This is a genomic window from Pseudomonas sp. NFACC39-1 (assembly GCF_900110355.1).
GTDB classification, from domain to species: Bacteria; Pseudomonadota; Gammaproteobacteria; order Pseudomonadales; family Pseudomonadaceae; genus Aquipseudomonas; species Aquipseudomonas tehranensis.
Map to the genome: position 1 here is coordinate 1 of NZ_FODL01000005.1, position 230,686 is coordinate 230,686.

The 230,686-nt window shown below is 60.9% G+C and carries 192 protein-coding genes, 3 tRNA genes and 2 pseudogenes (1 of these 197 cut by a window edge); 96 read left to right on the forward strand and 101 right to left on the reverse strand.

The window, feature by feature from the left end:
• Positions 1-287: 287 nt before the first annotated feature.
• Positions 288-2,084, reverse strand: a complete 1,797-nt coding sequence (locus BMY45_RS11975) for a methyl-accepting chemotaxis protein (protein WP_092397774.1) — start codon at positions 2,082-2,084, stop codon at positions 288-290.
• Positions 2,085-2,330: 246 nt separating this feature from the next.
• Here BMY45_RS11975 and BMY45_RS11980 point away from each other — a divergent pair, with 246 nt between their 5' ends.
• From BMY45_RS11980 to BMY45_RS11990, 3 genes are all read left to right on the forward strand, one after another.
• Positions 2,331-2,597 (forward strand): DUF4212 domain-containing protein, encoded by a 267-nt coding sequence (locus tag BMY45_RS11980; RefSeq protein ID WP_092397776.1) that lies wholly within the window; start codon positions 2,331-2,333, stop codon positions 2,595-2,597.
• A gap of 11 nt (positions 2,598-2,608) precedes the next feature.
• Positions 2,609-4,378 (forward strand): sodium:solute symporter family protein, encoded by a 1,770-nt coding sequence (locus tag BMY45_RS11985; protein WP_092397778.1) that lies wholly within the window; start codon positions 2,609-2,611, stop codon positions 4,376-4,378.
• A 213-nt stretch (positions 4,379-4,591) separates the two neighbouring features.
• Positions 4,592-6,670: a TonB-dependent siderophore receptor gene (locus BMY45_RS11990; RefSeq protein ID WP_371913926.1), complete on the forward strand. Its 2,079-nt coding sequence runs from the start codon at positions 4,592-4,594 to the stop codon at positions 6,668-6,670.
• Positions 6,671-6,841: 171 nt separating this feature from the next.
• Here BMY45_RS11990 and BMY45_RS11995 read toward each other — a convergent pair whose 3' ends face one another.
• Entirely contained in the window at positions 6,842-7,807 is a 966-nt protein-coding gene (locus BMY45_RS11995; protein ID WP_092397782.1) for a helix-turn-helix domain-containing protein, read from the reverse strand.
• A gap of 157 nt (positions 7,808-7,964) precedes the next feature.
• On the opposite strand from BMY45_RS11995, the gene BMY45_RS12000 reads away from it, so the two are divergent.
• The 25 genes from BMY45_RS12000 (at position 7,965) to nudC (ending at position 43,760) form a co-directional block, all read left to right on the forward strand.
• Complete coding sequence (locus BMY45_RS12000) at positions 7,965-9,956, forward strand: TonB-dependent receptor (protein WP_092397784.1); 1,992 nt, start codon at positions 7,965-7,967, stop codon at positions 9,954-9,956.
• 10 nt (positions 9,957-9,966) lie between these two features.
• Positions 9,967-11,007: a methyltransferase gene (locus BMY45_RS12005; protein WP_092398566.1), complete on the forward strand. Its 1,041-nt coding sequence runs from the start codon at positions 9,967-9,969 to the stop codon at positions 11,005-11,007.
• Positions 11,004-12,287, forward strand: a complete 1,284-nt coding sequence (locus tag BMY45_RS12010; protein WP_092397786.1) for an MFS transporter — start codon at positions 11,004-11,006, stop codon at positions 12,285-12,287. The genes BMY45_RS12005 and BMY45_RS12010 overlap by 4 nt, the downstream gene beginning before the upstream one ends.
• A gap of 20 nt (positions 12,288-12,307) precedes the next feature.
• Positions 12,308-14,722, forward strand: coding sequence for a decarboxylase (locus tag BMY45_RS12015; RefSeq protein ID WP_092397788.1), 2,415 nt, complete (start codon positions 12,308-12,310; stop codon positions 14,720-14,722).
• Positions 14,719-17,268, forward strand: a complete 2,550-nt coding sequence (locus tag BMY45_RS12020) for a prodigiosin MAP biosynthesis aminotransferase PigE (RefSeq protein WP_256573642.1) — start codon at positions 14,719-14,721, stop codon at positions 17,266-17,268. Before BMY45_RS12015 ends, BMY45_RS12020 begins: the two co-directional genes overlap by 4 nt.
• A 209-nt stretch (positions 17,269-17,477) precedes the next feature.
• Entirely contained in the window at positions 17,478-18,650 is a 1,173-nt protein-coding gene (gene moeB, locus BMY45_RS12025) for a molybdopterin-synthase adenylyltransferase MoeB (RefSeq protein ID WP_092397792.1), read from the forward strand.
• Positions 18,651-18,671: 21 nt separating this feature from the next.
• On the forward strand, positions 18,672-19,079 hold the full coding sequence (locus BMY45_RS12030) for a M67 family metallopeptidase (protein ID WP_092397794.1): 408 nt from the start codon (positions 18,672-18,674) through the stop codon (positions 19,077-19,079).
• A gap of 71 nt (positions 19,080-19,150) precedes the next feature.
• Positions 19,151-19,423, forward strand: coding sequence for a MoaD family protein (locus BMY45_RS12035; protein ID WP_092397796.1), 273 nt, complete (start codon positions 19,151-19,153; stop codon positions 19,421-19,423).
• Between the two features lie 84 nt (positions 19,424-19,507).
• Positions 19,508-21,361: a CoA transferase gene (locus BMY45_RS12040; protein WP_092397798.1), complete on the forward strand. Its 1,854-nt coding sequence runs from the start codon at positions 19,508-19,510 to the stop codon at positions 21,359-21,361.
• Positions 21,358-23,007 (forward strand): class I adenylate-forming enzyme family protein, encoded by a 1,650-nt coding sequence (locus tag BMY45_RS12045; RefSeq protein WP_092397800.1) that lies wholly within the window; start codon positions 21,358-21,360, stop codon positions 23,005-23,007. Before BMY45_RS12040 ends, BMY45_RS12045 begins: the two co-directional genes overlap by 4 nt.
• Entirely contained in the window at positions 23,001-24,221 is a 1,221-nt protein-coding gene (locus BMY45_RS12050) for an acyl-CoA dehydrogenase family protein (RefSeq protein ID WP_092397802.1), read from the forward strand. Before BMY45_RS12045 ends, BMY45_RS12050 begins: the two co-directional genes overlap by 7 nt.
• The gene (locus BMY45_RS12055) at positions 24,218-25,423 is read left to right on the forward strand and encodes an MFS transporter (RefSeq protein WP_092397804.1); all 1,206 of its coding nucleotides are present in this window, start codon (positions 24,218-24,220) and stop codon (positions 25,421-25,423) included. Before BMY45_RS12050 ends, BMY45_RS12055 begins: the two co-directional genes overlap by 4 nt.
• Complete coding sequence (locus BMY45_RS12060; protein WP_092397806.1) at positions 25,420-26,502, forward strand: glucuronyl hydrolase; 1,083 nt, start codon at positions 25,420-25,422, stop codon at positions 26,500-26,502. Before BMY45_RS12055 ends, BMY45_RS12060 begins: the two co-directional genes overlap by 4 nt.
• A 489-nt stretch (positions 26,503-26,991) precedes the next feature.
• Positions 26,992-28,401 (forward strand): circularly permuted type 2 ATP-grasp protein, encoded by a 1,410-nt coding sequence (locus BMY45_RS12065; protein ID WP_092397808.1) that lies wholly within the window; start codon positions 26,992-26,994, stop codon positions 28,399-28,401.
• A gap of 3 nt (positions 28,402-28,404) precedes the next feature.
• On the forward strand, positions 28,405-29,355 hold the full coding sequence (locus BMY45_RS12070; protein ID WP_092397810.1) for an alpha-E domain-containing protein: 951 nt from the start codon (positions 28,405-28,407) through the stop codon (positions 29,353-29,355).
• Complete coding sequence (locus BMY45_RS12075; protein WP_092397812.1) at positions 29,352-30,149, forward strand: transglutaminase family protein; 798 nt, start codon at positions 29,352-29,354, stop codon at positions 30,147-30,149. Before BMY45_RS12070 ends, BMY45_RS12075 begins: the two co-directional genes overlap by 4 nt.
• A 329-nt stretch (positions 30,150-30,478) precedes the next feature.
• Positions 30,479-30,973, forward strand: coding sequence for a hypothetical protein (locus tag BMY45_RS12080; RefSeq protein ID WP_092397814.1), 495 nt, complete (start codon positions 30,479-30,481; stop codon positions 30,971-30,973).
• Between the two features lie 121 nt (positions 30,974-31,094).
• Positions 31,095-31,766 (forward strand): DUF3313 domain-containing protein, encoded by a 672-nt coding sequence (locus BMY45_RS12085; RefSeq protein WP_047226606.1) that lies wholly within the window; start codon positions 31,095-31,097, stop codon positions 31,764-31,766.
• A gap of 205 nt (positions 31,767-31,971) precedes the next feature.
• Positions 31,972-32,472, forward strand: coding sequence for a thiol peroxidase (gene tpx, locus BMY45_RS12090; protein ID WP_092397816.1), 501 nt, complete (start codon positions 31,972-31,974; stop codon positions 32,470-32,472).
• 191 nt (positions 32,473-32,663) lie between these two features.
• Positions 32,664-33,980: an MdtA/MuxA family multidrug efflux RND transporter periplasmic adaptor subunit gene (locus tag BMY45_RS12095; RefSeq protein WP_092397818.1), complete on the forward strand. Its 1,317-nt coding sequence runs from the start codon at positions 32,664-32,666 to the stop codon at positions 33,978-33,980.
• A complete protein-coding gene (locus BMY45_RS12100; RefSeq protein WP_092397820.1) occupies positions 33,977-37,072 on the forward strand; it encodes an MdtB/MuxB family multidrug efflux RND transporter permease subunit in 3,096 nt (1,031 codons plus the stop codon). The genes BMY45_RS12095 and BMY45_RS12100 overlap by 4 nt, the downstream gene beginning before the upstream one ends.
• Positions 37,073-37,271: 199 nt before the next feature.
• Positions 37,272-40,376, forward strand: coding sequence for an efflux RND transporter permease subunit (locus tag BMY45_RS12105; protein WP_092397822.1), 3,105 nt, complete (start codon positions 37,272-37,274; stop codon positions 40,374-40,376).
• Positions 40,373-41,854, forward strand: a complete 1,482-nt coding sequence (locus BMY45_RS12110) for an efflux transporter outer membrane subunit (RefSeq protein ID WP_092397824.1) — start codon at positions 40,373-40,375, stop codon at positions 41,852-41,854. Before BMY45_RS12105 ends, BMY45_RS12110 begins: the two co-directional genes overlap by 4 nt.
• Positions 41,855-42,110: 256 nt before the next feature.
• Positions 42,111-42,923, forward strand: coding sequence for a crotonase/enoyl-CoA hydratase family protein (locus BMY45_RS12115; RefSeq protein WP_092397826.1), 813 nt, complete (start codon positions 42,111-42,113; stop codon positions 42,921-42,923).
• Positions 42,924-42,929: 6 nt separating this feature from the next.
• Complete coding sequence (gene nudC, locus BMY45_RS12120; protein WP_092397828.1) at positions 42,930-43,760, forward strand: NAD(+) diphosphatase; 831 nt, start codon at positions 42,930-42,932, stop codon at positions 43,758-43,760.
• Here nudC and BMY45_RS12125 read toward each other — a convergent pair.
• Complete coding sequence (locus tag BMY45_RS12125; protein WP_092397830.1) at positions 43,728-44,507, reverse strand: TSUP family transporter; 780 nt, start codon at positions 44,505-44,507, stop codon at positions 43,728-43,730. The genes nudC and BMY45_RS12125 overlap by 33 nt on opposite strands.
• Before the next feature lie 376 nt (positions 44,508-44,883).
• On the opposite strand from BMY45_RS12125, the gene BMY45_RS12130 reads away from it, so the two are divergent.
• The 3 genes from BMY45_RS12130 (at position 44,884) to BMY45_RS27520 (ending at position 46,018) form a co-directional block, all read left to right on the forward strand.
• A tRNA-Cys gene (locus tag BMY45_RS12130) sits at positions 44,884-44,957 on the forward strand.
• A 192-nt stretch (positions 44,958-45,149) separates the two neighbouring features.
• Positions 45,150-45,236, forward strand: a tRNA-Leu gene (locus tag BMY45_RS12135).
• A gap of 332 nt (positions 45,237-45,568) precedes the next feature.
• Positions 45,569-46,018 carry a hypothetical protein gene (locus BMY45_RS27520; protein ID WP_143071636.1) on the forward strand — a complete coding sequence of 150 codons (450 nt, stop codon included), beginning with the start codon at positions 45,569-45,571 and terminating at the stop codon, positions 46,016-46,018.
• A 181-nt stretch (positions 46,019-46,199) separates the two neighbouring features.
• Here BMY45_RS27520 and BMY45_RS27525 read toward each other — a convergent pair whose 3' ends face one another.
• Together BMY45_RS27525 and BMY45_RS12150 are read right to left on the reverse strand one after the other, a co-directional pair.
• Complete coding sequence (locus BMY45_RS27525) at positions 46,200-46,793, reverse strand: hypothetical protein (RefSeq protein WP_143071637.1); 594 nt, start codon at positions 46,791-46,793, stop codon at positions 46,200-46,202.
• A gap of 181 nt (positions 46,794-46,974) precedes the next feature.
• Positions 46,975-47,337: an NUDIX hydrolase gene (locus tag BMY45_RS12150; protein ID WP_092397836.1), complete on the reverse strand. Its 363-nt coding sequence runs from the start codon at positions 47,335-47,337 to the stop codon at positions 46,975-46,977.
• Between the two features lie 272 nt (positions 47,338-47,609).
• Here BMY45_RS12150 and BMY45_RS12155 point away from each other — a divergent pair, with 272 nt between their 5' ends.
• Positions 47,610-47,795 (forward strand): hypothetical protein, encoded by a 186-nt coding sequence (locus BMY45_RS12155; RefSeq protein ID WP_092397838.1) that lies wholly within the window; start codon positions 47,610-47,612, stop codon positions 47,793-47,795.
• A gap of 93 nt (positions 47,796-47,888) precedes the next feature.
• The gene (locus tag BMY45_RS12160; protein WP_092397840.1) at positions 47,889-48,116 is read left to right on the forward strand and encodes a PLD nuclease N-terminal domain-containing protein; all 228 of its coding nucleotides are present in this window, start codon (positions 47,889-47,891) and stop codon (positions 48,114-48,116) included.
• A 17-nt stretch (positions 48,117-48,133) separates the two neighbouring features.
• Here the strand turns inward: BMY45_RS12160 and BMY45_RS12165 are convergent, their stop codons facing one another.
• The 3 genes from BMY45_RS12165 to BMY45_RS12175 form a co-directional block, all read right to left on the reverse strand.
• Positions 48,134-48,559: a hypothetical protein gene (locus BMY45_RS12165; protein WP_092397842.1), complete on the reverse strand. Its 426-nt coding sequence runs from the start codon at positions 48,557-48,559 to the stop codon at positions 48,134-48,136.
• Positions 48,560-48,680: 121 nt separating this feature from the next.
• On the reverse strand, positions 48,681-48,911 hold the full coding sequence (locus BMY45_RS12170; protein WP_047226593.1) for a hypothetical protein: 231 nt from the start codon (positions 48,909-48,911) through the stop codon (positions 48,681-48,683).
• Positions 48,912-49,060: 149 nt separating this feature from the next.
• On the reverse strand, positions 49,061-49,315 hold the full coding sequence (locus BMY45_RS12175) for a DUF6555 family protein (RefSeq protein WP_047226592.1): 255 nt from the start codon (positions 49,313-49,315) through the stop codon (positions 49,061-49,063).
• 202 nt (positions 49,316-49,517) lie between these two features.
• Here BMY45_RS12175 and BMY45_RS12180 point away from each other — a divergent pair, with 202 nt between their 5' ends.
• Positions 49,518-50,417: a polysaccharide deacetylase family protein gene (locus BMY45_RS12180; RefSeq protein WP_092397844.1), complete on the forward strand. Its 900-nt coding sequence runs from the start codon at positions 49,518-49,520 to the stop codon at positions 50,415-50,417.
• Between the two features lie 387 nt (positions 50,418-50,804).
• Here the strand turns inward: BMY45_RS12180 and BMY45_RS12190 are convergent.
• The 5 genes and pseudogenes from BMY45_RS12190 to BMY45_RS12210 all read right to left on the reverse strand — a co-directional run bounded on the left by BMY45_RS12190 (position 50,805) and on the right by BMY45_RS12210 (position 58,030).
• A pseudogene (locus BMY45_RS12190) lies at positions 50,805-52,600 on the reverse strand (DAHL domain-containing protein).
• 293 nt (positions 52,601-52,893) lie between these two features.
• A complete protein-coding gene (locus tag BMY45_RS12195) occupies positions 52,894-54,006 on the reverse strand; it encodes an alkene reductase (protein WP_092397848.1) in 1,113 nt (370 codons plus the stop codon).
• A 39-nt stretch (positions 54,007-54,045) separates the two neighbouring features.
• Positions 54,046-56,283: a xanthine dehydrogenase family protein molybdopterin-binding subunit gene (locus tag BMY45_RS12200; RefSeq protein ID WP_092397850.1), complete on the reverse strand. Its 2,238-nt coding sequence runs from the start codon at positions 56,281-56,283 to the stop codon at positions 54,046-54,048.
• Positions 56,280-56,753, reverse strand: a complete 474-nt coding sequence (locus tag BMY45_RS12205) for a (2Fe-2S)-binding protein (RefSeq protein WP_092397852.1) — start codon at positions 56,751-56,753, stop codon at positions 56,280-56,282. The genes BMY45_RS12200 and BMY45_RS12205 overlap by 4 nt, the downstream gene beginning before the upstream one ends.
• A complete protein-coding gene (locus tag BMY45_RS12210) occupies positions 56,750-58,030 on the reverse strand; it encodes a c-type cytochrome (RefSeq protein WP_092397854.1) in 1,281 nt (426 codons plus the stop codon). Before BMY45_RS12210 ends, BMY45_RS12205 begins: the two co-directional genes overlap by 4 nt.
• A gap of 297 nt (positions 58,031-58,327) precedes the next feature.
• On the opposite strand from BMY45_RS12210, the gene BMY45_RS12215 reads away from it, so the two are divergent.
• Complete coding sequence (locus BMY45_RS12215; RefSeq protein ID WP_092397856.1) at positions 58,328-59,527, forward strand: MFS transporter; 1,200 nt, start codon at positions 58,328-58,330, stop codon at positions 59,525-59,527.
• 100 nt (positions 59,528-59,627) lie between these two features.
• The gene (locus BMY45_RS12220) at positions 59,628-60,545 is read left to right on the forward strand and encodes a LysR family transcriptional regulator (RefSeq protein ID WP_092397858.1); all 918 of its coding nucleotides are present in this window, start codon (positions 59,628-59,630) and stop codon (positions 60,543-60,545) included.
• A gap of 111 nt (positions 60,546-60,656) precedes the next feature.
• Here BMY45_RS12220 and BMY45_RS12225 read toward each other — a convergent pair.
• A tRNA-Ser gene (locus tag BMY45_RS12225) sits at positions 60,657-60,744 on the reverse strand.
• A 124-nt stretch (positions 60,745-60,868) separates the two neighbouring features.
• On the opposite strand from BMY45_RS12225, the gene BMY45_RS12230 reads away from it, so the two are divergent.
• Positions 60,869-61,540, forward strand: coding sequence for a Bax inhibitor-1/YccA family protein (locus tag BMY45_RS12230; protein WP_039588756.1), 672 nt, complete (start codon positions 60,869-60,871; stop codon positions 61,538-61,540).
• Between the two features lie 402 nt (positions 61,541-61,942).
• Complete coding sequence (locus BMY45_RS12235; protein ID WP_092398568.1) at positions 61,943-63,292, forward strand: hypothetical protein; 1,350 nt, start codon at positions 61,943-61,945, stop codon at positions 63,290-63,292.
• 41 nt (positions 63,293-63,333) lie between these two features.
• Here the strand turns inward: BMY45_RS12235 and BMY45_RS12240 are convergent, their stop codons facing one another.
• Positions 63,334-63,771, reverse strand: a complete 438-nt coding sequence (locus tag BMY45_RS12240) for an Lrp/AsnC family transcriptional regulator (RefSeq protein ID WP_092397860.1) — start codon at positions 63,769-63,771, stop codon at positions 63,334-63,336.
• A 134-nt stretch (positions 63,772-63,905) separates the two neighbouring features.
• Here BMY45_RS12240 and BMY45_RS12245 point away from each other — a divergent pair, with 134 nt between their 5' ends.
• Entirely contained in the window at positions 63,906-64,799 is an 894-nt protein-coding gene (locus tag BMY45_RS12245) for a DMT family transporter (protein ID WP_092397862.1), read from the forward strand.
• A gap of 18 nt (positions 64,800-64,817) precedes the next feature.
• Here BMY45_RS12245 and BMY45_RS12250 read toward each other — a convergent pair whose 3' ends face one another.
• The 19 genes from BMY45_RS12250 to BMY45_RS12340 all read right to left on the reverse strand — a co-directional run bounded on the left by BMY45_RS12250 (position 64,818) and on the right by BMY45_RS12340 (position 91,759).
• Entirely contained in the window at positions 64,818-66,443 is a 1,626-nt protein-coding gene (locus BMY45_RS12250) for an NADP-dependent glyceraldehyde-3-phosphate dehydrogenase (RefSeq protein WP_092397864.1), read from the reverse strand.
• Between the two features lie 221 nt (positions 66,444-66,664).
• A complete protein-coding gene (locus BMY45_RS12255; protein WP_092397866.1) occupies positions 66,665-67,579 on the reverse strand; it encodes an autotransporter domain-containing protein in 915 nt (304 codons plus the stop codon).
• 337 nt (positions 67,580-67,916) lie between these two features.
• On the reverse strand, positions 67,917-68,717 hold the full coding sequence (locus tag BMY45_RS12260) for an endonuclease/exonuclease/phosphatase family protein (RefSeq protein WP_092397868.1): 801 nt from the start codon (positions 68,715-68,717) through the stop codon (positions 67,917-67,919).
• 240 nt (positions 68,718-68,957) lie between these two features.
• The gene (locus BMY45_RS12265) at positions 68,958-69,722 is read right to left on the reverse strand and encodes a PIG-L deacetylase family protein (RefSeq protein ID WP_092397870.1); all 765 of its coding nucleotides are present in this window, start codon (positions 69,720-69,722) and stop codon (positions 68,958-68,960) included.
• A 248-nt stretch (positions 69,723-69,970) separates the two neighbouring features.
• Positions 69,971-72,130, reverse strand: coding sequence for a glycogen debranching protein GlgX (glgX, locus tag BMY45_RS12270; RefSeq protein WP_092397872.1), 2,160 nt, complete (start codon positions 72,128-72,130; stop codon positions 69,971-69,973).
• Positions 72,131-72,339: 209 nt separating this feature from the next.
• Positions 72,340-72,684, reverse strand: coding sequence for a DUF2934 domain-containing protein (locus BMY45_RS12275; protein WP_092397874.1), 345 nt, complete (start codon positions 72,682-72,684; stop codon positions 72,340-72,342).
• Between the two features lie 20 nt (positions 72,685-72,704).
• Positions 72,705-75,491 (reverse strand): malto-oligosyltrehalose synthase, encoded by a 2,787-nt coding sequence (locus BMY45_RS12280; protein ID WP_092397876.1) that lies wholly within the window; start codon positions 75,489-75,491, stop codon positions 72,705-72,707.
• Positions 75,488-77,566 (reverse strand): 4-alpha-glucanotransferase, encoded by a 2,079-nt coding sequence (gene malQ / locus BMY45_RS12285; RefSeq protein ID WP_092397878.1) that lies wholly within the window; start codon positions 77,564-77,566, stop codon positions 75,488-75,490. Before malQ ends, BMY45_RS12280 begins: the two co-directional genes overlap by 4 nt.
• Positions 77,563-79,365, reverse strand: coding sequence for a malto-oligosyltrehalose trehalohydrolase (treZ, locus tag BMY45_RS12290; RefSeq protein ID WP_092397880.1), 1,803 nt, complete (start codon positions 79,363-79,365; stop codon positions 77,563-77,565). The genes malQ and treZ overlap by 4 nt, the downstream gene beginning before the upstream one ends.
• 7 nt (positions 79,366-79,372) lie before the next feature.
• Positions 79,373-80,944, reverse strand: a complete 1,572-nt coding sequence (gene glgA, locus BMY45_RS12295; protein ID WP_092397882.1) for a glycogen synthase GlgA — start codon at positions 80,942-80,944, stop codon at positions 79,373-79,375.
• Positions 80,945-81,502: 558 nt separating this feature from the next.
• Entirely contained in the window at positions 81,503-82,468 is a 966-nt protein-coding gene (locus tag BMY45_RS12300; RefSeq protein WP_092397884.1) for a D-2-hydroxyacid dehydrogenase family protein, read from the reverse strand.
• 11 nt (positions 82,469-82,479) lie between these two features.
• Complete coding sequence (locus BMY45_RS12305) at positions 82,480-83,511, reverse strand: alpha/beta fold hydrolase (RefSeq protein WP_092397886.1); 1,032 nt, start codon at positions 83,509-83,511, stop codon at positions 82,480-82,482.
• An 86-nt stretch (positions 83,512-83,597) separates the two neighbouring features.
• On the reverse strand, positions 83,598-84,032 hold the full coding sequence (locus tag BMY45_RS12310) for a YqaA family protein (protein WP_092397888.1): 435 nt from the start codon (positions 84,030-84,032) through the stop codon (positions 83,598-83,600).
• Positions 84,032-84,478, reverse strand: coding sequence for a DUF411 domain-containing protein (locus BMY45_RS12315; protein ID WP_092397890.1), 447 nt, complete (start codon positions 84,476-84,478; stop codon positions 84,032-84,034). Before BMY45_RS12315 ends, BMY45_RS12310 begins: the two co-directional genes overlap by 1 nt.
• Positions 84,479-84,687: 209 nt before the next feature.
• Positions 84,688-85,632 carry a GNAT family N-acetyltransferase gene (locus tag BMY45_RS12320; RefSeq protein WP_092397892.1) on the reverse strand — a complete coding sequence of 315 codons (945 nt, stop codon included), beginning with the start codon at positions 85,630-85,632 and terminating at the stop codon, positions 84,688-84,690.
• Positions 85,629-86,903 (reverse strand): phenylacetate--CoA ligase family protein, encoded by a 1,275-nt coding sequence (locus BMY45_RS12325; protein ID WP_092397894.1) that lies wholly within the window; start codon positions 86,901-86,903, stop codon positions 85,629-85,631. Before BMY45_RS12325 ends, BMY45_RS12320 begins: the two co-directional genes overlap by 4 nt.
• Positions 86,904-86,956: 53 nt before the next feature.
• Positions 86,957-89,368, reverse strand: coding sequence for an acyl-CoA reductase (locus tag BMY45_RS12330; protein WP_092397896.1), 2,412 nt, complete (start codon positions 89,366-89,368; stop codon positions 86,957-86,959).
• Between the two features lies 1 nt (position 89,369).
• Complete coding sequence (locus tag BMY45_RS12335; RefSeq protein WP_092397898.1) at positions 89,370-90,497, reverse strand: LuxE/PaaK family acyltransferase; 1,128 nt, start codon at positions 90,495-90,497, stop codon at positions 89,370-89,372.
• Between the two features lie 26 nt (positions 90,498-90,523).
• A complete protein-coding gene (locus BMY45_RS12340; protein WP_092398570.1) occupies positions 90,524-91,759 on the reverse strand; it encodes an MdfA family multidrug efflux MFS transporter in 1,236 nt (411 codons plus the stop codon).
• A 309-nt stretch (positions 91,760-92,068) separates the two neighbouring features.
• Between BMY45_RS12340 and BMY45_RS12345 the strand changes: the two genes are divergently transcribed.
• Positions 92,069-92,257, forward strand: a complete 189-nt coding sequence (locus BMY45_RS12345) for a hypothetical protein (protein WP_047226561.1) — start codon at positions 92,069-92,071, stop codon at positions 92,255-92,257.
• Positions 92,258-92,266: 9 nt separating this feature from the next.
• On the opposite strand, the gene BMY45_RS12350 is transcribed toward BMY45_RS12345, so the two are convergent.
• Positions 92,267-92,647 carry a fe2+ zn2+ uptake regulation protein gene (locus tag BMY45_RS12350; protein ID WP_092397900.1) on the reverse strand — a complete coding sequence of 127 codons (381 nt, stop codon included), beginning with the start codon at positions 92,645-92,647 and terminating at the stop codon, positions 92,267-92,269.
• 267 nt (positions 92,648-92,914) lie between these two features.
• Here BMY45_RS12350 and BMY45_RS12355 point away from each other — a divergent pair, with 267 nt between their 5' ends.
• Positions 92,915-95,263 (forward strand): bifunctional acylase PvdQ, encoded by a 2,349-nt coding sequence (locus BMY45_RS12355; RefSeq protein ID WP_092397902.1) that lies wholly within the window; start codon positions 92,915-92,917, stop codon positions 95,261-95,263.
• A gap of 49 nt (positions 95,264-95,312) precedes the next feature.
• On the opposite strand, the gene BMY45_RS12360 is transcribed toward BMY45_RS12355, so the two are convergent.
• Both BMY45_RS12360 and BMY45_RS12365 read right to left on the reverse strand, forming a co-directional pair.
• Positions 95,313-96,314, reverse strand: a complete 1,002-nt coding sequence (locus BMY45_RS12360; RefSeq protein WP_092397904.1) for a FecR family protein — start codon at positions 96,312-96,314, stop codon at positions 95,313-95,315.
• Positions 96,315-96,508: 194 nt separating this feature from the next.
• Positions 96,509-101,344 (reverse strand): dermonecrotic toxin domain-containing protein, encoded by a 4,836-nt coding sequence (locus BMY45_RS12365; protein ID WP_092397906.1) that lies wholly within the window; start codon positions 101,342-101,344, stop codon positions 96,509-96,511.
• A gap of 226 nt (positions 101,345-101,570) precedes the next feature.
• Between BMY45_RS12365 and BMY45_RS12370 the strand changes: the two genes are divergently transcribed.
• Positions 101,571-102,602: an Ldh family oxidoreductase gene (locus BMY45_RS12370; protein ID WP_092397908.1), complete on the forward strand. Its 1,032-nt coding sequence runs from the start codon at positions 101,571-101,573 to the stop codon at positions 102,600-102,602.
• A 191-nt stretch (positions 102,603-102,793) separates the two neighbouring features.
• On the opposite strand, the gene BMY45_RS12375 is transcribed toward BMY45_RS12370, so the two are convergent.
• Positions 102,794-103,111, reverse strand: a complete 318-nt coding sequence (locus BMY45_RS12375; RefSeq protein ID WP_092397910.1) for an ElaB/YgaM/YqjD family protein — start codon at positions 103,109-103,111, stop codon at positions 102,794-102,796.
• A gap of 160 nt (positions 103,112-103,271) precedes the next feature.
• Here BMY45_RS12375 and BMY45_RS12380 point away from each other — a divergent pair, with 160 nt between their 5' ends.
• Positions 103,272-103,526, forward strand: coding sequence for a hypothetical protein (locus BMY45_RS12380; RefSeq protein ID WP_076384979.1), 255 nt, complete (start codon positions 103,272-103,274; stop codon positions 103,524-103,526).
• 3 nt (positions 103,527-103,529) lie between these two features.
• On the opposite strand, the gene BMY45_RS12385 is transcribed toward BMY45_RS12380, so the two are convergent.
• Positions 103,530-104,429, reverse strand: coding sequence for a LysR family transcriptional regulator (locus BMY45_RS12385; RefSeq protein WP_177193345.1), 900 nt, complete (start codon positions 104,427-104,429; stop codon positions 103,530-103,532).
• A gap of 94 nt (positions 104,430-104,523) precedes the next feature.
• Here BMY45_RS12385 and BMY45_RS12390 point away from each other — a divergent pair, with 94 nt between their 5' ends.
• Positions 104,524-105,447 carry a carbon-nitrogen hydrolase family protein gene (locus tag BMY45_RS12390; RefSeq protein WP_092398572.1) on the forward strand — a complete coding sequence of 308 codons (924 nt, stop codon included), beginning with the start codon at positions 104,524-104,526 and terminating at the stop codon, positions 105,445-105,447.
• Between the two features lies 1 nt (position 105,448).
• Here the strand turns inward: BMY45_RS12390 and BMY45_RS12395 are convergent, their stop codons facing one another.
• Positions 105,449-105,919 (reverse strand): LEA/WHy family protein, encoded by a 471-nt coding sequence (locus BMY45_RS12395; protein ID WP_092397914.1) that lies wholly within the window; start codon positions 105,917-105,919, stop codon positions 105,449-105,451.
• A 339-nt stretch (positions 105,920-106,258) separates the two neighbouring features.
• Here BMY45_RS12395 and BMY45_RS12400 point away from each other — a divergent pair, with 339 nt between their 5' ends.
• From BMY45_RS12400 to BMY45_RS12415, 4 genes are all read left to right on the forward strand, one after another.
• Positions 106,259-106,975: a helix-turn-helix transcriptional regulator gene (locus BMY45_RS12400; protein WP_092397916.1), complete on the forward strand. Its 717-nt coding sequence runs from the start codon at positions 106,259-106,261 to the stop codon at positions 106,973-106,975.
• Positions 106,976-107,026: 51 nt separating this feature from the next.
• Positions 107,027-107,368, forward strand: coding sequence for a nuclear transport factor 2 family protein (locus tag BMY45_RS12405; protein WP_092397918.1), 342 nt, complete (start codon positions 107,027-107,029; stop codon positions 107,366-107,368).
• A 151-nt stretch (positions 107,369-107,519) separates the two neighbouring features.
• On the forward strand, positions 107,520-108,641 hold the full coding sequence (gene zapE, locus BMY45_RS12410) for a cell division protein ZapE (protein WP_092397920.1): 1,122 nt from the start codon (positions 107,520-107,522) through the stop codon (positions 108,639-108,641).
• A gap of 57 nt (positions 108,642-108,698) precedes the next feature.
• Positions 108,699-109,193 (forward strand): GNAT family N-acetyltransferase, encoded by a 495-nt coding sequence (locus tag BMY45_RS12415; protein ID WP_092397922.1) that lies wholly within the window; start codon positions 108,699-108,701, stop codon positions 109,191-109,193.
• Positions 109,194-109,229: 36 nt separating this feature from the next.
• Here BMY45_RS12415 and BMY45_RS12420 read toward each other — a convergent pair whose 3' ends face one another.
• Complete coding sequence (locus tag BMY45_RS12420; protein ID WP_092397924.1) at positions 109,230-110,969, reverse strand: phosphoethanolamine transferase CptA; 1,740 nt, start codon at positions 110,967-110,969, stop codon at positions 109,230-109,232.
• A gap of 351 nt (positions 110,970-111,320) precedes the next feature.
• Complete coding sequence (locus BMY45_RS28170; protein ID WP_171061379.1) at positions 111,321-111,494, reverse strand: DUF6026 family protein; 174 nt, start codon at positions 111,492-111,494, stop codon at positions 111,321-111,323.
• 250 nt (positions 111,495-111,744) lie between these two features.
• Between BMY45_RS28170 and gnd the strand changes: the two genes are divergently transcribed.
• Genes gnd through BMY45_RS12435 form a run of 3 tightly spaced genes read left to right on the forward strand, consistent with a single transcriptional unit; the run spans position 111,745 to position 115,083 of the window.
• Positions 111,745-112,749, forward strand: a complete 1,005-nt coding sequence (gene gnd, locus BMY45_RS12425; RefSeq protein ID WP_256573654.1) for a phosphogluconate dehydrogenase (NAD(+)-dependent, decarboxylating) — start codon at positions 111,745-111,747, stop codon at positions 112,747-112,749.
• Positions 112,746-114,269 carry a glucose-6-phosphate dehydrogenase gene (zwf, locus tag BMY45_RS12430; RefSeq protein WP_092397928.1) on the forward strand — a complete coding sequence of 508 codons (1,524 nt, stop codon included), beginning with the start codon at positions 112,746-112,748 and terminating at the stop codon, positions 114,267-114,269. The genes gnd and zwf overlap by 4 nt, the downstream gene beginning before the upstream one ends.
• Positions 114,262-115,083: an HAD family hydrolase gene (locus tag BMY45_RS12435; RefSeq protein ID WP_092398574.1), complete on the forward strand. Its 822-nt coding sequence runs from the start codon at positions 114,262-114,264 to the stop codon at positions 115,081-115,083. The genes zwf and BMY45_RS12435 overlap by 8 nt, the downstream gene beginning before the upstream one ends.
• A gap of 13 nt (positions 115,084-115,096) precedes the next feature.
• On the opposite strand, the gene BMY45_RS12440 is transcribed toward BMY45_RS12435, so the two are convergent.
• Positions 115,097-116,386 carry an NHL repeat-containing protein gene (locus tag BMY45_RS12440; RefSeq protein ID WP_092397930.1) on the reverse strand — a complete coding sequence of 430 codons (1,290 nt, stop codon included), beginning with the start codon at positions 116,384-116,386 and terminating at the stop codon, positions 115,097-115,099.
• A 188-nt stretch (positions 116,387-116,574) separates the two neighbouring features.
• Positions 116,575-116,841 carry a hypothetical protein gene (locus BMY45_RS12445; RefSeq protein ID WP_092397932.1) on the reverse strand — a complete coding sequence of 89 codons (267 nt, stop codon included), beginning with the start codon at positions 116,839-116,841 and terminating at the stop codon, positions 116,575-116,577.
• A 340-nt stretch (positions 116,842-117,181) separates the two neighbouring features.
• Here BMY45_RS12445 and BMY45_RS12450 point away from each other — a divergent pair, with 340 nt between their 5' ends.
• Positions 117,182-118,507: a sigma-54 dependent transcriptional regulator gene (locus BMY45_RS12450; RefSeq protein WP_092397934.1), complete on the forward strand. Its 1,326-nt coding sequence runs from the start codon at positions 117,182-117,184 to the stop codon at positions 118,505-118,507.
• Positions 118,508-118,599: 92 nt separating this feature from the next.
• On the opposite strand, the gene BMY45_RS12455 is transcribed toward BMY45_RS12450, so the two are convergent.
• The 9 genes from BMY45_RS12455 to BMY45_RS12495 form a co-directional block, all read right to left on the reverse strand.
• Positions 118,600-119,877 (reverse strand): transporter, encoded by a 1,278-nt coding sequence (locus tag BMY45_RS12455; protein ID WP_092397936.1) that lies wholly within the window; start codon positions 119,875-119,877, stop codon positions 118,600-118,602.
• Positions 119,878-119,923: 46 nt separating this feature from the next.
• Positions 119,924-120,670 carry a hypothetical protein gene (locus tag BMY45_RS12460; protein WP_092397938.1) on the reverse strand — a complete coding sequence of 249 codons (747 nt, stop codon included), beginning with the start codon at positions 120,668-120,670 and terminating at the stop codon, positions 119,924-119,926.
• Between the two features lie 59 nt (positions 120,671-120,729).
• Positions 120,730-121,410, reverse strand: a complete 681-nt coding sequence (locus tag BMY45_RS12465) for a C39 family peptidase (RefSeq protein WP_092397940.1) — start codon at positions 121,408-121,410, stop codon at positions 120,730-120,732.
• A 65-nt stretch (positions 121,411-121,475) separates the two neighbouring features.
• Entirely contained in the window at positions 121,476-122,459 is a 984-nt protein-coding gene (locus tag BMY45_RS12470; protein WP_092397942.1) for a heme utilization protein, read from the reverse strand.
• 63 nt (positions 122,460-122,522) lie between these two features.
• Positions 122,523-123,101 (reverse strand): adhesin, encoded by a 579-nt coding sequence (locus tag BMY45_RS12475; RefSeq protein WP_092397944.1) that lies wholly within the window; start codon positions 123,099-123,101, stop codon positions 122,523-122,525.
• A 1-nt stretch (position 123,102) separates the two neighbouring features.
• Entirely contained in the window at positions 123,103-123,552 is a 450-nt protein-coding gene (locus tag BMY45_RS12480) for a hypothetical protein (RefSeq protein WP_092397946.1), read from the reverse strand.
• 320 nt (positions 123,553-123,872) lie between these two features.
• The gene (locus tag BMY45_RS12485) at positions 123,873-124,397 is read right to left on the reverse strand and encodes an AAA family ATPase (protein ID WP_092397948.1); all 525 of its coding nucleotides are present in this window, start codon (positions 124,395-124,397) and stop codon (positions 123,873-123,875) included.
• On the reverse strand, positions 124,394-124,957 hold the full coding sequence (gene pnuC, locus BMY45_RS12490) for a nicotinamide riboside transporter PnuC (protein WP_047226535.1): 564 nt from the start codon (positions 124,955-124,957) through the stop codon (positions 124,394-124,396). The genes BMY45_RS12485 and pnuC overlap by 4 nt, the downstream gene beginning before the upstream one ends.
• A gap of 57 nt (positions 124,958-125,014) precedes the next feature.
• Entirely contained in the window at positions 125,015-125,503 is a 489-nt protein-coding gene (locus tag BMY45_RS12495; RefSeq protein ID WP_092397950.1) for a MarR family winged helix-turn-helix transcriptional regulator, read from the reverse strand.
• 216 nt (positions 125,504-125,719) lie between these two features.
• On the opposite strand from BMY45_RS12495, the gene BMY45_RS12500 reads away from it, so the two are divergent.
• From BMY45_RS12500 to BMY45_RS12515, 4 genes are all read left to right on the forward strand, one after another.
• Positions 125,720-126,550 carry a p-hydroxycinnamoyl CoA hydratase/lyase gene (locus BMY45_RS12500; protein ID WP_003202420.1) on the forward strand — a complete coding sequence of 277 codons (831 nt, stop codon included), beginning with the start codon at positions 125,720-125,722 and terminating at the stop codon, positions 126,548-126,550.
• 106 nt (positions 126,551-126,656) lie between these two features.
• Complete coding sequence (locus tag BMY45_RS12505; protein WP_092397952.1) at positions 126,657-128,105, forward strand: aldehyde dehydrogenase; 1,449 nt, start codon at positions 126,657-126,659, stop codon at positions 128,103-128,105.
• Between the two features lie 142 nt (positions 128,106-128,247).
• Positions 128,248-130,116 (forward strand): feruloyl-CoA synthase, encoded by a 1,869-nt coding sequence (locus tag BMY45_RS12510; protein WP_092398576.1) that lies wholly within the window; start codon positions 128,248-128,250, stop codon positions 130,114-130,116.
• A gap of 215 nt (positions 130,117-130,331) precedes the next feature.
• Positions 130,332-131,045, forward strand: coding sequence for a GntR family transcriptional regulator (locus tag BMY45_RS12515; protein ID WP_092397954.1), 714 nt, complete (start codon positions 130,332-130,334; stop codon positions 131,043-131,045).
• 62 nt (positions 131,046-131,107) lie between these two features.
• Here BMY45_RS12515 and BMY45_RS12520 read toward each other — a convergent pair whose 3' ends face one another.
• Both BMY45_RS12520 and BMY45_RS12525 read right to left on the reverse strand, forming a co-directional pair.
• Complete coding sequence (locus BMY45_RS12520) at positions 131,108-132,058, reverse strand: PDR/VanB family oxidoreductase (RefSeq protein ID WP_092397956.1); 951 nt, start codon at positions 132,056-132,058, stop codon at positions 131,108-131,110.
• Positions 132,055-133,131 carry an aromatic ring-hydroxylating oxygenase subunit alpha gene (locus tag BMY45_RS12525; protein WP_092397958.1) on the reverse strand — a complete coding sequence of 359 codons (1,077 nt, stop codon included), beginning with the start codon at positions 133,129-133,131 and terminating at the stop codon, positions 132,055-132,057. The genes BMY45_RS12520 and BMY45_RS12525 overlap by 4 nt, the downstream gene beginning before the upstream one ends.
• 214 nt (positions 133,132-133,345) lie before the next feature.
• On the opposite strand from BMY45_RS12525, the gene BMY45_RS12530 reads away from it, so the two are divergent.
• The gene (locus BMY45_RS12530; protein ID WP_092397960.1) at positions 133,346-134,182 is read left to right on the forward strand and encodes an AraC family transcriptional regulator; all 837 of its coding nucleotides are present in this window, start codon (positions 133,346-133,348) and stop codon (positions 134,180-134,182) included.
• Between the two features lie 53 nt (positions 134,183-134,235).
• Positions 134,236-134,838, forward strand: a complete 603-nt coding sequence (locus BMY45_RS12535; protein ID WP_092397962.1) for a LysE family translocator — start codon at positions 134,236-134,238, stop codon at positions 134,836-134,838.
• Between the two features lie 68 nt (positions 134,839-134,906).
• Here BMY45_RS12535 and aldA read toward each other — a convergent pair whose 3' ends face one another.
• From aldA to BMY45_RS12555, 4 genes are read right to left on the reverse strand one after another with little or no spacing between them, the layout of a single operon-like run.
• Complete coding sequence (aldA, locus tag BMY45_RS12540; RefSeq protein WP_092397964.1) at positions 134,907-136,340, reverse strand: aldehyde dehydrogenase; 1,434 nt, start codon at positions 136,338-136,340, stop codon at positions 134,907-134,909.
• 11 nt (positions 136,341-136,351) lie between these two features.
• Complete coding sequence (locus BMY45_RS12545; protein ID WP_092397966.1) at positions 136,352-137,152, reverse strand: aldolase/citrate lyase family protein; 801 nt, start codon at positions 137,150-137,152, stop codon at positions 136,352-136,354.
• Between the two features lie 11 nt (positions 137,153-137,163).
• Positions 137,164-138,348, reverse strand: coding sequence for an L-rhamnonate dehydratase (gene rhmD, locus BMY45_RS12550; protein WP_092397968.1), 1,185 nt, complete (start codon positions 138,346-138,348; stop codon positions 137,164-137,166).
• 16 nt (positions 138,349-138,364) lie between these two features.
• Positions 138,365-139,660 carry an MFS transporter gene (locus BMY45_RS12555; protein WP_092397970.1) on the reverse strand — a complete coding sequence of 432 codons (1,296 nt, stop codon included), beginning with the start codon at positions 139,658-139,660 and terminating at the stop codon, positions 138,365-138,367.
• 126 nt (positions 139,661-139,786) lie between these two features.
• Here BMY45_RS12555 and BMY45_RS12560 point away from each other — a divergent pair, with 126 nt between their 5' ends.
• Both BMY45_RS12560 and BMY45_RS12565 read left to right on the forward strand, forming a co-directional pair.
• Entirely contained in the window at positions 139,787-140,731 is a 945-nt protein-coding gene (locus BMY45_RS12560; RefSeq protein ID WP_092397972.1) for a LysR family transcriptional regulator, read from the forward strand.
• Positions 140,732-140,859: 128 nt separating this feature from the next.
• Positions 140,860-145,956 carry a dermonecrotic toxin domain-containing protein gene (locus BMY45_RS12565; RefSeq protein WP_092397974.1) on the forward strand — a complete coding sequence of 1,699 codons (5,097 nt, stop codon included), beginning with the start codon at positions 140,860-140,862 and terminating at the stop codon, positions 145,954-145,956.
• Here the strand turns inward: BMY45_RS12565 and BMY45_RS12570 are convergent.
• Both BMY45_RS12570 and BMY45_RS12575 read right to left on the reverse strand, forming a co-directional pair.
• Positions 145,925-146,896, reverse strand: a complete 972-nt coding sequence (locus BMY45_RS12570; RefSeq protein WP_092397976.1) for a class I SAM-dependent methyltransferase — start codon at positions 146,894-146,896, stop codon at positions 145,925-145,927. The two genes, BMY45_RS12565 and BMY45_RS12570, sit on opposite strands and share 32 nt — an antisense overlap.
• A 90-nt stretch (positions 146,897-146,986) precedes the next feature.
• The gene (locus tag BMY45_RS12575) at positions 146,987-147,649 is read right to left on the reverse strand and encodes a murein L,D-transpeptidase catalytic domain family protein (protein WP_092398578.1); all 663 of its coding nucleotides are present in this window, start codon (positions 147,647-147,649) and stop codon (positions 146,987-146,989) included.
• A 180-nt stretch (positions 147,650-147,829) separates the two neighbouring features.
• Here BMY45_RS12575 and BMY45_RS12580 point away from each other — a divergent pair, with 180 nt between their 5' ends.
• Positions 147,830-149,392, forward strand: coding sequence for a L,D-transpeptidase family protein (locus tag BMY45_RS12580; protein ID WP_092397978.1), 1,563 nt, complete (start codon positions 147,830-147,832; stop codon positions 149,390-149,392).
• Positions 149,393-149,398: 6 nt separating this feature from the next.
• On the opposite strand, the gene BMY45_RS12585 is transcribed toward BMY45_RS12580, so the two are convergent.
• A complete protein-coding gene (locus BMY45_RS12585; RefSeq protein ID WP_092397980.1) occupies positions 149,399-150,031 on the reverse strand; it encodes an NAD(P)H-dependent oxidoreductase in 633 nt (210 codons plus the stop codon).
• 86 nt (positions 150,032-150,117) lie between these two features.
• On the opposite strand from BMY45_RS12585, the gene BMY45_RS12590 reads away from it, so the two are divergent.
• The 4 genes from BMY45_RS12590 to BMY45_RS12605 all read left to right on the forward strand — a co-directional run bounded on the left by BMY45_RS12590 (position 150,118) and on the right by BMY45_RS12605 (position 154,878).
• Positions 150,118-150,747, forward strand: a complete 630-nt coding sequence (locus tag BMY45_RS12590) for a TetR/AcrR family transcriptional regulator (RefSeq protein WP_092397982.1) — start codon at positions 150,118-150,120, stop codon at positions 150,745-150,747.
• A gap of 513 nt (positions 150,748-151,260) precedes the next feature.
• Entirely contained in the window at positions 151,261-153,822 is a 2,562-nt protein-coding gene (gene nirB, locus BMY45_RS12595; RefSeq protein ID WP_092397984.1) for a nitrite reductase large subunit NirB, read from the forward strand.
• Positions 153,822-154,208, forward strand: a complete 387-nt coding sequence (gene nirD, locus BMY45_RS12600) for a nitrite reductase small subunit NirD (RefSeq protein WP_092397986.1) — start codon at positions 153,822-153,824, stop codon at positions 154,206-154,208. Before nirB ends, nirD begins: the two co-directional genes overlap by 1 nt.
• A 229-nt stretch (positions 154,209-154,437) precedes the next feature.
• A complete protein-coding gene (locus tag BMY45_RS12605; protein ID WP_092397988.1) occupies positions 154,438-154,878 on the forward strand; it encodes a CBS domain-containing protein in 441 nt (146 codons plus the stop codon).
• Positions 154,879-154,926: 48 nt separating this feature from the next.
• Here BMY45_RS12605 and BMY45_RS12610 read toward each other — a convergent pair whose 3' ends face one another.
• Both BMY45_RS12610 and BMY45_RS12615 read right to left on the reverse strand, forming a co-directional pair.
• Positions 154,927-155,964 carry an AraC family transcriptional regulator gene (locus BMY45_RS12610; protein ID WP_092397990.1) on the reverse strand — a complete coding sequence of 346 codons (1,038 nt, stop codon included), beginning with the start codon at positions 155,962-155,964 and terminating at the stop codon, positions 154,927-154,929.
• A 9-nt stretch (positions 155,965-155,973) separates the two neighbouring features.
• Positions 155,974-156,885 (reverse strand): GGDEF domain-containing protein, encoded by a 912-nt coding sequence (locus BMY45_RS12615; protein ID WP_092397992.1) that lies wholly within the window; start codon positions 156,883-156,885, stop codon positions 155,974-155,976.
• A gap of 474 nt (positions 156,886-157,359) precedes the next feature.
• Here BMY45_RS12615 and BMY45_RS12620 point away from each other — a divergent pair, with 474 nt between their 5' ends.
• The 5 genes from BMY45_RS12620 to BMY45_RS12640 all read left to right on the forward strand — a co-directional run bounded on the left by BMY45_RS12620 (position 157,360) and on the right by BMY45_RS12640 (position 163,950).
• Positions 157,360-159,882 (forward strand): TonB-dependent receptor, encoded by a 2,523-nt coding sequence (locus BMY45_RS12620; protein ID WP_092397994.1) that lies wholly within the window; start codon positions 157,360-157,362, stop codon positions 159,880-159,882.
• A 68-nt stretch (positions 159,883-159,950) separates the two neighbouring features.
• Positions 159,951-161,888 carry a phytase gene (locus BMY45_RS12625; RefSeq protein WP_092397996.1) on the forward strand — a complete coding sequence of 646 codons (1,938 nt, stop codon included), beginning with the start codon at positions 159,951-159,953 and terminating at the stop codon, positions 161,886-161,888.
• Between the two features lie 64 nt (positions 161,889-161,952).
• Entirely contained in the window at positions 161,953-162,660 is a 708-nt protein-coding gene (gene tolQ / locus BMY45_RS12630) for a protein TolQ (protein WP_092397998.1), read from the forward strand.
• Between the two features lie 13 nt (positions 162,661-162,673).
• On the forward strand, positions 162,674-163,120 hold the full coding sequence (gene tolR, locus BMY45_RS12635; protein WP_047226513.1) for a protein TolR: 447 nt from the start codon (positions 162,674-162,676) through the stop codon (positions 163,118-163,120).
• Positions 163,117-163,950, forward strand: a complete 834-nt coding sequence (locus BMY45_RS12640; RefSeq protein ID WP_092398002.1) for an energy transducer TonB — start codon at positions 163,117-163,119, stop codon at positions 163,948-163,950. The genes tolR and BMY45_RS12640 overlap by 4 nt, the downstream gene beginning before the upstream one ends.
• A 107-nt stretch (positions 163,951-164,057) precedes the next feature.
• On the opposite strand, the gene BMY45_RS12645 is transcribed toward BMY45_RS12640, so the two are convergent.
• Together BMY45_RS12645 and BMY45_RS12650 are read right to left on the reverse strand one after the other, a co-directional pair.
• Positions 164,058-166,058, reverse strand: a complete 2,001-nt coding sequence (locus BMY45_RS12645; RefSeq protein WP_092398004.1) for a peptidase U32 family protein — start codon at positions 166,056-166,058, stop codon at positions 164,058-164,060.
• Positions 166,059-166,176: 118 nt separating this feature from the next.
• Positions 166,177-167,745 carry a sensor domain-containing diguanylate cyclase gene (locus BMY45_RS12650; RefSeq protein ID WP_092398006.1) on the reverse strand — a complete coding sequence of 523 codons (1,569 nt, stop codon included), beginning with the start codon at positions 167,743-167,745 and terminating at the stop codon, positions 166,177-166,179.
• A gap of 219 nt (positions 167,746-167,964) precedes the next feature.
• On the opposite strand from BMY45_RS12650, the gene BMY45_RS12655 reads away from it, so the two are divergent.
• From BMY45_RS12655 to BMY45_RS12665, 3 genes are read left to right on the forward strand one after another with little or no spacing between them, the layout of a single operon-like run.
• Entirely contained in the window at positions 167,965-168,531 is a 567-nt protein-coding gene (locus BMY45_RS12655; RefSeq protein ID WP_092398008.1) for a chalcone isomerase family protein, read from the forward strand.
• Positions 168,528-169,067, forward strand: coding sequence for a DUF3833 domain-containing protein (locus tag BMY45_RS12660; RefSeq protein WP_092398010.1), 540 nt, complete (start codon positions 168,528-168,530; stop codon positions 169,065-169,067). Before BMY45_RS12655 ends, BMY45_RS12660 begins: the two co-directional genes overlap by 4 nt.
• Entirely contained in the window at positions 169,064-169,369 is a 306-nt protein-coding gene (locus BMY45_RS12665; protein WP_047229154.1) for a DUF6482 family protein, read from the forward strand. Before BMY45_RS12660 ends, BMY45_RS12665 begins: the two co-directional genes overlap by 4 nt.
• Positions 169,370-169,397: 28 nt before the next feature.
• Here BMY45_RS12665 and BMY45_RS12670 read toward each other — a convergent pair whose 3' ends face one another.
• From BMY45_RS12670 to BMY45_RS12695, 6 genes are read right to left on the reverse strand one after another with little or no spacing between them, the layout of a single operon-like run.
• Positions 169,398-169,886 carry a DUF2878 domain-containing protein gene (locus tag BMY45_RS12670; protein WP_092398012.1) on the reverse strand — a complete coding sequence of 163 codons (489 nt, stop codon included), beginning with the start codon at positions 169,884-169,886 and terminating at the stop codon, positions 169,398-169,400.
• Complete coding sequence (locus BMY45_RS12675; RefSeq protein WP_092398014.1) at positions 169,886-171,154, reverse strand: SAM-dependent methyltransferase; 1,269 nt, start codon at positions 171,152-171,154, stop codon at positions 169,886-169,888. The genes BMY45_RS12670 and BMY45_RS12675 overlap by 1 nt, the downstream gene beginning before the upstream one ends.
• Positions 171,126-171,941: a DUF1365 domain-containing protein gene (locus BMY45_RS12680; protein WP_092398016.1), complete on the reverse strand. Its 816-nt coding sequence runs from the start codon at positions 171,939-171,941 to the stop codon at positions 171,126-171,128. The genes BMY45_RS12675 and BMY45_RS12680 overlap by 29 nt, the downstream gene beginning before the upstream one ends.
• Positions 171,938-173,185 carry an NAD(P)/FAD-dependent oxidoreductase gene (locus BMY45_RS12685; protein WP_092398018.1) on the reverse strand — a complete coding sequence of 416 codons (1,248 nt, stop codon included), beginning with the start codon at positions 173,183-173,185 and terminating at the stop codon, positions 171,938-171,940. The genes BMY45_RS12680 and BMY45_RS12685 overlap by 4 nt, the downstream gene beginning before the upstream one ends.
• A gap of 3 nt (positions 173,186-173,188) precedes the next feature.
• The gene (locus BMY45_RS12690; protein ID WP_092398020.1) at positions 173,189-173,944 is read right to left on the reverse strand and encodes an SDR family NAD(P)-dependent oxidoreductase; all 756 of its coding nucleotides are present in this window, start codon (positions 173,942-173,944) and stop codon (positions 173,189-173,191) included.
• On the reverse strand, positions 173,941-174,363 hold the full coding sequence (locus tag BMY45_RS12695; RefSeq protein WP_092398021.1) for a nuclear transport factor 2 family protein: 423 nt from the start codon (positions 174,361-174,363) through the stop codon (positions 173,941-173,943). Before BMY45_RS12695 ends, BMY45_RS12690 begins: the two co-directional genes overlap by 4 nt.
• 431 nt (positions 174,364-174,794) lie before the next feature.
• On the opposite strand from BMY45_RS12695, the gene BMY45_RS12700 reads away from it, so the two are divergent.
• The 6 genes and pseudogenes from BMY45_RS12700 to BMY45_RS12725 all read left to right on the forward strand — a co-directional run bounded on the left by BMY45_RS12700 (position 174,795) and on the right by BMY45_RS12725 (position 179,711).
• Positions 174,795-176,135, forward strand: coding sequence for a flavin-containing monooxygenase (locus tag BMY45_RS12700; RefSeq protein ID WP_092398023.1), 1,341 nt, complete (start codon positions 174,795-174,797; stop codon positions 176,133-176,135).
• On the forward strand, positions 176,135-176,545 hold the full coding sequence (locus BMY45_RS12705; protein WP_003201555.1) for a RidA family protein: 411 nt from the start codon (positions 176,135-176,137) through the stop codon (positions 176,543-176,545). Before BMY45_RS12700 ends, BMY45_RS12705 begins: the two co-directional genes overlap by 1 nt.
• Before the next feature lie 12 nt (positions 176,546-176,557).
• Complete coding sequence (locus BMY45_RS12710; RefSeq protein ID WP_092398025.1) at positions 176,558-177,232, forward strand: DUF1028 domain-containing protein; 675 nt, start codon at positions 176,558-176,560, stop codon at positions 177,230-177,232.
• Positions 177,225-178,427 (forward strand): acetylornithine deacetylase, encoded by a 1,203-nt coding sequence (gene argE, locus BMY45_RS12715; protein WP_092398027.1) that lies wholly within the window; start codon positions 177,225-177,227, stop codon positions 178,425-178,427. The genes BMY45_RS12710 and argE overlap by 8 nt, the downstream gene beginning before the upstream one ends.
• Before the next feature lie 70 nt (positions 178,428-178,497).
• Positions 178,498-178,620: pseudogene (locus BMY45_RS28395) on the forward strand (hypothetical protein); the annotation flags it as partial.
• Between the two features lie 110 nt (positions 178,621-178,730).
• Positions 178,731-179,711 carry an ABC transporter substrate-binding protein gene (locus tag BMY45_RS12725; protein WP_256244142.1) on the forward strand — a complete coding sequence of 327 codons (981 nt, stop codon included), beginning with the start codon at positions 178,731-178,733 and terminating at the stop codon, positions 179,709-179,711.
• Positions 179,712-179,900: 189 nt separating this feature from the next.
• Here the strand turns inward: BMY45_RS12725 and BMY45_RS12730 are convergent, their stop codons facing one another.
• The 5 genes from BMY45_RS12730 to BMY45_RS12750 all read right to left on the reverse strand — a co-directional run bounded on the left by BMY45_RS12730 (position 179,901) and on the right by BMY45_RS12750 (position 185,137).
• Complete coding sequence (locus BMY45_RS12730) at positions 179,901-180,812, reverse strand: LysR substrate-binding domain-containing protein (protein ID WP_092398033.1); 912 nt, start codon at positions 180,810-180,812, stop codon at positions 179,901-179,903.
• Positions 180,813-181,125: 313 nt separating this feature from the next.
• The gene (locus BMY45_RS12735; RefSeq protein ID WP_092398035.1) at positions 181,126-182,328 is read right to left on the reverse strand and encodes an NAD(P)/FAD-dependent oxidoreductase; all 1,203 of its coding nucleotides are present in this window, start codon (positions 182,326-182,328) and stop codon (positions 181,126-181,128) included.
• 233 nt (positions 182,329-182,561) lie between these two features.
• Positions 182,562-182,936: a response regulator transcription factor gene (locus BMY45_RS12740; RefSeq protein WP_092398037.1), complete on the reverse strand. Its 375-nt coding sequence runs from the start codon at positions 182,934-182,936 to the stop codon at positions 182,562-182,564.
• Between the two features lie 102 nt (positions 182,937-183,038).
• Positions 183,039-183,689, reverse strand: a complete 651-nt coding sequence (locus BMY45_RS12745; protein ID WP_092398039.1) for a response regulator transcription factor — start codon at positions 183,687-183,689, stop codon at positions 183,039-183,041.
• Positions 183,686-185,137 (reverse strand): sensor histidine kinase, encoded by a 1,452-nt coding sequence (locus BMY45_RS12750; protein ID WP_092398041.1) that lies wholly within the window; start codon positions 185,135-185,137, stop codon positions 183,686-183,688. The genes BMY45_RS12745 and BMY45_RS12750 overlap by 4 nt, the downstream gene beginning before the upstream one ends.
• Before the next feature lie 557 nt (positions 185,138-185,694).
• Here BMY45_RS12750 and BMY45_RS12755 point away from each other — a divergent pair.
• Complete coding sequence (locus BMY45_RS12755; RefSeq protein ID WP_092398043.1) at positions 185,695-186,636, forward strand: LysR family transcriptional regulator; 942 nt, start codon at positions 185,695-185,697, stop codon at positions 186,634-186,636.
• A 21-nt stretch (positions 186,637-186,657) separates the two neighbouring features.
• Here the strand turns inward: BMY45_RS12755 and BMY45_RS12760 are convergent, their stop codons facing one another.
• Positions 186,658-187,668 carry a GlxA family transcriptional regulator gene (locus BMY45_RS12760; protein ID WP_092398045.1) on the reverse strand — a complete coding sequence of 337 codons (1,011 nt, stop codon included), beginning with the start codon at positions 187,666-187,668 and terminating at the stop codon, positions 186,658-186,660.
• 150 nt (positions 187,669-187,818) lie between these two features.
• On the opposite strand from BMY45_RS12760, the gene BMY45_RS12765 reads away from it, so the two are divergent.
• From BMY45_RS12765 to BMY45_RS12780, 4 genes are all read left to right on the forward strand, one after another.
• Entirely contained in the window at positions 187,819-188,811 is a 993-nt protein-coding gene (locus BMY45_RS12765; protein ID WP_092398047.1) for a helix-turn-helix domain-containing protein, read from the forward strand.
• A gap of 70 nt (positions 188,812-188,881) precedes the next feature.
• Positions 188,882-189,814, forward strand: a complete 933-nt coding sequence (locus BMY45_RS12770) for a SphA family protein (protein ID WP_092398049.1) — start codon at positions 188,882-188,884, stop codon at positions 189,812-189,814.
• A gap of 11 nt (positions 189,815-189,825) precedes the next feature.
• Complete coding sequence (locus tag BMY45_RS12775; RefSeq protein ID WP_092398051.1) at positions 189,826-191,076, forward strand: MFS transporter; 1,251 nt, start codon at positions 189,826-189,828, stop codon at positions 191,074-191,076.
• A 16-nt stretch (positions 191,077-191,092) separates the two neighbouring features.
• Positions 191,093-192,550, forward strand: a complete 1,458-nt coding sequence (locus tag BMY45_RS12780) for an amidase (protein WP_092398053.1) — start codon at positions 191,093-191,095, stop codon at positions 192,548-192,550.
• A gap of 106 nt (positions 192,551-192,656) precedes the next feature.
• Here BMY45_RS12780 and BMY45_RS12785 read toward each other — a convergent pair whose 3' ends face one another.
• On the reverse strand, positions 192,657-193,091 hold the full coding sequence (locus BMY45_RS12785) for an Rrf2 family transcriptional regulator (RefSeq protein WP_092398055.1): 435 nt from the start codon (positions 193,089-193,091) through the stop codon (positions 192,657-192,659).
• A 146-nt stretch (positions 193,092-193,237) separates the two neighbouring features.
• Between BMY45_RS12785 and BMY45_RS12790 the strand changes: the two genes are divergently transcribed.
• On the forward strand, positions 193,238-194,131 hold the full coding sequence (locus BMY45_RS12790; protein WP_092398057.1) for an NAD(P)/FAD-dependent oxidoreductase: 894 nt from the start codon (positions 193,238-193,240) through the stop codon (positions 194,129-194,131).
• 23 nt (positions 194,132-194,154) lie between these two features.
• Here BMY45_RS12790 and BMY45_RS12795 read toward each other — a convergent pair whose 3' ends face one another.
• The 3 genes from BMY45_RS12795 to BMY45_RS12805 are packed head-to-tail and all read right to left on the reverse strand — an operon-like array spanning position 194,155 to position 197,182.
• Positions 194,155-195,462: a CitMHS family transporter gene (locus BMY45_RS12795; RefSeq protein ID WP_092398059.1), complete on the reverse strand. Its 1,308-nt coding sequence runs from the start codon at positions 195,460-195,462 to the stop codon at positions 194,155-194,157.
• Between the two features lie 50 nt (positions 195,463-195,512).
• Complete coding sequence (locus tag BMY45_RS12800; RefSeq protein ID WP_177193346.1) at positions 195,513-195,836, reverse strand: AtuA-related protein; 324 nt, start codon at positions 195,834-195,836, stop codon at positions 195,513-195,515.
• Entirely contained in the window at positions 195,836-197,182 is a 1,347-nt protein-coding gene (locus BMY45_RS12805; protein WP_092398063.1) for an acyclic terpene utilization AtuA family protein, read from the reverse strand. The genes BMY45_RS12800 and BMY45_RS12805 overlap by 1 nt, the downstream gene beginning before the upstream one ends.
• 101 nt (positions 197,183-197,283) lie before the next feature.
• On the opposite strand from BMY45_RS12805, the gene BMY45_RS12810 reads away from it, so the two are divergent.
• Positions 197,284-198,159, forward strand: coding sequence for a LysR family transcriptional regulator (locus BMY45_RS12810; RefSeq protein ID WP_092398065.1), 876 nt, complete (start codon positions 197,284-197,286; stop codon positions 198,157-198,159).
• A gap of 136 nt (positions 198,160-198,295) precedes the next feature.
• Here BMY45_RS12810 and BMY45_RS12815 read toward each other — a convergent pair whose 3' ends face one another.
• Both BMY45_RS12815 and BMY45_RS12820 read right to left on the reverse strand, forming a co-directional pair.
• The gene (locus BMY45_RS12815) at positions 198,296-199,147 is read right to left on the reverse strand and encodes a CAP domain-containing protein (RefSeq protein ID WP_092398067.1); all 852 of its coding nucleotides are present in this window, start codon (positions 199,145-199,147) and stop codon (positions 198,296-198,298) included.
• Positions 199,148-199,341: 194 nt separating this feature from the next.
• Positions 199,342-200,115 carry an L-iditol 2-dehydrogenase gene (locus tag BMY45_RS12820; RefSeq protein ID WP_092398069.1) on the reverse strand — a complete coding sequence of 258 codons (774 nt, stop codon included), beginning with the start codon at positions 200,113-200,115 and terminating at the stop codon, positions 199,342-199,344.
• A gap of 240 nt (positions 200,116-200,355) precedes the next feature.
• Here BMY45_RS12820 and BMY45_RS12825 point away from each other — a divergent pair, with 240 nt between their 5' ends.
• Entirely contained in the window at positions 200,356-201,261 is a 906-nt protein-coding gene (locus BMY45_RS12825) for an AraC family transcriptional regulator (protein WP_092398071.1), read from the forward strand.
• On the opposite strand, the gene BMY45_RS12830 is transcribed toward BMY45_RS12825, so the two are convergent.
• Complete coding sequence (locus tag BMY45_RS12830) at positions 201,258-202,892, reverse strand: methyl-accepting chemotaxis protein (RefSeq protein ID WP_092398073.1); 1,635 nt, start codon at positions 202,890-202,892, stop codon at positions 201,258-201,260. The two genes, BMY45_RS12825 and BMY45_RS12830, sit on opposite strands and share 4 nt — an antisense overlap.
• Positions 202,893-203,160: 268 nt before the next feature.
• On the opposite strand from BMY45_RS12830, the gene BMY45_RS12835 reads away from it, so the two are divergent.
• Together BMY45_RS12835 and BMY45_RS12840 are read left to right on the forward strand one after the other, a co-directional pair.
• Complete coding sequence (locus BMY45_RS12835) at positions 203,161-203,991, forward strand: undecaprenyl-diphosphate phosphatase (protein ID WP_092398075.1); 831 nt, start codon at positions 203,161-203,163, stop codon at positions 203,989-203,991.
• A complete protein-coding gene (locus BMY45_RS12840; RefSeq protein ID WP_092398077.1) occupies positions 203,988-204,398 on the forward strand; it encodes a DUF1294 domain-containing protein in 411 nt (136 codons plus the stop codon). Before BMY45_RS12835 ends, BMY45_RS12840 begins: the two co-directional genes overlap by 4 nt.
• A gap of 2 nt (positions 204,399-204,400) precedes the next feature.
• Here the strand turns inward: BMY45_RS12840 and BMY45_RS12845 are convergent, their stop codons facing one another.
• Both BMY45_RS12845 and BMY45_RS12850 read right to left on the reverse strand, forming a co-directional pair.
• Positions 204,401-204,754: an MmcQ/YjbR family DNA-binding protein gene (locus tag BMY45_RS12845; protein WP_092398079.1), complete on the reverse strand. Its 354-nt coding sequence runs from the start codon at positions 204,752-204,754 to the stop codon at positions 204,401-204,403.
• Positions 204,751-205,659: a LysR substrate-binding domain-containing protein gene (locus tag BMY45_RS12850; RefSeq protein ID WP_092398081.1), complete on the reverse strand. Its 909-nt coding sequence runs from the start codon at positions 205,657-205,659 to the stop codon at positions 204,751-204,753. Before BMY45_RS12850 ends, BMY45_RS12845 begins: the two co-directional genes overlap by 4 nt.
• Positions 205,660-205,788: 129 nt before the next feature.
• Here BMY45_RS12850 and BMY45_RS12855 point away from each other — a divergent pair, with 129 nt between their 5' ends.
• Positions 205,789-206,397: an FMN-dependent NADH-azoreductase gene (locus BMY45_RS12855; RefSeq protein WP_092398083.1), complete on the forward strand. Its 609-nt coding sequence runs from the start codon at positions 205,789-205,791 to the stop codon at positions 206,395-206,397.
• A gap of 61 nt (positions 206,398-206,458) precedes the next feature.
• On the opposite strand, the gene BMY45_RS12860 is transcribed toward BMY45_RS12855, so the two are convergent.
• Positions 206,459-207,652 carry an MFS transporter gene (locus BMY45_RS12860; RefSeq protein WP_092398085.1) on the reverse strand — a complete coding sequence of 398 codons (1,194 nt, stop codon included), beginning with the start codon at positions 207,650-207,652 and terminating at the stop codon, positions 206,459-206,461.
• 506 nt (positions 207,653-208,158) lie between these two features.
• A complete protein-coding gene (locus tag BMY45_RS12865) occupies positions 208,159-209,748 on the reverse strand; it encodes an ABC-F family ATPase (protein ID WP_092398087.1) in 1,590 nt (529 codons plus the stop codon).
• Between the two features lie 403 nt (positions 209,749-210,151).
• Here BMY45_RS12865 and lpxO point away from each other — a divergent pair, with 403 nt between their 5' ends.
• A complete protein-coding gene (gene lpxO / locus BMY45_RS12870) occupies positions 210,152-211,051 on the forward strand; it encodes a lipid A hydroxylase LpxO (protein WP_092398580.1) in 900 nt (299 codons plus the stop codon).
• A 23-nt stretch (positions 211,052-211,074) separates the two neighbouring features.
• On the opposite strand, the gene ligD is transcribed toward lpxO, so the two are convergent.
• Together ligD and BMY45_RS12880 are read right to left on the reverse strand one after the other, a co-directional pair.
• Positions 211,075-213,063: a DNA ligase D gene (ligD, locus tag BMY45_RS12875; RefSeq protein WP_092398089.1), complete on the reverse strand. Its 1,989-nt coding sequence runs from the start codon at positions 213,061-213,063 to the stop codon at positions 211,075-211,077.
• A gap of 33 nt (positions 213,064-213,096) precedes the next feature.
• Positions 213,097-213,987 (reverse strand): non-homologous end joining protein Ku, encoded by an 891-nt coding sequence (locus BMY45_RS12880; protein WP_092398091.1) that lies wholly within the window; start codon positions 213,985-213,987, stop codon positions 213,097-213,099.
• 198 nt (positions 213,988-214,185) lie between these two features.
• On the opposite strand from BMY45_RS12880, the gene BMY45_RS12885 reads away from it, so the two are divergent.
• The 4 genes from BMY45_RS12885 to BMY45_RS12905 all read left to right on the forward strand — a co-directional run bounded on the left by BMY45_RS12885 (position 214,186) and on the right by BMY45_RS12905 (position 217,585).
• Positions 214,186-214,527, forward strand: a complete 342-nt coding sequence (locus BMY45_RS12885) for a hypothetical protein (RefSeq protein WP_092398093.1) — start codon at positions 214,186-214,188, stop codon at positions 214,525-214,527.
• A 47-nt stretch (positions 214,528-214,574) separates the two neighbouring features.
• Positions 214,575-215,723 (forward strand): PQQ-dependent sugar dehydrogenase, encoded by a 1,149-nt coding sequence (locus BMY45_RS12890; RefSeq protein WP_092398096.1) that lies wholly within the window; start codon positions 214,575-214,577, stop codon positions 215,721-215,723.
• A 198-nt stretch (positions 215,724-215,921) separates the two neighbouring features.
• Positions 215,922-216,929 carry a threonine ammonia-lyase, biosynthetic gene (ilvA, locus tag BMY45_RS12895; RefSeq protein WP_092398098.1) on the forward strand — a complete coding sequence of 336 codons (1,008 nt, stop codon included), beginning with the start codon at positions 215,922-215,924 and terminating at the stop codon, positions 216,927-216,929.
• A gap of 377 nt (positions 216,930-217,306) precedes the next feature.
• On the forward strand, positions 217,307-217,585 hold the full coding sequence (locus BMY45_RS12905) for a DUF1652 domain-containing protein (RefSeq protein ID WP_092398102.1): 279 nt from the start codon (positions 217,307-217,309) through the stop codon (positions 217,583-217,585).
• A gap of 79 nt (positions 217,586-217,664) precedes the next feature.
• On the opposite strand, the gene BMY45_RS12910 is transcribed toward BMY45_RS12905, so the two are convergent.
• The 10 genes from BMY45_RS12910 to BMY45_RS12955 all read right to left on the reverse strand — a co-directional run bounded on the left by BMY45_RS12910 (position 217,665) and on the right by BMY45_RS12955 (position 229,291).
• Positions 217,665-218,603, reverse strand: a complete 939-nt coding sequence (locus BMY45_RS12910) for a carbohydrate kinase family protein (RefSeq protein WP_092398104.1) — start codon at positions 218,601-218,603, stop codon at positions 217,665-217,667.
• A gap of 12 nt (positions 218,604-218,615) precedes the next feature.
• Entirely contained in the window at positions 218,616-220,103 is a 1,488-nt protein-coding gene (gene xylB / locus BMY45_RS12915) for a xylulokinase (RefSeq protein ID WP_092398106.1), read from the reverse strand.
• Between the two features lie 215 nt (positions 220,104-220,318).
• On the reverse strand, positions 220,319-221,800 hold the full coding sequence (locus BMY45_RS12920; protein WP_092398108.1) for a mannitol dehydrogenase family protein: 1,482 nt from the start codon (positions 221,798-221,800) through the stop codon (positions 220,319-220,321).
• Positions 221,801-221,815: 15 nt separating this feature from the next.
• The gene (locus tag BMY45_RS12925) at positions 221,816-222,919 is read right to left on the reverse strand and encodes an ABC transporter ATP-binding protein (RefSeq protein ID WP_092398110.1); all 1,104 of its coding nucleotides are present in this window, start codon (positions 222,917-222,919) and stop codon (positions 221,816-221,818) included.
• Between the two features lie 109 nt (positions 222,920-223,028).
• Entirely contained in the window at positions 223,029-223,859 is an 831-nt protein-coding gene (locus tag BMY45_RS12930) for a carbohydrate ABC transporter permease (RefSeq protein ID WP_047229111.1), read from the reverse strand.
• Between the two features lie 10 nt (positions 223,860-223,869).
• The gene (locus tag BMY45_RS12935; protein ID WP_092398112.1) at positions 223,870-224,802 is read right to left on the reverse strand and encodes a carbohydrate ABC transporter permease; all 933 of its coding nucleotides are present in this window, start codon (positions 224,800-224,802) and stop codon (positions 223,870-223,872) included.
• A gap of 150 nt (positions 224,803-224,952) precedes the next feature.
• Entirely contained in the window at positions 224,953-226,263 is a 1,311-nt protein-coding gene (locus tag BMY45_RS12940; protein ID WP_092398114.1) for an ABC transporter substrate-binding protein, read from the reverse strand.
• A gap of 299 nt (positions 226,264-226,562) precedes the next feature.
• Positions 226,563-227,468, reverse strand: a complete 906-nt coding sequence (locus BMY45_RS12945; RefSeq protein ID WP_092398116.1) for an AraC family transcriptional regulator — start codon at positions 227,466-227,468, stop codon at positions 226,563-226,565.
• A 57-nt stretch (positions 227,469-227,525) separates the two neighbouring features.
• Positions 227,526-228,839, reverse strand: a complete 1,314-nt coding sequence (locus BMY45_RS12950; RefSeq protein WP_092398118.1) for a glycosyltransferase — start codon at positions 228,837-228,839, stop codon at positions 227,526-227,528.
• An 80-nt stretch (positions 228,840-228,919) separates the two neighbouring features.
• Positions 228,920-229,291, reverse strand: a complete 372-nt coding sequence (locus BMY45_RS12955) for a response regulator (protein ID WP_047229106.1) — start codon at positions 229,289-229,291, stop codon at positions 228,920-228,922.
• A gap of 248 nt (positions 229,292-229,539) precedes the next feature.
• On the opposite strand from BMY45_RS12955, the gene BMY45_RS12960 reads away from it, so the two are divergent.
• Positions 229,540-230,686 carry the 5' portion of a response regulator gene (locus tag BMY45_RS12960; protein ID WP_092398582.1) on the forward strand. 2,336 nt of this gene lie beyond the right edge of the window, so the window shows 1,147 of its 3,483 coding nt (coding positions 1-1,147); it begins with the start codon at positions 229,540-229,542; the stop codon falls past the right edge of the window.

Sequence of the window (230,686 nt, forward strand, 5' to 3'; positions counted from 1 at the left end):
CGAAGGCGTCGGGTCAGTAGCGGTGATGTTGACTGACCCACCGCTATCGCGAGCAGGCTCGCTCCCACAGTTGTTTTAGGATGGCCTCGGGATTTGCATACACCACAGAACCTTGTGGGAGCGGGCTTGCTCGCGAAGGCGTCGGGTCAGTAACGAGGATGTTGACTGACCCACCGCTATCGCGAGCAAGCCCGCTCCCACAGTTGTTTTTGGGGGGGGCTCAAAATTTCACAGGTGTTTTGAGGCGGTCTCGGGATTTGCATCCCGCGGGAACCCGGTGCAATGCATTACTCCGCCAACAACACCGCCGCATCGAACCCGACCCGCAAGTTGCCCCAATGGCGACCATTGAAGAAGAACGGGACGTCGATCTCGGTCATGATTTCCCCGGTATCGCGCAGGTAGGTCTGGAGCAGGAAGCGCTGGGTGTTGCCCGCTGCGCGCAGGCCGATGGGGTCGTTGAAGATTCGCTTGTTGCGGCATACCGGCAGATCGACGGCGCGCTCGCCTGTCGGTTGTTTGGATACCCAGCTGTTGTTCACCGGGCAATAACCCTTGGTGTCGACGATGAACGAGACCTTACCGCCCGGGGTGCTACGGGTGAGTTTGTCGCACTCTTCCTGGCAGACTTGGGCAAAACGCTCGGTGTAGCTGGTCATGTATTGCTTGGGATCGGTGCCGGGAATCAGTTGGTAGTTCTGGTCGAACAGGTTGAGGCCATTCTGCTGCAGCGCCTCCAGCTGGGCTTGCAGGCTGTCGCGGCACTGGCTGGCCCGGGTGATGGCGGCGTCCAGCTTGCCATGGCCGAGCACAAACCGGCCCAACAATGCCTGGACCTTTTCAGCGACTCCGGACAGGTCACGGGTCGCCGTTGCCGAATGCTGCATGCGCTGGTCAATCGACTGGCTGTCGGCATGGATCTGCGTGACCCGTTCGTTGATGCCCGTGTTGGACTCGGCGAAAAGCTGGATATGGGACGCGATATCGGCCAACTTGCCATTGGTGGATTCGAAATCGCCGATCATGCTTTCGAAATGGCCCGAGGCACGCTCCACGACTTTCTGGGTTTCCCGGGCGCTGTGGCTGATCTGGTTGGTCTGCTCATGGGTGGAACTGACTTCCTCGAGCATGGCGTCGATGTTGCGCGAGATATCGTCGGTGGCCCGGCTGACATTCTGCGCCAGGGTGCGCACCTCATCGGCCACCACGGCAAAACCTCGGCCGCTTTCACCGGCCCGGGCGGCTTCGATGGCCGCGTTGAGGGCCAGCAGGTTGGTTTGGGCAGAGATCTGCTGGATCAGCCCAACGATGGACTTGATGCTCGAAGATCGTTGATTCAGGGCGCCTACCAGCGTGGCGAATTCACTAAGGCTGCTGGAGATTTCACTGATGTTGCCTGTCACTTCCAGCAGTTCGGCATAGGAGTCGCGGGCCATGCTCAAGTTCTGGGCGGTGGTGCTGGAAATGCCCTGGGTCTGGCGCGAGACTTCTTCGATGCGGCCCACCGCAGTGTTGCTCTGATCCATCACTTCCTTGGCGAAGCGGGCCTGGTGGGTAGCGCTGTCGCTGGAGTCGCTGATGTTTTTCAACGAACGCGCCGATTCGACCGCAATGTGCACGGTCAGCGCCTGGACGTTACTGATGATCTCTCGCTGCTTGGCCAGGAAGCGGTTGCAGGTGTCGGCCAGCACGCGGATTTCGTCGTGGGTCACCAAGGGCAGGTCTTTGGACAGGTCGCCTTCGCCGCTGGCGATCTCCTCGAGGGCCTTGGTCATGGCCGTGACAGGGCGCACGATCAGGTGGCGAAAGTACCAGACCATGAAGCTGATCATGCACAGCGTCAGCAGCGCGCCGAAGAGCAGGGCATGGGTGAGACTGTCGAGCCGGCCCTCGACTTGCCCCAGTAGCGCGGGGTCCAGTTGCGCGGTGTGCAACTGCAGCACAATGTCGGCGCGGGCACTGAGGGCCACCCAGTAAAGCAAGCCACTGACCACGACCAGCAGGAAAAGGCTCGAGAGCTTTTTGGTGAGCGTATCGAAAAACCGCATCTCGATAGACTCGTACAAGGCCTTTAGCGTCTGCATCCGTTGCTCCCGGGTAAAAAATACTTCGATGGCATACATTCGACCGCGAGCGCCAAAGCTTTAGCGCGATAGGGCGATTTGATATCACGGCGGCGCTCACAGCGGTTTTCAACCCGTCCTGCTGATGGCGGAATGGAGAAGTCAATATCCAGGGCGGTAGAGGTAGACGAAAGTCGTACTAGCGCTCTGCCCAGTGACTGCTACGGTTTGAGTGGAAAACAATAAAAACAACGGGAGTTGATTTTCATGTCCACTCAAAAACAACAGGCTGCGCGTGCCTACTGGACGGAAAACCTGCGCTGGATGCTGGCATTGCTGGCAATCTGGTTCTTGGTGTCGTTCGGCTTTGGCATATTGCTGGTTGACCAGCTCAACACCATCAGCTTCTTCGGTACGCCCCTGGGATTCTGGTTCGCCCAGCAGGGGTCCATCTACGTGTTTGTGCTCGAGATTTTCTTCTATGTCTGGAAGATGAATCAGCTCGATCGCAAATATGACGTCCACGAAGACTGAGGCCGACGAGCATGGATACCCAAACCCTGATCTACCTGTTCGTCGGCGCGTCCTTTGCACTCTATATCGGTATCGCCATCTGGACGCGCGCCGGCTCCACCAGTGAATACTACGTTGCCAGTAAAGGTGTGCACCCGGTACTCAATGGCATGGCCACCGGGGCCGACTGGATGTCGGCCGCCTCGTTCATCTCCATGGCCGGGATCATTGCCTTTGCCGGCTATGACGGCTCGGTCTACCTGATGGGCTGGACCGGCGGCTACGTGCTGCTGGCGATGTGTCTGGCGCCGTATCTGCGCAAGTTCGGCAAATTCACCGTGCCGGAGTTCGTCGGCGCGCGTTACTACTCGCAGACAGCGCGAGTGGTGGCGGTGATCTGCGTGATCTTCATTTCCTTCACGTATGTGGCGGGGCAGATGCGCGGCGTGGGCATCGTGTTCTCCCGTTACCTGGAAGTGGATATCAATACTGGCGTGATGATCGGTATGGCCATCGTGTTCTTCTATTCCGTGCTCGGCGGCATGAAGGGCATTACCTACACCCAGGTAGCGCAGTACTGCGTGATGATTTTTGCCTACATGATGCCGGCGATTTACATCTCGATGATGATCACCGGCAACCCGATTCCGCAGTTGGGCTTCATCAGCGAAGTCACAGGCACCGGCCAGAGCGTGATCGAACGGCTCAATGGACTGGGGGCGGAGCTGGGCTTTACGGCTTATACCGATGGCACCAAATCGACCACCGACGTGTTTTTCATCACCATGGCGTTGATGGTCGGCACCGCGGGCCTGCCTCACGTGATCGTACGTTTCTTCACCACGCCGACCGTGCGGGATGCGCGTAAATCGGCAGGTTACGCGTTGCTGTTCATCGCCATCCTCTACACCACCGCACCGGCTGTAGCGGCTTTTGCCCGTACCAACCTGCTGACTTCGATTCCCAATGTCAGCTATGCCACCGCGCCAGCCTGGTTCAAGACGTGGGAAAATTCGGGGCTGATCGCCTGGGCGGACAAGAACAACGACGGCATCATCCAGTATGGCCCGGGGGCAGCCCTGGTCGGCGCGCCGAGCTTCACGGGGGAACGCGGGGCGAACGAGCAGCGGCTGCTGAGCAACCAGGTTTCACCGGTGGCTAACGAGCTGTATGTCGACAATGACATCATGGTTCTGGCCAACCCGGAGATTGCCGGGTTGCCAGGCTGGGTTATCGCTCTGATTGCCGCTGGTGGCCTGGCGGCGGCGCTGTCGACGGCAGCGGGGTTGCTGCTGGTGATTTCCACCTCGGTCTCCCATGACCTGCTCAAAAGCAACATCATGCCCAGGATCACTGAAAAGCAAGAGTTGCTGGCCGCCCGGATCGCCGCTGGCGTGGCGGTGCTGATCGCCGGATTGTTCGGCATCTACCCGCCGGCATTCGTGGCCCAGGTGGTGGCCTTTGCCTTCGGCCTGGCAGCGTCCTCATTCTTCCCGGTCATCGTCATGGGGATCTTCTCCAAGCGCATGAATCGTGAGGGCGCGATCGCCGGGATGATTGTGGGGCTGACGTTTACATTCACCTACATCGTCTACTTCAAATTCATCAATCCGGCGATGAACACCGCCGATCACTGGTGGCTGGGCGTATCGCCGGAAGGCATCGGCACCCTGGGGATGCTCTTCAACTTTGCGGCCGCAGTGGTGGTGTCACGCTTTACCGCGCCGCCGCCGGAGCACATTCAGCACCTGGTGGAAGATATCCGGGTTCCAAGGGGGGCGGGTGCGGCCATCGATCATTGATGTGCGCTAAGCCCTGAAAAAAGGGTGGGCAACGAACAAAGGCGCCGGAGTGATCCGGCGTCTTTTTTTTTGGCGAGTCAAGCGGGAAAGCGTTAGAAATATTTACTGGGAATCATTCTCAAAGTATATTCTCTCTCATTAACATCCCTCTGTGAGTGCTGCGTCTTGAATCGTTCCACCCCTCTCGCTACCCGCAACGCCTTTTTCAAACGTGTGTTGCCAACGCTGTCCTGCTGTTTCATCGCAAGCCCTTTGTGGGCGCAGGGCACCCTCGAACTGCCGACCACGGACATCCAGGGCAGTCGCATCACTCAGGACGAAGGCTATACGGCGTCGCAAGCCAGCACGGCGAGCAAAAGCGATGTACCGATCAAGGAAGAGGCGCAGTCGATCAACGTGGTGACCCAGCAAACCCTGGCGGACTATCAGGTGCGCTCGTTGGGCGATGCGATGAAGTTTGTCAGCGGCGTCAGCCAGGGCAACACCCTGGGCGGTTCGCGGGATTCGCTGGTCAAGCGCGGCTTCGGCACCAACGATGACGGCTCGATCCTGCGCGATGGCGTGCGTTCGAACCTGGGGCGCAATTTCAGCGCCACCACCGAGCGGGTCGAAGTGCTCAAGGGCCCAGCCTCGATGTTATACGGCGCCCTGGAGCCTGGCGGCCTGGTCAACGTCATCAGCAAGAAACCCGAATACACCCAGAGCACTACCCTGAGCGGCTCGGCCTACAGCGAAGGCGGCGGCACCATGGCCCTGGACACCACCGGGCCACTGGGCGATACCGGCCTGGCGTATCGCTTGATTGCCGAGCGTGGGCATGAGGATTATTGGCGCAACTATGGCGTCAATGAGAGCACGCTGGTGGCGCCGTCCCTGGCCTGGACGGGAGAGCGAGCCTCGTTGAACCTCAGTTATGAGTACAACGAATACTCCAATCCGTTTGACCGCGGCACGGTGTTCAGGAACGGGCATCCGGTGGACATCGACTACGACAAGCGTCTTGATGAACCGTGGGCCAAAAGCGTCGGTATTCGCGAGACGGCGACGGCGCGATTCGAGTATGAGCTGAGCGAGGCGTGGAAGACTCGCGTGATCTATGGCTGGAACAATGACCGGTATAGTCTTTCGATTGCGCAGCCCAACTCGTTAACGGGTAATAACCTGCGCCGGGCCGCTAACGGTGCTCACTACGACGATGAAACCCGTTACGCCAGTTGGGATTTCATCGGCAAGCAAGAGCTGTTTGGTCAGCGTCATGACCTGCTGGTTGGAGTCGATAATCAGGTGTCTGACCAGTTTCGTGGCAAGACTTACCGAAATACCGCTCAGGGTGGTTTCGACATCACTTCGCCGGTCTACGGCAACCTGCCAGAGCCTAGCCAGATCAGCGCACCCCAAAGCGACCTGAGTAACCAGTTAACCTCCAGCTCCGTTTATCTCAAGGACAACTGGCACCTCGACGACCGCTGGATCCTGGTCTTGGGTGGCCGCTACCAGCATTACGATCAATACAGCGATCAAGGCCTGGGCAGCCGATATGTGGTCAACCGCGATGATAACGGCGACGCTTTCGTACCGTTCCTGGGGATGGTCTACAAAGCCACCGATGCCCTGTCGCTTTACGGTAACTACAGTCGGTCGTTCAAGCCAAATGACGATGTGGACGATGCCGGCAACACCTTCGATCCGGAAGAGGGCCGCAGCTATGAAATCGGCGCCAAATACGACCCGCTACCGGGCCTGAACATCAACCTTGCGCTGTATGACATCGTGAAGAAGAACGTCGTAACGTCCTCCACGGTCAATGGCGTCACGTTGGCAGAAGCCGCCGGTAAGGTCGGCTCCCAAGGCCTGGAGCTCGACGTTACCGGTCGTTTGGCCGAGCGTTGGGATCTGATCGGCACCTACGCCTACACCCACACGGAAATCCTCGACGATCCGGATGACGAAGGTCACCGCCTGGCCAACGCCCCCAAACACACCGCAAGCCTATACCTGACCCACCACCTGAACGTGCCTGCCGAATTCGGCGCCTGGCACGCCGGCGCCGGTGCACGTTACGTCGGCGAGCGCGCCGCCAACAACGCCAACGATTTCTGGCTCAGCAGCTACACCGTGGCCGACGCCTTCCTGCGCTGGGAGTCACCGGTATTGGGGCACAAGACCTCGTTGCAGTTGAACGTGGACAACCTGTTCGATAAACACTACTACCCGTCTTCCACCGGCAGCCAACTGCAGGTCAATGTCGGCGAACCGCGCACCGCCCGCCTGAGTGCCAGCGTGACGTTCTGAGTACGCTGTCCTGAAATCAAAAATGCCCGGAACCTGAGTCCCGGGCATTTTTATTGGCGGCCAGCGGCTACGCCAGCGTGCGGCCAACGGGCACCTGCGCGATGTCACGTTTAGCACCCGCCCTCAACGCGTGGCGCAGCCGTCTTGAATCATCCAGGCGCCAGGGCAAACTCAACGACGCTTGCCAAATACCGTTTTCGGCGACTTGCCAAAGAACCGGGTGAATGCGGCGCTGAAATTATTCGGGAATTTGTAGCCAACCTTGTAAGCCGCCTGCGCGACTTGGCAACCGCTTTCAAGCAGCGTGTAGGCCTTGCGCATGCGGATCTCGTGAAGCATCCGGTGTGGCGTGGAGTTGAAGCGGTAGTGCAGGCCTTCCTTGAGCTTGAATTCGTTGAGCCCGACTGCGGCGCAGAGGTAGGGAATGGTCAGCGGCTGGTCCATTTGCTCGATCATGATGTCCCGTGCCTGGTCGAGTTTTTCTATGTCGCTGGCACTGAATTGCGGGTTCTGAATGCAAGTGGGCGGGCTCAGCAGTTTCAACTGCTCGGACAGCAGGCAGAGGGTGTGGATGTGCATGTCCAGCGCGCCGGTCGCACCCTGGTTGAGATAGCGCGCCAAGGCGGTGGCGTGGCTGGCACTGGTGGCTGAGGTTTTCTGAAAGGCCAGTTGGCGCACATTGCCGTTGCCCAGTAACTGGCGGGTGCGCTGCTCACCGATGTATCGGTTGAGCATGCCTTCACCGATCAGCAGCCTGAGCTGGGATACGGTCGTGCCGGCTTCGTAGCAGCGCTCGCCGAGGCTCAGTTGAAACGACGTGATGGTGGTGTAGCCGGCTCGGAACGACACCGCCGAACCGTCGGCGCCCTTGTACCCGGAGTCGCCTTGCATGCCGAACGTGATGACCAGCATATGGCGATTGTGCGGGCTGACGGTTTCTTCGATCAGATTACGCGTGGGGCGGTAGCGCGAGCGCACCACCATCAGGTCGTTATCGACGAAATAGCGCTCGGAATAGCACTCACCCAGTTCTCCCGGCAGTTGCTGGCGCGTCCAGCCACAGGTGTCGTTGCTGATCAGTCGCGAGTGCGTTGGCGCAACTCGATACGACTGGGAAATCTTCTGTAGGGCCGCCACTTCTATTGTCCTCCTTGGTTGACTCTGGCTTGCATATGGATTGATCCAGATTCCATATGAACTAGATGATAACTATTCGCATTAATCAATACCATGTTTGCATCTCAACTGCCATCGCAAGAACGCGGCAGTCGCTGATTCATTGATGGGGAGTGCGATGGGCAAGCCTGTATTGAAAGCCTGCGGTTACACGTTGTGCGTCGGTTGCTGCCTGGGCGCAGCCGTGAACGTCGCGGCGCAAACCGAGCTGGCTCCGGTCACGGTGACGGCGAACAAAATCGAACAGCTCCAGGAAACGGTTCCAGCCAGTCTGTCGGTGCTGACGGGTGAAGACCTGCGCAAGGGCGGCATCCATGACCTGGAAGACCTGGCGCGAGCCACTCCCGGCTTTACCTTCCAGCCCTTTGGTCAGTCGGGCACGAACCTGCCGGTGGTGCGCGGCCTGACTGCCAGCCCCACGGCGTTTTCCTCCTCGATGCTGATGTTGGTCGACGGCGTGCCGACCTTGATGGGGCAGGGCTTTGACCACAACCTGTTGGGGGTGGAACGCATCGAAATCCTGCGTGGACCGCAGTCGACCCTGTATGGCCGCAACGCAGAAGCCGGCGTATTGAGCCTCCATACTCGCCAGCCCGAAGCGCTGCCCTATGCCCGGATCGAAGCCGGTGCTGGCAGTCGCGACGAGCGCACCCTGGGCGTGGATGCCAGTACCGCGCTGCTCCCGGACACGCTGTACGCCGGGGTTTCCGGGCAATGGCTGGAGCGCGATGGCTACGTTGACAACGACTGGCGCGGCGGGCAGGCCGATGATCGCGAACGCCACAGTGCCCGTATGGTGCTGCGCTGGACGCCCACGTTGGCCACAGACGTCAACCTGCGCTACAGCCGCCAGGACTATCGCGACGGCGGTGCCCAGTGGGGAGCGGCGGATTCATCTCGGCGCCAGGTGCGCTCCGGCACCTCGAGCTGGAACCATTCCAGTGGCCGCAGCCTGTCTTTGGACGTGCAGCATGAGTTCGAGTCGGGCCTGAAGCTGCGCTCGATCACTGCACGCAATGACTTCTACGACCGGGTTCGCCAAGACACCGATTTCCAGCCTGCAGACCGCTTCCACGTAGTCCGTGATTACCACTTCAATACCTTGTCCCAGGAGTTTCGCCTGGAAGGCCAGTGGGACGAGAACCCGTGGTTGCTCGGCGTTTATGCGGACCACGATGACCACGACCTGTCCTACCAACAGCAACTGCCCATCAGCCTGTCCCGCACGGATGTGCAACTGAGTGGCAATACCGCGGCGCTGTTCGGCCAGTGGCTGATGCCCCTGGCCGAACGTTGGACCCTGACCCTCGGCGCTCGCGTCGAAGAGGACAAGGTGCGCCTAGATCCCCGGGGCGGTAGTGGCCAGAGCCAGGCGTGGCAACGCTTTACCCCCAAGGTATCACTGCAATACGAGTGGCAAACGGATGCCTACCTGTACACCAGCTATGCCGAAGGTTTTCGCGCCGGAGGTTTCAATGCCTTCTCCAGTGCCGCCAATTACCCCGGTTATGACCCGGAAAAGGTCAAGACGTATGAGGTCGGCGCCAAGGGTTGGCTGGATGACAGACGCCTGCGTTACTCGGCGGCGCTGTACTGGATGGACGTGCGCGACATGCAAGTGCAGCAACTGCTCCAACCGGGCGTGGTGTACATCACCAACGCGGCGTCGGCGCACTCCACGGGGTTGGAACTCGAAGCCCAATACCTCCTCGCTGACAACTGGACGCTGGTCAGTTCCGTGGGCCTGAACCGCACCCGTTTCCAGCGTTTCAGCGACGGCAACAGTGACTACCAGGGCAATCGCAATCCCTACGCCCCCGACTTCACCGGCCATCTGAGCCTGCGCTACGACGCCCCCGTCGGTTGGTGGGCCCAGGGTGGCGTGGATGTCGTCGGCAAGACCTACCTGGACTCGGCCAACCAGTACAGCCGTGGCGGCTACGGCTTGATCAACCTCAATGCCGGTTATGACATCGGCCGGTACGGCATCAGTGCCTATGTGAAGAACGCCGCCGACAAGCGCTACGACGCCGTCGGCTATTTGAACGGCACCGCGCGGGTCTACAGCCCGCCAAGGGAAATCGGCCTGCGCGTGAGCTATGAACTGTGAGCTGCGAATGATGAATGGAAGCGACCTGGCAACACCACATCCCCTGCAACCCTACTGGGACCTGACTCTGGCCGGCGTGCGCGCCGACGCCTTGCGTATCGCGCTGGAATGGAAGCTGTTCAACCTGCTGCAAGTGCCTGTCACGGCGCAGACCATTGCCCGCCAGTTGCAACTCGACCCGGTCAACACCGGTTATTGGCTGGAAGCGCTATGGAGCATGGCCTTGCTGGTCCGTGACCAACAGCAACCGCCGCGCTACCAAAACTCTGCTGTGGCCCACGACTACCTGCGCGCCGAGGCCCCGGACTACTGCGGCGATGCGTGGACGTTCCGCCTGCGCGGGCTTCGGCATTTCGGTGGACAGTTGGGCGACCAGGTTCGGGCCGGTCAGCCCAGCGGGCAGGCGCCGAACGTGGCGACCACCATCGAGAACTGGACGGCCGCTGCACGTCTGCAATTAGCCCAGGAGCAACGGGCCGTCACGGTAGAGGTGGCGTTGCGCCTGATGGCAGGGATTCCCGAGTTCGCCCACGCCCGCCGATTCCTGGACTTGGGGGGTGGCCCGGGTCTGGTAGCGATAGCCTTGGTCCGGGATAACCCGCTGTTGAGTGGCGAGGTGTTCGATTTCCCCCAGACCGTCAGCGTGGCGGCGGAAAATATCCATAGGGCCGGCCTCCAGCAGCGCCTCAGCGTCCGCGGCGGGGACCTGGCAAACGATGACATCGGCGAGGGGTATGACCTGATCTGGTGTTCTTCAGTGTTGCACTTTGTCCCGGACCTGGCCGCGAGCCTGGAGAAAATCCATGCCGCATTGCGTCCTGGTGGCGTGCTGGTCAGTGCCCATGCCGAAGTCCCCCTGGACCCGGACCTGGCCCGGCGGGTCATGCCTTACTACCTGTCGATGCAAATGCTCGGTCGCCAGGTCACCCAGGCTGGCGGCCTGGCCGATGCGTTGACGCAGGCCGGTTTCGTCGATATCGACCATTACCCTGAAGTGGCCCTTGCCGTCGCCCCGGTCGCGGTGCAAGTGGCGCGTCGGAGTGGCCCATGAAAGGTCAGGAAAACGCGCGCCTGTGGCGCCTGCAGTTGCTGTTCGGCTGGCTCCATTTTGTCCTCGCAGTACCCAGCATTTACCTGCTGCTCGGGCTTCCGCTGGTCATGCGTGAACACGGTTGGTCCGGCACCGATATCGGGTTGTTCCAACTGACGGGGCTGCCGGCGGTGTTCAAGTTCCTCTTGGCCGTGCCCGTGCAGCGCTATCGGGCCCCCCAAGGGCACTATCGCCTTTGGGCACAGGGGCTGTGCCTGCTGCTGGCGCTGTTGCTGGTGCTGGCCAGTCAGCAGGCGATCACCGCCAACCGGCTGGTGCTTTTCGGTCTGGCTTTCGCTGCTGGCGTGCTGGCGACCTGGGCCGACATTCCGGTCAACGCCCTGGCCATCAAGTTATTGCCGCAAGCGCAGCGATTGCGTGCAGGGGGGATCCGTTCGGCGGCGCTGTTCCTCGCCGCCATTGTGGGCGCCGGGGTCATGCTGGTGGTGCAGCAGCGCTGGGGTTGGCAGGCGCCGTTTCTGTTGATGGCGGCCGGGTTGCTACTGGCCCTGCCGTTTCTCGGGCGCTTGCACGAGGCGGATGGCAATGCTGTCGAGCCCCAGGCATGCAGGCCGGCCTTGGTGGATTGGTCCGGTTTTTTCCGGCAGCCCGGCGCACGTCTCTGGATCTGGCTGCTGCTCAGCGGTTTCCCCTTTCTTGGCGCGGCGTGGCTTTACCTCAAACCGTTGTTGCTGGACCAGGGGATGCCTGCGCAGCAGGTGGCCTGGGTTGCCGGCGTCGGCGGCGGGGTGGTCGGCGCCCTGGCGAGCATTCTGGGCGCCAGGCTGGTGCAACGCCTGAGCCCGGCCCGGGTGACCCCGTGGTTCATGGTCGGTGCCTGGTTGGCGTTACTGGCCTTGACGGGCGCGGTATGGCTCCAGGCCTCGAGCTCGTGGTTGGTGGCGGCGGCTTATCTCTTGGCCATGGCGATGGGCGCGGTATCGAGCCTGATGTTCGGCCTGATGATGTTTTTCTCCCGTCGTCACCACCAGGCTGATGACTACGGCCTCCAGGCCAGCCTCTTTGTACTCACGCGCCTGTTGGTACCGATCGGTGCCGGCGTGTTGCTCGATCGCAGTGGTCCGGCGGGAATGCTTGCCGGTCTGTGCCTGGCAATGCTCGGCGTGTGTGCACTGGCGATCGCTGCGCGACGTTCGATAGCCCAGGCCACGGTGGATGCCGGTATCCCCGACGACCGAGCTGACCGAGCTAAAGGCGAATCCGCCCCCCAAGTAAGTTAGACCCAATAGGAATGGAGTCCATGAAGGCAACCTTAGGTATCTGCTTGATTACCCAGACGCAGCCTCTGATCGAGGATGTGGCATTTGTCGTCGATTATTTGCAGGCCTGCTTGCAGCCTCCGGCAAATAATCCCGACTGGCCGCTTTCGATCAGAGGCAACGAGCCGATGCATCGTGCCTTGGGCCCCAGGCCCCACGGCGAAGCTGTCCTGGAGACTTTGATGGTCCAGGCCCAGCAGTATTTGCAGGGCAACCCGTGCGTGGCGGCGGCGCTGCCCGACTTGTGGGTGCTGACCTTCGATTCGCCCCAAGCCGCCCGGCAAAGCTTGCGCCGACAAGCTCCGCCGTTGTCCAACGAACTGTTCATTCTCGATCTTTGTCAGCAAAGCGAGGCGGGGGACGAGGATCCCTTTGATGAATTGATCGCCGCTGCGCCCGTGTCACGCCTGTCGCCTCATTCGGCGCTGCTGTATTGCGCCTTGCCGGCCCTGCCGGGCTGGATGAACCGGGTCGGCGGCAACCGCCATCTGCGTGTGGCGGGGCAGGACCGCGCTGCGCGTCGGGCGGACCTGCTGCGCATCCTCCTCGATCATTTGGAGCACGCACACTTCAATCGTTTGCTGGCGCGCTCGATCAGCGGGCCGTTGCTGTCGGTGAGCCTGGCGACGGAAATCACCCGGTTCATGTGCAGTCGCTGGCAGCAGCGTTGGGACTTTCATGCCTACACTGGGTCGATGGTGGCGGGGTTGATCCAGTCGATGCAGCAGAACGTCGCCGGCACCGGCGTGCGTTGCCTGGGCGGCTGCAACGAACACAGCCTGGCGGTCAGTGCCATGGCCGGCTGGCAGTTGTTTGGCCGGGCCTACGTGATTGCCGTGACCTCGGGCATGATCGATGAATTTCGCGGCACCCTGGCCAATCTCAAGCGGCTGGGGGCTCCGGGGCTGATCGTCTGTGCCGACAGCCCGGAGAACGTCTGGTATGCCTTCCAGGGCACCCACGATCTGGACAACGACGGCTGTCGGGTCATCGAGGCCCGGGGGCTGCGCCAAGTCTTCATCCGCAAGGTCGAGGAAATCGGTCCACGCCTGGAAGAGGCCTTCGCCATGCTCGCCGAACGAGCCGAGCCGGTGTTTATCCTGGCCACCCAGGGGGTGCTGGAATCCCGCCCTCAGGTGCCGCTGGACGTACGCCTGCCCGAGCTCATGTCGACACCGGCCTGGCGCCCCGACACGCGGCAGGCCGGCGCGCTGGACCAGGCCCTGGAGCTGATCAATCGCGAGCCGGTGCACCTGCTATGGCAGTGCGGCAAGCTCAGCGCCGAGCAGCGTCGGCGCGTGCATGCCCTGGCCGAGCGTGCTGCCATCGGCCTGGCGGACAGTATTACCCAACCCGGCAGTGTCGGTCCTTACCACGAGGGACGGGCGGTGCCCGAATACCTTGGGCCATTGTCTCTGTATGGATTCAGCCGGCGGGTGTACCAGTTCATGCATTGCGAGCATGAGTTGAACGGGGCCCAGGACCACTGCGTGTTCTTTCTCAAGGGCAAGGTCGACCAGGCTGCCACGCCATTCTCCGAAGGCAAGCTCAAGCGCCAATTGCGGGTCGTGCAGGTCAATCATGAACCGCGGCATCTTTCACCGTTCACCGATTTGGCGCTGGATGTGCCGCTGGATGCGTTCCTGGACCATATCGAGCGTGGGCTACAGGTCGAACCCCAAGTGCTCGCGTTGCGGCGCGACAAGCTCCGCGAGATGGCGCAACGTAGCGAAGCCGTGGCGGCGGATCACATCGAGACCCTGCCCATGACCGCCAACTACTTTTTCCATCGGCTCGGCCATCTGGTACGCGAGCTGATCGAGCACCAGGGGTATCGCTACATCGGCGTCTACGATGTCGGCCGTTGCGGTATTTCGGCGGTGCGTAACGTGCCACGCACTGACCCGGGATTTTCCGGGTGGTATGGACGGGCGTTGATGGGGGATGCGCTGATGGCCTTGCCCTATATCGCCATGACCGCCGAGGGCAATGTCCTGGCGTTCGTGGGCGATGGCGCTCGGGCCTTGGTGCCGGATATCGAGGCACGCCTGGCGCACGCACTGGCTGAGGACCCGTGCGCGAACCAGCGCAACGTCAGTCTTTTCTACCTCACCAATGGCGTGTTGTCGCTGATCCAGACGTACCTCGACAAACGCTATGCCCACAACGGCGCCCAGCAAGTTGCGGTGACCAGCGCCGGGGCAGTGGCTGCGCCAATGGAACGTATCGGCGCCATCAGCGTGCACCGCGAACGCTTGGTCAACTTTGATGAAGCCGCCCTGCGCCAAGCCCTGTCGCAACCCGGACAACTGAACATCTTCGACGTGTTGCTGGCCCATAACTCGGAGGGCGACGGCTTGAGCCTGGTCTCCGAAACCGCCTGGAACCGTCAATGAACCTTCGCCAAGGACATACCCCCATGAAATTCGGCTTCATCGCCCATCCGACCTCCATTGCCCTGCAACGCCAGGTGAAGATCATCGACCTGTTGGACCGCACGCTCGCTGAGCAAGACCGCGGGTATCAGGCTCAGCTCTGGAAGTCACGCAATCTGGTGCCGTTCGCTGACTTCGGGCGCATCGTCAGCGCCAGTGGCGCGGTGTGCGATGGCATCTTGCATTACCTGCCGCTGACCGCGGAGCAAATGCTCAGCCAGCCGCGAACCATCGCCGCACGGGTACTCGAAGGCGTGCACAGCCTGCAGGAGCAGGGCGCGCAACTGGTCGGCCTCGGTGGCTTCACGGCGATTGTCGGCAACCGCGGGTTGCAGACCCTCGACCGCAGCGGCGTACCGGTCACCACCGGGAACTCGTTGACCGCCTACGCCGCCTACAAGAACGTGCTGGAGGCCATGGCCCGACTGGAGGTGGCGCCGCAAGACAGTGAAGTGGCGGTGGTCGGTTACCCCGGTTCGATCGCTCTGGTCATCGCCAAGCTACTGGCCGGCGACGGTTGTCGCCTGCGCCTGGTGCATCGCGGTAGCGCGCAGCAGGGCCGTGACAGCCTGGCCTGGCTGCCGGCGCAGTTCCACGGCCAGGTGCAGCTCACGACCGATATCGACAGTTGCTACAAGCACGTACGTTTTTACGTCGCGGCGACGTCCAGCGGCGGGCTGATCGACCCCTATCGGCTCGCGCCTGGGGCCGTGGTGGTGGACGCTGCGTTGCCCCGGGATGTACTGCCGTTTCATCAAGACCGCCAGGACATCCTGATCATCGACGGCGGTCTGGTGTCGGCCAGCGCCGACTTGCGTTTCGGCACTGAAACCCTGGGGGTGGCGCCGAAAAAATTCCTCAATGGCTGCCTGGCGGAAACCTTGGTGCTGGCGCTGGAGGGGCGTGCCGAAGCGTTTTCCATCGGTCGCGAATTACCCGAGGAGCGGGTACTGGAAATTGGCCGCATCGCTGAACTGCATGGTTTCTCGCCGTCGCCCATGGCCTCTTATGGCGAGCGCCTGACAGACGCGGATTTCCAGGCCCTGCGACGCTTCCATCGGACCACGAAAGTCCCCACCACCGTCGAACAACCCACCGATCAACCGGCTGCCCTGCGGGCCGAAGCCTTGCGTTGTTTCGACCAGCACATCAACCCGGTGCTGAGGGAGTTCTACCAGTTCAACCACATCGAACGGGTGTTCACCCACGGCAGTGGTTGCTGGCTGACAGACCTGGACGGTGGCCGTTACCTGGATTTCGTCGCCGGCTACGGCTGCCTCAATACCGGGCACAATCATCCGCGCATCAGCCAGGCGTTACAGGCCTATCTGCAACAGCAATACCCCACGTTCGTCCAGTACGTATCGGTGCCCTTGCAGACCAGCCTGCTGGCCCAGCGCCTGAGTGAGCTGGCGCCGGGAAACCTGGAGCGGGTGTTTTTCAGCAACTCGGGCACCGAGGCGATAGAGGCGGCGTTGAAGCTGGCGATGGCGGCCATGCAGCGACCTCGAATCCTGTATTGCGACAACGGCTATCACGGCAAGACCCTGGGAGCGCTGTCGGTCACCGGGCGAGACAAGCACCGCGACCCTTTCAAGCCGCTGCTGGCGCGCTGCGATTCGATCGCTTTTGGCGATCTGGCGGCGCTGGAAAGTGCCTTGCGCCAAGGGGATGTCGGCGCCTTTATTCTCGAACCGATCCAGGGCGAGGGCGGGGTGATCGTGCCTCCGCAGGGCTACCTGAAGCAGGTTCGCGCACTTTGCAACGCCTACGACTGCCTGTTGATTGTCGATGAGATCCAGACGGGCCTGGGCCGCACAGGCAAGCTGTTCGCCTGTGAGTGGGAGGCGGTGGTGCCGGATATCCTGGTGCTGTCCAAATCGTTGTCTGGCGGTGCGGTGCCCATCGGCGCGACGCTGTCCAGCGCGGCGTTGTGGGACCGTGCCTATGGCAGCATCGACACCTTTGCGTTGCACACCTCGACCTTCGGCGGCGGCAACTTTGCGTCGGCTTCGGCTCTGGCGACGCTTGAGGTGATTGCCGCAGAAGACTTGGCCGGCAACGCCGCCCGGGTCGGTGGGCAGCTCAAGCAGGCCCTGCAAGAGGCGGTCAGTCCGTACCCGTTCATTCGTGAAGTGCGCGGCGTCGGGTTGATGATCGCCATTGAGTTCGAATACAGCTTCAAAGGCGGCGTCGAGGCCTTCGTGCGTGAGTTCGCCAGCCGCATTCCGGGCAATGCGGCGGGCACCTATCGCATGCTCTCCGGTAAAGCCAAGCGGCATATCGAGGAGGCCATCTGTGAGGTGGAGAAAAACTTCGAGGAGATGTTCGTTTTGCGTTTCGTCAGCAAATTGTCCCGGGAGCATGGTGTGTTGACCTTTGTCACCGCCAACAATAACCGGGTCATGCGCATCCAGCCTCCACTGGTGCTCAATGACGCCGAAGCGCAGCATTTTGTCGAAGCCTTCAGTGCCGTGTGCGAGGACATGTCGACCTTCCTCGCCTGACGCCCGCACGAGCCCTTGAAAGAGGGCTTTTGTTTATCTGTTGCGATACACCCCGTCGATTCCTGCTGTCGATGAACTGCTTATCGCAGAGTGGCCGTTCTAAATGCATACGAAAACGGACCTTGTGCATATGAAATTCAAAGCCCTTTGAATTGATTAATCAAAGAGCCTGCATGAGAATTACTTACATTCAGTAACAGGTATTAAACATGAAACTTCCTCCGCTTGTCGCTGCTGTTTCGAGCCTAAGTAACGAAGAAATAACCCGTTATAGTCGACACTTGTTGATTCCTGATGTGGGCGTGGAAGGGCAGTGTCGTTTAAAGAGCAGCAAAGTACTGGTCATCGGTGCCGGAGGCCTGGGTTCGCCGGCGTTGCTTTACCTGGCGGCGGCCGGTGTCGGTACCCTGGGTATCATCGATTTCGACCGGGTGGACGAGTCCAACCTGCAGCGCCAGGTGATCCATCGGGTTGCCACGGTGGGCCAGTTGAAGGTCGACAGTGCCGCCGAGGCAATCAACGCGCTGAACCCCTATGTGAAAGTCGAACGCCACACAGAGCGACTGGAGCCGCAAAGCGCGGTGCAACTGTTCAGCCAATATGACCTTATCCTCGATGGCACTGACAATTTCGCCACCCGCTACCTGGTCAACGATGCCTGTGTGCTGGCCGGCAAACCCTACGTCTGGGGGTCGATCTTCCGCTTCGAAGGCCAGGCCTCGGTGTTCTGGGAAAACGCCCCTGGCGGCGTCGGCCTCAACTACCGCGACTTGTATCCCGAGCCGCCTCCGCCCGAGCTGGCGCCATCCTGTTCCGAAGGTGGGGTGCTGGGCATTTTGTGTGCGTCCATCGGCGCAATCATGGCCACTGAGGCGATCAAGCTGATCACCGGCATCGGCGATAGCCTGCTGGGGCGCCTGATGGTGTACGACGCGTTGGACATGTCCTACCGACAGATGCCGCTGCGGCGCTCTCCGGGTCGTCAGCCCATCACGGGCCTGAGCGATTACCAGGCCTTTTGCGGCCTGAGCGCGCCCCACGGCGTGCAGGATTCAGACATCCCTTCGATCAGCGCCAGGCAATTGCAGGTATTGCGCGAAAGCGGTCAGGACGTGTTGTTGATCGATGTGCGTGACCGCACCGAATGGGACATCGTGCGGATCCATGGCGCCCAGCACATGCCCAAGGGGCCGAAGACAGCAGAGCTGATCGAAACCCGGTTCGGCAAGCACGCCAACCTGGTCCTGCACTGCAAGACCGGCGTGCGCTCGAAAGCGGTATTGCTTGAGCTTCAACGGCGAGGCTTCAGCAACGTACGCAACCTCGATGGCGGCGTGCTGGCCTGGGTTCGGGATGTCGAGCCAGCGTTGCCGGCCTATTGAGCCTGAAGATGAGGAGCGATAATGCTGAGTATTCGTGCCGGCCTGCTGGAAGCCATGCTGGAGCAGGCGCGGCGGGATCATCCGCTGGAAACCTGCGGGATCGTCGCCGCACCGATAGGCGTTCGTACCGCCGAACGCCTGGTGCCGATGGACAACGCCGCCCGTTCGCCCACGTTCTTCAGTTTCGATCCCAGGCAACAACTGGCGGTCTGGCGAGCGCTGGACGAGCGAGACGAGGAGTGTCGGGTGATCTATCACTCCCATACCGCCAGTGTCGCTTATCCGAGCGCCGAGGATGTGCGTTATGCCGGTGATGCTTCGGTGCATTACGTCATTGTTTCAACACTGGCGGCGGTTGCCGAGTGCGTGCGAAGTTTTCGAATCATCAATAACAAAGTGACCGAAGAGCGTATTTGCGTGGTGCACTGAAAGTTATAAGCGATACCGCTCAACTCAATAATCAATGGTCAAAGGGCTGTTTAAAGCTCAGGGAGTTCTGCATGTCGATTTTTGTCACGGTGCCAACTTTATTGCGCACTTTCACCCAGGATCAAAAGCGTATTGAAGTTCAGGGTCAGACCGTTCTTGACGTTATCGAATACATGGAAAAACAGTATCCGGGGGTCAAGGAGCGGCTGATCGGCGATGGCCAGGTGCATCGTTTCGTGAACATCTACGTCAACGATGACGACATCCGCTTTGTCGACAACCTCGCCACGGTACTCAAGGCCGGCGATAGCCTCACCATTCTCCCGGCCGTGGCCGGCGGTTGAGGCAGGACGCTGACCCGGGGCTGCGCGCGGCACCTCACCAAAGGCCCGCGCGCGGCGGTATGGAAACCTGCTGGTATATGTCTTATGTCCCGTCTTCTACAGGGTTGCAGTCTCTCCGGCTGTGTTGAACAAGTGCCCGTCGGCTTCGCTGCGCTGGCCGCGTCACTGCGCTACCAGGCGACGACGCTGGGCCTGGAACATCGTCCGTCCTACGGCGATCCATTGGCCTGCGGGCTGGGGTTCTCCTTTCATCACCCGGACCTTTCGCCGATCGAAGGGATGATTCACGGCTGGCCCGATGGCAGCGCCCACGGCGTCACCGAACATACCGTGCAGGCTGCCTGCGGATTGATGTCGGTGCATGGCCGGGCCAGTGGCAAGGCCCAGGGCTTGGGGCTCGATTATGTCTCGACCCTGAGCGCCAGTCTGGCCTTGCAGGGTGCGCTGGCTGCCGCCCTGGGCCAGTTGCGTGGCGGTCGTTTCAATCACGTCAGCAGTTCCCTGGGCGCCGCCGGGGTGCTGGGCATCGGTCAATACCTGGCCGGTGCCACCGCTGCCGACGAGGCCGAGCGCCTGCTCCCCGGCGCGACCTGTTCGAAGAATCGTCCACCGTTCGTTTCCGCCGACGGTGTGCATTTCGAACTGGAAACCCTCGATGCCGAGCCTTGGCGGCGTTTCTGGGTCGCGGTGGGCATCGACGCCGAGCAGGCCGGTCAGGGCTGGAAGGCCTTCCTGTTGCGTTACGCCAAGGCGGTGGCGCCGATGCCGATGGTGTTGCGCCAGGCCTTGGCGCGACTGTCCATGGCCCGTATCAATGCCTTGTGCGCGTTGAGCGGCATGGCTGTTTGCCCGCTGCGCAGCCTCGCCGAGCGGCGTGCCGACGAGGATTTGCCCGGGCAATTGAAACAAGGCCCCTGGGCGTTCGACGGAGGCGTTACCGATGGCCGGACATTGTCCGCGTTGACGTCGGGCGAATTGCCGTTGAACGGTCTGACGGTGATTGAATCCTGTCGCCGGATCCAGGGGCCATTGGCCGGGCACCTATTGGCGATGCTGGGCGCCGAGGTGCTGCGCATCGAGTTGCCCGGTGGCGATCCATTGCGGGCCATGCCGCCCTGCGTTGAAGGCGTATCGGTGCGCTTCGATGCCCTCAATCGACTCAAACAGGTGCGCGAACTCGATATCAAGTCAGCCGCCGGTCGTGAAGAACTCTACGAGCGTGTGCGCCATGCCGACGTGTTCCTGCATAACTGGGCACCGGGCAAGGCCGCGCAACTGGCGCTGGACCGCGCCGACCTGGCACGGATCAACCCGGGCCTGGTGTACGCCTATGCCGGTGGCTGGGGCCACGACCGCCCGGGTGAATCGTTGCCGGGCACCGACTTTGTTGTGCAGGCATGGTCCGGTGTTGGCGAACAGATCGGCCAGGCCTCGGGCACCCCGGGCGGTTCGCTGTTCACCGTGCTGGATGTGCTGGGCGGTGTGGTTGCCGCCCAAGGGGTGACTGCCGCCCTGGTCCATCGCGCCCTCAGCGGTCAGGCGGTGCGGGTCGACAGCTCGTTGCTCGGTGCGGCCAATTTGTTGTGCGCCCAATCACTACAGGACGCAGATCAGCCCCAGGCCAGTCTGCTCAAGGGCGTGTACCCGACCCAGTCCGGCTTGCTGGCGATCGATTGCCAGACTCCGGCCCAGTTTGAACAACTGCGCCGGATCCTCGCCCTGGATTCGCAAACCACTGCGCAGAGGCTGGACGCAGTGCTGGGCAGCGCCCTGTTGTCACAAGCGGCCCAGACCTGGCAACAGCTGCTGGACGCCGCCGCCATACCGGCTTGCGTGGTCGTAGAAGACCTGTCGCAGCTGGGCCAAGACAGGCGATTGAAGCCGTGCTTAAGCCTGAATGCCTATACCTCGGTCAACGCTCACTGGAGTTTTCGATGAACAACGCAGGCATCATTGATCTGGTTCCCGTTGAGGTTCGCAGTGTCTGGGAACGTGACGGGACTTACCCCAACCGTTCGGTCTACCAACTGTTCCGCGAGCACGCCCAGCGTGAACCGGAAAAATCCGCAGTGCTCTCGCCTGAGGGCACCCTCAGTTATGGCCAGTTACACGACTATGCCCTACGCATGGCCGCTGGCCTGCGCGCTGCCGGGATCATGCCCGGCGATGTGGTGGCCTATCAGCTCACCAACAGTTGGCGTTGCTGCGCCATCGATCTGGCCGCCGCGGCACTGGGCGCCGTGGTTGCGCCTTTCCCGCCGGGGCGTGGCAGCCTGGACATCCAGGCCCTGGTGCGGCGCTGCGATGCCCGGGCGGTCATCGTTCCGGCCGAGTATGCCGGCATCGATCTATGCCAGGTCGTCGAGGCCCTGCGCCCGACGTTATTGTCGCTCCGGGTGTTGATCGTCGAAGGCAGTTCTCGGGAAGGCTGGTTGAGCCTGCAGGACCTGCTCGAGGCCGAGCCGCTTGCAGAGGCGCAACTGCCCCAGGTTTGCCCCAACTCACCGGTGCGCCTGCTGGTGTCTTCCGGCACCGAGTCAGAACCCAAGCTGGTGGCTTACTCGCACAATGCGCTGGTGGGTGGGCGCGGGCGTTTCCTGCAACGCATTCATCCCGAGGGCGCCACGTTCCGCGGTCTGTACCTGGTGCCGCTGGGCTCATCGTTCGGTTCCACCGCCACCTTTGGCAGCCTGTCGTGGCTCGGCGGGTCGATTGCCGTCTTGCCGCAGTTCGATGTAGCGGCGGCCATCGAGGCGATTGAACAGCTGCGCCCGACGCACATCCTTGGGGTGCCCACGATGCTTCAGCGCATCGCTGCCGATGCACGTCTGGCCGAGGTCGACAAATCCAGCCTGGTGGGGTTGATCTGCGGCGGCTCGCTGATCGACGAAGTCACGGTGCGCCGCTGTGTCGAGGCTTTTGGCTGTGGTTTCATCAGCCTGTACGGCTCGGCGGATGGGGTGAACTGTCACAACACCCTGGACGACGCGTTGGAGGTGGTGTTCTACAGTGTCGGTCGACCGAACCCGGCGGTGTGCGCCATCAAGATTTTCGACGAGCAGGACCAGGAACTGCCCCAGGGCAGCGTCGGCGAAATCCGTGCGCGGGGGCCCTTGAGCCCGATGCAATACGTCAACGCGCCGGAACTCGATGCGCAGTATCGAGACGCCGAGGGCTGGGTCAAGACCGGCGACCTTGGCTACATCGACGCAGACGGTTATCTGATTCTGGCCGGACGCAAGAAGGACATCATTATCCGTGGCGGCGCCAACATCAGCCCGGTGCAGATCGAAACGCTGGCGACCGGTCATCCCGATGTGGTCAGTGTCGCCTGTGTGGCCGTGCCGGACCCGGACCTGGGCCAGCGCGTGTGCATTTGCGTGACCCTGCGCGAGGGCGCGTCGCGCTTCAGCTTGAGTGAGTTGACCGACTACCTGCGCGAGCAAGGATTGGAAGTCAATAAGCTGCCCGAGTACCTGCGTTTCTATAAACAGCTGCCGCTGACGCCGGCGGGCAAGATCGACAAGAAGTCCCTGGCCGCTGAAGTGGCGTTCCTGGAGAGCGGGGCGGGCATCGCATGTTGAGTGCAATAAGAGTCGGTAGCGCTCAGAACGTTGCTGAGCTGGCGTGCCAGGTGCGGCGTTTTGTCGATGAGCGCATTATCCCGGTGGAGGCTGAGCTGGCGGCCGAACCCCGACAAGCCGCCCGGCGCATCGCCGAGCTGAGTGCCCAGGCCCGGGCAGCCGGGTTGTGGGGCAACTTCTACCCCCAGGCCCTGGGCGGTCGGATTGCCAGCCTGCGTGCCTATCTGCTGGTAGCCGAGCAGGAGGGCCGGTCGGAGTACGCGCCGACGATCTTCGGTGACGACGCCACGTTGGATCTGCACATGTTGAGCCGGCATGCCGGCGAGGAGGTCCGCCAGCGCTTTCTCGGTCCGCTGGCGGCGGGGACGCTGGTCTCCAGCTATGGCATGTCCGAGCCGGACAGCATCGGTTCGATTCCGGCGACCCTCAACAGCCACGCCGAGTTCGTTGACGGCCACTGGCGGTTGAGCGGGCGCAAGTGGTTTATCTGTCGTGCCGAGCGGGCGGCATTGGTCACGGTGATTGCCCGCACTGCGCCAGGGCCATTGGAGAGTGGGTTATCGATGCTGTTGGTTCCCACCGACTTGCCAGGCTTTCGCGTGGAGCGACCCTTGTCGATTCTCGGGCGTTTTTCCGGGCAGGGAGAACTTTCGTTCGATCAGGTTCACGTCCCGGCCAGTCATGTGCTGGGCGAGGTGGGGCAGGGCCTGGCGTTGATGCAAGAGCGTCTGGCGTTGGGGCGCGTCCTGCGCTCGGTGCATTGGCTGGGACTGGCCCAGCGCTGCTTTGACCTGATGTGCGCACGGGTCCATTCGGCCCGCGGCGTGCAGGCGCGGCTGGCGGACAAACAATTGGTTCGCCAGCGGGTGTTCCGGGTTTACCAAGGCATTGCCAGCGCCCGCGCACTGCTTCACGACGCCGCCGACAAATACGACGCAGGCGTCGCCAACAGCATCGAGGTGAATATCGCCAAGGTCGCCGCTTCCCAAGCCTTGAGCGAGGCGGCGGACTCGGCGATCCAGATCATGGGCGCCGAAGGCCTGAGCGAACTGTCACCGTTGTCGGGTATTTATCGCACCGCGCGCACCACCCATATCCTCGACGGCACCGACGATGCGCTGGTGAGCGCGGTAGGCCGGCAATTGCTCGACAACTGCGGCGACGCGGGGCTGGACTTCGATTGGCCCTCCGTAATGGGGGGAGCAGGCCGATGAGCGAGCACGCTGCTTCACGGGGCGTATGGCTGCGGCTGGTGCTCACCGCAGCGATGGCCTTGCCGATGCTGATTTTCTACGCGGTCGGCACCCTTGGGCCGCTGATGGTCGCGGACCTCGGTGTGCCGAGCCATTGGTTGGGCTGGCTGATCACCAGCGCGTTCGGTTTTGCCGCCGTGTTGTCGCTGTGGGCCGGGCCGTTGGTCAATCGCCTCGGCACCCGGCGTGCCCTGGCGCTGCTGTTCTGGAGCACGCTGGTGGCGTACGGGTTACTGGCGAGTTTGCCGGGGTTCGGCGGTGTGATACTGGCACTGGCGGCCTGCGGCATTGCCCAGGCGCTGGCCAATCCGGCGACCAATCTGTTGATCGCCGAGCGCGTTGAGCCCCGGCAAAAGGCGGCGGTAGTCGGCTTGAAACAGTCCGGGGTGCAGGTCTCGGCTTTGTTCGCCGGCCTATTGTTGCCCAGCCTGGCCCTGAGCCTGGGCTGGCGGGGTGCCTTGGCCACGTTGCTATTACCGGCGTTGCTCCTGGCGCTGTGGGGGCCACGGGTGGCTGCCCGTGAGCATTCGGCTAAACCCCAGGGATTGGCTTTGACTCGACCCAATGCTCGTCTGGCGCTGCTGATGAGCGTGCAACTGTGCGTAGGCATCGTGCTTTCGTCGTTCGTAACGTTTCTTGGAATCTTTGCCGCACAGCAAGGCATGACCGCGCATTGGATCGGCGCATTGATCGCCGGTTTCGGCGTGATGGGCATCGCCGCCCGGGTCGGGCTGACCCCGTTGGGCGCGCGGATGGCCGATGAGTCCTGGTTGCTGCTGTTGCTATTGCTGTTGTCGGGCGTGGCGTTGTGGCTGACCTCGCTGGCTTTGCCCGTGCGCCATTGGCCGCTGTGGGCGGGCGCTTTGGGCATGGGCCTGACGGCCGTGGCGACCAACGCCATCGCCATGAGCATGGTGCTGCGCGATCCAGGGTTTGGTAGCCCGGCGGCGGCAGCCGGGCTGCTGTCGGTGGGCTTTTTTGGCGGGTTCGCCGTGGGGCCTCCGTTGTTCGGTCTATTCCAACGCGGACCTTGGGGGTTCGCCGATGCGTGGCTGCTGTTGATCGGGGTACTCGTGGTGGGCGGTCTGTCGAGCCTGCTGCTGATCCGCCTGCGGCAACGCCATAAAGCGCCTACCGTCACCGGGCTGAGGGCGGTCAAATGAACGTCGCCCAGGCGTGGCAAGAGCCGTTGCGGCTCGACGAGGCCTATCGCGCCATCGCGGCGATCCTCAGACGCATGGATCAGATCCAGGCCTCCTGCGGCGAGGGTTTTCCGTTGTATTGCACGGGGGCTGACAACCAATGGAAAGTCTCGGCTGGTGGTTCCTGGCTGGGCGGTTTCTGGTCCGGACTGTGGTGGTTGCGCGCCCATCGCAGCGCAGTGCGGGGCGATCGTCGGCAGGCCCGCCAGGTTACCGAACGGCTGCGGGATAAGCTCGACAGCGCCACGCACCATCGCAGCCTGATCTTTCATTACGGCGCAGGGCTGGGCGGTGGCTTGCTGGATGACGCCATGGCCAAGGAACTGGCGGAACAGGCGGTGGGGCACCTGGCTCGGGCTTTCGACCCGCTGCTGGGCTGCATTACGCTGGGGCGGGACATGGGTGGCGGCGAGCAGGGGGATCAGCGTCTGAGCATTGACCCGCTGGCTGCCACGCTGCACTTGTTCGCGCGCCGGGCGGAGCTGCGGTGGTTGAGTCTCGGACGTCAGCAATTACAGGCCTCTTTTCGCGCATGTGCCGCTGGCGACGGAGCCTGGAGCAGTCAGGCCCACCATGAAAATGGCGAGTGGCGTGCCGAAGAAAGGCCGGGCGACTGGTCCCGGGGCCAGGCTTGGGCGCTGCTTGGCCTGAGTGTCGGAGCCCGGTTGTACGGCGCACCTTACCGTCAGGACGCCGTGCTGGCCTGTCAGTATTGGCAGCGCAGCCGGGGCTGGGATGTACCGCGCAATCGTCTGTCCGAGAACCAGGGGCCGGACGATCCCTGCTCGGCGGCAATGGTGTCGCTGGCCCTGCAAGGATTGGCGCCACAGATACCGGACGGTGAAATGTTGCTCCAGCACGCCGGTGCGCAACTGGCGGCGATTATTCGCAGTGGCGATTTTCATGAGGGACGTTTTGTCGGCCATTGCTACCGGGTTTCGGCCACTGAAGAGCAGAAAGTGGAGTCGGCCTGTGGCAGTTTTTTCCTGCTGGCGGCATTGCTGGCCTGGACCGGTGAGCTTGATCCAGGCGTCATCTAATCGGCAATCCCTGTAGCCGCCAAGCCTTCGCAGCAAGCAGTGAGTAAAAATTTCCCCCTTTCAGGGCGCTCAATCCCGGTTGCCCGCTTTTTTGCACCTATTCGACCCGTTCCAGGGCTCGCTGGAGAAAGCTGAAATAAACGTTTCAGCTTTTTTTGGGTGTTTTGTCGCTAAAATGAAAATAAATTTCGCTTCCAAATAATTTCACGGCGTTTTTTCTAGCGCAGTCTTGAGGCATTGCGCTTAGGCACAGCCTTTGCTACGGCTCAACAGCGAAGCCACCACAATCGTTGAATTCAATCCTAGGAGTCATTTCGCCGCACAGATGTCATCAAGGGGGCGCACGTCATCCAGACGCAAAGGCCAGATCAGAGACCGGTGCAATCGAGGTACTCAGAGAAACAGGGCTCATTAAAACAAAGCAAGGCCGGACCATTGGAATGACGAAGTGATAAAAAATGCCGTGTAGAACGCGGCTGGGAGTTGGCTATGCCCCAAGCTTTTTTTAATGAAATGTATGATGCAAAGGGTGACTGCCGCCCGCACTATCAAGCTTTCTCACGCTGGCTGGCGGACACGCCGCTGGAGTTGCTGGAACAGCGTCGTCGCGAAGCCGATCTGCTGTTTCATCGAGCCGGTATCACCTTCACCCTCTACGGTGACGAGCAGGGCACCGAACGATTGATTCCGTTCGACATCATTCCTCGCAGCATCAAGGCCAGCGAATGGAAGATGGTCGAGCGTGGCTGCATTCAGCGGGTCCAGGCCCTGAACATGTTTCTGGCCGACATTTACCATGGGCAGCGGATTCTCAAGGAAAAAATCATTCCGGCCGAGCAGGTGCTTGCCAATGAGGGTTATCAAATCGCGATGCAAGGCCTGGACTTGCACCGAGGCATTTATGCCCACATCGCCGGTGTCGACCTGGTTCGCGACGGTGACGGCAGTTATTACGTACTTGAGGACAATCTGCGTACGCCCAGCGGCGTGAGCTATATGCTCGAAGACCGCAAGATGATGATGCGCCTGTTCCCCGAGCTGTTCGCCGCCCAGCGCGTGGCGCCCATCGATCACTATCCGAATCTGTTGCTCGACACCCTCAAGAGTTCAAGCCCCCTGGACAACCCGACCGCCGTGGTGCTGACCCCAGGTCGTTTCAACAGTGCCTATTTCGAACATGCGTTCCTGGCCCGTGAAATGGGGGTGGAACTGGTAGAGGGCGCCGATCTGTTCGTGCGCGACGAGCATGTCTACATGCGCACCACAGCAGGCCCCCAGCAGGTGGATGTGATCTATCGCCGCCTTGACGATGATTACCTCGATCCGCTGTCGTTCAACCCCGACTCCATGTTGGGCGTGCCCGGGCTGATCGCCGTTTACCGGTCAGGCAACGTAGTGCTGGCGAATGCGGTTGGCACGGGCGTGGCCGATGACAAGTCGATCTACCCTTACGTCGACGAGATGATCCGCTTCTACCTCACCGAAGAGCCGATCCTGAAGAACGTGCCGACCTGGCAGTGCCGCAAGCCCCAGGATCTGTCCCACGTGCTGGCCAACCTGCCTGACCTGGTGGTCAAGGAAACCCAGGGTTCCGGCGGTTACGGCATGCTGGTAGGGCCGGCAGCCACAGCGGCGCAGATCGAAGATTTCCGCGCACGCCTCAAGGCCCGTCCTGAAGCCTATATCGCCCAGCCAACGTTGAGCCTTTCCACCTGTCCGACTTTCGTCGAGAGCGGTATCGCCCCGCGCCACATCGATCTGCGTCCGTTCGTGTTGTCGGGCAAGGAAACCCGTCTGGTGCCCGGCGGGCTGACCCGCGTGGCACTTCGCGACGGCTCGCTGGTGGTCAATTCGTCCCAGGGTGGCGGCACTAAAGACACTTGGGTAGTGGAGGACTAAGACATGCTTTCAAGAACCGCTTCGGACCTCTACTGGATGTCCCGCTATCTGGAGCGCGCCGAGAACCTGGCGCGCATGCTCGAAGTCAGTTACTCGCTGTCGCTCATGCCCCAGGCCGGGCGCAGCGATGGGCATGCCGAGCTGGCGATGTCGTTGTTGGCGGCCGGCACGCTGGACGATTACAACGCCCGTTATGACGCGCTCAACACTGAACGCATGTTGCATTTTTTCGCACTGGACGAAACCAACCCCGGAAGCATCTACAGCTGTCTGCGGGCGGCGCGGACCAATGCCCATGCGGTGCGTGGACGCATCACCGCCGACATGTGGGAGAACATCAACGCCACCTGGCTGGAGATGCGCAACATTGCCAGCAATGGTCTGGGCCGCTACGGCATCAGCCACTTCTGTGAATGGGTCAAGGAGCGCTCGCACCTGTTCCGTGGCGCGACGTCGGGCACCATCATGCGCAACGATGCCTATAGATTCATTCGTCTGGGAACCTTTATCGAGCGAGCGGACAACACCCTGCGCCTGCTGGACGCCCGCTACGAAATGTTTGGTGAGGAGTCGGAAGAGGTCAGCGACAACTCGGCACGTGGTTATTACCAATGGAGCGCCTTGCTGCGAGCGTTGTCTTCGTTTGAAGCGTTCAACGAGATCTACCGCAATGCGCCCAACGCCGAGCAGGTCTCGGAAATGTTGCTGCTGCGCGCCGATGTCCCGCGCTCGTTGCATGCCTGTATCGAGGAACTGGACCAGATCCTCTCCAGCCTGCCGGGCAACAACGGCCGCCCAGCCCAGCGCCTGGCCGCTGAATTGAATGCACGGCTGCGCTACTCCGGCATCGACGAGATCCTGGAGTCGGGCCTGCACCAATGGCTGACCGACCTCATTGGCCAGATTCGCCACCTGGGCCAGACCGTTCACGAGTCTTATCTGGAGGTGGTATGAAACTTTCCATACGCCATGACACGACCTACAGCTATGCCGATGAAGTGTGCACCAGCATCCAGTTCCTGCGTTTGACGCCCAAGGACACTCAGCGTCAGCGCATCCTGCAATGGCATCTGGAGTTGCCGCGCCTGGTGCGCAGCCAGCTCGACCCCTACGGCAATATCCTGCATGTGATGACCATGGACGAGCCCCATGGCGCTCTGGTGCTCACGGCTTATGGCGAGGTGGAAATCCATCAGGCGGTGCAGATGGAGCCGGACAGCCAGTCACCGCTGCCATTTCTGCGCACCAGCCGCCTCACCCAGGTCGATGATGCTCTCGCGGCCTTTGCTGTGGAGCAATGCGCAGCCCGACGTGATCGCTCGGCGCTGACCGATTTGATGAACGGCCTGGCTGCGCGCATGCCCTATAGCCCGGGCACGACCGAGGTCAGCAGTACCGCCGCCGAAGCCTTCGCCGGGGGCGCGGGGGTTTGTCAGGATCATACCCACGCATTTGTGGCCTGCGCGCGCAGCCTGGGGGTTCCGGCGCGCTATGTCTCCGGTTACCTGTGCACCGAAGATGAAAGTCATCTGGCGAGCCACGCCTGGGCTGAAGCCTGGCTGGAAGACGGCTGGTACAGCTTCGACGTGACCAATCGCCTGACCTGTCCGGATCGACATTTGAAACTGGCGGTCGGCCTGGACTACCTCGACGCTTGTCCGGTACGCGGCATGCGCCGCGGTGGCGGGGCAGAGCAGATGCACGCGCGGGTGCAGGTGAACTCAATGGTTCAGGTGCAGCATCAGTAGGCGAGCAAAGTACTGAACCCTGAAGTCCCATCGCGAGCAGGCTCGCTCCCACACTGGATTGGCGGCGGTCATTGGCCTCACCACAACCCGAAATCCCCTGTGGGAGCGAGCCTGCTCGCGATGACGGCAGTACAGTCAACATTGATGCACACGGACTCACCGCAATCGCGAGCAAGCTTTGCTCCCACAGGTGTCGCCCTGGATGCCCTGGCATGGCGCGGCTGCGCTGAAGGATCGCTCTGCTCAGGCAGATGGGCATTTACGTACGCCGACGTCCTGAACCTGTCATCATCGTGCTTTGCAGTACCCCTTATACAGAGGAACAGCGCATGGACGATGTACAGCAACTAGGCGAGATGCTTCGTCATTACGCAGACAGCGAAGCGCACAAGAAGCACCAGCACGAGGCGCAATCGGCGGTGTGGGCCGCACAGATCGAGGCGTTGTACGGACAGATCGAGCAATGGCTGGCGCCCGTCATGGCCCCCGGTCTTCTGACACTCACCCGTGAGGCGTATGTGGCCCACGGGCCGAGCGTTCCGGCCGATACCTCCGACTTCAAGACAGAAAAACTGACCGTGTCCATCACCGGCAAACCGGTGGAGTTCATACCGGATGTAATGGGATCCGGCGGACAGATTTCCCTGGCGATCATGGGGCTGACTGCAACACGTTACGGCAGTATCTCGCTGGTTTGCCTGCCGCCTTCATTGCAGTGGCAATGGCGCCGCACCAACGGGTTGAAAGATCCGGATACTTTTACCTTCGACGCGGACTTCCTCGCGCAGCAATTACAGAGCCTGATACCCCGCGAGCGCGGCTGAAGGCGGTGGCGAGTAAAGGGCTTGCCCAATGACTTCTTCCTGTCGGAGCAGGCAAAACCGCGCCCATTGGCTATACCTGTAATTCCCGGCCCCGTTTCGTGTGGCTTACAGGAGTGACAGCATGAAGTTTGCGTCAATGATTGGCACCGTGTGCATGGCCTCGCTTGCCCTGGCTGGTTGCTCCAGCAAGATCACCCAACCGGATGAGTACTCCGGTTTTCTGGGTGATTACAGCCGGCTCAAGGAGGAGAAATCGCCGTCGGGGGCCGAAGTGATGCGCTGGGTCGATCCCACGGCAGACCTGAGCAAATACACCAGCCTTTACGTCGAGCCGACACAGCTTTACCCCAAGCCGCAGCCGACCGTGAAGATCCCCCAGGCCACCTTGTCCGGCATTACCGGTTATTACGATCAGGCGCTCAAGCGGGAAGCGGGTAAATCCCTGCCCCTGGCGACCGGGCCAGGACCGGGGGTGTTGGTGATGCGTGCGGCCATCACCGCCGTCAGCAGCAAGACCGAAGGCCTGAAGCCTTATGAAGTGATTCCGATCGCGCTGGTGGCGGCCGCGGTCAGTACCGCCAGTGGCATTCGCGACCAGGAAACCACCTTGGGCACTGAAGCGGTATTCCTCGACGGCGGCAACAATGCAGTGGTCGCCCAGGTGGTGCGTAAGGGCACGGGTAAGCCGTTGTCCAACGAGGCCCAGGTGATGAAGCCCGATGATGTCAAAGGTGTGATCGATGGTTGGGCAGCGGACTTGCATCAGTCGTTTCTAAAACTCAAGGCCAAATAGCGCACAGGCGTCGCTGTAGGCGCTGGCGAAGCCGGCGATCTTTCGCTCTAGACTCAATTGGCAGGGGAAAGATCGCAGCCTCGTTGCGCTCGATAGTGCCTACGCCGCCAAGCCATGACTTTTTATGTCCAACCATAGGTCGCAGAACCATTTCATGGTTAACTCCGGCCTCACCATTTTCAAACCTGTCAGAAGGAATCCGTTCATGGCTCAAGTCACCCTCAAAGGCAACCCGGTTCAAGTCAACGGCCAGTTGCCACAAGCCGGTTCCAAGGCGCCAGCCTTTTCCCTGGTAGCCGGCAATCTGTCCGACGTTTCTTTGAAGGATTTCGCCGGCAAGCGCAAAGTGCTGAACATTTTCCCAAGCGTCGACACCCCGACCTGCGCCACCTCCGTGCGCAAGTTCAACGCCCAGGCCAACGATCTGAGCAACACTGTGGTGCTGTGCATCTCGGCTGACCTGCCGTTCGCCCAGGCGCGTTTCTGCGGTGCCGAAGGCCTGGAAAACGTCCAGAACCTGTCCACGCTGCGCGGCGCTGAGTTCATCGAAAATTATGGCGTGGCGATTGCTGATGGCCCGCTCAAAGGCTTGACCGCCCGTGCCGTGGTGGTGCTGGACGAAAACGACAACGTGCTGCACAGCGAACTGGTCAAGGAAATCGCTGAAGAGCCGAACTACGACGCTGCGCTCGCTGCTCTTAAATAACGCTCCTGTAATAACGTTTTTATTACAATTGTTAACGGCCTGGCCACGACCAGGCCGTTTTCATTTGTGCTTCAAGACCTTAGCCAACTACGCGATAGGTAAGCCCAAGGTAAATTGCCGGTAAAGGCGCTTTGCTAAATACCCGCCAGTGCTTATCGTTCAGCCTCCCGTAAAAGAAGCCCACGCGCCCAATGGTTGATCATTCCATGCAATCCTCTGTTTCCCACAAATCCCGTCGCTGGCTGTTTGGCCTGGTCGTCGTATTGATCGTCGCGGCGCTGGCCTGGAAGTTCTGGCCCGCCGGTACGGACCAAAAGCCCGGAGCAGGGCAAAAAGCGCCTGCTGAGCAGACGGGGCGGTCGGGCGGGATGCGACCAGGGTTTGGGGGGGCGACAGGGCCGGTACCGGTTCGGGTAGCGCCGGCAGTCACCGGTGATTTTCCGCTTTACTACAAGGCGCTGGGCACCGTCACGGCCCTCAATACCATCAATGTGCGCAGCCGGGTGGGTGGCGAACTGGTCAAGATCGCCTTTGAAGAAGGGCAAATGGTCAAGGCCGGAGACCTGCTGGCTGAGATCGACCCGCGTCCATACCAGAACGCCTTGCTCCAGGCCGAAGGCACGCTGCTGCAGAATCAGGCTCAGCTGAAAAATGCCCAGGTGGACCTTGAGCGTTATCGTGGCCTGTATGCCGAGGACAGCATCGCCAAACAGACCCTCGATACCGCCGCCGCCTTGGTGGGCCAATACCAAGGTACGGTCAAGACCAATCAGGCGGCGGTCAACGACGCCAAGCTCAATCTGGAGTTCACCAGGATCCGGGCGCCGATCTCCGGCCGGGTCGGGTTGCGGCAACTGGATGTTGGCAATCTGGTGGCCGCCAACGACACTACCGCGCTGGCGGTCATCACCCAGACGCAACCCATCAGCGTCGTGTTTACGCTACCGGAAACCAACCTTGATACCGTGCTTGACCGCTATCGCAGCGGGGCGAAGCTGCCAGTGGAAGCCTGGGACCGTAGTGACCTGAAGCTGCAGGCCAGCGGTGTGCTGCAAAGCCTGGACAACCAGATCGACATCACCACCGGCACCCTGAAGTTCAAGGCTCGCTACGATAACCGCGACCAGTCGCTGTTCCCCAACCAGTTCGTCAATGTGCATCTGTTGGCCGACACCCTCAAAAATGTAGTCCTGGCGCCGACCGCTGCGATTCAGTTCGGCACCAACGGCACCTTCGTCTACGCCCTGGATGGCGATAAAAAAGTCACCATCAGAAAGCTGAAGATCGGCGCCAGCGACGGCGAAAACACCGTAGTCACCGAAGGCCTGGCAGCGGGGGATCGGGTGGTGCTTGAGGGCACCGATCGCCTGAAGGAAGGCAGTGAGGTCGATGTAGTCAACGACAGCCAGGACGTGCCCACCACGCCGACCGAACACCTGCAGGGCAAAACGGCGGCGGCCCCGGCTGAACCGGCCGAGGCCGACAAGGCGAAAAAGGGCGGCGCATGAACCTCTCGCGTCTGTTCATCCTTCGCCCGGTCGCCACCACCCTGAGCATGCTGGCCATCGTGCTGGCCGGTCTGATCGCCTATCGGTTGTTGCCGGTGTCGGCATTGCCCCAGGTCGATTACCCGACCATCCGCGTGATGACCCTGTACCCGGGCGCCAGTCCCGACGTGATGACCAGCGCCGTGACCGCCCCCCTGGAACGACAGTTCGGGCAGATGCCGGGCCTGACGCAAATGGCGTCTACCAGCTCCGGCGGCGCGTCGGTGATTACCCTGCGTTTTAGCCTCGACATCAACATGGATGTCGCCGAGCAACAGGTGCAGGCGGCGATCAACGCAGCCACCAACCTGCTGCCCAATGATCTGCCGGCCCCGCCGGTGTACAACAAGGTCAACCCGGCCGACACCCCGGTGCTGACCCTGGCGATCACCTCCAAGACCATGCTGCTGCCCAAGCTCAATGATTTGGTAGACACCCGCATGGCGCAGAAAATCGCCCAGATCAGCGGCGTCGGCATGGTTTCGATCGCCGGCGGCCAGCGCCAGGCCGTGCGGATCAAGGTCAATCCCGAGGCCCTGGCAGCCGCAGGTCTGAACCTGGCGGATGTGCGCACCCTGGTCGGCGCCTCCAACGTCAACCAGCCCAAGGGCAACTTCGACGGACCGACCCGGGTCTCGATGCTCGATGCCAACGATCAGTTGACCTCGCCCAAGGACTACGCCGAGCTGATCCTCGCCTATGCCAACGGCGCTCCGTTGCGCCTCAAGGATGTCGCGCAGATCGTCGATGGCGCCGAGAATGAACGCCTTGCCGCCTGGGCCAACGAAAACCAGGCCGTGCTGTTGAACATCCAGCGCCAGCCGGGGGCCAACGTCATCGAGGTGGTGGACCGGATCAAGGCCCTGCTGCCAAGCATCACCGACAACCTGCCGGCCGGCCTGGACGTGACAGTGCTGACTGACCGCACCCAGACCATTCGCGCTTCGGTCACCGACGTCCAGCATGAACTGCTGATCGCCATCGCCCTGGTGGTTATGGTGACGTTCCTGTTCCTGCGTCGGGTCAGTGCCACGATCATTCCGTCGGTGGCTGTACCGTTGTCGCTGATCGGCACGTTCGGCGTGATGTACCTGGCCGGTTTTTCCATCAACAACCTGACGCTGATGGCCCTGACCATTGCCACCGGTTTCGTGGTGGACGATGCCATCGTCATGCTGGAAAACATTGCCCGCTACATCGAGGAGGGCGAAAGCCCCATGCAGGCCGCGCTCAAGGGCGCGAAGCAGATTGGCTTCACACTGATCTCACTGACGCTGTCACTGATCGCGGTGCTGATCCCGTTGCTGTTCATGGCCGACGTGGTTGGACGCTTGTTTCGCGAGTTCGCCATCACCCTGGCGGTGGCGATCCTGATTTCCCTGGTGGTGTCCCTGACCCTGACGCCGATGATGTGTGCCCGGTTGCTCAAGCGTGAGCCCAAGGAGCAAGAGCAGGGGCGTTTCTACCGCGCCAGCGGCGCCTGGATCGACTGGATGATCGCCGCCTACGGGCGCAAGTTGCAGTGGGTGCTCAAGCATCAGCCGCTGACCCTGCTGGTCGCCGTCGGCAGCCTGGTGCTGACGGTGGTGTTGTACCTGGCCGTGCCCAAGGGTTTTTTCCCGGTGCAGGATACCGGTGTGATCCAGGGAATTTCCGAGGCACCGCAGTCGATTTCCTTCGCTGCCATGAGCGAGCGTCAACAGCAACTGGCCAAGGTGATCCTGGCCGATCCGGCGGTGCAGAGCCTGTCTTCCTACATCGGCGTTGACGGTGACAACGCCACGCTCAACAGTGGTCGCTTGCTGATCAATCTCAAACCCCACAGCGAACGGGATGACAGCGCCACCGAAATCATTGCCCGCTTGCAGCCACAACTGGATCGGCTGGTGGGCATCCGTCTGTTCATGCAACCGGTGCAGGACCTGACCATCGAAGACCGGGTCAGCCGCACCCAGTACCAGTTCAGCCTGTCTTCGCCGGATGCCGAGTTGCTCAGTCTCTGGAGCGATCGTCTGGTCGAAGCGTTGGCCCAGCAGCCGGAGTTGACCGACGTCGCCAGCGACTTGCAGGACAAAGGGTTGCAGGTCTACCTGGTGATCGACCGCGACGCCGCGTCTCGCCTGGGCGTGTCGGTGTCCGACATTACCGATGCCCTGTACGACGCCTTTGGCCAGCGGCAGATTTCCACCATCTACACCCAAGCCAGCCAGTATCGGGTGGTGTTGCAGGCCCAGGCCGGTGAGCGCATCGGGCCGCAGGCGCTGGATCAGATTCACGTCAAGACCACCGATGGCGGCCAGGTGCGGCTGTCGAGTCTGGCTCGCGTCGAGGAGCGTCAGGCCCAGTTGGCCATTGCTCACATCGGCCAGTTTCCGGCGGTGATGATGTCGTTCAACCTGGCGCCCGATGTAGCCCTCGGGCACGCGGTGGACGTGATCGAGAAGGTCCAGCAAGACATTGGCATGCCGGTCGGGGTGCAGACCCAGTTCCAGGGTGCGGCCCAGGCGTTCCAGGCCTCGCTGTCGAGCACCTTGCTGCTGATCCTGGCGGCGGTGGTGACCATGTACATCGTCCTCGGTGTTTTGTACGAGAGCTACATCCACCCGATCACGATTCTCTCCACGTTGCCATCGGCGGCCATCGGCGCCTTGCTGGCGCTGATCATCAGTGGCAATGACCTGGGCATGATCGCAATCATCGGCATCATCCTGCTGATCGGCATCGTCAAGAAAAACGCGATCATGATGATCGACTTCGCCCTCGACGCCGAACGCAACCAGGGCATGGACCCGCAGACGGCTATCTACCAGGCTGCGCTGCTGCGTTTCAGGCCGATCCTGATGACCACCCTGGCGGCCCTGTTCGGTGCGGTGCCACTGATGCTCGCCACTGGCTCCGGCGCCGAACTGCGCCAGCCTTTGGGGCTGGTAATGGTGGGTGGGTTGTTGGTGAGCCAGGTGCTGACGCTCTTCACCACGCCGGTGATTTACCTGTATTTCGACCGCCTGGGACGCCGCTTTGCCAAGCCTGATGGGAAAGAGGTGCGGGTATGACAGCGACGGATTACAGGCAAGAATCAACGCCCGAGGGCTTGAAGCCGGGGGGCTTTTTGTGGCGAGGGGATTTATCCCCGTTGGGCTGCGCAGCGGCCCCTTTGGTGAGCGCTGCGCACTCAAGCGGGGATAAATCCCCTCGCCACAAGAGCCCGACCATCCCTCACGGCATATCGTATGAAGCCTGGAGCGGTTGCTGATGAACCTCTCCGGCCCTTTCATCCGCCGCCCCGTAGCGACCATGCTCCTGAGCTTTGCAATCATACTCTTGGGCGGTGTGAGCTTTGGCCTGCTGCCGGTTGCGCCGTTGCCGCAGATGGATTTTCCGGTGATCGTGGTCCAGGCCAACTTGCCGGGGGCCAGCCCCGAGGTAATGGCGTCGACGGTGGCCACGCCGCTCGAGCGTTCCTTCGGCGCCATCGCCGGGGTCAATACCATGAGCAGCCGGTCCAGCCAGGGCTCTACCCGGGTGATCCTGCAATTTGACCTGGACCGCGACATCAACGGCGCGGCGCGGGAAGTGCAGGCGGCCATCAATGCCTCGCGCAACCTGTTGCCCAGTGGCATGCGCAGCATGCCCACGTACAAGAAGGTCAACCCGTCCCAGGCGCCGATCATGGTGCTGTCGCTGACCTCGGATGTGCTGGAGAAGGGCCAGCTCTACGACCTGGCTTCAACCATCCTGTCCCAGAGTCTGTCCCAAGTCTCGGGCGTGGGCGAGGTGCAGATTGGCGGCAGTTCCTTGCCAGCGGTGCGCATCGAACTGGAGCCGCAACTGCTCAACCAGTACGGCGTGGCCCTGGATGATGTGCGCAGCGCCATTGCCGACAGCAATGTGCGCCGGCCCAAGGGTTCGGTCGAGGACGCACAACGCATGTGGCAAATCCAGGCCAACGATCAGTTGGAGAAGGCCAAGGATTACGAAACGCTGATCATCCGTTACCAGGACGGCTCAGTGCTGCGGCTCAAGGATGTGGCAAAAGTCACCGACGGCGTCGAAGACCGCTACAACAGCGGGTTCTTCAATGATGACGCAGCCGTGCTGTTGGTGATCAACCGCCAGGCCGGCGCCAACATCATCGAGACGGTCAACGAGATCAAGAACCAGCTGCCGGCGTTGCAGGCCGTGCTGCCGGCCAGCGTCAAGCTGAACCTGGCCATGGATCGCTCGCCAGTGATCAAGGCCACGCTGCACGAGGCGGAAATGACGCTGCTGATTGCCGTGGCCCTGGTGGTGCTGGTGGTGTTCCTGTTTCTGGGTAACTTCCGTGCCTCATTGATCCCGACCCTGGCGGTGCCGGTGTCCCTGGTGGGTACGTTTGCGGTGATGTACCTCTACGGTTTCTCCTTGAACAACCTGTCGTTGATGGCGTTGATTCTCGCCACTGGCCTGGTGGTGGACGACGCCATCGTGGTGCTGGAGAACATTTCCCGGCACATCGACGAAGGCGTACCGCCCATGAAGGCAGCCTACCTGGGCGCCGAAGAGGTGGGCTTTACGCTGCTGTCGATGAACGTCTCACTGGTGGCGGTGTTTCTGTCGATCCTGTTCATGGGCGGGATTATCGAGAGCCTGTTTCGCGAGTTTTCCATCACCCTGGCGGCGGCCATCGTGGTCTCGCTGGTGGTGTCGCTGACCCTCACGCCGATGCTCTGCGCTCGTTGGCTCAAGCCCCACGTGCCGGGGCAGGAGAATGGCTTGCAGCGCTGGAGCCGGCGCCTCAACGAGCGGATGGTCCGTGGTTACGCGCGCAGCCTGGACTGGGTGCTGCGCCATCGGCGCCTGACCTTGCTGAGCCTGCTGGTGACCATAGGGGTGAACATCGCCCTCTACGTGGTGGTGCCGAAAACCTTCATGCCTCAGCAGGACACCGGGCAGTTGATCGGCTTTGTGCGTGGGGATGACGGACTGTCCTTCAATGTGATGCAGCCGAAGATGGAAATCTTTCGCCGCGCCGTGCTCAAGGACGAAGCGGTCGAAAGCGTGGCGGGCTTCATCGGCGGCAACAACGGCACCAACAATGCCTTCATGCTGGTGCGCCTCAAACCGATCAACGAGCGCGGGATCTCCGCGCAGAAAGTCATCGAGCGCTTGCGCAAGGAGATGCCCCTGGTGCCGGGTGGCCGCTTGATGCTGATGGCCGACCAGGACCTGCAGTTTGGGGGCGGTCGTGAGCAGACCACCTCGCAGTATTCCTACATCCTGCAGAGCGGTGATCTGGCGTCGCTACGCCAGTGGTACCCCAAAGTCGCGGCCGCCTTCAGGGCCTTGCCGGAACTGACCGCCATCGACGCTCGTGACGGCGGCGGCGCCCAGCAGATCACGCTGGTGGTGGACCGCGATCAGGCCAAGCGCCTGGGCATCGACATGGACATGGTCACCTCGGTGTTGAACAACGCCTACAGCCAGCGGCAGATATCCACCATCTATGACAGCCTCAACCAGTATCAGGTGGTGATGGAGGTCAACCCCAAGTACGCCCAGGACCCGAGCACCCTCGAGCAGGTCCAGGTCATTACCGCTGACGGCGCGCGGGTGCCCCTGTCGACCATCGCGCATTATGAGAGCAGCCTGGAGGATGATCGGGTCAGCCATGAGGGGCAGTTCGCCTCCGAGGACATATCGTTCGATTTGGCCGAGGGTGTGACGGTGGAGCAGGGCACGGCTGCCATCGAGAGAGCGATTGCCAGGCTAGGGATGCCCGAAGACATCATCGCAAAAATGGCCGGCACCGCCGATGCGTTCGCGGCAACCCAGAAAAGCCAGCCGTTCATGATTCTGGGGGCATTGCTGGCGGTGTATCTGGTGCTGGGTGTGTTGTACGAGAGCTACATTCATCCGCTTACCATCCTGTCTACATTGCCGTCGGCCGGTGTCGGCGCACTGCTGTCGATTTACTTGTTGGGCGGCGAGTTCAGCCTGATCTCGTTGTTGGGCTTGTTCCTGCTGATTGGCGTGGTGAAGAAAAACGCGATCCTGATGATCGACCTGGCGTTGCAATTGGAGCGCGGCGGGCAGTCGCCGCAGGACTCGATCCGCAACGCCTGCCTGCTGCGCTTGCGGCCGATTCTGATGACTACGCTGGCGGCAATCCTCGGTGCCTTGCCGCTATTGCTTGGCGGTGCCGAAGGCTCGGAGATGCGCCAGCCGCTGGGCCTGACCATCATCGGCGGGCTGGTGTTCAGCCAGATCCTGACTCTCTACACCACGCCTGTGGTTTACCTTTATCTCGACAAACTGCGCCATCGCTTCAACCGCTGGCGCGGCGTGCGCACTGATGCTGCCCTGGAAACTCCGCTATGACCGACCGCTCGCTTTTCAATCTTGTCGCACCGTTGGCGACCGCCCGTGGCTCGCGGCTGCTGAGCCTGACGCTGTGCGTGGCGATGCTCAGCGCCTGCGCCATCGGCCCGGATTACCAGCGCCCAGCAGCCGTGGCGCCCGTGCAGTACAAGGAGGCTGAGGGTTGGCGCCAGGCCAATCCCAGCGACGCATTGGCCCGGGGTGCCTGGTGGGAGTTGTACGGCGATGCCCGGCTCAATGGCCTGGTGGAGCAACTCAACACCTCCAACCAGACCGTGGCCCAGGCCGAAGCCCAGTACCGTCAGGCCCAGGCCTTGGTTCGCAGTGCCCGGGGCGCATTTTTCCCCACCGTGGACCTGACCGTTGGTAAGAACCGCTCCAGCCAGGGCACCGGCAGCAGCAATTCGAGCCTGAGCAGTTCGGCCAGCGGCATCCGCGACACCTACAGCGCCCAGGCCGGTGTCAGTTGGGAGGCGGACGTCTGGGGTAAGTTGCGTCGCACCCTGCAAGCCAATGAAGCCAGCGCTGAAGCCAGCTTCGCCGATCTCGCCGCCATGCGCCTGAGCCAACAATCGGAACTGGTGCAAAACTACCTGCAATTACGGGTGATCGATGAGCAGAAGCGCTTGTTGCAGACCACCGTGGACAACTATCAGCGTTCGCTGAAAATGACCGAAAACCAGTACCGCGCGGGCGTATCTGGCAGGGATGCGGTGGCTCAAGCGCAGAACCAGCTCAAGACCACCCAGGCCGACTTGATCGACCTGATCTGGCAACGGGCCCAATTCGAAAACGCCATCGCTGTGCTGATCGGTCTGCCGCCGGCCGAATTCAACCTGGCAGAAACCCAGAACATCCCGGCGCTTCCACAAATCCCCGTGGCGCTGCCCTCGCAGTTGCTTGAGCGCCGGCCGGACATCGCCTCCGCAGAACGCTCGGTGATGGCCGCCAACGCCAATATCGGCGTGGCCAAGGCTGCCTATTACCCGGACCTGACCCTGAGTTTGAGCGGCGGTTACAGCAGCAGTACCTACGATAACTGGGTGAGTGTGCCAAACCGCTTCTGGTCGGTGGGACCGCAACTGGCGATGACGCTGTTCGATGGCGGCCAGCGTTCGGCGGAAGTCGACCGCACCATCGCGGCCTACGACCAGACGGTCGCCACCTATCGCCAGACGGTGCTCGACGGTTTTCGCGAAGTGGAAAACTACATGATCCAACTCAAAGTCCTCGAGGACGAAGCCCGCGTGCGCCAAGAGGCCCTGGACGCCGCCCGCGAATCCTTGCGTCTGACCCAGAACCAGTACCGGGCGGGGCTGATTGCCTATCTGGATGTCGTCACGGTCCAGGCCACCGCGCTGAGTAACGAACGCAGTGTGCTGACTTTGCAACAGAGCCGGTTGATCGCGAGTGTGCAGCTGATCGCCGCGTTGGGCGGTGGGTGGGATGGGCAGATGCAGGCGAGCGAGAAACCCTGATCGAAGGTGACCCCTGTGGCGAGGGGATTTATCCCCGCTGGGCTGCGCAGCAGCCCCTAAATACTTCTGTCGCTGCTGTGTGCCAGGCACGATGCAGGGGCCGCTTCGCGCCCCAGCGGGGATAAATCCCCTTGCCACAGGGTTGATCTTCATAGCTGGTGGTCAGTCCCGCTTTTGGCCGATGCACTGTCTACGACCCGGTGCGTGGACTTGTTATAGTTCAGGCCTCTTTTTCAGCCGGTAAAGGATCACTGCCATGTCGCAATACCAAGCGTTCGCCGTCGAGCTTGCAGACAATATCGCCCATGTGCAGATCAATCGACCGGACAAGATCAATGCAATGAACGCCGCGTTCTGGAGCGAGATCGTCGAAATCTTCCAATGGATCGACGACACCGACGAAGCGCGGGTGGTGGTATTGAGCGGGGCCGGCAAGCACTTCTCCTCGGGCATCGACCTGATGATGCTGGCCGCCGTGGCCAACGACCTGGGCAAGGACGTGGGTCGCAATGCACGCCTGTTGCGCCGCAAGATCCTGCAGTTGCAAGCCTCGTTCAATGCCGTGGACAACTGCCGCAAACCGGTGCTTGCGGCCATTCAAGGCTATTGCCTGGGCGGTGCCATTGACCTGATCGCCGCGTGCGACATGCGTTATGCCGCCGAGGACGCGCAGTTCTCCATCAAGGAAATCGATATCGGCATGGCGGCCGATGTTGGCACATTGCAACGCTTGCCCCGGATCATCGGGGACGGCATGCTGCGTGAACTCGCTTATACGGGGCGCACTTTTGGTGCCGACGAGGCGCGCAGCATCGGCCTGGTCAATCGTGTCTACAGTGATACCGCCAGCCTGCTTGACGGTGTGATGGGCATCGCGCGGGAAATCGCCGCCAAGTCGCCGATCGCCGTGACCGGTACCAAGGAAATGATCAGCTACATGCGCGACCACCGCATCGACGACGGGCTGGAATACGTCGCCACCTGGAACGCCGCCATGCTGCAATCGACCGACCTGCGCGTGGCCATGGCCGCCCATATGAGCAAACAGAAACCTGAATTTCTGGATTGATTGATCATGATTTCACGCTGGACCACCGCAGTACTCGATACCGATCTCCCGGGGGGCTGGGCCGTGGCCCGCAGCCCGGAAGGCTTTCTGTTCGATGACAACGGCGCGCTGTTTCCCCGCGACTGGCTCAAGCGCCAGGACCTGTCGATCCTCGCCGAGCATGGCATTGGCCACCTGGATGGCGAGCCGGTCTATCTGCTGGAACTGCACAGCTCACAGGACGTCCCCGGTTGCAACTGGAAGGGCCTGCGGGCCTTCATGCTCGAGGATGACCACACGCTGTACAAGGTCCTGGGCTATGCCGCGCAGATCGGCACCTGGGCTCGGGAGTGCCGTTTCTGTGGCAGCTGTGGCAAACGCATGAGCCAGATTGCCCGGGAACGGGCGATGTATTGCGATGCCTGTGACTTGCGGCATTACCCGCGGATTTCGCCGAGTATGATCGTGCTGATCACCCGTGGCGATGAAGTCCTGCTGGCCCGTTCGCCTCGCTTCGTCACGGGGGTCTACAGCACGCTGGCCGGGTTCGCCGAGCCAGGTGAGTCGGCCGAGGATTGCCTGATTCGTGAGGTGCGCGAAGAAGTCAGCATCGAGGTGAAGAACATTCAGTACGTCGGCAGTCAGTGCTGGCCGTTTCCCCATTCGATGATGCTGGGCTTCCACGCCGAATATGCCGGTGGCGACATCGTCAGGCAGGAAGATGAGATCGAGGATGCCCAGTGGTTCAACGTGCACAACCTGCCGCCGCTGCCGGCCTCGCGCTCCATTGCCCGCTACCTGATCGACCTCTATGTGGCGCGGCGCTTAGGCCACGCTGAACCAGTGCTGCCAGGCTAGACGCACGGTCAAGCCCAGTACCACGGTGATGAATACTGGTCGGATGAACTTCGCGCCGCCGCTGATGGCGGTGCGAGCGCCGAAGAACGCCCCCACCATCACCGACAGGCCCATACTCAGGCCGATGATCCAGTCCACTTGCCCCGAAAAAATGAACACCGACAGCGCCGCGATGTTGCTGACGAAATTCATGCTGCGGGCCACACCACTGGCCTTGACCAGATCGATGGGATAGAGCAGCAGGCTGCTGACCGTCCAGAACGCACCCGTCCCAGGACCGGCCACGCCGTCGTAAAAGCCCAGGCTGAAACCCTGGGGCGCTTGCCAGGTCTTCTTGATCGGCGCATTGCTGTCTAGCGGCGCCTTGGGCGTGCCACCGAACAACAGGTACAGGCCGCAGGCGAAAACAATCACCGGCAGCATCTTGTTCAGCCACTCGGCGGGCAGGTAATGGGCGACGATCGCGCCAACCAGGGCACCGATCAACGTGCCAACGAGGGCATGGGTCCACTGCCTTGGATGGAACAGCTTGCGCTTGTAGAACGTGAAACTGGCCGTGGCCGAACCGAAGGTCGAGCTGAGCTTGTTGGTGCCCAGGACCAGATGGGGAGGCAAGCCGGCGGTCAGCAGGGCCGGGGTGGTCAACAGGCCACCTCCACCGGCAATGGCATCGATGAAACCGGCAATGAAAGCGACGAGGATAAGGATAGCGAGGGTGGTAAGGTCAACGCTGAGTTCGAAGGGCATGAAATGGGCTTATTTGGCAGGGCGCAGGTGGCTGCAGGGAAGGCCGGTATGTTACCCATAAATGGGGCAGGGCTGCGACTCCTCCGGGGTCCCTGACGTTCTCCATGGCGAGGGGGCTGGCTTTGCAGGGTTGCGACGCAGCCCCAGAAGCCTTGCACCCCCCTGTGGTTGTCGGGCGGAAGCTGGCCTTTGGACGAATTTTTTTTGAAATCAAGGGGTTGTCAGCCTAGGCAAATGAGTACATAATTGCGCCCATCGAACGCACTGGGACGTAAAAAATCTCAATGTTTTCAAGGAGATAGAGCTTCGTAAGCGTCTTGTTTCCTGATCAGGTTTGTACGCGGTTGATGTGGCTTTCTTGCATCAAACGTCTTGAGGCCGAATAGCAAAATGGTTATGCAGTGGATTGCAAATCCACCTACGCCGGTTCGATTCCGACTTCGGCCTCCACTTTAAAACAGCTCCGTAGATCCATGATTTACGGAGCTTTTTTATTTTTGGAGCAATGACAGTTTTTGTCTTGAAAAGGACAGAAGCAACCTTGCTTCGCCGGGAAGGGATGTATATATTCCCCCTCTTGCTGCAGCAGCCTCGACTGGACCTCTGCTCCCCGCCGATGTCCATAGGCTTGAACGCGCTACCGCCCGAATGGCGAAACTGGTAGACGCATGGGACTTAAAATCCCCCGCTCGTAAGGGCGTGCCGGTTCGATTCCGGCTTCGGGCACCATCTAAAATCAAGGGTTTGCGAGCGAAAGCTGATGCAAACCCTTGTTCGTTTCTGGTCCGCTATTTTGGAGCTTTGCTCGCAAATCGCGCATCTGAAAGTCAGCCTTCGCGACTCCGACCGCCTTCCGGGCTTAAGCCCCGTCGGGGGCGATGGCTGGCGTATTGGCGTTTTATTCGGGAATGGTCTATTTCTTGATAGCTGGCATTAAGCTTGGATAAGGAAACTGATCTATTAATCTAGGTGTCTCGGTCTTTTAAGAGTCAAATCACTCAGTCTGTGCGGGTGGTTCATTTTAGCGTTGGACGCTGCGTGTAACTTAAATGGAGTTTTCTATGAAATTAATAGGGTTTCACGCTACTAGATCTGGGCATAGGGCATCCTTAACAAGCGGTCTAAAAGTCATGCCTGGGGCTTGGGATCATGCATCAGGAGGGGAGTTGGGAAGTGGTTTTTATGTAATAAGATCTTTTAAAAAAACACCGGCTCTTTATACTTATGGGTATGGGATTGCTTCTGCTGTTGTTCCTCCGGAGGGTGTTGATATATGGTCTGTATATTGTGCTCAGGAATTGGTCGATATGGAGAGCTTTGCGGTTCCGGAGGCTCAGCAGTGGCAGAACATACCTGCAGACTATTGCAATAATTATGATTGGCTGTCGAATGCTAGTGAAAACCCAGCTGTGCAGATTAAATTTAACCCTAGAGCTTATAGGTATCTAAAGATTGAGCTCACTCAGGTGTTAACTTTTCAACAGGCTGAGGATTTAGTGTTCGGTCCATGATTGATTTTGATGCGCGAGGCTTCGCGGTTACAGGTGATCTCAAGTGTGCGAGACATGTTTTCGGTTATCACGTATTCGTTTCGCGGCGGCGCGACTAGCGGAAGGGCAGCATCCAGGCCCAGGCCGTTCTGGGGGAGCAATGGCTGCATTTATTTTCATTTCTCCCGCAGGCAAGATGAGTTCATGTGATTTCATTGAGTTCTGATAGGGTGGGTGGGGGCGCAACATAGACTCGCTTGTAAGTGTAGTAAGGCGCCCTTTGCAATGTATTCTGTAGATCTGTTACGCCTTGGGCGGCTTTATCGAGTTCAATGATTTTCCCCTCTCCGCACGTTAAGGCGAAGTGCTCGCCGGTATCGCCAAACATTATGATTAGCGCCCGTTCCTCAGCCCTGTATCTGTTAGGCATGAACGGAGTGCCTTTACGACTCATATACCAGGCGAGCTTGCTAAAGCCTGAATCTTCATTTCCGGTTCCGGCTGTTTTTGTGATTGCTTTTACTATGTAATTTTTATTCCATAGGCCTGCATAGTATCCTGAAACAAGCAGTGACTCCCAACAGTTCATTGAAGTGGGTGGACGTTGGGTGGGGAGTGTGGGTTCGCTTTCCGATAAGGTCTCAGGCCCCTTTAGCCATGGATACAAAGGGATTCTGTTTTTCATGCCTGTTGGCAGATTAAGTACTAGCTGCACTCCCCATTTGGCATGGGTTGTCAATGTTTTCATTTCCGAAATCCACTTTTCTTTTTGTGCAAGATCCAGTGTCATTGGCATCGTTGAGGTCCCTCGGCGCGATGGGCGAATGAGTTGATTTATTTAAGAGTGCGAAGAAACTGTAGCTAAGAAATTAATCTTTTGTGGTTGTTGAGCTAATTATTCTTTCCGAAGTGAGGATGGCAGGGCGTGATTCCCAGTCCGCTTTTGTAGGCGTTGCTCGGTCACCACCAAGCGGCGTTCACAACCTGCGCCGAAATGCCTCGAGAATCTCCCGCGTGCCCTTTTTCATTTGCAGTTGCGCGATGGCGTCCAGCGGATGCCAGAGGCAGTCGCTGATTTCGTTCTGTGGCCGGGCTGTCTTTGAATCGGTGACTGCGGCTTCGAACACGTGGTGTTCGGTTTCACCGTCGCTGATGCGCATCAGATAAAGCAGGTTATGCGCGTCCAGCCCGGTCTCTTCGGTCAACTCGCGCAGGGCCGCCCCGGCATGGGTTTCACCGCGCTCCACGGTCCCACCAGGCAATGTCCAGCGGCTGTTGGCCTTGCGCACGAGTAAGATGTGGCGATCTTCCTCGCAGATGACGGTCGCTCGAATTTTCATGGCCTTGCTCAATCAGTGGCTGTCATTAAAATGAAATATAACTGCAATATTTGAGCCCGATGTCATACGGGCTGTCCACTACGGTTTTTACCGGGCGCCTCTCTGTACGACCGCGGCAATCGGCGAAAGACTGAACTTCATTTCATTCCCGCACTCGCTATCTGTCTGGACTGGGCATTAGACCGATCATCGCCTCGACTGAATCAGCTTGGAAAAAACGTATCCATGTTGGGTGGATAGCCAACCTCGGTTAGAGGGGAAGTGAGAAAGACATGACCACCGTTGAAGACTTCAAAATCAAATCCCACGAGCTTCTCGTGGAGCTGGACGCGGCCACGTCAGAAATGATGGCGCTCGTCGACGCACATCAAACGAGCGGGGTGAGTTGGGAGCAAGCCGTCCAGCGCCAGCATGACGCTTATGAACGGTGGGTCGCCTATCTGAATGAGCGGGGTTAGATGAAATTCCGGGTGTGGGGGAGGCGATGGCAGATTCTTTGAACGGACCGTCAGGGGGTATGCCTAAACCATAGACCTTAAGAGGATTGGACCATGTCTGAACTAGCCAGCTATTTCTGGATCGGCGTTGTGGTGCTTTTGCTGCTTGTGGATCTGTGGGCGATCATCAGTGTGTTTCGCAGTGACAAGACGGTCGGGACCAAAGCGGGCTGGGCGCTGCTGCTGATCATCTTGCCTGTGGTGGGCCTGGTCATCTGGGGCGTGGCCGGCCCTCGCGGTGTGAAGGAAGGCCCGTCGTCGCCAGAGCACAGCAAAGGCTAGGGAAGGGCCTTGACCGTTCATTGATTTTTCCAGCGCCCACCGGTGGTTTCGCAGTCTTTCTGTGCTTGCGCCAATAGTTCGGCGTCGTAGTAGTACCAGGTAACTTGCGCGTCGTCGGGAATGTTCGCCGACCCGCCGCTGCGGTCCTTGCTAGTTGAGCGTGGGTTGGCCAGGGCTTCCTGAGTCAGTCGAGCCTGGCATGTCGCCACATACCCCTCGGCGCAGCGTTCAACGGGGTTCTTCTGCGTACTCAGCGCACCTTTGCTTTCGTTGCTGCACGACCAGCCAATCGCCTCGGCTGGCACGCCTTTGTATTCGTAACAACTATGGGTTTCAATCTTCGGTATCGCTTGGCTCTGGGACCGAGTGATTACATCGCAGCCTTGCGCCATGGCGACGGCAGGGCTGGCACAGGCTATCAGCAGCAGGACTCTGGCGTACATGGTGTTCTCCCTCTAGCGGCTTTGCTCCGATACATATCAATATCGAGGCGCAAAGAACGCCCGCGTTCCATCGGTTTTCCAACCGGTAGAGCTTGAGGAAGAACCTGTGCAGCGCAATGCGTTAGCGGAACTTGGGCAATGGTCGCTCGGCGGGCTTGAGAGACGTCAGCGCGCTCTGGATAGAGGGGGCGTCTTTTTCGATGTCATTGAGACGATCCCGGATGCGCACGGCGGTAGGATGCCCGCCCTGATGATCGACCCAGTCAGCGATTTCCTTGCAGGCTGCCGCCAATCGTGCCTGACGCGATTCCAGCAAGGTGAGCACGGTGGTGATGGACTCTTTTTCAGACATGTCGCACCTCCATTGAGTGTGTATAGGGCACCACAAAACCCGCCAGCAGCGGGTTGTACCGATAATTAAGCGTAGTTGAGTTATTTCGGGTCAGGCGAAGAAAACGGCGCCCGGCCGGACGGCCGGTGCGCCGAAGAGGGGTTGCGGACTCAGCCTGACTCCTTTACCCAGGCCGGCGCGACACTGGCTCGCCAGCGCACGTCGGTAATACCGTATTTTTCTGCCAGTGGTTTTGACACCCGCTTGACCTTTTCCCTCCCGAATTTGGGGATGCGCCCGACACCCGCATCGCAACTGGCCCAATGCCAAGCTTCGGAATTGTTCATCACTTCGGCACGAATGATGAATGACTTGGGCTCGCCATGGAGCATGTAGTCGATGATGTAAAGCGATGGCCCGCCCATAAATCCTCCCTAATTAGTTCTATACGGATGGATGCAGAGGCGTGCGGAAAATTCCATCGGATCTCCAGACGGTCAAAAATAAGCGGGGCGGCGAGGCTCGCGGTCGGGAACCAAACCCGGTTAACCTTCTCCAAGCTGGGCTTGGGGCACCAAGGGCCATGGATCGTAGGCGAGTCAGTGCGATCACCATAAAAGGCACACAATGAAAATCTTCGCCAGGGTGCTGTCTCTCGTAGCCCTTGCCAGCGTTTTGCTGGGGTGCATTAGCGCTCCCATCGAACTGACTGCGCAGACCGAACAACGCCTTCGCACGCAACCGCCGATCCGCTTTCTGCTGACGTTCGATGACGGGCCCAGCGCATCGTCTTTCTGGAACCCGAGCATGAGCGTGCTCGATGCCTTGGCGCAAAATCCGGTGCAGCCGGGGATCAAAGCGGTATTTTTCGTGCAGACTCGAGCGTCGCGGGCCGGTGGCAGTGATATCGGCCGTTCGGTGATGCGTCGTGAACAGCAAGAAGGGCATGTGCTGGGCTTTCATACCGCGACCTCCGGGCACAGCAATCACCGGTTCCTCAGCCCTGATGAACTGGAACAGTCGCTGCTCAAGGGGAGCGCCGACATTGCCGCCATCACGGGGGCAGCTCCTGGCCTGGTGAGGCCGCCGTTCTGGAGCTACGACACCCGTACCTTCGCGGCCTACCGACGTCATGGCCTGCACATGTTGCTCACCGATCTGAGCGCCAATGACGGCAAAGTCTGGGGCATCACGGCCAGTCCGAGACGGCGAATCAACCTCATACGTCAGCTCAGCGAAGTGCGCGAACGTATCGCCATCGGACAGATACCTGCCGTTGATGGGGTCATTCCGGTGGTGGTGACCTTTCATGATCTCAATCGCTACACCGCACGACACGCCCGGGAATACCTGCAGATTCTGCTCGACGCTGCCCAGGCGACTGGGGTGAAGATCGACACCAAGCCATTTTATGACGATCGTCAGGCGCTTGAGCGAGCAGCGCTTGCTCGCACCGTCAAAGACGGCACCGAGCCGGTGCAACTGCCTGGGTTGTGGAACAGACTGTGGGGTTCGGGCTCACCCTGATGGGCATGTCGCTCCCGGAATTACGACGTCCGGTTGATGCCCTGGTGCCAACTGAGTGTAAGGTAAAGGGCGTATCTCGGGTTTATCTAGCAGGAGGTAACTATGAGTGCTGCGACGCTAACGAAAGTGCACATCAACGGTTATGACGTACTCAGTGTGAACAGCGGCCCATGGAGGGTCTGCACCCAGGTGGACCGGCTTGGCTCCTTTGCTTCCCGTGAGGAAGCGCTGGCTTACGCGGCGGCGTTGCCGGTGCGCAGAAACCGAAGCGATCGATCGGTTAACACTAAATAGCCCCGCCCAGACGGTCGTGTTCGCAGGTCAGAGTTGGCTGCACGCGCGCAACCCAGAAGGATGCTGCGCACGCAGCCAACTCGCTCCAGTGGTTCAGGTATTGGCCAGTTCCAGCGGGATCTCCAGGGTGAACAAGGCCCCTTGACCAGGCCCATCGCTCTGGGCGTAGAGACGGCCATTCATTTCAACTGCGGCCAGAGCACAGCTGTGCAAGCCGAATCCATGGCCGTCCTTGCGGGTCGTGAACCCGTGGTTGAAGATTCGAGCTTGGTTCTGCGGCGCGATACCCTCGCCTCGATCCTTGACGCTGAGGCGTAACGTGCTCTCAGCGACGATCTGGATCCCCAGCGTCATTTCCCGCGGATGCCCGGAAACATTCGACATCGCGAATTTGGCGTTGCTGATCAGGTTGATCAGAATCAGCAGCAACCGGTGCTTGTCTCCCAGGATGGTGGGGATGTCCTGAAAATCCTTGATGACCGTGACATGGTGCCGGCTCAGCGCGCCTGAGTTCATGCGTAACGCATCTTCGAACAGATCCTGACATTGAGCGGCTCGATCAGTCTCGCGGCGCCAGCGTAGGTTTGTTGGGTGGCGACGATTTCCTTGATGTGGTCAATGCTCTTGGTCAGTTGTGCCAGCTCGTCAATGAGCAGTCCCTGTTCGGCATTGATGGACTCGACCAGCTCATTGAAATAGCGAGGCAACAATTTGCCTTTTTCATCCAGGGTGATGAAACGGCCCAAATCCTCAGCATGTTCATTCATCATTTTTACCGCTTTGCCCAGACCGAGCGTCTTGCTGTTTTTCAACTTGCGGGTCACCAGGTCCGCCGAAATATTCACGCTGTTGAGAACGTTCCCCACGTTATGCAACACGTTTGTCGCGATCTCGGCCATTCCCGCCATTCGCGCCGCCTCCACCAGCTCACGTTCGGCCTGCATCAACTCGCGAGTGCGATCTTCCACCCGTTCTTCCAGCCGTTCGTTGGAGGATTGCAGTTCCTGGTTAATCTGAGTGATGAGCGCGGAGCTGCGAACCAACCGCGCGACAAGGTAGACCATCAAAATCGCCATGAGGCCGGCGCTCACAGCCAGATAGATATGATATTGGCGCTCGGTTGCGGCGGTCCTGCGTTGGGTTTCGTTCAACAGCTCGTTAATACTGTCCAGCTCTTGGGCGACCGGGATAACACTGATGCGGTCAATAAGGTCATTGACGATCGGTTGTTCCTGGATAATGGATTCAATATGTTGTGTCAGCGTGGTAAAGGACGGCAGGTAGGACGGGGGCAGTAGGGCGATGTATTGCTCCAGCGCATTGAGTTGGCTCTTTACCTCTTCCGCCTTGTCCGATGTGACATAAAGGGCGTATTCAAGGGTTGTCAAAGTCAGGTCAAGGACACTGGATGCAACTTCCCGGCGGTTTATCGGACTGTCGGTGCCCATTGCTCTGAGCCGTGTCTGGATGTCGTCCTCGGCAAGTGGCAGCGCATCCAGAGCGGCGCGTAAGTGGGTGTTGTGTTGCTGGAACTGCTCCACCAGCAGGCTTTTGTTCTTTACCGCCTCCACATAGCCTTGGCGCCTGGACGCCCAAAGGGCCGCCAAAGGGCCGGAATTATTGAGCTGCTCCAACTGCTCCCATCGACTGGCCGCTTCAGGTGGCGGGGTCAGCGACAGGTTGTTGTTGATGCCGATCTTCTTTCGCAGGATTTTGACGTTCCAGTTGGCGTCGGCCTGTTTGAGTTGCCGGATGAAATCCCGGGATTCGAAATAGGTGGAGGCGTCGTAGGTGTAGGATTTGATTAAAAAGAATATCGAGGCCGAGAAAGCCACCAGCGCGACGGCCAATAAAGCAGGCCATTTATATTTTTTGATGAGGTGGGTCACGCGATCCTCCCGTCAAGGTTCTTGAGCGGGGAGATCGGTGAGTTCCCAAGGTAAGGCAGGCCTGCGCCGGATGGGCCGATGGGTGAAGTGTTTGTTGGGTGTTGTACAGGTTGCGTGGGTCTGCTTTTGCCTGGGTGCACGTCGAGCTCCCTGCTAACGATGGCGTGGTACGTCAATGACGTGAGTGTAGCTAACGAGGCGGGGCGATGTGGGAGGCTGGAGGCGGGTGCAGATTAAGTCAGCCGTCACAGGGGCGGCCGACTTTCAGCACGGTCTATCACAGCGGTCACAGCTCAGGAGTGAACCGGATAATCCACATATCCACGTTGATCGCCACCAAAGAAAGTGCTCGGATCCGGCGTATTGAGTGACAACCCTTCGCGAATTCGCCGCGGCAGATCTGGATTGGCCAGAAACGGCCTGCCGAACGCGATGATGTCCGCGCGGCCGTCGATCAGCGCCTGTTCCGCCGTCGCGGGATCGTAGCCGCCGGCGATCATCAGTACGCCGTCCCAGGCTGCACGCAACTGACCGATAATGGCATCCCAGCGCGGATCGAAGTTCTCATCTTTTACAGTGCCGACGACGGCGGGCTCGACGAGGTGCAGATAGGCCAGGTTCCAGTGGTTCAACGAGCGCACGATATGGCCGAATGTAGCCTCAGGGGTTTCATCGCCCATGCCCATGAAGCGCCCCATGGGTGTCAGACGCACACCCACGCGTTCTTGACCGACCTCGTCGACTACGGCAGACACCACTTCCAGTAACAGACGAGCACGATTTTCCAGACTGCCGCCGTAACGGTCAGTGCGCTGGTTACTGTTACTGTTGATAAATTGATCCAGCAGATAACCATTGCCCGCGTGAATTTCCACACCATCCATCCCGGCGTTCATCGCATTGCGTGCAGCCTTGCGGTAGTCGCTGATAATGCCGGCGAGCTCTGAGGTTTGCAGCGCTCGGGGCACCGGCACATCACCCCAGACGCCTTGACCATCGGTATCGACGATGAACGTCTTGCCAGGTACGGGTAATGCACTCGGGGCAACCGGCAGCGCGTAGTCAGGCTGAAAACTGGGATGCGATACGCGGCCCACATGCCAGAGTTGCATGAAGATCAAACCGCCCGCCTCATGCACGGCGTTGCTGACTGCGCCCCAGGCTTGCACCTGTTCATCGCTGTAGATGCCCGGCGTCCAGGCATAACCCTGGCCCTGTCGGGATATTTGCGTCGCCTCGGTAATGATCAAGGCGGCGCTTGCACGTTGGCGGTAGTACTCGGCATTCATGGCTGTCGGAATGTCGCCCGGTTGCCCGGCGCGAGAGCGTGTCAGCGGTGCCATCGCCACTCGGTGGGCAAGTGTGTACGGACCTAATGCGATGGGACGAAACAGATGTGGCGTCATGGTGTTCTCCAATAATCGAAAAGTGCAGGCAGGTTGGGTTCAGGACGGCTGTTGCGAGCGAGTCAGGGGAAGGTTCAACCAGCGCCGCCCTGTGGCATTTGCGACGGCATTGCCGATGGCCGCGGCCATTGGTCCCTGGACGATTTCGGCGGCGCCGAGAAACGGTTGTCCCGGTTGATCGAGCAGATGAACGTCGACCTTTTTGGGCACTTGCGAAAAGCGCAGGATCGGATAACCACCCCAGTCGTAGCTGCGAATGCCTCCGGGGTCATAGGCGACTTTTTCATACAACGTCCAACTGGTTGACTGGACGACCCCCCCTTCCACTTGGTTGCGCAGGCCGTCGGGATTGACGATCTGCCCAACGTCCACGGCTGTGACGACGTGATCGATCTGCACTTCGCCAGTCTGGGGGTGCACCTGAAGGCGCACCGCGATGGCGCAATACCCCATGATGTTTTTGTAGCGGGCGAATGCGAAACCTATGCCCGCGCCAGGAGCGCTGCTTCTTTGCGGCCAGGCAATGGCATCGCGAACTTGCTCCACCACGGCCCGCGCCCTGGGATCGGTCAGATGGGCAAGGCGCAAGGCAACTGGATCGACTTCGGCCTTGATGGCCAGCTCATCCATGCAGGCTTCGATTGCGAAAATGTTGATGTGCGCGCCGAGTGAACGCATGGCCGATGTGCGAAATGGCATCTCGGTGATGAAGTTCATGTCGATGCGCGTCGAGCCCAATGTGTACAGGGGCACCGCGTTGCGATCGCCGTCGCCTTCGGGTTGTGCGATAGGCACCGAAGGTGCAGAAATGAAGGGGCGGGCCAGCAGCCGCGCCGGCAGCAAGCGTCCGGCGTTGACGATGCGTTCGTTATGAGGCGTAGTCCATAGCTCGCAGTTCCAGTCCTGCAGTCGACCCTGCGTATCAAGGTTGGCCTGGACCTCGGTAATCATCGCCGAACTGTAGGGCTCCCAGAGATTTTCCTGTTCGCGCATCCACTGCACCCGGACCGGGGTGCCCGGTAGTCGCATGGCAATCAACGCCGCGTCGGCCGCCGCATCGTCCGCGCCGTTGTGACCATAGCAACCCGAGCCTTCAGTATGGATACAGCGAACGCGCTCGGGTGGCAGTCCTGTCATTTCGGCAATCCCGGCGCGCAGGGGGTACACACCCTGAGTGTGGGTCCAGACCGTGAGGGTGCCGTCCTTGAGCCAGGCCACGGCGCATGACGGGCCGATGGAGCCGTGCATCAGATACTGTTTGGTTACGCGCGCGCGGTAGCTTTGGTGGGGCGCGTCTTGCGGGGTACCTTCATGACTGATTGGATAACGGCGTGAGGGGAGCCGTTCGAGCAAGGTATGGATCGATCCAGACTCGGGGATTGCCTGCCCGCCACTCCAATAGGCCGACTCGTATCCGCTGCGCATGGCCTTGATCGCTTGCCATTCATCAAGCGCCACCACGGCTAGATAATTACCATCGCGAATCACCTGCACAACCCCGGGCAGCATCTTGATCGATTTCGCATCGAAGACCTCCAGCCTGCTGCCGGGACGAGGCGGGCGGATGACTCGCGCATGCACCATGCCTGGCAGACGAATGTCTTGAACGAACGCGGCACCGCCACTGACTTTGGCCGCAATATCCAGCCTTTGCAGCGAATGGCCGATCAGCTTGAATTGCCTCGCCGGCATGACTGGCGATTCGGCCTTGGCGTAGAGGTGCAGATCGACACTCTTGACGGCGTCGGCATAGCTCATTCGCTGCCCGGCGGGGCCGAGAATGATGCCTTGCTCGGTGGTCAGCAGTGCCGGCAACACCTCCCAGCTACGCCCGGCCGACTCCAGCAGCAACTCACGCACCTGTGCCGCCGCGTTGTACAGCGCGGTCCCACTGTCGAAAATACTGTGGCTACCGGCGGTGTAGCCTTCGTTCGGTGTCAGAGCCGTATCGGCGGTCAGCAAATTGATCGCCGCCGGGGAGACTTCCAGGCGTTCCGCGGCTATTTGCAATAGGGCTGTCTTGACGCCGGTGCCCAACTCAACCTTGCCGGTGTAGACGGTGATGCCCTCTGCGCCGACCCGAATCCAGGCATCGAGATAGGGGTTGGTGCGCAGGCTGCCGGGCAGGTCCGGCGCCCGCACTACCGTGCCAAGCGTATCAACTTCAGTGTCTGCCCATGCGCGTCGGGCCATCGGCGCCAGGGTGAATGCCATCAACAAGGCGCCGCCCTTCAAGAAGGCGCGGCGACTGTGAGCCATCTCTTTAACCTGCGTCATAGCGAACTCCGGTTTTGCCTGGCTACAAGGCTGATCGCGTCGATAATTCGCAGGTGGGTTCCGCACCGACACAGGTTGCCTGCCATGTACTGGCGTATGGTCTGTTCGTCCGGGCACGGATTGCTTTCCAGCAATGCCTGGGCGCGCATCAACATACCGGCGATGCAGTAGCCGCACTGGGCCGCCTGTTTATCGATGAACGCCTTCTGTAAAGGGCCGGGGCGCTCGACGGTGCCGAGGCTTTCAACCGTTCGAACCTGTTTGCCGTCAAGGCCTGCGCAGGGTGTCACGCAGGAAAACACCGGCTTGTCATCGACAATGACGGTACAGGCTCCGCATTGGCCCAAGCCGCACCCGTACTTGGCGCCATTGAGCCCCAGGTGATTGCGCAGCGCGTAGAGCAGCGGCATGTCAGGTTCCAGCTCCAGTGTCTGGGGCGAGCCGTTGACATTGAGAGTGACTAGGGTCATTTCGTCTCCTGGCGTATCGCTTCAAGGGTGGCAGAAAGGTCCGTCCAGGGTTGGTCGGGACTGGCCTGGTGGCGCAGGTATGACGCCAGGGCTGAGAGTTGGGCGTTGTCGAGGCTGGCGGCAAACGGCGGCATCACCGGGCCCGGCATGCCCGGGGTGGCCGGGATGCCATCGAGTACGGTTTTGAGGAAGTTGCGCGCGCTTGAGGCTTGTAGTGCTGACGTACGATTCAGCGTCGGGCGCCCGTCGATTTCGCGCATTGGTGCCGCCGCACCATGGCAACCGGCACAGGCGCTGGCGAAGAGCAGGGCGCCATTGGCTTGAGCGGTGGGCTCAGCGCTGGCAGCATCGGGATGGATTTCCCTGATCACAGCCCGGCCGGGCAGACTCAGCAAGTACTCGGCAATCGCCTCTGCATCGGCCACCGGCATGCGTGCCAGGCTAAGACTGACCGCACGCATCGGTCCAGCCGCGGTGCCATGCCCCTCCACGACTTCCGCGCGAAGGTAGCGCACCAATTGCTCAGTGCTCCATGCGTTTGCACGACGGGCCATGCCGAGTAGCGAAGGCGCCTGCCAACCCTCCACGGAACCGCCCGCCAGGCTTTCGCCGCTCTTCTGGGCACCGAGTAAGTTCAGCGGTGAATGACACCCTGCGCAGTGGCCGGGCCCTTGGACCAGATAACGCCCGCGATTCCAGGCTTCAGATTGTCGTGCCACTGGCGTGAGTGGCTTTGCGTGCAGGAACAGCAGATTCCAGAATGAAACTAGCGGGCGGATGTTCATCGGGAAGTTCATGTTGTTTTGCATGGCCGGTGAGTTCACGGCAGGGCCGCTCATCAAGTACGCATAGGCGTCAGCGATGTCGTCTGCGGTCATGCGCCGGTAGTGTACGTAGGGAAAGGCCGGGTAAAGGAAGTGGCCATCGCGTGAGATCCCTTCGCGCATCGCCCGTTCGAATGCCGGCAGCGACCATTGACCAATTCCGGTCTGCGGATCCGCAGTGATGTTGGTGCTGTAAAGCGTGCCGAACGGCGTTCTTAGCGGCAGGCCCCCGGCCATGTATTGGCCGCCGGGTCGTGTATGGCACACCGCACAATCGCCTGCCTCGACAACGCGAGCACCGCGTTGCAATTGCGCGGAATCGAAGGTTCGCGGACGTTCGATGGGGGCTATCGCCGGACGCCACATCAGCATCAAGGCCCCGACCGCGCCTACCGAAGCCAGGACCACGGCGCTGATCCATAACGGCCTGGCTCTGGCGAAGTTACCCTTCATGAAAAGGCCCGGTGCCGCAGACGCGCTGTCGTGAGTGATGATGAGTTGGGGGTCATGAACAGCTCCTTGGTCAGCCTGGGAAGGGCGCCGGAGGAGAGACCTCTGCGCCAAGTGCCGAGGGTAAGGAAGGTGTGGCTGTCGGAGTATCCGCGGATCGCGCAATAGCCTGTTGCGCCAAGCGCAAGGCGAGTGCGCGTTGCATATGGCGCATCACTCAATTGCTCATGGGGTGGATTCTGCGGATCGACCGCTGCCTTTAGCCTTGACACCACTTTCCCGAACTCACGAGGTGTCATCATGCTCACGGGTAACCCGGCGGCAACGGCTAAGGCCGAACAATCTGCTTCACTCTCCGGCCTGATGGTCGCGTTCCTGGCGTTTTGCTGCGGCGCGGTCGTTGCCAACCTCTATTACGCTCAGCCAATTGTCGAACTGATCGCGCCGCAGATCGGCCTGTCCAGCGCCAATGCCAGTCTGATTGTTTCGCTCACACAATTTGGTTATGCGTTGGGCCTGCTGTTGCTGGTGCCACTGGCCGACCTGATGGAAAACCGACGCCTTGTCGTGGGTTTTACCCTCGCCGCGAGCGTGACCCTGTTGTGTGCCGGTCTGACGCATTCGCCGTCGATGTTCCTCATATTGTCCTTGCTGATCGGTCTTACCTCAGTGGCGGTGCAGATTCTTGTGCCTCTGGCGGCGCATCTGGCGCCGGAAGCAACGCGGGGGCGCGTTGTGGGCAACATTATGAGCGGGCTGTTACTGGGTATTTTGCTGTCACGTCCGCTGTCGAGCCTGCTGGTGGAAGTGTTCGGCTGGCGCGGGGTGTTTTTCAGCGCCGCGGCACTGATGGCCGTCATTGCGGTGATTATGGCGACTGCGCTACCGCGGCGTGTACCGACTCATCAGGCCACCTATCCGGCATTGATCGGTTCGGTGTTTGCGCTTGCCCGTCGCCATCCGATCCTACGGCAACGTTCGTTGTATCAGGGCTTATTGTTCGCCAGCTTCAGCCTCTTCTGGACTCTCGCGCCCATCGAATTGATGCGTCACCACGCGTTCAGTCAGGCGCAGATCGCGATTTTTGCGCTGGTCGGAGCCGTCGGTGCAGTGGCAGCACCGATTGCCGGGCGCTTGGCCGATGCCGGGCATGGCCGCCGCGGGACATTGGCCGCACTGCTGTTGGCACCCGTCTCGCTATTGATCGCGGCGCTGCCTGGCAGCAGTTACCTCTGGCTGGTGATGTGCGCAGTGCTGCTGGATTTCGCCGTGCAACTGAACATGGTGCTGGGTCAACGAGAGGTGTATGCCATCGACCCGCACAGTCGCGCGCGCCTGAATGCGGTTTACATGACCAGCATCTTCGTGGGCGGTGCCTTGGGCTCGTTGGTGGCGAGCCCACTGTATGAGCATTTCGGCTGGAACCTGTCTGCCGTGACGATGGCATTGTTGCCCGCTCTGGCTTTGCTAATGTTTCTGGGACGCAAGGCAAATGCCTGAGTGCCAGGCGTCGGTGTGAGGCGTGAGGTGCAATCGTACAAGACGGCGCGAGACGAGTGATGCACAATCGTCTGCGTTCCTTTTCGACCGGATTGCACCTATGGACAAGCTGTTGGCATTGAAGATGTTTGTTGAAACCGTGCGTTGCGGTGGTTATTCCTCCGCAGCACGCAAACTCGGCATCTCGACATCTTCGGTGACACGCCAGGTGGCAGGACTCGAAAATGAGTTGGGTGCCAGTCTTCTTAACCGCACGACTCGCAACACCAGCGTTACCGTCGCCGGGCAAACCTATTTCGAGAAGGCCGTCGCCATTCTCGATGCCATTGATCAAGCCGATGCCGTAGTCGCCGACCGTGGCATCGAGGCCCAGGGACGCCTGCGGATCAGCGTCCCGGTGGAGTTTGGTCGACGAATCATCGCGCCGCATCTGGGCCGGTTGCTTGCTCGTCATCCAGGACTGGAAATCAGTGTGTCGTTGAGCGATCAGGTCAGCGACCTGCTGAGCGAACAGATCGATGTGTCGGTGCGTCTCGGATCGTCGGTGGTCAGTGAGGATATCGTCAGCAAACGGGTAGGGGCGTTCCAGCGCTGGGTGGTGGCCAGCCCGGACTATCTGAGTCGTCACGCGACGCCGTCTCATCCCCGTGACTTGCTGGAGCTACAATGCCTGCGCTTCGATTACGGTGGTTCGCACCACCACTGGACGTTCCAGGGCGAGGAAGAAACCATCCAGCTCAACGTCCACGGTCGCCTGCAAAGCAACAACGCCGATATCCTGCGTGAAGCGGCGATCGCCAGCGGCGGGGTGGCCTTGTTGGCCGACTGGCTGGTACGTGACGACGTCGCCTCCGGTCGGCTGATACGGCTGCTGGAACATTATGAAATCAATCCCGGCAGCGCGAGCAGCTGTATCAATGCCCTGTATTTACCCAATCACCGGGGCTCCAGCCGGATCAATGTGTTCATCGATTTTCTTGAGGAGATCCTCGCGCCTGATCGATCGGATAACCGATAGCGCCAACTCAGGTGCGTAGTTTTCTGGCGGGAGAACCAGGGTGGCGCAATAGAATCTGCAGGCGCCAGAAACGACAAAGCCCTGAATAATCAGGGCTTTGTCGTATGAAGATGGCGGAGGCGATGGGATTCGAACTCATGGACCTGTTACAGTCGACGGTTTTCAAGACCGTTGCCTTAAACCACTCGGCCACACCTCCGTATTGCGTTGCGGGCGCCATAATACCCGAATGAAACACACTGTCAAACTCTCTACGTAGCTTGTTACAGAGCGTCTGTTATCATCCTTGCCACTGAATGTTTCAAAACCGGAGGAGTGTCGCCATGCGCGAACAGGATTACGCAGTGAACAACAGCGTGCAGGCTGAGCAGCTAGAGGTTAGCCGCGTCCTGCGCAACACTTATGGCCTGCTGGCACTCACGCTCGCTTTCAGCGGTGTGATGGCCTTCGTTGCACAACAGATGCGCGTCGGCTACCCGAACATCTTCGTGGTGCTGATCGGTTTCTACGGTCTTTTCTTCCTCACCAACAAGCTCCGCGATTCGGCCTGGGGCCTGGTTTCGGCCTTCGCCCTGACCGGCTTCATGGGCTTTCTGCTCGGCCCGATCCTCAACCGCTACCTGGGCATGCAGGGTGGCGCCGAAGTGGTCAGCTCGGCATTCGCCATGACCGCTCTGGTGTTCGGTGGTCTGTCGGCCTACGTGCTGATCTCGCGCAAGGACATGAGTTTCCTGAGCGGCTTCATCACCGCCGGTTTCTTCGTGTTGCTCGGTGCGGTAGTGGCCAGCTTCTTCTTCCAGATCAGCGGCCTGCAACTGGCAATCAGCGCCGGCTTCGTGCTGTTCTCGTCGGTCTGCATCCTGTATCAGACCAGCGCTATCATCCACGGCGGCGAGCGCAACTACATCATGGCGACCATCAGCCTGTATGTATCGATCTACAACCTGTTCGTCAGCCTGTTGCAACTGTTCGGCCTGATGGGTCGCGACGACTGATAACATGCGTGATATGGAAAGCCCGCTTCGGCGGGCTTTTTTTCGTCCCCGATTTTTCGTTATGGCCAATGGCCCGTAAAAAAGCCGCATCGTGATGGCGGCTTTGAATAATTGATCTACAACTATGACAAGGGATTGCATTGCCAGGGGCGGCATGAGGTAAACCGGTCAACCACCGCGCGAAATGTTCGCCACGTTCTCCCCCGATATCGTTCGCATTCGGCTACCCGAGCCAGGTCTGACTGCGCCCGTTTTTCAGGTGCCAAGGAGGTGTACGCGTATCACTGAGTGTTAACCGTGAGCCGGCCGGGCAACGCGCCCTGGCCCAATAACAAGGAAGCCCTGCGCATCAATCAGGAGATCGATGACTTTGGCAGGCGTTGTCCCTATAAGGAGATACCGATGATTCAGTCCCACGCAAAGATCGTTGCACTCATGGCTTTGGCAGGCGGGTTGTCCATGACCAGCGCCAATGCCGGCACCTTCCCTGATTTCGGCTTCGCCCCTCCCAAGAGTGAATATTCCGGCCCTGCGTTCCAGCTCAGCCAGAACTATCCCACCACAGCCCCTGGCGCCGCATCGATGCCGGCGTTCTTCAAGATTCTGCCCACAACGCGCAGCAACGATTTTGAAACCTGGCGAGCCTACATGGAGGGCGTCAAGCAATATTGTCTGGAGGGCAACGCCGAGACCAACTGGAATGTGCAGAAGAACACCGTGCGCCAGTGGTACCACATGCCCTGGCAGCATTACGGGCCAAGCGGGCGTGAAGGCATCCATGGGCTGACCCGAGAGGCGCCCATTCAGCCTAAACAGCTCGCTCACACACAGTTGGAGTCTGGCCAGACTTATGCGGTGGGGATCTATAACGATATCGGTGCCTTTACCATTGGCCAGGTCTGGAAAGATCCGCAGAACCCCGACCCAAGCTTCACTTCAAAGCCCAAGAGCTTCCCCAATGGCACCGTGGTGTGTAAGGCGTTGTATGCGGACATCGATGTCAATTCGGTGCCGTCGTTGGTCAATCCCTTGCTGCTGGATGCCTACACCGCCGTCACGTTTACATCCACTGATCGCGTCGTGAAAAAAGTCGCACTGATCCAGATGGACATTGCCGTGCGTGACACGCGTGTCAGCGAGACCGGTTGGCTCTTTGGGACCTTTCAGTACAACGGCATCGATAAGAGCAAAGGCGACTGGGAAAACCTGGTGCCGGTCGGAATCATGTGGGGGAACGACCCTGAAGTGACCAGCAGCGAGTTCACCAATCCGACCCCGACAGAAACCAAAATCAACCCTGCGTTGAAGCAGACCGCGATCAATGCCAATGCCAAAGAACTGCCGCCGACCCACCTGGGTTGGAACGGACGCCTCAATGGCCCGGTGGACAACCCCCAGGCTTCGTGCCTGAGCTGCCACATGACCGCTGAATACCAGCAACTGGCGATCATGAACCCGACCTTCCAGGCCGATCCGCCGGCGCCGGGCACTGAAGAGTGGATGCAATGGTTCCAGAACATCCCCGCCGGCCAACCCTTTACGCCAGGGACCCAAAGCACGGACTACAGCCTGCAATTGTCCGCGGCCTTGGCCAACTTCTATGACTGGAAATGCAACCACAGTGGCGTCTATGCCGACGGCAAGAATGCTTGCGAAAAAATCGTGCCGCTAAAACTGATGAAAGCGAGCAATGCGCCTCAGGATGAGGTGAAAAAAGTGCAGCGCAGTCCTGAGCTGGAAGACCTCGAGTAGTCTGGATCCCGGCCTCGGATGACACCGAGGCCGGGGCAGGCTCATGCCATGGGCGGCAGTCGCCGCTTGACCGGGGTCTTCTTGACGATGGCGGTGTTGGTTTCTGCCAGAACATTGAGCTTGTCCAGCAACGTGTCCAGTTGTTCCATCGAGCGCACATGCAGGCGGGCGATGAAGCAGTCCTCGCCGGTGACCTTGTCACATTCGGTAAATTCAGCGATGGCCTGGATCTGCCGTTCCACTTCCTGCAACTGCCCCGGTAGCGGGCGAATACGCACAATCGCCTGGAGTTGGTAGCCGAAGCACTTGGGGTCCACTTCAACGGTGTATGCCCTGAGCACGCCGCGCTCTTCGAGCCTGCGAAGGCGCTCGGCGACGCTGGGGGAGGACAGGCCGCTCAAGTTTGCCAGGGCCTTGAGGGAACGTCGGGAGTCCTCCATCAGGGCGCTGATGAGGATCTGGTCGATGTCGTCAGTCATTTTCCACTCCGTTAGGCCAATGTCCGAAGTTGCCTTGATAAAAAAGGTCAAAAGCCAGTTTAGCCTTTTTCCTGCCATGGAGGATCGCCCCTTCGGCTCGGCATACTGTGCCCACTTGCTGAAGGAGCCTGAAGATGGACAAGACCTTACGTCGCGGTTCGCTGGAAATGACCGCCGCCATGTTGATTTCCGGAACCATAGGCTGGTTCGTGCTGATTTCCGGTGTGCCGGTGCTGGACGTGGTGTTCTGGCGCTGCGTGTTCGGTGCGGCGACCTTGCTGCTGATTTGCGCCGGTTTCGGCTTCTTGCGTCCGGGTATCCTGACGCGCACCACCTTCCTGCTGGCGGTGCTCAGTGGCGTGGCGATCGTGGGCAACTGGGTGCTGCTGTTTGCTTCGTACTCCCGCGCCTCGATTGCCATCGGTACAGCGGTGTACAACGTTCAGCCGTTCATGCTGGTGGGGTTGGCAGCGTTGTTGCTGGGGGAAAAAATCACCGCCCAAAAGCTGTTCTGGCTGGCGGTGTCGTTCCTCGGCATGTTGGCCATCGTCAGCGCCCACGGTGAGCAAGGGCAGGGGGGCGGAGATTATCTGACGGGTATCGCTCTGGCGCTGGGCGCTGCCTTGCTGTACGCCATTGCGGCGTTGATCATCAAACATCTGACCGGGACACCGCCGCACTTGATCGCGCTGATCCAGGTCAGCACCGGTGTGTTGCTGTTGGCACCTTGGGCGAACTTTTCGGCGTTGCCTCAGCAGGCTGAGGCCTGGGCTAGCCTGGTAACCCTGGGCATGGTGCATACCGGCGTGATGTACGTGTTGTTATACAGCGCGATTCAACGGCTACCCACCGCAGTGACCGGCGCGTTGTCGTTCATCTACCCGATCGCGGCGATTTTCGTCGACTGGTTCGCCTTCGGTCATCGCCTCGAGTTGCTGCAGTGGCTGGGTGTGGCAGCGATCCTGCTGGCGGCAGCCGGCATGCAGCAGGGCTGGGGCATCAAGGTGCGCCGTCCAGCCCTGCCATAACCCATCCTTCGGCGCGGGTCAGAAGATGTAGTCGGTGGTCAGGAAGTTAGAGTCCCGCCCGCGGATGATGTCGCTGATCAGCGTCTTGTTGCTGTCCTGGAACTTGGTCGCCACCAGCGTGCGGATCGAAAAGGTGCGCAGCGCATCGTGGACCGACAACGTGCCCTCGGCCGAGTTTTTCCGGCCATTGAACGGGAACGTGTCCGGGCCTCGCTGGCATTGGGCGTTGATGTTGATGCGTCCGACCTGGTTGGCGAAGATGTCCACCAGTTTGCCGACTTCGGCCGGGTTGTTGCCGAAGATGCTCAGCTGTTGGCCGAAATCGGACTCAAGCACGTAATCGACCACGGTATTGAGGTCGCGGTACGGCACGATGGGGACGACCGGGCCGAACTGTTCTTCGTGGTAGACCCGCATTGCAGTGTTCACCGGATAGAGCACGGCCGGATAGAAGAACGAGCCGCGGGATTCGCCGCCGTGTTCATTCATCACCTCTGCGCCTTTGGCGACGGCATCGGCCACCAGAGCATGCAGATAATCGACCTTGCCCGCCTCGGGCAGCGGTGTCAGTGCCACGCCGTCTTCCCACGGCATGCCAGGTTTCAGGGCGGCCAGCCTAGCGTTGAATTTCTCGATGAATGCCGGTGCCAGGTCTTCGTGGACAAACAGGATTTTCAGTGCTGTGCAGCGCTGGCCATTGAAGGACAGCGAGCCGGTCAGTGCCTCGCTGACGGCGTTGTCCAGGTCGACGTCCGGCAGCACCAGGCCGGGGTTCTTGGCGTCCAGGCCCAGGGCGGCACGCAAACGGTGCGGGCGCGGATGGAGTTTTTTCAGATCGCTGGCCGCTTTGTTGGTGCCGATGAAGGCAAAGATGTCGATCTTGCCGCTGGCCATCAGCGCGCTGACAGTTTCCCGGCCGCTGCCGTAAATCACATTGATCACACCGGCCGGGAAGCTGTCGCGAAACGCTTCCAGCAGCGGCCGCACCAGCAGTACGCCGAGCTTGGCCGGCTTGAACACCACGGTATTGCCCATGATCAATGCCGGAATCAACGTGGTGAACGTTTCGTTCAGCGGATAGTTGTAGGGTCCCATGCACAAGGCCACGCCCAGCGGCACGCGACGGATCTGCCCGAGCGTATCCTGTTCCAGCTCGAAGCGGCTGGAGCGGCGGTCCAGTTCCTTGAGGGCGTTGATGGTGTCAACGATGTAATCGCAGGTGCGGTCGAATTCTTTTTGGGAGTCCTTGAGGTTCTTGCCGATTTCCCACATCAGCAGTTTGACTACCACCTCGCGTTGCTCACGCATGCGCGCCAGGAAAGCCTCCACATGGCGGATGCGTTCAGCAACGCGCATCGTTGGCCACTGGCCCTGGCCGCGGTCATACGCGCGCACGGCTGCATCCAGGGCGGTGAGTGCGGTCTGAGCATCCAGCAGTGGTGTGCTGCCCAGTATCACTTGCTCGTCCCCCTGCGGGCCTGCTAGGTAGACCGGGCTGCGAACAACTGCCAGCGGCCCTTGCCAGGTTTGCAGCACGCCATCGATCAGGTATTCGCGCTGCTCGATCTGTCCCTCGAGGCGGTAGGCCTGCGGAACATCGGCAGCGCTGGGAAACAGGTTGGCGAAGAGGTTGGCTTGGGTCATGTCGTTACTCCATCAATGAAATGAGCCATGGGCTGACGGCTTGCAGGCGTAAATCGCTTTTAGGGTTATACGCCCAAATGGCGGTGCTTTTTAAGTGCCGGGGGGCGAGGGACAGGATTTTATCGGCGTCAGGGAAGTATGGAGGCGGGCAGGCTGGACTCATTGCCGTTTGGCATGGCGAGCCGCCAGCACCTGGCTGCGACCCGCCCTGAAGCGAGGGTTTACCAACGCATCCGTACTCCCAGGCTGCCGATCAGCCCGTTGAGGTCGTTGTCGTCGACGTCGCTGCTGTAGTCAGCGCTGATGTAGAGGCTCACCACCGGTGTAACCCGCGCCACCAACCCCAGCCCTACCTCGACGGTGGAGGATTTGCGGCTGCTGCTGATCTTGTCGACTTTGTCCAGGGTCAAGGTGTCGGCACTCTGGACCGTGTGCCAAAGGTTGGTACGCACGTAGGGTTCCACGCCCAGGCCGTTGACCTGATACGTCCCTTTGAGGCGTGCCCCGACGCGCCCGCTCCAGGTGCTCAGTTCGTTACCGGAGCCGTTCTCGGCATTGGGGCTGTCGAGGGTGATGCGCTGGTTGATCAGTTGCGCCTGGGGTTCGACCACCCAATGGTCGCTGATACCGATGGGAAAACCGCCTTCGACCGACAACGTGACGGCATTGCCTTCAGCGGCCTGACGCTGGCCTTGTTCGGTGCGGCTGTAACCGTTGACCCGCCCGCCGCTGGCACTCAGGTCCACATGCCAGCCTGCCGGACCGGTCAGGCTCCAGTACGCGCCCAGATGGGTGCCTTGCAGGTTCAGTGCTTCTTTGCCGGGCTCGGCCATGGCCGGTGTCACCAGCGTGCCATCGACGCGGGTGATGACCTGATTCTGTCCACTGATCAGCCCCACGCGTTGGGTATGGCCGCTGTCGTTTCGCAAGGTAAAGAGGGCGGGGCTCTTGCTGGAGGTGGGATCAGTATTTATGGATGCGGCGCCCTGGCTGTCGGCCTGTGTTCGGTCATACCAGGGTTGCGACGTCTGTTCGGCGGGCCAGGCCCACACCTCCATGGACGAACACAGCAACAACGAAGTCGAGATTGTGTAGAAAGTGGTAGTGATCTCTTGTGGACGGAGGGAAGTTTTCATGGGGGCCTGCCTTGCAATCGCATGCGTTTCTCGCTTATGGCGTCTCTCCTACCCCGAACGAGGGGCGACCGAATGGATTGAGGCATGCCTCGGGCGGTCCGCTGTAGCGGGGTTCCGAGGCTTGCCCCTGACTGTATTTCCGGGGGTAGTACGTTGTAGTCAAGAAGACCGGTGCCGTCGCGTCAAGAAAATGAACGATGAATGGCAAACTGAAATCAGTGCCAATAAATAACTGATTTTTTTCGTTTATTAAGATCAGTGAATTGACGTCAAGCAACCGTTTCAACCCCTCTGGTTCACCGACTCCCGGTACGCCAGATGTTGCGCAGCATCAGCGTCACAAATGCACCTCCACGCAAAGCGGCAGGTGATCGCTCAGGTGTGTCCAGGGTTTGTTGCCCAGGATCTGCGGGGCATGGCTGGTGGCGTTGCGCAGGTAAATGCGGTCCAGGCGCAGGAGAGGGAAACGGGCCGGGTAGGTCCGCGCCGGACGACCGTGGTGGTGCTCGAAGGCTTCGTGCAGGTATTGGCGACGGGCGAGGGCAGTATTGCCGCGCAACTGCCAATCGTTGAAATCACCGGCGATGATCACCGGGGCGTCTTCGGGCAACGAATCCAGCAGTTGGCAGAGCAACTTGAGCTGCAACTGGCGATGGCTTTCCAGAAGGCTCAGGTGCACGCAGATGCCGTGGACTTCGGCATGACCCGGAACGTCCAGCACGCAATGCAGCAGCCCGCGTCGCTCGGGACCGGTGATGGAAACGTCGAGGTTACGAAACTCACGGATCGGGTATTTGGACAGCAATGCATTGCCATGATGGCCATCGGGATACACCGCGTTACGACCGTATGCAAAATCGCTCCACATGCTGTCGGCGAGGAATTCGTACTGGGACATTTGCGGCCAGTTCTCGTAGCGCGAAGCGTGGCGGTCGTGTTCGCCCAGCACTTCCTGCAGGAACACCAGATCGGCACCGGTGCTGCGTACCGCTTCACGCAGCTCGGGCAGTATGAAACGACGGTTGAGGGCGGTAAAACCCTTGTGGGTATTGACCGTCAGAACCCGTAGCCGATGGACCGCTGCGGGCGTGTCCAAAGGCGTTGATTCGGCGGCATGCCGGTTGGGATCGCCAGTCACGTTCACTCCTGAATCAGACGTACCTGTTCATGCGACTTTTGGGGGCTGGCGCAGTTCCGGATTTTTCCCGTTGCCGAGTCAACCACCTCGCCACTGTGGGAGCACCGCTTGCTCGCGATGACTGAGGTTCATTCAACATTGATGCAAACTGACTGACCGCTATCGCGAGCAAGCTTTGCTCCCACAGAAGACGTTGCATGTGCCGCCGTTTTCGTGAGCAAGCCCACAACGGCGCGGTGGTCAGATGAACACAATCTCATAAGGCAAACCCATGCGATCGAGAATCACCCGTGGCACCAGCGGTGCGATGCCGTTGGCGGGTTCGCCGTTGAGCTGGCTGGCATAGGCGTGCATGGCGTGGCGTTTGCGGGCGGTGGTCCAGATATCCAGGCGCAGCTTGCGGGCCCGGTGCCAAGGGATTTTGTTTTGCTCACGGAGCGGCCAGTGCCAGGCCCACACCGGCAACTCAATGAACACGGCCGCGATGCTTTCGGCGGCCAGGGCTCCGGCGCGGCCAACGGCATCATGGTCGCTGTCACCATCCTTGCGCCAGGTACTGAACACAACGTCTCCGGGCTTCAAGTACCGAGCGATGAAAGCGCTCAGTTGGGCCTCATGTTCGGCGAGGGTTTTTTCCGGGAAACCACCGCGCACCCATTGCATGCCACGGGCCGACACCCCCAGGCGATGCAGGGCGTCCACGCTTTCCTGGGGATGGGGGCGGTAGGCATGCTGGCGCTCATCGGTCCACAGCGGTGAGCCGGGATGGCTGATGCTGCCGTCGGTGACCGAGATCAGCAAGATGGGATGACCCAGATTGCTCAGCAACTGGAGCAGACCGCCACAGGCGCCGACCTCATCACCCGGATGCGGAGCAAGGATCACGGCGCGTGCGCCAGCGGGAGTGAGGGTCTGGGTACTGATAATGGGAATGTCGGCCAGCTGGGGGGCGCTGTTCCATATTTGCGGATGCTGTCGACCTGGCAAGCGAGAAGCGAGTTTCATGAGAGACGTCCCTGTTTGTGTTCAATCTTTCAGCCATGCATCGGGCCGATTGCCTGGTGGTGCCCACCAGGGCCTGACTGCGAGCTGCGATGTTCCGATCCTGGAATCTACCGCTCGACAAGTATTGATCATGTTGGGCGATTCGTCGCGCCCCATGTTGTTGCGAATGCTGTTTTTCTGCGCGGAGACTGAGCGGGTGAACAACCGCGTCCCTGCGGTTGTGTTTTTTTAACCCGGTTATCGAAGGTTCATTCCTCCTCCTCACGCTGCAACTCGAACAACAACAGCGAGCGGCCGGTGACGGAATATTCGTAGTCAAAATCGAAACGCTCCTGGCCACGCACCTTCGGCTGGTTAGTGTCGACCATGCATGTCCAGAAACTGCCTTCGGGCACTTCCGGCAGGCGGAAGTTGACGATGTCGTGATGGGCATTGACCACCAGAAGCAGGGTCGCGTTGCCACCCTTGCGACGAATACCGGTTTCCTGCGCGCGCCCGTCCATCAGCATGCCCAGGCACCGACCGTGGCCGTCGTGCCATTGTTCGGTGGTCATCTCGCTGCCATCGGGGGCCAGCCAGGTGACATCCTTGACGCCCAGGTCTTCGTTGTAATTGCCCACCAGGAACCGCCCGCGCCGCAGGATCGGGTAGGTCAGGCGCAGTTTGATCAGGCGCTTGACGAACTTGAGCAGCGCCTCGCCATCCTCGCTCAGGTCCCAATTGACCCAGCCGATCTCGCTGTCCTGGCAATAGGCGTTGTTGTTGCCGTGCTGGGTCCGGGCGAACTCATCGCCAGCGACGATCATCGGCGTGCCCTGGGCCAACAGCAAGGTCGCAAAGAAGTTGCGCATTTGCCGCTGACGCAGTTCATTGATCTCAGGATCGTCTGTCGGGCCTTCGACGCCATGGTTCCAGGACAGGTTGTTGTTGCTGCCGTCCTGATTGTTTTCGTCGTTGGCTTCATTGTGTTTGTCGTTGTACGACACCAGGTCGTGCAGGGTAAAACCGTCGTGGGCCGTTACGAAGTTCACCGAGGCGTATGGGCGACGACCGCGCTGGTTGAACATCTCGCCGGAGGCCGTCATGCGGCTGGCAAAGTCGGCGAGTTGGCCGTCGTCGCCTTTCCAGAATGCGCGCACCGTGTCGCGGAACTTGTCGTTCCACTCCACCCAGCCTGGCGGGAACCCACCGACCTGATAACCACCAGGGCCGCAATCCCACGGCTCGGCGATCATTTTCACTTGGCGCAACACCGGGTCCTGGCGACAGGCGACGAGGAAGCTGTGGCGCTCGTCGAAGCCATCGTGGTATCGACCCAGAATAGTCGCCAGGTCGAAACGGAACCCGTCGACATGCATTTCCGTGGCCCAGTAGCGCAGGGAGTCGGTGACCATCTGCAGCACGCACGGGTGACTCAGGTCCAAGGTGTTGCCCGTGCCGGAATCGTTGATGTAGTAGCGTTTGTCATCCGGCATCAGCCGGTAGTACGAGGCATTGTCGATGCCGCGCATGGACAGGGTAGGGCCTTGCTCGTTGCCTTCAGCGGTGTGGTTGTAGACCACGTCGAGGATGACTTCCAGGTTGGCCTCGTGCAGGTGCGCAACCATCTCCTTGAATTCGGCGATTTTGCCGCTGGCCAGGTAACGCGGGTCTGGGGCGAAGAAGGCAATGCTGTTGTAGCCCCAGTAGTTGGTCATGCCCTTGTGCAACAGGTGCTGGTCATTGACGAACGCGTGGACGGGCAGCAGCTCCACCGATGAAACACCCAGCTTGCGGATGTGCTCGAGCACATCGTCCACCATCAATCCGGCGAAGGTGCCTCGCAGGTTTTCCGGCACCGAGGGGTGACGCATGCTGATGCCGCGAACATGGGTTTCATACAGGATGGTCTTGTCCCACGGCACACTGACGCGCTGGTCGTTGCCCCAGGTATGGGCCGGGTCGATGACTTTGCATTTGGGTACGAAGGGCGCGCTGTCGCGTTCATCGAAACTCAGGTCGCCATCCGGGTGGCCGATGGTGTAGCCAAACAGTGCCTCGGACCACTTCAACTGGCCGACCAATTGCTTGGCGTAGGGGTCGATCAGCAGTTTGTTGGGGTTGAAGCGGTGGCCATTCTCCGGGTCGTAAGCGCCATAGACCCGGTAGCCATAGATCATCCCCGGGTGGGCGTCAGGCAGATAGCCGTGGTAAATCTCGTCGGTGTACTCCGGCAGCTCGATACGCTCGAGCTCGACTTCGCCGGTATCATCGAAAATACACAGTTCAACCTTGGTGGCGTTCGCTGAGAACAGCGCGAAATTGACCCCCAGGCCATCCCACGTCGCACCCAGCGGGAAAGGCAGCCCTTCACGAATCCGCGAAGCCTCGATAACGGGCGGCGGCGTAGTGTTTTTTGGATGGGTCATAGTTGCTCCTGCAAAAGACAGACAGATACGGCAATGCTGTTCACTTAAAATCTATTCGTTTCACTGTGGCGAGGCAGCTTGCTCCCGCTGTGCCGCCTAGCGGCACCATTGATGGACACCGCGCATCCAGGCGTCGGCCCGGTGTGGCGTCAGCACGCGCCCTTGTCAGAACGGGGGCGCATGCCCTTGAGGCGGATGTCAGGAATGGATCAGTTAGCCGGCGGCTTGCGCGCCGCTCGTGGCTTTTTCTCCACAGGTTTTTCCGCTGCGGAGCTGACCGCGGCAGGTTTGGCCGCAGGCTTGGCCTTGGGCGTGGTGCTTTTCGTGGCGGTCTTGGTGGCGGCGCTGCTCTTGGCCGCGCCAGACTTCAGGCCATCCGTCTTGCTGACCGCTGGTTTGCCGGCCGCTTTGGCGGGCTTGCTCGGTGCCAGGGCTTCGGCTTCGGCAAGTTTGCGGGCCATCTCCCAGTGGCGTTTTTCCTGCCCGGCGGGCTTACCCTCGGACTCCCAGATCTGATAGGCGAATTCACGAATGCGTTTATCGTCGGTACTCATCGCAGTGCTCCTGACTGAACTCAAGTTTGGATAAAGACATTGACCGGGAAATCCCCCAGTGCGTCGCTGACCATCAGCTCCCTTTGGGGTGTGACTGCCGCGCTGGAAAAAAGTCCCTTCAGTTTTTCATCCCCACGGGCAAACGGTAGTGATACGCGGGTGTCGCCCCAGTCCGATGCAGCCACCAGTGGCACGGCACCGTTTTCCAGCAGGCTGGCTGCATGGATCGGTACCACTATGATTGCCCGTTGTTGCTCATGCTCACGCATAAAGGCCAGGACCCGTTCGGCCTGAGCGCCAACCACTTGCAGTGGCTGATAGCGACCTTGCTGGAACAGTGGCAGGTGTTCGGTGCGCACGGCCAGTGTCCTGGCGATCAACGCTTGTTTGATCCTGCCATCGCGCCAGGTGCCTACCAGTTCCGCCGGGGTGCCTGGTGTTTGCATCGCCTCGCGGCGCGCCAGGAAATCCACCGGGCGGCGGTTGTCCGGATCCACCAGGCTGAAATCCCAGAACTCATTACCCTGGTACAGGTCCGGTACACCAGGGACAGTCATGCGCAGCAAGGTTTGCGCCAAACTGTTGAGGGCGCCCGCCGGGGCGATGACCTGGACCGCCTCGGCGAGGGCATTGCGCAGGGGCAGCCCCTCATCACCGAGCAACAGCCGTTCCAGGAAGAGCTGGGTCGCCTGCTCATAAGCGTCGTTGACGGCCGACCAACTGCTTTGCAACTTGGCTTCGCGCAAAGCCTTGCGTTGCCATTGCCACATGCGCTCGTTGTAGTCGGCCAGTGCCGTGTGGTCGTGCACATCCAGGTCTAGCGGCCAACTTCCCAGTAGTGCCTGGTACAGAATCAATTCATCACCGGCTGAAGGAGCGGCGGGGTCGCTGTGCAGCGAGGGCGCAAGAATGCGCCATTGGTCTACGCACGCCATGTACCAATCAGCTCGTTCGCTGATGACCGCCAGCCGCGCCCTGGTGTCTTCGCCGCGCTTATGGTCATGGGTGGCGGTGGTCATCAGGTTGTCAGGGAAGTGCTCCAGTCGCTCGAGGCAGGCGTCATGAAACGCTTGCGGCGGGGCGCTGAACCGTTCGGTGTTGTAGCCCACGTCATTGCGTGACAGCAGCACTGCCGAACGATAAAGCGCCGTATCTTCCACGGCTTTGGCGGCGGCGGGCGAGGTCAGTTGCTGGAAGCGCACGCAAGCATGGCGCAGCCGTTTGCGCTGACTGCCCCGCGGGCGATCCCGCCAGCGCATGCCGCCGAGCCAGTCGGCCAGGTAGTCGAGCACCGGCCAGTCGGCTTCGCTGAGGGTTTGTCGGGCGCCTTCCAGGGCTTGACGGAAAAACACATCGTCTTCGCCACAACGGCCCAGCGGGTTGATGTAGGTGCGGTACACCGGGAAGTGCACGATCAGTTCCTGTAACGCGCGGCGAATGGCGCCGAGGGTCAGGTCACGGGTCATCACGTCGTCCCGCGCGACTTGCAACAAGGCCTGGGCGACGCTTTCGAAGTCTCCGGCCAGGGAACCATTGAGAATCTGTTGACGGGCCAGACGGGCTTCTTCGATGAAGTGCGCCGGTCGCTCGCTGTGTCGACTCCAGAACTCGGCAAGGGGCTCGGCACCGGCCGGGTCATGTTGCAGCAACGAGATCTGGTTCATGAACTCATAACCGGTACTGCCGTCGATGTTCCAGTCCTGACGCAGGCTCTCGCCATCGCCGAGAATTTTTTCAATGAAAATGGGCAGGTGCCGCGAGGGTGAAAGCGAATCAAGACGCCTGCGCAATTTGCGGCAGTAGCCGCGAGGATCGGCCAGACCGTCGATGTGGTCGATCCGCAAGCCGTCCACCAGTCCTTCGGCGATCAATTCGAAAATTTTGGCGTGGGTAGCTTCGAACACGGCTGGGCGCTCGACCCGTAGGCCACCCAGCTCATTGACGTCGAAAAAGCGCCGCCAGTTGATGTCGTCCGCCGCCGTGCGCCAACTGGCGAGCCGGTAACTCTGGCGCTCCAGCAATTGATGCAGACGCTCGAATCCCTCGGGTTGCCGGGAGTCGTAGGTGCGCAAGTTCTCTTCAATGGTGGCCTGGATACCCGGCTGGCAGACCAACTCTTGCAATTGCTGCTGCAGCGGTCGGGCCAGGGTATGGGCGTCAGTCTGGTAGTTCAGCGTGGTAAAACGCTCGGCCAACGCCCTGAGGGATTCGGCCTGTTCGGATGGCAGCGTTTCGGCAGGTTTGAGTAATTCGCCGTACTGCATGGGGCAGATAGGGAAGTGATGCTCGTAATGCTCGGCCAGGAAGCTGCCTTGCGTGGCATCGAAGCGTAACGTGAGCGTGCCTTCCTGCAAGGCCACTCCGTAGTCGCTGCCTAAAAATGGCAGCAACAGTTGGCCTTCCATCAAGGGGTCGGGAGAATGCCACTGGATATCGAAAAACTCGCCGAAGGGGCTCAAGCGTCCCCATTCCAGCAGGTCCTGCCACCAGGGATTGTCATTGCCGCCGACGGCCATGTGGTTGGACACGACATCGAGGATCAAACCCATCCGGTGCTCACGCAGGGTGGCGACCAGGCGTCGAAGCGCGGCTTCACCGCCCAGTTCCGGGTTCACCTGGGTCGGATCGACCACATCGTAGCCGTGCATGGAGCCGGCGCGGGCTTTGAGCAGTGGCGAGGCATAAATATGGCTGATGCCCAATGACGCGAAGTACGGCACCTGGGGGATGGCATCGTCCAGGGTGAAGCCTTTATGAAACTGCAGGCGAAGGGTCGCCCGCAATGGTTGGATCAACGTCTGATTCATCGGTCACGCTCGTTCGCCTGAAGCCTTGCGCAGGCGAGTACTTCCAGACGCCGGGCGGCGTTCGGGTCATCCAGCAGCGCCTGGCTGTCACACGCCAGGCGACGCCGCCAGTTGGGGTGGGTATCGGTGGTGCCAGGCAGATTGGCCTGCTCGTCGATGCCCAGGGCGTCTTCGAGCGGCAGCAACACCAGCGGCGCACGGGTGTGGCCGAGGAAACGCACACTGGCGTCGAGTATCTCGTCGGTATCCTGGTGTTCTTCACGAAAGTTCTGCGGGTCCTGATTCAACACTTTACTCAGGCCTTCGCGTTCACGTGCGCGGTGTTTGCGCCAGTCCATCTCGGTGTGGGAGTCGATCAGGTCCAGCCGGGCGTTCCAGTCGATATCATGGCCGTGCCACCAGCCATTGAGGGTCGGCAAGTCATGGGTGCTGGTCGTGGCCAGGGCATTGTCCGGCCAGTCGAGGATGGGCTTGAAGTGGGTATTGTCCTGCTCGAACAACAGCACGCGCATGCCGAGGATCGACCGAGCGCTGAGCTTCTCGCGAAGACCCTCGGGCACGGTGCCGAGGTCTTCGCCCAGTACGATGGCCTGATGGCGATGGGATTCAAGGGCCAGCAGGCGCAGCAGGTCGTCCACCGGATAATAAAGGTAGGCACCATCGCTGGGCGGGGCGTCGTTGGGGATCACCCACAGGCGTTGCAAGCCCATCACATGATCGATGCGCAAGCCGCCGGCGTGGGCGAAGTTGGCCCGCAGCATCTCAATGAACGCGCGAAAACCATTGCGTACCAACCCCTCCGGCGAGAATGCCGAGATGCCCCAGCCTTGGCCGGAGCGGTTGAGGATGTCCGGCGGTGCGCCCACGGTCAACGAGGCGAGCAGTTCATCCTGCCGACTCCAGGCCTGGCTGCCTCCACCATCGGCGCCTACGGCCAGGTCAGCGATCAGGCCAATGCCCATGCCGCTGGATTTAGCCGCGCTCTGGACGCGCTCCAGGCAGCGGGTAATCAGCCACTGGCAAAACGCGTAGAAGCCGATTTCGTCGGCGTTCTCCTCAGCAAAATGCGCCAGCGTCGAACTCCGCGGGTTGCGCCATTCTTCAGGCCAGTGGCGCCAGTCCAGGCTTTCTCCCCGAGCCGCACGTTCGGCCTGCAGGGCTTCGAAGCGGCAATGATTCTCCAGGGGTTCGCCGCTGGTGTGGCGGAAACTGCTGAAATCCTCATGCAATGGGTGCTCGCCCTGGCTGAAGCCGTCGTACAGGGCGCGCAGGACTTTCTGCTTGGCCTGGGCCGCCACGGGCCAATCCACCAGCGGTTGTTCTTCCAGGTTGCGCAGTTGGTTGGTCAGGCCGGTGGCGTCAATGGCCGCGCGCAGCGCGCGTTCGCCGAGAACGGTGCCCGGCGCGGCATAGAGACTGTTGAGAAAGAGCCGGCTGGATGGTGAATAGGGGCTGTAACGACCGGTGTCACTGCTGAACATCGCGTGCATCGGGCTGATCGCCAGGGCGTCGGCACCGCGCTCGCCGGCGACCCGTACCAGCTCTTCCAGGGCCTGGGTGTCACCGAAACCTCCGTCGCCGGGGCGGCGCAGCGCATATAACTGCGCGCTCAGGCCCCAAGCGCGGGGCGTCGGATCATCCACGGCATCGGCCACGCTATAGCAATGTGCTGGCGCGACCGCCAGGGTGAAATGCTGGTCCTGGATGCTGACGTGCTGGTAACCCACCGGGACCATCCCCGGCAGCCTGGCGTCGGCGTCGAGGTTCAGGTTCAGTGTGGCGCCATCCTCGAGCTGGATTTCGCAGGGCGTGGCGGCTTCGAAGTAGCGGCTCAGATCCACGCTGGCGCCGACATCGGCGGTGATCAGCGGTGGTAATTGATGATTCTGTTGATCCTGCTGCAATTGCAGCAGGCTGGCGTCGATTTCCTGGGCGGTCCCGGCTGGATGGCCCAGACCGATGAGGACTGAACGCAAGACGGCGGGCGAGACTTTTTGCGCCCGGCCGTTGGCGTCGATCCAGTCCACCGCCAGGCCCGCTCGGCCGGCGAGAATTTCCAGTTGCGCATCGCTCATAGGCGCTCTCCAGTGATATTGGGCAAGTTTGCCGCTTGCGTCAGACTGACCAGCGCGCTGTAGGGCGCCAGGGCCCCCTGCTGCAACAGACCCATGGCGTGCTGCGGATGTTCGAAAAGAATCTCGGCCTCTTCTTGAGCGGTATGCTTGACCGGTTGATCGCTGAGGTTCAGGTCAATGCGCAAAACGCTGCCGTCGCCCATGCGCCAGCGTGCGCTGACTGCGCCATGGCCCAGCACTTCGGCGCCCAAGGCCTGGGCGCCGGGCAAGCGCGGGACGATCGCTTCACGGCGGATTTTCAGCAGTTGTCGATAGAGTGTTTCACTGGCCTGTTGCTCAGCGTGCTGCGCCTCCAGATCAGGCCGTGACACCTCGAAGGTATCGGCCGCGTTAGGGTCCGGGATGCGCTCACGCTTTTCGGGATCGGCAAAGGCACTGAACGCCTTGAACTCGTTGCGCCGACCTTCACGCACCAGCTCCGCCAGCTCGCCGTGATGGCTGGTGAAAAACAGGAAGGGTTGCCGGGCGGCGACTTCATCGCCCATGAACAGAAGCGGAATCATCGGCGACAACAGCAACAAGACCGTCGCCGCTTGCAGGGCCTGAGGCGAGGCCAGTTGGTGCAGGCGTTCACCCAGTGCCCGGTTGCCAATCTGGTCGTGATTCTGCAGAAACAGCACGAAAGCGCTGGGCGGCAGGTGGCCGCTGGGTTCACCCCGGGATTCGCCGTGGCGGTTGATATGGCCCTGGAAGACAAACCCCTGGCTGAGGCAGCGGGCCAATTGTTCCGTCGGCTCTTCGGCATAGTCAGCATAATAGGCGTCGGTTTCGCCGGTCAGCAGTACGTGCAAGGCGTTGTGCCCGTCATCGTTCCATTGCGCGTCATAGCCGTGCTCCAGCAGGCTGGCCTGGTTGTGTTCGTTTTCCACGGTCAACCAGACATGTCGAACCGGATCTATCTGTTCGCGCACCCTGGCGGCCAGCTCCTGGAGAAAATCCGGATCTTCGATCGCATGCACGGCGTCCAGGCGCAGGCCATCGAAACGGTATTCCAGCAGCCACATCAGCGCATTGTCGATAAAGAAGTCCCGCACCTCGCGGCGCCGGAAGTCAATTGCCGCGCCCCAGGGGGTGTGCTTGTCTTCGCGGAAGAAGCCTTTTGCGTACCGGTGCAGATAATTGCCGTCGGGGCCGAAATGGTTGTAAACCACATCCACAATCACCGCCAGCCCGTGGCCATGGGCGCTGTCGATCAAATGCTTGAGCTGTTCGGGCGTGCCGTAGGAGGCCTGGGGAGCGTAGGGCAGGACACCGTCGTAGCCCCAGTTACGGTCCCCGGGAAACTGCGACAGCGGCATCAGTTCGATGGCGGTCACCCCTAATCCAGCCAGGCGCGCCAGGTGCTGTTCGACGCCTTGGAAACCACCGAGGGCGCCGACGTGCAACTCATAGATCACGGCTTCGTGCCAGGGGCGCCCGGACCAGTGGGTATGGCGCCATGAATAAGCATGAGGGTCGACCACCACGCTGTGGCGGTCAATGTCACCGGCCTGGGCGCGGGACGCCGGGTCGGGGACCTCCAGTTCTCCGTCGATGTTGTAGCGATAGCGGGTGCCGGCGGGACAGCGGGTCTGGATCATGAACCAGCCATCGGCTTGGGGCAGTAGCGGGATTGAATCTCCAGTGTCGAGTTCGACACTCACAAAAAAAGCATCCGGGGCCCAGAGGGCGAAGCGTGTGTGCTCGGCATCGAGCATGACCGCGCCATGGGTCCAGGTTTCAGGCGTCCTTGACGGCATTGTTACCTCATTGTCTGGCCGATTTACCCAGTGACTTGGCCACTAGCTGTTCATAGAGTTCGGCGTAGGGTTCCACGGCCTTGCACCAGTTGAATGGCGCTGACATGGCCCGGCAGCGCATGGCGTTGAGCAGGTCCGGGAACTCGAAGACCTTGAAGGCCCGGCTCAAGGCCTGTTTGTAGCTCTCAACCGTGGACTCATCGAACAGAAAGCCGGTGATGCCGTCTTCGATGGTGTCCGCCAGCCCGCCGGTATTGCGTGCCACCGGCAGCGAGCCGAAGCGCTGGGCGTACATCTGGCTCAAGCCGCAGGGCTCGTAGCGCGAAGGCATTAGCAGAAAGTCGCTGCCGGCGAACATCCGCCGCGCGTCGGTTTCGTTGAAGCCGATGCGTACACCGATTCGTCCGGGAAAACGCAGCGCCAGTTCACGCATGGCTTGCTCTTCTTCGGGTTCGCCGCGACCAATGATCGCGATCTGGCCACCGGATTCGACGATGAACTCGGCGACAGCTTCGGTCAGGTCCAGGCCTTTCTGGTACACCAGGCGCGACACCACGGCGAACAGCGGGCCGCTGGAGTCGTCGAGACCGAACAGGTCGCGCACATGAGCCGCATTCACGGCTTTGCCTTCCCAGTCCCCCATGGCGAACTGGCGGAACAAGTGCGTATCGGTGGCCGCGTCCCAACTCTCGTCGATGCCGTTGGGAATGCCGCTGAGCAGGCCTTGCTGGGTTTTGGCCGCGAGAAAACCGTCGAGCCCGCAGCCGAATGCCGGGGTGGTGATTTCCTGGGCGTAGGTGGCGCTGACCGTGGTGATATGGCTGGAGTACGCCATGCCGGCCTTGAGGAACGACAACTTGCCGTAGAACTCCATGCCTTCCTGTTGCAACGCGTGCTCCGGGATACCCAGCTCCGGGCAGGAGGCCAGGCTCACCACGCCCTGGTATGCCAGGTTGTGGATGGTGAACAGGGTCGGCGTGCGTTGCCCACGCCAGTGCATGTAGGCCGGCGCCAGACCGGCCGGCCAGTCATGGGCGTGGACCAGATCGGGGCACCAGTGGATTTGGGCGAGGTTGGCGGCGATATCAGCCGCGGCCAGGCCCAGCCGGGCGAAGCGAATGTGGTTGTCGGGCCAGTCGCGACCGTTGTTGGCCCCGTAGGGTGAGCCTTCGCGGGCAAAGAGTTCCGGACAGATCAGTACGTAGATCACCAGGCCGTCGGCCATGTCCATGCGCCCGATCTTGCAGGGCGGCAGCGCGGCGTGGCCGCCCAGTTCGCCGATGATGTGGATCGGGTTGCCGCTGTTCATCACCTGCGGGTAACCGGGGATCAGCACCCGTACGTCATGCAGGCCGGCCATGGCCCGGGGCAGGGCGGAAGAAACGTCGCCCAGGCCGCCGGTTTTGACCAGGTCGGCAATTTCCGAAGTGACGAACAATACCTTCTTGCGATTGGGGTTCTGCCTGACGACCGGGAGCAGTGCCTTGCCGCCGGTGGCCAGCACCGGTGCCGTCGGCGAGTCAGTCGCCGGCGGAAGTTGAGAACGGACTTGCTGTGGTTCCAAGGCAGCACTGATCATAACTTTCTCCCATTTTCTCGATCTGTTTCCGGCAAGCGCCAGAGCTGTTGTTTCATTGGCCGAATCCTGCGGCCAGGCGCACAAGCGCTACGCAAGGTAAGCAAAGCGCTGCCCAATGCGGTTAAGCGAATCAGGTGAAGGGGCTGCTTCAAGGACTTGCAAGGACTGCACCAGCCGTTGTTGCCCTACCTCTAACCTGACCTGTCGCCGTTGCGAAAAGTTTCCACTTTTTTTCGTCTGGACGACCGGTCGGTTTTCTCCCCGGTTGGGCAGTCTAGGTCAGAACCTAGAGCGGTGCGGCGCGCTTCGTCGAATTGTCCGACAATCAGCTTTATTGGCGGCAATGTCTTACACGACAAAGGGGGATACGCACCGACGAAGTGCAGTTTCTGGAAACGTAATGGGTGTATGGGAAAAGGGGGTGTTTCATCGGCGTGCGCGATGCCATGGCGCGACGCACCATCAGGGGGCGGGTGGAATAGAGGCGTTTTAGTGGCCATTATTGGCCCTGAAATGCGCTGTTTCTGTGGGAGCAGGCTTGCTCCCACTTAGTACGTGTCAGTCGCCAGTGGGGGTCAACAGGCGGATCGGTTTGCCGGCCGCCCAGGCTTGCAAGTCTTCGATCATCAAGGAATAGAACTTCTGATAATTGTGCCGGGTGACGTAACCCACGTGCGGTGTGGCCAGTACATTTTCCAGGGATCGGAACGGGTGGTCGGATGGCAAGGGTTCCTCGGCGAAGACGTCCAGGGCGGCACCGGCCAGGCGTTTGGCGCGCAGGGCGTCGATCAGGGCGGCTTCATCGACGATTGGACCGCGTGCGGTATTGACCAACAGCGCCTGGGGTTTCATCCAGCCCAGCGCCTGGGCGTCCACCAAACCGCGGGAGCGCTCGCTGAGTACCAGATGCACCGAGAGAATGTCCGCCTGTTCGAACAGTTCCTGTTTACTCACGTAGGTCACACCCACTTCTGCGGCCCGTTCGGCGGTGAGGTTCTGGCTCCAGGCGATCACCCGCATGCCGAAGACCTGACCGAACTGAGCTACCCGTGTGCCGATGCTGCCCAGGCCGAGGATCGCCAGGGTCTTGCCATGCAGGTCGCCGCCCAAGCCTTGCTGCCATAGCCCGGCGCGCAAGGCATTGGCTTCCTGCACCAGGTTGCGGGTCAGGGCCATGATCAGCGCCCAGGTCAGTTCGGGGGCGGCGTGTTTGTAGCTTTCGGTGCCGCATACCTGGATACCCAGTTCGGCGGCTGTCTTGAGGTCCAGGGCGGCATTGCGCATGCCGCCGGTGAGCAACAGCTTGAGGTTGGGCAGGCGGCGCAGCAGGCCTTCGTCGAAGAGCGTACGTTCACGCATCACGCAGATCACTTCGAAGCGGTGCAGGCGCGCGGCGAGCGTGTCGCGCTCGGCAGGGTACTCATGAATAAATGTCACCTGGCCGATGCTATCGAGCACCGACCAGTCCACCACGTCCCGCGCTACGTCCTGCCAATCATCGATGACTGCTATTTGCACCGCCATGGAACACCTCGTCAGGGAATGGGTTTGTTCAGCCAGCCCAGCAAGGCCTGGTGGAACCGGTCCGGCTCTTCCATCTGTGGGGCATGCCCCAGATGGGCGAACTCCACCAGAGTCGACTGGGGAATCAATTGAGCGACCTGCTTGCCCAGCACTTCATACCGACCCAGTTTGGCTTTCACGGCCGGCGGCGCGATGTCGCTGCCGATGGCGGTGGTGTCGGATGTGCCGATCAGCAGCAGCGTCGGTACCTTCAGGTCCTTGAATTCGTAGTAGACCGGCTGGGTGAAGATCATGTCGTAGATCAGCGCCGAATTCCACGCGACTTGCGTGTGCCCCGGCCCCTTGTTCAGCCCGGCGAGCATGTCCACCCAGCGCTCGAACTCCGGTTTCCAGCGGCCACCGTAGTAGGTTTTGCGCTCGTAGTTGCGGATACCGTCGGCGCTGAGTTTCAGTTCGCGCTCGTACCACTGGTCCACGGTACGGTAGGGCACGCCGAGGGCTTTCCAGTCCTCCAGGCCTATGGGGTTGACCATCGCCAGCCGCTCGACCTGATCGGGAAACTGCAGGGCGTAACGGGTGGCGAGCATGCCGCCGGTGGAGTGGCCGAGCACAATGCTTTTCTGCACCCCAAGGGCCTTGAGCAGGGCCTGGGTGTTGGTTGCCAGTTGGTGGAAGCTGTACTGGTAATAAGCGGGCTTGCTGGACGTGCAGAAACCGATCTGGTCCGGGGCGATGACCCGGTAACCGGCCTCGCTGAGGGTCTTGATCGAGCCGCCCCAGGTGGCGGCGCAAAAGTTCTTGCCGTGCATCAGGACCACGGTGCGACCATTGACCTCGCCCTGGGCCGGCACGTCCATGTAGCCCATTTGCAATGATTGGCCCTGGGACTGAAGGGGGAAGTGCTTGAGTGTGTAGGGGTATTCGAAGCCTTGGAGTTCCGGGCCATAGGCCGGGCCTTCAGGCGGGTTTTCCGCCTGGGCGAGCAGCGGCAGGGCGGCCGTCAGAAACAGGCTGGGCAACCAGCGAGCAGTGGAACGCGACATGGGCAATCTCCTTTGGGCATCCGGCCGATCCTGGCGTGGCCCGATTATGGCGACATTAACCACAGGCAACCCAAAGACGCGAACGTTCAACCCATCCAGCCCAGGGTCGCGAGGGCGAGTGCGCCATAACGCAGCCCTTTGGCCAGGGTCACGATCAACATAAAGCGCCGCCACGGCTCCCCCATCACCCCCGCCACCAAGGTCAGTGGATCGCCGATGATGGGCATCCAACTGAGCAGCAGCGACCAGCGCCCATAACGCTGGTAATGCACGCGGGCCTTGTCCAGATGGGCCGGACTGACCGGAAACCAGCGCCGATCCTTGAACTGCTCCAGGCGTGTGCCCAGCCACCAGTTCACCAGCGAGCCCAGTACGTTGCCCACGGTGGCGACTCCCAGCAACAGCCAGGCTTCATAGCGTTCGCTGAGCAACAGCCCAACCAGCAGTGCTTCGGATTGCAGCGGTAACAAGGTGGCGGCACCGAATGCCGCCAGGAACAAGCCGATGTAAGCCTCGCCCATCAGTGGGCCGGGTAATCCGCCACCACGGTTTGAGTCCCGTCGTTTTTCAGGCCAATCACCTGATACGCATCACTCCTGCCGTCCGTTTCCATACCGGGCGAACCCATGGGCATGCCAGGCGCGGCCACACCGAGCAGGTCGTCCCGTTGGCTCAACGCCAGGACCTGGTCGGCCGGCACATGCCCCTCAACGAATTTGCCATTGATCTGGGCGGTGTGGCAGGAGCGCAGGTTTGGCGCCACACCCAGGCGCTGTTTGACTGAACCCATGTCGGTTTCAACATGGTCGTTGACCTTGAAGCCGTTTTCTTGCAGATGCGAAATCCATTTTTTACAGCAACCGCAATTGGCATCGCGGTGTACGTCAATGGTGATCGGTTCGGCGGCCTGGGCCAGGGTGGTGACAAAAAGCGCGCTCAGGGCAAGCAGGTGCAGGGGGTTGGCCATAGGGACAGTCTCGTGTCGAACAGTTTGGGAGGAGGATAACAGAGTAGCCAGCGTGCGCTGACAGTGGGCTGAGGGGGGGATTACAGAATTGTCAGGTTGGGGGCAGTGATTCGAAGTCCGGTGCAAACTCATCAGGCTGCGCTGAGCCCTGTGTGCGAGCCATCCTGTCGAGAACCTCGGAGATGTGTTGAGCGTCCCTGCTCCCGTTTTCAAGCCGCCGAACCTGCTTGAGCGCATCTCCAGAGGTGCCCTTGGGCTTGCACTTGTTCGTGGAGCCGTTGCATCGGTTCCGAGTGCAAGGTGAGCGGGCGATCCAGGGCGCCCCGGTGAAACAGCGCCTGCCAGCCGGGGTTGCCTTCGGCAGGCATGATCCCGGTGAAAATGAATCCGGCGTCCATCAATCGTTGGTAATCGTCGGCAAATTGCTGACGCAGTCCGAGTCGTACTGAAAGCGACCAATGGGCCGGCAGGCGCAGCAGTTGCCCGGCCAGGCGAAGGCCTATGTACCCGGCCACAATGTCGATTCTTCCGGGCAGTTGTTGGATTTGAAAAGGCTGTACCGAAGGCAAAGGCGCCTCGAGCGAGGTACCAAACAGCGATGCCAAGGGTTGCGTCAGCCATTGGCATGCCACCGGCCACTTAAGGTGCGGCAGCGGGCGGCGATGGCCGCTGACCACCTGGCTGCCGACTACGATGGTTTCGGCGTGGACCGTGGCGAAAGGTGAGGGCACATGGTCAGGCAGCAGCCCGGTGTCATGGAACCCCAGGCGTTGTGCCAGGCGTTGGCTGTAGCAATGGCTGGTGACTTGCTTGATCGACAGCCTGGCAAGCCCGAGGTCCTGGCAGCTGTCGAGTAACTTCTGCCCCAGGCGCGTCGCAATCTGGCCGCCCTGCACCGCAGGGTCCACCGCGATCAGGGCCAGTTCCGCGTCTTCACCCTCGGCCGTTTGCCGACACAATGCGGCATGGCCGACCACGCGGTCATTCTCCACGGCGACCATGGAGTGCCAACGGTTCAGCAGGTTGTGCAGGCCAATCATATGTGGCAGGTAGACGTCTGGCGAGACATAGTGATCGCCGTAAACCCGGCGGAACAATTCGCTGGTTCCGACGCCATCCGTGGGCCTGAACGGTCGGATGACCACGCTGCTCATCCGGCGTGCCTCGCTTCCAGCGGAGCATAGGCGCGGCGGTCGATGATCGACAGGTGCTTGCCGGAGCGTGGATGGCGTTCCAACGCTTGCAGGCCGCAGGCCTGGACGTGCAGGTCGAGTTGATCGATACCCGGATACTGTTTGGTCAAGGCGGCTTTCAATGTGCTGGAGAGTGACTGGCATGCCTGCGTTTGCTCACCAGGCACCCATTTGAGCAACACGCGGTCGTTGTTCTGCACGTGCTCGATGATCAATTGCCATTGAAGATCACCGCCAATGCTGCGGATGATGTCGCTGATTTCCTGCGAAAACAGCGAGAAAACGCCGACCCGCACTCGCTGGCTTTTCGCGCTGCGGCCCTGAAGCGCGAACTTGCGTCGCAGGGTTCCAACCGGCTCGCGCCAGCACGCTCGATCGCCCACCGGATAGCGCACGATGGGCATCAGGGTTCGGGTGAGGTTGGTCACCACCAGAGTGCCGGGTCGATCGCATGCCTGGATGACCTCACCGCTCAGTTCATCGATGATCTCTACCCGTATCTGTTCGCCGAACACGCGGTGCTCGCCCAGGTCGCAGTCCGGTGCGCTGGCGCCCACCAGCCCGGCGTCGACGCTGGCATAGCCGATGGAGGCGAAGCGTGCCTGGGGGAAGGCGCGCTGCAACGCTGGCAACTGACTGTCGAACAGGTTTTCCCCGCCGAACAGTACGGTGGTGATGCCGGGCAGCGTCCGCCCCTGTTGATCCAAGTGGTCGGCGAACGCCAGCAGGTGCGCAGGCACACCCGCCAGCACATTGATGCGGTGGCCGGTCACGGCCTCGGTCAGCACGTCGAGATCCACTGCCCCGGTGAACGGGAATTCGGTGATGGCTACATCGACTTTGCCAAGGGCGCCATGAATGAACAGGAAACTGGCATACAGGTCTCCGGAAAAAAACAGGTTGGCGATTCGATCGCCAGCCATCAGTTGTGCTGACAGGCTCTGACCGAAGCAGTCGAGCATCCGCTGCCATTCGGCGTGGGTGTATACCGACAGTTTTCCCTGGCTGGTCGTACCGCCGGTTTTGTAGATCAGCGCGTCTTCGACTTTGCCGGTCAGCACGTCCCAATTGTCCAGGTCATGACTGCCGGCCCAATAGTCGGCGACGTCGACAATGGGGACATCCTCCAACGTGCAGTTCTGCGCGGGTAAATGCCGTAAAGATTTGCGATAGAACGTTGAATGCTTACGAATATGGGCGAGCCATTGTTCGAATGGTAAAGAGGTGCTCATCAGGGTTCTCTCGGACTCTAACGTCCGCTTGTTCAATTACACGGAAAAAACAATCAAGCAGTGAGTCTGCGGTCAATCACCAGCGGGACTTTGCCGCTGTGTTTGTTATGTTCGAAACTCGCCGCCGGACAGGATTGCACGTCCAGTACAAGCATTTCGGACTCCACCAGCGTGGACAGCAGTTCAAGGTCCATGACCTGGCGCCGAACGGTTGGTGCGTCGCCATCGGCGCGAATCAGTAGGCGTTCGCAGCCGCTGCTGTGGTAATCAAGCACGATTTGAATGGCTGCTTGTGCCTGTTCGGCCAACTCGTGGGTATTGATTAGGTACGTCACGATGCGTACCAGGGCGCCATGGCGCTGGCGCAACTCGAACCGGGGTGACTCCAGACCACAGGGGCAGGGAGCGGTGAGCCAGCGCCCGCAATCACCGACTTCATAGCGGTGAAGGGGCTGCGCTTGGCGTCGGCGAGAAGTAAACAGCAGCCGTCCGGTTTCCCCCGGCGCGACCGGAGCGTCCTGGTCCAACTGGACGATCTCCAAGTGTTGAATGTCCTCCATGAGATGGAAAACACCCTCGCCGCCGACAGTGCAGGCATGGCCAAGGGGGCCCGCGTCGACGCTGCCATAGATGGCTGAGCGAATACTCGTGACGCCGCAGTCCTCAAGCAACTGACGGCAGCCTGGCCCCAGGTGCTCGCCGCCCAGCATGACTTTGCGCACGCCGCCGTAGCCTTGAAGGGTTTCTCGCTGGCTGGAAAACAGGCGCTGCAAGGTACTTGGCATGCCCACCAGGGTATTGATCTTGTGAGCGACGATCATTCGTGCGATCTCTTCAAAGTCCGCATCTGACGTCGCGCCCATGGGGTAATGCACGGCGCTCATGTGCTCGAGTATTTTCGAGAAACTGAAGAAGCCGCCGTAGAGGTTGCCGCCATAAAACAGATTCATCACCCGATCCTTCGCCGGATCCAGACCGGCCGCGCGTAGTCCGTCGGCGGCGGCCCGCATGTGGCGATCAAAGTCGCGGTGGCTGTAGGGCGACAGCACCGGTGCGCCGCTGCTACCCCCTGAGCGGAAGAACAACTGGGCCTGGGGTGCGGCAGGCAGCGCCAGGAATGCCGCTTTGTCCATGATCGGCGTCGAGGGTGAAATGGGGGGCGTTGTCGGCGGGGCGTCCAGTGTCACACGATGACTGGCGACCTCAGGTTCAAGACCGACCGATACCCGACGACTCAATCGTTGCAGCGCGTAGACACCGTCGTGAGGCTCGCCCTCGTAGCCTTGCTGGATGTCTGCGGTTGCCGAGATGCGGGTCACGCCGGCGGCTAATACGCGACGTGCAAGTTCAGGCGCCCGTTGCGGTTCACAGATCAGCGCGCAGCTCTGCAACACGTTTCGCCAAGGCAGTAGGGTTTCGGTGATCAGCCCATGGGGCACCGGTCGTAATATAAGCGTGCGAAACAGTGGCGATGGCAACAGGTCGCGGTGATGTTCCCAAATAATGCGCCAGCCGTGGCCTTCCCAAATCTGGCCGGTTTGTTCTGCAAAGCTGTGGTCAAGTCGGGCAAGTGCCGTGCGGGTGGTGATCTCGCACGCTTCGGCTGCACTGGTTTGCAGCGCCGGCCATTGTCCGGTGCGTCGTTCAAATGCGCCAGCCAGGGCGTTGCCCAGTGCTTGCATCTGAGCCGGCTCGTCGCTGTCCACCAACAGCCACTGGGGGCTGGAACAGGCTTGCTGATCGAGGCGGCAGACCTCATCCACCAGGCTGTCCAGCGCCTGCTCGTTGGCGGCTTGCGGCGTGACATAGGCGAAACTGATGCGATGTCCCCAGTCGATCCAGCGGCAGCCGCTCGGAAGCTGATCACGCATGGCCTTGAGTGCGGTCTCGCCACCCCAGGCGCTGACGCCCTGGGCCAGCGCGAAGAGACGCCGGCACTCGTGGTGGAGCACTGGCAGTACCGCAACGTAATCGCGCAACTGGCCGCTTGGATCACAATCGAGGAACGCCGCCAGCACCCGCGCCGTCAGGTCTGCATCGCGCGTGCTGGGTCGCAGCCAGTTGACGTTGCCCGCCAGCAAGCTTTCCAGTGCGGCGAAGAACCCCAGCAGCGGTGAATTGCCGGGGGTGACATGCACCACCAACCCCAGGGGTTGCCAGCTTTCGAAAGGGCCATCGCTATAGTCGATTCGGCGTAGCGAGCGCGCGTCCGCCCCCAGCTCCCGTTCGAGTTTGCGACTCAAATGCTTGCGTTCGCAGAAGGCGATCAATGCCTGGCGCTGGCCGTCGTCCAGGAACGGAGTTTGCTCTGGGGCCCGCAGCATTTGTGCGAACGCCTGCGCACACTCAAGCACGCTATCGCTGGGGGGCGGTACGTCCAGAAGACCAGGCAGTTGCGTTTGCAGGCGTTCAAGGGCTGCGTCGAGTGGCAGATCAGCGTGCAGTTGGCCGTTGATAAGATACATATCAATTCTCTTTGATCAATTCGGAAGCGGCCATGGCGCAGCTTCGGCTGGCACTGGTGCCGGCCCGACCGTGCAGTTCGAACCATTGGGTGTTCAGGCCGCACTCACAGTTGGCTGGATGCAGGGTCGCCAGGTCGCTCATCACCACGGCATGGGCGGGACTGGAAGAGATGTAAGGCGAGACGAATGACAACAATCCCGCCTTGCCGAAGGGCTGGACGCTGAAGTTCGAGGGGTGACGTATGAAAGCTTTCGAATAGACCGGCACATGAAACCTGTGGTGCGCACATTCGATGTACGGCACTGCGTGCTCGACGGCACCGTAACCGTCGCGGCAGCGGTGCGCCTCAATGCCCAGTTGCCGGGTGATGTGTTCATAGACCTCGTGGCGGGGGATCTCTTGGGCGGCCTGTTTTTTCCAACCGCCTCCCAGAAATACCAGGGAGTCGGGAGCAAGCTTGAGGTTTGGCGTTGCGGTCTCGCGCATGCGCTCAAGCGCATGACACAGCAGCGCCGGGAAGCCGAAGATCCTCACAGGCAGGCCCTCTTCGGCGAACTCCTGAAGGGCCCGGATCGCGCCAAAGACATCGAACTCATGACCTTTTCCGGTGCGCCGCAGCGCATGAAAAATCCGATTGGCCGGTGCGAAGCTGCGCAAGAACTGATCCGTATGAGCGGTGCCGACGCGATTGACCGGTTCCGGCTCGTGGCTGAACAGCAGGTAGTTGCAGGGCGAATCCGGCGTGAACCAGCCGTAGTGTTCAAAGATGCGCGCCACCATGCCCTGGGCCGCAGCCATGCTGCGCTCGTCGTAGCGCATGCGGCTTTTCTGGCCACTGGTGCCGGAGGACGTCAGCTCCAGCGCGTTCTCGCCGGTGGGGCTGAGCAACAAGCGCTGTTTGAAGTAATTGGCGTAGATGGGCGGCAAGCGCGACCAGTCAGTCAAATGCTCCAGATCCTCGACCGCCAGGCCGTTGGCGTTGAGCCAGTGTTCGTAGCCAGGGGTGTGGTGGCAATGGAACAGGCTGATTTGGGCCATGGCCCGATCAAATAGACCGGCAGGTACCGAATCGGGATCGTAAGGCTGCGCCAATGCACACAGCGCATCGGCGTGGGGAAAATGAATCATGGGTAACGTTCCTCAGGGAGGGGATTTCAGACGTGAGCGGTCTGTTGCGGCAGAAACACACGCAGCGCCACCAGGCAACTGAGCCCGGCGATGCCGACCATCAAGGCAAAGGCGTTCAGGCTCGTTCCGGCGCCCAGTAGCGCGAGCAGCGAGCCGGCTGTGCTCATCACCGCGATGGAAATCATCCCGACCATGGCCGAGACCAGCCCTTTGCTGTCGTCGCTGGTGAACAGCGCCAATCGATACAAGGTTGCGTTGCCCATGCCGAGCCCCAGGGCGTAGAGCGCCAGGCCGCTGACCAGCGCGGGTACGCCAAGGTTGAACGGGCTGGCGATCACCAGTGCAATGAGGCCGGTAGACAAGGGCCACAGGCTGTAGCGCAATACCCCGTACACGCCCACTCGCTCCACCAGGCGATTGAGCAGGAGATTGCCAAGGATCACGCCCGAGAACACTGGGATTTGCCACAGGCCGTACACCAAGGGCGACAGGCCCTGGTCCTGGATCAGCAGCAGTGGGGACAGACCGATCCAGGCAATCAGGGGCAGGCTCATCAACCCCAGCGCCACGCACGCGGCCATGAAGCCGCGATGGCCCAGCAGCGCGCCATAGCGCCTGATGAGTGTGCGCAGCTCGAACGGCTCCAGGGCCGGTTGCCGGGGGCCGCAATGCGCCAGACCGTGGTTTGGGGGCATGAATGTCCATAAGGCCAGCCAGCTCACGGCCCCAAGGCCCGCCAGCAGCAGGAACAGCTCGCGCCAGGACAGCCATTGCAGCAGCAAGCCACCCAGCAGCGGCCCCAGCAAGGGCGAGAGGAGGGCGAGATTGCCCAGCAACGCCATGACCTTCACGGCGTCCGACTCGTTGAATACTTCCTGTATGGCCGGGTAGCTGACCGCGATCACGAAACCCAACCCCATACCTTGGATCAAACGAAGCCCGTTGAATCCCTGCATGTGGGTGACCAGGGTGATCGCCGCGCAAGCCAGGACAAAACCGGCACAACCGGCGAGCATGAATGCACGACGCCCATAGCGATCCGATAACGGACCGATCAGCCACGGCAGCAGAACACCGCCCAAGAGATACAGATTGAAGGCGTGGGGGATTTGATCCGCGGGTGCATCCAGTTCCTGGGTCACCGCGAGCATGGCCGGCATAACCAGGTCGCTGGCCAGGTAAGTCAATAGTTCGAAAAGAGCGATAGCCAGGCAAAAACCTGTCAATCGTATTGGCGAAAGAGTTGCCAGCAAGTTTTGCATGATTTCCAACGTTGATTTTCAGTAAGGAGGTAAGCGCCTCTTATTCGAGAATACGTTGGTTAAATTCAGGGCCGAAAGAAGTCTTCCCCTGTGTTTGTGGCAGAAATGTGAGTTAAATCTGTAAGAAAAAAGTCCGATAGGCGCAGACTTTTGTGGTGATGCAGGTAATTAATCTGATGGGCGTCGGTTGCATGAGTACGCCCCTTCGGCTGTACCATGAGACCCCGTCTGCTGCCCGCCATCTCCAAAACACTGCATTGGGGCTGGCAAGCACTGGGATACAGAGCGGATACATTCAGGAAATTGGCAATGACTCAATCGCAACGTTTGAAATACTCGATTCTGGTGGTCCTCGTGGTTCTGGCGATCATGCTGGGACTGACCTGGATGCAGAACAACGGCATGATCAGCGAGCAGCTGTTTCAATACATCGCGATTGCCGTCGCGGTCATCGTGGTCGTGATCAACGGCGTGATGCGACGCAAGGTCAAGCCCTGAGCGCAGGCGTCACTCCCCGCCCTGGAGCACGTGCATGGCCTTGCGGTGCAGGCTGTAGGTCTTATCGGGGTTAAGGGTGACGACACCCTCGCTGCACAGGCGCTTCAACACCTCGCGCACGCTGAGAAAGGACAATGGAATGTCCAACCCCAGCAGTTGACTGTGCACGCCCCGCACACCCAGGCTGCGATTTTCATCGGCGGCCTTGAGCAATGCATCGATGACCTTGAGGCGAATCAGGCTGGTCCTGAGGCCGAAGCTCTTGAGCAAAAGCCTGATGTGCTCATTGCACCCTCGTTCTGCCGGCCTGTCGAACAGGTTGTGGGTGGCTGTCGCCGGAACGCCGGTCGACCTGGGCTTGCCCTCCATGGGCTGACGCGCGTCATGCATGCAAAAACTCCTTACCAGCCTGATCAGAAAAGGTCACGGATACTCTCCTGTAATAGGACGAACGAACGCGGCCAATCATGAAGGCGAAAAGCTGAAAAATTTGTTCGGATGCGACCAAACGCCCGTAGTCAGGCGGTGCAAGGCCATTAATTTTTTTTCATCCGATTCGTTTTCAAGGGAGGCACATTCCGCTCAGGCACGCGGTATGTGAATTCCCAGGCAGCCGTCCTGGTTTTAGAAAGTATTGGATCAGGAGTGAACGTGAGAATGTCCGGGCAGTTATCGAGCTTTTGCCTCGCAGGTGTGTTTTTCGCAGTGAGCCTGGGGTTCAGCTGCGTCGCCAGCGCTCAAGGTGATAAAGAACAGGCCAGTGCCGAGATCCGCCGCACCAGTTTTGGCGTGCCGCATATCCGGGCTCAGGATGAGCGCGGGTTGGGCTACGGCATCGGGTATGCGTACGCTGAAGATAATTTATGCCTGCTGGCCAATGAGATCATAACGGTCAACGGCCAGCGCTCGCGTTACTTCGGCCCCGAGCAGGTCACGCTCGAACAGCGGGAGAACCGCGTCAGCGATATGTTTTTCAACTGGCTCAACACACCGCAAGCCGTTTCCGGTTTCTGGCAGGCCCAGCCGCCGCAAGTCCAGCAACTGATCGAGGGCTATGTGGCGGGTTTCAACCGCGCGCTGACCGAACGCAAGGCCAAAGGCTTGCCTGAACAATGTGCAAGCGAATGGGTACGGCCGATTACGGCGTTGGACTTGGTCAAATTGACCCGACGTCTATTGGTGGAAGGTGGCGTCGGCCAGTTCGCCGAAGCCCTGGCCGGCGCTCAGCCGCCACGGGCGACGGCGGACGCCGGCCAGCCGAGGGCAGGTTTTGCAGGCGCAGCAACCCGGCAGCAGCGTTTCGCCCTGGAGCGCGGCAGCAACGCGGTCGCCATCGGCAGTGAGCGTTCCTTCAACGGGCGTGGGATGTTGCTGGCGAACCCGCACTTCCCATGGCTGGGGGGCATGCGTTTTTACCAGATGCACCTGACCATTCCCGGCAAACTGGATGTCATGGGCGCGGCCCTGCCAGGCTTGCCGGTGATCAACATCGGTTTCAGCCAGCACCTGGCCTGGACCCACACCGTCGATACCTCCAAACATTTCACGCTGTACCGCCTGCAACTCGACCCGAAAGACCCGACCCGCTACCTTCTCGATGGCCAATCCGTACCGATGAGCCAACAAACGGTGGCGGTGGACATCAAACAACCCGATGGCCAGGTGCAGACCGTTTCACGGGTGGTCTACGGCTCGCAGTTCGGCCCGATCGTGCAATGGCCCGGCCGGCTGGACTGGGACGACAAGTTTGCCTACAGCCTGCGCGATGCGAACCTGGAAAATGATCGGGTGCTGGCCCAGTGGTACGCCATGAACAAGGCCGTCACGCTCAAGGATTTGCAGCGCGCGGTCCATGAGATCCACGGTATTCCATGGGTCAACACCTTGGCGGTAGACGATCAGGGGCAAAGTGTCTACATGAACGTGTCGGTGGTGCCGAATGTTGATGCCGACAAGTTGGCCCGCTGCAGCGACCCGCGGGCAGGGCTGCAACTCATCGTACTGGACGGCTCGCGCGGCGAATGCGTCTGGGATATCGATCCCGAGGCCGTGCAGAAGGGTATTTACGCCGCCGACAAGCTACCGCAGTTGTTGCGCCGCGATTATGTGCAAAATTCCAATGACTCGGCCTGGATGGTCAACCCCTCACAGCCTTTGTCCGGGTACTCGCCTGTGATCAGCCAACAAGACCTGCCGCTGGGCCAGCGGACGCGTTTCGCCCTGGACCGACTGGGTAAGCTGGCCAAGGACGGGCCTGTGAAGGTGAGTGATCTGCAGCGCATGGTCATGGACGATCAGGTCTACCTTGCTGATCAGGTGATGCCGGACCTGCTGGGCTTTTGTGCCGATGACCTGGGGACCGATGCCTTGGCGTTGACCCAGGTTTGCAACGGCCTCAAGGCTTGGGATCGAACAGCCGGCCTGAACAGTGGGGTGGGGTTCATTCATTTCCAGCACATCATGGAACAGTTGCAGGCGGTGCCTGATTCGTGGCGCGTCCCGTTCGATCCGCAAGATCCGCGACACACCCCACGCGGCCTGGCGATCGAGCGTCCTGCGGTGCTGGCGGCGGTGCGTCAGGCCATGCTGGCCTCGATGGCGTCAGTGGAGGCGGCAGGGTTGCCGAAGGACAGCCGCTGGCAGGACGTCCAGGTTGCCAGCAGTGGCAGCCGGCAGACGCCCATCCACGGCGGCCCCGGGGAGCTGGGGATCTATAACGCGATTCAGAGCGTGCCGGGGGCCAACGGCAAGCGGGAAGTGGTCAGCGGCACCAGTTATCTGCAAGTGGTGAGTTTTGATGGCAAAGGACCCCGGGCTCAAGGTCTGTTGGCATTTTCCATTTCCAGCGACCCTGCATCGCCGTATTCGGCCGACCAGACCCAGGCATTTTCGAAGAAACAGTGGAGTGTGCTGCCCTTCACCGAGCAGCAGATCAAAGCCGATCCGCACTATCAGGCCGTGACTATCCGTGAGCGCGATAAGGCGGGCAGGGTGGCTGCGCACTAATCGCTGTTGTTTTACACAAAAGCCGCGACCGGACCCGGTGGCGGCTTTTTCAGTTGGAGGGTCGTTGACCGATGGAGTTGAGGACCGGGTTGCCATCCTTGTTCTGCGTCAGGTAAACCGGCAGGACTTTGGGCAACGAAGGCACCAGGTTCTTCACTTCGTTGAGGTTGTAGATACCACCGATACGCAGGGCGCCAGTGCTGTTGTCGGCCAGCATGACGGGATGTTCGAGATAACGATTGATCAGCGGGAGTGCATCGCTGAGGGCAAGGTTGTCCAGCACCAGCTTGCCGTTGCGCCACGCCAGCGAGCTGTCGTTGACATCGACTTCACGGATTTGCGGTTGGTAGTCGCCGGCTTTGTAGCTGGCCTGCATGCCCGGCGACAGTTGCGAGCCGTTACTGGCAAGTGCCTGGTTGCTGGTCACCCATACTGAGCCCTCCACCAGCGTCACCCGGACCTGATCCTGATACATCCATACATTGAAGCGAGTGCCGGTTACGCGCACTTGGCCCTGGCCGGCCCGTACAACGAACGGGTGTTGTGTGTCATGGCTGACGTCGAAAAACGCCTCGCCCTTTTTCAGCGTCACCCGACGCTCGTTCTTGTAATTGGCAAATACCAGTTCACTGCCCAGGTTCAGTTCTACCTGGCTGCCGTCACCCAGGGTGATATGACGCACGCTTGCATCAGCTTCGAATCGTTCGTAGGAGTTGGCAACCCAGCCCAGGTTCCAGCCCGTGTAGGCGGCCAGGGGCACGCCCAGCACAAGCACCGCGGCTGCGACAGCCATCCGGCTCCAACGGGACCGGGGTCGCGGTATTGGCGCGGGAGATGGTGGCGCTTCGACACGCGGAAGATGATCGGCCACGGCCCATATCTCCAGCATGGCTTGGTATTCGAAAGCGTGCAGGGGATCGGCATCGTGCCATTGTTTGAATGCCAGCCGTTCGGCGTCGGTGCAGTCGACGGCGTGCAAACGCATGCACCAATGCGCGGCCGCATCGGTAATGGCGTCGTATTCGGCTTCCGAGAGTGTATGTTCGGTCATTGACTCTTCCTGGTTTGCCGCATTCTAACCTTCGGCATGACCTGTCGAGAACCGCCATCATGGCGTTTGCATATCAAAATGAGCCTGTTTTTTCCGGTCAAAGGCTCGGACACCGGTAGGTCGTGCTTGTAGCGTGGCATATATCCCGTGAAAAAAAGATCAATACCCGTCCGCGCGCCCCGTCGCAGAGGCTGTCAAGCCGTAGCCGCTGGACTCATGGGCGGGGAGTCCAGTTGTCGGCCCAACTCACAGATGAGCAGTGTCATGGAGTCGGCGTTTCGCAAGATAACGTCGATGCGTCCTGCCGGTGAATCTGGATCCAGAAAGATACTGCGTGCCTCGCTCATGGTCCTGGCGCCGGTCATTTTCAGGATTTCCCGGGCCATATCCCGATGTTCCGGGAAAAGCTCCAGGCTTTTGAGCCCGCCGGTAGCGCTGTCCCAGCCCATGAACAGTTTGTATCGCGGCGTGGTCAACGACAGCCCATTGCGTTGCTGGTCCTTTTGATAATTGTATTTTGCATGTCCGAACTGAGTGGCATTGGAAATCAAGTCCAGGAACGGGAGGGCCGCGTCCAGATAAACAATATCGAGCGTGTCGAAAAGCTGATGAGAAACTTCGTGGATAAGCACCGCGGCCTGGGCGTGGGCATCAACATTGAAGGAGTCCGGGACCGCGTCCTTGTACCAGTCCAATCCGACCTCGAAGAAATATTGGGTGAGATAGATTCTTCCTGCCGTTTCAGGTTCGAGCACGAAGGCGGTCGCCCTATCGTCCATGTATTTCAAGTGGCCGATGACAATACGCTTGGCGTTGCGCGTTTCCCAGGACGGGTCGGCCAATGCCCGGCACAGCGGCGAGACGGCAGTGTGTATTTTCTTGATCAGGCTGGCGTCGACTTTTTTCACCCCAAAGAAGGCCTTCAGGAAAGTATCCAGCCGAGAGCCCGGCGGGACCTGATGTTTGATCTGATCCAGATTATGCAGGGCGTTGAATGAGTAATACCTGGCCACTTCCAGGGCCTGTTCGATCATGTTTGCGTAAGCCGGGTATTTGCGACGTATTTGCGCCATGCCCCGCGCCTCAATGTTGAGCGACGTTGAAGCCTTGTAGTCGCTGTAGGAGTTGGCCAGCGTTGACATCACTTTTCCGTAGCGAATGGTCTGCCGTTGTGGGTCTACGGCCCATTGCTGGTTATCAGGCGACTGTTTCAGTATTGGCCCCTCTCCCTGTTCATGGACCACGCGCCAGACCTGGTTGGCTTTGGCCACCTGAAAAACGATGCCGGCAACAGGCGCATAAAGCTTGTCGGACCCTGAGGCCTTGTAGGTTCCGTCGATCACGTTCTTCTGCAGGTTGTGCAGGCTCACCTCCATGGCTTCGAAGGCTCGCAGGTTGGTGCGCGCCGGGGCGGTGGAGGCGATGTCCTGCCAACGCGGCGGGCTTGCCGCAGGGGCGCTCTGCGCGGCCGGTGCTATCGGGTCGAGCAGGCCGAAGGTGTCGTCGCGATTCAGGAAGCCGAGTGAAACCATCTCTGCCGCGCCAGCGATGAAGTCGTGCAAGCCTGCTTTCCAGTCATGCTGCTGCAGGGATTCAGCAGAGGCCTTGAAGTCTTGATAACTTTCCCAAAGCGTTTCGATAAATGTCAGTTTGCCTGGCAACTGTCGCCCCGCCAGCCTGACGCCGGCGCTGAACAGATGCAGGGCCGTTCCCCAGTCAAACTGGCGTTTTTTATCCGCTTGTGCGGTCAGCATGTCCGCTAACAGGGCGGTGTTGTCGTTGAACAATACGTCGAACAGGTTGGTCTTGATCGGATTGGAGGCCAGGGTGATTTCCGATTGAGAACCGACCGTGGAGGCGAACAGGTTCTTGAACGTGGCTTGCTGGCTTTCGGGAAGTCGACGAATCAGCAGGTCCTGCAACGCGCCCGGCGTGTTGAAGGCGGCAATGAGGCTGGCCTGGTCCTTGAACTCGGTGAAGTTATGGCCTGCGTGGTAGGGGGCATACAGCACATGGGGGGCTTTGTCATCGGTGCTCGATCCGATCAGGTAAAGCCCCAGTGCCTTGATCGCCGCAGTTCCCTGGGTTTTGATCAGCTCCAGTGGACGAATCAACGCGCTGGCGCCGTCCACTGCCTGGCGAGCGATGGCATCCGGCATGTCCAGTACCTGGCGAATCAAGTCAAACCCTGTGGGAGAAAGGTGCTGTTGTAGATGCAGTGCGTGAGCATGTTGCAACAGCTGCCAGGGCAACTGCCGGCGAAATCGCTGCTTTCTTTTCTGGCCATCGGTCGAGGTGGCGGAGAGTTCGTCCAGTACGATTGTTTTATAGGTGGTGGGGATGTCCAACGACAACAGCATTTGCCTGATAGCCGTCTCGTTCAAGCTGTCGGGCAACGCGCGCCCGGAGGTCGAGGACACCTTGAAGCCTGTCTTTTGAGTGAAATCGGAATGATTGAGGGCGAACTCGGTCAAGCTGCTGGCGGGCCCCGCCAACGCATGGTTCGGGGTGATCAGCAGTGTAGCGGGATCCAGGTCTTTTACGGCGAAACGCGCGTCCAGGAGCGTTTTGAGCTTTTTACTCACATAGGTGTGCAGGGGCTCGATCCCGTCCAGATAATCCTTGTCATCGGCCACACTGCTTCGGTATTGCTCAAGCAAGTCAATCTGCAGGCGCTGTTCTTCAAGGGGAGCGGCGCCAAGCCAGGCGGGGAGTTTCTGTTGCAGCCGGATCGCCTGGGCGATACGACTGGCGCGTGTCAGATTGGTGGGAGCGGCTTTTTCGAGCAATGAGCCAAGGCTCTTTTGTCGTTCAGGCCCCGTCAACTGCCAGTCCCCGCTCTTGAGCGTGCTCAGATACCTGTATTGGGCCTCGAACAGCGCGATGAACGAATTCATCCGATTGAGCAGCACGTTGTCTTCGATCAGCTCAAACACATCAAGTTGATAGCGTCCATGGGGCTTGCGTTGCGCGGGCCAGAGGTTGGCGAGCAAACCAAAGCGCTTTCGTGAGTCGAGCAGGTGTCGATTCAATTGCTTCGTGGCAAGCTCGACTGACGCAAACACTTGTAAACCTTCGGCCGGCGTCCAGAGAATTGCCAGGCCCGAATAAGGCGTATCCAGCCCGCCGCGTTCGGTCAGCAGGAAACAATTGGCCAGGGGCATGGAAACCGTTTCACCTGCTTCGGTGCATGCCAGCCTCAGCGAATAGACATCGGGCCGGAAGCCTTTGACCCCGATGCGTTGAGTGCGGTCCGGATAGTCGGCGTCAAAGGCAAAGACCGCGGCGATAAGGTCGCGCGCCGCCGGAGGCAGGGTGGCGTTCAGTTCTCTGAGTTCAGCTTCTGCACGTAGTCCCAGGGAGAAAACGTTGGTCAGTTTAGGCAGCAGCTCTTTCAATGCCTGACGCAGTGAGATCTCGCTGGACAATGGCAATCGGGTCAGTTCGGCATTCAAAGCTTCTTCGACACTGGCATAGCTCTTGATCTTCCTCTCCAGTTGATCAGCCATGAAATTGGACGGGCGCAGGTTCCCGTAAAAAACCGGTTGCGTGCCCCAGTGTCCATCGGCCTTTTGCGTCAGCAGGCTTTTACCGATCAGGCTGCGTATGTCCAGGGCCTTGTCGACGAGCGCGTGGACGTCCATGTCCCCTTGGCGGGACATCTCCATGGCGAAATGAAGGTTTTTCAACTGTTTGCCGATGACCGCTTCTGCCAGCGACTCGAATACCGGCCAGGTCACCGTCTTGCCTGACACCTGGGGATCGTCAAAGCGCAGGAAGCGGTTGCGTTCCTCCAGGCTCAGCAGGCTGTAGAGTTCTTCCTTTCGCTCCGCGCCGGCGGGGGTATTGAGCAGCGCCTCCCTGAAACCCAGGTAGTTGTCTACTTTCTCAAGGCCGTGACTGGGGGTGTAGAGATAGTGTCCCTTGGCGCTGATCATCAAAGAACCCGCCAGCTCGACGTAGAGCGGCTCATATTCCCAAAGACGAATGGTTTCGATAAACAGCAGCGGTTCGTCCGGGCGAGATGGCCTGTACAGCCGCAGCAGTTCCTGGGCGTGTGCCTCGGTGAGTTGACTTTTCTCCCGCTTGATCAGAATCGTGGCTTGTAGCGCATCGCTGAGAACTTGGGAAAGAAAATGCCGGCGCGAGGTATTGAACGGGCCGGTGGCGTCCCAATAAGTGTCGATACAGTGGGTAAGCCTGGGGATCAGGTTGCTGGCGGTCACCTTCAACGCGCTCTCCCATTGGCGCTTGTTTTGCGGTGATACGGTGATGCCTGGATGGATGAAGTCGACGTCATGTCCGGCGGGCCGACCCTGGCTGTGGAAGTAGACCAGGACCGCCTCGCTCAGCGTCATGCTTCTGGTCAACTGGCTTGCCTTCTGACTCCCCGCGCTACTCCACGTGCTCATTGTTACGCGGGCCTGGCGATGATCAAAGTTGGACAGCACCTCATTCAAGATCGCGTCAAGCATCGCACTGAGGGAGGGTAACTTGATCAGTTCATCCACCATTGTTCGGGCGTTGAGGCTTTGAGCGAACTCGATGGACTCGACCTGGGTGTTGAAGACGTCACCGTCGATACGTTGCCGGGTCGTCCTGATTGCGGAGGTGCTGTTGAGTTCGGCGCGCTGGGAAATCGATAACAGGCGAAAAAGATCGTCACGCTCGGCTGGACTGTCCAGCATCTCTTCCATCTTCTCTTCGAGAGCTTCGGGGCTGTCGAATTTTCTGATTCCGCCGTAGGGCGTGTAGAGGAACGCAGGCTGGGTCTGCGCTGCGTCTGATGTCAGCGCTTTGAGCATAAAGCAGCCGGCCAGCGGGATCGGCGCGTTTGCGTCGACCTGCAAGAGAATCGTTTCGGCAGACATGGGGGGCGTCTGTGCGGCGCGCAGCGTGTGGCTGGACAGGGACGCGTGGTGCAGCCAGTCGAGGTCTGCCTGGGTCAATCCGTGGGGGGCGTTCAAGTCCTCCAGGTTATTGGCGGCCAATACCTCGGGAAATAATAGCGGCGTGGTTGCAGTGGTCATCGTTGCTTCTCGCTCAAGGCGCCGGGAGGTGGCACGTTTGGTGGATGAGCGGCCAGACTAGGCAACGATCAAAGAGCAAAGGTGGTACATAGTTACCGCACGCAAGCGCGGTGATAGGCGTAATCCGGCACGAGCATGCTTTGCTCCGCCGCTGAAGCGGTGTTTAATCAGCCGGCTGGTTCCCCTTACGCTGTTGCTACCTCCAACAATCACTCTGGAGCTTCAGATGTCTGCGCTATCCGATCATGCCGGTTCAAGCACCCTGTCTTTTTCCGCTTTGGTGAGCTTGCTGGAGAAAGTATTCCTGCGACATGGCACCTCGGCCGAGGTCGCCCGGGCCCTGGCCGAAAACTGTGCCGGAGCCGAACGTGATGGCGCCCACAGTCATGGGGTATTCCGCATTCCCGGTTATGTCTCGACGCTGAAAAGTGGTTGGGTCGATGGTCAGGCAGTACCTACGGTTGAAGATGTGGCATCAGGGTTTGTGCGGGTGGACGCCGGTAACGGTTTCGCCCAGCCGGCCCTGGCCGCCGCACGTCCCTTGTTGGTAGCCAAGGCCCGTAGCGCCGGGATTGCAGTGTTGGCGATTCGCAACTCCCATCATTTCGCTGCCCTGTGGCCGGATGTCGAGCCGTTTGCCTATGAAGGTCTGGTGGCATTGAGCGTGGTCAACAGCATGACCTGCGTGGTGCCTCACGGTGCTGACCGGCCACTCTTCGGTACCAACCCCATTGCCTTCGCCGCGCCACGGGCCGATGGTGAGCCGATTGTCTTCGACCTGGCCACCAGCGCCATCGCCCATGGTGATGTGCAGATTGCCGCGCGCAAAGGCGAGTTGCTACCGCCGGGAATGGGGGTGGACAGCCTCGGTCAGCCGACTTGCGATCCGAAGGCGATTCTCGAAGGCGGGGCGCTCCTGCCTTTTGGCGGACACAAGGGCTCGGCGTTGTCGATGATGGTCGAGCTGCTGGCGGCCGCCCTGACCGGTGGCAACTTTTCCTTCGAGTTCGATTGGCACAACCATCCTGGGGCCAAGACACCCTGGACCGGTCAGTTGTTGATCGTGATCGACCCGAGCAAGGCCGCCGGGCAGAACTTCGCCGAACGCAGCCAGGAACTGGTCAGGCAGATGCATGGTGTTGGGTTGCGGAGGTTGCCGGGGGATCGTCGGCATCGCGAGCGCAGTAAATCCAATGAGCGGGGGATCGCACTGGACGAGCAGACATTGGTGCAGTTGCGGGAGTTGGCGGGAGTGTAAAGCCAGCTTCGAATGAGAGGCGAGGAATCATGGATTGTGGCGAGGGGATTTATCCCCGTCGGGTCGCGCAGCGGCCCTCAAACCTGCGCACGCCTTGCGCAGCTAAGTCGCATTGGGCTGCGATGCAGCCCTGCGGGGATAAATCCCCTAGCCACAGTTTCTGTGATCATTCACCGTTTTGCCAAGAGCACTTAACGCCGTCCGAGCAATAACCCCACCACCAGGCCGAAGCCTGCGGAAATGGCCACGGTCTGCCATGGATGTCCGCCGATATAGACTTCGGTGGCATCGACCATCGGCCGGGTGCGCTCCCGTGCGCTGGCGACCGAATCCAGCGCCTGTTGCAGTTTTTGGGAAATCTGGTCTCGCAGGTTTTCAGCGTCTTCACCGACCAGCGAAGCACTGCTTTTGAGCAGCTTTTCCGACTCCTCAATCAAAACCTTCAGTTCACTGAAGGCTTGATCCTTGATCTGTTCTCCATTCCCTTGCACGGTGCTTTTGCGAGCCATTGAGTTACTCCTTGCTGATGATGGCAGTGAACAATGGAGTGCTGCGGCTGGACAAAAGTTGCAGCGTCTGGCGATAGCAGCCCAGTTCACCCGAAATCGTGGTTAAGACGTTCCTCTGCAAGGTGTAAGATGGCGCCTATTTACGCAACAGGTATTTCCCATGAGTTTCAATCTGGCTGACAAGCCCCTGGCCGAGCGCGCGGCACTGGAAGACGAAAAGTCCCGACTCTTTGAACTGTGGCAAAACAATCTGGGCAAGGCCAAGGGCGACGCGGCCCGGTTGTTCGGCGAGCGCTCCAAGCGCAAGGGCAAGTGGTCCGAATGGGTGCGTGCCGAACTGGACGGCATGTCGCCGCCCGAGTACGCCAACATGGTGCGCAGTGAAGTCAATCGTCTGATGGCTGCCAACAAATAAACCTCAGGCAAAGGTTGTGATGATGGCCTCGCGTACCTTGACCACGGCCGGGTCCATCTGCGTATGGGTTCGCCAGCCCAGTTCGATAGGGTAGCGGGGCAGGTTCAGGGGGCAGGGCAGCAGTGCCAGGCCACTGAGCGAGGCGATCGCCCGGGCGGCATGCAGCGGAATGGTCGCCACGGCCTGGCTGCCCTTGAGCAAGAACGGCAGGGCGGCAAAGTGGGTGGTCGAGGCGCACACCCGTCGGCTCAGGCCTAGCGCGGCCAGCCCTTCGTCGGTGATGCCGATGAACCCACCCGAAGAGACGAGCAGATGCTCGCGGGCCACGAACGTCTCCAGGGTGAGCGTCTGCTGGTCTGGCGTCAGGCTGGCCGGGTCGACGAGACAGGCGTAGTCGCCTTCACCCAGTACCTGACGGCTGAGCAAGCGTTCGGTAAACCCGCCCGCCGTGATCGCCAGATCGAAACTGCGCTCCATCAGGGCCCGGCCGACGATCTGGCTATGGGTCTGGCGAAAAATCAATCGTAGCCCCGGTGCGCGTTGTGCCACTTCCTCGATCAAGCGCCGGCCATGGGCAATTTCGAAATCATCGGACAGCCCGACGATGACCGAGCGACCTTCGTAATGACTGGCGCCGGGGTCCACCATCGCCAGGCTCTGGCGACATTTATTCAGTGCGTCGCTGATCACCGGTTTGAGCTGATTGGCCCGTAAGGTCGGCGCCAGGCCGCGGCCAGTGCGCACAAACAATTGATCGTCATACAGGTTTCGAAGCCTGCGCAGTGCCGCGCTGATGGCCGACTGGGTCACGCCCAGGCGTAGCGCGGCGCGGCTGGCGCTGGATTCATCGTGCAAGGCTTCGAAGGTCTTGAGCAGATTGAGGTCAACATCCGCGATATTCATAACACTCATATCATTTAGCAGCGTATGGGGCTTTATTCATGATCGTCCGGCACCTGAAAATCAGCAACCCCAGATGATCGAGGAGTTGAAAACCATGCCCAAATCCATTGTGGCTGCCCTGCAGATCGGCTCGTTGCCCGGCGGCAAAGCTGACACCTTGGCGCAGATTCTTTCCTATGAAGATGCCGTACGTGAGGCCGGAGCACGCCTGGTGGTGATGCCCGAAGCGCTGCTGGGTGGGTATCCGAAAGGAGAAAGCTTCGGTACACAGTTGGGGTACCGGTTGCCCGAGGGGCGCGAGGCCTTTGCTCGTTATTTTGCCAACGCCATCGACGTGCCTGGCAGTGAAACCGAGGCATTGGCCGGGTTTTCGGCGCGCACGGGGGCAAGTCTGGTATTGGGGGTCATTGAGCGTGACGGCAGTACCTTGTACTGCACCGCCCTGTATTTCGAGCCCGATGCCGGCCTGGTGGCCAAGCATCGCAAGCTGATGCCCACTGGCACCGAGCGTCTGATTTGGGGTAAGGGCGACGGCTCGACTTTACCGGTGATCGACAGCCAGGTCGGTCGTGTAGGCGCTGCGGTGTGTTGGGAGAACATGATGCCGCTGTTGCGCACCGCGATGTACGCCAAAGGGGTGCAGGTCTGGTGTGCGCCGACGGTGGATGAGCGGGAGATGTGGCAGGTGACCATGCGTCATATCGCCCACGAAGGTCGTTGCTTCGTGGTCAGCGCCTGTCAGGTTCAGGCCTCGCCTCAGGCGCTGGGTATGGAGGTGGCGAACTGGCCTGCCGAGCGTCCCTTGATTGCCGGTGGCAGTGTGATTGTCGGCCCCATGGGGGACGTGTTGGCCGGTCCGCTCAAAGGCACGAGCGGGTTGTTGACCGCCCAGATCGATACCGATGAACTGGTACCGGCGCGCTACGACTATGACGTGGTCGGCCATTACGCCCGGCCCGATGTGTTCGAACTGGTGGTGGACGAGCGGGCCAAACCCGGCGTGCGTTTCACTCGTTGATTTACCAAGTGGCCGCGGTACCCGGCAAATCCAGGGTGCCGCGGTCAACGAAGCGCAGGGTGCCGAACAGTCCACCGGCCAGTTTGCCTTTGAGTACGTAAGGCAGGTTGTCCAGGCTTTGGGTCTGGCTCAGGCCCAGCGTCTGGCGCAGCACGGAGAAAGCCGAGATGCTCACCGGCACGCTCAGTACTGCCTCGGAGAACCGTGGGATGGATCCGGTCTGATCGCTGACCCCCGATGCCAGCGTTCGGCCGTTAACCTCGAGGTCGAGCGCGACACCGTTGTAATCGATGGTGGTTTCGTTAGGGTTCTGCAATCGCAGTTTCACGGCAAAGCGCATCTCCAGCTCCTGGCTGGGCAACGGTTCGATGCCCACCACGGTGATGTTCAGCGGATCGCGGTGCGGGAAGAGGGCGCAGGCGCTCAGGCTGAGCAGCATCAAGAGAAGGGATAAGCCTAGGGTTCTGCGCATGGGTAAATTCTCAAAGAGTGGAGAAAAACTTGGGAAACTGCTGAGCACGATAACCCACAACATGCTCACAACCACCGCAACCCCCTGTTTAGACCGGGGGGCATGGTTAACACCTGTGGCGAGGGAGCTTGCTCCCGCTCGGTTGCGCAGCGACCGCCAGGGTCGGGACCGCTGCGCGCTCCAGCGGGAGCAAGCTCCCTCGCCACAAAGGCTCAAATCACATGACTCATATCATGGCTCATATCAGATGGCTTCACGTTGCGCAGGTAGAGGGCTCCTGACACTTTCTGACACCAGGCTCTGCTAATCTGCGTCAATCTTTTTTGCGGATCGCCCATCGTGTCGCGTACCACTCGACTGCTCACATTATTGCAAGTCTTGCGAGGCAAGCGCTGCCCGGTTACCGCTGCGACATTGGCGGCCGAGTTGAAAGTGTCCGAGCGCACGCTCTACCGCGATATCGCCGAACTTTCGGCCCTGGGGGCGCCGATCCAGGGCGAGGCGGGCATTGGCTATGTGTTGCGCAGCGGCCTGTTCCTGCCGCCATTGATGTTCACGGCTGATGAAATCGAAGCCATTGTGCTGGGGCTGCGCTACGTTGATCAGCGTGGCGACGAGGTACTGGGCAAGGCCGCTGCCGACGCTTTGGCCAAGGTCGCTGCGGTGCTGGCGCCTGACGTCCGGGATGCCCTGCGCAACCCCACGGTGTTGCCCGGGCCTCCGGGCTACGGCTATCCACAGAATACGGTGGAGCTGAATGTGTACCGCCAGGCCATTCGCGCTCAAGCCAAGCTGCACATCGATTATGCCGACGTGAATAAGAACCCCAGCCAGCGCCTGATCTGGCCGTTGGCCCTGGGTTTTTTCAATGAGGCGCGAGTGGTGGTGGCGTGGTGTGAGTTACGCGGCGCCTATCGGACCTTTCGCACAGATCGGATCGCTACTGCCACCGAGCAGGGCGAGCGCTATCCTGGCAGGCGCAGCGACTTGCTGCGCGCCTGGTTCAAGCTGATGGACCTGGACGAGGCGGGGCGTTTCACTCCTGACAAAAACTGACACACGGCTGTTCTAGCATGGCGTCAGATCGATAAAACAAGGAGCCGTACCATGTCCAATCCCGTCTCTTCCCTGGCCCCGGCCATCGCCGGTTATATTGCGGCCGCCAATGCCCGTGACAGTTCGGCGGTGACGCGTTTTTTCGCCGAGGATGCCAATGTGTTCGACGAAGGCCAGCACCGCGTCGGTGCCCAGGCCATCGCTCAATGGATGGAAGACACCGCCCAGCGTTTTCAGCCTCGGGTTGAGGTGCTCAATGTGCAGCAACGCACCGGCAAGGTGCTGGTGCATAACCTGATCTCCGGAACTTTCCCCGGCAGCCCGCTGGAGTTGCGCTACACCTTCCGGCTCGACGAGCAGGGGAAGATCAGTCGGCTGGATATCTCGATCTAGAGGTTTGCACGTTGGTTCGTCAACACCTGTGGCGAGGGGATAAATCGCCCTCGCCACAGGGTTTTGCTGAGGTTCACAGACAGGTGAGGTCACTCACTCAAAGCCGCCGACATGGCATACTCCCCGGCCTCATTTTCCGGATCCGGGCCGTATGACTTTCGACTCCCCCTTGAGTGCCTGGCAGCATGCCATCGAACACCATGGTTTTGTCCAGGACGAGGCCCAGGAACTGGCTATCATGGCTCTGCAACAGTGCCACCAGGCACTGCACGAGGGGCGCAAGTCGATCCAGGGCGTTTATCTCTGGGGGCCGGTCGGACGCGGCAAGACCTGGTTGATGGACCGATTCTACGAAAGCCTTAGGGTGCCGGCCCGTCGTCAGCATTTCCATCATTTCATGGCCTGGGTGCATCAGCGCTCGTTCCAGCTTACGGGCACGCCGGACCCTTTGCAGGCATTGGCGGCAGAACTGAGCCAAGAGGTCAGGGTGTTGTGTTTCGACGAGTTGTTCGTCACCGACATTGGCGATGCCATTATTCTGGGCCGTCTGTTTCAGGTCATGTTCGAGCGGGGCATGGTGGTGGTCAGCACCTCCAACCTGCCGCCCGAGGAGCTTTATGCCAACGGCCACAACCGCGAGCGATTCCTGCCCACCATCACGGCGATCAAGCAGCACATGCAGGTCGTGCCGGTGAACGGATGGCAAGATCATCGCCAGCATCCGGGGGCATTGCAGCAGCGCTACTGGCTACGCGACTGCGGGCAACCCGATCCGTTGGAGGCTGTTTTTGCCCAGTTGACCGCAGGACAGGCGCCCAACAGTTTGCCGATTGAAGTCGGCCATCGTCTGCTTGAGCCCGTGCGGGCCAGCGATACGGTGCTCTGGAGTCGTTACGCGGATATGTGTGAGCAGCCGTTCTCAGCCATGGATTTCATGGCGCTGTGCGACCGTTTCAAGGCCATCCTGATCAGCGACGTACCTAGTCTGAGCGCCGAGCAGCGCGAGGGGCGCATTGCCCGTGGAACCGAAGACGGGGTTGAAAGGGTCGAGGCGGGTGATCGTGAGTTGCCGCAGTTGTCCATCCATGATGACGGTGTGCGGCGTTTCATTGCCCTGGTCGATGAATGCTACGACCGCAAAGTGCCGTTGTACCTTTCGGCACAGGTGCCGATGGACCGGTTGTACACCGAGGGCTATCTGCAATTCCCGTTTCGTCGTACGCTCAGTCGCCTGCAGGAAATGCAAATGCAGCGTTTTGGTCAGTCCGCCTGACCGTATCCCGCCGACGGCACCGGAGCCGCCGGTACTACCGAAGTGAGATGGAACGCCGTGGAAGAAACCAGGGACATTCTTGTATTGCAAGCCAGCTATACCAATGCAGTCCACGCCGAAGCAATCTGTTATGTGCTGAACGGCTATGCAGAAGATCCAATGGGCGGTGGCCAGTCGCTGCCGCCGGAAGTGTTGCTGCATCTACCCGAGGAACTGGCCAAGCGCCCGCATGCCTTCAGCGTGCTGGCTTTCGTCAACGGCGAACCGGCGGGCCTGGTCAATTGCTTCGAAGGTTTTTCGACCTTCGCTTGCCGACCACTGGTCAACGTCCACGATGTTGTGGTGATGAAGCCGTTCCGCGGCTTGGGGTTGAGCCAAAAGATGCTGCAGAAGGTCGAGGATATCGCCCGCCAGCGTGGTTGCTGCAAAATCACCCTGGAGGTGCTTGAAGGCAATGCCATCGCCCAGGGCAGCTATACGAAGTTCGGCTTTGCCCCTGGCATGTTCGACCCGGCCCACGGTCGAATGCTGTTCTGGACAAAGCCCCTGTAGAGGCCGCCTCTGTGGAAGCGGGCGAGGGCGCTCCGGCTATTTTTGCACGACCCGCACCGCAGGCGCCTTGGGCTGCATCAGGCTGAAGTCGATCAAGGCCTTGCGCTGGTGTTCATAAGGGTTGCCGATCAACAGCGGGCGGGCCTTGAAGTCATCGCTCACCAGGCTTTTACTGCGGTCCAGCTCATCAAAACTCAAACCGGCCAGGTCTGCCCAGGTGTGGATCAAGTGAGCGCTGCTGTAGGGGCGTGACAGGTCAGCGCTGAAGTTCCAGTCATGAGTTTCACGCCACTTGGGCGAGGCCCAGGCGATGAACGGAACGGTGTACATCGGCGCGGTCGGCTTGCCTTCGTTGCGGCCAAGCGTGCTATGGCCCGGCGAATCGAACACGTCTTCACCATGGTCCGACAGGTACAGCAAAAAGCCGTTGGGGTCGGTTTTGGCGTAGTCCTTGATCAGACTGGACACTACGAAGTCGTTGTACAGCACCGCGTTGTCGTAACTGTTGTAGGTCGGGACCTGGTCGTCACGCACCCCCGCCGGTACGCCCTGGCGGTCGGTGAACTTCTTGAAGTTGGGCGGATACCGGTACTGATAGCTCATGTGGGTGCCGAGCAGGTGCACCACGATCAGTTTGCGCGCCGCGCTGTCTGCCAGGGCCTGATTGAACGGGGCGATCACATCGCCGTCGTATTGCGCCGCGTTCTGGTTGCGGTTGTTGTTCAGGTATACCTGCGCATCGGCTTGTTGAGAGAAGGTCGTGAGCATGGTGTTGCGCTTGGTCATGGTCTGCTGGTTGGTGATCCAGAAGGTCTTGTAACCGGCCTGCTTCATCATGCTCACCAAGGACGGTGTGCTCAGGTAAAGGTCCGGGTTCTGTTCATCGGCAAAGGTCAGTACCTGCTGCAGTGCTTCGATGGTGTAGGGGCGCGGGGTGATGACATTGTCGAAAACCGAGAGCTGGTCCTTGAGCTTGTCCAGTTCCGGCGTGGTTTTCCTTGGGTAACCGTACAGGCTCATGCGCTGGCGGTTGGTGGACTCGCCGATGACCAGCACCAGGGTGGCGGGCTGCTCGGCCATGGCGTCCTTGAGGTTACGCAGCGGTGCGATCTTGCTGGCGCTGTGAAGCATGCCTTGCATGTTTTCCAGCTGCTCGCCATAGCGCCGGTATGCCACCAGCATCTGCCACGGCACGGCTGGCTCGATGCGACTTTCGAATTTCTCCAGACCACCGGCAAGCGTGCCGGCCCGCAGGGTGTGTTTGATCAGCGGATAGCCGACCACTGCCACCACAATCGCAGTCGCCGCGACCATGGCTTGGCCGCGGGGCAGGTACACCGGGCGCAGGCGTGTCCAGAGCCAATACCCGACGGCGGTATGGGCCAGGAAGGCCGCCACCATCCACCAGGCAAAATACTGCGTCATGTACTCGCCGGCTTCGGACACGTTCGATTCGAACATGATGAAGATGACGCTCTGGGAAAACTCTTGCTGATAGATGAAAAAGTAACCGAGGCTGGCCATAGAGCAGGCCCACAGCACCAAGCCGATCAACGCCGCAAGCAGGCGGGTCCGAGCAGGGAAGAGCAATACGGGCGCCAGCCACAGTGCGCTCATGACGAAGGCCTGGCGAAACCCGGTAAAGCCCGAAGTGTCAGTCACCAGTATGAGCAGTTGGGTAATACCCGAGAAATACCAGAAAAACAGAAAAAGCCAGCCAAAACCGGCCCAGTCGAAACTTTTCGCAGTCGTTGTGCTGCGTTTGAACAAACTCATCAAGCGCTCCAGCCTTCCTGTCGACGAAGCCGCTGGCACCCAATGGATGCCCACAGGCATGCGCCGAACTACCCTAAAAGGCCGGGAGTATCGCGATGGAGGTGTGAAAAATTTGTAAGATATTTGGTTACAAAACGAAGGTCGGGGGAAATGTGGCGAAGGCGTTTTTTGTGGCGAGGAGATTTATTTCCGGTGGTCGCGTTGCACCCTCACGCACTGAAACCCGCGCACCCAGGGGCGGGACTGCTACGCGCTGCAGCAGAAACACATGCCCTTGGCACGAATGGGTATACATGGAAATGACACCGGTTTGTCCAGTGCCACTTCCGGCGCCGCGCCTCTGCTCGGGGGTTACCGAGCCAGGGCCTGGCTCTGATGGGACAGCTGGGAGTGTTGCAACTGCATGCGCAATTGCGTCACCTCATCAAGCAGCAGATCACGCTCTTCTTTAAGCAGGCGTAATTCGTCGCGACGAATGGTCACGTAAAGGGTTTGGGGAGGACGTGCGGTAACTACGGAGTCCATTGCTCACCTCGCAAATGGCGTACATCAACTATAGAGATGTCGCCAGTATTTGGTCGACACCTCTACTATCGGCGCCGATTCTGATTTCTTTTGCTTGTGATTGGAACTTTTTTATTTTTCATGGTCGCTGTGTCTTTGGCCGGATCTGGAGCGTTATCCCTTGTGATCGCTCGAATTACCCGGAAACTATGCAGCAATGCTCTGGACTAACCTCCACTCGTCGATTGAGCTAAACCTTTGACACACCTTTATTTGTAGTAGGGAGCATCAGCACATGCAACTCGGGATCATTGGACTGGGCCGCATGGGCGGCAATATTGCGCGGCGCCTGATGCTCAATGGGCACACCACCGTCGTCTACGATCGCAATGCCGCCTTTGTTGAAAACCTGAGCCAGGAGGGCGCAACGGGCGTCGCGGATCTGCCGCAACTGGTGGCCGGTCTGGAAAAACCACGGGCGGTCTGGGTCATGTTGCCCGCCGGCGCCCCCACCGAAGACACGATTAACGTTCTCAGCGAGTTGCTGGAGCCGGGCGACGTCATCATCGATGGCGGTAACACGTACTACAAGGATGACATCCGTCGCGCGCAGGCGTTGTCGGTCAAAGGCCTGAATTATATCGACGTCGGCACTTCCGGCGGCGTCTGGGGCCTGGAGCGCGGTTATTGCATGATGATTGGTGGTGACGCCGAAGTGGTGAGGCGCCTGGATCCTTTGTTTGACAGCCTGGCACCAGGGATGGGCGATATTCCGCGCACCCGCGACCGCAAGTCTGACGATGATCGCGCGGAACGCGGCTACATCCACGCGGGCCCGGCCGGTTCGGGGCATTTTGTGAAGATGATCCACAACGGCATTGAATACGGAATGATGCAGGCCTTCGCCGAGGGCTTTGACATCCTCAAGACCAAATCCAGCGAAAGCCTGCCACCTGAGCAGCGATTTGACTTGAATGTAGCCGATATCGCCGAAGTCTGGCGTCGCGGCAGTGTGGTGTCGTCCTGGCTGCTGGATTTGACCGCCGACGCCTTGGCCAGCGATCCGAAGCTGGACGGCTTCTCCGGTGAGGTTGCCGACAGTGGTGAAGGGCGCTGGACCATCGAAGCGGCCATCGAGCAAGCGGTTCCGGTGCCGGTGCTCTCCAGCTCATTGTTCGCCCGTTTCCGCTCGCGCCAGCAGAGCACCTACGGTGACAAGATGCTATCGGCCATGCGCTTTGGCTTCGGTGGCCACGTGGAGACGCCGAAAAAATGACCTCGATCGGCAGGAAATCCAAGGCAGAACCCGCGCCGCCGACCACGCTGTTTCTGTTCGGCGCCCATGGCGATCTGGTCAAGCGTCTGCTGATGCCGGCGTTGTACCACCTCAGTCGCGACGGGCTGCTGGGGGGTGGCCTGCAGATCATTGGTGTCGACCACAACGCTATCAGTGATGTGGACTTCGCCCGCAAACTCGAGGATTTCATCCGTCATCAAGCGGCGAGCAAGGGCGGCGATGCCGACCGGGCGCTCGACCCGGTGCTGTGGGCCAGCCTGGCTCGGGGCATTAGTTACGTTCAGGGTGACTTCCTCGATGACAGCACCTACGAAGCACTGGCGGCGAAAATCGCCGCCAGTGGCACCGGCAACGCGGTTTTCTATCTGGCGACCGCGCCGCGTTTTTTCAGTGAAGTGGTCCGCCGCCTCGGTGCGGCCGGGCTGCTTCAGGAGCAGGACGATGCCTTCCGGCGTGTGGTGATCGAGAAACCGTTCGGTTCCGATCTGCCAACCGCCGAAGCGCTCAATGCCTGCCTGCTCAAAGTCATGAGCGAAAAACAGATCTACCGGATCGACCATTACCTGGGCAAGGAAACGGTGCAGAACATTCTGGTCAGCCGTTTTTCCAACAGCCTGTTCGAGGCCTTCTGGAACAATCACTACATCGACCATGTACAAATCACCGCCGCGGAAACCGTTGGCGTGGAAACCCGTGGCAGTTTCTACGAACACACCGGCGCCCTGCGGGACATGGTGCCCAACCACTTGTTCCAGTTGCTGGCGATGGTGGCCATGGAACCGCCGGCCGCCTTTGGCGCCGATGCGGTGCGTGGCGAAAAAGCCAAGGTGGTCGGGGCCATTCGCCCCTGGTCGGTGGAGCAGGCCCGCGCCAACTCGGTGCGTGGCCAGTACACCGCAGGCCAGGTCGGCGGCGTAGCGGTCAACGGTTACCGTGAGGAAGCCAATGTCGCGCCCGACAGCAATACCGAAACCTACGTCGCCCTCAAGGTGATGATCGATAACTGGCGTTGGGTCGGGGTGCCGTTTTACCTGCGCACAGGCAAACGAATGAGTGTGCGCGACACGGAAATTGTCATCTGCTTCAAACCGGCGCCTTACGCGCAGTTTCGCGATACCGAAGTCGATGAACTGCAACCCACGTACTTGAGAATCCAGATCCAGCCCAATGAAGGCATGTGGTTCGACCTGCTGGCCAAGCGGCCGGGGCCGACCCTCGACATGGCGAACATTGAACTGGGATTTGCCTACAAGGACTTCTTCGAAATGCAACCGTCCACGGGTTACGAAACCTTGATCTACGACTGCCTGACCGGCGATCAGACCTTGTTTCAGCGTGCCGACAACATTGAAAACGGCTGGCGTGCGGTCCAGCCCTTCCTCGATGCCTGGCAACAGGACGCGACGGTCCAGTTCTACAAGGCCGGTGAAGATGGTCCGTCGGCCGCAGATGATCTGCTGACACGCGATGGCCGCGTTTGGCATGCGCTCGATGAGTGATCAGGTGAAACACCCCATCCGTTTTTTGCTCAGTGACATGGACGGTACGCTGCTGCTGCCTGACCACAGTCTCAACCAGCGCACCATCGAAGCCGTTCGCTCGCTGCGCGAGGCGGGCGTGATGTTCAGCCTCGCCACCGGGCGTCCGCCCCGGGCGATGTTGCAGCAGATCGAAGCCTTGGGCGTGGACCTGCCTACCGCCGCGTTCAATGGCGGTACGCTGGTCCACCCGGACGGCAGTTTCCTCGCCGTGCACTACCTGCCACCTGAGGCGGCTTTGGCGACGCTGGCCTTGTACGCCGACCAGCCTGATATCGAGGTCTGGGTGTTTGCCGACGGTGACTGGCTGGTGCGCGACGCTAACGGTCCGATGGTGCCGGTGGAGACGCGCGGGCTTGGCTATCCGCCGGTGCAAGTCGAGAGTTTCGAGCCTTACCTGGAACGTATCGACAAGATCGTTGCCACCAGCCCCAACACGCAGCTGCTGGTTGAGCTGGAGGCGCGCTTGCATCCGCTGCTCAAGGGTCAGGCTCAGGTCTCGCGTTCGCAACCGATCTATCTGGATGTGACGGCGATGCGGGCAAACAAGGGTGAAGCGCTGGCGACCCTGGCAGCGTTCCTGGGGGTGCCGTTGGAACAGACCGCCGCCATGGGCGACGGTGGCAACGATCCGGCGATGTTTCACCGTGCGGGGTTGTCGATTGCCATGGGGCAGGCGGAGGAGGCGATTCAGCGTCAGGCCGATGTCATCACCGCAGCCAACACCGAAGACGGCGCGGCGCTGGCAATCGAGCGATTCATTCTGGCTCGATGAACCACGCAAATCCTCAGGGCCGGTACCGCACCACTACCGCCTGATACTTGCCATGCAGAGAATAGCCGCCCACCAGGATCTTCCCGTCTGCCTGCAGAGCCAGGGATGTGGCGGTGTCGAGGCTGTAGCCCAGTCGAGTGCGGACCCAACCTCTGCCCTCAGCAAAATCCGGGTCGAGGCTGGCGTCCGGCAAGTGTCGGGCCAGAACGAAGTCAGTTTCGATTCCGCCGATGGTGGCCCCGGCGGTCACCAGCTTTGCGTCCGCTTGAAGCTGGGCCGCCGTCCACTGACTGGCGCTGTTGCCAAATTTCAGGAGCTGACACTGTCCTTGGTTGCAGCGAGGGTCCGGTTTGCCGTCGCTGCCCACTCTTAACAACAGGCAATGCATCGGGTCGCGGCTGCTGCCCAACGCTTGCAGATCACCGTCTGGAAGTTGGACGATCTGGCTGACCATTACGCTGTGCTGCTCAGTCGTGATGGACAGGAAACCGTCCTCGCCAAAGCTGTCATCAAGTGAGCCGCTGGGATCATAGCGGGCCATCAAACCTTGTTGGGGCAAGTCAATCACTCCGCCGACCACGATGCTGCCGTCGGCCTGAAGCGCCACACAACCCAGCCAAGTGTTTTTCAACAGATGCCGGACCATCACAAAGCCGCGGTTGTTGAACGAAGTGTCCAATGCGCCGTCCGGCAGGAGCCGGATCAGGATGCCAACATGGTCAGATAGTTGGTAATGATGATTGGCGAGGATGAGGATCCGGCCATCGGCCTGCACCCGCATGTCACAGGCTTCAAGGCCCGGTACGCCGGGTGGGAGCCACGTATCGCGCAGACCTTGGGAGAGATTGCCGCACAGCCGTATGACCTGCTGCCCGGCGCTGCCGAAGCTTTGAACGGCGCGGCCCTGCTGATCGAACAGCGCGATGGCGGGCAGGGTACGGTCGGTGTTTTCGTAGTGCAGGCCGGACAGCAGGATACGGCCGTCGGGTAATTCCATCACCTTGCCTGCCGTGGCTTCGAAGCCGCGCTCAAAAGAGCCGATCACATAGCCCTGGTGTCCGAAGCCCGCGTCAGCCGAACCGTCGTGGTTGAGCCGTGCAAGCCCGAACCGGCTGCCCTCGGTCGTTTCGATCCGGGCTGCCACCAGGATTCTTCCGGCATGATCGACCGTCAGGCCCGTGGTCAGGCTCCCGAGGCTACCGGTGAAATGCAACCAGGCTTTACCGTTATCGGCAAAGCCTGGGTCGAGATGGCCGGCACAGGCTGCGGCCGTCGGCATCGCAAACGCGGATTGATCGAGCATGCATGCCTCTCCTTGCGTGTCGATAAGCCCGGAGGGGCGACGACTGCATGAGGGCAACATTCAATCCCTGAATGTGACAATGCACAACTGGCAGACTCTGCAGAAACAGCAGCGAATCGTGCCAGAACACTGGCTTTTCGACCCAGTGTAAAGCCTGCAATCCATCATCAGGTTTTACCGGTAAGGATTTACTCGGGCATGGACCAGGATTGCAGGGTGTAGCCTTCCTGGCTCAACTCGGCACGGGCCTGTTTCAACCAGTCAGCCAGTTGGGCCGGGTCGGTGTAGGCACTGCTTGGAATCTGAGTACGGCCAATATGAGTATTGGTGCGGTCAATGACGGTCAGGCTCAGTTCACCATTACCGTCTTGTGGAGCCCAGGCCACGCATTGAAAAGGACGAAAGGCGCGGTCGGCAATCAAAAGAGCTTCGTTGATACGGAGCGGGGCGTTCATGGCGTTATCTCTTAAGTATGCCCAATCAAATGATGTGCCGTCGGTTGGGCGTACCGGGCGGCTGGTTACTTGTACTGATGTCTTGTAAGGGGGGGCAGGTCACACATTCCTTAAATAAATTTCGATTTTCTTTCAGACCCGGCTTTTGGACTTTTGTTTGAAAGCTTGATGAAAGATTCAAGTGGGCGACAACTAACGAAACGCGCGCTTATAACCACTTTAAAGCGAACCCGATAATCAATTGATACAAGCAGGTGTCAACTTCTTGCTACTGTTACATGCAGGTTCGCCAAACGCCTGTTTTTCCTCATATTCCTTATTTTGGCGCCAAGGATCAGTCATGATCGAAGCCAGTACGTCGCGTCGTCTGCTCGTGGTTGATCCCTGCGATGATTGCCATCGCCTGTTGCCCGGATTACGCACCATTGGTTGGGACGTGGAGAGCTGTTCCCTTGAGCATGCGGGTGATCGAACGTGTGACGTCGGGCTGTTGCGACTTCAGCCTTTTCACCTGGAACGGCCGGAGGCGGTCAAGGAGTTGATCAGCCGCAGCGGCACCGAGTGGATCGCCGTGCTGAATCAGGAAGTGCTGCGCCTGAAGAATGTCGGAGACTTTGTCTGCGAATGGTTTTTTGATTTTCATACCTTGCCATTCGACGTGTCCCGGGTGCAGGTGACTCTGGGCCGCGCCTTTGGCATGGCACGTTTGCGCGGACAGGGCTCGATTCACGTCAATGAGCCTGAACATGAATTACTGGGTGACAGCAAACCCATTCGGGAGCTGCGCAAGTTGTTGAGCAAATTGGCACCTGCCGAATCGCCAGTGTTGATTCGCGGTGAAAGCGGCACCGGCAAGGAACTGGTGGCGCGCACGCTGCATCGCCAATCCCATCGGCGCAACAAACCGTTCATTGCCATCAATTGTGGCGCGATACCGGAGCACTTGATCCAGTCGGAGTTGTTCGGGCACGAGAAAGGTGCTTTCACGGGTGCCCATCAGCGCAAGATCGGGCGGATCGAAGCGGCGCACGGCGGCACCCTGTTTCTGGATGAGATTGGCGACCTGCCGTTGGAGCTACAGGCCAATCTGTTGCGTTTCCTTCAGGAGAAACACATCGAGCGGGTCGGAGGCAGCCAGCCGATCGCCGTCGATGTGCGGATTTTGGCCGCCACCCATGTGGATCTGGAAGCCGCCATCGAGCACAAGCTGTTTCGTGAAGACCTGTATTATCGCTTGAACGTGCTGCAGGTGCTGATGGCGCCGTTGCGTGAACGCCATGGCGATTTGTCGATGCTGGCCAGCCACTTCTCGCATTTCTACAGTCAGGAAACCGGACGTCGACCTCGCAGTTTCAGTGAAGACGCGTTGGTGGCCATGGGTAAGCATGACTGGCCGGGTAATGTGCGTGAGCTGGCCAATCGGGTACGTCGCGGCCTGGTGTTGGCCGAGGGGCGGCAGATCGAAGCGATGGACCTTGGCCTGACCGGCCATCAAGGACCGGTGGCGCCGATGGGCACCCTTGAAGACTACAAGACCCGTGCTGAGCGTCAGGCGTTGAGCGATGTACTTAACCGGCACAGTGACAACCTGAGTGTTGCTGCCCGCGTGCTGGGCATATCCCGGCCGACGTTCTACCGGCTGCTGCACAAGCATCAAATCCGCTGAATCAAGCCCTGCTCGCGATAGCGGTGTGTCAGTTACGAACAGTTAACTGATCGACCGCTATCGCGAGCAGGCTCGCTCCCGCAAGGACTGCATCAGAAGTAATAGGGGAATTTCAGGCTAAAGGTGAAGTCCGGCGCATCGTCGGTCAGACCGATGGACAGGTTGGGCACAATGGTCAGGTTGTCGCTGGCGGCTACGGTCATGCCGATGTTGAAGTAGCCGGCATTGGCGTCGCTGGAAACCACCGATTCCCAATCTCCGCCGTCCTGTTTGAGCTTGCTTTTCTTTTGTATGAGGTCGGAAACCGAGAACGACATACTCATCTTCTCGTTCAGCGCGAAGGCAATGCCCGCGCCGATCTGGAAGCTGTCACCGATCCGCACCTTGCCCGGTATCCTCTGGTTGACGGTGGAGCTTATGTCGTCGAAGGACTCTTCGAAGTTATGGGTGTAGGAAAGGCTGCCGAACAGCACTGCCGGATCGAAGGTCTTGACCAGCGAGATCCCGGGTGTGATCGACCATACGCCGTTGCCGGTGGGCAGGTCTTCAGGCACGAACAGGTTGGTGTTGGCCTGGGACTGGCGCAGCTTGATGCCAAACGGCTCCTCGCCGGTGGGGGCCTTGACGCGTAGCGTGAGCACCGCGTCCGGGCTGTTGATCGATTCGTCCATGAACTTGTAGGCGATGCCGAAGTTGACGTCACCGATGGTGGGATCGCGGGTAACGGTTTCTTCGCTGGTCACCCCAGCCGCGCCTTGGTTGGCACCGCCGGACTGATAGGTGGATTCGCGGTAGACCACCGGTACATTGAGGTCGAACTGCCAGCGATTGTCGAAGTTGTAACGGCCGGTGAGGTCCAGGGTCCAAGTGTCGGCCTTGATCCTGTCCAGGTTGATGTTGCCCAGGAAAATCGAATCCAGGGCCAGGAAGCCGTTCAGAATCAATTGTCGTGTGTCGTAGCGCGAATAAGTCACGCCGGTTTCGAAGCTGAACTTGCCACCGCCAAAAAAGCCGCTGGCCTCGTCATAGAGGTTGGAGACACTCTGGGCGGGCTGTGAATCATCGGCCAGAGACTGCCCGTAACCGCTGCCACCGGCCGCTGCGCCGCCCGCCGCAGTCTGGTTGCCTTTCATGTCGGCCGGGGATTTGGCCAGACGCTTGGGCGCGGGAGCAGCGGGTTGATCCTCGACCTGGCGAACTCGCTGCTCGAGTATCGCCAGGGCTCTTTGCTGGACCTCGTATCGTTGTCTGAGCTCGAGAAGCTCCTGCTTCAGAGCTTGAATGTCGGCGTCAGGTGCTGCTTGCAGCAGGGGCGCCGGTAAAAGAGTGCTTACGCACATCACAGCGCGCAACGATACGGATCGATACATGAAATATGCCGTCCCTATTTGCCCAGTGGTCGCAAGGCAGCGTAGTTCAATATCCGAGATTGCGCAGTCCGCGCAGCTGGGTCAGGTTGCAGTCCAAAGCGCCGGCGCTGAGGCCGTTGTTGTTCAAAACCACGTTGAGTTGCGTCATGTTGTTGACCAGGTTGCTGTTACCCAGCAAGCGAGTGTTTTGCAGCAAGCCGCCCTGGGCTACTTGTTGCAGAGAACTACCCTGGTTGTGGTTGGCCTGGATCGCCATCTGCACGCCGCTGCCGGTGGCGGTGACCGCGACACTGCCGGCGGCGTTGCTGCCGCTGATGGTTTGGCCTTTGCTCAGCAACTGGCCTTGAGCAGGCACCAGAGCGGGGGCCTGGTTGCTTTCCCTGACGTTGATGCTGACGTTGTTGTAGGCGGAGTTGCCATCACCCGCGGCGCGTACGCTCTGGGTCACACCCTGGCCGCCCGCCAGGCCCGCGCCACCGACAATGTTGCCGCTGCCCTGTTGCGGGGCCTGGCCATTGCCGGTCTGCTTGATCGTTGAGACATAGAATTGGGGTTTGACGGTGGCCGCCTGGATCTGCATGGAACTGCTCGCGCCGATCAGGTCGCCACTGGCGTTGCGCCAGGTGCTGCTCATGACGATGCCGAAGCTGATGACCCGGCCGGGCATGACATAGCGTCCACGCAGTTCGGCAAGCTCCTGATCCTTGACTTCGATGGGTTTGAATCCGGCGTGGGCATGGCCCGACACAGCCGCGGCAAGGCCGGCAAACGCCAGCCAGCGTGAAGTTTTCATGTGCTGCTCCCGGAGCTTCCTGCTCCTTTTTGTACTTATCGTTGGCGATTGGTCGGCGATTAGAAAAAGTCGCTCTGTATGAAGCCAAAATCCATCAGCTCTGCATCTTTGACCGGGTTGAACCCGTCCAGTTTGTTGCGCGCCGTCAGCGGTTGCGGAGGGGTGCGCAGTGCGTTGGTCTTGTCGTAACCCGGGCCGACGATGGCAAACACGATGCCGTTCCAGCCTTTGACGAAATCATCATGGGCGTAGCGCTTGTGCCCCAGTACAGGGTCGGCGATATAGACCCATTGCTGGTCGGCTCGCTGCAATACCACGAAGTGCTTGTAGCCACGGATGTCCATCAGGACCACCACCGGAATTGTCACTGCCTCGAGCTTTTCCGGCGGTATCCGGTAGCCCCGGGCGCGCATGCCGATGCTTTCCACGTAGCGCTTCATATCGAGCATGGAAAATCCCTGGGTGCGGACCAGGTCATGGTCGGCTTTGACCAGCATGCCCTTGATGACGTGCTCTTCATCCACGTCAAGCCAATAGGCCTGGCGCAGTACCGTGGCCAGCGCGGCGGCGCCGCAACTGAAATCGGTTTTCTGCTCGACGATGTCGCTGAACTTGCGCTCGCGCACACTCTGTACTGGCTTGTAGACCAACATGCCGCCGGGTAGGGCGGCGACCGGCATCTGCGCAGCTTCAGCCACGCCGGCCAGACAAAGGAGCAGAGAAAGGGCTGCCGCTCGCATGATCGATACGCCTTATGCACACCTGGGAAAGAAGCCCCGTTTCCGGGGCTTCGTTTCGATCGCGCTTACATGCAAGCCCTGCAACCGGCTGCAATGGACAGCGAGTTGCTTTGCTGGTTGCCCACGCCCGCCGACACGTTGGCGCCGCCGTTACCGGAGAAGCCGTTCATGGAGTTGGTCATGGTAGCGTTGTTGATGACAGGGTTTTTCCAGCCATCGCGGGTCAGCACTTGCTGAGTGTTGCTGCCGGCCAGTTCGAAGGTGCCCACGGCGGAGAACTTGAACTTGTCGTCATCGTGACCGCCGCCGTAGCCGCCTCTGTTGCCCCAGCCGCCATGGTTGTCGTCTTCGACGGTGCCGGTGCCTTTGGCCTTGAACGTGCCGGAAGCGGCATAGGTGCTGGTAAGGGTGTCGGTTTTGTAGGTTCTTACGCCCTTGTTGTCGACCACAAGGCCTGTGGAGGACTGATCGGCCGCGGCCGCGGCTTCGGCGACACGTCCACCCGATACAGCAATGGCCAGGTTGTTTTTCTGTTGGTTGAAGTTACCGGCGGTCACGTTGATGCCGATGTTGCCGGAGCCGTTGTTGCCCGCATTGGTGAGCGAGGCGTTGTTTCGGGTCGAGTTGTTTTTGACATAGTTATTGTTATTGACCTGCATGGCGCTGGAGGCAGCGACAGCCGAGCCGAAGATGAATGCTTCGTCAGCGGTGGCGATGGCTGCGGCATTGTCCTGCTGGTTGCCGTCGCCGGCGGCGATGTTGGCGCCCATATTGCCGTTGCTGCCATTGAGCGAGTCAGCGGCTTCGGCGGTGTTGCGGGTGGCCTGGTTGGTCACCACGTTGCCGTCGCTGTTCTGCACATCCAGCACGGCTGCGCCAGCCCCTGCGGTGATCGAGAGCAGTTGCTCAAACGACGGGCCTTTCGGACCGTGATTGCCGTGCCCGTTACCGTGCCCATTGCCACGTCCGTTTCCATCGGCCTGTGCGGCCATTGCCATGACAGCGGCGAGAGCAAAAACCAATGGTTTGAGTGCCATTGTTGGTTTCATGGTGTTTCTCCTTGCGTGTCGTTGGTTAAGTGTCAGTACTTTCTTATGCCCACGGTTTTCGGGTCAGTCAGCGACCCGGATGCTCAGGGTGTTAGCCATGCGGTTCCCCACCCCGGCACTCTGGTTCACCTGGATGACCCCTCGGCTGCCGGTGAAGGCCTGGTCGCTGGTGACGACCTGGCGACTGCCGGTTGGGGTGCCAGTTGCTCCTGAGTTTGGTAGCAACGCCACGTTCTGCTGAGAAAGGGCGCTATCGTCGATGCTCTGCGGCCGGGCACTGATACCCACCCGCATGACATTGGCCATCTGGTTGTTGGCACCGGCGGACTGGTTAACGCCCAGCACTCCGTTGCCGTTGCTAAATGAACTGCCGCCGATGCGGGCCGTTGCGTTCACCGACGGGTTGGCCGCTGTATCCAGCCGTTGACGCACGTCGGTGGTGGCCTGTGCGTGGGTACCGATGGCGATGGCCCGGGTGTTGGTCTGCTGGGTCTGATCGCCAGCGGCCTGGTTGACGTTGAAGTTGCCGGTATAGCGGCTGCCGGAATCCTGCAGGTTGGCGTTACTGATCACCGCCACGCCCGGATCGGCGAACACGGTGGACGAGCCGAGCAGGGCAAATAGAAACAGGGCTGCTTTCATGTCACTGACCTCCGCCCAGCCGACCCAACGGGGCCAAGCCGGAACTCAGCGAACGGTTGATCGTGCCGGAGATGGCACCACCGCTGCCGCCACCGTGACCGGCGCGCATGCCCGGCAGGCCGTTGGGGTTGGTCACGACGTTCAGACCTTGCACCCCGGTGTTGTTCGGGTTGACGGCGTTGCGGATCGACGAGCCGCTGGCAACGTTGGCGAATTCGCCGTCGCTCAGCTCGATGCTGGCAGTTGCCTGATTGACTCGATCGGATGGGTTGGCGTTGACGGTGGTCGGGTAGGGGTCTTTGCCACCGTTTCGACCGATGTGTACGGGTTGTACGTCACGAGTGAGGACAATGACGCCGTTGCCCTCGGCTTGTACGGGCAAGCTGAACGTCGCACCGGTGGCGCAGCCGATCAACAGCAGGCACGTCAAGCTTCTATTGATAGTCCCCACGGTATCGATTCCTTCTTCGGTGGGCTGGCCTTGGTCCAGCGTTGCGAAGGAGGAAGAGCAGGTGTTGTGCCGCTTATAAAAAATATATCAAATTCAATGAGTTGGTATATCTCAGAGGAATTGCGCCTGGTGACTGTTTCATTCGTGAGACAGGCCGATAGAGGCTAATGGCCGGGCGCTATCGCTTGGCTCTGGTTCAAGGCTTCGCAAGCAGGTGTTTCAAGAACCTGACAAAGGCAACGGAAAAACCATCTAGGTGCTCTGGAGCCGGGTTTGCCACGACCTGGGTGTTTCAAGAGTGGTACAAACAGATGGGTGAATCAGGCTTGGAGCAGTCGAGTCACGGTTGCAAACACCCGTTCCCGACGTTGCGCCCAATCGCCTTCAATGACCTGCAAGGGTTGCTGATGCCGAACCAGCCATTGCTCGATAGCCTCGAAAAACCTCATTCGGTCTTCCAGTTCGGGTTGGCAGCGCAGGCCATCGCCAGTCCATTCGACCTGTTGCGGGCTCAGCAGCAGGTGCAAGTCGTAATGGCGCGCCAGCAAGGCCGGCTCCAGCCAGCTTGGGCAGTCGCCGAACAGGGTTTGGCTCCAGAGGATGTTGCTCAACAGGTGGGTGTCGAGGATCAACAACGGTGGTTTACAGGCGCGGGCCGCGTCTTCCCAGGCCAACTGTCCTGCGGCGATATCGGTGATGTCCGACAGGCGGGTCTGACGCGGATTCTGCTCCATGAAGTGGCGAACGTATTCGTCCACCCGCAAGCCGCCGAAGTGCTCCTGCAACTGCGCCGCCAGCCAGCTCTTGCCGCTGGACTCCGGCCCGGTGAGCACCATGACCTTCATGTGCGCAGGACCGGGTCGGCGCGCCATTCGCGCCAGCCCTGTACGGCCAACAGGGTGAACAAGGCGTAGAGCGCAGCGGTCAAGTACAGGTCCTTATAGATGAACAAGCCCACGAAGATGATGTCCAGGGCGATCCACAGCGGCCAGCATTGCACGCGTTTTTGCGCCATCCACCACTGGGCCACGAGACTGAAACCGGTGAGCGCGGCGTCGAGCCAGGGTTGGGCGGCGTCGGTCCAGTGCGCCATTGCCGCGCCCAGCATCAGGCTGCCTGCCGCGCCGACCGCCAGGCCACGCAATACTGAAGGAGCGCCCAGGCGGGTGATTTGTCGCCCCTCATGATGCTGCCCCGCACGAGTCCATTGGTACCAGCCATAAAGTTGCAGTACGGCGTAGACACACTGCAGCAACATGTCCGAGTACAGCTTCACTTCGAAGAAGATCCAGCTATAGAGCAGCACCATGACCAGGCCGATCGGCCAGCACCAGGGGTTCTGCTTGACGGTCAACCAGACAGCGATCACGCCGAGGGCTGCGGCAAACAGTTCAAGCCCGGACATGGCGGTTCCTTGGGTAGTAGAAGAAGGCGGCGATTGTAAACGCTGGCGCCAGTTTTTCTATGACTGGTAAACCTTCTTGAGCAGGCGCAGCAATTCTTCGCGCTCGGCACCGTCAAGGGTTGAGGTGGAGTCCAGGTCGCTCTGTGCGGCGATTTGCTTGAGTTCCTTGAGCAGGGTTTCGCCGGTTTTGCTCAAAAATATCCCGTAGGAGCGTTTGTCGGGCTTGCACCGCACCCGCACGGCCAGTGCCCGGCTTTCCAGCTTGTTCAACAGTGGCACGACCTGCGGCGGTTCGATCGACAGGGCCTTGGCCAGATCGGTCTGCATCAGGCCAGGGTTCTGGTCGATGATCGCCAGGGCCGAAAATTGGGCGGGCCGCAGATCGTGGATGGCGAGTCGACCGATCAGGTTCTGGAACAGTTTCAATTGGGCGCGACGCAGGGCGTAACCGATCAGATCATCCAGCGCGGAGTCCAGCGGGGCCTGTGCGTCGGTACCGCTGGCCTGGGGCTCGGCGGGGTCGGCAAGCTTGGAAGACTTGGCCATCGGAGGGAGCATCCTCAAGGTGAGTGATTAACAAGGCTATCCATTTTGCCGAGGTTGAAGCGCGATGGCTATGGCGGATATCGAAATAGTGATTTGCCGCGTTGTCCTGTCCATTGGGGGAAATACAGATAAATGGATTAATAGTTAATTGACATAACTAGTTTTCGAGTTTAGTTTTTGCTCATCTTCAGCCAAGAACAAGAGAGCACGCCCGCCATGAGCAATTACGAAGGTCGCTGGAAAACGGTCAAGGTCGACATCGAGGAAGGCATTGCCTGGGTCACCCTCAATCGCCCGGAAAAACGCAACGCCATGAGTCCGACGCTCAATCGCGAGATGATCGACGTGCTGGAAACCCTGGAGCAGGACCCGGCCGCCGGAGTACTGGTGCTGACCGGGGCCGGTGATGCCTGGACGGCCGGCATGGACCTCAAGGAGTATTTCCGCGAAGTGGATGCCGGGCCTGAAATCCTGCAAGAAAAAATCCGTCGCGAAGCCTCCCAGTGGCAATGGAAACTGCTGCGCATGTACGCCAAGCCGACCATTGCCATGGTCAATGGCTGGTGCTTCGGTGGTGGCTTCAGCCCGCTGGTGGCGTGTGACTTGGCGATCTGCGCTGACGAGGCGACCTTCGGCCTTTCGGAAATCAACTGGGGCATCCCGCCCGGCAACCTGGTCAGCAAGGCCATGGCCGATACCGTGGGCCATCGTCAGTCGCTGTACTACATCATGACCGGCAAGACCTTTGGCGGGCAGAAAGCCGCCGAGATGGGACTGGTCAACGAAAGCGTGCCCCTGGCGCAACTGCGCGAAGTCACCGTTGAGCTGGCGCGTAACCTGCTGGAGAAAAACCCGGTGGTGTTGCGAGCAGCCAAGCACGGGTTCAAGCGCTGCCGCGAACTGACTTGGGAGCAAAACGAAGATTACCTGTACGCCAAGCTCGATCAGTCGCGCCTGCTCGACACCGAGGGTGGTCGCGAGCAGGGGATGAAGCAGTTCCTCGACGACAAGAGCATCAAGCCGGGGCTGCAGACTTACAAGCGCTGAGACAACGGCGCGGCGGGTGCCGATCCTGTGCCCGCAGGCTGTTGCTCAAAGGCCCTTGGCGCTACTGTGAATGTGTTCCCTATAACGACAATAAAGAGGAATCACCATGCTGGACGTGCCCCTGTTGATCGGCGGCCAGTCGTGCCCCGCCCGTGACGGTCGGACTTTCGAGCGTTGCAATCCGGTAACCGGTGAAGTGGTCTCCCGTGTGGCGGCTGCCACGCTGGAGGATGCCGACGCCGCCGTGGCCGCCGCGCAAGCTGCGTTTCCCGCCTGGGCAGCGTTGGCGCCCAATGAGCGGCGCACGCGTCTGCTGCGTGCCGCCGAGCAGTTGCAGGCGCGCACTGGCGAGTTCATTGCCGCTGCCGGCGAGACGGGTGCCATGGCCAACTGGTACGGTTTCAACGTGCATCTGGCGGCGAATATGCTGCGCGAAGCTGCGTCCATGACCACCCAGATCAATGGCGAAATCATTCCTTCGGATGTGCCCGGCAGTTTTGCCATGGCCCTGCGTCAGCCGTGTGGCGTGGTGCTGGGTATCGCGCCGTGGAATGCCCCGGTGATTCTCGCCACCCGAGCCATCGCCATGCCTCTGGCCTGCGGCAACACTGTGGTGCTCAAGGCTTCTGAAATCAGCCCGGCGGTGCACCGCTTGATTGGTCAGGTATTGCAGGACGCCGGGCTGGGCGATGGCGTGGTCAACGTTATCTGCAATGCCCCGGCAGATGCGCCGGCCATTGTCGCGCGGCTGATCGCCAACCCGGCGGTACGCCGTGTCAATTTCACCGGCTCGACCCACGTCGGGCGCATCGTTGGCGAACTGTCGGCGCGCCACCTAAAGCCTGCATTACTGGAACTGGGCGGCAAGGCGCCGTTGCTGGTGCTCGATGACGCTGACCTGGATGCAGCGGTAGAAGCCGCCGCCTTCGGGGCGTACTTCAATCAGGGACAGATTTGCATGTCCACCGAGCGGCTGATCGTCGATGCCAGCGTGGCCAATGCCTTTGTTTCCAAGCTGAGCGCCAAGATCGCCACCTTGCGTGCCGGTGATCCTGCGGCCGGTGATTCGGTATTGGGTTCGCTGGTAGACGTCAGTGCCGGCCAGCGTATCAAGGGGTTGATCGACGATGCCTTGGCCAAAGGCGCGACGCTGGTGGCGGGAGGGCAACTGGACGGCAGCATTCTGCAGCCGACCTTGCTCGACGGCGTTACTCCAGACATGCGCCTGTACCGCGAAGAGTCTTTCGGGCCGGTGGCGGTGTTGCTGCGGGGTGAAGGCGACGAAGCCTTGTTGCGCCTGGCCAATGATTCGGAATTCGGCCTTTCGGCAGCCATTTTCAGCCGCGATACCACTCGGGCGTTGGCCTTGGCCCAACGGGTCGAGTCGGGCATCTGTCACATCAATGGTCCGACCGTGCACGACGAGGCGCAGATGCCCTTCGGTGGGGTCAAGTCCAGCGGTTACGGCAGTTTTGGCGGCAAGGCGTCCATCGAACATTTCACCCAGTTGCGCTGGGTGACGATGCAGAACGGCGCCCGGCATTACCCGATCTGATATCCGTCGCATGCGGGCGGTGGCGCGTGGACATCGCCGGCCCGATGCAGGCCAGACATAACAATAACAAGGCCGCAGCCAGATGCTGCCACGCTCCGCTCGCTTCGTGCGGGTTCGGCGTGCCTTGATGGAGGAAATGTACGTGAGTGTTGAGTTCAGATCGTCCTCCCGAGCCAGCCCCGGGCGCTATCGCCAGGTGTCGATTGGTCATCCAGCCGTTGAAGTCAGAGAAGAGCAGGGCATCCTGCACATGCGCTCCCTGGAGCCGTTGGCTGCGTTGCCGACGCGTTTGCTCGATCGCCTGGTGCATTGGGCCCAGGTGCGCCCGCAACAGACCTTCATTGCCGCCCGCCAGGCGGGCGGGGACTGGCGGCGAGTCAGCTATGCCCAGATGCTCGACAGTGTGCGGGCCATCGCGCAAGGCCTGTTGAGCTATGGCTTGTCAGCCGAAAAGCCCCTGGCGCTGCTATCGGGTAATGACATCGAGCATCTGCAAATGGCCCTTGGCGCGATGTACGCCGGGATCCCCTATTGCCCGGTGTCGCCGGCCTATTCGTTGTTGTCCCAGGATTTCGCCAAGCTGCGCCACGTTTGCGATCTGTTGCAGCCGGGGTTGGTGTTTGTCAGCGAAGCTGCGCCGTTTGAGCGGGCGATCAATGCGGTGCTGCCGGCGGACATTCCCTTGATCACAGTACGCGGCGAAATGGCCGCAAGGTCCAGGGCAAGCTTTGCCAGTCTGCTGGCGCAACCCGGTGGTATTGAGGCCGAGCGGGCCTTTGCCGCCACCGGGCCGGACAGCATTGCCAAGTTCCTCTTCACCTCGGGCTCCACCAAGCTGCCCAAGGCCGTGATCACTACCCAACGCATGCTCTGCGCCAACCAGCAAATGCTCTTGCAGACCTTTCCGGTGTTCGGTGAAGCGCCGCCGGTATTGGTGGATTGGTTGCCGTGGAACCACACATTCGGTGGCAGTCACAACGTCGGCATCGTGTTGTACAACGGCGGCACGTTTTACCTGGACGACGGCAAGCCCACCGCCCAGGGCTTCGCCGAAACCTTGCGCAACCTCAAGGAGATTTCTCCCACTGCGTACTTGACCGTGCCCAAGGGCTGGGAAGAGTTGGTCAGTGCCCTGGAACAGGACGGCGAGTTGCGCGAGCGTTTCTTCGAGCGCATCAGCCTGTTCTTTTTTGCGGCAGCGGGTCTGTCCCAAAGTACGTGGGATCGGCTCGACAAGGTCGCCGAACAGCATTGCGGTGAGCGCATCCGCATGATGGCCGGGCTGGGCATGACGGAGGCGTCGCCGTCCTGTACTTTCACCACCGGACCGTTGTCCATGGCCGGTTACATCGGCTTGCCGGCACCCGGCTGCGAGGTGCGGCTGGTGCCGGTGGACGGCAAGTTTGAAGGCCGCTTTCGCGGACCGCACATCATGCCCGGCTACTGGCGCTCGCCGCAGCAGACCGCTGAGGTGTTCGACGAAGACGGATTTTATTGTTCGGGCGATGCGATCAAGTTGGCCGATCCCAATGATCCGCAACTGGGTTTGATGTTTGACGGACGGATAGCCGAGGACTTCAAGCTGTCCTCCGGGGTGTTCGTCAGTGTCGGGCCGTTGCGCAACCGGGCGGTGCTGGAGGGGACCCCGTACGTCCAGGACCTGGTGGTGACCGCGCCGGATCGCGAATGCCTGGGCGCGCTGGTGTTCCCACGGCTGGCTGAATGCCGGCGTTTGTCAGGCCTGTCCCCGAGCGCCAGCGATGCCGAGGTCTTGGCCAGCCCACCGGTACGCCAGTGGTTTGCCGATTGGCTGCAACGTCTTAACCGTGAGGCGAGCGGCAACGCCAGCCGTGTGGAGTGGATTGCCTTGCTCGATGAACCGGCCTCCATCGATCGTGGTGAAATCACGGACAAGGGCTCGATCAACCAACGGGCGGTGCTGCAATGGCGCGCGGCGCAAGTCGAGGCGCTGTACCGCGGCGAAGATCCATCGATCCTGCGGGCGAACTAGTCGGTCCAGATACAAGACCTGTGGGAGCAAGGCTTGCCCGCGATGGCGATGGATCAGTTGGCATCAATGTTGGCTGATCTACCGCCATCGCGGGCAAGCCTTGCTCCCACAGGACTTTCCTGAGCCTGATTCTTCTTCGATTGGCCTGCCCCCGTCGTGACACCCCGTCCCAAGCCTTCTACTATGGCGACTCTGTTTTCTCTGGAAGAACCTGGATGAGTAAGCCCGGCCAAACGGTGCTGGTCGCATTGCGCAGGATGATCGCCTCAGGCGAGCTGGCGGGTGGTGAGCGCTTGATGGAAATTCCCACGGCTGAGTTGTTCGGTGTTTCGCGAATGCCGGTGCGCATGGCGTTTCGTACCCTGGAGCAGGAAGGGCTGCTGGTGCGCTTCGGTGGTCGCGGATTCCAGGTGCGCTCGGTCAGTGCCGAGGAAATCGCCGGGGCCGTGGAAGTGCGTGGTGTGCTCGAAGGCCTGGCCGCGCGGCAAACGGCCGAGCGTGGCTTATCCGAAGAGGGGCGAACGGCACTTGAACAGTGCCTGGTGCAGGGCGACGAACTGTTTGCCAAGGGCTATGTAACCGAGGACGACCTTGAGGTCTATCACGACTTGAACATGCGCTTTCATCAGGTGATCGTCGAGGGCAGCCATAACCCGGCGATTGCCGATGCCCTGGCGCGCAACGATCACCTGCCATTTGCCTCAGTCACCGCCCTGGCGGTGGATCGCCAGAACATGGCCGGTGAGTTTCGCCGCTTCAACTACGCCCACATGCAGCACCACTCAGTGTTCGATGCGCTGATCCATCGCCAGGGCGCCCGCGCCGAGGCAATCATGCGCGAACATGCCAATGCGACTTTGCGTTATGCCGAGGTGTTCGGCTCGACGTTGGCTGATGAGCGGATGAAGGTGATTGTTCGGTCGCAGTGAGCACGCATACGCCTGTGGGAGCAAAACGGTGCTCTCACAGGCTCTGGCCACTGCGTTTTGGGTCAGATATCCAACACTAGAAGTGGCGTCTTCGAGCGGGAGCAGCACGGCGTGAACTGGTCGTTGCAAGCCTGTTCAGCCTCGGTCAAAAACATGTCCCGGTGCTCCGGCACTCCCTCCAGCACACGCGTCAGGCAGGTGCCGCACACGCCCTGTTCGCAGGAAATCGGAATCTCGATGCCGTGGCTTTCCAGCACCTGGACCACGCTTCGGTCGGCGGGTACTTCGAAGACCTGGCCGCTGCTGGCGACTTTCACCGAGAAGCTGCCATCCGCGCGGGTGTCGGTGGGCGCTGCGGCGAAATACTCGCGGTGCACACAGGTTTCCTGCCAGCCCAGGGCCCTGGCGGTATCGAGTACATGCTGCATGAAACCGCCGGGGCCGCACACATAAAGGTGCAGATCGTCACCAGGCGCGGCCAGCACTCGAGCGGCGTCCAGCATGGTCTCGGGTTCTTCATCAAAATGCAGGAACACTCGATCGGCATAGGGTGACCGGCGCAAGCGTTCGACAAACGCTGCCCGCTCCCTGGATCGGGCGCAGTAATGCAGCTCGAACGCCGCACCGCTCTGGGCCAGCTGTTCGGCCATGCACAGGATTGGCGTGATACCGATGCCTCCGGCAAACAGCAAGCTGCGTCGGGCCTCTGGGGCGAGGGGGAACAAGTTGCGCGGTTCGCTGATCAGCAGGCGCGCGCCAGGCAGAATCTGTTCATGCAAATTGCGCGAACCGCCTCGAGACGTCACATCCTTGAGCACCCCGATGAGGTAGCGATGCCGTTCCTCGGGATGATTGCACAGCGAATACTGACGAATCATGCCGTTGGGCAGGTGTACGTCGATATGGGCACCGGCGGTGAACGCCGGTAAAGGCTGGCCGTCGACACTCGTCAGCTCGTAGCTGCAGATGTCCTGGGCTTCGTTGTGCCGCGCCGTGACCTGGACTTCAATCATGCTCGTTGCTCCCCCTGATGGGTGCTGGCAATCAATCCCGCTTGCGGCTCGCGCTCGCGGGCAATCAAACGGTCCAGCACCCGACGCGACTGCACGCCGCCGGCATCGATATTGAGCTTGAGCAGGCTGCGTTGTGGGTGATCCAGCAAGTTGCGTTGCTGACGCTCGAGCATTTCCAGGTCTTCGCTGAAAATCTTGCCCTGGCCCTCGCGAATGCTGGCGGTCAGCGCTTCGTCCTGCGGCTGGAAGTGTCGGGCCATGCCCCAGAAGTACCAGATGGATGTCTCGGTTTCCGGGGTGATGAAGTCCACCACGATGCTGGATGCCTTGAACTGCGGCGCGGCGTGATACCCGCCCTTGCCGGCATGGGCCACGCCAACTTCGATCAGCACATGGCTGGGCGGGGTGAAACGGCAGATCTGCCAGCGGTCCACCGGCACGTCGTCGGCCAGGTTGTTGCCACGCAAGGCCATGCGCCAGAAAGGCGGGGCCATGATGTTTTCCATGTGCCGGGCGGTGACCACTTCGTCACCTTCGACCGTGGTCACCGGCGGCGCCTCGTCGATTTCCTTCTGGCCGATGCTGGAAGCGTGCACGTAGGTTTCGTGGGTCAGGTCCATCAGGTTGTCGATCATCAGGCGGTAATCGCACTGGATATGGAACAGGCCGCCGCCGTAAGCCCACTCGTCACTTTCGGCCCATTCAAGATGATGAATCAGCGTCGGGTCAGCCAAGGCCTGGTCACCGGGCCAGACCCAGATAAACCCATGACGCTCCTGCACCGCAAAGGTCTTGTTGCAAGGGAACCCTCGCACCCGTTGCCCTGGCATTTCGACGGTCTTGCCATCGCACCCCATCACCAGCCCGTGATAGCCGCACACCAGGTTACCGTTTTCGACATAGCCCAAAGAGAGCGGGGCGCCGCGGTGGGGGCAGAAATCTTCCACAGCGACAACTTGGCCTTCATGACCGCGGTAAAAAACCATTTTCTCACCGCATATCTGGCGGCCCAGCGGTTTGTCAGCGAGTTCATCAGGGGTGCAGGCGACATACCAGGTGTTCTTGGGGTACATGACGGATCTCCGTACGGACATTGTTGTGCTTATGGATCCATTAACTCTCTTAACTATTTCCGTTGTCAATATTCTTGGCGGTTTTGCAGACGGTTGGCGCCCTCTAATGGATCCATTTGTTTTCCTTCCTATGAAAAAACTGCACAAATCTTCCAGACACCTCTGGCGCCAGCGGTTAACCTGCTCGGGCAGATACACAAAAACGGGACCGCCCATGACGCCGCGCAACTGGATCGATCTCAAGCAGGACGCCACGTCCGGCATCGAGACCGTGCGCGCGCATTTCGAGGGGCATGCCTACGATCCCCATTGGCACGACGCCTATCTGGTGGGCGTGACCGAGCAGGGCGTGCAGCAGTTCCATTGTCGCCGCCAGCAGCACAACAGCACGCCGGGCAAGGTGTTTCTGCTCGAGCCTGGCGAGTTGCATGACGGCAACGCGCCCCACGCCAGCGGTTTCACCTATCGCACGTTGTACCTCGAGCCACAGTGGCTGGAGCGCGAGTTGCGGTCGTTGTTCGACGTGGCTCCGGATAATGCACAGCTGGGATTTGCCGCCACCCTGGCTGACGATGCGCGGCTGGCGAGCGCCACGGCGCTGGCGTTCCAGAGCCTGCACCAGCAGGAGATCCGCATCGTCCGTCAGACGACCCTCGACGCCTTGCTGGCTAACCTGACCCAGCACCTGCACTGGCGTGCGCGGATCAATCCCGATCCGCGCTTGCCATTGGTGGCGCAGCAGGCCCGTGATTACCTGCACAGTCATCTGAGTGAAGACATCGGGCTGGATGACTTGGCACGGGTCACCGGGGTGGATCGTTTTCGCCTGACCCGCGCCTTCAAGGCTGCGTTCGGTCTCGCCCCCCATGCCTATCTGATCCAGTTGCGTCTGGCCCGGGCCCGGCGCTTGCTGGCCCGTGGCGAAAGCGCGGTGGCGGTGGCGGCGATACTCGGGTTTGCCGATCAGAGTCATTTGGGGCGCTGGTTTCAGCGTGCCTATCGCCTGAGCCCGGCGGACTATCGCAAGCGTTGCTCAAACGTTCCAGACTGAGCGCGGTTGGGTGGGGATGATCAGGCTACGATCATTCACCGAGATGTTGCTCCATGGACCAGTTGCTGCCGTTTGCCTTGTTCGCCTTTGTCGCCTCCATTACCCCGGGCCCGACCAATATCCTGGTGCTGAGCCACAGCTCGCGCTTTGGCCTGGCAACCACCTGGCCGATCATCCTCGGCGCCTGCGCCGCCGCAGCCTTGTTGGTGTTGTTGGTCGGCACGGGATTGGGGGATGTGCTGGCCCGTCATGCGACGATTCAGACGTTGCTGTCATGGGCTGGAATTGCCTGGCTGAGCTGGATGGCCTGGCAAATATTCAGCACGCCGGCCCAGGCCATTGACCCCGAGCGCCGCATTGAGGGCCCACGACTTGGCTTGGCAGGGGCGGCCGCTTTGCAATTGGTCAATCCCAAGACCTGGATGATGGCATTGGCGGTGGTCAGCGTCTTTGCCGGCACCGAGGCCGACCGTACCGTGCGGGTGCTCTGGCTGTCCCTGGCGTTCTTCGCGATTTCCATTCCGTGCATGACCGTGTGGGCCTATCTGGGCCTCGGTGCTGCCAGATTCTGCCGCAGCGCCGTGGCCATGGGTCGGTTCAATCGAGTCATGGCGGTGTTGTTGCTGATGTCGGCGTGGTTGACGTTGGTGGTCTGAGCCGCTGACGAGAGGGGCGAAGCGCCCACCCAAAGGCAGCGTTTCGCCAAGCCTCGGTCTATCGCAGGTCAGCTTTGCAAGTACACCGCATGGGTATGGGTGTATTCGTACAAGCCGTGCTTGCCGTCGGCTCCTCCCACCCCGGACTTACGCACGCCGGCATGGAAGCCCTGCATGGCTTCGAAGTTTTCGCGGTTGACGTAGGTCTCGCCAAAGTCCAGGCCACGAATGGCGTGCATGGCCCAGCTCAGGTCGCGGGTGTAGACCGAAGAGGTCAGGCCGTAGTCGCAGTCATTGGCCAGGGCGATGGCCTCGTCCAGGTCGTCAATGATCTGGATCGGCAGCACGGGACCGAAGATTTCCTCACGCATGATGTCCATCGAGGCGTTGCAACCGGCCAGGACTGTGGGTTGAAAGTGAAAGCCCTGGGGACGATCCGCCACGCGACCGCCGCTGACCAGGCTGGCGCCTTGGCTGAGGGCGGTTCGCACCTTGCGTTCAACACTGTCCAGGCCCTGACGGTTGATCAGTGGACCCATTTCCACGTCGGCTTCGGCGATCGGGTCGCCGTAGCGGGTGGCGGACATCGCCGCGCTGATGCGTTCGATGAATTGATCGGCGACCTTGCGCTCAACGTAGACACGTTCGGCACAGTTGCAGACTTGCCCGGTGTTGATGATCCGTGAGTCGCGAATGGCTTTCACCGCCAGCGCCAGATCAGCGTCCGCCAGCACGATGGCCGGGGCCTTGCCGCCCAGTTCCAGGTTGAGTTTGGTAATGTTCGGTGCCGCCGCCATCATGATCCGTGAGCCGGTGTCGACGCTGCCGGTGAAGCTGATCATGTCCACGCCTTGGTGAGCGCTCAAGGCTGCGCCGACCTGGCCGTCGCCGCATACAACATTGAACACGCCGGGTGGCAGGTCGGTTTCGGCCACCAGTCGGGCAAATTCGAAGCAGTTGTTCGGGGTTTCTTCGCTGGGCTTGATGACGATGGTGTTGCCGGTCAACAACGCCGGGGCCATCTTGCGAGCGATCAGGAAGAACGGAAAGTTCCACGGCAGGATCCCGGCCACCACGCCCAGGGGCTTGCGGAACAGGAAGATGTTTTCACCGGGCCGGTCGCTGGTGATGATCTCGCCCTCGATGCGTCGGGCCCATTCGGCCATATAGTCGAGGTAGTCAGCGGTGAAATTCACCTCCACCTCGGCCAGGGCGCTGATCTTGCCTTGCTCCAGGGTGATGGTGCGTGCCAGGTGGGTGACGTTTTCCCGCAGTTTGGCGGCGATGCGGCGCAGGTGTCCGGCGCGTTCGATAGCCGGTTTGGCCGCCCAGTCTTTCTGCGCGGCGCGGGCGGCAGCCAGGGCCTGATCGACGTTGGCGGCGCTGGAAGCCGGAACCCGGGACAGCAAAGCGCCGGTTGCGGGGTTGAACACCTCCAGGTGCGCCTCGCTGTGGGTGAACTGGCCGTTGATGAAATTCTGGAATACAGGAACGGATGACATGGCGGTGTCCTTCAATAAGTGCGCGACGGCGCTTGAACGGCGGCGGGTTCACGGTAGCGGGCGAGGGTGGCAATGGCACTCTGGCGCAGCAGGCTGATGTCGATGGCCACGGCAATGAACTGGCAGCCCCAGCCCTGATAACGGCGGGCGTCTTCTTCGTTGGGCGCGAGGATGCCGCAGGCCTTGCCGGCGGCGAGGGTGGCGTTCACGGCGTATTGGATGCGCGCCTGGACTTCGGGGTGGCCAGGATTGCCTGCGTGACCAAGGCCAATGGACAGGTCGGCGGGGCCGATGAACACCGCGTCCACCCCTTCGACGGCAGCGATGGCCTCGACGTTTTCCACCCCGGTGCGTGACTCCACCTGGACGATCAGGCACAGCTCTTGATGGGCTGTGGTGAGGTAGTTGGCGACGCCGTCCCAGCGGGTCGCGCGGGTCAGGCCACCGCCCACACCACGAATGCCTTGGGGCGGATAACGCATGGCGCGCACCAGGGCCTGAGCCTGTTCAGCGGTCTCGACCATGGGAATCATCAGGGTTTGGGCGCCGACGTCCAACAGTTGCTTGATCAGGTTGGCATCGCCGGTCACCGCTCGCACCACTGGCGCGGTGGCATAGGACGCCACGGCCTGGAGCTGGTTGAGCACGCTGGGCACGTTGTTGGGGGCGTGTTCGCCGTCGATCAGCATCCAGTCGTAACCGGTGCCGGCGACGATTTCGGCGGCGTAACCGCTGGCGAAGCCGGCCCAGATGCCGTACTGCGTATGCTTGGCGGTGAGCGCGGCCTTGAAGGCATTGTGAGGCATGTTCATGGTGGGCTCCTCTAGCGGTGATAAGGCCGGTGCAGTTGGCACTCAGGATTCAGCGCCACGCCGAAGCCGGGCTGGTCGAGGACCGACAGGCGCATGCGGCCTTGCACCGGTACCGGCTCGCCCAGCAATTGCGGGTGGAACATCGGCACCACTTCATCCGCCTGGGGCGCCATCATCAGGAATTCGGCGAACGGACTGTTATGCCGGGTGGCGACGAAGTGATAGCTGTAGACCGAGGAACCGTGGGGGATGACCAGTGCGTTATGGGCATCGGCCAGGGCCGATATTTTCACCAGTTCGGTGAGGCCTCCGCACCAGCCGACGTCCGGCTGGATGATGTCGCAGCAGCCCATTTCCAGCAGCATGCGAAAGCCCCAACGGGTGGCTTCGTGCTCGCCGGTGGTTACCAGCATGCCCTTGGGTACATTGTTGCGCAGCGCCGCGTAGCCCCAATAATCGTCGGGTGGCAGAGCCTCTTCGATCCATTTCAAGCCATGCTCATGGGCGCCGACCGCCAGTCTGGTGGCGTAGTTGAGGTCCAGGCTCATCCAGCAATCGAGCATCAACCAGAAGTCCGGACCGACCCGTTCGCGCATCGTCGCCAGTGCCTCGAGATTCTTGCGCAGGCCTTCCTCGCCTTCGGCCGGGCCGTGATGCAAAGGCATCTTGCCGCCGATGAAACCCATTTTCTGCGCCAGGTCGGGGCGGGCGCCGGTGGCGTAGAACTGCAACTCATCGCGCACCGCGCCGCCGAGCAGTTGATGCACCGGTTCCTGGCGGATCTTGCCCAGCAAGTCCCAGAGCGCCAGATCCACACCAGAAATCGTGTTGATCACCAGGCCTTTGCGACCGTAGTAGAGCGTCGATTGGTACATCTGGTCCCAGATCTTTTCGATGTCGGTGACCCGGGCACCTTCGACGAATCGCGCCAGATGCTTCTCTACGATGTAGGCCGCCGGTTCGCCGCCGGTGGTCACGGCAAAACCGACCGTGCCGTCGCTGGCCTCGATCTCTACCACCAGGGTGCCAAGCACGTTGATACCGAAGCTGCGGCGGCTCTGCCGGTACTGTGGGTATTTGCTCATCGGCGTGGCGATGTGATCGTCGATCCAGTGGCCGTCCGCCTGGTCGTGATAATCCGCGCCGCCGCCTCGCAGGACGAAGGCGCGGACGTGTTTGATAGTGGGGATACCCATGGTGCAGCTCCTTGAGTTAAACCGTGGCCGGTGTGTTCGAAGCGCGTTGGCCGGGGGAGTGGATGCCCAGTACCAGCAACGCGGCGATGACGGTGGTGGCGGCGAGCAAATAAAGGCCGGCCGCGGGGGAATGAAAGGCGCCTTCGGCCCAGTTCTTCAGCACCGGGGCAATGAAACCGCCGAGTGCGCCGAAGGAGTTGATCAACGCGATACCTGCCGCAGCGGCACTGCCAGCCAGGTAACTGGAGGGAAAGGTCCAGAACACCGGCTGCACGGCGATGAAACCGGAAGCGGCAAAACAGAGGGCGATGATGCCCAGCAGTGGGCTGGAAACGCTCACCGAGCAGGCGATCCCAGCGGCGGCCATCAACAGGGTCAACGCAGCGGTGCGTCGGCGCTGGCCAGTGCGGTCGCTGTAACCGGGAATCAGGTAGGCCGCGCACAGTGCACAAACCCACGGAATGGCCGTGACCAGGCCCACCATCAAGCCCACCTTGCTGCCCAGCAACCCGCCCACTTGGGTCGGTAGGTAAAACACCACGCCGTAGACGCTGGCCTGGATCAGCAGGTAGATCAGGCACAGGTACAGCACCGAAGGCTGGCACAACACGCTGAGCAGGCTGCGGCCATGGGATTGTTTGTGCTGGTCCTCGGCATCAAGCAGCTCCTGGACCTGGCGGCGCTCTTCAACCGTCAGCCATTTCGCATCGGCGGGGCGGTTGTCCAGGTACCAGTAGGCCCATACGCCCACTGCCGAAGCCATCAGGCCTTCCACGGCGAACAGCCATTGCCAGCCGTGAACACCGGCGAAACCGTCCAGTTCCAACAGCAGGCCTGATAGCGGGCTGCCGAATATGAACGCCAGTGGTGCACCGAAATAAAAGAAGCCCATGGCCTTGCCTCGGGCCGCCGAGGGGAACCAGTAGGTGAGGTAGAGAATCACGCCGGGGAAGAACCCGGCTTCGGCCACGCCTAGCAGGAAGCGCAGCACATAGAAACTGGTTTCGTTGTGGGCAAAGACCATCGCCGCCGACACCAGACCCCAGGTGACCATGATCCGGCACATCCACAGCTTCGCGCCGACGCGGTGAAGGATCAGGTTGCTGGGCACTTCCAGCAACGCGTAACCGGCAAAGAACACGCCGGCACCAAATGCGAATGCGGCGTCGCCGATACCGGTGTCGGCCTGGAAGGCTTGCTTGGCGAAGCCAACGTTGGCGCGGTCGAGAAAAGCCATGATGTACATCAGCAGCAGGAAGGGCAGCAGGCGCCAGGAAATCTTGGCCAGTACAGACACAGGAAGAGTCTTCATCGCGGGAGTCCTTTAGCAGGTATTTGTTCTTATGGGCTGGACTGTACGGCGGGCGATTGATGCGTTACAAATCGAATCTCGCTAACAATCGATACCTTGAAGGTATCGGTAATCAGGGGCCTATCAATGACTCATCCTGTAGTGTCGCGCAGTCTGTTCAACCGCCTGCGCTACAAGCACTTGCACATGCTGGTGGCCTTGAGCGCCAGCCAGAACCTGCACCGGGCGTCCCAGAGCCTGAACATGTCGCAACCGGCGGCGACCCGGATGCTGCACGAGATCGAGGACATGTTCGGTTGCGACCTGTTCGAGCGACTGCCCCGGGGCATGCGTCCGACTGCCCTGGGCCAGGAGCTGATTCGCTTCGCCGAGTTGGCTCTCAGCGGCCTGGACCGCTGCGCCGAAGACCTGCTGGCCCGGCAGCAAGGCGGTTACGGTTACCTGTCCATCGGCACCATCATGGGAGCAGCGCCGGACCTGGTCATGGATTCCATTGCCCGGATCAAGGCGCTCAATCCGCAGCTGCGGATCCGCATCATGGGCGACACCAGCGACCAGGTGATCCAGTTGCTGGAGCAAGGCCGCATTGACCTGGCCATCGCCCGGCGCAACGCCGCCACCGACAGCGAGCACTACGACTTCGAACCACTGGGCAATGAGCGACTGCTGGTGGTGGTTCACGCCGGCCACCCCCTGGCCCGGCGCAAAAAACTGGACCTGGCCGAACTGGTCAGCGACTGGCCGTGGATCCTGCAGCCGGAAACCAGCCCGGCGCGCATCGGCCTCGATCAAGCGTTGCAACGTCTTGCACTGCCGACGCCCGCAGACATCATCGAATGCAGCTCGGTGTATTCCATGCAACAGCTGATTCAACTGACCGACGCGATCATGGTGCTCTCGGAAACCGCCTTGCGCGATTACCTGAAAATGGGCTTGGTGGTGGCGCTGCCGGTGGCGCTGGACGTGCAATTGGCGCCGTTTGGCTTGTTGCGGCGCAAGGGGGAGCCGGTGAACCGGGAGCTGGGGTTGTTCATTGATCTGCTGCGCACGCAGGCCGCGGCGGGAAGGTAGCGCCGAAGCGCTTGCTGCGCTGACGCCAGCAACCCCTTGCAACGGTTGCGCGGTTTCAAAAAACGATCGGTTTGGAGAGCATCGACCACGTCAACGTATTCAATCGCCCCCAAGGAAGGAGGTCCAACATGTCCACACTCGAGACCCATGTCGAGTTTATCCGCGCCAGGCTGCCCGTCTGGTTGAAACGCGCTTCGCGGGCCCATCAGAAACGTTTCAAGGTCCTCACCCAGCAATTGCAGCGCGACAGTGACACCCTCAATGCGCTGATGATCGACTTGCCAGCCCCCGATACCTTTACGCGCGACCTGCTGCAGGCTCAGCCGCAGGTACAAGCCTGGGGGGCGGTGAATGGCACGGGCGGTGTCGCGGGTGCGGTACGTCGGGCCCGGGTCAAGCGCGATCCGTTCGGTGCCTCGCTGTCGGTGGTCGAAGCGGCCATGCGCAATTACCCTCCCGCCGATGCGACCGTCGGCAGCGAGTTCGATAAGAAAGGCGAGCTGTTCATCAAGGGCAAGCCTGGAGAGTTCAGCCGTTGGGGGGCGCCGTCAGCCACGGCGGCGCTGCCCACGACCCCGGCCAGCTTCGCGCGGCTTTGTCGACAGGTAGATGTGGGCGGGGCTTATCAGCGCTTGCTTGAACAACGGCTGCCGCGTATCGGCAGAGAGGTTCCCGCCGTCGCCAAGGCCTATAGGGCTTACGCGCGTAGCCAGCTCGCCTATGACGCCTACGAGGCGAAGCTGGATGGACGCCTGGACGAAACGGGTGAGCGATTGCTGGCTTATGTCGGGGTGCAGCTTGAAGATCGACTCGTGGCGCCTCTGGCTTGTGAGGTCAAGGCGCTGGAGGTGCTGTCGGCGCCGCTGTTCGGCGCTCGGGTGTATTGGGGCCTGGCAGCAGATGCCAAAGGCGTGCGCCCGGTGGTCTTGCACCTGCCCCATGATGTGGTGGCGCCCATCAAGCAATTTCCCAGCTTGCAGGCCATGGCCGCTCAGTTGACCGAGCGGATGCGCAAACGCGGTTACCGCCAGAGCCTGATGCGTTACCTTCCGATGCGCTTGCAGGCCCGGCTAGGCGAAGCCCTGCATGATCAGGTGGAGTGGGAGGTAAAGGACAACCTCAATCTCTTTCAGGAAATCCACGCTCGCATTACCGGCTGGCGAGAGGGCGAGCTGGGTGAGGATGGCAACCCCCGACGCATTCGGGTGCCGGCGCCCCACGTGCCCTGGAATCTTAGCGATGTGCGCGAAAATCACTGGGACGATCGCTATCACGAATGGCGCACCCACACCCTGGCCAATGCCTCGGCGCTGATGGTCCCAACCAAGAATCAGGACTGGCAGGCGCTTCTGGCTCGCTTCGAGTATTGGGAAAGCCTCGTCGAGCGCTCGTTGATGCTGGCCGTCAGCTTCATCCCGTTTTGCGCGCCGATTGGAATGGCCGCAGCGGCGGTGGGCGGGGTGCGCCTGGTGTATGAGTTCTTCGAAGGTATCCAGGCGTTCAACGAGGGGCATGCGCAAGAAGGCATCGATCACATTTTCAACGTCTTGTTCGGCGTCGCTCAAGGCGCTTACCTTGGGTTTATCGGCGGGGCAGTTGAACCCATGCCGATGCAGGACGGTACGACGCGCCTGTGGAATGGCGATGTCACGCCGTTCCAGGCCCCGCGCCGGCCCCCCATGGAGGCCGAGCAGGATGCCTGGGGCGTCTGGCGCACGACGGACCAGGCATGGGTGCAGGTTGAGGGCCGTTACTTCGAGGTGCAAGGGAGCGCCGATGCCTTGGGTTTGCGCCTGCCCGCCGGGCATCGAGGCGTGACGCCTTTGCTGGAATGGAGCCGCGCCCGTGGCTGGCGCTGGGCGCACCGTAACCCGTTGCAGCGCAGTAACCTGGAACTGTTGCGCGACTTTGCCGAAACGCCAGGCGAACTGGACGACAAGACGATCCTTGCCCTGCAGCGGCAGGTGGGTATCAGCGAGGCGCACCTGCGTTATCTGCAAGTGGAAGGACAGCCGCTGCCGGCGCTATTTGCCGACGCCCTGAGTGAAGCGCGCAATTGGCAAAAGGTGCAGCAGACCATCGGGCGTCTGCGCCGCGATGAAGCGCCTGGGCTTGTGCCTGTTCAAATCACGCAAGCCCTCGTGGATCTGCCGGGTTGGCCAAAGGACTTGATGTTGCGCTACCACGACGGCGGACAGACCCACTTCGTAGGTGACACAGCCGCCACGCGCACTCTCGACGTGCACGACGCAGACCTGGCGCAAGACGCCTGGGCGGATCGCATCCTGGCTGGGCTGAGCGTGGATGAACAGCGCACACTGCTGGGGCAAAGCTCCCTGGGCCTGCGCCCGGTGGAGCGCACTCGGTTATTGGCCAGGCGCTGGTCCGATTACCTGGAACGCCATGGGACGCAAGTAAGCGCTGCCATGGTCCGGCCCGCAGAGCTCGATCCGCTGGCTGTTCCCGTGGCGCGTGCCTTCTCAGGCTTACCGGAGTCCATGGCTAACGAACTGGCCAATCTGGCTCAAGGCCAGGACCGGTTGCGCCTGCTTAAAGGCCGGGTTATCGGGCGCCTGGGCAAGCAATGTGTAGAAGCCCTGAGCGAGTTGCGCCTGACCCGTGCCTTGCGAGCCCTGGAGCGTGGCGAAAGCAGCGCCGACCGGGACGGCATCGTCATGGGGCTGCTTGGCAGTATCACGCGCTTGCGCGGTCGACTGCACTTGCGTCTGTTGTCGCCCGAGCAGCGGCACCTGCTCACGGTGGGAGAAACGGGGCCTTTGAAAGTCATTCGCCAGGAAGGCTGGCAATACCAGCCTTTTGACGAAGAGGGCAGTGAACTGGCCGGGCCTTCGAACCTGGAGCAAGCGCTGCTCAGGGCCATGCCGGACGAGGCGCGCAAAGCCTTGGGCCTGAATATCTGGGACGCGGAGAAGCTGCGCGAGGAACTGCTGGAGATGGCCTTGGGTGACCGCCAGAGCCTGCGCGCTTACTTGCGACTCAAGCGCTTGGACAGCGACGGGTCGGCCCCGCAATGGTTGAACAAGGCCTTCGGTTATCCTCTAAGCGGGCGTGGCAGGCTTCCCTTGCAGCGCTGGCATGGCAGTCTGCAAAGGCGTCTTGAGCGGTTGTATCCCCACTCTGCCGGAGAGGCCCTCGCGGAACTGCAACGAAGCCTGACCGACCAGGCCGGGCGCGAAGGCATCAGCCTGGACGATCTGGTCACTCGGTTGACCCAGGAATGGGCGACGCTGGATGAAGGGCTGCGCCAGTGGGAGGTGCACGAAGGTATTCATCATCCTGTCGAGAGCCAGTATCACCGCGAGGACCTGATTGCTCTGCGCAAGGAGGTGGCGAAGGAAATCCGTCGAGCCTGGCGGCGTGAACCCGATCCGACCAGGGAAGACAGCGAGTTGATTCTGCGTCTGTCAGGGTGGCACATCGGCCGGCTTCCGCCGCTGAGCGCGCGCTTCGAGCACATTGAGGAACTGATGCTGGCTCATATGGGCTTGAATGAGGACCCCTCGGATTTTCTGCGGCTGTTCCCCAATGTCGATACGTTGCGCCTGCACGACAACAACCTCACCGCCGTGCCCGTGGCCACCGGCGAGTTTCGCCACTTGCTGGAACTGTCATTGGGCAAGAACCCGCTCAATATGGATGCGAACGTATTCGCGCCCTTGCTCGGGGCCGATCGCGCGCCCCTTCTAGAAGAACTCAACCTGTCCGGGGTGAGCGGCGGGGCGGTGGGCAGTGCCGACAGGGTGACGGCCATCGGCCGTCTGGGTGAGTTACCTTCACTGCATGAACTGGTATGGTCCGACAACGTGCATTTCACCCCCGAAGAGCTACAGACCATTACCGCGCTACCGGGGTTGCAGAGGCTGGATCTGGCCCGCTGTGGCTTGCGGCTGGATCAGCAGGGCAGTGCCTTTCTGCGCACCGCCACGGGCTTGAAGGAGCTGCGTCTGAGCGGCAACAACTGCCGCGAATTACCTGATTTACCTGAACTTGCGGCCCTGGAATCGCTGGAACTGGCCAATGCGAAGCTCGATCGGGTACCGGCCCTGGCATTAACCTTGATATCCCGGCCTTCATCCGAACCCCTATTCGTCGATCTCAAGGGCAACCACATCACTGACATCCAGGGTGATCTGATTCCCGCGCTTGGCAGCATGCCGACGAGCAATACACTTGGGTTGTGGCTCGAAGACAATCCGCTGCCCAGTAGCCAGATCCGGATCCTGCGCGCACTGGACCCACAGTCCTTTCGCTATACCGTCGACGATTGGCTGGAGACCTTCACAGGACTGCAACGGGCGTTGGAAGTGGCTCGCGACGATGCCGGAGGGCGACGGTTCATCGACTGGTTCTGCGCAGCCATCAGTGACGTCGATGCTGACACGCCGGGCGGGCTCGCCCTGGGGGATCGCCAAAGGGCCGCCGGTATTTTGCAGTACTACACCGGCTACCCGGACATCTATGCCGAACTCTCGGCCCGGATTACCGACTTCAACCAGCAACTTGGACAGTTGCGCATGCGCTTGCAAGGGCGGGTCATGGACCCGCAAACGCCGGATGTCGCCGAACTGGAGTTGCACTTTCTTATGTTCCAATCGGTTCAGCGCGCGCGTCTCGAGCCGCAAGGCGAGCCTTTTGCGAGCTTCATCGGCCACCATTACGACTATTGGGACCGGGTGCTAAGCAGCCGCCTTCCCGAGGTTTCCCAGCGCCGTGCGGCGATGACCCGAGAGGGCTTCATCAATTGGCTCAGCGAAGCCCAGGACACTTTCAACAGCAACGATCAAACGCCACGTGTAGGGGAGCAGGTCTGGCGGCCATACTTGGGGTTGATGTCCCGAGACTGGCTCGAAGGTCTGGCAACCTGGGAGACGGTGGAAGACGACCTGGTGGACGCTTTCAGCGAGCCTGTGGACCCATCCCGCTGGCCGCAGGTGCTGCTTGATAATCTGGTTCAACCGGGCGATGACCTGCCCAGTGCCCTGGAGCCCGTGGCGGAGCCCGAAGGCACCGTCTGGCATCGGGTGCGACTCGAAGCGGTGGCGGATGTGGATTGGAACGCGGGCGAGCCGGTGACACTCACGGAAGACCAGTTGCGCCGCACCATGGCCATCTACCGTTCGGTCAAAAGCCGGGAAGTCGAGGCCATGGTACGTCGGATCACCGCGGGACTGGTCACCCCCTGGTGGTCGTTGCGGGCGCCGTAGTCTCATCGCCGGTAAACACCAACGCCTTCAGGCCACATTCCCCGTCGGTGTCGGGAAACTCCGGCGGATTGGCCAGGCGTTCCACGAATTTCAGGCCTGGCGCTTCACGGGTGACACCGTCGATAAGAAAGTCCGGGCCGGTGGCCGGGTCGTTGCTGCAGGCCAGGACCGTGCCACCGGCGCTGAGCAGTTCCGGCAGGCGCCGCAGTACCCGCTGATAGTCTTTGGTCAGCAGGAAACTGCCTTTCTGAAAGGTGGGCGGATCGATGATGACCAGGTCGTAGGGGCCACTGTTGATCACCTTGCCCCAGGACTTGAACAAGTCGTGGCCAAGGAAACGTACCTGACTCAGGTCGTGGCCGTTGAGGCGATGATTGTCGCGGCCACGGCTCAGGGCCGCGCGCGACATGTCCAGGTTGACCACATGCTGCGCACCGCCGGCGATGGCGGCCACCGAAAAACCGCAGGTATAGGCGAACAGATTCAGTACTCGCTTGCCGCTGGCGTTGGCTCGAACCCAGTCGCGGCCGTAGCGCATATCGAGAAAAAGCCCATTGTTCTGCTTCTTGCCCAGGTCGATCCGGTAACGCAAGCCGCCTTCGATCAGCGTCCATTCTTCGACCGGCTCGCCCACCAGCCACTGGGTAGTGCTGTCGGGAAGATAACGGTGCTGCACGGCCAGCGTATGGGCCGTGCTGTGCTGCCAGGCCGGTGTGGCCGTGAGGGCGAGCAGCATGGACATCAGATCGTCAAACTGCGCAGGCTCAGGCGCCTTGAACAACGAAACCAGCACCACCCCTTGCAGCCAATCGACGGTGATCTGCTCCAGCCCCGGCCAGCAGCGACCGCGGCCATGGAACAGGCGCCGGGTTTCTTCCGGCACCGAGGTCAGGGCCGTCAGTAAATGGGTCTGCAGGGTTTGAAGGGCTTCAGGGTTCATCGCAAAGGCCAGCAATTCGAAGGGCCGGCATTTTAACCACCCAGTGACCTTGTGGCGAGGGAGCAAACGCCCTCGCCACAAGCGCGCGGCCTAGCCATCACTGGTCGCAAGAATACTGGCAACCTGTTGCGGTTGACAGTTGAGGTAGGCCGAACGCTTGAGCCAGCTTGGGTCCGGGTACCAGGAAAACATGAATTGCCCGTCTTTAAGTTTGTCGATCACCTTGCGCGCCACCTGCGGGCGGACGGCTGGGCAGCCCAGGCTGCGGCCGATGCGCCCCTGACGCACGCTCCACAGCGGGTTCACATAATCGGCGGCGTGGATCACGATCGCGCGATCGCGGGCCAGGTCATTGAAGCCCGGCTCCAGACCATCCATGCGCAAGGAGTATCCATGGGCGCCCTGATAACTTTCCTGAGTGCGAAACAGCCCCAGGCTCGACTGGAAACTGCCCAGACGATTGGAGAACTGTGTGGCGAAGTTTTCCCCGGATTTTTGCCCGTGGGCCACCAGGTCGCGCAATACCAGTTTCTTCTGGCGCAGGTCGAAGATCCACAGGCGCCGGGCCGTGGAGGGTTGCGAGTAGTCGATGACCGCCAGGTGACGGGCGGGGCGAGCGCCGTTGGCGACAGCGCATTGCATGGCGCTCAAGGCACTTTTAAGCGCTTGGGGATTGAGTTCCGGCGCTGCGTGGGTGAGGCTGTTGTAAAGCGGCTGAGAATTTCCTTTGTCGGCCAGCGCCGGGCTGCACATCACGCCAAGGCCGGTGATGACCAGGCAGAGTCGGCGCAAGAGGCTGGCTGAAGATGGAAAATTCCCACGGTGGTGTTCGTTTGCGGCATCCCGTCCGATTTGGTTTGTTTGCATGATGGCGGGTCGTACCTGTCGCAAAGTTGACCGTCAACGGGACGGCCATGGATTGGAGTAAAGCAGTTGTTCAAAAAGTCCGCATGTTACCTGAGCCTTTTGTTGCTCACTGCGCCATTGGTCGCTACAGCCGAGCAAAGCGATCCGGCCCTGGTGCAAACCACCTTGGCCCAGCTGTCGGTCAACTGTCCCGAGCTGGCCGCAGGCGTCGACTTTCCGACGATGATGAGTTTGCAGGCGTTCTACGAGCAAAACGCAGGCCAGGACGTCTGGTCGGACGATGAGCGGCGGATGGCGTTGCAGGCACAGTTGCAGCAACTGGCCGACGACGGACTGGACCCGGCACGCTACAGCTTGCCCGCAGAAGAAACCGCCCAAAACGCCCATTGTGTAGACATCGCCATCAGTCAGCGCTACTTGCAAGCACTGTATGAGCTGCGTTTCGGCTACCTGCCCCAGGACCGTCTGGAGCCGGTGTGGAAGGCCGACCCGCTGCCGCAGGATCGCCAGGCCGCAGTGCTGGCCATCGCCGGGCTGGGGCTGCAGGACCTGAATGACGCTTTTGAACAGGCCCGACCGCGCCTGGCGCTGTATCGCAACTTGCGTGAACTTTACGCCCGGCAACGGCAACTACCCTTGCCCGAATGGCAACTGGTGCCCGGCGGCCCGTTGTTGCACCCGGACAAGCGCGACGCCCGCGTACCGGCCCTGGCCCAGCGATTGTTCAGCGAAGGCTATTTCAGCGCACCCCCCGTGATCATCGACGATCACTACAACCCCGACCTAGTGGCGGCGATGAAAAGCTTTCAGCTTCATCATTCGCTACAAGCCGATGGAGTGGTGGGGCCCTGGACGGTGACGGAGCTGAACATCAGCCCGTTCATGCGGCGCGAGCAGTTGCGCGTCAATCTGGAGCGCATGCGCTGGCTGGCTCGGGACCTGGAGGCGGACAGCGTACTGGTCAATGTGGCGGCGGCCCGGTTGACGGTCTACCAGGACGGCGCACCGGTCTGGCAAACCCGCACCCAAGTGGGCCGCGCGGACCGGGAAACACCGCTGCTCAAGTCCCGAGTGACACGATTGACACTCAACCCGACCTGGACCATCCCCCCGACTATCATGCGCGAAGACAAACTGCCTGAGATTCGTCGCGACCCCGAGTTCTTGAGTCGACATAACCTGCGGGTGATCGATCGCGATGGCTTGCCGTTACTGGCCCAGGACATCGATTGGGAGCATCCCGGCGGCCTTATGCTGCGCCAGGACCCCGGTCCACAAAACCCACTGGGTAAAATGGCGATCCGCTTTCCCAACCCGTTTTCCGTGTACCTGCATGACACGCCAAGCCAGTCACTGTTCAGCAAGGAACCCCGGGCGTTCAGTTCGGGGTGCGTGCGAGTCGAACAGGCCATGCAGTTGCGCGACTGGCTGGTAAGCCCGGCTGAGCGTCTGCGCACCGACACGCTGCTGGCCAGCGGGCTGACTCATGAGTTCAGGCTGGCCAGGCCGGTGCCGATTCTGTTGGGCTACTGGACAGTGCAAGCCGACAGCCAGGGACAGGCAGTGTACATCCCGGATATCTACAAGCGTGATCAGGTCCTCTCTGCCGCCAAGGGCAGCGTGCTCTGATGGCGGTCAGGCGCACTCGGTGCTTGTTTGAACCGGTGCAGTCTCGTCGCGAACCTGGAACAACTGCCGGCCAATGGCATAGGCAGCGTCCAGGTGACGTGCCGGTTCGAGGGTTTCCGATTCGAGCAAACGCTTGGAACTGACCACCCGGGCGCCGCAGTAATCAAAGATACCGTGGTCGATTTGCGCGGTCATCGCCTGGCCATAACCGTGGCGCAGGAACGTACCCTCATCAGCCCCGCCCACGGCCACCAGATGCACCTGCAAACGCTGCAATTTTTTGATAAAGGGCTTATCGAGGCTGAAATCGAACGCCCAGCCGTTGGAAAACACCCGGTCGATCCACCCCTTGAGCAAGGCTGGCATCGACCACCAGTAAATGGGATACACCAGCACCAGCGCATCTGCGCGGTCGATTCTGGCTTGTTCGGCCAAAACGTCCATGGGCGGTGAGGCTTCGCGGTGGTGTACCGCATGATCGGCGAAACTGAACCGCGGATCGAAGCCTTCGGCGGCCAGGTCGGCGATCTCGAACGTATCGGCGGGATTGGCTTGGGTCAGGCCTTGGGCGATTTTTTTGGCGAGGCCGTGGGTAAGGGAGTGGGAATCGTGGTGAGCGACAACGATGAGTGCGTGCATGGCAAAACTCCTCATGGCAATGACCGGTATCAAGCAGGTATGCTTGGTTAAGTTACCTTTAGTAAGTTACGGTTGGTAAAGTTAGCATGTCAAGCCTTGATGAAAATTCGCGATCTTCTGCTGCTCCCCGTCGACGCTTGTCTCGCGAGGATCGGCAACGGCAGCTGTTGGATGTCGCCTGGCGGCTGGTGCGAGAGGAGGGCAGCGAAGCGCTGACCCTGGCCCGGCTCGCCGAACAGGCGGGGGTCACCAAACCCATCGTGTATGACCACTTCACCACTCGGTCCGGGCTGTTGGCGGCGCTCTATCAGGATTTCGATGCCCGACAGACAGCGCTCATGGACGCCGCCCTGGAAGCGAGCGAGTCGACACTGCAAAGCCGCGCCGAGGTGATTGCTTCTTCGTTTGTCGAATGCGTCCTGCTGCAAGGCCGGGAGATCCCGGGGGTCATTGCAGCGCTGACAAGTTCGCCAGAACTGGAGCGCATCAAACGCGAATATGAGGCGATTTTCCTGGCCAAGTGCCGAGCCGTCCTGGAACCGTTCGCCGGTACACGGGCCCTCACCCAGGCGAGTCTGCGGGCGATGCTGGGTGCGGCAGAAGCCCTGTCCAATGCCGCTGCCACCGGGGAAGTCAGCGCCGACGAGGCCAAACAAGAACTCTTTGTGACCATCGTGGCGATGGTGGATAGAACCGCCCGCATCTGCGCGACCTGAACCTCCCCTATCGCGAGCAGGCTCACTCCCACGATGGCCCCAGCCCCTCTGTGGGAGCGAGCCTGCTCGCGACGGCGTCCGCCCAGTCACTGCACTTTTATGAAGCCGCAGGCGATAGATCGCACCATGGCAAGGCAATCGTCCGCGCATGGAAGCTTCAGGCGAGCGCCTGTAAGCATGAGGTGATTGGGCGGGCTCTTTCGCGGGCAAGCCCGCTCCCACAGGGATTTTCAAGGGTTGCAAGCAGCGTTGGATCTATGAATTCAAAGGGACAGACAAAGGCTTGGCACGCTCGCTGCAAGAGGCTGTTCAGGCCCACTGTAAATACACTCAAGTGGGCAACCCCGTCGGTCAACGAAGATCGAGAGCCAGCAGGCCGGGGATAACGGTAGATCGGGGCGCAGTCGCCGGATCGATACCGCACAGAACAGGCAAAGACGCCTGGAACCGCAAGGTTTCAGGCGTCTTTTTTTTTGCTTCCAAAATCGTGATGGGCTTTTGTCGGGTGCTTTTATGAATTCCAACGTCGCTTCCCTGAACAAGCTGCAAACACTGATCGTGATCGGCAATGGCATGGTCGGCCATCACTGCGTCGAGCAACTGATCGAGCGCGGTGCCCTCAATCATTACCACCTGCATGTATTCAGCGAAGAACCGATGCGCGCCTATGATCGCGTGCATCTGTCGGAGTATTTCTCTGGCCGTGACGCCGAGTCCCTGGCGCTTGGGCAAGCCTCGTTGTACCAGACCCCCGGCGTCACGCTGCACTTGGGCGTGCCAGTGCTGGAAATTGATCGCCAGGCGCGCCAGGTGATCACCGCCCAGGCTCGAATCAGCTACGACAAACTGGTCCTCGCTACCGGCTCTTACCCGTTCGTGCCACCGATCCAGGGCGCCGAAGGCGATTCCTGCATGGTCTATCGCACCCTGCAAGACCTGGACGCCATTCGTGCCGCCGCAAGCAACGCTCGTCGTGGTGTGGTGGTCGGGGGTGGTCTGCTGGGCCTGGAAGCGGCCAATGCCCTCAAGACTCTGGGCCTGGAAGCCCATGTGGTGGAATTCGCCCCGCGATTGATGCCGGTACAACTGGATGAGCAGGGCGGTTTGGCCCTCAAGGCGCGCATCGAGAAGCTGGGCGTGGGCGTGCATCTGTCCAAGGGCACGCAATCCATCAGCGCTGGTGAACAGTACCGTTATCGGATGAATTTCGGCGATGACGACTTCCTGGAAACCGACCTGATCGTGTTCTCCGCCGGCATCCGCGCCCAGGATGCCCTCGCTCGCCAGTGCGATCTGCAGATCGGCCCGCGCGGTGGCGTGGTGATCGATGACCATTGCCTGAGCAGTGACCCGGACATCTACGCCATCGGCGAATGCGCAGCCTGGAACGGCAGCATCTTCGGCCTGGTCGCACCGGGTTACCAGATGGCTCGCAACGTCGCGGCTTGCCTGTGCGGTGAAAGCGCCGAACCGTTCACTGGCGCGGACATGTCCACCAAGCTCAAGTTGCTGGGGGTGGACGTGGGTTCCATCGGCGACGCCCACGGCAATACACCGGGTTCGCGCAGCTTCCAGTTCATCGATCAAACCAGCGCCAGCTACCGGCGACTGGTGGTGGATGCCGACGGCAAACGGGTGATCGGCGCGGTCCTGGTGGGCGATAACAGCTACTACGACACCCTGCTGCAATACATGCAGAACGGCATCGCCTTGCCCAAGGACGCGGCCGGCCTGATCCTGCCGAGTTCCGAAGGCGCACCCACGTTGGGCCCGGCAGCGCTGCCGGCGGCAGCGACCATTTGCTCGTGCCACAACGTCACCAAAGGCTCGATCTGTGCGGCCATCGACAGCGGCTGCACCGACCTTGGGCAACTGAAATGCGATACCAAGGCCGGCACCGGTTGCGGTGGTTGCGCCGCCTTGGTCAAGCAGGTGTTCGAGCACGAACTGATCGCTCGCGGCGTCAGCGTCGACAAGAGCCTGTGCGAACACTTCGCCTATACCCGTCAGGAGCTTTATGCCTTGGTGCGGGTTGAAGGCATCATCAGCTTCGACGAGCTGTTGGCCAAGCACGGCCGCGGCCACACCGGTTGCGACTTGTGCAAACCGGCGGTGGGCTCGATCCTGGCGTCGTGCTGGAACCAGCCGATCATGGACCCGTCCCTGGTGCCGTTGCAGGACACCAACGATACCTTCATGGCGAACATGCAGAAAAACGGCACCTATTCGGTGGTGCCACGCATCGCCGGGGGCGAAATCACCGCCGATAAGCTGATCGCCATCGGCGTGGTCGCCAAAAAATACGACCTTTACACCAAGATCACCGGCGGCCAGCGCATCGACCTGTTCGGCGCCCAGTTGCACCAGTTGCCGGATATCTGGGCCGAACTGATCGAAGCGGGTTTCGAAACCGGGCACGCCTACGGCAAGTCGACTCGTACGGTGAAGTCCTGCGTGGGCAGCACCTGGTGCCGTTACGGCGTGCAGGACAGCGTGCAAATGGCCCTGACCATTGAAGATCGCTACAAGGGTTTGCGTTCGCCCCACAAGCTCAAGTTCGCGGTGTCCGGCTGCACCCGCGAGTGCGCCGAGGCCCAGAGCAAGGACGTCGGCGTGATCGCCACCGAGAAGGGCTGGAACCTCTACGTGGCCGGTAACGGCGGAATGCGCCCACGTCACGCCGAGCTGTTCGCCACCGACCTGGATGACGCGACCCTGATTCGCTACATCGACCGCTTCCTGATGTTCTACATCCGCACCGCCGACAAGTTGCAACGCACGTCGGTCTGGCGCGAAAGCCTGGAAGGCGGCCTGGACTACCTCAAGGACGTGATCATCGACGACAGCCTGGGCCTGGGGGCCGAACTCGAAGCCCAGATGCAACTGGTGGTCGATCGTTATGAATGTGAGTGGGCCAACGCCCTCAAAGACCCGGACAAACTCAAGCGCTTCCGCACCTTCGTCAACGACGGTCGCGGCGATCCGGATGTTCATTTCGTCAGGGAACGCGGCCAGCGCCGGCCGGTGCACGCCCACGAGCTTCACCTGATTCCCGTTACCGAGGAGGTGCTCTGATGAGCCAGTCAAACGTTGTTCGTATCCCCACCCGCGACGCGACCCCAAGTCCTGTGCAATGGCGTGCCCTGTGCAGCCGTGAGGATCTGGTGCCCAACTCCGGCGTGGTCGCCTGGCACGACGGCAGCCAGGTGGCGCTGTTGTACCTGCCCGAACAACAGGACAAGCCGTTGTACGCCATCGACAACCGCGACCCCAAGTCCGGGGCGAACGTGATCGGTCGGGGGCTGTTGGGCAGCATCAAGGGTGAACTGGTGATCGCATCGCCCCTGTACAAACAGCATTTCCGCCTGGAAGACGGCCACTGCCTGGAGTACCCGGAGCAGCGTCTGCGGGTATGGCCGGTGCGCCTGAATGGTGATGTGGTGGAGATTGGCGAAGACTGATTCGCACCTGGCCGCAGCAACACTGCTGTTGTGGCGAGGGGATTTATCCCCGTTGGGCTGCGCAGCAGCCCTAAAACCTGCCAACTCGGTATCACTGATAGATCGGATGCGCTGTTCTTGGGGCTGCTTAGCAGCCGAACGGGGATAAATCCCCTCGCCACAGGGGGTGCGCCTAGCGCAGATCATCTTGTTTGGTTGGCTTGCCTTTAACTGAAGTTGAGGATCAACAATGAAAACAGCCGCTCAACTGGTAAGACTCAAGAGTGTGCAGCACCAGCAGGTTCACAGCATCGCGCCGGAGCAGACCGTGCTCGAAGCGCTGCAGATCATGGCCGAGAAAAATGTCGGCGCGTTGCCGGTGATCGAAGACGGTCAGGTGGTTGGCGTGTTCAGCGAGCGCGACTATGCGCGCAAGATGGTGTTGCAGGGACGCTCCTCGGTGGGCACTTCGGTACGCACGGTCATGAGTGCCCCCGTGGTCACCGCCGATAGCCAGCAGAGCATCGACCGCTGCATGGAAGTCATGACCGATAGCCACCTGCGGCACTTGCCGGTGCTGGATAACGGCCAGTTGATGGGGTTGTTGTCCATTGGCGATCTGGTGAAAGAGGCAATTGTCGAGCAGGCGGATTTGATCCGGCAGTTGGAACACTACATTCGCGGGCACTGAGCCCACAGGGAATTTATTTGTGGTGGTGCGAAGTTCCGCTAAATTCCCTCACCCCAACATCAGCAATTGCCGGATCAGATTCGGCGTAGTGCCGGTCCAGCGCTTGAACGAGCGGCGAAAATTCGCCGTGTCGTTGAAGTTCAGGTACTGCGCCACTTCCTCGTTGCTGAACCCCTTGACCTGGTACAAGTACAACGCCACATGGGTGTGCACCCGGTCGACCTGTTGCTGGAACCCGGTACGGTGCTTGTGCAGCTTGCGCTTGAGGGTCGCCGGGCTCATGGCGAAAGCCTGGGCGGTCTGTTCCAGGCTGGGCGTCTGCTGCACATGGCTGTGCAGGTAGTCATAGACGCAGTCCAGAAAGCTGGCGGCGAAACCCAATTGCTCGAGCTGGTCTCGGGACTCGATCCGTGCCACCTGGCCGGCGGTGGCCGAGACGTTAGGCCAGGGCTGAGCCAGACAGTGGCGAGGCAGGCGCATCAGGTCCAGCGGACGATTGAATTGCGTCTGCTCACCCAGGTGCACCCAGTACTGTTCGACGTAACGCGGCTCTTCATGGCGAAAGCTGCATTGCCAGGGCAGACGTTCGCCGCTCAGCCATGCACTCATGGCAACCATCGACGTCATGCTTGCTTCCAGTATGAAGCGCCATTGTTCAGTGGCACCGCAACTGTCCAGCCAATGGACGTAGGCGTAGTGCTCGTCCAATAACAGGCGCGGTGCGGCCAGGGGGCTGAGCAGGGCTTGTTGGTCGATCAGGGTTTCCAGGGCCTGATGCAGATTCTGCGCGTGGCGCAAGGCATGACTGGCCGGTCCGTAATGCCCTGGCAGCAGCCGCTGGCCGAACAGAAAACTGCTGTCACTGGCATCGAGCAGGCGTCGGCTGTTGTCGATCAGGCCAAGAAACTGTTGCGGGCTGATGCGGCTCTGGCCGGCGAGGATATCGTCGTGAAACAGCCCGGTGCCACGCAGCAGGCGGTGGCTGTCGATGTCACGCGACAGTGCCAGATCGATCAGCGCGGCAGGCTGATAGTGCCCCGGAATGAAGCGGCTATCGGTTTCATACCAGCAGGTCTTGAGCGTCATGGACCGGCCTCAGGCGCTTTTCAACGTGGAACGGGATCGGGCCAGCGTCAGGTTGAGGCGTTTGAGCAAGGCTTCCGGCGACTCGTCGAATGCCATCACCACGGCGGTACTGGCCGTCAGTTGCAAGCGCTCGCCGTGTTGCCGGGTCTTGTGGGCCAGGCTGCAAACGGCGTGGGCAAGCTCGGCGGCCAGATGCCGGGCCTGGCGCTCGCCGGTGTCGGGCAACAGGACCACAAAGCGATCACCGGCCAGGCGGCAAAGCAGATCCTGACGGCGCAGGTTCAGCACCAGCAATTGACTGACCGCTTGCAGCACCGCATCGCCCTCGCCGTGACCGAAGCGCTGATTGATGGCGGTGAAGTTGTCCAGGTCCAGAGCCAGCAAGGACAAAGGCTGCTGACGGCGCCGGCTGTCCTCCAGGCTGCTCGTCAGTTCATGTTTGAAAAAGTCCGCGCCTCCCAGCGGCGTGAGTTTGTCGAACAGGCGGTGCTCGCGGAACAACCGTTCACGCTTTTCCATCTGCCCGTTGATTGCCAGTTGTTCCCGGTGCCAGTGATAGATGCCGAGGGTCAGCAGAATCATGCCCACCGGCATCGGCCCGGACTCCAGCCAGTGGTCCCAGGTGATGGTGTCGGGCAGACGGATGAACTCGTCGAGGCTGTCGATCCACCAGGAAAAAAAGATGCAACCCAGGCCCCATACCAGATAGTTGGTCACCCGACCGGCCGGGCGACTCTTGAGCACCAGGCCGAGCCAGACCAGCGCCAGCAAGGCCGAGCCGCCTTCGCCGAGAATATCCAGCCAGACCCACTCACTCAGCGGTTTGAGCTCACCGTTGGCCAGGTGGAGCATCAGCCCGAGGTTGGCCGCCAGCAGAAGCAGGGCGAGTTTGAGGCGGTGCGGGCGCAGCATGGAGAACATGGCCGGAATCCTTTGCCAGAAGCGGAATGCGGCTCAGCACAGCAGATGGATGTGACAGTGCGGTGACAGCGGGTGAAGGGCTGGGAAAGGTCGAATCAGCTCACCTGTTGTCGGGATTTTTTCGCATCAGCGCGACCTCACCGCATACCCATTGTGGCGAGGGGATTTATCCCCGCTGGGTTGCGAAGCTACCCTAAAACCGGATATCGCGGTGCGGCAGGGAATTTGAAGGGGGACGCTACGCGCCCCAACGGGGATAAATCCCCTCGCCACAAGGGTGACGGTCTTTAAATTGTCAGGGGCCCTGAGAAAGGTCATTTCAGCTCATTCTGGTCCGCCAACCCCCTCACATACGTGCGTTTGAGCCCCTGCGACCAAACGCTGTCACAGAACCGTCACCCCCCACCCCTAGCGTGCCCTCCCAGTTGCCGGGCCGTTGCCTGGCGGATTTTTGGATTCCTGGGGGAGACCACCATGCATCACCGCACCAGCACTGCCGGGCTCGTCGGTTTTACGTTCACCGCATTGGCGATGGCCATTGCCAGTGAGCGGTTGAGCGCTGCCGAGCAGACGGCCACCGAACATGTCGAAGTGGTCGGCCAGGCGGCCAGCATCGATCAGGCCCTGAAGGAGCAGCGCAGCGCCGACAGCATCAAGAGCGTGGTGCATGCCGACGGCGTGGCGCAGTTGCCGGATGAAAACGTCGCCGAAGCCGTGCAGCGCTTGCCGGGCATCAGCGTCGAACGTGATCAGGGCGAAGGGCGCTTTGTCAGCGTGCGGGGCCTGGGGCCAGACCTCAACAGCGTGACCATCAACGGCACGCTGGTGCCGGCGCCGGAAAGCGAGCGCCGGGCCGTTGCCCTGGACGTGCTGCCTTCGGAGTTGGTGCAGTCGCTGTCGGTGATCAAGACCCTGACGCCGGACATGGACGCCAACTCCCTGGGCGGCACGGTTGACGTGAAAAGCCTCTCGGCGTTCGACCACAAGGGCTTGTTCTACACCGGCAGCAGCGAAGCCAGCTACGACAAGAATACCGGGCAGACCAGTCCGAAATTCTCTGGCGCGATCAGCGACCGTTTCAGCCTGGGCGACGGCATCGATAACTTCGGCGTTGCCGCGGCGCTGAGCTGGCAGAAGCGCGACTTTGGCTCGGACAACGTTGAAACCGGCGGCGCCTGGGATTTCGAGCAAGGCTCACGGCTCGAAGAATTTGAACAACGCGACTATGACATCCGTCGGGAGCGCGCCGGTGGCGGGCTGAACTTCGACTACAAGCCGGATGATGTGAGCAGCTACTACCTGCGCACGCTTTACAGTCGTTACAAGGACAGCGAAACCCGCAATGCCGCCAGCCTGGCTTTCGAGGACCCGCAAGCGGCCGGTGAGCTGGGCGCCGCAGAAGGCGAGCGCAAGGTCAAACAGCGCGAAGAAACCCAGGAGATCCAATCCTATGTACTGGGTGGGGAACGCATGTTCGGTCTCTGGACCCTCAGCGGCCAGGGCGGCTACAGCAAGTCCAGCGAGGACAGCCCCGGTCATATCGCCGGTGCCACATTCGAAGGCATCGACGGTTTCGAGGGGGGCTTCTACGGCAACGACAAGCCGCGGCCGATCATCGGTTCGGGGTTCTACGATCCGACCAACTTCAGCCTGGACAAGGTGGACTGGGAACAACAGAACACCACCGACACCGAGAAAAACCTGCGCCTGGACCTGGCCAGAGACTATGACGTCAGTGGCTACGCTTCCCAGGTCAAATTCGGCGGCAAAGTCAGCCGCCGCGACAAGGACAACGACCTCGACGCCTGGGTCTATGAGGATTTCGACGACCTGGGGTTCACCGACGAGCAGTTGAACCTCGGCCAGTTCCAGAAGGGCAACGTGGATTACCGCCTCGGCCAGTACGGTCCAGGCATCAGCGCCGGGGCCATCGAACAATTGTTGGGTGGTCTGGACCGCGACGCCTTCTTTGATGAGGAGGAATCGCGGGTCAATGACTTCCAGATGAGCGAAGACATCAACGCCGCTTACCTGATGAACACCGTGGACATCGACGATTGGCGCTTGATCGCCGGCATGCGTTACGAGGGCACGGAGTTCGAAGCCAAAGGCAGCGGCGTTACCGATGGCGTGTTCACTGACACCCAGACCCGACGTAAATATCACCACTGGCTGCCGGGCCTGCACGCGCGTTATCAGTTGGACAAGAACACCCAGGTGCGCGCGGCCTGGACCAAATCCGTGGTGCGTCCGACCTTCGGGCAACTGGCCCCGGGGTTTGTCATTGACGATGACGAGGCGACCTTCGGCAACCCGGACCTCAAGCCCCTGGAGTCGAGCAACCTGGACCTGGGCATTGAACATTTCATGGGCCGGGCCGGCACTGTTTCGGCTTTTGTGTTCTACAAGGACATCAAGAACTTCGTCTACAACACCGATCTGGCCGGCACGGGCGCCTGGGCCGACTTCTCCGAGGCCCACAGCTTCGAAAACGGCGACAGCGCCAAGCTCTATGGCCTGGAACTGGCCTACTCACAAAAATTCGACTGGCTACCAGCCCCCTGGAATGGATTGCTGCTAGGGGCCAACACCACCTTCAGTCGTTCGGACGCCGAGATCGAAGGGTTCGATCAGGCCAGCGGTACACAGCGCAAGCGCAGCATCGACCTGCCGAACCAGTCGGACACCGTGGGTAACCTGATGCTCGGCTGGGAAAACGACAAGCTGAGCCTGCGCCTGTCGGCCAATTACAAATCGGCCTACCTGTATGAACTGGCGTCCATCAGCGACCGCGACCATGACCTGCACGTTGACGCCCAGACCTTTGTCGACTTCAGCGCCCGCTACTCCCTGACCAAGAACCTGCAAGTGAGCCTGGAAGCCCAGAATCTCACCGACGAGTCGTATTTCGTCTACACCGGCCACCGCTCTTACAACGGCCAATACGAGGAATACGGCCCGACCTACAAGCTGGGACTGACGTTCACCCATTTCTAGATCGCGACGCCGATCACTTGTTGCGAGGGGATTTATCCCCGCCGGGGCGCGATGCGCCCCCCCTTTCAATGACAAGGATTTTTCCGTTGAACACAGCTTTGTTTTTTCCCAAACAGTACCTGCTGGCAATGCTCATCAGTCTGGCAACCGTTCCAGCCCTGGCGGCTTCCCCAACCTTGAAGCTGCAACCCTGGCCGCAGACCCAGGAGCGCTCGATCAATGCCTTGGGGTTTGTGCCTGGCCATTCGACGACCGAACGACTGGCTAGCGCCCGTGAAGGCTTGCTGTTGCTGGACGCCCAAGGCCGCGAACTGTCGCGCCTGGAGGGCTCCTTCGAAGGTCTCGACAGCCGGGCCCTCGGGGCGAACGTGCTGGTCGCCAGCCTCGACAGCACTCGTCAGCAAGCACTGTTGGTCAGCCTCGACCCGGATAAACGCCAGTGGGGGACGCCGCTGTACCTGCCGGCACGAGATTTTCCGGTGAACGGGCTGTGCCTGTACCGCGATGAAGCGAGCAACCTGTTTGTGTTTCTGGTGGGTGAAGAAGGCAAGGGCGAACAATGGCTGGTGGGTAACGGCGAGCAGCTGAGCGCCAGCGCACAGCGCGTACGCGGCCTGCCACTGCCGCCCGATGCCCAGGCCTGCCAGGTGCAGGACAGCGCCAATCAGCTGTTTGTCAACGAGGAACAGGTGGGCTGGTGGGCCTACCCGGCATCCTCCGAGGCCGACGCGGTGCGTGTACCCGTGGCGATGCGCACACCGTTCGGTGACATCCAGCAGGCCGCTGGGGACCTGGCGGCGTTACCAGGCGGGTTGCTGGGCCTGGACCCCGGGGCGGCAAAACTGCATCTGTACCAGCAAGAAAGCCAGGGTTGGACCTCTAAGGCCAGTTTGACGCTGCCGGGCCTGAACGAGCCGGAAAGCCTCGCGGTACGTTCGACGAATACCGGCCTGGAGATGCTGTTGCGCGACGATGACACCGGACGCTTGTACCAGGGCCAAATCAATTGGCAACCCACGCCTGTTTCCCTGCCGCCCGTGCTGCCCACGGTGGCGGCCATTGCCCAGAGCGAACCGGTAGCACGCCAGGGCGACGCGGCGGATGATCCAGCGATCTGGGTTCACCCCACGACACCTGCCTTGAGCCGGGTGCTGGGCACCAACAAGAAGCAAGGCCTACTGGCGTATGACCTGCAAGGCAAGCTGCTGCAGGAGCTGGCGGTGGGCCGCCTCAACAACGTCGATGTGCGCGGCAACTTCAGGCTGGGCACGCAAACCGTCGATCTGGCCGTCGCCAGCAACCGCGACCGCAACAGCCTCAGCCTGTTCCGCATTGACCGCGCCAGCGGTGAGTTGAGCGAGGCCGGTGAGATTGCCACGCCGCTCAAGGAAATCTACGGCATCTGCCTGTTCCAGCCGGGTGAAGGCGAACTGTATGCCTTTGCCAATGGCAAGGACGGGCGTTATTTGCAGTACCGCCTCAGCGCCCCGGACGGTGTGGTGAAAGGGGAGTTGGTGCGCCAGTTCAGCGTCGACAGCCAGCCTGAAGGTTGCGTCGCCGATGACCGACGCCAGCGTCTGTTTCTCGGCGAAGAAGACGTCGGTGTCTGGGCGGTGGATGCCCGGGCCGACCGGCCGGCGACATTGAACAACGTGATCAAGGTCGGACCTCAGTTGCATGCCGACGTTGAGGGCATCGCCCTGTACCAAGGCGCCGGCCACGATTACCTGGTGATCTCAAGCCAGGGCAACGACAGCTATGTACTACTTGATGCCGAACCGCCTTATGCCGTGCGCGGTGCGTTGCGCGTCGGCCTGAACGGCGCTGCGGGTATCGACGGCGCCTCGGAAACCGATGGCCTGGAAGTGACTTCGGCCAACCTGGGCGGGCCCTGGAGCGACGGCATGCTGGTGGTCCAGGACGGCCGCAAACGGATGCCCGAGCAGACCCAGAACTTCAAGTTCGTGCCCTGGAGCGAAGTCGCCAAAGCCTTGCGCCTGCCTTGAACGGCGCTGTCATCAACCGGTCATGAACATTTCATCGAATAGCAGCCAGACAGGAGTTCTACCCATGCAAGCCACTCTGGAACATATGACAATCTGGGGCCTGATCAGCGATGCGAGTCTTCTGGTCAAGGCCGTCATGCTCACACTGCTGCTGGCCTCGCTGTTGAGCTGGTACCTGATCATCCAGCGCAGCACCGTGTTGCGCCGCAACGAGCGCCAGTTCAACGGTTTCATGCAGCGTTTTCGCAGCACCAGCGATTTGCCAGCGCTGTTGCGCGAGACCACCCAGGTGCGCGAGGAAGAGGGCGGCGTGGAGCCGATCTTTCACGCCGGCTTCCAGGCTTTCACCCAGCTCAACGTACCCTCCGGCAGCCCACAGGTGGTGCTTGAAGGGGTGGAGCGTTCGCTGCAAGTGGCAATCAGCGAGCAGGAGGTCCAGTTGGAGAAAGGCTTGCAGTTTCTCGCCACGGTCGGTTCGGTCAGCCCTTACATCGGTTTGTTCGGCACGGTCTGGGGGATCATGAACGCCTTCCTGGGTTTGTCCCAAGTGCAGCAGGCCAGCCTCTCCACTGTGGCGCCGGGCATCGCCGAGGCCTTGATTGCCACCGCCATCGGCCTGTTCGCGGCGATTCCCGCTGTGATCGCCTACAACCGCTTTTCCGCTCGCGGCCAGACCTTGTTGACGCGTTACTACGCGTTCGGCAATGAGTTGCAGGCCCGCCTGCACCGCAAGCTGCACGGCGCCCCGGTGAACCTGGCCGCGGCCGCTTGAGAGGAGAGGGCAGATGCTAGTCAAACCACAACGCAAGCACGGGCCCAAGGCCGAAATGAACGTGGTGCCTTACATCGATGTGATGCTGGTGCTGCTGGTGATCTTCATGGTCACGGCACCCATGTTGACCCAAGGCGTGAAAATCGAGCTGCCCAAGGTCGCCAGCCAGGCATTGGCCAACGATAGCCGCCAACAGATCCTGACCCTGTCTGTGAAGGCCGAGGGCGGTTATTACTGGAACCTGGGTGCCGAACTGGACACTCAAAGCCAGACCGACAGCGCCGTGGACCTGGATCAGATGCGCGCCAAGGTGGCCCAGGTTGTCGCCGAGCGCAGCGACACTCAGGTGTATATCCGTGCCGACGACCACGCCGACTACGGTCGTGTCGTGGCCGCCATGGCCGCTTTGCAGCAGGGCGGGGTGAGCAACCTTGGGCTGGTGACCGAGGCACCCCGATGACGGCGATGATCATGCACAGTCCATCCTTGGGTTTACCCACGGTGTCCGGCAGTGGTTTTTGGAGGAACAGCCTGGCGGCAGGACTCGCCGTGGCCTTGCACGCGGTGGTCGCGGCATTGCTGGTGCTGGGCTGGACCGTAGAGAAACCCGCCGTCGAAGCGCCGCAGGTGCTGCGCACGCAACTGGTGATGTTGCCACCGCTGCCGGTGCCTGAAGCGCCGGCGCCGACCGCCGTGGCGGAGGTCGCCCCAGAACCGGTCGAAGCCGCGCCGGCTCCGGTGCAAGCGCCACGCCCGCCACCGAGCAAACCTGTGGTCGATCCAAGGCTTCAAGCACAGAAACTGGAGCAGGCAACCCTGGCGCGCAAACGTGTCGAGGAGCAAAAGCGCGAGCAGCAGGCCCTGCAACAGGCCGAACGACAGCGCGAGCGTCAGGAGAACCAGCGACGCCAGCAGGAAGCCGAGCAACAGGCCGCCGAACGACAGCGCCAAGCGGCTCAACAGGCCCAGGCGTTCGCCCGGCAACGCCAAGCCGAACAGGCGCGCTTGGCCGCCGCCGACAGTCGCCACTATCAACCCCTGAGCAAAGAGGCTCCGGATTATCCGCAACGGGCTTTGGACAAAGGGTTGGAAGGCGATTGCACGGTGGAGTACAGCGTTAAACCGGACGGGCGAATCGACAACCCCAAGGTGCTGGACGGCTGCCACCCGTTGTTCATCCGACCCTCGCTGACTGCGGCCCAGACCTTCCGTTATCAGCCGCGGATCGTCGACGGCCAGGCCGTGACGGTGCCGGCGGTGCGCAATACCTTTCACTACCGTATCGAATAGAGCCCGAGCCGATGGCGGCCCGACGCACCAGGACTAAACCGCGCCAGCGGCCTGACGGTGCTGGCGCAACAGTTCGATCTGTCGTGATGGGACCTGCGCGCGATTGCTTAATGCGGCGCGCGAGGGATCGTCTTGAGCAGGTCTTCCGGGCTGATATGCCCGACGACCGGCTGTGCGGTGCTGCCCGGCAGCGGCAGGTCGAGGATGTGCCCCTTGATCTTGCCGACCACATGCATCTCGCAGGGTTTGCAGTCGAACTTCAGCGTCAGCACCTCGTCACCATGGATCAACTGCATCGGCGCAACCTTGGTGCGCACGCCGGTGACGCCCTTGGCCTGCTTGGGACAGAGGTTGAACGAGAAACGCAGACAGTGCTTGGTGATCATCACCGGTACTTCACCGGTTTCTTCGTGGGCTTCGAACGCCGCATCGATCAGTTTCACCCCGTGGCGATGATAAAAATCCCGGGCCTTCTGGTTGTAGACGTTGGCCAGGAACGACAGGTGCGACTCCGGGTACACCGGCGGTGGAGTGGTCTCGGCCTTGCGGCCACCGCGGGGGTGAGCGGCGATACGGGCGGCAGTCAACGCTTCGATGACTTCACGACGCAACGCCTTGAGCTGCGAGTTGGGAATGAAATACGCCTGGGGCGCATCCAGCTCGATGGCGGTGGCGTGGTACTCGGTGGTGCCCAGTTGGCCGAGCAGGTCGTGCAGTTGCTCCAGCGCCTGTTCCGGCTTGTTCGCCAGGCCGAATGGCCCGTCCAGGCTAACGCTGGCGCTGACGCCTTCCTCGCTGGTGGCAGTCAGCTCCAGGCGCTCTTCGCGCAGGCGTGCATTCCAGGCCAGGCCCACGCGACGCTCTGAGGAGGTCTTGAGCAGGGCTTGCTGCCAGTTGTGATCCAGGTTGCGGCTCAGTGGGTGGTTGGGGCGCAACTGGTGCAGGCCGCCGGGCATCTCGTTGGGCTCGACCCGGTAGCGGTAACGCTTCTGGCCGTCCTCTTCGAATTCGCCCTTGGGCTCGGCAATATTGGCCCGAAAACCCACCACTTCACGCTTGACCAGCACGTTGAGGCCATCGCCGTTGGACAGCGGATCAAAAGTCACGACTTGCAGGTCGCGCTTGCCGACTTTCTCTACCACTCCCACCGGCACGCCGGTAAAGGTCGGGGAATCGAAGGCGCCGATGTCGATCTTGCGCTCGCTGACGAAGTAGTCGGTGCTGCCGCGGTGGAAGGTCTTGTCCGGGTCGGGCACGAAGAAATGCGCGGTGCGGCCGCTGGAAGCGCGGGCCAGGTCCGGACGGTCTTCGAGGACATCGTCCAGGCGTTGGCGGTAGTAGGCGGTGATGTTTTTCACATAGCCCATGTCCTTGTAGCGTCCTTCGATCTTGAACGAACGCACGCCGGCTTCCACCAGGGCGCGGATGTTGGCGCTCTGGTTGTTGTCCTTCATCGACAGCAGGTGTTTCTCGTAGGCAACCACCCGACCCTGGTCGTCCTTGAGGGTGTAGGGCAGGCGACAGGCCTGGGAGCAATCGCCACGGTTGGCGCTGCGGCCGTTCTGGGCGTGGGAGATGTTGCACTGGCCGGAAAACGCCACGCACAGCGCGCCGTGGATAAAGAACTCGATGGCCGCGTCGGTTTCGTCGGCGATGGCGCGGATTTCCTGCAGGTTCAACTCCCGTGCCAGGACCAGTTGGGAGAAGCCGGCCTGATCAAGAAACTTTGCCCGTGCCAGGGTGCGGATGTCGGTCTGGGTGCTGGCGTGCAGCTCGATCGGCGGGATGTCCAGCTCCATCACCCCTAAATCCTGGACGATCAACGCATCGACACCCGCATCGTACAACTGGTGGATCAACTGGCGGGCCGGCTCCAGTTCGTTGTCATGCAGGATGGTGTTGATCGTGGTGAATACCCGGGCATGGTAGCGATGGGCAAACTCCACCAGCCGGGCGATATCACTGACCTCGTTACAGGCGTTGTGACGCGCGCCGAAACTCGGGCCGCCGATGTACACGGCGTCAGCGCCATGCAGGATCGCCTCGCGAGCGATGGTCACGTCGCGGGCAGGGCTGAGCAATTCCAGATGATGTTTGGGCAAGGACATGTTTTTTTATCAGGCTGGTCACGGTCGAAGCGCGCATTGTAGCCGCCAGGCGCCCGGCAGGCACCTGTGGACTTGGATTTGCGCGATATGACCGATATGCGGCTTTCGCCTCGTGGGATCACCCCGGCGAAGCATCAGGGCTGCACCAGCGGTTTCTCCCGGTGTTTTTTGCCAGATACAAGAAGGCATCAGCGGCCTTGATCAGCATGGCCGGGGTCACCTCCTCGGTGCTCGGCCGGCAGGTGGTGATGCCCGCGCTGGCGGTGACCAGGCCCAACGGATGGTCGAGGTGTTCGATGTGCAGCGCCCTGATGGACTCCAGGATCTCTTGTGCGATCTTGGCGGCTCCCGCGCTGTGGGTGTCGGGCAGCAATATGGTGAATTCTTCACCGCCGTAGCGCACCGCCAGGTCACCGGGTCGTTTGATCGTTTGTTGGATCGCTCCGGCGATCGCGCGCAGACAGTCGTCCCCGGCAGCATGCCCGTATTTGTCGTTGTAGCGTTTGAAGTAATCGACATCAAGCATGATCAAGGCCAAAGAGGCGTTCTGACGCCTGGCCCGGCGAATCTCATCGGCCAATGCAATGTCCAGCCGCCTGCGGTTGCCCAAACCGGTCAGGCTGTCGGTCAGTGCCATGTCCCGCATGGTTTGGTGGGCGCTGCGAATCTGTTTCTCCATGGTCATCCTGTAGCGCAACTGGCTCAACACGATCAGCCCGAAGCCGACGAGTATCACGATCAGGAATATCAGTACGAAGCCGGTCTTGAGCAGATCGTGACGCCAGGGGGCGATGATCGATTCGCGAGACAATCCGGCCTCGACCACTAGCGGATAAGTGGTCAAGGCTCGGTAGCCATAAATGCGTTCAGTGCCGTCGACGACGGCCCTGGCCTCGGCGACGCCCTGATTGGAGTTGGGCAAGTGGTCACGGAAGATCACGCTATTGACCAGGCTCTTGCCGACCACCGAGGCGACGAAGGGCCGCCGGACCAGAATCGTGCCATTTCGCAGGGCCAGGACCAGGGCTCCCTTGTCGTCGATCTTGAAGTCGCCGTAGTAGTCCACGAAATAGCTGACCTTGACCGTTGCCAGCAACACCCCGGCGAACGAGCCGTCAGGATTGTTCAAGCGGCGGGAGATGGGGATGATCAGGTCATTGGTGGATCGGCTCCTGATCACTTCGCCGATCCGCACGCTTCGGTCCTCGTGGGTGCGGTGATACTGGAAGTAGTCGCGGTCGGCATTGTTTGCCGAGTCTGGCGTTGTTTGCTTGTCCGTCACTATCCACTGCCCGTCGGGGCCGTAGATAAACAAACCGTGCAACTGCGGCATGATGGCCGACTGTTGCACCAGCAGTTTATGGATGCGCGGGATGTCGATGTTCTGCAGGCCATCGCCTTCCACTCGCTCGCTGAGTGCGGCGGTCACCACGTCCACTTGCCGGATGGTGTCTTCGGCGTGCTGGGCGGTCGCCCGCGCCAGGTTCGTCACCGAATCGCGGGCTGAGGCAAAAGCAGAGCGATAGTCACGCCATGTTCTCCAGCCTTCAACGGCCAGGAACACGATCACCACCACCAGCATGAAAGTGATGGTGAGCCGCAAGGCAGCTCCGGCCCGCGCTACCTGAGGGGGAAAGGATTCGTCAGCACTTTCTTTCTTTAGCTGCGGCCGTTCACGTCCGAGCATTAACATTTCCTTCTACAGCAACGCGACTGCGAATTATTAGGACGCAGGCTACCTTATCCGATAACAGCACGTTAGCTGAAGGATTCGAGGCAGGCACAAATCGCGAAGGCAGGGTGGATACCAAGGGCCATAACCCGCAGATCCTCTCAAAAAAGCTGTACAAATCATATTTCATGTACAACTATTGAGCGACCTTCGGTAATCCAGTGATGTTTTTCAATGGCCAGGTCGTTTGCGCTCAAGAAAAGCCTGAACCGGTTCATGGCCTGCGTTTTGGTGCTTTACGCCAGCCAGGCTCTCTGCGACTGGCGCACGGTATTGCCTGACGCCCGTCTGGTGGGGCAAGCCGATTATTCTTGGTACGGGTTCGATCTCTACCAGGCCAGGTTATGGAGTGCTGCTTCGCAACCCAGCCTGGAAACGCCGCTGGCACTCGAGCTCAATTACCGCCGCACGATCAGCAAGCAAACACTGGTACAAGCGAGCATCGAGGAGATGCTCCGAATCGCGGGTAAATCCCTGGACCCCGGACGGCTCGACAGTTGGACCGATGACATGCGGCGGTCCTTCGTCGACGTCAGGCCAGGCAGTCAAATCACCGGGCTTTACCTGCCCGGCAAGGGTTGCCGCTTCTATGTCGACGGGCGCTTGACCCATGAAGTCGCCGACCCAGCGTTCGCTCGAAACTTCTTCGCCATCTGGCTCGATCCCCGCACTCGGCATCCGGAGTTGCGGCAACAGCTGATGGGGCTCAACAACACGCGCGCAGGAGGAAAAACACCATGACTCGTTTGATGGTTGTGTGGCTTTTAATGATGAGTTTGACCAGCTGCGGCAACGTCAATGTCGATCGTTATGCCGACCAGCAACCGCAGCTGGATCTGGTGCGCTTCTTCAGTCAGCCAATCAAGGCCTGGGGCATCTATCAAAAACGTTCGGGCGAAGTCATCAAGCGCTTCGAGGTCGAGATACTCAGTCACCGCGAAGGTGAACGGCTGATACTCGATGAGCGCTTTCTCTACAGTGATGGCAGCCGACAACGGCGCGTATGGACGCTGACCCCCGATGGCCCGGGGCTCTGGCGCGGTCGCGCCGACGATGTGATCGGCGAGGCGCGGGGTGAGGTGGCTGGCAATGCGCTGCGCTGGCGCTATCGATTGAACCTGCCAGTAGACGGATCGACTTACGAAGTGTCTTTTGACGACTGGATGTATTTGATGGACGAAGCCACGCTGATCAACCGTTCGAGCATGAGTAAATTCGGCGTCGAGTTGGGGCAGGTCACGCTGTTTTTCCGTCGTCAGGGCGGGGGCACGCCATGAACCTGCAAACCCTGATCGAGCTGGCCATCGAAGGCCGGGTACACGAGCTGGAGTTGTGGTCGCTGGAGGGCGGTATCTACGTGTTGCGTGCGCGACTGGACCGTGGGTTTCGTACGTTGCTCGACGACTCGGGACGAACATTGCACTTGCGATCCACCACCCATTTGCGTGAGTTGCTGCGTGACGCGCCGCGGTTACCCTGCATGTTGGTACAGCATGTCGTTCACGACGAAATGTGTGGCCAGCGCGAGGGGCCGATAGAGCCTTTGCGCGTGCCACTTTTTCTGGATGAGCCTTGGTAATGATGTTCGCCTGGTGCGGGTTCTGACCTCAGTGGGGATCAGCCAGGCGCAACGCCAACGGCAGCCAGAGTGCCCACAAGGGCGCCAGAATCAGAGCGGTCCCCACGATGCCAAGCGGCAGCGCAACGCCGGCCAAGGGTGCTCCTGCGCAATAGGCCAATGGACCGCCGATCATGCCCAGCAATGCACCGCGCCATACTGGCCGCACGGCCCAGGCCAGGCTGTGCCGCAAGCTGGTGGCAAACACCAGCCAGAGCAGCGCCAGCCAGAGAGGCAGGGCGCTCTGGCCGAATCCGAACAGGCCCAGCACACCGAGGCTCCAGTCCAGCAACATGCCGCACAGCCCCACGCGCATCACCGCCCGCAGCTCGGCCCGGGGCTGTGGGCAGAAACTCAGGTGAGCCAGCAACCCCGCCGCCACAGCCAGGAGCCACCAGGCATTCTGCGCACCCAGCACACATCCCCACCAGCCCAATTGGACCCAAAGTGCGTTGACGATCAGGCTTGCGCGACTCATCAAGCCTCCCGCCGCTCCAGCAAGGAGGCCTGACGCGCCCCGGGAGCGGCAAAGAGCAGTTGCGCGACGCCGATGGCACGCTCCTGGAATCCACCTTCGCAGTAACACAGGTAGAACTCCCACAGGCGTTGGAAGGTTTCGTCGTAACCCAGTTCCAGCAGCGCTTGGCGTGATTGGCGCAAGTTCTCGTGCCAGTGCTTAAGCGTGCGGGCGTAGTGCGCGCCGAAGTCTTCCAGATGCAGCAGGTTGAGCGGTGTTTGACGGCTGGCGGTGTTGAGCAGGACGGACAACGATGGCAACGCGCCGCCGGGAAAGATATGCCGCTGGATAAAGTCCACCGAGCGTCGTGCCTGCTCATACCGCTGGTCGCGAATGGTGATGGCTTGCAGCAACATCAGGCCGTCATCCTTGAGCAGTGCGGCGCAGCGCCGGAAGTACTCGGGCAAATAGCGATGACCGACCGCTTCGATCATTTCGATCGAGACCAACTTGTCGTAGTGCCCCTCCAGGTCGCGATAGTCCTTGCACAGCACTTCAATGCGCTGCTGCAGGCCCAGCGCCTCGACGCGCTGGCAGGTGTGGGCATACTGTTCGCGCGATAACGTTGTGGTGGTCACCTTGCAGCCGTATTGGCTGGCCGAGTAAATCGCCAGGCTGCCCCAGCCGGTGCCGATCTCCAGCAGGTGGTCGCCGGGCCGCAGGTCGAGCTTGCGACAGATGCGTTCGAGCTTGTTGAGCTGGGCGTCTTCCAGGCTTTGTTCGGGGCTTTCGAACAGGGCGGCCGAGTACATCATAGTGGGGTCGAGCAAGCGCTCGAACAAGTCATTGCCCAAGTCGTAATGGGCAATGATGTTGCGCCGTGAGCCGCGCCGGCTGTTACGGTTGAGCCAGTGCAGCCAACGCAGCAGCGGGCGACCGAGGCGAGCCAGGCCGCTGTCCATTGCATCGAGCACGTCCAGGTTGGCGACGAACACGCGGGTCACCGCCGTCAGGTCGTTGCTGCGCCAGTACCCCTGGATATAAGCCTCACCGGCGCCGATCGAGCCGTTACTGGCGAGCATGCCCCAGACGGCGTCATCCAGAATTTCGACTTCGGCCTGCAGAACACTGGCCGGATCGCCGAAGCTCAACGATTCCCCCTCAAGCAGCAGGCGCAAGTGGCCTTGACGCAGGTGTCGTAATTGGCCGAGGACGACTTGCTTGAAGACGCCGCCGTTGAACAGGCGAAAGCTGCCGGCCTTAGTAACGCTCAGGGTGGGTTCGGGCATGGTCGGGGTCCTTGTGGGCGGTTTCGCCGACGCTCAGGCCGTTTTGGCAGGCCTGATGGTCGTGCAGGGGGGTACGTTTGAAGAGCAGGCGCAGGGCCTGCCAGTAAATGGCGCTCAAGGTGCGCAGGCTCATCCACGGGAAGGCCAGAAAGTGACGACGTATGGCTGCGGCATCGAGAGGCTGGCGCTTGAGCGCGAGGTCGGCCTCGAACACCTTGCTGCCATCGCGCCAGTTCTCCATGTGCACGCGGATATGTGAATCCGCCACCAGGAAACGCATGCGGTAGTCCATGTCCCGGGGCAGGAACGGCGACACATGGAACGCCTTGGCCACCCGGAACGCATGAGGCGCGCCGGGGCTTACCGGCAACACATAGTGGTAGCGTTCGCGCCATGGGGTATTGCGCACTTCACAGAGAATGGCCGCCAGCTGCCCATCGGTTTCGTGGCAGAAATAGAAACTCACCGGATTGAAGGACAGGCCCCAGCTGCGCGGCTGGGTCAACAGCTGAATGGCGCCCTGGGGCGCGGTGCCCAGGGCTTGGGCCAGTAGTTCGCGCACCGCCTCGACCAAGGGAACACCCAGACGTGTGCGAGCGGGCAGGTAATCGCGCTCGCGCCAGCACAGCGGTGCCAAGGGCCAAGCCCGCAGCAGGCGTGACAGGCCCAGCACCTGGCTTTGTTCGGCGAGGTCCAGATAAAGCATGCCGATGGGGTATCGGAACCCATGGGCGCGGGGTGAGTAGCGGCGATGGTCGATCCAGCCGCGGCACAGGCTGCTGTTCAAAGGTATTCTCCAAAATGCCCGGCCACATCCAGCGCACTGACCACACCGTCTTCGTGGAAACCATTGGCCCAATAGGCGCCGCAGAAATAACTGTGCTGACGCCCTTGCAGATCACCCTGGCGAGCCTGGGCGGCGACGCCGGCGAGGCTGTATTGCGGATGCGCATAATCGAAGCGGGCAAGCACCTTGGCCGGATCCACCACGTCACTCTGATTGAGGCTCACGCAGAAGGTCACTGGGGCGTCCAGGCCCTGGAGGATGTTCATGTTGTAGGTCAGTGCGGCAGGCGCTCGCATTGAACCGCCCAGTCGGTAGTTCCAACTCGCCCAGGCCTGGCGTCGCTGCGGCAAGAGACGAGTGTCGGTATGCAGCAGCACTTCATTGCTGGCGTAGTCCAGAGCACCGAGCACCTCACGTTCCGCTTTGCTTGGCGTTTCAAGCAGTGCCAGGGCCTGGTCGCTGTGGCAGGCAAACACCACTTTGTCGAAACGCTCAAGGCCCGCAGTGCTGAGGATGTCCACCCCTGTAGCGTCGCGGCTCACCCGCTGCACCGGGCAGTCGAGCCGGATGTGCTGGCGAAAGTGCGCGCACAATGGGTCGATGTAACCCCGGGAGCCGCCCTCGATCACCCGCCATTGTGGCCGTCGGTTGACCGATAGCAGGCCGTGGTTATGGCAGAAGCGCACGAAGAACTGCAGCGGAAACTCGAGCATTCGGGCGGGCGACATCGACCAGATCGCCGACCCCATGGGCACGATGTAATGGTCGATGAAACGTTGGCCATAATTGTGGACATGCAGGTAATCGCCGAGCCGGGTGGTGCTGTCGATGCGTTGCGCCTTCAAGTCGGCCGTGGCCTGCCGGTTGAACCTGAGGATGTCCTGCAGCATGCCCCAGAAGCTCGGCGACAGCAGGTTGCGCCGTCGGGCGAAAAGGCTGCGCAGGGTATGCCCCTTGTACTCTTGGCCAGTGGCTGGATCATGTACCGAAAAGCTCATTTCAGTGGGGCGGGAAGGCACACCCAACTGGTCGAGCAAACGGATGAAGTTCGGGTAGGTCCAGTCGTTGTAGACGATGAAACCGGTGTCTATCCCGTAACGCTGGCCTTGCCATTGCACGTCCACGGTGTGGGTGTGGCCGCCGATCCGGTCGTCGGCTTCGAACAAGGTGATCTGGTGCTGGCGAGCCAACAGGTACGCGCATGTCAGTCCCGATATGCCGCTGCCGATGATTGCGATGCGCATGTTTCAAGACTTCTGGGAAGAACGTGCCAGGCGCCGGCCAAGGGCCAGGCGCCACCGGGCGGGCAAGTGTCCGAGCAGGCGCAGGACGAAGGTGAAGGACCAGGGGAACGCGATGTCCAGCGGTCGCGCCGGCAGGCGTTGGGCGATATGCCGCGCCGCGCGTTGTGCCGACCAGCGCATGGGCATCGGGAAGTCGTTGCGGCGGGTCAGCGGTGTGTCGACAAAGCCGGGGCTTATCAAGGTGACATCGATACCCTCGGCCGCCAGGTCGATGCGCAGCGATTCGAACAGATAGCGCAGCGCCGCTTTGGACGCGCCATAAGCGCCGGCACGCGGCAAGGCCAACCAGGTCACCGCGCTGCACACCCCCACCAGATGCGGACGTTGGCCTCGACGCAGCAAGGGCAGGGCCGCTTCCAGGCAGTGGCTGGTGCCCAGCAGGTTGGTGGTCAATACCCGTTCGACCAGACGCGTGTCGAAGCGCCCCGGCTCCAGGTATTCGCAGGTCCCGGCATTGAGTATCACCAGGTCCAACGCCCCCCATTGAGCGTCGATGGCCTGGCAGATATCGGCCACTTGCGCCGGATCGGTCAGGTCACCCGGCAGCACCAGGACCTGATCCCCATAGCGAGTCGCTAACGCCTCAAGAGGCGCAACCTGGCGCGCACTCAGCGCCAGACGGTGGCCTTGCTCTAGAAGCTCCGAGGCCAAGGCCGCACCGATACCGCTGCTGGCGCCGGTCAACCAGATGCGACTCATGCCAGCCTCCGCTTGAGCCAGCCGATCACAGATCCGAACAGGGGCAGGTGCTCGTAGAGCAGGGCGCCAGCGTCGAAGAAATCCTGATGCAGGTAGACCCGTTCGTTCCAGCGTAAATAGCTGCAGCCTTGCAGGGAGATGAGTGCACCGCCGGCCAGACGTGGGTGGCTGTAATGCAACGTCCAGCGTAGATAGCCCGCGCCGGGGCCGACCTCATCAAAGCCATGAAAGTCGTAGCGCACCTGATCGACGTTGGCATACATCTGCGCGAAGTAGTCGCGCAGGGCAGGCAGGCCTTCGATCCGATGCAAGGGGTCCTGGAACTGTATGTCGGCGCTGTAGAGCGCATCGAGCTCGTCCAGGTGACTGGCGTCCAGCTCGGCGAAGGCGCGGGCAAAACGCTGGAGGTAGGCAGACATGTCAGGCTCCGAATTATTGTACAGGTAGTAATTCCTGTACAAGTTTTCGCAGCCTACTGCACGAGTTGTACGTTTAAAAGTATTTTGTATAGGTATTTGTAAGTTTGTATAGATTTTCCGCTGAAGAGAGCCCGGTGACGACCGGGCTCAGTTGTTTCAGTGAAACGACTGAATGTCAGCCCAGTGCGTTGCAGAAGCCACGAATCGCCTCGCAGGCTTGGCGCAAAGAAGCATCGTCCAGGGCGTAGGCGATACAGCAGTTTTTTCCTTTCCAGCAACGACAAAAACCCTCGTTTCGCAAATCCCCACCTGGCAACACAATCGCTTCGACACCTTCTGTCGATCGTCGCAAACGCAGAACAAGAAAAAAATCCAAACCCGAGGCGGCGCCATGCCGGCCTGAACCATCCCACTGCCGGAAGTGCACAGACATGCCCGTTGAGACAATACACATAGACACGCTTGTTATAGGCGCCGGTCAGGCCGGCGTGGCCATGAGTGAACATTTGAGCCGCCAAGGGGTGCCTCATCTTGTGGTGGAGCGCAACCGCATTGCCGAGGCCTGGCGCACTGCGCGTTGGGATTCGCTGGTGGCCAACGGCCCGGCCTGGCATGACCGCTTTCCAGGGCTGCAATTTCAGGGCCTCGACCCTGATGCCTTCGCCACCAAGGATCAAGTGGCCGATTACTTCGAAGTCTATGCCAGTACATTCAACGCGCCGATCCGTACCGGTGTGGAGGTCAGGAAGGTCCAGCGTAATATCGGCCGTCCAGGCTTCAGCATTGAAACCAGCGAGGGCCCGATTGAGGCCATCCACGTGGTGGTCGCCACCGGGCCCTTCCAACGGCCAGTGATTCCGCCTATCGCCGCGAATATGGCGCACGTCACCCAGATGCACTCCGCCCAATACCGCAATCCCCGGCAGCTCGCTGACGGCGCGGTGTTGGTGGTGGGGGCGGGTTCGTCCGGGGTGCAGATTGCCGATGAATTGCGGCGCGCCGGCAAGCAGGTCTACCTTTCGGTGGGCGCCCATGATCGCCCGCCACGGGCCTATCGCAACCGGGATTTTTGCTGGTGGCTGGGGGTGCTCGGCGAGTGGGATGCGGAGGCCGTCCAGCCGGGCAAGGAACACGTGACCATCGCCGTGAGCGGTGCCCGTGGGGGCCATACGGTGGACTTTCGCAGGCTGGCCCATGAGGGCATCACCCTGGTGGGCCTGACGAAGTCGTTCAACGGTAGCGTCGTGACGTTTGAGCCCAACCTGGCCGAAAATATTACTCGTGGCGATGACAACTACCTGGCGCTGCTGGATGCCGCCGATGCCTACATTGCCCGCAACGGCCTGGACCTGCCGCCGGATCCTGACGCCCGCCATCTGTTGCCTGACCCGCACTGCCTGACCCATCCGATCCTGGAACTGGATCTGGTGGACGCTGGGGTGAGCACCGTGATCTGGGCCACCGGCTACTCGGTGGATTACAGCTGGCTGAAGGTCGACGCGCTTGACGCCAACGGCAAGCCGCGGCACCAGCGGGGTGTTTCCAGCGAACCGGGTGTGTATTTCGTGGGCCTGCCATGGCTGTCACGGCGCGGTTCGGCGTTCATCTGGGGCGTGTGGCACGACGCCCGGCATATCGCTGACCACATCGTGAAACAGCATACCTATCTCAACTACCGAGACGCTTCGCAGCGCCAGAGCGAGGACGCTCAACCCCCGGCGCTCGATAGCGATTCGAACAGTTCGAAAACCAGCCTCATGGGAGTCCGTTGATGCCTACCCACACTCGCATTCGCATGTTCAACACCAAAGACACCTATCCCAACCAGACGCTGGACAACGACTTATGCCAGGCCGTGCGGGCCGGCAACACCGTCTACGTGCGCGGCCAGGTCGGCACTGACTTCAACGGCCAGTTGGTGGGCCTGGGCGATCCCCGCGCTCAGGCCGAACAGGCTATGCGCAACGTCAAGCAATTGCTGGAAGAGGCCGGCAGCGACCTGAGCCATATCGTCAAGACCACCACTTACCTGATCGATCCGCGCTATCGCGAGCCGGTGTATCAGGAGGTGGGCAAATGGCTCAAAGGGGTGTTCCCGATTTCCACAGGACTGGTGGTCAGCGCCCTTGGCCAACCGCAATGGCTGATGGAAATCGACGTGATCGCGGTGATCCCCGAATAAGGAGAGTGGAGCATGACTTTTTCCATTGTCGGGCGCTGCGCCGAGACGGGCCAGTTGGGTATCGCCATCAGTTCCTCGAGCATTGCCGTCGGCGCCCGTTGCCCCTGGTTACGGGCCGGTGTTGGCGCGGTGTCAAGCCAGAACATCACGCTGCCGGCTCTTGGTCCGCAGATCCTCGACGAACTGGCCGGCGGCATGGCCGCCCAAGAGGCTGTCGACCGCGCCCTGGCGCGCAATGGCTACAGCCAGTACCGCCAGGTGGCGGTGGTGGATGCCCACGGAGGCACGGCGATTTTCAGCGGCAGCCACGCCTTGGGCAGCCATCACGCGCTGGCCGGTGAGCAATGCGTGGCGGCCGGCAATCTGTTGGCCAGTGTGGGCGTGATCGACGCCATGGTTGCAGCATTCGAACACAGCGAAGGTTGTCTTGCTGCGCGCCTGATGAGTGCTTTGCAGGCTGGGCAGAGCGCCGGTGGTGAAGCCGGAGCGGTGCACTCTGCGGCGCTGTCGGTGGTGGATGAACTCACCTGGCCGATCGTCGATTTGCGTGTCGACTGGGCCCAGGAAGATCCCATTGCTGAGCTGCAAAAGCTGTGGCTGGCCTATCAGCCGCAACTACAGGACTACCTGACCCGCGCCCTCGATCCGACCCAGGCCCCCAGCTACGGAGTGCCGGGCGATGAGTGAGCTGCGCAGCCGCGCACTGCTCGCCCGCCTGGTGGGCTTTGCCACGGTCAGTCGTGAGTCGAACCTGGCGCTGATCGAGTTCGTGCGTGGTTACCTCCACGATCTGGGCGTGAGTTGCGAGCTGATCTATAACCCCGAGCGGACCAAGGCCAACCTGTTGGCGAGCATCGGCCCAGCGGTGCCCGGTGGGGTTGTGCTGTCCGGTCATACCGATGTAGTGCCGGTGGACGGACAGCACTGGACGGTCGATCCGTTTTGCCTGAGCGAGGCCGGCGGCAAGCTGTACGGCCGGGGCACCGCCGACATGAAAGGTTATTTGGCTGCAGTGCTGGCGGCGGTGCCGATGTTCCTCGCCAGCCCGCTTCGCCGGCCCGTGCATCTGGCGTTCTCCTATGACGAAGAGGTCGGTTGCCTGGGCGTGCGCAGCCTGCTGCAAGTGCTGCCGCAACGCATTCCCCAGCCTGCGTTGTGCCTGATTGGCGAGCCCACCCAACTCCAACCGGTGTTGGGCCACAAGGGCAAGTTGGCGATGCGTTGCCATGTCAAAGGGGCGGCCTGTCATTCGGCCTATGCGCCCTACGGGGTGAATGCCATCGAACAGGCAGCGCGCCTGATCGGTCGGTTGGGGGAGATCGGCGCGAACCTGGCCGAACCGTCTCTACACGATGCGCGCTTCGATCCGGCGTACTCAACGGTGCAGGTGGGCGTGATCCAGGGCGGTACCGCGTTGAACATCGTTCCGGCCGATTGCCGCTTCGATTTCGAAGTGCGCGCCTTGCCGGATTTCGCCCCACAGGTCGTCGTCGAGCAATTGCGCGATTACGCCGAGCAGGCGCTGCTGCCAGCGATGCGGGCCGTGCAAGGCGACACCGCGATCCGGTTTGAACCCCTGTCCGCCTACCCGGGCCTGGCAACCGCGCCGGACAGCGCCGCCGCGCGTCTGGTTGCCGAGTTGTGCGGCAGTGATGCCTTCAGCACCGTGGCATTCGGCACCGAAGGCGGCCTGTTTGATCAGGCTGGAATCCCGACGGTGGTCTGCGGCCCCGGCAGCATGGATCAGGGGCACAAAGCCGATGAATACGTGAGTGTTGAACAGATGGCCGCCTGCGACCGATTGATGGATCGCCTGGCGAGCCATCTCAGCGAACCCAACGACTTCTTGAGACAAGGAATTTTCGGTGAACGATTTCAATGATTGGAAAACCCGGGCCGCGCAACTGCGCCTGAAGGATAACGCCCTGATTGACGGCCTGCCTCATGAGGCAGGCACCCTGGGCAGGATGATCATGGCCCCGGCGCTGGTGGCCAGCCATGCCGACATCAACGAACTGGTCGACAAGACCCGTATTGCTGTAGATCGCACCGCCCGCGCTTACGGTCGCCTCTGAGTCCCGTCGCCGGCTCGTGCGGGCGAGCCGGCCTTTCGAGGAACCGCTTCATGTCCAGATCCTTGCGTTGCAATATTGCGTGTGCCCTGGTGCTGTTGAGTGGCAGTGTCATGGCCGCGCCACAGAGCCTCACCGTGATCTCTTTTGGTGGCGCCACCAAGCAGGCCCAGGACAAGGCCTACTTCCAACCCTTCAACGCCAGCGGTGCAGGAAGCATCGTCGCCGGCGAATACAATGGCGAGTTATCGAAGATCAAGGCCATGGTCGCGGCCGGCCACACCAGTTGGGACGTGGTCGAAGTCGAAAGCCCCGAGCTGTTGCGCGGTTGTGAGGAGGGCCTGTTCGAAAGGCTCGATCTGAGCGCCTTGGGTGATCCGGCGAATTTTGTGCCGGGGACTCTCACCGAATGTGGTGTGGCCACTTATGTCTGGTCGATGGTCCTGGCCTATGACCAGAGCAAGTTGGCCAAGGCACCCAAGTCCTGGGCGGATTTCTGGAACGTCACCGAATACCCGGGCAAGCGCGGGTTGCGCAAGGGGGCCAAGTACACCCTGGAAATTGCCTTGCTGGCCGACGGGGTCCAGGCGCAGGAGTTGTACAAGGTGCTCAACACCCCCGAAGGCGTGTCGCGGGCATTCGCCAAGCTGGACCAGATCAAGTCGAACATCCAGTGGTGGGAGGCAGGTGCGCAACCGGCGCAGTGGTTAGTGGCGGGGGATGTGGCGATGAGCGCTGCCTACAACGGTCGCATCGCTTCAGCGCAGAAGGAGGGCATGAAGCTGAGTATCGTCTGGCCGCAAAGCCTGTATGACCCGGAATACTGGGCGGTGGTCAAGGGAACGCCGAACAAGGCCTTGGCCGAGCAATTCATTGCCTTTGCCAGCCAGCCGCAGGCGCAGAAAGTGTTCTCGGAAAACATCCCTTATGGACCGGTGCATCGCAAAACGCTGGCGTTGCTGCCTGGAGCAGTCCAGGAGCAGTTGCCTACCGCCGAGGCCAACCTGGCCGAAGCCCGGGCCGTGGATGCCGAGTTCTGGGTTGACCATGGCGAAGAACTGGAGCAGCGCTTCAACGCCTGGGCAGCTCGCTAGCCATCGAACCATTCTTGCGGCGAGCAGAGCCTTTTGTGGCGAGGGAGCTTGCTCCCGCTGGGCTGCGCAGCAGCCCCGACACTGGTTCTCGCGGTGTGCCAGGTTGATCCAGTCGGTTGGGTTTGGGGGCGCTTCGCCCCCCAGCGGGAGCAAGCTCCCTCGCCACAGGGTTCGGTGTTTGACTGGGCATCAGGCCAGCCATTGCTTGAACTGCTCTTTGCAGTAATCCACGAATAACTGCGCAGGTTTGGTCAGGTGCGCGCGCTTGAGCCATCCCGCCGCCAGGGCCGAACCGGTGACGTCCTCGGCGATGTTGACGCACACCACTTGCTGCCCATCGTAGGTGCAGGTGGAATGTGGCCGGGTTACCAGCAGCGCAAAGCCGAACGATTGCCCGACCATACCACGCACCATTTCGATCGAGGGTGAGCTGAAAACGATGTTCGGTGTCAGGCCCAACTCCTCGAAAATGCTCACGAAATAGGTCCGGCTGGGTTGCACGTCCAACAGAATCATCGGCTCCAGTGCCAAGTCGCGCAGGGACACCTGAGCCTGGCTGGCAAAGCGGTGCCCCGCTGGCAGCAGCGCGTAGGGTTGTTGCGGCGCCATCAGCGCCTCGGTCTCGATGGTGCCGTCCAGGTCGTGCTCATAGAAAATCGCCAGGTCGAAACGCCCCCCCGTCAAACCTTGCACCAGCTCCTGTTGCTCACCGTCCTGCAGACGGATCTCCACGCCTGGGTAACGCTGGCGGAAACCGGCGATCAATCGGGGCAAATACAGGGGTGCGACAGTCTCGAAGCAGCCGATGTCGATCTGACCGCTGACCACGTCGTTATCGGCCAGCGCGTTCTGCTCGAACTCTCGCGCCATGCGCAGCAGTTCCTGGGCCTTGCGATAGAAGCGCGCACCGCTGGGGGTTAGTGACACACCCTGGGCGTGGTGACGGATGAGCAACTGCACGCCGAAACTGTCTTCCAGCCCTTTGACGGCGGTCGCAATCGAGGGCTGGGCAATGTACAGCTTGCGGGAGGCTTCAGCGACGCTGCCACACTCGACAGTGGTGACGAAGTATTTCAGCTGACGCAGGGAATAGGAGGCCACGGTACACCTCGATCGGGATGATTTTTGTCTACCTTACCTTGTGCCGCTTGTGCGAGGGGCGGGCATTGCAACGCATTTTGCTGGGCAATGGCGATATTTGAACTGGGTGAGGATAAGCACGGTTTTGGAACGTACGGCGCCCAGGTTGAGCTCCATAGACCGAAGAGAGAATGGCACCATCACCCATGTCGAAGGACCGATGGGTTCGAAACGTGGCACCTGGACTGAAAAAACACCTGCCCAAAAAGCAACGGCAGGTGTTCGGGAAAACCGGCACAGAAAGGAGGGGACTGGCCGGGCTATGGCAGGTGAGTCAAGCCACAGGAATCAACGGATCAGCCGCAGCCAGGGCTGTGGCACGGTCGGCGGCCGGAGGGTAGATCCACACCGTGTTGATCTGGGTTTTGAGTTCCTTGGCTTCCTGCCCGACCAGTTTGAGCTGGCGGTCCCAACCTTCGGTGAATACCGCGCCCCAGGCACCCAGGTCCAGGCAAGTCACGTACTTGGGCTGGCTGTAGGTCATCGGCGCGACACCCAGCAGGTCCGCCGCGACGTTGTGGCCAGCATAGCGCCCCAGGGCGATGGCGTGCTGGCAGGACATCGCCGCGTAGTTGCCAAGCGTGTCGGTGGCGGCATAGGCCACGTCACCGCTGGCGAATATGTCGTTCTGTCCCACTACCTTCAGATGTCCATCGACGTGCAGGCGACCTTGAGGGTCGCGAGTGCCCGGCACTTGTTGGGTTAAAGGGCTGGCACGGAAGCCCACGGTCCAGATCACCGTCCTGGACTCGATACGCTGGCCATCCGAAAGGGTGACGCCGTCAGCATCCACCGAGTCGACCGACACATTGACCCTCCACTCGATGCCCAGGTGGTCGGAAGCTTCGATGATGGACGGGCGAATACCGTCGCCCATCGACGCGCCGATTTGCGGCCCGCGCTCCACCACGATGACGCGGATGTTGGCGTCCTCGCCCAGGATGGCGCGTAAACGCGCAGGCATCTCAGTCGCGGTTTCGATGCCGGTGAAACCACCACCGGCCACCACTACGGTGTTACGGCCAGGGCTGTCCGGCAGATTCTTGAGGGATTTGATGTGGGCTTCCAGGCGTGTTGCCTGTTCGATCTCATCGACATCGAACGCATGTTCCATCATGCCCTTGAGGTCGGGACGGATCAGTTTGCTGCCCGCCGCCAGCACCAGGCGGTCGTAGCCCAGCGTGCCCTGTGTCCCGAAGACGTCCACGTAGCCAACCCGTTTGTTATCGACGTCGATAGTACTCGCCGAGCCCTGCACGAATGTTATCCCCACCGCATCGAACAGCCCGCCCAGCGGAGCCATCATGGTGTGGACATTCGGCTCATAGAACCGGGGCCGGATTCGTAACTCCGCTTGTGGCGCCAGGACCGTAATCTGTACGTCATTGCGATTGTGCTGGTCCAGCAGGCGGGCTGCACCGAGGGCGCTCCATACCCCGCCGAAACCTGCGCCAATCACCAGAATATGCTGTTTCATGATTTGCTCCCGAAGACAAAATCGATACGTTGAAAGGGTGGGTTTGCCCCGCGTGCCAGTGCTGCGAAATACCCAAAATTGCGTGGCTTGGATGCTTGAACATCCAGCGCATCCAGCTTCGGCTCGCTGCAGCAGATGGTATTCGCCGCGATCACATCCAACACTTCTACATAGGGTCATCAGGCCTATGCGTGGGTAGGGGGTGAGCTATACGAAGGTATGGGCGGCGCAAGTCAAAAAGGACGTTCAAGTACCGACTCGATGCAAGCGATCAGTGCAGCGCAGTCGAACGGCTTTGGGAAAAATGCCAGCGGTTTGGGAGCCGCCGCGCTGAGACGGGGTGGAGCGCCGGGATGGCCGGTAATGAAGATGACCGGGATACGAATGCCCAGGGAAGACAGCTGTTCATACATCTGAATGCCCGTCATGCCAGGCATTTGTATATCCGATATCAGGCAGGCGGTTTTGCCACGCTCACTGGAAGACAGAAATTGCAGGGCGTTGGCGAATGTGTTGACCCGATAGCCGTGGGAGCGTAACAAGCCATCCAGCGCAATTCGGACCGATTCGTCATCATCAACGACTGAAATTATTGCGCTGTTGGACATGTTGATACCTGGCAGTGATATCAGGTGGCCATAGAGCCACCCGCGATCATTGCAAGATACGCGGTCCAGGCGTCCCGCCAAGTATACGTGGGTATGAAAACGTTACTGGTCGCGGGCAAGCTCCAAGGCCTGGGCCATGCGTACCAGGTCGGCAAAGGAGCGCGCGGACATTTTGCGCATGGCCTGGCCACGGTGAATCTTGACCGTGATTTCGCTCAAGCCTATCTCGGCGGCAATCTGCTTGTTCATCAGGCCCGACGCCGCCAGCGCCATGACTTGCTGCTCCCTCGGCGTCAGGGTGATGTAGCGCTCAAGCAGGTGTTGGTGGTTGCGCTCGGCCTCGCGACGCAGCCGATCCTGTTGATGGGCGGCGGCCACAGCATCGATCAGGTCCTGCTCGCGAAACGGCTTGGCGAGGAAATCCACCGCGCCAGCCTTCATCGCTCGAACGGTCATGGCGATATCGCCATGGCCGGTCATGAACACGATCGGTAGTTGAACGTTGGCGGCAACCAGCTCGCGCTGGCAATCCAGGCCGCTGGTGCCCTGCAGTCGTACATCCAATACCAGGCAACTGGGCAGATCGGGCCTGGGATGCTGCATGAACCCTGCGACCGAGCTGAACAGTTGAACCTGCAGGCCAATGGAGCGCAGCAGGCTGCCGAGGGATTCGCGCAGAGGGGCATCGTCGTCGACGATGTACACGAGGGGGGCGGTGCAGGTGGCTGGATTCTTATGGGAATAAGGGCTCATTGGGGCTCCCCGGACAACGATGCGCACGTTAACAACGGCAGTGCGAACCTGAATGATGTGCCTTGGCCAACCTCGCTGGTTGCCCAGATCCTGCCCTCGTGAAAGTCGATGATGGACCGGCAGATGGACAGGCCCATGCCCAGGCCATTTTCCTTGGTGGTGAAAAATGCATTGAACAGGGAGGGCAGAATGTCGGCGGCGATGCCGGTTCCTTGATCGGTCACCTCCAGCACAGCCTCGTTGTCTTGCAGCCAGGTGCGGATCTGCAGAATGGGCTCGCGCACTTTGATCCCATCCATGGCGTGGCAGGCATTGATGATCAGGTTGATGATCACTTGCTGCAGCTGCACGCGGTCCGCGCTGACCTGCACGCCGCTTGTCGCCAGATCCACTTGCACCCTGACTTTGTGATGAGCCAGTTGCTGCTGGACCAGGTAGAGCGTCTCGCTGACGATATCGTCCAGCGGCTCGGGTCGACGCAACGGATCACACTTGCGTGACAGCGCCCGGATGCGGCTGATGACCTCACTGGCGCGACACCCGTTGGCGATGATCCGGTCGAGGGAATCGAGGGCTTCCTTAAGGTCGGGTTCGGGGCGTTGAAGCCACCGGCGGCAGGCTTCGCCGCTGCTGGTAATGGCCGTCAATGGCTGGTTGACTTCGTGGGCAATGGAGGCGGCCATTTCCCCTAGCGAAGTCAGACGGGTGACGTGGGCCAGTTGGGTCTGAGCGCGGAACAACGCTTCTTCGGCCTGCTTGCTGGCGGTGATGTCCATGAGCGCGCCGAGGTACTGGAAACGGCCGTGTTGCAACAGCGAGGGACTGGCGATCATGTGGATATGCTTGATACGCCCGTCAGGCATCAGCAGGCGCAGCTTGACCTCAATCTGCGGTTCGCGGCGGGCGGCCTGTTCGAAAACTCCGCGTGCCAGCTCAAGGTCTTCGGGGTGCGTGCGTTCGAGCATCATCGAAACCGTCGGCGCTTTGCTGGGTGGGTATTCGAAGATCCGTGCAGATTCCTCCGACCAGGATATGTTTTGCCGATCACCGCGAAAGCCCACGCTGCCAGTCTGACTCAAGCGCTGGGCACCGATCAGGTAGGCCTCGTTATGCCGCAAGCTGTCTGAAGCCTGCTTGCTGCGCAGCGCCAGGAAGGCAATGGCCGACAGCGCTGTCAGGCAGCGGAAAAAACCGGTGGTCGAATCCCAGCGATGGTAGCCGCCGTTGTACAGGAACATCGCCGTGAGCAAGAGCATGCACATTAATGCGACGGTGATCACCAGGTTGATCGAGAACAGATTGGCCGCCATCAACAGCAAGGTGATGTACAGCAGGGTGGGGGCCAGGTCGGAGTGGGTTTCTGAATTGATGATGACAATCCCGCAGGCCACCACCAGGCCTACCAGCCAGCCGAGGGCGTTGACCAGCGGATGGGTACTGATTCCCATCGACAGTCGCGGCCCCCTCTGGCATGGGGTGTATCGCAGGCTGTCATAGACGTTCTTGAGCATCGCGGAGGGTAGGGGCACGCTGGCAGACCTTTTGTTTTTACGTGGTCTCGCTCTGGGATGTCGGGGGACAGAGCATCGGTTCGTATCTTAGAAGCGCCGCTTGGGCCGAGGTAGGACATAAAACCCTGAAATTCCGCCAGGCCGTGCCCACACCTCCCTTGTGGCGAGGGGATTTATCCCCGCTGGGCTGCGAAGCGGCCCCTAAACCAGGCAACTCGGTGTGCCAGGAAGATTGAGTTCACTGCTTTAGGGGCTGCTGCGCAGCCCAGCGGGGATAAATCCCCTCGCCACAAAGGCGGTGTTCGCCAGGGGGGGATATACCGAAGTATCGATGATGTTGCCCAAAGGGTGGGCTGAGTGTCCCCACGTACGACAGACACGGGGCCGGTAGGGGAATAGTCTCGTAACACCCCTTCGCCGCGGTGTCTTGATGATGGCGCAGGTGAAGAACTTCTCTACCCTGACTCAATGGCCTGGCGCCTGAGGCGACGACTATGATGAACAGAAATGACCTGCGTCGTGCTGACATCAATCTGCTGGTTGTCTTCGAAACCATGATGCATGAGCAAAATGTCACGCGCGTCAGCGAAAAGCTGTTTCTCGGACAGCCAACCATAAGCAACGCTCTGGCGCGCTTGCGGGTGATGTTCGATGACCCCTTGTTCATCCGGTCCGGGCGACTGATGGAACCGACCTTCAGAGCGCGGGAGATTTTTTCTAATCTTTCCCCGGCCCTGGACTGTATCGCCGCAGCTTTGAGCCGCTGCCAGACATTCGAACCGGGTACCAGCGAGGCCACTTTCCATATCGGGCTCTGCGACGACGTCGAATATGCGTTATTGCCGGACCTGCTGCGACGGCTGCGAGGCGAGGCGCCGGGCATGACGCTGGTGGTGCGCCGGACCGATCAATGGCAGATGTCGCAGCTCTTGGCCAGCGGAGAGATTTCCTTGGGGATCAGCCCGACCCTGGAGCTGCCGGCCAACGCCCGGCGCAAGATGCTACGTGCGGTCCGGCCGATGCTGTTGCGGGCCGATTCTCACCCCGACAAGCTAACCCTGGACCAATTCTGCTGTCGGCCCCATGCCGTGGTGTCGTCCATGGGCAATGTCATTGACGATTCGGACCGAGCGTTATGCCAGATGGGCCGACAGCGTCGGGTGGTACTGACGGTGCCGCAGTTCAGCGCCTTGCCGGTGTTACTGGCGCAAAGTGACATGATCGCCATCGTGCCGGATTATGTCGCCCGAGCGATGACGTTGGCGCCAGGTTTACGGACCGAACCGGCCCCGATTCGCTTGCCAGAGCATGAACTGTCCATGGTCTGGCGCGCCGCCTCCCACAATGATCCGGCTGAACGTTGGTTACGCTCCCGCTGCAGCGCGCTCTTGGCTGAGCAGGCCGATCCGCAGGCGCCATCCAGAAAAGTCGCCTGACAGCAGCGGGGGGGGGCGCCGTCAGCGGGAAAACCGGTTGCGGTACTCCCGCGGGGAAATCGAGAGATGGCGATGGAAGGTATGGCGCATCCGCTCCTCGTCACCGAAACCGCATGAGCGCGCAATCTGGTCGATGTTGCGCTGGGAGTCTTCCAGCAGCCGTCGTGCGGCTTCCAGGCGGAACATCTCGACCGCTTTGGCCGGGGTTCGTCCAGTCTGGCGTTTGTAGACCCGGGCAAAATTGCGCGGGCTCATCCGCGCCTGCCGGGCCAGCCGCTCGATGGTCAGGTCATCGTCGGCCAGATGGTCGGCAATCCATAGGTGCAATGCCTCGAACCCGGCGCTGTCCTGCATCTGTGATTGCAACAACTGGCTGAACTGCGCCTGCCCACCGGGCCGCTTGAGAAATACCACCAGTTCCCGGGCCACCTGCAAGGCCACGTCGCGACCGCAATCGGCTTCGACCAAGGCCAGGGCCATATCAATACCGGCACTGACGCCCGCCGAGGTCCATACGCTGTCCTGCTGGACGAAAATCGCGTCCAAGTCCACTTCGATCAACGGAAAGCCCGTCTTGAGCATCTCGCACATGGCCCAGTGCGTGGCGGCCCGTCGTCCGTCCAACAACCCGGCCTGAGCCAGCAGAAACGTTCCGCTGCATACCGACGCGGTGCGCCTGGCCTTGACTGCGGCCTTTTGCAACCACTGCACCAGATCGACACAGTCGATCATCGCCTGCCGAATGTCCGGTGCGCCGGGGACGATCAGCGTATCGATGAGCGTCCCGTCGAGCTCCCGCAGGGCACGGGTATCCACGACCAAGCCTTCGGCGCTTTGCATCAATCCGCCTGCCAGGCTGGCGGTGTGCATGGCGTAGCCGGGCAGGCCGCGTTCGGTCATGGCCTTGGTGGCGGCCCAGAACACCGTTTGGGCGCCGGTCAGGTCCAGCAAGCCCATCTGCGGATAGGCCAGGAATACCAGGGTGCGCGGTTGGGAAATGGACTCGGCGGCGAGGCCGACATCCAGGGTCATCTCGTTCATGATCGTTTCGCGCTGGTGTTTGTCAGGGCCGGTGAAAGAGTCTATCCGTTTTCGGCACAATTGAACGAATGGCCTACCCAGCGGAATGGAACTTGCCTGAGCTTTGATCCATAAGCCCTGGAATCATCAAAGGTCGGGTCAATGAACAATGACAACATGGCGCAGCCAGCGGTCTCGTCGGAGGGACTGCCGATGCAACCGATCAATCGGTTCCGCACCACAGACATCGACGAGCACGCCCGGAACATGGGCGGCTGGCAGGTTAGCTACGACCAGTTGACCCCCGGGCGCTTCGACGGCGAGTTGATCGAGTTCCGCTCCGAGTGGATGCAACTGGTGCGCGACCGCTCTAATCAGGCCCTGACCAAGCAAGGCACGGCCTGGGAGGGCGCCATCACCTTCAGCGTGCCGCTGAGTGCGGACGGGCCGGTCTTTTGTTCCGGGCACCCGATTGTCGAGCCCAGCCTGTTGGTGGCCCGTGGGCATAACCTGCCCGAGCTGCGCACCCCCCAGCATCTGGATCTGCTCGGTGTCGCCATCGACGAGCAGGCGTTGGAGCATGTGCTGGAACGTCAACGCAGCTGCTTTCGAATTACCGATCTTCCCAAGTGTTACCGTCTGGGCAACTCGACGCTGCCCGCCGAGCTTGCGGCGTTATTCGATGAGCTTGAGGGGGGCGAGCAGGGGCGTGACTCATTGCTGGGTTACGAGTCGATTCGTCGTGGCCTGCGTGACACGGTGATGCTGCACATACTGGAATTGGTGGCACCGGACCAGGCGCCGCCGCTCAACCCCACGGCGCGCAAGCGCATGGTCGACCGCGCCCGGGAGTACGCCTTGGCCCATGTCGATGAGCCGCTGTCGATCCTTGACCTGTGCAACCACATCGGTGCCAGCCGACGCAAACTGCAGTATTGCTTCCAGGAAACCCTGGGTATCAATCCCGTGGCCTATTTGCGGGCGTTGCGCCTCAATGCCGTGCGCCGTGAACTGCGTAACGGCGATCAGGCCCTGGGCGTCCAGGAGGTGGCGGCACGTTGGGGCTTCTGGCACTTGAGCCGCTTTTCCAGCGATTATCGGGTGCTGTTCGGTGAGACACCTTCCCAAACCCTGCGTCGCACGCATCTGTGCTGAAAACGGATAACGGCTGACCGGCCGGCTCCCTAGGATGACCCCCAACACCACAGGGTTGGAGGGGCATTCGATGAATCAAAATAAAAAAGCAAACGCCTGGCGCTGTACTTGGTTGAGCTTGGGGCTGATCGGTATGGGGGGCGCTGCCCATGGCACCGAAAACGGTGCGCCGACCACGGCGGTCGGGGTCTATGATTTTGGCGCGGGCATGATGCCGCCGGCCACGCCCTTTGGCACCGTCGGCCTGCGCACCGCGTTCTATTCGGCCAACGTGCAGAAGGACCGTCACGGCAAGTCCGTGAACAACAATTTCTCCCTGGATGTGCTGTCCATCGGCGTCGCCTATATGCGCATGACCGATTACACCGTGCTGGGCGCCAAATATGGCTTCGGCGCCGTCGTGCCGTTCTTCCAGATGGACGCTTCGGTACAGGTGCAGACGCCGATCGGTCCGCTGGATCTTGCGGCCGATCCGTTTCGCATGGCCGACATCCAGTTGTTGCCGGTGATCCTGCAGTGGACCCTCTCGCCCAACCTGTTCGTCAACACCCAGTTCCAGATCCAGGCACCGACCGGCGACTACGACAAGAATCGCCTGATTTCGCCGGGGCTCAACCACTGGACCTTTTCGCCGATCCTCAACGCCACTTACCTCTCCGACAGCGGTTTTGAAGTGTCTTCCAGTTTCGAAGTCGACATCAACACGCGTAACCCTGCCACTGACTACAAGAACGGCATTGAGTACCGCCATGAATTTGCGGTGGGCCAACACGTCGGACCCTGGACCGTGGGCGTGGGCGGTTATTACTACCGCCAGTTCAGCGACGACGATGCGCCAGGACTGCAAGCGGGCAATCGCGCCCGGGTGATGGCTGTCGGGCCGGCGGTGAGCTACTTCAAGCCCGGTATGCCGCCGGTGTGGTTGCACGTCTACAAGGAGTTCGACGCGCGTAACCGGGCCGAGGGCTACACCACGGCGCTGCGCATTTCTCAAAGTTTCTGAAGGGACTCGCCATGAACCAACCAAGTAGCGTTTCAACGGCCCCGTTGCGTCAGGCAGGCCTGCGTCAGGGCTTGGTACTGATGCTGGGCAGCAGTTTGACCATTATGGGGTCGGTGATGGTTTCTCCCGTCCTGCCCCGCTTGGGTGCCGAATTCGGCCCCGTGGAACCCCGGGCCGATTTGCTGTTGCCGCTGGCGGTCACCGGGCCGGCCCTGGCAATCGCCCTGTGCGCACCCCTGGCCGGATGGTTGGCCGATCGCGTCGGGCGCAAGGCCTTGCTGGTGCTTGCCACGTTACTTTACGCCGTGCTCGGCGCCTTGCCGGCCATGCTCGATAGCCTGCCCGCCATCGTGGCGACGAGGCTGTTGTTCGGTTGTACCGAAGCGGCGGTCATGACCTGTTGCGCCACGTTGATTGCCGACTACTGGCACGACGAGGAGCGCTTGCGCTACGTCAATCGGCAGGTGGTGACCATCGGACTGGTGGGGGCGCTGTTCTTTGTGGTGGGCGGCGCGCTCGGGGAGCATTCGTGGCGCTTGCCGTTTCTGCTCTATCTCCTGCCGTTATTGCTGGTGCCGGTAATGATGAAGGTGCTGTGGGAGCCGCCGCTGGCGCGGCGCACCGTGACCGAGCAGCCAAACGGCGGGGCAGGGTTGGCCAAAGTGGCGGTGCTGCCGCTGGTGGTGGGCAACCTGATGATTTTTGGCGGCATGGTCCTGGCCTTCGTTTTACCGGTCCAGGCGCCGATGCTGTTGGTCAGCCTGGGCATTACCTCCAGCACCATGATCGGCATGGCAGCGGGGCTGAGCTTGTTGGCGACCCTGGTCGGTTCGCTGATGTGGCCAATGTTGCGCCGTCGCTTCGGCATCGCCGGTTGCAATGCGCTGCTGCTGGGGCTGGCGAGCCTTGGACTATGGCTGCTGACGCGCGCGCAAAGCTACAACGAGGTGCTGGTTTCAGTATTCATCCAGGGCCTGGGGTTCGGGTTGTTGGTGCCCAACGTGATGGCACCGGTGATGAACGCCCTGACCGCCAGCACCCGTGGTCGGGGGTTGGGCGGGTTCACGGCATTTCTCTATCTCGGTCAATTCGCCAGTCCTCTGGTGGTGGCGTGCGTGGGAGGATTCGCCGGCGATCTGCGCCAGTCCATCCAATGGTTAGCGTTCGCCAGCCTTGTCGTAGCACTCCTTTGGCTAATAACCGGTCTGCGCAGGCGTGGTCACGACCAGACCAGCCCTGTCGGCTCACGTCCATCGTCATGAATAAGGAATCCCAAACATGAGTATGCAAGACATCCACCAGTTGATGGATCGCGAAGACGCCATGGGGCTGGCCGAGTGGGTCAGGCGCGGCGAGGTCCGGCCTGGCGAATTGCTCGAGGTGGCCATCGAACGTCTCGAGCGGGTCGAGCCGCAACTCAATGCCGTGGCCGAGCGATTGTACGATTCGGCACGGGACGCGGCGCAAATGCCCCAAATGGGGCAGGGCCCGTTGGCCGGCGTGCCAACGTTGATCAAGGACCTGTTTTCGCCGGTCAACGGTGCGGCGATGACCAACGGCTCCCGCTCCCTGGGAAGCGCGCGGGCGGATTTCGAGGCGGAAGTCGTGACGCGTTTGCGGAGGGCAGGGTGCCAGTTGGTCGGCACCAGTACATCGCCGGAGTTCGGCACGTCGTACTCCACCGAGTCCGCACGGTTTGGCGCGACTCGCAACCCTTGGAACACCGATTACAGTGCCGGGGGCTCCAGCGGCGGTGCCGCGGCGTTGGTGGCGGCCCGGGTGGTGCCGTTCGCCCATGGCAACGATGGCGGCGGTTCGTTGCGGGTGCCGGCGTCCTGCTGCGGCGTGTTCGGCCTCAAGCCCAGCCGTGGCCTGTTGCCGTCGGGGCCGATTGTGGGGGAGGGCTGGGCGGGGATGGGGACGCCCCATGGGATCACCCTGTCTGTGCGTGACAGCGCGGCGTTGCTGGATGCGACCGCCGGGATGGACCTCGGCGCGCCCTATGCCGCCCCGATGCAGGCGCTGCCTTACGTGACAGCGGTGCAGCGCGATCCGAAACCGCTGCGCATCGCCCTGGTCGAGCAACTCGGCCCCTGGCCGACGTCGCCTGAAAGCTTGCGGGCGGTGGGCGAGGCAGCGCGATTGTGCGAATCCCTGGGGCATCGTGTCGAGCCGGTGAACCTGCCGGTGGTGTTGCCGGAATTTCTCGACCAGGTGTTCACCATCATTGGTGCAAGCACGCGCCACTATGTCGATTTGCTGGGTCAGATGCGCGGCCTCGCGGTCCAGGCCGAAGAGCTGGAAGTGCGCACCCGGATCATCCTGCGGGACAAGGGGAATGTGAGCGGCGCCCAATACGCGGCCGCCGTGGAATGGATACACACCCTGGGTCGGCAACTGGCGTCGTTCATGCAGGATTACGACCTGATCCTTACCCCCGTCTTGACCCGTGAGCCGGCACGGATCGGTGAGTTGGACATCCAGGACGTGTGCCTGAGTCTTGATCAATTGATCGAGCGCTACCACAGCTACTCGCCATTCACCGCGTTGTTCAATGCCAGCGGCCAGCCGGCGATGTCTGTGCCGTTGTCCTGGAGCAGCAACGGCCTGCCGATGGGCGCGCACTTTGCCGGTCGCTTTGGCGAAGAAAGCACCTTGCTGGCCCTGGCCGCGCAACTGGAACGCGCCCAGCCGTGGCGTGGTCGGGTGCCGGCGGTGAACGCCTGTCGTCATTGAACGCGGCGATGTTTCAATAAAGCCAAGCGGGCCGGTTCGAAGACGGTACAACCAGCCTCGATGGGGGGGCCGATCTCGATGCCTGATCAGGCCCGCTTCCCACCACTCAGCCGTGCCCGTCCCGAAATCGCTGATCAAAATCCTCCGCCAGCTGCGCCAGGGTGATGCTGCCCAAACGCTTGAGCAGCAACGCCTGGGCCTCATCGAATGCATCCGTCAGCGCCGCATTCACTGCTTGTTCCACCAGGCACTGTGGGTGATCGGTGGACAGGCCGATGGCAAAAATCGACGTGCTGCCCAAGGCTTGATGGATGTCGAGCAGGGTCATTTCTGCCAGGGACTTGCTCAACGTCCAGCCGCCGCGATGGCCTTTTTCCGAGGTGACGTAGCCCTGTTCCTTGAGCAGCGCCATGGTCCGGCGCACCACCACGGGGTTAGTGCCGAGCATCTGCGCGAGGGTGTCGGAAGTGGCGGATTGCTGGTGACGGTCCATGTGGATGAGCACATGAAGCATGCGGGACAGGCGCGTGTCGTTTCTCATGATAACGGCGTTGTTCGGTGGTTGAGACGGGCTGAGTATCGCCTGTAATTGCAAAAGTTACGAGATCGTTGACAGCGGCTTTTCAAGGAACTTACGATGTGTCGAGACTTTGGCGGTCCTTCGAACACCACCCTTGGAGAAAGCTCATGGGCTACGACGTCATCATTACAGGCGGCAGTTACGCGGGTATGTCGGCAGGTTTGCAACTGGCACGGGCCCGGCGAAAGGTGCTGGTGATCGATGGAGGGCTACGCCGTAACCGGTTTGCCGCGACTTCCCATGGCTTTCTTGGACAGGATGGCCGCGCGCCCGCTGACATCGCCGAGGATGCCCGTGCCCAACTCATGGCTTATCCGACGGTGGAGTGGCTGTCGGACACCGTGGTCCAGGCTCGCAGGGAGGAGGGCGGCTTCACTCTGGAAACCGCTGGTGGGCAACGGCTCAATGCCCAACGCCTGCTGTTGGCCACCGGAGTGGTTGATGAGTTGCCGGCGGTGCAAGGGCTGGCCGAGCGCTGGGGCAGAAGCGTGTTCCACTGCCCTTACTGCCACGGTTATGAGTTGGACCAGGGGCCGATCGGCGTGCTGGCAACGTCGCCCATGTCCCTGCACCACGCCTTGATGCTTCCCGACTGGGGGCCGACGACGTTCTTCACCAATGGCGTATTCGAACCGGACCCGGAGCAACGGGCCAGCCTGGAACGACGCGGGGTGACGCTGGTGGCCGAACCGGTCGAACGCATTGAAGGCGAGCGGGCGAATGTGGTGCTGGAAGGGGGGCGCGTGGTCGCCATTGAGGGGCTGTTCGTCTTGCCGCGTACCCGCGTGGGCAGCTCGTTGGTCACCTCGCTGGGGTGTGAGTTCGAGGACGGCCCGCTCGGCGCCTTCATCCAGACCGACATGACCGGTGAAACCAGCGTGCCGGGGGTGTTTGCCTGTGGAGACGCGGCCATGCCGTTCGGCTCGGTGGCGCTGTCCGTGGGCGATGGTGTGCGGGCGGGATCGGGCGTGCACCGATCGTTGATTTTCGGCGCACACTGAAAAACCCGCTCCCTGTCTGAAATCTAAACCTGAACCGCCCCGGTTGCCACGGCGAAGGCGAGCATCACCAGGCTGACGCCCCAGGCCCAGAAAAAGGTGTAGGCCATGTGTTTGCGCAGTTCCACGCCGGACAACGCCAGGGCCAGGTACACGCTGGGCACCACCGGGCTGATGGAGAAACCGGTGTTTTCACCGATCAGCATGGCCCGGGCTACCGCTTCCAGGGGCACGCCCGCGGCGGCGGCCACGTCCCTGATCACTGGCAACAGGGCGAAGTAGTAGGCGTCCGGCGAAAAGATCATCCCCAGGGGAACGCCAAAGAATCCGACGATCACGTGCAGGTATTGAGCGGAGCCGGCCGGCAGAAAGTCGATCAGTGCCAAGGCCATGCCATCGGACATTTTTGCCCCGGAGAGCACACCCAACAACACCGCGGCGGCCATCATCACCAGGACCATTTGCAGGGCGTCGGAGGCATGGGCCTTGAGGCGTTCGGCCTGGGCGTCCAGGGAGGGGAAGTTCAGCGGCAGGGCAATGCCCAATCCCACCATGAAACAGGCATAGAGTGGAAAAATACCGGTGAACAGACACGCCAGGATCGCGCCGGTCAGCGCCACGTTCAGCCAGTACCGCAGATCGCGGGGCGAGAGGCCGAACTCGCGACCTTCGCTGGCCAGGCTGTCCAGATCGACGCTGGCGGCCGCTCCCAAGGACATCGGCCGACGACGCTGGGCGCGCGAGCCCAGGACCGTCGCTACCAGCAACATGCAAACCAGACCCACCAGTTGCACTGGCAGCAAGCCCAGCCAAAGCTCGGTGGCGTCCAGCCCGGAAACCGCGGCGGCCCGGGCAGTGGTGCCGCCCCAAGGCACCATGTTGATCACCCCGGCGGTGGTGCCCACCAGGCACAACAGCATGGCCGGGTTCATGTTCAGGCGCTTGTACAACGGCAACAGTGCCGGAATGGTCAGCAAAAATGTCGCGGCACCCACCCCGTCCAGATGCACCACCGACGTCACCAGCACCGTGACCACTGCCACGGCCAGCGGCTTGCCACCGGTGCTTCGGATCAGCAGGTTGACCAGCGGGTCGAACAGGCCGCGATCACGCATGATCCCGAAAAACAGAATGGCAAACAGAAACAGCGCGGCGGTGGGCGCCACGGTGATCAATCCGGCCTTGATGAACTCGCCAATTTGTCCGGGGTTGAAACCGGCCAGCAGGCAGGCGGCGACGGGGAGGGTGGTGAAGGCGACGACGGGGCTGATCCTGCGCAGCAAGATCAGCCCGATGATGACCAGCATCATCAAAAAACCCAACGTTGTAATCATGGTGCAGCCTCTCTTTTTATTGTTGTCGACGGTACGGGCGCGCGAGTCCTTCAGCCCTGTGGTCGGGGCAGGCGCAGTGACAGCAGCAGATAACTCAAACTCTTGCCATGGCGGTCCAGGCCGCAACTGAGGTTCACCCCGCCTTCCAGGGCATCTTCGAGGACGAAATTCAGCGCGTGCAGATTCGGCAGTTCATAGCGATGCACTTTGGACGGCTGACGCGTGGCAAATTGTTCGGCGACTCGTTCGCAGGTCAGTTCACGCAGCAGCCATGGGTAGTGCGCCGGATCGAGGGGCAATACCGCAATGCTGAGGATGTTGCCTTTGTCTCCGGCACGAGCGTGGGCGAAGTCGGCGAGGGTGACCAGATTCATCAGTACCACTCCAGGGTCGTGTGGATTTCGCTGCGCGGCAGCAGGAAACTGCGGGTGGTGACGGCTTCAGCGAGGTGCCGGCGAACGCCGCCACCGCCGGCCGGACCGTTGGTGTAAAGCGACTCCACCTCGGCCAACAGGGTCTGGACCATTGCCTGATCGGTATGGGACAGGCCGACGCGCACACGCACATCGTCGAGGGCCGGCGCCAGGGCCAGTCTTTGTTGCAGATAGCGGCCACTGTGGTCATTGAACAGACTGGCGACACCCGACAAATCGATCCAGGGCTGTACGCCTGGCGCCAATCGGTCAAAACGTTGCAGCAGAATCTCCCGGGCCAGGGCGGCGCGGGCTACGGCACCGGGGCCGGCATAGGAAATTTCCGCCTCGCCGAACCATAGCCCGCGCACACCGGCCAAGCCTTTGAGCGTATCGGGGCGCGGATGGCCCAGCAGGCCGCTGACCTCAACACGGTCATCACCCAGGTCGTGGACGCGGGCCTGCCCCAGGTCCAGTACCACATCCGGGGTCAGGTAACGGCGCGGATCATGCACCTCGTAAAGCAATTGTTCCTTGACCGTTTGCTCACTGACGCGCCCCCCGCTGTCCTGGGTTTTGCCAATGATCAAGCGCCCATCTTCATGGATTTCGGCAATTGGGCAACCGAGGTTCGCCGGGTCCGGGATCTCTTTGATCCCAGGGTGGGCAAAGTACCCGCCGGTGACCTGGGTGCAGCATTCCAGCAAATGCCCGGTCGCGGTGGCGATGGCCATTTTCTGCCAGTTGTCGGCGGCCCAGCCCAGCCCGTGGCGAATCGCGCCCACCGCCAGCGAGGGATCGGCCACGCGCCCGCACAGTACGATGCCAGCACCTTCTTGCAGCGCCGTATGAATGCCGTCGGCCCCGGTGTAGACATTGACCGATACCACGTCTGCGAGATTCTGGGGCAGCCATTGCTCGAAGCGCGGCGGGGTTTCTTCCAGCAGGTCATCGCCCAGTACGCAGGCAATTTTCAATGTCGGATAGCGTCCTGCCAGTGTTGCTCGCAGGCGCTGCGCGGCGGCTCTGGGATTGGCTGCGCCACCATTGGTAATGATGGGGATGCCGGCTTCGATACACACATCCAGCATCGGTTCGAGGAAATCGAACAGGCGCGAGGCATATCCGGCTTGAGGATCGAGGCCCCTGCGCAGTTGTGCTTCGGCCAGCGTCCGTTCGGCCAGCAGCTCCAGCATGATGTAGCGCTGGCCGTTTCGTTGCGCCAGGTCCTGGGCCAGGCGCAAGGCCGCGTCCGGGCGATCATTGGCGAAACCGGCGCCGCATCCGACGAGAATTGTTTTGGTCATGTCCGTTTCCACTGATGGGATGGCCCATAGTGGCGGGCATGGATTGTTCTGTGAATTTTAAAGGTAGAATCAATTGATCCATTATCTTTATAAGTGCGGCCATGAACGTTTCTTTCCGACAGCTTCGTGCCTTTATCCTGATTGCTGAAACCTCAAGCTTCACGCGCACCGCTGAACAGCTTCACCTGTCCCAGCCGGCCCTGAGCTACAGCATCCGCAAACTGGAAGAGACCATGGGTTTGCAGTTGCTGGCGCGCAACACCCGCAGTGTCGAGCTGACGCTGGCCGGCGAACACTTCCTGCCCCAGGCCAGGCGCATGCTCAGGGACATGGACGATGCCGTACGCGACGCTCGCGACACTCTCAGCCTGAGTCGTGGCTCCCTGCGCCTGGCGGCACTGCCCACGGCCGCCGCTTCGTTCCTGCCTGTGGTCATCGCTTCGTTCCAACGCAAACACCCGGGTGTAAGGGTGAGCGTACTGGATGGTCGGGCCGGGGAGATCATGGGCTGGGTGCAGCGCGGCGAGGCAGACGCGGGCATTACCTCGTTACCCGATGACCTGTCCGGGCTGAGCTTTGTGCGCCTGCTGGATGACAATCTGGTGTTGCTGACCCACAAGGATCATCAGCGCGACAGCCTGGACGACTGGAAACGCAGGCCCTACATCGCCCTGACTCCCGACACCAGTATCCGGCCCTTGGCCGACGCGGCGTTACGCTACCTGAACGTCGAGCCTGAGCCGGCCTGGGAGGTGGCGCACATGAGCACCGCCACTGCGCTGGTACGCGAAGGGTTGGGATTTTCCCTGCTGCCGGCCAGTTGCACGGCAGTGTTCAATATTGGTGAGCAGTGCGCGGTGATCGCCATCGACCAGCCCGGCAAACGTTCGATCGGCCTGTTGCAACGCAAGCCAGTGGCTCAGTCGCCGTCGTTGAGCCAGTTCATGCAACATTTGCGGCAAACACTTCGCCAGTAATGTCAGTGCCATTGTCATCGCGAGCAGGCTCGCTCCCACAGTGTGTTCCATTTCGTGTTCGTCATAAAACCCTTGTGGGAGCGAGCCTGCTCGCGATAGCGGGATTCCCGTCAGTGCCAGGCGATCTGATCAAACGCTATTGAGTGCCAAACATCGCTGTCCAATAAATCCCCGCATCACTTTTCGGGTCCACCGCATAGCCGGCGCCCAGTTCTTTGAACTGCGGATTCATCAGATTGGCGCAATGACCGGGGCTTGCCAGCCAGCCGTCCACCACTTTGAGGGCCGTATCCTGTCCGGCGGCGATATTCTCGCCGATCAATTGGCCGAGGTAACCGGCCAGTTCGGCGCGGTCGCCCGGCATACGGCTGTCGCGATCCTTGTGGTCAAAAAAGTTGTTGTTGGCCATGGCCCGGCTGTGGCTCACGGCGGCCAGGGCCAGCGTAGCGTTCCAGGCCAGGGGCGTGGTGGCCGTGAAGGCTTCGGTGCCGCAGCGGCGCGGTTGGGCACGAGCACTGTTGATCAGTTTCAGCAGCTTCTGGCCTTCGGCTTGCCAGTCTCCCAGGCGCGCCGATAACAACGGGCGCGCCAACACGATGCGCCATTCGCGGTCCAGGCGACTCACGCCGATGTCGACGAACTGCGGGTCCAGCACCACCTGGCAGAAGCTCTCCCGCACCGCCTTCATCGCAGCTTGCGCGTCCCGCGGCCCGGACAGGCTGATGGCCTGTACGTTGACCATCGGATAGGCCGTGCGGGCCAGTGCCTGCTGCAGGTCGCCAATGCCGTTGGCCGACAGGATCAGCCGCGAGTCCATGGCTAGCGGCGGCAGCTCCAGAGAGGCTTGATCCGCGCAGCTTTGCGACTGGCTGCGGTAAAGGTTGATGGACTCGACCAGTTGCGTCTCTTCGGTGGCCAGGACACTGGTGGCGAAGGCCAGGCCCAGCGACAGCCCGATAAGACGCATGACGGATGAAATGGCACGCATGTAAATCTCCCTTGAGCGGACGGCGCCTATGATGCGCAATTTTTGCCCGGCTGGGGCAACGGTATTCACGCTCTCTTGAAATCCCTTGCAACGGCACCGCTGGGCACCGTTTGGGACAATCCTCAAGTAGTGGGATCAATTTTCAGGCGAATAAGTCCATTTGCGTCGATTTAAGGCCAAAAACCGCCGAATTATCAGCTCATCCAGTTCCCGCCATCGACGTTATAGGTCTGCGCCACCACATACTCGCTCTCCGCCGAGGCGAGGAAAATCGCCATCCCCACCAGATCCTGTGCGGTGCCCATCCGGCCATAGGGCACTTGCGCACCGACCTGACGCTTTTTTTCTCCCGGGGGCAGGTTTTCATGATGGGCGAACAGCGCATCCACGCCGTCCCAGTGCTCTCCCTCCACCACCCCAGGGGCAATGGCGTTGACGTTGATTCGATGCTTGATCAAATCAAGCCCGGCGGACTGGGTCAGGCTGATCACCGCCGCCTTGGTGGCGCAATACACCGCCACCAGGGCTTCTCCACGCCGGCCGGCCTGGCTGGCCATGTTGATGATTTTGCCGCCATGACCCTGGCGGATCATCTGCCGGGCGGCGGCCTGCAGCGTGAAGAGGGTGCCGGCGACATTGATGCAAAACAGCCGTTCGTAGCTCTGGCGCGTAATCTCCACGATAGGCGCCAGGTCGAACAGCGCTGCGTTATTGACGAGGATATCGAGCTTGCCCGCCCGGGCCACGACCGCCTCAATGGCCTGGTCAATCGAAGCTTGTTCAGTGACGTCCATTTTTACCGCGTAGGCGCTGTCGCCCAGTTCGGCAGCGGTGGCCTGGGCCCGTCCAAGATCGATATCGGCAATCGCCACCGTAGCCCCTTCGTTGATATAGGCCTGGGCGAACGTCCTGCCAATACCGCGGGCAGCACCGGTGACCAGCGCACTTTTTCCTTCCAGTCGTTTCATGGGTTGTCCTGTCTTGAATGACAAAAATAAATAACAGGGGAGCGCGCCCTTGTGGCGCCGATTACAGCAGCGCCAATGGCGCCGGACAAACGCGGGCGGGATCATCGGCTGGTACTTTTTTAACGCCGTGATGTGTCCCTTGGCCGGGTTAAATAAGTATCGGTGGACGATCAGATCAGGGCTGGTGAACCGGTGCGCGCCGGGCGTAAGGTGCTGCCTACAGCGACAGAGACGCGCGACATGCCTGATCACCCAACGCCCCTGTTCGAGCAGCCACCGGCCGAACTGGAAGTCATCCTGCCCGAGCCCGAGCACAGTTTTCGCTGGTACGAGCACGACTATCCGTATCCGATGGCGCGCTGGAACCACCATCCCGAATTCGAGATCCATCTCATTCGTCGGGGCAGCGGTAAATTGCTGGCGGGCGATTATATGGGCCCATTCGGGCCCGGCCATGTGGCGATGATCGGCCCGGGTTTGCCCCACGACTGGATGGGCGACCTGGCCCCGGGTGAGCACTTGGCTGGAAGGGATGTGGTGCTGCAATTCGATGGCGCAACGCTGTTGAGTCTGCGCCGGACGCTACCTGAACTTGGGGATTTACAGCCGTTGTTCGAAAGGGCACGACGAGGTCTGGTCTTCAGCGGCGACACCGCCGTGAACGCCGCAAGGCTGTTGGAGAGCATCGGCCCGGCGCAGGGGCTCGGGCGGCTGGCAGTGTTTCTCCAACTGCTCAACACACTCCATCTCGCCCCGCAGGACCAGGCCCAGTGCCTGGCCAGCCCGTGTTATGCACCCAGCCTGGATGCCCGCAATTCCGAACGCATCCACAAGGCCTTCGAGTACCTGCAGACTGAACTCACGGGTGACCTGCGCCTGTCGGTGATTGCTCGGCAACTGGACATGAGCGAGCCCGGTTTTTCGCGTTTCTTCAAACGCATCACCGGACACGGTTTCATTGACCTGATGCGCAAGCTCCGAATCCAACGAGCCTGCCGGTTGCTGTTGCACAGTGAAATGCCAGTGACCGATATCTGTTTTGAGGTGGGTTACAACAACCTGTCCAACTTCAATCGGCACTTCCGCATCGAGATGCACCAGACACCCAGCGAATATCGCGCAGGCGCTAGCCACACAGGCCACTAGACCCTGAACTGCTTCAGCAACCCGTTCAACTGCTCGCTCAGCGACTTGAGGCGGGTGCTCGCCAGGCTCGACTGTTCGGCCGCCATGGCGGTGCTGTGGGACAGCCCCGCGGCCTGGGTGACGTTTTGGTTGATGTCTTCCACCACATGGGCCTGTTGCAGCGTGGCACTGGCGATGGAGGCGTTCAGGCTGTTGAGGTTGCGCAGGGCCTGACCGATGGCGTTGAGACTGGCACCTGCCAGCCCGGCTTGCTCAATGGTCAATTGCGAAGCACGGCTGCTGTCGCTGATGACTTTCACCGCCGCTTCGGAATGGTTCTGCAAGCGTTCGATCATCGCCTGGATCTCGGCGGTGGACTTCTGCGTACGCTGGGCCAACAGTCGCACTTCATCGGCCACCACGGCAAATCCTCGACCTTGTTCACCGGCGCGGGCCGCTTCGATCGCGGCGTTGAGGGCCAGCAGGTTGGTCTGCTCGGCAATGGAGCGGATCACCTCCAGCACGCTGCCGATCTGGGTGCTTTCGCTGGCCAGGGTGCGGATCACTTCCACCGCCTGATCAATGGTCTGGGACAGTCGGTCAATCTGCTGCAGGCTGCCGTCGATGTTGACCTGGCCTTGCTGGGCCTGGGATTCGGCGTCGCGCATTTCGCTGGCGGCGTGTTCGGCGTTCTTGGCGACATCTTGCACGCCGTAGGTCACTTCGTTGATTGCAGTGGCCACCAGTTCCATCTGTTGCGATTGCTGCTGGCTGCGTTCCTGGGCCTGGGCGGCGTCGTTACCCAGTTCGTTGGACGATTGCCCCAGGGCCTGGGCTGAGTCCTGCAACTGGCTGACGACTTCGCGCAATTTGGCGGTAAACGCATTGAAATGCCGGGCCAGTTGCGTCACTTCGTCCTGGCCGTGGGTGTCGAGGGTGCGAGTCAGGTCGCTTTCACCGCTGGCGATGTTGGCCATGGCATTGACCGTTTCCTGCAGTGGCCGAACGATGCTGCGCACGATCAGGGTCAGGAGCAAGCCCATGAGCAGGGTGATCGCCATGCCGATCAGCGAAGCCTTGATCACTTGAGACTGGAATTCGGCCTGCACGTCATCCACGTACACACCTGAACCGATGATCCAGCCCCAAGGCTCGAACAGTTTGACGTAAGAGGTTTTCGCCACCGGCGCCTCAGCGCCCGGTTTCGGCCAGAGGTAATCCACCATGCCGGCGCCCTTGGCCTTGGCGATGGCGACCATCTCGTTGAACAGCGCAAAACCATTCGGGTCGCGAATCGCCGAGAGGTTCTGGCCTTCGAGTTTCGGGTTGGTCGGGTGCATGACCATCACAGGGGTCAGGTCATTGATCCAGAAGTAGTCACTCTGGTCATAACGCAAGCCGCGCACCGCACTAAGCGCCTGCTTCTGCGCGACCTCGCGAGTCAGGGTGCCAGCCGTTTCCAGGCCATGGTAGTAGCTCAGCACACCACTGGCAGTCTGGACCACATGCTGGGTTTTCTGCACCTTGGCCTGATACAGGTCGGTGTGGATCTGCTTAAGCATGAACGCGCCCAGCGTGAACAACATCACGATGGACACGACCAAGATGAGCCACAAGCGTCGGCTGATCGACACACTGCGCAAGCTATTCATACGCTGTCACTCCGGTTTCTTATTCTTGTCATCTGACCGCCTGAATCCGGCGCGGGCAGGTAGGACCTGGTGCCCAGGAGCCATAACGCGGCAGCGTTATCAGGGCTTGTCTGATAGGATTTCGGCCCCGCGGCGCAAAACCTGAGCCTGTTCCGGTTTTTTCATTGGTTTTTTTGAGAAATCGCAGTCACCGTGCGCCTGCTGTTTACACCTGCATAACGCTTAAATTTTGATGAGACGTGCGCAAGCATAGTCTTTTGGGGGATGAATGGATTTGTGGACCGCCTTTCAGGCACTGATTCTTGGCGTGGTAGAAGGTTTGACGGAGTTCCTGCCGATCTCCAGCACGGGGCACCAGATCATTGTCGCGGACTTGCTCGAGTTCGGCGGGGAGCGCGCGATGGCGTTCAACATCATTATCCAGCTCGGGGCGATCCTGGCGGTGGTGTGGGAGTTTCGGCGCAAGATCTTCGACGTGGTACTGGGCTTGCGCACCCAGCCCAGCGCTCGGCGGTTTACGGCCAACCTGCTGATTGCCTTCATGCCCGCTGTAGTATTGGGCGTGTTGTTTGCAGACTTGATCCACGAATACCTGTTCAATCCGATCACGGTGGCCACGGCGTTGGTGCTGGGCGGTTTCGTGATGCTCTGGGCCGAGAAGCGCCAGCATACAGTGCACGCCGAAACGGTAGACGACATCACCTGGAAGGATGCACTGAAAGTCGGCTTTGCCCAGTGCCTTGCGATGATTCCCGGCACCTCCCGTTCAGGCTCGACCATCATCGGCGGCTTGCTGTTCGGGCTGTCGCGCAAGACCGCAACCGAGTTTTCGTTCTTCCTGGCGATGCCAACCATGGTCGGCGCAGCAGTCTACTCAGGCTATAAATATCGCGAGCTGTTTGTGCCGGCGGATTTTCCGGTGTTCGCCATCGGCTTCGTCACCGCGTTCATTTTCGCCATGATCGCGGTCAGGGGCTTGTTGCTGTTCATCGCCAGCCACAGTTACGCAGTATTTGCCTGGTACCGGATCGCTTTCGGCCTGTTGATTCTGGCCACCTGGCAATTCGGTTGGGTGGACTGGACGGCGGCCCAGCCATGAGCCGCCCAGGCCGCGAGCCGGGCCCAGCAGTGCAGAGTTTGCGGCTCAAGCTCGTGGTATTTGCGCTGGTGTGCGCGTTGCCGCTGCTCGGGTCACTTTTGCTCGGGGTGCGCGCGGTGTCCTGGGTGCCCCTGACGGCCTACGGCCTCGTCAGCATGGTGGCGTTTCTGTTGTACTGGAGCGACAAGCGCAAGGCCCGCGCTGACGCCTGGCGCACCCCGGAAAACGTATTGCACGCCGTGGAGCTGGCCGGTGGCTGGCCCGGGGCGTTGCTGGCTCAACAAGTGTTTCGCCACAAGACCCGCAAGGTGTCGTTTCAGGTGGTGTTCTGGTTCATCGTATTGCTGCACCAGGTGTTCTGGATCGACCAGTTATTCCTGGGCAGTCATCTGCTGATGCTGTTCTGAGCTTACGACAGCAGCAAACCCACCTGGGTGCGCTTGGGCAGCTTGCTCACCACCAGTTGGTGGGAGCGCTGCAGCAGGCCACGCAGCTCGTCGGCGCCCAGCGGGTAGGGCGTTTGCATGATGATCCACTGGGCCCGCGCCAGGTACGGCGCCGGGCCAATCCCGGGGCGGTCGCAATGCCCCAGGAACAGATCCTTGTCGACCTTGAATGCCAGTGATTCACCCCGCAGGTTCTGCAAGGCGAACATCTTGTTGCCGGCAATGGAAAATACCCGCACACCGCCCCATTTATAGTCTTCCCGGGCGCCAGGCAAACCCAGGCAAAACCGCGCGACATCCGCTTCGCTCAAGCTCATATTTTCCTATCCCCACAGCTTTCGAATGCGTCTACCAGATGGTCGATCCACGCGCGCACCGCTGGCAGCATGCCGCGTCGATGCGGGTAAACTGCCTGCAGCCAGCCGTCCGGCAGCGACCACTCGGGCAACAATTCCACCAGTGTGCCGTCCTGCAGTTCCTCCTCGCAATACATGCTCGGCAACAAGGTGAAACCCAGGCCGGCGAGGGCGCAGGCGCGGCGCACAATGAAGTCGTCGATGCCTAGTCGGGCTTCCAGGGCCAGTTCGACGGGCTCTGCGTTGGCCTTGAGCAGACGCAGGTGGACCAGGCGATCGGCGTCCAGCGCCCCGAGTATCGGCAGTTTCTTGAGATCCTCCGGGGTATTGATCTGCCGTCCTTCGACGAACGCCGGGCTGGCGACCATGATCAGCCGCGCCTGACGCAGCCGTCGCGTCATCAGCAGCGGGTCTTCGTCCCCCAGATCGCGCACGCGCAATGCCACGTCGATGCCTTCGCTCACCAGGTCTACCCGCCGATTGACCAGCATCATTTCCAGCTGCACTTGAGGGAATTTTTCCAGGAAGCTGGCAATCACCCCGCCCAGCATCTGGTGAGCCAAGCCCACCGGACTGGAAACCCGCAGGCGTCCGCGCGGCTCAGTGGACATGCTCGCTACGGCTTCATCGGCCATCTCGGCTTCCAGCAGCATGGCTTGGCAATGGCGCAGATAACGCTCTCCCACGGCCGTGAGCTTCAACTGGCGGGTGGTACGTTGCAGCAATCGGGCGCCAAGGCGCTCTTCCAGTTCAGCGATACGCCGTGACAGCCGCGACTTGGGAATACCCAACAGGCGTCCGGCCGCGGCGAAACCACCGGCTTCGACCACTTTGGCGAAGTAGTACAGATCATTGAGGTCTTGCATATCGAACTCTATTGTCCTGTCAGTGGAACGAACTATCGCATTAATACTGACTTATCGGCTATTGGCTTCATCGATAGGATTGTTCTCAATTGATCGCCTGGTCGCGATCCTCACTTGGAGAGCACTCATATGAAACTGTTGCACATCGACTCGAGCATCCTGGGCGACAATTCCGCGTCCCGCCAACTGAGCCGTGACGTGGTTGAAGCCTGGAAAGCTGCCGAAGCGGACGTCATCGTGACCTACCGCGACCTGGCGGCTGATGCCATCAGCCACTTTTCCGCCCAGACCCTGATCGCCGCCGGTACCAGCGCTGAACTGCGTGACGCGGCCCAGAAGCACGAGACTGACCTCAGCGCCTCGACCATGGCCGAGTTCCTGGCGGCGGACGCGGTGGTCATCGCAGCGCCGATGTATAACTTCACCATCCCGACTCAACTCAAGGCCTGGATCGACCGTATCGCCGTGGCCGGCCAAACCTTCCGCTACACCGAAGCCGGCCCCGAAGGCCTGTGTGGTGGCAAGAAACTGGTGATCGTTTCCACCTCAGGCGGCCTGCATGCCGGCCAGCCAAGCGGCGTGGCGCATGAGGAGTATCTGAAGCTACTGTTCGGTTTCCTCGGTATCACCGACATCGAGTTCGTTCGCGCCGAGGGCCTGGCTTACGGTGACGAGATGCGCACTAAAGCCATGAGCGAAGCCAAGCTGCAGATCAGCGAGCAATTCGCCGCAGCTTAATGACCGCGCAAAAAAACACCAGGCCTGGGCGAACCGGCCTGGTGGGTTTGCAGAAGGTCGATCAATACGCGGCTTTTTCGGTACGCCGACGCAGCAGTAAAGTCAGCCCCAGTCCGATGATCGACAGCAGTGCCGCACTGAAAAAGATCGAGGAATATCCCAGATTCAACGCCACCGCGCCCATCAATGGCCCGGCAATCGCCAGCGCCAGGTCGAAAAACACCGCGTAGGCGCTCAGTCCTGCGCCACGGCTGGTATTGGGTACTTGCTTGATGGCCTCCACACCCAACGCCGGATACACCAGCGACAGCCCGAAACCGGCCAGCCCCGCGCCGATCAGCGCGAACGCGGTGGAAGGTGCCAGCCAGAGCAACACCAGCCCCAGGGTTTCAATGCACATGCAGGCAATGGCCGTCCTGAAGCCTCCGAAGCGGGCGATGCTGGAAATGAACAACAGGCGCGCCAGGATGAAACAGATGCCAAACACCGTCAGGCACCAGGCCGCACCCGTCCAGCCGCGACTGACATAAAACAACGTGATGAACGTGGTGAGCGTACCGTAGCCGATCGAGGCCAGGCACAGGCTCGTTCCGAACGGTGCAATACGCCCGAACACCGCCCAAAAGGGCAGCCGCTCGCCTCGAATCACCGGCACCGACGGCTTGTTGCGTATCAACAGCAGCGCCGCGCCGGCCAGCAGCGACAATGCGATCCCCAGGCTGACAAAGCCCAGCTCACCCACCATCACCACCCCCAGCGGCGCGCCGATGGCAATGGCTCCATAGGATGCGATGCCGTTCCATGAAATCGAGCGGGCCGTGTGTTCGACACCCACCTGGCCCATGCACCAACTGATGGTGCCCACGCCGATCATTCCCTGAGCCACGCCGAGCAGCAAACGCCCGGCAATCAGTATCAGCAGGCTCAGCAGTGGAAAGCTTTGCAGCAGCGTCGAGAGCAACGTCAGCAAACCACTGAGGACGATCCCGTAAAGCCCATAAACGATTGCCCGCTTGGTGCCGATACTGTCCGACAGCCGCCCGGCCATGGGCCGACTGAGCAGCGTCGCCAGATACTGGGAGCCGATGGTCAGCCCGGCCACCACGGCACTGAAGCCCAACTGTTCGTGGACATAGCCCGGCAACACGGCAATCGGCAGGCCGATGCAGAGAAAGGCGATGAAGGTATAAAAAACGATGGAGATGATCTGCCAGGTGATCGACAGGGAGCTGGAGGCGGGTGGGTGTGTTGGCATGAGGCTCGTTCGCGGGCAGCGGTAAGAGGGCCTCATCATGGCGCGCGGCGGGAATAAAAGAAAGCAGGCTAACGGTTTGCCCGGCCGGTGAGGGGCCGCCGCTATCGCGAGCAGGCTCGCTCCCACATTTTGATCGGCGGCGACCGGCGATATTCGGTCCGCAGCCCCCCTGTGGGAGCGGGCTTGCCCGCGAAGACGCCGGCACATCCAGCGTAGAAGTGACTGACCCACCGCTTTCGCGAGCAAGCCCGCTCCCACACTGGATCTCGGGTGTATGCAGCATTTGCTTACACCAATGGACCCTGTGGGAGCGAGCCTGCTCGCGAAGACGCCGGCACATCCAGCATAGAAGTGACTGATCCACCGCTTTCGCAAGCAAGCCCGCTCCCACCAGGGGCTGGTGCAGGCTTGCTCCCACAGGCTGTTCTACCTTGAAAACAAAAAGCCCTGTCACAACGGACAGGGCTTTTCACTTGCAGCTTGACGCTTGCGGCTCAGGGCTGTTCTTAGAACAACACCCCTTGGCTGCGCAGGTAATCGTCATAGGTGCCGCTGAAGTCGATCACGCCGTCGGCGCTCAACTCGATGATGCGGGTGGCCAGGGACGATACGAACTCACGGTCGTGGCTGACGAAGATCAGCGTGCCCGGGTAATTTTCCAGCGCCAGGTTCAGCGCCTCGATGGATTCCATGTCCAAGTGGTTGGTCGGTTCGTCCATCACCAGCACGTTCGGTTTTTGCAGGATCAGCTTGCCGAACAGCATGCGACCCTGTTCACCACCGGAAATGACCTTGACCGACTTGAGGATCTCGTCGTTGGAAAACAGCATGCGGCCCAAGGTGCCACGAACCAGTTGTTCGCCGCCCTGGGTCCACTGGCCCATCCAGTCGAACAGGTTGACGTCGTCTTCAAAGTCGTGGGCGTGGTCCTGAGCGTAGTAACCCAGTTCCGCGGCGTCGGTCCATTTCACAGTACCGGCGTCCGGCTCCAGTTCATTGACCAGGGTGCGCAGCAACGTGGTCTTGCCGATGCCGTTCGGGCCAATGATCGCCACGCGCTCGCCGGCTTCGACGGTGAAGCTGAAGTCCTTGAACAGCGGCTTGCCATCAAACCCTTTGGCCATGCCTTCGACAATGACCGCCTGACGGTGCAGCTTCTTGGTCTGTTCGAAGCGAATGAACGGACTTACACGGCTCGATGGCTTGACCTCGGCCAATTGGATCTTGTCGATCTGCTTGGCGCGGGAGGTGGCTTGCTTGGCTTTCGAGGCGTTGGCCGAGAAGCGGCTGACGAACGATTGCAGTTCGGAAATCTGCGCTTTCTTCTTGGCGTTGTCCGACAGCAATTGCTCGCGGGACTGGGTCGCCACGGTCATGTACTCATCGTAGTTGCCGGGGAACAGACGCAGCTCGCCGTAGTCCAGGTCCGCCATGTGGGTGCAGACACTGTTCAGGAAGTGGCGGTCGTGGGAGATGATGATCATCAGGCTCGAGCGCTGGGTCAGCACGTTTTCCAGCCAGCGGATGGTGTTGATATCCAGGTGGTTGGTCGGCTCGTCCAGCAGCAGCACTTCCGGGTCGGAGAACAACGCCTGGGCCAGCAGTACCCGCAGTTTCCAGCCGGGCGACACTTCGCTCATCGGGCCGAAATGCTGCTCGATGCCAATCCCCAGGCCCAGCAGCAGTTCACCGGCACGGGACTCGGCGGTGTAGCCGTCCATCTCGGCGAATTCGGTTTCCAGCTCAGCCACGGCCATGCCGTCTTCTTCGGTCATTTCCGGCAGCGAATAGATGCGGTCGCGCTCGGCCTTGACCTTCCACAGTTCTTCGTGGCCCATGATCACGGTGTCGATCACGGTGAATTCTTCGTAGGCGAACTGGTCCTGGCGCAGTTTACCCAGACGCACGTTCGGCTCGAGCATGACTTGGCCGCCGGACGGCTCGAGGTCGCCGCCGAGGATCTTCATGAAGGTCGACTTGCCGCAACCGTTGGCGCCGATCAGACCGTAGCGGTTACCCGCGCCGAACTTGACAGAGACGTTTTCGAACAGCGGCTTGGCGCCGAACTGCATCGTGATGTTAGCTGTAGAGATCAAAGGTTTATCCTGCGGAACATTCAGAGTAGCTAAGGGTGCGGCAGTACCTGTTCAGTACCTGTTTGCGCAGGTCCCGACCGCGCAAAAGCATCGCGGTCGCAAGCGCAAGGGTCCATCCGGCATAAGAGGACAGCAGCATACGGAGCGCCTGACCCAAATAGACGTACGCCGAAGCCGGAATCCGGTATCGGCCAAAAAGGGGGCGCGTAATGTTTGGCGGCAATTGTACTGATCTGGCCGCGTTAACGATAGGGTGTAACCCAGGCAAGACAGTTTTTCACAACGCGGGGATAACCTTTGGTTACGAGTTGTGGCTAAATTGCCGTCTCACTTACGCCATTCCCCACACTGTTCGGCTGTATGGGAAGTGGCAGCCTGTCCACTTTTGATGTGTGCGGATACTGTGAAACTCATCATTGCCGCGATCTATCTTCTTTCTATCGGTTATGTGCATCTGCGCGGGCGTGTTCGGCACAAGCTCGGGCGCCAGTTGAGCGACCACTCGTCCTTCCTCGCGCCGATCAACTGCCTGCTTTACCTGTGCTCGAAACTGCCCAACAAGCCTTTCCTGAACCCGGCGCAGTTTCCTGACCTGAGCCCGTTGCAGACCCACTGGCAGGAGATCCGCGCCGAAGGCCAGAATTTGCTGCGAGCGGGGGAGATCAAGCGTTCCAACCAGTACGACGATGTGGGCTTCAATTCGTTCTTCAAGACCGGTTGGAAGCGTTTCTACCTGAAGTGGTACGCCGACAGCCATCCCTCGGCCATGAAGCTGTGCCCGCGCACCACTGAACTGGTGCAGAGCATCGGTTCAATCAAGGCGGCGATGTTCGCCGAACTGCCGCCGGGCTCCAAGCTGGTTCGTCATCGCGACCCGTATGCCGGGTCCTACCGGTATCACCTGGGCCTGGAAACGCCCAACGATGCCGGCTGCTACATCAATGTCGACGGTGAGCATTACCATTGGCGTGATGGCGAGGCGGTGATATTCGACGAGACGTTCATTCATTACGCCCAGAACACCACGCCCCACAATCGCATCATTCTCTTTTGCGACGTGGAACGCCCCATGAGATTTCGCTGGGCCGCTGCATTCAACCGCTGGTTCAGCCGGACCGTGATGGCTGCCGCCGGAGCGCCCAATGACACCGGTGACAAAACCGGCGGCCTGAACCGGGCGTTTTCCAGGCTTTACAGGATTCGCCTGCAAGGCAAGGCGCTGAAGAAGCGCAACCGCAAGCTGTATTATTTGCAGAAGTGGGCGCTCTTCGGCGGTCTGCTGGCGGTCTTCATCTGGATCTGAGTGGGTGACTCTGCGTACCTGCGTCATTCCCCAGGTTTTTGCGCATCCAGTTGCTCCCACATCCTGGCCGTGATTCGCTGGCGATGGTTGTAACCCTCCCAAGGATCGGCGCCCAGGTTTCTGGCCCGCTCAAGCGCTGTATATATATCCCACTGCTGGGCGTTACGCAGGCCATTGAGTTCGGCCCGGGCAATCGGCACGGATACCGGCAGACCTGGCCGAGCGCGCACGGAATAGGCGCTGACGGTGCTGGCGCCCCGGGCGTTACGCAGGTAGTCGACAAATATCTTCCCGACACGGTTCTTCGGCCCCATGGTCGCGGTGATCCGCTGCGGCATCTGCCCGGTCATGAACTGGGAAATGGCCTTGGCGAAAGCCTTGGTAATGTCCCAGCCTTCACTGCGCGCCAGCGGCACGATGACATGCATGCCTTTGCCTCCGCTGGTCTTGAGGAAGGCCTGCAAACCCAGCTCGTCGAGCACCGAGAGGGTCAGGCGAGTCGCCTCGATCATCGCACTCCAGGGCAGCGACGGGTCGGGGTCCAGATCAAGCACGAACAGGTCCGGCGTCTCGATCCGCTCATGCGTGGCGGCCCATGTGTGCAACTCCACCGTGCCCATTTGGGCGGCGCTGACCAGCGACTGGACACTGTCGATTTCCATCAGTGCGGCATGGCCGGGATCCAGTCGCGGATCCAGCTGTTTGATGTGGGGAATGTCCAGGCGATCGGCGTGTTTTTGAAAGAACTGCTCTTCGCCGATTCCCTCTGGTGCCCTCAGCAGGGCAACAGGGCGCTGCTTCAGGTGCGGCAGAATCCAGGGAGCGATGTCCTCGTAGTACTGCGCCAGTTCGACTTTCTGAACGCCGCTGACACTGTCGATGACGCGCTCGGGGTGGGAAATCTCCACCCCTGCGACCTGTACGGTACGGGCTTTGCCACGCAGCGCGGTTTTGGCAGGCATGGTTTTTATCGGAACGGGTTGCTCGCGCACAACCTTTTCGGCCGGCGTGTCGTGCAGCAGATCCAGGAACACCGCCTGCCGCACCAGGCCGTCGCGGGTCCATTCGGCGAACTCGACTTCACAGACCTCGGTTGGCGCTACCCAATGCACGCTGCGGCTTTGCGCGCTGCTGACCGGTGCGGCCAGTGGCGAATCGTCCTGCTCCAGGCTACAGAGTTGCTCATGCAGTTGTTCGAGCTGGGCGTGTGCGAACCCTGTGCCGACGCGGCCGGCATACATCAATCCCTTGGGCCCGTTGACCGCCAGCAACAGTGCACCGAAACCACTGCGCCGGCCTTTGGGGCGGGTGAAGCCGACGATCACGAACGGCTGGCGCAGACGGCACTTGAGTTTGATCCAGTCGGCGCTGCGGCGCGACACATAGGGGCTGCCCAGGCGTTTGCCGACCACGCCATCGAGTGCGAGGGCGTTGGCACTTTCAAAAATGTCGTGCTGGTTGGCGGAAAACGACTCAGAGAAGCGCAGGCGCTTGTTGGCATTGTTCTTCAGCGCCTTTTTGAGGGCTGTCCGGCGTTTTTCAACCGGCGCCTGGCGCAGATCGACGCCATTTAAAAAAGGCGCATCAAACAGGACGTACACCAAGTCTACCGTGCGGCCAATCTCGAACGACTGTCGCAGGGCCGCAAAGTCAGAGTGGCCGTTGTCATCAAGCGAAACCAGGCCGCCGTCGAGCCAGCTGTCACCCAGATTCAGCTCGGACAACGCATCGGCGTGCAACTGCAGGCGATCGGTCCAGTCCTGTTGATTGCGGCTGAACAAACGCACTTGGCCTGCTTCGATGCGGGCCATCAGGCGATAGCCATCGTACTGCACTTCATAACGCCATTCACCGGCGGGGGGCTCTTCCACGGGTGTGGCGCGCTGCGGCAGCAAGCGCTCGGGAAAGCCGTGGGCGACACCGGTCTGGTTCTGTCGGGTGCGCTTGCGGCTGTGTTTCTGTTCCGGCTCGGCACCGGATAAACGGGCGTATTCACTCTCGGCCTTGGCCATGACGGATTCCCTTGTATTGCGGGCGCCCGGGGGTTAGCCCCGGGAGGCCTTGGTGGCTTTTTTTGCGGGAGCGGATTTGCTGGTCTTTGCCGGCTTTGCAGCGGCTTTCCCGGCAGGCTTGTCTGGCGCCTTGCCCTTGCCGGCCAGGCTGCGCTTGAGCAGTTCGGTAAGGTCGATGACATCGGCGCTTTTGCGTTGCTCTTCGCCCGGGTCGGTTTCCACTGCCTCAAGCCGGCCTTCCTTGGCCTTTTTCTCCACCAGTTCCATGATCTTGTCTTCGAAGCTGTCCCGGTACTCTTGCGGTTCCCAATCGGCGCTCATGTCCTGCACCAGCCGCTTGGCCATTTCCAGCTCCCCCTTGGCCAGGGTGGGCTTGATGACTTCATCGCCCAGTTCCAGGATGTCGAGTTCGCGCACTTCGGCGGGCCAGCGCAGCATCACCAGTACCAGCGCAGACTCCAGCGGCATCAGCGCTGCCAGATGCTGGCGGGTATGCAGCACAACATGGGCCAGGGCCACCTTGTTGGTCTTGATCAGGGTTTCGCGCAGCAGGGCGTAGACCTTGCCGCCGCGTTTGTCTGGCGCCAGGAAGTAGGGCGTGTCGATGTTTTGCAGGGGGATTTTTTCGCTGTCGACGAAAGAAAAAATATCGATGGTCTGGGTGGACTTGGGGTGGGCGGAGCGAATTTCCTCTTCGCTCAGCAGGACGTATTGGCCCTTCTGGTATTGCACACCCTTGACGATATTTTCCTTGGTCACTTCCTTGCCGGTGACCTTGTTCACGCGCTTATAGCCCACCGGGTCCATGCTGCGCTTGTCCAGCCAGTCGAAATCCACCCCTTGGGAGGACGTGGCTGACACCAGCGCCACAGGAATGTGGACCAGTCCGAAGCTGATTGCGCCTTTCCAGATTGCCCGTGCCATGGAGGGGTTTCCTTGCCGGTGAATGAGTCATTCAGGTGACCTTGCGGCCTTCGCAAAAGTTTCCATGGAGCTCCGGTTGACCCGCCCCGCATTGCCTTCGAGACGCTTGGTTACATCTTCGGACGGACATTTCCCTTAACAACAGCGAACCGGCGGCGTAGCGTGCTTTCGATATGCCTGAATCCAAGAGGTGCTCCGATGAACAGGCTGCTGCTCGCTCTCATGACGCTGTTGCTGACCACCGCCGCCCACTCGGCAACGCCCGACTGTGGGGCCATGGTCCTGGCCCAGAACCTGCCCGGTAACAACAATCCCTATAACAGCCCGATCCGCCGGGCCAACCCCAACAGCATGCAGGGCACCCGGCCCAACGTGCCGATGATCCGTAACAACCCGACGGTTCCCGTTCCCCGGCCACCCACGCTGGAAAATGGCGGTATCGGCAACGGGTATCCTCGTTCCGGTCAGCCTGCCGGCTCGCCACGGCCTACCATCAAGTCCACTCCACCGCCGAGGGGCACCTCAAACGACATTCGCTGAGTCCTGAACCTTGGCAGTCTCTATTCACACCACAGAAGGAAGTGTGCATGTTGCGTAAAACACTCCTGGCCGCGTTTTGCGCCAGCGCTGTACTCACTCTCGCCACGCCGGCGTCTGCCGCGCAAACCCGGCAACTCAAGAGCGAGGAGGGCACGGTGGAGGTGACCACCGTGGTCAAGGGGCTCGAACACCCCTGGTCCGTGGCTTTCCTGCCTGACCAACAGGGCATGTTGGTGACAGAACGAGCGGGCAACCTGCGCCGGGTCAGCCCTGACGGCCAGCTCTCGGCACCGTTGAACGGCGTACCTGAGGTATGGGCCAGGGGCCAGGGCGGTTTGCTGGATGTCGTGCTGTCGCCGGACTTCAAGCAGGACCGCACGGTTTACCTGTCGTACGCCGAGGCCGGCGATGACGGCAAGGCAGGCACCGCCGTGGGTCGTGGGCAATTGTCCGAAGACCTGCAGAGTCTGAAAAACTTCGATGTGATTTTCCGCCAGCAGCCCAAGCTTTCCACGGGGAACCATTTTGGCTCGCGCCTTGTTTTCGATCGAGACGGTTATCTGTTCATCACCCTGGGGGAAAACAACGAGCGTCCCACGGCCCAGGATCTGGACAAGCTGCAGGGCAAAATCGTGCGCATCTACCCCGACGGCAAGGTGCCGGACGATAACCCTTTTGTCGGTCAGGCAAACGTACGCCCCGAGATCTGGTCCTACGGCGTTCGCAATCCCCAAGGGGCGGCCCTCAATCCCTGGAACGGTACGCTGTGGGAGAACGAGCACGGCCCCAGGGGCGGCGATGAGCTGAATATCATCGAACGCAGCAAGAATTACGGCTGGCCGCTGGCGACTCACGGCATCAACTATTCCGGGGCGCCGATCCCGGAAGCCGGCGGCAAGACTGCCGAAGGCACGCTTGGCCCTTTTCACGTATGGGAAGTGTCACCCGGGTTGAGCGGCATGGCGTTCTATGAGGGTGATCGCTTCAAGGCCTGGCAACGCAACGTGTTCATCGGTGCGTTGGTGTCCCGGAATCTGATCCGCCTGGAACTGGAGGGTGACAAGGTCGTGCACGAAGAACGCCTGCTGGGTGAGCTTGGCGAGCGCATCCGCGACGTTCGCCAGGGGCCGGATGGTTTCCTGTACGTGCTGACAGATGATGACGATGGGGCGCTATATAAAGTCGGACTCAAGTGATTCGCAACAGTGCCCATTGACTTGCCAGTCACCGGCAGGCTAATTTTCAGTCATGACCCGCACCGTATTGCGTAGCCAGCCAAGCATTATTACCGCCATTCCTTATTTGGCGGGCTAGCTGACGACTGCACCCAACCCGCCTCCGAGGCGGGTTTTTTCTTTCTGTCTCCGGAGTTTTGTCCAAACCAGGAGACCGCTATGCCTACCACCCGTTCCGAGCAAGCCCTGCTAGAACATTACGTCAAGAAGATCCTGGCCGCGCCGGTGTACGAACTGGCCGTGCGTACGCCGTTGCAAGCGGCCACCGGGCTGTCCGAAACCTTGGGCAACCGGATCCTGCTCAAGCGTGAAGACCTGCAGCCGACTTTTTCTTTCAAGATCCGTGGCGCCTACAACAAACTGGTGCAACTGACCGCCGAGCAACGGGCTCGCGGGGTCATCACCGCTTCGGCGGGCAATCATGCCCAGGGCGTGGCGCTGGCCGCACGGGAGCTGGGCATATCGGCCAGCATCGTCATGCCGCTGACCACACCGCAGCTCAAGGTGCTGGGCGTGCGCAACCGGGGCGCCGAAGCCGTGCTGCACGGGGAGAGCTTTCCCTTTGCCCTGGCATACGCACTGGAGCTGGCCCGACAGACCGGACGAGAGTTCGTTTCGCCCTTCGATGATCCTGACGTGATCGCCGGGCAGGGCACCGTCGCCATGGAAATCCTGCGTCAGCATCCAGGCAGGCTGGACGCGATTTTTGTCCCGGTCGGTGGCGGGGGGCTGATTGCCGGGATCGCGGCCTACGTCAAGTACCTGCGCCCTGAAGTTCGCATCGTCGGGGTGGAGTCTCAACATTCCGCCTGTCTCCAGGCGGCGCTGGCAGTCGGTGAACGGGTAAGTTTGGCTAGCGTGGGAACCTTTGCCGATGGCGTGGCTGTCGCGCAAATAGGTGCCTACGGCTTCGACATCTGCCGTTTCTGCGTTGATGAAGTGATCACCGTCACCGACGACCAATTGTGCGCGGCGATCCGAGACATCTATGACGATACCCGGTCGATAACCGAGCCCTCGGGCGCCTTGGCGGTGGCTGGCATCAAGCAATACGTTGCTCACACCGGCGCACGGGGTGAAACACTGGTGGCAATCGATTCAGGCGCGAATATCAACTTCGATAGCCTGCGCCATGTGGCAGAGCGGGCTGGTGCCGAAGCCATTTGACGTTTTTTACGCCACGTCACACTTTTTTCGAAGCAGCCGACGGGTGCCCGCTCGCCCCGGCGCAATAGGGTCTAATCTAGCTTGCGACGGGCACAGGCGATTGCAGTTTGCATGAGGAAATGCCCGCTTCCTTGCAATTTGCACGCACGATTCAACCGTCTTGAAAGCTAAGTAGTTGATTTGGATCAATCGGGATTTTCTTTAAAGCAGGCATATTTTTTGCGGGATGGTTAAGGAGCCGCTTAATGGGCTCATTGATTAGAAACGCCAAGAACGAACGAACGGCACGGCATTCGTAGTCCCAGTCCGCATGGAAGAACGGGCGAAATACCGCCGTCGTGAACATAAATTGGCCGCCTCAACAGGAGAGAGTCGCCATGTTTTTATCTGCCCTCGAAATGCGAAACATCATTGAAAGCAGCTTGCTGCCCAAGCGCTCGCAGTGCACCTTGTCACCTGACTTGTCGATGACAATCAAGATCTATGACGATCATGAAACCGATCGTGTGGCTTTGATCAAGACCGACATTGATGCCAACAAACTGAATGGTTGTCGGGCAATCAACGACCTGATTGCCGAGTTGCGCTCTGAACTCGACCACAATCACCACGCCGGTAATCACTTTCACCAGCAACACCGCATGACCGGGCGCTGATCACGGCCTTGTCTTCCTGAGAATCACGTCCGGGTTCGGTCATTGTCCGAACCCGGTGCCGTGCTTTTACTCAATCGGTTCAGTCCAATTGTTGTCGATAAGGCAGGTCCGGTCCGGTCCGACCGCATGTCAGCGCAGCCGCGCGCATGGCAAAAGCGAGCATCTCGCTTACCTGCTCCCGGTTCAGGGCATGCAGGCCTTCCACCGAATCCAGATGTTGCTCGGTCAGCCAGGTAATCAAAGCAGCCTGGAAGGTGTCCCCAGCGCCCACGGTATCGGCGATCTGCACCGAGCATGCCGGCATTGACCAGGAACCGTGCTGGCGGCTGAAGACCGTCGCGCCTTGACTGCCACGGGTAAGGAACACCAATTGGCAACGGTGTTCCAGCCAGCGCTCGATGATGGTCTGTGGCGGTTGGTCGGGGTAAAGAAGACTCAGGTCTTCATCGCTGACTTTGATCAAATCGGCATATTCGACCAGCGTTGCGATTCGCGAGCGCCACAGTTCGATGTCTGGTTGCGGGTTGAGTCGCACGTTCGGATCCAGGCTGATCAGGCGTTTGCCGCTCTCGCGCCGTACCAAGGCCAGGAGTGTGTCGGCGATCGGCTGTACCACCAGAGAGAAGGAGCCGACATGCAACCCGCGTACGTGGGGACCGAGCACTGGTAGACGGTCCAGGCCCAGTTGCCGGTCCGCGCACCCTTCACCGCGAAAGCTATAGTGGGGCGAACCGTCGGCGCCAACCGCCACCATCGCCAGGGTTGTAGGCGCGTCGAAGTCCAGTACGTACTCGGTGCTGACACCTTCGGCAAGCAGGACTTGGTGCAAGCGTCGGCCCAGGTAGTCCGTGGACAGCCCACCAAACAGCGCCGACTCCACTCCCAGGCGCCGCAGCCCTACCGCCACGTTGAACGGCGAACCGCCGGCAAGCGCTTTGAAATTGACCTGTGAGGCCGGGCCGCCAGATTCCTTTTCGCTGAAAAAATCAAACAGCGCTTCACCACACACCAAATACATAGTTCTTAACTCTCAAAGGGTTGCGACGTATTGTTGATAACATTCGTAAGCTTTTTGCGATGCCGCGACATGCTCGGCAATGGGTCGGGTTTCGCTGGCTGGATCGAGCTTGACGCAGCGTTCGCACAAGTCGGCCAGGCTGTCTGGCGAGCCTGAATGGCACCACGCCGCCTGAATCGCTGCACCCAGAGCGGCCGCTTCACTCTGTTCAGTGCAGATGACCGTGGTGTCCATGATATCGGCGACGATCTGCCGCCAAATCGGGCTTTTCGAGCCACCGCCGATCAAGCGGATGCTCTGGGCCTCGAGCCCGTTGGTGCGCAGCAGGTCCAGGCCATAGCGCAAACCGAAGGTCGTGCCTTCGACCACTGCCCGGCACAGATTGGCCCGGGTCAGGTTGGTGGTGGTCAGACCGAAAAGGCTGCCGGTGGCATGGGGCAGGGCGGGCACCCGCTCGCCATTGAGAAACGGGAGCATGCACACGCCTTCGGCGCCAATCGGGGCTGCCGCCACCAAGGCATTGAACGCTTCGATGTCCAGCTCCAGCAGCTCGCGCATGACCCCGGTGGCGTTGGTCAGGTTCATGGTGCAGATCAGCGGCAGCCAGCCGCCGCTGGATGAGCAGAAGGTTGCCACCGACGGCTGCGCACTGACCGCAGGTTCTGCGGCATAGGCGTAGACCGTGCCGGAGGAGCCCAGGCTCATGGTGATCACGCCGGGCTGGATGTTGCCGGTGCCGATAGCGCCCATCATGTTGTCGCCACCCCCGCTGGCCACCACCGCGTCGGGGTTGATGCCCAGATGGGCGGCAACGGCCGGCAGGATCCGCCCGACCGGCTGATGGGCCTCGATGAGCTGCGGCAATGCCGATTGCAGCCGGCCGCTGGGATCGATGTGTTGCAGCAGCTGTACGTCCCATTGACGGCTGCGTACGTTGAAATAGCCGGTGCCCGAGGCGTCGCCGTATTCGCTGCAATGGCGGCCGGTGAGCCAGTGATTGAGAAAATCGTGAGGCAGCAGGATGCTGGCGATGCGGTTGAACAGCTGCGGGTGATGCTCGCGGGTCCACAATAGTTTGGAAACCGTGTAGCCGGGTGCGATGACCACGCCTAGGCGTTCCAGAGAGCCGCTTTCGCCCCCCAGGTGGGCCAAGAGACGATCGTTTTGTGGAGTGCTTTCGGTGTCGCACCATAACTTGGCCGGGCGCAGGACCTGCCCTTGATCATCGAGCAGTACCAGACCATGTTGCTGGCCGGAGACACTGAGGCCGAGGATGGCCTGGCCATCGACGCCGGCGGATGCCAGGGCTTGATGGGTGGCCTGGGTGAAAGCGTCCAGCCATTGCGCGGTATCTTGCTCGCGCCGCCCGTCAGCGCCGCTGATCAGGGTGTGGGCAGCAGAACCGTGTCCCAGGACTTGACCGCTGGTGGCGTCCAGGATCAACGCCTTGGTGCCTTGGGTGCCGCAATCGATGCCCAGGAACAATTGTTGGTTTGCCATAAGAATCCTCGGATCAAAGAACAAAACACAGAACTTGTGGCCAGGGAATTACCTGTGGCGAGGGGATTTAGCGAAACGTCGCACCGCCCCGCTGGGCTGCGAAGCAGCCCCAATGTATCTGCAGCTTCGGTATATCAGGCAGCACGTCTGGGGGCCGCTTCGCGACCCAGCGGGGATAAATCCCCTCGCCACAAAAAGCAGATCGTGTCAGCAACTCAGTCCGTGTTGGCCAACACCTGCTCAAGCGTGCGCGTGACCCCATGTTCGCGCAAGCTGTTGCAGCACCACTCGAAGGCTGCCACGAACTCAGGCGAATGGGGGATGGACGTACCGAAAATCTCTTCGACCTCCAGCATCCGCTGGGTCACCAGCGCATCGTCGGCCACCAGCGCCTGGCAGAACGCCGCCCGCGGGTCAGGGATCGAGTAGCTCACGCCGTTTTCGTCCACGCCTTTCAAATACACGGCCCAGGCCGCCACCACCAGCGCCGCGCGACGGGTTTCGCCGCCGTCGGCAATCAAGCGGTTGATGGTCGGCACGGTGAATTTGGGAAACTTCGACGAGCCGTCCGAACACACCCGCTCCAACTGGTCAGCAATCGCCTGGTTGGAAAAACGCTCCACCAGGGTGTTCTTGTAGTCGGTCAGGTCGATCCCTGGCACGGGTGCCAGTTGCGGGGTCACGTCCAGGTCCATGTAGGCACGCATGTAACGCACGAACAGCGGATCGTTCATGGTTTCGTGGACGAAGCGATAACCCTTGAGAAAACCCAGGTAGGTCAGCGCCAGGTGACTGCCGTTGAGCAACTTGATTTTCATCTCTTCATAGGGCGAGACGTCATCGGTGAACTGCACGCCGACCTTTTCCCAGTTCGGGCGACCGTTGACGAATTTGTCTTCCAGCACCCATTGCACGAACGGCTCGCAGACCACCGGCCAGGCATCGTCGATCCCATGTTCGTCATGCAATTGCAGCCGGTGGGCACTGCTGGTCATGGGGGTGATGCGGTCAACCATGGCGTTGGGAAAGCTCACGTTGCGGTCGATCCATTGGCCCAGCTCGGGGTCGCGCAACGCGGCGAATGCCAGCAGCGCCTTGCGGGTGACAGCGCCGTTGTGGGGCAGGTTATCGCAGGACATCAGGGTGAATGCCGCAGTGCCGGCCGCGCGGCGCCTGGCCAGGGCCGCGCAGAGGAAACCGAAGACCGTCTTCGGTTGGTCAGGATGGGCCAGGTCGTGTTGGATTTGCGGCAGGTGGGCCATGAACTCGCCGTTACTGTCGTCGATGCAGTAGCCACCCTCGGTGATGGTCAGCGAGACAATGCGGATGTTCGGATCGGCCAGTTTCTCGATCAGCGCCTGGGCGCCGTCTTCGGCCAACAGCATGTCATTGATGGCACCGATCACCCGAACTTCGGTGTCATCGGTGTCCCCCAGTTCAAACAGGGTAAACAGGTAGTCCTGACTGGCGAGGTCATCCCGGGCACGGCGGTCTTCGGCCCGCAGGCCCACGCCGCAGATGGCCCAGTCGAGGCCTTCGCCGGTGTTCATCAGGGCGTCGGTGTAATAAGCCTGGTGCGCGCGGTGGAAGCCGCCGACGCCGATGTGGGCAATGCCCTGGCTGACCTCGCTCAAGGAATAAGCGGGCAGGGCGACCTCAGGGTTGAGGTTGTGCAGGTTCTGTCGGTTGAGTTTCATCACAAGTCTCGGCAATCAGGCGGCGACGCGCAGCGCACGGGTGACCGCCACGCCTTCGGCATCGAATAAGTGGCAGTGTTCAGCATCCAGGTGCAGGCTCAGTTGTTCACCGAAACGGCTCGCCAGATCGCCGCGCACCCGCATGGTCAAGGCTTCGCCGGACGCGGTCACAACGTGACAGAACGTATCGCTGCCCAGCCGCTCGCTGACATCGGCGGTGACCTCAAGCGTGCAATCGCCCGGTTGCGCCAGGTTCAAATGCTCCGGGCGAATCCCCAGGGTCACCGCGCCACCGACGCTCAGGCTGGCCCCGTTCAGGGGGAGGCTGATCCGGGTGCCGGCATCCAGGAGGACTTCACAGCCCTGGCCTTCAAGCCGTGTGACCTTGCCTTTGAGAAAGCCCATTTTCGGCGTGCCGAGGAACCCGGCGACAAACAGGTTGGCCGGCTGGTGATACAGCTCCAGCGGCGAGCCGACCTGTTCGACGCGCCCGCTGTTGAGCACCACCACTTTGTCGGCCAGAGTCATGGCTTCAACCTGGTCATGGGTCACGTAGATCATGGTCGCCTGCAGCTCCTTGTGCAGGCGCGCCAGCTCCAGGCGCATCTGTACCCGCAGGGCGGCGTCGAGGTTGGACAGCGGTTCGTCGAACAGAAAAATCTTCGGGTTGCGCACGATGGCCCGGCCGATCGCCACCCGTTGGCGCTGGCCGCCGGACAGCTGCTTGGGCTTGCGCTCAAGCATCGGCCCCAGTTCGAGGATGCGCGCCGCTTCGTTGACTTTCTTCTCGACCTCGGCCTTGGGCACACCGGCCAGGTCCAGAGCAAAGGACATGTTCTTGCGCACGCTCATGTGCGGGTAAAGCGCGTAGGTCTGGAACACCATCGCCAGGTCGCGCTTGGCTGGGCTGACTTCGGTGATGTCGCGGCCGTCCAGTTCGATAGTGCCGTCGCTGACCTCTTCCAGGCCGGCGATCAGCCGCAGCAGGGTGGACTTGCCGCAGCCAGACGGGCCGACGAAGACCACGAACTCGCGGTCATTCACCTCAAGGTCGATGCCCTTGATGATGGAGAAACCTTCGAAGCCTTTTTGCAGATTCTTGATTTTCAGGTTGGCCATGATGATGGGCCTCCACTTGTCATTTATTCAGTTTGGCTGGAGAAGATCGCAGCCTCGTTGCACTCGACAGCTCCTACAGGGCTGGCGAAGCCTGCGATCTTTTGGCGATTCATTTCACGGCGCCGAAGGACAAACCGCGCACCAGCTGTTTCTGGCTGATCCAGCCGAAAATCAGGATCGGCGCGCAGGCCAGGGTCGAGACGGCCGACAACTTGGCCCAGAACAAACCTTCGGGGCTGGAGTAGGAGGCGATCAGGGCCGTCAGCGGCGCGGCTTTGGAGGAGGTGAGGTTCAGCGACCAGAAGGCCTCGTTCCAGCACAGGATCAGCGACAGCAGCACGGTGGAGGCCAGGCCGCCCTTGGCGATGGGGAGCAGCACTCGCACCATTTCCTGCCACAGCGTGGCGCCATCCAGACGCGCGGCTTCAAGGATGTCGCGGGGAATGTCCTTGAAGTAGGTGTAAATCATCCAGACCACGATCGGCAGGTTGATCAGGGTGTAGATGATGATCAACGCGGTCCGCGTGTCCAGCAGGCCAAAGCTCTTGGCCAGCAGGTAGATCGGCATCAGCACGCCCACCGGCGGCAGCATTTTGGTGGAGAGCATCCACAGCAACGTGCCTTTGGTGCGCTGGGTTTCATAGAACGCCATGGAGTAGGCCGCCGGCACCGCGATCAGCAGGCAAAGGGCGGTGGCGCTGAAGGAAATCACCACCGAGTTCCAAGCGAAGCTGAAGTAGTTGCTGCGCTCGTTGATGTGCAGGTAATTCTCCAGCGTCGGCGTGAAGATGAACTGCGGCGGTGTGGCAAACGCATCGATTTCGGTCTTGAAGCTGGTCAGCACCATCCAGAAGATCGGGAAGAAAATCAGGATCGCGATGGCCCAGGCCAGCGTACCCAGCAGCAGGCTTTGCAGGCGACGGGATTGTTGAAGTGTCATGGCTGCGGCCTCAATTCTTGTCGGTGAGGTTTTTGCCGATCATCCGGACCAGGATGATGGCGGCGATATTGGCAATCACCACGGCAATCAAGCCGCCGGCCGAAGCCATGCCAACGTCGAACTGCACCAGCGCCTGGTTGTAGATCAGGTAGGCGAGGTTGGTGGAGGCGTAGCCGGGGCCACCGTTGGTGGTGGTGAAAATCTCGGCAAACACCGACAGCAGGAAGATGGTTTCAATCATCAGCACCACCGCAATCGGGCGAGCCAGGTGGGGCAGGGTCAGGTGCCAGAAAATCGCGATCGGACCCGCGCCATCCAGGCGCGCAGCTTCTTTCTGTTCCTGGTCGAGGGACTGCATGGCCGTCATCAGGATCAGGATCGCGAAGGGCAACCATTGCCAGCTCACGATGATGATGATCGACAGCAGCGGGTAGTGGGCCAGCCAGTCCACCGGCTGCGCGCCGAACAGTTTCCACACCGAGGCGAGGATGCCCGAGACCGGGTGGAAAATCAGGTTCTTCCAGATCAGCGCGCCCACGGTGGGCATGATGAAGAACGGTGAGATCAGCAAGACCCGCACGATGCCGCGACCAAAAAACTCGCTGGCCTCCAGCAGCGCACTGATCAACACGCCGAGCACGATACTGATCAGCAACACGCTGCCCACCAGCAGCAGGGTGTTGGTGGCGCCGGGCATGAAACCCGAATCGGTCAGGAAGTACTCAAAGTTCTCCAGCCCGACAAATTCGTTTTCGCCGGGGTAGAGCAGGTTGTAGCGGATCAGCGAGAAGTAGACGGTCATGCCCAGTGGCACGATCATCCACAGCAGCAATATGGCCACCGAGGGGCTGACCAGGAACCAGCCGGGATTGGCCAGGCGGCTTTTGCGAACCGGTGGAGCAATCTCGATGGGCGCTTTGGCAGTTGTCGTTGAGCTATTCATGGCATTGAACCGATTTTGTGCAGGCCTACAGAAATCCCCTGTGGGAGCGGGCTTGCTCGCGAATAGGCCAGCACATCCAACATCAATGTGACTGACAGATCGCTTTCGCGAGCAAGCCCGCTCCCACAAAAGGCAGAGCGGCGGCGCGGGTTACTTGGGATACCCGGCACGCTTCATCTCGCGTTCGGTGGTGGACTGCGCAGCGGTCAACGCCTGGTCCACGGTTTGCTGGCCGGTCAGTGCGCCGGAGAAGAACTTGCCCACCTGGGTGCCGATGGCCTGGAACTCAGGAATGGTCACCAACTGGATGCCCACGTAGGGCACAGGTTTGAGGGTTGGCGCTTTCGGGTCGGCGACTTTCAACGACTCCAGGGTCACCTTGGCAAACGGCGCGGCCTTCATGTAGTCGTCGCTGTAGGTCGAGGTGCGTGTGCCTGGTGGTACGTTGGCGATGCCGTCGGTCTTGGCGACCAATTGACCGTACTCCTTGGACGTTGCCCACGTGGTAAAGACCGTGGCCGCTTCCTTGGCTTTGGAACTGGCCGGGATGGCCAGCGACCAGGAATACATCCACGAGGTACCCTTGTCGGTTTTTTCGTGGGGAGCGAAGGTGAAGCCAACGTGATCGGCCACCTTGCTCTGGGTCTTGTCGGTCACGAACGAACCGGCCACGCTGGCATCGACCCAGATCGCACATTTGCCGCTGTTGAACAGCGCGAGGTTTTCGTTGAAGCCGTTGCTGGACGCGCCCGGCGGGCCGGACTTCTTCATGTTGTCGACGTAGAAATTCAGTGCCTCTTTCCACTCGGGCCCATTGAATTGCGGCTGCCACTTCTCATCGAACCAGCGTGCGCCATAACCGTTGGCCAGGGTGGTGATCAGTGCCATGTTCTCGCCCCAACCGGCTTTGCCACGCAGGCACAGGCCATATTGTTCCTTGGTCTTGTCGGTGAGTTTTTCCGCGAACTCACCAATCTGGGTCCAGGTTGGGTGTTCGGGCATGCTCAGCCCGGCATCCTTGAACAGGTCGGTGCGGTAGTACGTGATCGAGCTTTCGGCGTAGAACGGCAGGGCATAGAGCGTGCCCTTGACCGACAGGCCTTCACGCACGGACGGAAAAATATCATCCAGGGCATAGCTGGCCGGCAAATCCTTCATCGGTTCCAGCCAGCCCTTGGCACCCCAAAGTGCGGCTTCGTACATGCCGATGGTCAACACGTCGAACTGCCCGCCCTGGGTGGCGATGTCGGTGGTCAGACGCTGGCGCAGGACGTTTTCTTCGAGCACCACCCAATTGAGCTTGATGTCCGGGTGCTCGGCTTCGAAGGTCTTCGAGAGCTTTTGCATGCGGATCATGTCGCTGTTGTTGACGGTGGCAATGGTGAGGGTCTGTGCGCCGAAACTGACGCTGCTGAGGGTCATGCAGGTGGAGACAAGCAGAGCTTTTACCGAAGGTTTCATCGCGCACTCCTTTTCCGCGCCCAAAGGCTGCGGAAGGACAGTTATTGTTTTTGTGTCTTCCGGATGAAGGGAAGAATGTGCGCTGATTACAGCCCTCAATCGACGGCGTGACAAATCATCCGTCGCACTTGTGCTGATACTTTTTTGCACTGAAGAGAAGTGCGGCTAAACAATGAACCCCGTGGCGAGGGAGCTTGCTCCCGCTGGGCTGCGAAGCAGACCCAAAAAACAAGGGCCGCTGCGCGCCCCAGCGGGAGCAAGCTCCCTCGCCACGGGGGACCCTGTCGGGGCGAAAAATGTCAGCCCTGGTTCTGTTCGGTCAAGCGCTGCACCGCCAGCCGCCGGTAATGGGAAGGGGTCATGCCCTTGAGCTGCTGGAAACGCCGGTTGAAGTTGGAAATGTTGTTGAAACCCGACTCAAAACACACGTCCGTCACCGGTTTGTCGCCGTCGGCCAACAACTCGCAGGACTTGCTGATGCGCAGGCGATTGACGAACTCGATGAAACAGCGGCCGGTGGCCTGTTTGAAGACGCGGCTGAAGTACGTCGGTTTCATGCCCAGATGGTCGGCCACTTCTTCCAGGGACAATTCACGAGCGTAATGGGCAAAGATGTAATCCACCGCCCGGTTGGTACGGTCGATGCTGTGCTCGTCCGCCGGTTGCGAGGCGGTGGCTCCGGAAAGCAATTGATAGTCATCGGTTGCGGCCAGCAGCTCCATCAGGATGAAAAAATGCCCCAGGCGGCTCATGCCTTGGGAATCGGCGATGCGCTGCATCAGGATCATGGCCTGGCGGATGGTGCGCTTGCAGCGAAATTCGATGCCGTACTGGGCGCGCTCCAACAGCGGGGTGACGGTCTTGAGCTCGGCAAACACCTGATGACCGCTCTCGAACAGCTCGTCGGTAAAGTTCACCAGCATGTCACGCTTGGGCACCACTTCGTCCTCGGCCACCTGGCTGATCCAGTTGTGGGGCAGGTTGGGGCCGGTGAGAAACAGCGATTGCGGGTAAAAGTTGCCGATGTAGTCACCGATGAACACCTTGCCGGAGCTGGCGACAATCAGGTGCAACTCGTATTCCTTATGGAAATGCCAGCGCACCAGCGGGCACGGGAAGCCGTGCTGGCGATAGATGATGGACAACCCGTTATGGTCGTCCATCAACTCGTAGGAAGGGTCGGTGACTCTTGCTGTTCGGGTCATGGCCTGGCGCTTTTGTTGTTATTGCCGCTGGATAATGCCCCCTTCGCCGCACGGGGGCTACCCCGGAGCGTTAGCTGCCTGGCTGTTGCGGTTCTTCTCCTCAATCCACTGGGACATGTATTGAGTGCTCTTGTGCTGATGGTGACGCAACATGCTGCCGGTGAAGTTATCCCGGCGCCGTTGCTCAAGGTCGGCGCGACAGGCTTGGAGGCAGTCAATCAACGCCTGGGCGTGGACCTGTCGGCGGTAACGGTCCGCCAGCAGCGCCAGGCCGTTATCCCGGGCGCGGGTCCATAGGCTCTGTTCGCTGTACAACTGCACAGCGGCGCGGGCGATATCTTCGGCGCTTTGGGCAATCGATCCAGGCCAGGGCATTTCACCGTGCATGGCTTCTGCGCCGATGGGTGTGGTGACATTGGGCGTGCCGCACAGCATGGCATCGATCAGCTTGCCCTTGATGCCGGCACCGAAACGCAACGGCGCCAGACAGACACGCGCCGCCGACATGACCTGTAGCGCGTCTTCGGCCCAGTTCATGATGTGAAACCCTTGGGCCGGGTTGTGCAGCGCCGCAGCCTTAGGCGGGGTGTAGGCGCCATACAGGTGCAGTTGCGCGTCGGGCAGCTGTTGGCGGATCAATGGCCAAATGGCGTTTTTCATCCAGAGCACGGCGTCCCAGTTCGGCGCGTGACGGAAGTTGCCGATGCTCAGGAAATGCGCCCGATCTTCGAACGGCACGCGTTCCTCGCTCGGCAGGTCCAGCATCAGTGGGCACCAATGCAAGAGGTTGCGGGGCAGTTTGAAGTGCTCTACCAGAAGCTCGATCTCGACTTCGGACACCATCAGGCTCAGGTCGCACCGGTGCAGGGCGGCGATTTCACGCTTGGCCAGGTCGGTGCCGGCCATCGACTCGAACGCTTGACGCAGGTCTTGCGCAAACAGATCGCGGAAATCCTGGGAAACGTCATCCTTCTTCAAACGATCCTTGAGCCGCTGATGCCGGGCGTGGCGCAGGCTTTGCAAATCGGATGTCTCCAGCACACGAAGGGCGCCGGGGCAGTGTTTCTCGACCCGCCAGCCGAACTGTTCTTCCATCATGAACTGGTCGAACAACACGATATCCGGAGCCAGTTCAGCGATGAATGCGTCGAAGCTGCTGTTGTTGAGCTCGATCGGCACTTCGTCGATGCCCAGCGCGATCAGGTCGGCACGGTTCTCACCCGGGCCTGCGGGACTGCTGAAGGTAATGTCCCAGCCTTGTCCGAGGAAGGCATCCAGAATCTGCATGACGTGCCCGCTGGCAGCCGATGAGCGCGGCTCGGGCCAGACATAGCCGATAACCAGGACCTTGGTGGCGGTGGGTTGACGCATGAGCGGGTGCTTCCTTGGAACGAATCGACTTGGGCGCTATCAGCGCGGGGCGCCGATAGTGACCAACAATTGCGTCAGGCTCAAGAAAGAATGCCGTTGACCTTATCGCGCAACTGATCAATGGAAAAAGGCTTGCCAATCACCGCCATGCCTTCGGGCACATCAATGCTTTCGGCGTAACCGCTGGCAAACAGAATGGGCAACTGAGGCCGCGCCGATCGGGCCTGCTTGGCCAGCTCGCGACCGTCCATCACCGGCAGGCCGACATCGGTCATCATCAGAGCGATGGGCTGCGCATCATTGCGCAGATACGCCAGGGCCTGTTCGCAGCCGTCCGCTTCCAGTACCTGGTATTCCAGCTCTTCCAGCACGTCGACAATCAACATACGAACGATGTCGTCGTCTTCGACTACCAGAATGGTCGGCTGAGTATCAGGAGCGGGGTTGTGCATGGTAGACATTCTCGGGGTATTGGGTTGGGGAGTGCGCCAAAAAAAACGGCCTTATGCATGAGTAAGTAGCAAGGGGGCACAAGTTCCCAGGGTTGTACAAGAAAGGATCTATAGTACAAGAGCTGACAAGGATCGTCGCTTCCTCAGGCTTTTCGTGGAGTTTGCGCCTTTGCCCCGTCAGAATGTGGATCCAACCGGTATTATTCGGCAAACTCCACGGTTTTCAACTGTCCACCAAGGCTTATTCCATGACTCCTTCGTCTTCGGTTGACGAGCAAAGTTTTCGCAAGCTCCTGAGCCGCAATATCAGTCTGCCCCTGGGTATCGGCGCCCTCAGCGCTGTGTTTTTCGTCGTGCTGATCACCTATCTGCTGTCGGTCATCCAGTGGGTCGGGCATACCGATCGCGTGATCAATAATGCCAACGAAGCGCTCAAGCTGAGTGTGGATCTGGAAACCGGCATGCGCGGTTACCTCCTGACGGGCGACGAGCACTTCCTCGACCCCTACGAAGTGGCCAAGCCGCGTATCGCTGTCGCCCTGGAGACATTGCTGGAATTGACAGCCGACAACCCCGTCCAGGTTGACCGGCTGCGCAAGGTACAAGCGCTCCAGGTGGAGTGGGCCAATTACGCCCAGAGCATGATTGACATGCAGCGCAACAGCGGCGATTACCGCGGCGCGGTCAAGGCCGGGCGCGGCAAGCGCTTGACCGATGAAATACGTAAGACCTATGAGGATATCGTTGAATCCGAGCAGCAGCTGCGTGCCGAACGCAACGACCAGGTGCGCGCCACTACCCTCTGGAGCATCGCTCTGTATCTGTTGTTCGTGGCCGCCGTCAGCGGCTTGCTGGCCTATGTCGGGCGCCGGGATCTGTTGGGGCTGTCCAACAACTACAGCGCCAGCCTGAAGATCCAGCAGCAGAGCGCGTTGCATCTGGAAAAACAGGCCTGGCTGCGCAATGGCCAGACGCTGCTGGCCGAGCAGGTCCTGGGGCAACTGACGTTGAACCTGCTGGGTCGCAACATCCTGCAGTTCTGTGCCCAATACATGGGCGCTGTCGTGGCTGCACTTTATGCGCGGGAAGAAAGCGGCCTGCTCAGGCGCGTCGCCACCTACGGCATGTCCCGAGAGAACGAAGAACAACAACAGGTGATCGTTGTCGGCGAAGGCATCGCCGGCCAGGCGGTTCAACAAGCGCGTCTCATCCGCCTGGATGACGTGCCCGACGACTACCTGCAAGTCAGTTCGGGGCTGGGGCAGGGTTTGCCCAACAGTGTGCTGGTCATGCCCACCAGCGACGATGACCGGATCAACGGCGTTATCGAACTGGGCTTTCTGCGACCTGTGACCGATCGCGATATCGAACTGCTGGAACTGGTGGCCGGCAATA

Excerpts from the sequence above, each read along its gene's own strand:
- nirD (WP_092397986.1), top strand. The coding sequence starts at position 153,822 with ATGAGCCAGTCAAACGTTGTTCGTATCCCCACCCGCGACGCGACCCCA.
- BMY45_RS12280 (WP_092397876.1), bottom strand. The coding sequence starts at position 75,491 with ATGAATCAGACGTTGATCCAACCATTGCGGGCGACCCTTCGCCTGCAG.
- argE (WP_092398027.1), top strand. The coding sequence starts at position 177,225 with ATGAGTGAGCTGCGCAGCCGCGCACTGCTCGCCCGCCTGGTGGGCTTT.
- BMY45_RS12310 (WP_092397888.1), bottom strand. The coding sequence starts at position 84,032 with ATGGGCGAGGCTTACATCGGCTTGTTCCTGGCGGCATTCGGTGCCGCC.
- BMY45_RS12170 (WP_047226593.1), bottom strand. The coding sequence starts at position 48,911 with ATGTCTGAAAAAGAGTCCATCACCACCGTGCTCACCTTGCTGGAATCG.
- BMY45_RS11985 (WP_092397778.1), top strand. The coding sequence starts at position 2,609 with ATGGATACCCAAACCCTGATCTACCTGTTCGTCGGCGCGTCCTTTGCA.
- tolQ (WP_092397998.1), top strand. The coding sequence starts at position 161,953 with ATGCAAGCCACTCTGGAACATATGACAATCTGGGGCCTGATCAGCGAT.
- BMY45_RS12420 (WP_092397924.1), bottom strand. The coding sequence starts at position 110,969 with ATGAGTTTGTTCAAACGCAGCACAACGACTGCGAAAAGTTTCGACTGG.
- BMY45_RS12810 (WP_092398065.1), top strand. The coding sequence starts at position 197,284 with ATGAACGTTTCTTTCCGACAGCTTCGTGCCTTTATCCTGATTGCTGAA.
- BMY45_RS12740 (WP_092398037.1), bottom strand. The coding sequence starts at position 182,936 with ATGTCCAACAGCGCAATAATTTCAGTCGTTGATGATGACGAATCGGTC.
- BMY45_RS12055 (WP_092397804.1), top strand. The coding sequence starts at position 24,218 with ATGAGCGAGCACGCTGCTTCACGGGGCGTATGGCTGCGGCTGGTGCTC.
- BMY45_RS12615 (WP_092397992.1), bottom strand. The coding sequence starts at position 156,885 with ATGTTCTCCATGCTGCGCCCGCACCGCCTCAAACTCGCCCTGCTTCTG.
- BMY45_RS12860 (WP_092398085.1), bottom strand. The coding sequence starts at position 207,652 with ATGCCAACACACCCACCCGCCTCCAGCTCCCTGTCGATCACCTGGCAG.
- BMY45_RS12925 (WP_092398110.1), bottom strand. The coding sequence starts at position 222,919 with ATGGCCAACCTGAAAATCAAGAATCTGCAAAAAGGCTTCGAAGGTTTC.
- BMY45_RS12645 (WP_092398004.1), bottom strand. The coding sequence starts at position 166,058 with ATGTCCTTGCCCAAACATCATCTGGAATTGCTCAGCCCTGCCCGCGAC.
- BMY45_RS12955 (WP_047229106.1), bottom strand. The coding sequence starts at position 229,291 with ATGCACAACCCCGCTCCTGATACTCAGCCGACCATTCTGGTAGTCGAA.
- BMY45_RS12205 (WP_092397852.1), bottom strand. The coding sequence starts at position 56,753 with ATGACCCTAGTCACTCTCAATGTCAACGGCTCGCCCCAGACACTGGAG.
- BMY45_RS12555 (WP_092397970.1), bottom strand. The coding sequence starts at position 139,660 with ATGAAGACTCTTCCTGTGTCTGTACTGGCCAAGATTTCCTGGCGCCTG.
- BMY45_RS12115 (WP_092397826.1), top strand. The coding sequence starts at position 42,111 with ATGTCGCAATACCAAGCGTTCGCCGTCGAGCTTGCAGACAATATCGCC.
- BMY45_RS12235 (WP_092398568.1), top strand. The coding sequence starts at position 61,943 with ATGATTCAGTCCCACGCAAAGATCGTTGCACTCATGGCTTTGGCAGGC.
- BMY45_RS12385 (WP_177193345.1), bottom strand. The coding sequence starts at position 104,429 with ATGAATATCGCGGATGTTGACCTCAATCTGCTCAAGACCTTCGAAGCC.
- treZ (WP_092397880.1), bottom strand. The coding sequence starts at position 79,365 with ATGCCGTCAAGGACGCCTGAAACCTGGACCCATGGCGCGGTCATGCTC.
- BMY45_RS28170 (WP_171061379.1), bottom strand. The coding sequence starts at position 111,494 with ATGGACTCCGTAGTTACCGCACGTCCTCCCCAAACCCTTTACGTGACC.
- BMY45_RS12300 (WP_092397884.1), bottom strand. The coding sequence starts at position 82,468 with ATGGCGGTGCAAATAGCAGTCATCGATGATTGGCAGGACGTAGCGCGG.
- BMY45_RS12325 (WP_092397894.1), bottom strand. The coding sequence starts at position 86,903 with ATGAGCACCTCTTTACCATTCGAACAATGGCTCGCCCATATTCGTAAG.
- BMY45_RS12835 (WP_092398075.1), top strand. The coding sequence starts at position 203,161 with ATGGATTTGTGGACCGCCTTTCAGGCACTGATTCTTGGCGTGGTAGAA.
- BMY45_RS12060 (WP_092397806.1), top strand. The coding sequence starts at position 25,420 with ATGAACGTCGCCCAGGCGTGGCAAGAGCCGTTGCGGCTCGACGAGGCC.
- BMY45_RS12880 (WP_092398091.1), bottom strand. The coding sequence starts at position 213,987 with ATGGCACGGGCAATCTGGAAAGGCGCAATCAGCTTCGGACTGGTCCAC.
- BMY45_RS12620 (WP_092397994.1), top strand. The coding sequence starts at position 157,360 with ATGCATCACCGCACCAGCACTGCCGGGCTCGTCGGTTTTACGTTCACC.
- BMY45_RS12040 (WP_092397798.1), top strand. The coding sequence starts at position 19,508 with ATGTCCCGTCTTCTACAGGGTTGCAGTCTCTCCGGCTGTGTTGAACAA.
- BMY45_RS12000 (WP_092397784.1), top strand. The coding sequence starts at position 7,965 with ATGGGCAAGCCTGTATTGAAAGCCTGCGGTTACACGTTGTGCGTCGGT.
- BMY45_RS12105 (WP_092397822.1), top strand. The coding sequence starts at position 37,272 with ATGAACCTCTCCGGCCCTTTCATCCGCCGCCCCGTAGCGACCATGCTC.
- BMY45_RS12530 (WP_092397960.1), top strand. The coding sequence starts at position 133,346 with ATGACGCCGCGCAACTGGATCGATCTCAAGCAGGACGCCACGTCCGGC.
- BMY45_RS12585 (WP_092397980.1), bottom strand. The coding sequence starts at position 150,031 with ATGCACGCACTCATCGTTGTCGCTCACCACGATTCCCACTCCCTTACC.
- BMY45_RS12335 (WP_092397898.1), bottom strand. The coding sequence starts at position 90,497 with ATGATTCATTTTCCCCACGCCGATGCGCTGTGTGCATTGGCGCAGCCT.
- BMY45_RS12195 (WP_092397848.1), bottom strand. The coding sequence starts at position 54,006 with ATGACGCCACATCTGTTTCGTCCCATCGCATTAGGTCCGTACACACTT.
- BMY45_RS12315 (WP_092397890.1), bottom strand. The coding sequence starts at position 84,478 with ATGGCCAACCCCCTGCACCTGCTTGCCCTGAGCGCGCTTTTTGTCACC.
- BMY45_RS12075 (WP_092397812.1), top strand. The coding sequence starts at position 29,352 with ATGAAACTTTCCATACGCCATGACACGACCTACAGCTATGCCGATGAA.
- BMY45_RS12210 (WP_092397854.1), bottom strand. The coding sequence starts at position 58,030 with ATGAAGGGTAACTTCGCCAGAGCCAGGCCGTTATGGATCAGCGCCGTG.
- BMY45_RS12215 (WP_092397856.1), top strand. The coding sequence starts at position 58,328 with ATGCTCACGGGTAACCCGGCGGCAACGGCTAAGGCCGAACAATCTGCT.
- BMY45_RS12930 (WP_047229111.1), bottom strand. The coding sequence starts at position 223,859 with ATGACACTTCAACAATCCCGTCGCCTGCAAAGCCTGCTGCTGGGTACG.
- zwf (WP_092397928.1), top strand. The coding sequence starts at position 112,746 with ATGACCTCGATCGGCAGGAAATCCAAGGCAGAACCCGCGCCGCCGACC.
- BMY45_RS12790 (WP_092398057.1), top strand. The coding sequence starts at position 193,238 with ATGGGCTACGACGTCATCATTACAGGCGGCAGTTACGCGGGTATGTCG.
- BMY45_RS12015 (WP_092397788.1), top strand. The coding sequence starts at position 12,308 with ATGAAGGCAACCTTAGGTATCTGCTTGATTACCCAGACGCAGCCTCTG.
- BMY45_RS12825 (WP_092398071.1), top strand. The coding sequence starts at position 200,356 with ATGCCTGATCACCCAACGCCCCTGTTCGAGCAGCCACCGGCCGAACTG.
- tolR (WP_047226513.1), top strand. The coding sequence starts at position 162,674 with ATGCTAGTCAAACCACAACGCAAGCACGGGCCCAAGGCCGAAATGAAC.
- BMY45_RS12175 (WP_047226592.1), bottom strand. The coding sequence starts at position 49,315 with ATGGGCGGGCCATCGCTTTACATCATCGACTACATGCTCCATGGCGAG.
- zapE (WP_092397920.1), top strand. The coding sequence starts at position 107,520 with ATGACTTTCGACTCCCCCTTGAGTGCCTGGCAGCATGCCATCGAACAC.
- BMY45_RS12470 (WP_092397942.1), bottom strand. The coding sequence starts at position 122,459 with ATGAAACCAACAATGGCACTCAAACCATTGGTTTTTGCTCTCGCCGCT.
- tpx (WP_092397816.1), top strand. The coding sequence starts at position 31,972 with ATGGCTCAAGTCACCCTCAAAGGCAACCCGGTTCAAGTCAACGGCCAG.
- BMY45_RS12460 (WP_092397938.1), bottom strand. The coding sequence starts at position 120,670 with ATGAAAACTTCACGCTGGCTGGCGTTTGCCGGCCTTGCCGCGGCTGTG.
- BMY45_RS12920 (WP_092398108.1), bottom strand. The coding sequence starts at position 221,800 with ATGAAACTCAACCGACAGAACCTGCACAACCTCAACCCTGAGGTCGCC.
- BMY45_RS12755 (WP_092398043.1), top strand. The coding sequence starts at position 185,695 with ATGATGAACAGAAATGACCTGCGTCGTGCTGACATCAATCTGCTGGTT.
- nirB (WP_092397984.1), top strand. The coding sequence starts at position 151,261 with ATGAATTCCAACGTCGCTTCCCTGAACAAGCTGCAAACACTGATCGTG.
- BMY45_RS12320 (WP_092397892.1), bottom strand. The coding sequence starts at position 85,632 with ATGAGCAGCGTGGTCATCCGACCGTTCAGGCCCACGGATGGCGTCGGA.
- BMY45_RS12830 (WP_092398073.1), bottom strand. The coding sequence starts at position 202,892 with ATGAATAGCTTGCGCAGTGTGTCGATCAGCCGACGCTTGTGGCTCATC.
- BMY45_RS12625 (WP_092397996.1), top strand. The coding sequence starts at position 159,951 with ATGACAAGGATTTTTCCGTTGAACACAGCTTTGTTTTTTCCCAAACAG.
- BMY45_RS12200 (WP_092397850.1), bottom strand. The coding sequence starts at position 56,283 with ATGACGCAGGTTAAAGAGATGGCTCACAGTCGCCGCGCCTTCTTGAAG.
- BMY45_RS12485 (WP_092397948.1), bottom strand. The coding sequence starts at position 124,397 with ATGAAGGTCATGGTGCTCACCGGGCCGGAGTCCAGCGGCAAGAGCTGG.
- BMY45_RS12265 (WP_092397870.1), bottom strand. The coding sequence starts at position 69,722 with ATGAAACTCGCTTCTCGCTTGCCAGGTCGACAGCATCCGCAAATATGG.
- BMY45_RS12905 (WP_092398102.1), top strand. The coding sequence starts at position 217,307 with ATGTTTTTATCTGCCCTCGAAATGCGAAACATCATTGAAAGCAGCTTG.
- BMY45_RS12250 (WP_092397864.1), bottom strand. The coding sequence starts at position 66,443 with ATGACCCAAGCCAACCTCTTCGCCAACCTGTTTCCCAGCGCTGCCGAT.
- malQ (WP_092397878.1), bottom strand. The coding sequence starts at position 77,566 with ATGAGCGATGCGCAACTGGAAATTCTCGCCGGCCGAGCGGGCCTGGCG.
- BMY45_RS12725 (WP_256244142.1), top strand. The coding sequence starts at position 178,731 with ATGGCCGCGCCACAGAGCCTCACCGTGATCTCTTTTGGTGGCGCCACC.
- BMY45_RS12455 (WP_092397936.1), bottom strand. The coding sequence starts at position 119,877 with ATGTATCGATCCGTATCGTTGCGCGCTGTGATGTGCGTAAGCACTCTT.
- BMY45_RS27520 (WP_143071636.1), top strand. The coding sequence starts at position 45,569 with ATGAAATTAATAGGGTTTCACGCTACTAGATCTGGGCATAGGGCATCC.
- BMY45_RS12525 (WP_092397958.1), bottom strand. The coding sequence starts at position 133,131 with ATGTACCCCAAGAACACCTGGTATGTCGCCTGCACCCCTGATGAACTC.
- BMY45_RS12665 (WP_047229154.1), top strand. The coding sequence starts at position 169,064 with ATGAACCTGCAAACCCTGATCGAGCTGGCCATCGAAGGCCGGGTACAC.
- BMY45_RS12640 (WP_092398002.1), top strand. The coding sequence starts at position 163,117 with ATGACGGCGATGATCATGCACAGTCCATCCTTGGGTTTACCCACGGTG.
- BMY45_RS12935 (WP_092398112.1), bottom strand. The coding sequence starts at position 224,802 with ATGAATAGCTCAACGACAACTGCCAAAGCGCCCATCGAGATTGCTCCA.
- BMY45_RS12475 (WP_092397944.1), bottom strand. The coding sequence starts at position 123,101 with ATGAAAGCAGCCCTGTTTCTATTTGCCCTGCTCGGCTCGTCCACCGTG.
- BMY45_RS12750 (WP_092398041.1), bottom strand. The coding sequence starts at position 185,137 with ATGGGAATCAGTACCCATCCGCTGGTCAACGCCCTCGGCTGGCTGGTA.
- BMY45_RS12820 (WP_092398069.1), bottom strand. The coding sequence starts at position 200,115 with ATGAAACGACTGGAAGGAAAAAGTGCGCTGGTCACCGGTGCTGCCCGC.
- BMY45_RS12070 (WP_092397810.1), top strand. The coding sequence starts at position 28,405 with ATGCTTTCAAGAACCGCTTCGGACCTCTACTGGATGTCCCGCTATCTG.
- ligD (WP_092398089.1), bottom strand. The coding sequence starts at position 213,063 with ATGGCCAAGGCCGAGAGTGAATACGCCCGTTTATCCGGTGCCGAGCCG.
- BMY45_RS12160 (WP_092397840.1), top strand. The coding sequence starts at position 47,889 with ATGTCTGAACTAGCCAGCTATTTCTGGATCGGCGTTGTGGTGCTTTTG.
- BMY45_RS12800 (WP_177193346.1), bottom strand. The coding sequence starts at position 195,836 with ATGAATCTGGTCACCCTCGCCGACTTCGCCCACGCTCGTGCCGGAGAC.
- BMY45_RS12330 (WP_092397896.1), bottom strand. The coding sequence starts at position 89,368 with ATGTATCTTATCAACGGCCAACTGCACGCTGATCTGCCACTCGACGCA.
- BMY45_RS12785 (WP_092398055.1), bottom strand. The coding sequence starts at position 193,091 with ATGAGAAACGACACGCGCCTGTCCCGCATGCTTCATGTGCTCATCCAC.
- BMY45_RS12940 (WP_092398114.1), bottom strand. The coding sequence starts at position 226,263 with ATGAAACCTTCGGTAAAAGCTCTGCTTGTCTCCACCTGCATGACCCTC.
- BMY45_RS12080 (WP_092397814.1), top strand. The coding sequence starts at position 30,479 with ATGGACGATGTACAGCAACTAGGCGAGATGCTTCGTCATTACGCAGAC.
- BMY45_RS12890 (WP_092398096.1), top strand. The coding sequence starts at position 214,575 with ATGTTGCGTAAAACACTCCTGGCCGCGTTTTGCGCCAGCGCTGTACTC.
- BMY45_RS12815 (WP_092398067.1), bottom strand. The coding sequence starts at position 199,147 with ATGCGTGCCATTTCATCCGTCATGCGTCTTATCGGGCTGTCGCTGGGC.
- BMY45_RS12165 (WP_092397842.1), bottom strand. The coding sequence starts at position 48,559 with ATGTACGCCAGAGTCCTGCTGCTGATAGCCTGTGCCAGCCCTGCCGTC.
- BMY45_RS12690 (WP_092398020.1), bottom strand. The coding sequence starts at position 173,944 with ATGAGTCGCATCTGGTTGACCGGCGCCAGCAGCGGTATCGGTGCGGCC.
- BMY45_RS12500 (WP_003202420.1), top strand. The coding sequence starts at position 125,720 with ATGAGCAATTACGAAGGTCGCTGGAAAACGGTCAAGGTCGACATCGAG.
- BMY45_RS12220 (WP_092397858.1), top strand. The coding sequence starts at position 59,628 with ATGGACAAGCTGTTGGCATTGAAGATGTTTGTTGAAACCGTGCGTTGC.
- BMY45_RS12545 (WP_092397966.1), bottom strand. The coding sequence starts at position 137,152 with ATGAACATGCCTCACAATGCCTTCAAGGCCGCGCTCACCGCCAAGCAT.
- BMY45_RS12435 (WP_092398574.1), top strand. The coding sequence starts at position 114,262 with ATGAGTGATCAGGTGAAACACCCCATCCGTTTTTTGCTCAGTGACATG.
- BMY45_RS12180 (WP_092397844.1), top strand. The coding sequence starts at position 49,518 with ATGAAAATCTTCGCCAGGGTGCTGTCTCTCGTAGCCCTTGCCAGCGTT.
- BMY45_RS12275 (WP_092397874.1), bottom strand. The coding sequence starts at position 72,684 with ATGAGTACCGACGATAAACGCATTCGTGAATTCGCCTATCAGATCTGG.
- BMY45_RS12505 (WP_092397952.1), top strand. The coding sequence starts at position 126,657 with ATGCTGGACGTGCCCCTGTTGATCGGCGGCCAGTCGTGCCCCGCCCGT.
- aldA (WP_092397964.1), bottom strand. The coding sequence starts at position 136,340 with ATGTCATCCGTTCCTGTATTCCAGAATTTCATCAACGGCCAGTTCACC.
- BMY45_RS12095 (WP_092397818.1), top strand. The coding sequence starts at position 32,664 with ATGGTTGATCATTCCATGCAATCCTCTGTTTCCCACAAATCCCGTCGC.
- BMY45_RS12495 (WP_092397950.1), bottom strand. The coding sequence starts at position 125,503 with ATGGCCAAGTCTTCCAAGCTTGCCGACCCCGCCGAGCCCCAGGCCAGC.
- BMY45_RS12150 (WP_092397836.1), bottom strand. The coding sequence starts at position 47,337 with ATGAAAATTCGAGCGACCGTCATCTGCGAGGAAGATCGCCACATCTTA.
- BMY45_RS12100 (WP_092397820.1), top strand. The coding sequence starts at position 33,977 with ATGAACCTCTCGCGTCTGTTCATCCTTCGCCCGGTCGCCACCACCCTG.
- BMY45_RS12805 (WP_092398063.1), bottom strand. The coding sequence starts at position 197,182 with ATGACCAAAACAATTCTCGTCGGATGCGGCGCCGGTTTCGCCAATGAT.
- BMY45_RS12560 (WP_092397972.1), top strand. The coding sequence starts at position 139,787 with ATGACTCATCCTGTAGTGTCGCGCAGTCTGTTCAACCGCCTGCGCTAC.
- BMY45_RS12675 (WP_092398014.1), bottom strand. The coding sequence starts at position 171,154 with ATGCCCGAACCCACCCTGAGCGTTACTAAGGCCGGCAGCTTTCGCCTG.
- BMY45_RS12045 (WP_092397800.1), top strand. The coding sequence starts at position 21,358 with ATGAACAACGCAGGCATCATTGATCTGGTTCCCGTTGAGGTTCGCAGT.
- BMY45_RS12240 (WP_092397860.1), bottom strand. The coding sequence starts at position 63,771 with ATGACTGACGACATCGACCAGATCCTCATCAGCGCCCTGATGGAGGAC.
- BMY45_RS12710 (WP_092398025.1), top strand. The coding sequence starts at position 176,558 with ATGACTTTTTCCATTGTCGGGCGCTGCGCCGAGACGGGCCAGTTGGGT.
- BMY45_RS12535 (WP_092397962.1), top strand. The coding sequence starts at position 134,236 with ATGGACCAGTTGCTGCCGTTTGCCTTGTTCGCCTTTGTCGCCTCCATT.
- BMY45_RS12650 (WP_092398006.1), bottom strand. The coding sequence starts at position 167,745 with ATGCTCGGACGTGAACGGCCGCAGCTAAAGAAAGAAAGTGCTGACGAA.
- BMY45_RS12230 (WP_039588756.1), top strand. The coding sequence starts at position 60,869 with ATGCGCGAACAGGATTACGCAGTGAACAACAGCGTGCAGGCTGAGCAG.
- BMY45_RS12760 (WP_092398045.1), bottom strand. The coding sequence starts at position 187,668 with ATGACCCTGGATGTCGGCCTCGCCGCCGAGTCCATTTCCCAACCGCGC.
- glgA (WP_092397882.1), bottom strand. The coding sequence starts at position 80,944 with ATGATCAGTGCTGCCTTGGAACCACAGCAAGTCCGTTCTCAACTTCCG.
- BMY45_RS12840 (WP_092398077.1), top strand. The coding sequence starts at position 203,988 with ATGAGCCGCCCAGGCCGCGAGCCGGGCCCAGCAGTGCAGAGTTTGCGG.
- glgX (WP_092397872.1), bottom strand. The coding sequence starts at position 72,130 with ATGACCCATCCAAAAAACACTACGCCGCCGCCCGTTATCGAGGCTTCG.
- BMY45_RS12005 (WP_092398566.1), top strand. The coding sequence starts at position 9,967 with ATGAATGGAAGCGACCTGGCAACACCACATCCCCTGCAACCCTACTGG.
- BMY45_RS12670 (WP_092398012.1), bottom strand. The coding sequence starts at position 169,886 with ATGAGTCGCGCAAGCCTGATCGTCAACGCACTTTGGGTCCAATTGGGC.
- BMY45_RS12565 (WP_092397974.1), top strand. The coding sequence starts at position 140,860 with ATGTCCACACTCGAGACCCATGTCGAGTTTATCCGCGCCAGGCTGCCC.
- BMY45_RS12910 (WP_092398104.1), bottom strand. The coding sequence starts at position 218,603 with ATGTATTTGGTGTGTGGTGAAGCGCTGTTTGATTTTTTCAGCGAAAAG.
- BMY45_RS11980 (WP_092397776.1), top strand. The coding sequence starts at position 2,331 with ATGTCCACTCAAAAACAACAGGCTGCGCGTGCCTACTGGACGGAAAAC.
- xylB (WP_092398106.1), bottom strand. The coding sequence starts at position 220,103 with ATGGCAAACCAACAATTGTTCCTGGGCATCGATTGCGGCACCCAAGGC.
- BMY45_RS12885 (WP_092398093.1), top strand. The coding sequence starts at position 214,186 with ATGAACAGGCTGCTGCTCGCTCTCATGACGCTGTTGCTGACCACCGCC.
- BMY45_RS12945 (WP_092398116.1), bottom strand. The coding sequence starts at position 227,468 with ATGACCCGAACAGCAAGAGTCACCGACCCTTCCTACGAGTTGATGGAC.
- BMY45_RS12705 (WP_003201555.1), top strand. The coding sequence starts at position 176,135 with ATGCCTACCCACACTCGCATTCGCATGTTCAACACCAAAGACACCTAT.
- BMY45_RS12370 (WP_092397908.1), top strand. The coding sequence starts at position 101,571 with ATGTCTGCGCTATCCGATCATGCCGGTTCAAGCACCCTGTCTTTTTCC.
- BMY45_RS12610 (WP_092397990.1), bottom strand. The coding sequence starts at position 155,964 with ATGACGCTCAAGACCTGCTGGTATGAAACCGATAGCCGCTTCATTCCG.
- BMY45_RS12345 (WP_047226561.1), top strand. The coding sequence starts at position 92,069 with ATGACTCAATCGCAACGTTTGAAATACTCGATTCTGGTGGTCCTCGTG.
- BMY45_RS12065 (WP_092397808.1), top strand. The coding sequence starts at position 26,992 with ATGCCCCAAGCTTTTTTTAATGAAATGTATGATGCAAAGGGTGACTGC.
- BMY45_RS12520 (WP_092397956.1), bottom strand. The coding sequence starts at position 132,058 with ATGATTGAAGTCCAGGTCACGGCGCGGCACAACGAAGCCCAGGACATC.
- BMY45_RS12660 (WP_092398010.1), top strand. The coding sequence starts at position 168,528 with ATGACTCGTTTGATGGTTGTGTGGCTTTTAATGATGAGTTTGACCAGC.
- nudC (WP_092397828.1), top strand. The coding sequence starts at position 42,930 with ATGATTTCACGCTGGACCACCGCAGTACTCGATACCGATCTCCCGGGG.
- BMY45_RS12440 (WP_092397930.1), bottom strand. The coding sequence starts at position 116,386 with ATGCTCGATCAATCCGCGTTTGCGATGCCGACGGCCGCAGCCTGTGCC.
- BMY45_RS12125 (WP_092397830.1), bottom strand. The coding sequence starts at position 44,507 with ATGCCCTTCGAACTCAGCGTTGACCTTACCACCCTCGCTATCCTTATC.
- BMY45_RS12340 (WP_092398570.1), bottom strand. The coding sequence starts at position 91,759 with ATGCAAAACTTGCTGGCAACTCTTTCGCCAATACGATTGACAGGTTTT.
- BMY45_RS12950 (WP_092398118.1), bottom strand. The coding sequence starts at position 228,839 with ATGCGTCAACCCACCGCCACCAAGGTCCTGGTTATCGGCTATGTCTGG.
- BMY45_RS12010 (WP_092397786.1), top strand. The coding sequence starts at position 11,004 with ATGAAAGGTCAGGAAAACGCGCGCCTGTGGCGCCTGCAGTTGCTGTTC.
- BMY45_RS12450 (WP_092397934.1), top strand. The coding sequence starts at position 117,182 with ATGATCGAAGCCAGTACGTCGCGTCGTCTGCTCGTGGTTGATCCCTGC.
- BMY45_RS12445 (WP_092397932.1), bottom strand. The coding sequence starts at position 116,841 with ATGAACGCCCCGCTCCGTATCAACGAAGCTCTTTTGATTGCCGACCGC.
- BMY45_RS12050 (WP_092397802.1), top strand. The coding sequence starts at position 23,001 with ATGTTGAGTGCAATAAGAGTCGGTAGCGCTCAGAACGTTGCTGAGCTG.
- BMY45_RS12515 (WP_092397954.1), top strand. The coding sequence starts at position 130,332 with ATGAGTAAGCCCGGCCAAACGGTGCTGGTCGCATTGCGCAGGATGATC.
- BMY45_RS12700 (WP_092398023.1), top strand. The coding sequence starts at position 174,795 with ATGCCCGTTGAGACAATACACATAGACACGCTTGTTATAGGCGCCGGT.
- BMY45_RS12020 (WP_256573642.1), top strand. The coding sequence starts at position 14,719 with ATGAACCTTCGCCAAGGACATACCCCCATGAAATTCGGCTTCATCGCC.
- BMY45_RS12655 (WP_092398008.1), top strand. The coding sequence starts at position 167,965 with ATGGCCAGGTCGTTTGCGCTCAAGAAAAGCCTGAACCGGTTCATGGCC.
- pnuC (WP_047226535.1), bottom strand. The coding sequence starts at position 124,957 with ATGTCCGGGCTTGAACTGTTTGCCGCAGCCCTCGGCGTGATCGCTGTC.
- rhmD (WP_092397968.1), bottom strand. The coding sequence starts at position 138,348 with ATGGGTATCCCCACTATCAAACACGTCCGCGCCTTCGTCCTGCGAGGC.
- BMY45_RS12355 (WP_092397902.1), top strand. The coding sequence starts at position 92,915 with ATGTCCGGGCAGTTATCGAGCTTTTGCCTCGCAGGTGTGTTTTTCGCA.
- BMY45_RS12685 (WP_092398018.1), bottom strand. The coding sequence starts at position 173,185 with ATGCGCATCGCAATCATCGGCAGCGGCATATCGGGACTGACATGCGCG.
- BMY45_RS12695 (WP_092398021.1), bottom strand. The coding sequence starts at position 174,363 with ATGTCTGCCTACCTCCAGCGTTTTGCCCGCGCCTTCGCCGAGCTGGAC.
- moeB (WP_092397792.1), top strand. The coding sequence starts at position 17,478 with ATGAAACTTCCTCCGCTTGTCGCTGCTGTTTCGAGCCTAAGTAACGAA.
- BMY45_RS11975 (WP_092397774.1), bottom strand. The coding sequence starts at position 2,084 with ATGCAGACGCTAAAGGCCTTGTACGAGTCTATCGAGATGCGGTTTTTC.
- BMY45_RS12035 (WP_092397796.1), top strand. The coding sequence starts at position 19,151 with ATGTCGATTTTTGTCACGGTGCCAACTTTATTGCGCACTTTCACCCAG.
- BMY45_RS12155 (WP_092397838.1), top strand. The coding sequence starts at position 47,610 with ATGACCACCGTTGAAGACTTCAAAATCAAATCCCACGAGCTTCTCGTG.
- BMY45_RS12085 (WP_047226606.1), top strand. The coding sequence starts at position 31,095 with ATGAAGTTTGCGTCAATGATTGGCACCGTGTGCATGGCCTCGCTTGCC.
- BMY45_RS12110 (WP_092397824.1), top strand. The coding sequence starts at position 40,373 with ATGACCGACCGCTCGCTTTTCAATCTTGTCGCACCGTTGGCGACCGCC.
- BMY45_RS12575 (WP_092398578.1), bottom strand. The coding sequence starts at position 147,649 with ATGTGCAGCCCGGCGCTGGCCGACAAAGGAAATTCTCAGCCGCTTTAC.
- BMY45_RS12770 (WP_092398049.1), top strand. The coding sequence starts at position 188,882 with ATGAATCAAAATAAAAAAGCAAACGCCTGGCGCTGTACTTGGTTGAGC.
- BMY45_RS12380 (WP_076384979.1), top strand. The coding sequence starts at position 103,272 with ATGAGTTTCAATCTGGCTGACAAGCCCCTGGCCGAGCGCGCGGCACTG.
- BMY45_RS12795 (WP_092398059.1), bottom strand. The coding sequence starts at position 195,462 with ATGATTACAACGTTGGGTTTTTTGATGATGCTGGTCATCATCGGGCTG.
- BMY45_RS27525 (WP_143071637.1), bottom strand. The coding sequence starts at position 46,793 with ATGCCAATGACACTGGATCTTGCACAAAAAGAAAAGTGGATTTCGGAA.
- BMY45_RS12850 (WP_092398081.1), bottom strand. The coding sequence starts at position 205,659 with ATGCAAGACCTCAATGATCTGTACTACTTCGCCAAAGTGGTCGAAGCC.
- BMY45_RS12360 (WP_092397904.1), bottom strand. The coding sequence starts at position 96,314 with ATGACCGAACATACACTCTCGGAAGCCGAATACGACGCCATTACCGAT.
- BMY45_RS12780 (WP_092398053.1), top strand. The coding sequence starts at position 191,093 with ATGAGTATGCAAGACATCCACCAGTTGATGGATCGCGAAGACGCCATG.
- BMY45_RS12375 (WP_092397910.1), bottom strand. The coding sequence starts at position 103,111 with ATGGCTCGCAAAAGCACCGTGCAAGGGAATGGAGAACAGATCAAGGAT.
- BMY45_RS12365 (WP_092397906.1), bottom strand. The coding sequence starts at position 101,344 with ATGACCACTGCAACCACGCCGCTATTATTTCCCGAGGTATTGGCCGCC.
- BMY45_RS12765 (WP_092398047.1), top strand. The coding sequence starts at position 187,819 with ATGAACAATGACAACATGGCGCAGCCAGCGGTCTCGTCGGAGGGACTG.
- BMY45_RS12255 (WP_092397866.1), bottom strand. The coding sequence starts at position 67,579 with ATGAAAACTTCCCTCCGTCCACAAGAGATCACTACCACTTTCTACACA.
- BMY45_RS12745 (WP_092398039.1), bottom strand. The coding sequence starts at position 183,689 with ATGAGCCCTTATTCCCATAAGAATCCAGCCACCTGCACCGCCCCCCTC.
- BMY45_RS12845 (WP_092398079.1), bottom strand. The coding sequence starts at position 204,754 with ATGAGCTTGAGCGAAGCGGATGTCGCGCGGTTTTGCCTGGGTTTGCCT.
- BMY45_RS12590 (WP_092397982.1), top strand. The coding sequence starts at position 150,118 with ATGTCAAGCCTTGATGAAAATTCGCGATCTTCTGCTGCTCCCCGTCGA.
- BMY45_RS12395 (WP_092397914.1), bottom strand. The coding sequence starts at position 105,919 with ATGCGCAGAACCCTAGGCTTATCCCTTCTCTTGATGCTGCTCAGCCTG.
- BMY45_RS12350 (WP_092397900.1), bottom strand. The coding sequence starts at position 92,647 with ATGCATGACGCGCGTCAGCCCATGGAGGGCAAGCCCAGGTCGACCGGC.
- BMY45_RS12570 (WP_092397976.1), bottom strand. The coding sequence starts at position 146,896 with ATGAACCCTGAAGCCCTTCAAACCCTGCAGACCCATTTACTGACGGCC.
- BMY45_RS12305 (WP_092397886.1), bottom strand. The coding sequence starts at position 83,511 with ATGTCGCGTTCCACTGCTCGCTGGTTGCCCAGCCTGTTTCTGACGGCC.
- BMY45_RS12465 (WP_092397940.1), bottom strand. The coding sequence starts at position 121,410 with ATGCGAGCGGCAGCCCTTTCTCTGCTCCTTTGTCTGGCCGGCGTGGCT.
- BMY45_RS12030 (WP_092397794.1), top strand. The coding sequence starts at position 18,672 with ATGCTGAGTATTCGTGCCGGCCTGCTGGAAGCCATGCTGGAGCAGGCG.
- BMY45_RS12735 (WP_092398035.1), bottom strand. The coding sequence starts at position 182,328 with ATGAAACAGCATATTCTGGTGATTGGCGCAGGTTTCGGCGGGGTATGG.
- BMY45_RS12605 (WP_092397988.1), top strand. The coding sequence starts at position 154,438 with ATGAAAACAGCCGCTCAACTGGTAAGACTCAAGAGTGTGCAGCACCAG.
- ilvA (WP_092398098.1), top strand. The coding sequence starts at position 215,922 with ATGCCTACCACCCGTTCCGAGCAAGCCCTGCTAGAACATTACGTCAAG.
- BMY45_RS12390 (WP_092398572.1), top strand. The coding sequence starts at position 104,524 with ATGCCCAAATCCATTGTGGCTGCCCTGCAGATCGGCTCGTTGCCCGGC.
- BMY45_RS12245 (WP_092397862.1), top strand. The coding sequence starts at position 63,906 with ATGGACAAGACCTTACGTCGCGGTTCGCTGGAAATGACCGCCGCCATG.
- BMY45_RS12405 (WP_092397918.1), top strand. The coding sequence starts at position 107,027 with ATGTCCAATCCCGTCTCTTCCCTGGCCCCGGCCATCGCCGGTTATATT.
- BMY45_RS12855 (WP_092398083.1), top strand. The coding sequence starts at position 205,789 with ATGAAACTGTTGCACATCGACTCGAGCATCCTGGGCGACAATTCCGCG.
- BMY45_RS12775 (WP_092398051.1), top strand. The coding sequence starts at position 189,826 with ATGAACCAACCAAGTAGCGTTTCAACGGCCCCGTTGCGTCAGGCAGGC.